Here is a 230,686-nt window from a genome sequence, read left to right on the forward strand (position 1 = left end):
TTTTTGGATAAATGTAAACCCACCTTCGCCACCAATCCCAAGGGCATCTGTCCACGTAAAAGCTAATGCTATAAGCATCGCCAAGATAATTGCCCAGCGTCCTGTTCTCACCATTTGGATTTCTGAAGCATCGGATTTCAAATATTTTTTGTAAATATCTAGCGTAAAAATTGTTGAGATACTGTTGACTTTCCCTGCCAAAGAGGCTACAATTGCTGCGGTTAAAGCTGCTACAGCAAGACCTTTTAGCCCTGTTGGTAAGAATCCTAAAATTGCAGAATAAGCACCGTCTTTTACGCCATTAAAACCTGGTAAATGTCCTTTGGTATATAAAACATAAGCGGCAATCCCCGGAAGCATTACGATAATCGGCATAAACAATTTTAAGAATCCCGCGAATAAAATCCCGGTTCTGGCCGTTTTTAAATCAGCACCTAAAGCTCTTTGCGTAATGTATTGGTTGCAACCCCAATAGTTTAGATTCACTATCCATTGTCCGGCAAAATACATCGCCAAGCCTGGTAGAACAACATATTTTTGAACATCAAGATTTTCTGGCATCGCCAAAGTTGTTGTGGTTACGGTTGGTTTTTCCAACATTAGCTTGAAATGTCCCGGCGCCTCGTTCATCAAAGTCTGAAAACCTGCAAAAGCATTTCCTACAGCCACACCATTGATTCTCTGATCGACAATCTGTAAGGCCATATAAACCGTTGCAAAACCACCAATAATCAAAACAGCAACCTGAATGACATCAGTATAACCAATTACTTTCATCCCGCCTAAACCGATTAACAAAGCCATCAACAATAATCCAATCATAATGATATGCAAATGACCACCGCCTAACAAGGTATCAATCGCCAAAGCACCGAGATACAGAATGGATGTTAAATTAACAATGACATACAAAAACAGCCAAAACACCGCCATAATCAACGAAACCGATTTGTTGTAACGGGTCTCCAGAAACTGTGGCATTGTGTAAATCTTATTTTTGAGATAAATCGGGATAAACCAAACCGCAATAATAATTAATGCCAAAGCCGCAATCCACTCGTAAGCAGCCACCGCCACACCTACGAAAAAGCCTTCGCCACTCATCCCGATAAACTGCTCGGCAGAGATGTTAGAGGCTATCAAACTGGCTCCGATTGCCCACCAGGTAAGCGAACCTTCTGCCAAAAAATAATCTTTACTGCCTGTAGAAGCAGATTTTTTCTTATTATAAATCCAGATTCCGTAACTGGCTACTACCAAAAAGTAAACAAGAAATATAATGATATCAATAGTCGCAAGATTTCCCATAGATTATTTTTTTACAGAGAATTTATAAATCGTTTTGGTCTGATATTTTTGCCCGGGCTTCAGCTCTGTAGAAGGGAAAGAAGCTTGATTTGGAGAATCCGGAAAATGCTGAGTTTCTAAGCAAAAGCCAGTTCTCTGTTCGTTTTTACCACCGGTTTTGGTATCGTATTTTCCGTCTAAGAAATTCCCGGAATAAAATTGCACACCTGGCTGGTCTGTGAGAACTTCCATCACTCTACCCGATTCTGGATGATAAACTTTGGCGATGATTCTCAATCCGCTTCCGCTCAGAATCCAGTTATGGTCGTAGCCTTTGCCTTTTTTCAGCTGGTCGTCATCCGCATTGATGTCTTTCCCAATAGCTTTAGAAGTTGTAAAATCAAACGCACCGCCTTTCACCAATTTTTGTTCGCCTGTTGGAATCAAAGTCTCGTTTACCGGCAAAAATTTATCGGCATTGATTTGTAATTCGTGGTCAAGAATTGGCTTGGAAAAATTACCCGACAGATTGAAATAAGAATGTTGTGTCAGATTAACCACCGTTGGCTTATCCGTTTCTGCTTCGTAAGATATTTCTAAAGCATTATCATCCGTCAAAGTATAGAAAACCGTTGTGGTTAATTTCCCCGGATAACCTTCTTCGCCATCAGCACTGGTATAAGTCAGCTTCAAAGTCGGGAATTTGGCATCTTTAACGGGTTCTATGTTCCAAATTTTGGTATGAAAGCCTTCTTTGCCACCATGCAAACTGTTAGGGCCATCATTTTTGTCGATATCGTAAGATTTACCTTCTAAAGTAAATTTCGCATTCGCAATTCGGTTTCCGTAACGGCCGATTAAAGCTCCAAAATAATAAGGATTTCCGTTGAAATAATCTTCCGGTTTGGTATATCCTAACACCACATCTTCATATTTTCCGTTTTTATCAGGAGCTGTAAGAGAAGTGATAATGCCACCAAAGTTGATGACTTCTAGCTTCATCCCATTTTTATTCGTCAAAGTATATTTTTTGATGGAATCACCTTTTGCAGTTACTCCATAATCGGAAACTTGTATGTTTTCCATCTGTTCTGATTGAGTTTTTTGATTAGTTTCTTTTTTATTGCAGCCGAAAATACATAAAACCGCAAAAAGAATTAGCAGGTTGATATTTATTTTTTTCATAGGTTAATTTTTTTATATCCAGTTATTTTACCGATACAACAAATATATCATCATATTTATAATTCATCTTAAAACAGCGAATCTGTCGCAGCCCGACCTGAGTGGAGCTCTTTTGTAGTTTTTTTGGGTGGAAAAGCCGTGGCAAAAACTACAAAAAGCGGGAACGGAGGGCGGAAAAGCTGCCCAAATTATTATGATATTATTCGGAGATATAATATTAACGATAATAAATTTCATTCCAACGAAGTGTGTTCTTAAAATTGCGGATTTTTGTGTCTTCATCAATCACCAAAGATTCGATGCCCGCGATTTCTGCAAAATCCTCCAACTGTTCTACGCTGATATTTTCGCTATAGCATGTGTGATGTGCACCACCCGCCAAAATCCACGCTTCTGCAGCTGTATAAAGATCCGGAAGTGGTTTCCAAAGCACTCTTGCAACCGGAAGTTTTGGTAATTCTTCGGTAATTTCCAGCGCTTTTGTTTTGTTGATTAATAATCTGAAATGATTTCCGAAATCCATCAAAGCGGCATTCAGAGAATCGATATTCCCTCTGGAATTAAACACCAAACGCACAGGATCTGCTTTGCCGCCAATTCCCAACGGATGAATCTCGCAAGACGGTTTATCCACCGCCAAAACAGGGTCAACTTCTAGCATATGTGAGCCCAGAATCGAAGGATTAGACGGATTAAGATGATACGTATAGTCTTCCATAAAGGCATTGCCGCCTTCCAGACCTTGTCCCATTGTTTTCATGGCACGAACCAGCGCAGCAGTTTTCCAGTCGCCTTCGCCTGCAAAACCGTAGCCTTTTTGCATCAAACGCTGCACGGCAATTCCCGGAAGCTGCTCCAGACCATGAAGGTCCTCAAACGTGTCAGAAAATCCTTTGAAACCTCCATCAACCAAGAATTTCTCCAAACCAAGTTCTATTCTTGCAGCTACTTCTAGAGATTTTCTGTTGGCGCCGCCTGCGAGCAGAGATTCTGCCATTTTATAAGAGGCTTCGTATTCTTCTATTAATGTTTTAATTTCGCCTTCACCAATGGAATTAACCACGCCAACCAAGTCGCCGATTCCCCAAGTATTGACTGAAAATCCAAATTTGGTTTCCGCTTCTACTTTGTCGCCATCTGTAACGGCAACAAATCTCATATTATCTCCAAAACGAGCGAATTTTGCACCTTGCCAATCGTCCCAGCCAGCTGCTACTCTACTCCAGTCTCCAATTTGTTTCTGAACGCGTTCTTCTGCCCAATGTCCAACCACTACTTTGCGGTTTTTGCGAAGACGACTTACCATAAAACCAAATTCGCGATCGCCGTGTGCGGCCTGATTAAGATTCATAAAGTCCATATCCATCGTTGCCCAAGGGATGTCTTGGTTAAACTGAGTATGCAGGTGCAACAAAGGTTTTTGCAAAGCCGAAAGTCCACGAATCCACATTTTTGCCGGTGAAAAAGTGTGCATCCAGGTGACAATGCCGATACATTCTTTAGCAAAATTGGCTGCTGTAAGTGTTTCAAAAATTTCTTCCGTAGTTTTAACTGTCGGTTTTAAAACAACTTTTACAGGAATCTGTGATGATGCATTAAGTGCTTCCACAATCTTTGCAGAATGCTCGGCAACTTGTGCTAAGGTTTCGGGTCCGTATAAATGTTGGCTTCCGGTGATGAACCAGATTTCTTTGGTATTGAGTGGTGTTAACATATTTTTGGTTGATAGTTAATGGTTAATGGTTGATGGATTGTAAAAAGTCCAATGTATGTTGTATAATGTACTTTACTTTGTACGTTTTACATTGTACATTGTACAGAACTTACTGTCCGTAATAGGCATTTTTACCGTGCTTTCTTTCGTAATGTTTTTTGATTAATGAATCTTTGAGTCGGGGTGCTTTTGGGTTGATTTGTCTCGTTAGATAGGCCATTTCTGCAATGGTTTCCAAAACTTTGCTGTTATAAACGGCTTTGTCGGCGTTTTTCCCCCAAGTGAATGGTCCGTGGTTGCCTATCAAAACCATTTCTACTTCTTCATAAGACAATTCTTTGTCCTTGAAGCAATCCAGAATCTGGATTCCGGTGTTGTATTCGTAATTGCCTTCGATTAAGTCGTCCCGCATTGGCGGTGCACACGGGATGTCTGAGGTTAAATGATCGGCATGTGTGGTTCCAAAAATCGGAATATCCAGCTGTGCCTGTGCCCACGCCACCGAATATATAGCGTGCGTATGAGAAATCCCGCCTATGTTTTCCCAGTTTTTATACAGGTAGGCGTGGGTTTTGGTATCGGATGACGGTCTTAGATTTCCTTCTACCACATTGGCATCATAATCCAAAATCACGATGTCTTCCGGCTTTAAAAGTTCATAAGGAACACCGCTTGGCTTGATGGCGAAAATCCCTTTTTCCCGGTCAACAGCACTGACGTTTCCGAAGGTGTAGACGACCAATTTCAGCGTATCCAATTGCATATTGGCTTCGTAACATTCTCTTTTTAGTTCTTTATAGATGCTCATTTTTATTAATTTTTTAAATGCGAATCGCGCAAAGTTTTTTTTTCGATTTTCCTAAACCTTCAAGGTTTTAAAAACCTTGAAGGTTTGGTAAGTTCTAAAAACCTAGGTTTGCTGGATCTCACAATTTTTTCTTGGCTTTGATATTGTTTTCTGTAAAATCCGCAAGCATCTGATACTGCTTCATCAATTCTGCATACTTCTCCACTTTCTCTGCCTGCGGGAAATATTCGGCCTCGAAATCGGAGCCCATTTTCTGGCTGGCTTCCTGAACGGTAGGATAAATACCGGCTGCCACCGCTGCATACACGGCTGCTCCCAACGCCGGCGCCTGGTCGGATTCTGCGACCACAATCGGCCTGTTTAGCACATTTGCCAACGTCTGCATAATGAACGGCGACTTTCTCGCCACACCACCAATACCGATAACTTTGTCGATTTTAACGCCTTCGTCCTCGAAACGGTCAACGATCTTTTTTGAACCGAAGCAAATGGCATTGACCAGGGCTTTGAAAATATGTGGCGCTTTTGTGCCTAAACTAAGGTTGCTCATTGCCATTTTCAGTTCCTGATTGGCGTCGGGTGTTCTACGTCCGTTTATCCAATCCAGAGCCATTGGTACAGCTTCGGAAAACGGAATCTTTTCAGCTTCTGCCGTCAGATCACGAATCAGATTATTTTCTATTTCCTCTTTCAGTAATTGTTTTTGGCGGTCATCGATGGCCATAGACTTCATCAAAATTTGATATGTTGGCCAAGTCAAAATATCTTTGAACCATGCCAGAACATCACCAAAAGCCGATTGTCCGGCTTCTAATCCCATCAATCCCGGAATCACGGAACCATCAACCTGTCCGCAGATTCCTCTGACGGTTTTGTCACCAATAATTTCGTTAGGCGCCACCATAATATCGCAGGTGGACGTTCCCATTATTCTGATAAGGGTATTTTCCTCCACTTTTGCGCCTACCGCACCGGAATGTGCATCGAAAGTTCCCACGGCAATTACTGTGCTGGTTGTTAATCCTAATTTTGCAGCCCATTCGGCATTGAGGTTTCCGGCAATTTCATCAGAAGTATAAGTTTTATCGTATAATCTATCACGAAGTTCTGCTAAAGACCCGTCGAGCTGCGCGAGGAAATCTTTGGAAGGAAGTCCGCCCCACGACTCGTGCCACATTGCTTTGTGCCCGGCAGCACAACGGCTTCTTTTGAAGGTCGCCAAATCCTGATGATCAGAAAGTAAATAGCTGAGGTAATCGCAATGCTCCATCCAGCTGTACGCTACATTTTTTATTACCTCATCTTCTCTGTTGATATGCAGAATTTTTGCCCAAAACCATTCGGAAGAATAGATTCCTCCTTCAAATCTGGTGTAATCTTCGCCACCCCAAGTTCTTGCCAATGTATTGATTTCTTCAGCTTCGGCAATTGATGTATGGTCTTTCCAAAGTACCATCATCGCGTTGGGATTCTCCGCAAAATCAGGCAAGAGAGAGAGCGCAATACCTTCTCGATTTACAGGTAATGGTGACGAGCCAGTTGTATCGATACAAATACTGACAATTTCTTCTGGCGCAACGCCACTTTCTTTAACCACAGCCGAAATGGTTTTTTCTAAACCTTCGATATGGTCTAGCGGATGTTGGCGAAACTGGTTAACTTCGGGTTTGCAGTATTTTCCTTCTTTCCATCTTTGGTAATAGCTGACAGAAGTTGCCAGTTCTCCTCCATTTTCGGTATCGATGAGAACGGCACGAACAGAATCTGTCCCATAATCTAAGCCTATAACATATTTTTTCATTAATGTGGATAATTAATTTTTGATGAATTGTTTAAATAAATCCTTCGATGGGATTTTATCCTGATATTAAATTAAAATCTAACAGCATTGTAAAGTGTAGTCACCGTTTACTATTAGATTTTAAATCAGAGATAAAACAAATATAAGATTCTATTTTAAATAAATGTAATATTTACACTTAATTTTAAAAAACGCTTTACTGATGCTTATCTAGAGAGAATCGAACTTTAAAATAACAAAAGAATTGGCCGGAATATCGACAGAAATATCTCCTTTTTTTAACTTCAGAACAGAAGATTGAGGTTTGATGATTTCTTTATCAAAATTATTTTCTGACTTTAAGTCGGGACTGGTCAAAAGAATTTGCTCCGCAGAATCGCTTAATTTAATTGATTTTGGCTTGAGTTTTACTTGCATATTTTCTTGTGCCGCATTCACGATTTTGATGATAATTTTTTTACTTTTTTTATCCTCAACTGCTGATGCAAACAAATCCGATTGCCCCGAAACAGGTTTTGCGTTCTCCGTAATTTTCAGAAGGTCGGTACCTGCATTGTTACCGTATAATTTTTGGACATAATAATTGGGCGTTCCGTAAGATTCCAGATTATTAAACCAAATTAAATCCGGCGTCCACTGCCAACCATCGGCGTGTGCAAAAAGCGGCGCATAAGAAGTCATCGTCACCACTTCGGCATTGCGCTCCAAACCTGTCATAAAAGCTGCTTCTGATAAGGCTGTTAACCAATTATTTTTATTATCCGGGCTTACCACTTTTACACTTTGTGCTGCATATTCACCGGCAAAAACTTTAGGTCCTTTTCGGTCATAAGAATCATAACGGTTCGCATTTTTGAAAAACCAATCCGGTGAGTTATAATAATGCTCATCTACCAATTCGGCTTTATGTTTTTTGAGTTCTTGCCAACCATACTCAAAATATTCTCCATCAGGAGAAGGTCCGCTGGTTGCGATAATTTTGATGTCCGGATATTTGGCTTTTATTGCTTTCTCGAAGGCCAAATGCCGCTTGATATAATCTGGCCCCCACTGCTCGTTCCCTATGCCGATATATTTTAGATTAAAAGGCTTTGGATGTCCCATCTCTGCACGTTTTTTTCCCCAAGTTGAATTAACGCTTCCGTTGGCAAACTCGATTAAATCCAAAGCATCCTGAATGTAAGGATTAAGCTCGCCCATTGGCACCAATTCGCCGGTATTGAACTGACACGCCATGCCACAACTCAGAATAGGCAATGCCTCTGCCCCAAAATCCTCTGCCAGCTGAAAATATTCGAAAAAACCGAGACCAAAAGATTGGTAATAGTCTGGCGTTAAACGGTGGGCAAATCCATTGTTCCATTTGTTAATCAGATATTCTCTATCGGCAAAATTCCCAATGGTTTTCTTCCATTGGTAACGTTCTGCCAAAGTTCTCCCTTCTACAAGACAGCCTCCGGGAAAACGGACAAAACCAGGTTTTAAATCGGCTAATTTCTGCACCAAATCTTTTTTGAGGCCTTTCTTCCTGCCCTTCCAGGTATCCTGCGGAAATAGAGAAATCATATCCATATTTACAACGCCAACCCCTGAAAAAGTAAGTTTGAGCTTGGCTTTTTGTACCGTACTATTGGGCGTGATGCTCACCTCATAATTGTTCCAGCCTTTGGATTTTAGAGGGACTGAGGTTGTGAGGATTTCTTTCCCATTTTCGTCTAGCCACACGGCATTAACGGCGGAAATGTCACCCGAAACATTTTCTAACTGAAAACTGAAATCGTATTTTTCTCCTTTTTTAAGACCTATTCCGCGGAAGCCTTCGTTCCAAAGTTCATAGTTTTTATCGTTGAGAACCGTGATTCTTGCATAATTTCGATTTGATTTTTGATAATCAGAAATGATATTGATGTAACCTGAATCTTTGTTCTCAGAAAGTGTCTGCGTCTTAGGCTGACTCCAACCCATCAGAGGCTCATTAAACTCGAATGAGCGGTTCTTAATCAGCTCCGCATATACGCCGCCATCAGCAGCCTGATTGATATCTTCGAAGAAAACGCCATACATTGTCGGCTGGATTTTGATATTGGTGGATTTACCATCCAAATCAAGAACGTGTGTTTTTACTTTTCCGCTCTGCGCTGACAAAAATGTAACATTCAGGCAAAATGCTGCGATAGAAAGTTTGTTTATTATGGATGCCATTGGTCTTGTATTTTTTTAGAAATGTATAATAACAAATATACTATTCTATTTTAATAAATGTTTAAATTACACTTAATAAATTGAAAAATAAAAAAACCACCAGAAAATCTGATGGTTTTGAAATGCTTGGTTTTAATAATTACTCTCCGGCGCTCCCAGATAACTTGGTTTTAAACCACCTGTATTAATCAGTATTTTTTCTAAAACAATCCCAGGTTCCAAAACCCGGAAACGCAGACTGTGTTTTCCCGGATTTAAAATCTGATGCTTCGTTACGGATTTAATAATATGCTCGGCCTGCCATTGTCCCAATTCGCCTTTGTAATGCCCATTGAAATTGATGATTTGTGGCGTCTCTCCATCAAAAGAAATCTCATATCGCAAACCTTTGTTATGATTAAAATTGAGGGTTGGAGCCAAGAATAACTGAACTTCAAACTCACCTTTGGACTCAAAATTAACATCATATTCCAGATAGATATTTTCGTCTGATTTCGGATATGCATTCTGAGGAAAAGTGCTTACCCCAGATTTGGTTTTTCCAAAATCAGGAATCACTTCCCAATGGATTCGGTCTGAGTTATTTTGTCTTGCAAAATCTTCTGCCTCGATAGAAATATAGCCATCTTTCTCCTGAAAGACCTTGGTTTTAAGCCTTGCATTGTCTTCTACATAAGTTACGGCTGGCATTACATTTTTATCAGGTTGTTGCCAATAGGTGTAGCCAATATGTGTCTGATCCATCATATGTTTCCACTTTCCATCAGAAATTTTGTTGTTATAAAAATCAGATAAATACACATCGTATTCAAAATCCTTTTTCACGCGGTCTGCAAAAGCATTGGCTTCGGGATTTTTTTCTGAAGCTAATTTTACGTTCTGAGCCTGTGCATAATACATATCGTACAGATTGCTCATCGCATCAATCGGATACAACACAAGTTGGAAATAAGCATCTTTATATTCCGTCGGGATCTGTTGATATAATCTCTGTGCATCCACATTCAAGGCACGATATTCATTCAAAACCCTTTCAAATTCATTGTAATTATCGCTAAATGTCTTGCTGTTCAGCATTTCTGCAGTAACCCTTCTGTTATATTTGGTATACAAATTAATCATTCTTGCAATGTCTTTGGAATAGGTTTTACCAAACTGCTGGGCTGCCCATTTTTCGGTGTACTCCAAAAGGTTTTGAGAATTGAATTGTTTTGGATTCCAAGCCATATCGAGAAAAAAACTGATGGGGAATTCCATTGGTTTCAAATCGCCGACGTTAACGATCCATACTTTATCAACTTTATGTTCATAAGTCAGGCTCATTTGCTCCCAAATTCTCTGGATTGGACTGATGTTAATCCACTTCGAGTTTCTCGGTCCGCCAACATAATCGAAATGATAATACATCCCATAACCGCCTTTGTGCAAAGGTTTTGATAAATCCGGAAGTTTTCTGACATTTCCCCAATTGTCATCGCAGAACAGCAAGGTAACATCATCCGGAACCTTCATCCCTTTGTCATAATAATCCTGAACTTCTTTGTACAAAGCCCAAACCTGCGGTGTTTTCTCTGCTTTTTTGCCTGTAACATTTTCGATAATCCGGCGTTGATTTTTCACAATGCCTTCCAAAAGCGAAATATTGGTTCCTTCTTCCATTGCTTCATCTCCATCGCCACGCATCCCGACTGTTACCAGTTTTTCCCAACTTTTAGAACGCTCTATCCCGCTTTTCCAAAATTCATCCAAGACCTTTTTATTTTTGGCATAATCCCAAACATTCGGCAGGTTATTTTTTTTGATATACCTGCGCCAATCCTGCTGTGCCAAAGCCATTGGCTCGTGATGCGAGGTTCCCATTACGATTCCCATTTCGTTGGCTAAAACACCGTTTTGAAGATCGTCATCATAAAACGCACTTCCCCACATCGCCGGCCAGACATAATTGCCTTTCAATCTTAAAATCAGTTCAAAAACCTTCTCATAAAATTTAGAATTAAATCCGCCAAATGTGGCTCTTGCCCAACCGCCGAGAGAAGGCTCCTCATCATTCAGGAAAATGCCGCGGTATTCTACAGCCGGCTCTCCATCGGTATAAATTCCTTTTTTGAAATATAGATTTTCATTTTTGACCACCGGAACATCTGCCCAATAATACCAGGGCGAAACTCCGATTTGCTTCGACATTTCGTAAACGCCGTAAATCGTTCCCCGCTTATCACTTCCTGCAATCACAACAGCTTCGGAAACACCCGGAAATGGATTGCTGACATTCTGAATAATAAATTTTTCTCTTTTGCCAACGAGAGATTTTCCGTCTATCTTTTTTTGTTTGATTAAGCCATCAATGACAGATTGAGTTCCCACCGTCCCTACAATGATGATTGACGATTGTTGTGGAGAAATTTGATTGACAAGACTTGGCTGAGTGCCCGTCACATTTTGAAAATCGGACTGGAGATTTTTAACCGCTCTTAAAATACCGTTATCGATTCCCGGATTGGTGAAAATTGAAAGATTGGAATTTTTCTCTTTCAGAACTATATTTTCAGAAGATTTTGCAGTATTGATGAATGGCTCTGTCGCATTTATATTTAAACAAAATCCGAATACAGTGACGAGAAAAAACAGTTTAAAATAGTTCATAATCTTTATTTTAATTTGATGGAAACCTCATAGGTTTTACCTGCGGTTATTGATATTAAATCCTACGGATTCTTTAAGTTTAAATTTTTGGAAACCTCATAGGTTTTTGAAACCTATGAGGTTTGGATATAAAATTTTAATTTCCAAAGTTTTCCATAGGTTGCACCTACAGCTATTGATATGAATCCGGCAGATTCTTTAGTTTTTAATTTTTGGAAACCTCATTGGAAACCTCATAGGTTTTTGAAACCTATGAGGTTTGGATATAGAAGCCTTCGTTTTTTTTGGTTGCGTTGAATTGCTCGCAGCCCGACTTGAGCGGAGCTCTTTTTGCCGAAGCAAAGCGTAGGCAAAAAAGCGGGAGCGGAAGGCATAAATGAGAAAAAAGCGAAGGCTTTTATCGAAGTTTACGAACGAAGTTCTAAGCTGCCCAAATTTCAGCCTTAATTTCTTAGCACAAATCCTCCATTTGGTTGGATATCAACGTTGAAATCGCCTTTCGCATTGACTTTCACTTCTTTTTCTGAGGAGTTCCCTTTTGCATCATCATTGATGAGTTTTACGGTTTGTCCTGCCATCATTGGGAGATTTAGTTTGAGTTTTTTAACGGTCTTCTCGGCATTCACCCCGGCAACATACCATTGGTTTTGATGTCTGCGGGCCACCACCGAATATTTGCCAGGATAACCATCAATAAACTGCGTGTCGTCCCAAAGCGTAGGAACGATTTTCATAAAATCGAGCTGAAATTTGGGAGCATCCGTTAGATTATTCGGCATCACGCCAAACATCTGAATCGGGTTTTGGAACAACACCGCTGTCGCCAACTGAAACGCATCCGTCGTCAATCGTTGATTTTTATCTTTGTTGGATTTGGTTAAATATTTATTGAGAAAAGTTCCGCCAAACTCCATACTTCCGACCGTGTTTCTGATGAATGGATGAAGCGTTGCGAAAAAGGCTTCTTGCTTGCGAATGCCTTCGGAAAAATATAACATTTCTGACGCTAAAACCGCTTCGCTACCGGCATAATTCGGGAACATGACTTCCCAGCCTCTCGGCAAAGTTGCCCCGTGGAAAATGATGGCAAGTCCAAAATCATTGGCATCGGAAAGAATATCTTCGTACAACTTCATCGTTTCTTGCTTGTCTCCTCCAAAAAAATCAACTTTAAGACCTTTTACGCCGACTTCTTTCAGCCATTTCATTTCTTTTTTGCGTTCTATGGCAGAGCTCATTTTGTTTCGAGGTCCCATTGGCGCATCATTAGCCGCACCGTTAGAATTGTACCAAAGCAAGACATCAACATTTTTGAATTTGGCATAATCAATCAGCTCTTTCATTCTGGCTTTGCCAATATTTTTGTCCCAAAGTGCATCAATCAAAATAAATTGATAGTTGAGGGAAGAAGCCAAATCGATAAACGTTTTTTGGTCTTTTTCATTCATACTTTCATCCTGCCAAAGAATCCAACTCCAAGTCGATTTCCCGAATTCATATTTCTGTGATGGCTCGTACAATGGCGCTACCACATCAAACGGAATGGTAGTTTCTACAATCGGTTTTAGCGAACTTCCTACCGTGATGGTTCGCCAAGGTGTCTCTGAAGGAAGTGAAATAGCTGCACCTGTACTGCCAAAACCATTATTCTCAGCAGCATTGGGGAAAGCCACTTGGTAGAGATTTTTTTCTGAAGTGGTATCCAGATGAGAAGCGACATAATGTGAATCTACGCCGGTCTCTGAAAGTAAAATCCAGCCATCATTCCCAACACGGAACAATCCCGGAAAAACATAACCATACTCAGCTTTTTTGCCAAGTGCAGCATCGGCTTCGTAACCACTTTCGTAGCTGGGCGCGGTTCTGGCAAAACCTGTCATCGGCTTCATCATCGGAGAGAGAAAAGTAGTTGTCTGAGAAGGAAATCTATAACCCGTAACTTCTTTCTCTACAACGGCACTCAATCTTTCTTTCATCGGGGCAATCTGATAGCGGAATGCCAGGTTATTGTTACTTAGCCGAAACTCTATCCCAATGCTATTTTGATTGGCATTGGTAAAGTTAACAAGCAGTGTATTGGCTTCGTAATCTATTGCTGATTTTTTGATTTTCTCGTTGCTGTATTTTTTAGAAAATTTGTCTTTTTTGCTATCCACAAATTTCAGGTGGTCAGAAAAATCAGACTCATTGGTTACCAATCCCAACGGCGATTTATCAAGCATTGTTTTGCCTTCATAAACCACATTATACAATGCTTTTCCGTTTTCTGAAAAGACATTAAGTCTTAATTTTCCGTCCGGACTTTCTGCCTGTGCAACCTGCGCAAAAACGGAGTTACCAAGGACAGAGCAAACTAAAATCGAAATGTAAAATCCTAATTTTCTCATCTTTATTTATTTTCTAAAAAGGTCCAATAATCAAAATACATTATATCTTTTTCTGCCTTACCGTTGAACACGAAATAAACATCGTGTACACCTGTAATTTTTTCCTTAAGTTCTGCTTTTACGGTTTCCCAACGGTCATCGCCACCAGTCAACGGAACTTTTAACGTTGCTACAATGGGACCTGAAACACTGTCCAAACGCACATCCATCGTCACATCGCTGTTGTGTGTCGTCCCTACTCTGGCCGAAAAACTTGCAGGACCTTTTTTCCCAAAATCAACACTTTTCACACTTGTGTAAGCGCCGCTTTTTTTCGCTTTTACAAAAACACCAGTCTCTTTGTTCTGATAAGATTTGATGTTCTCTGACCAAGCGATCGTCTCTGCCTGATTAAATGAATACGGATTAGTTGTACTTAGCGCTTTTGTAATGCCTTTGGACATTTTGAATGGCGTGATAGAGCCATCTTTGTTGAAATTAAGCTCTTCTACGCTTACCGATCTTGTAAAACCGCTGCCACCCGGCAAAGCTCCGTTATGATAGAAGAAATAGGTTTTTCCTTTATAATCTACAATACCCGGGTGATTGGTGAACGATTTTCCTTCTGTCGGCATAACGATTCCACCATATTTCCAAGGTCCCATCGGACTTTTGCTGGTAGAATATCCGATAAATTCCGGCAGTGGCCCGCCAGGCCAGAATAGGTAATACAAATCTTTTCTTTTGTATAGCCAAGGACCTTCTTCGTATTTTGTTGGTCTTTCCGGATTTTCTTTTCCATCTCTCTTGCCGAAAGATTCTACAGTCATCGGAACCTCAACGATATCGCCCGAATAGGAAATCATATCTTCATTCAGTTTAACCATTTTGAGTTTCGGGTTTCCCCAGTACATATAGGCTTGCCCATCGTCATCCATAAAAACAGTAGGATCTATATCGCCCCATTCGCTTTGTACCAAAGGTTTCCCAAGCGGATCGTGGAAGGGTCCAAAAGGACTGTCGCTCACGGCAACGCCAATAGCGCCTTTGTTATTGGTTTTGGACCACATTGGCACGTACATAAAAAACTTTCCGTTTCTTTCGATGGTCTGTGCTGCCCAGGCGTCGCGTTTTGCCCAATCAAAATCTTTGTAACTCAAGATACTTCCGTGGTCTGTCCAGTTGACCATATCGTCTGTGGAATAGACTTTCCAGTCATTCATCACAAACCAGGTAGAGTCGTCTTCGTCGTGCGTGGTATAAACGTACAATCTGCCATTGTAAACCATCGGTGCCGGATCGGCGGTATAATTGGTCTGGATAATCGGATTTTGAGCCAAAGCTACTCCCGAGCATCCTATCAAACAAAGACCAAGTATCGCTTTTACTGTTTTTTTCATATTTATTTTTTTGATTGTGAACACTGAGTGCACACAAAGGATTGTTGTTTTTTCTATGGTTGAAAACTTTGTAATTATTATGGTTATTTTCTGTCCTTATGAACCACCCCGTCAAAAATTCTCTGAATTTTTGATACCCCTCCAAAGGAGGGGAATTTTCATCCCATTATTTTCATTAATTTACTTTTTCTTAAAACTCCAGTAGTCAAAGTTGAACAGCTTACGTCCTGCAGAAATATTTTTCCCTTTGAAAACAAAATACACATCATGAACACCCGAAACCGATTCTGAGATTTTAGAAGTCAAAGTTTTAAATTCTTCCCAGCCTCCTGTTCTCGGTATTTCTATCTCAGCAATTTTGTTTCCGTCTAATTGATCCAATCTCACCTCCAAAATTCCTCCATCTAAACCTGCTGCCACGGAAGCCGAAAATTCCGAAGCTCCTTTGGTTCCGAAATCTACAGAACGGACTTTGATGTAGCCACCCGTTCTGATTTCAGAAACATAAACGCCATTTTTTTTGTTTTCTGAAGTACTGCACTTCTCTGACCACGCAATGGTCTCTGCCTCATTTTTTTGATACGGATTGAGCGTTGCAATAGGATTGACGCCTTCTTTTGTCATCAAAATATTCGGGATGCTGCCGTCCGCATTGTATTTGAATTCTTCTATAGCGGTTGACCTGCCATAACTTCCTGCACCCGGCAATAATCCGGTGTGATAGAACAGATAGGATTTACCTCGGAAATCGACAATCCCACCGTGATTGGTAAAGCTGTTGGTAGGTTGATCGGTCATTATTTTTCCTTGATATTTCCACGGACCTGTTGGAGAATTGCTGGTGGAATAAGAAAGACTTTCACTTCTTCCTGTCATCCCGGCATACATCATATAATATTGCTTGTTACGCTTGTAAAGCCAAGGTCCTTCCACATAAACATCTTTATATTGCTCTTGCTTTTGTAAAACCTGATCACTTTTAGCAGGAACTCTAAGGCCTCCAAAAGCTTCTACCGATTGCGGAATTTCCGTAATTTTCCCTTCGTAAGAAACCATATCTTTGTTGAGCTTCACATAAAATAATTTGCTGTTTCCCCAGTAAAGATAGGCCTGTACGTCATCATCAATAAAAACCGTGGGGTCGATATTATCCCAAGTCCCTGTTGTTACCAAAGGTTTTCCTAACGCATCTTTAAAAGGCCCGGTTGGGCTGTCTGATACTGCAACACCAACCGCCAAATTATTGTCCACCGTCTGAACACAGATATACCAATAAAATTTACCATTTCTTTCCACACATTGTGCTGCCCAGGCTCTGTCGCGAGCCCAACTAAAAGACTCTAAAGAAATTGGTGAACCGTGATCCGTCCAATTCACCATATCGTTGGACGAAAAAACACGCCATTTGGTCATCGTATAAAAATCAAAACCATTTTGATCATCACCTGTATAGACATACATTTTGTCCTTATAAACCATCGGTGCAGGATCTGGCGTAAAATGGGTCTGAATGACAGGGTTTTGGGCGCAAATACCCATACCTATTAACAGTAATGAGACGGTGATATATTTAGACTTTAGTTGAATCATACTATTTTGTTGAGATAAATTTGTAATAAGCCACGCCGTGCGCCGGAATATCTAATGCCAAAGACTGGTTGGATGTATTGATTTTGGCGATGTCTTTCTGTCTCCAAAGGTCTCTAACCGTTTGCTTGCCGGAGATGCCCAATTGTTTAAAATCCTTGTAAGACATATTAACTTTCTCCCTTCCGAAATTGGCAAAAGCAACCGCTTTGCTACCATCTTCCAAATCCTTTACATAGATTCTGAATTCTCCAATGCTTTGTTTTACAACACCTTGTTTACCTAAAGCATCCTGATTTACGGCAATAACCTCATCATTGGTTAAAAGATTTAGGGTAAAATCATCCAGCTTTTCTAGATCGCAACCAATGAGTAGCGGTGCAGAAAAAATACTCCAAAGACTGATGTGCAGGTATTGCTCATCTGGTTTTAGCTTGCTCTGATGCGGATTCCCCCAACCTACAACGCCAACTACGAGCATATCCGGGTCGTTCCAGTTGCCTGGTTTGGCGTAAGGAGCCGCTTTGTCCTGAGCCAAAGCGATGTTTTTTACGCTTGCCCAAGTATCGGTAATATCATTGGTGGTGCGCCAAGATTCTGCATTGGCATTATCGCCCCATTTCCAAACATCGCCCATCCCGTACTGGCAAAGGTTATAAACGATATCTCTTGGTTGATTTTTAAGTAAATCGCCCATCAATTTGAAAGGTTTCACCCCTTTATCCAAATCGCCCCCACCTGAGAAATTGAGTGAAGACACTTTGTTGGCATCATTATACGGAAGTCCATCCAACACGCCGCCGTAGCTGCACCAATCGTATTTCAGATAATCGAAGCCCCATTTGGCATAGCTTTCCGCGTCCTGCTTTTCGTAGCCGTAACTCCCGGCACAACCGCCACAGGTCCAAGGTCCGGGAGAAGAATAAATCCCCGCTTTAAGTCCTAATGAATGAAAATAATCGGTAAGCCCCTTCATATCCGGGAATTTTGAATTGGTGAGAATGTATCCATTTTCATCACGCATTTTTCCTTGATACGATGGGTCTTTTCCGTCTCTGTTAAATTGCCAGGAATCATCAATATTAATATAATTCCACCCGTGATTTACCAAACCAGATTTCACCAAAGCATCAGCTGCACGCTTCACTTTATCGGCAGAAACCTCGTGTCCGAAGGCATTCCAGCTATTCCAGCCCATTGTAGGTGTCAAGGCAATTTTATCTCCACTTTCGATTTTTAATTTTTTAGAAACCGACCCCTTGGCATTTTTAGCCGACAAAACCACTTCGTATGTTCCTTTTGTATTGATATTTCCGGTGATAATGCCTGTTTGAGCATCAATTGTTAAACCTTGAGGAAGATTTTTTGCCGAAAAAGTCATCGGTCTTTCTCCTGAAGCCGCCACTCTGAAAAGGAAAGGTGAACCGGGACGAACACCATAGACCGTTGCCGAATTTATTTTCGGTTTTGGGCCGGGTTTTGGCGTTAAAATATAAGGTTCCGAAGCAATCGGGTTAAAAGTAACCAGTTTTGCACCGTCAGCCGTCTCAAATTTGGCATTCACCCAATTGGCATGATCGTAATAGGGCCCATTTCCGCCATCGGTAACCACCAATTCTAACTGATTAACACCTTGTAAAGAAATATTAACAGGTTTCGCCTTATCACCCAATTTCATTACGCCGCTAGACCATAGCTTCTTATTATCACCATAGATTTCGAATTCGGCGGCAGGGTTCTGACCTTTGATTTCATCATCAATGCCCACCAAAGCAGAAAAATTCTTTACCTTACCATTGAGTTTGATAAGGATTGAACTTTCAGCATGCGTACCAAATCCTCTTTTGAAAACCTCTCCGGCAATAGTCAATGGTTTCCCATCTACCGATGTATTGATGCCAGGTTTGCCGTGTCCTTGCGTGGCAACACTCAAATCAAGCTGATCCAGCCAGACCGTTGATTGTGCCTTGGCTATATTTCCGGAAAGCAACAAAGCTGCTCCGATTACTAAAATTTTTTGCTTCAACATTTTTTATAACTTTTAATTAAATTTCCACCAATCGAAAAAGAAAAGATCTTTTTCTCCTTTAAAAACAAAATACAAATCGTGAACACCTTTGATACTTTTCATCGGTGTGTTGATGATTTTATAAAGATCGCCCTCAGCTTTCCCGGTTACCTCAACAGTACCCAACAAAGGCCCATCAAGAGCATCCGTCCGCACTTCGATTTTCCCACCATAGAGAGAAGCCACATTCACATCCAGAGATTTTACACCTTTAGAAAAATCAACACCTTGTACTTTGAGATAATCTCCATTATTAATCGAGGTTACAATAACACGATCTTTGATTTTCTTCCCTCTGTTATAAGGCTGATTGCGCTCCCATTCGGTGACCATTTCGGTCTTGAGGCCTTCGCTGTAAGCGATAGTTTCTGCTTCCACCTTTTGATATGGATTGATTGTTCCCACTCTTTTGGCACCTTCTGAAGTCCAAAAAGGCAATTTCTGGATCGTTCCGTCCGGGTTGTAGGTCAATTCTGTAACACTAACAGAGCGACGTTCGTAATGTTTGCTCATGGTCTGTTTCATGATATTATAATTGAAACCAAAAACATAAGATTTTCCCTTAAAATCGATAATTCCGGGATGATTTCCGCTTGATCTTGAGTCGCCCTCCATAATGACGCCGCCATAAGTCCAGGGTCCCGTTGGCGATTTTGCCATAGCGTAGCCAATCCCTTCGGGACAACATTTGGAAGCATAAGCCATATAGTAAATTCCGTTTCGCTTCCACGCCCAAGGCCCTTCCTGATAATGAAAAGGATCTGGTTTGTCTTTTTCTTTTGCAAAAGAAGCATCTTTGGTGATTGGTCCTGCGAGAGAAATCATATCTTCGTTCAGTTTTACATACCAAAGATTCGGATTTCCCCAATAGAGATACGCTTGTCCGTCACCATCAATAAAAACCGTAGGATCTATATCATCCAAAGAATTTTTGATCAATGGTTTGCCTATCGGATCCGTGAAAGGACCGTACGGGCTATCCGCCACCAAAACTCCGATTCCCATATTGTTTGGCATGGGACAATAGAGATAAAATTTACCATTTCGCTCGATGCATTGTGGCGCCCAGGCTCCGTTGTCTGTATTCACCCATTTGAAATCTTTGAGGGAAGCCACCACGCCGTGATCTGTCCAGTTGACCATATCTGTTGATGTATAGAGTAGCCAGTCTTTCATTTTGAAACCGAATGCATCGTCCTCATCATGGCTTGTATAAAGATATACCGTATCCTTATATACCATTGGTGCAGGATCTGCCGTATATTTGGTCTGGATGATCGGATTTTGGGCAAAGGAAATCTGAGAGAATCCAACTAATGATAATAAATAAAGCTTTAATCTATTAAATTTCATAACTATAATATTTAAGATTATTTCTTTTCTAAAAATTGGTTAATTTCTTTCTGATCCACCGGCTTAAACAACAGTTGCGAAAAGATGTACAAATCATTCTTCCATACTTTGAAATCGTGACCACCCGGCTCCAGATAAAAAATGTGCGGAATATTATTTTCTTTTAGATAATTATGAGTTTTGGTCGTGTAGATCAACAAATTATCGGCATCGCCACAAGACAGAAAAATCAATTTCATTTTCTTTGCTTCCTGCGGATTAGGCAAAAGTTGTTTTGGATCTTTGGTATTTGGCGCAGATGAAAAAGCTCCCAGCCAAGCGAATTTATCCATATTCGCGAAAGCAAAATTCTGCGTTTGTCCGCCACCCATAGAAAGCCCTGCCAATGCGCGGTTTTCACGGTCTTTTTTTACAGGATAATGTTTTTCCACAAAAGGAATCAGGTCAGTCAGCAAATCTTTTTCGAAGGTGGTAAACGCTTCTACTTTGTCTTTAGCAAATATATCGCCTGTAGCACGGTCATTTTTCATGGCACGTCCGTTTGGCAGAACTACAATCATAGGTTCTAATTTTCCCTGAGCATACAAATTGTCCAAAATCACATTCGGTTTTCCGTGTGCGAACCACTCTTTTTCGTCTCCACCAATCCCGTGGAACAGATAAAGCACCGGATATTTTTTATTTTTGGTAAAACCCGGCGGCGTATAAATCAGTGCTTTTCTCGCCACACCAACTGTTTTTGAAGCATAAGAAATACTATCAATTTTACCGTGCGTAATCGAAGTATTCTCCACATCAAATCCTTGAGGAGCTTGTTTATCAATACTTTGAGCGGAAACAAACATCCCCGACCACAAAATCCCTAAAACTAATATTGCTGTTTTTTTCATAATTAATAGTTGATTATTTGGATAATTTCTTTATAATCGATTGATTATAAGTATTAATTTTTATTTGTATTTTTTACACTTATTAATATAGACAAAAAAATAATATGCCAAGCAATTATTTTTCTTTTTTTCAGTTTTAATCAAATCATCAGTCCTTCTTCTGACTCACGCGGAAGAAATCAACATCTACAAAACCTCCTAATTCTTTGGTTGCATAATTAAAAATTGCAAATTTAGAACCCATAAAAAATCTGCGATAATCGAATATCATTTTGTAATCTTTCGCCAATTCCGTCCAATTTTTCTGGTCGGTGCTGTAATAGAAATTTGCCAAATCTTTCCCTAAATTAAAATCGGCGTCGATACGAAAATACACTTTATCAGAACTCAACAGAATTTTCTTTTTCTCCTCAACCTTTACATCGGTTACAGCTTTGGTTTTTTCATCCAGACTGACATTATTTGTAGAAAAAATCACGAACTTCTTTGTACCTTCTTTCTTCACAGACAAAATCCCGGAATCTCCGTTGAATGCACTGAAACCTGCCACATCACCATCTTTCATCCCTTTTAAATCCAAAGCGACTACAGCACTGGTCTTAGGACCTTCCATCCTTTGGGTTAAAGTATTGGGAGCGAGGTACAAATTATGGAGTACCCTACTGGTTTTCAGTCTTAAAAAGCCTTTTCTTTCGGATAAAGACCAGGCAGAACTGACAGGATTATGATTCCATTGCCATTGGATTTTGAGTTTTTTATCAGAAAATTCGTCACTTTCTACTAAATGATTTTTCGGTGTAAAAGCCGGAAGCGGAATTTCTCCTGTTAACGGAACTTTTCCGTTGTCGCCCAAAACCGGCCAACCGTTTTCCCATTTTACGGGAAGGAGCAACGGAACCCGACCGACGCCGTTTCGGTCTTGAAAAATCAATGAATACCAATTTCCGTTTTTATCATCAATCAAAGCACCTTGTCCAGCATAAGAAAACCCAAGAAAATTATCCTCAAGAATAATCTTCTTCTCATAAGGTCCGGTTACTTTATCGGCTCTGTAAACCTCTTGTCTGCGTTTCCCGCCACGCGGCCAAGAAATCATCATCATATAATATTTGCCGTCTTTTTTGATGATTTGGTTACCTTCCAGCAATCCTGTTTCGGAAGCATCTTTCTTGAAAACTTCCGTTCCATCCTGATTTCCGATAATGGTTTTAAAATCCGGACTCAGCTCAAAAACTTTGTTAGAAGTAAAGACAAAAATCCGATCATTATCATCAAAAAGCAAAGAAGCATCGTGAAAATGTTTTGTCCTCGTAATGAGCTTCCAATTGCCTTTTTCCGGATTGTCAGATTCATAAATATAAGATTGGAAAGGCTCGTCATTCGGAGAAAACAAAACGTAATATTTCCCTTTATGATAACGGATAGATGATGCCCATTGCCCGCGCCCGTAGACCGAACCGTTCAGCAAATCATACTTAGAATTGTCATTCAGCGTATCAAAAACGTAGCTCGACATTTCCCAATGCACCAAATCTCTAGAATGCATCACCGGAGCGCCTGGCATCAGGTGCATGGTGGTAGAAATCAGGTAAAAATCATCACCATTTCTGGTAATAGACAAATCCGGCGCATCTGCCCAAATAATCGGGTTGGTAAAGGCTGTTTTCTGCTGTTCCGGAGAAGGATTTACCTGAGCTGAAAGTGGATTCAGCCCGATAAATCCTAAAAAAAGAGCTATATAAATTGATTGATTAGTTTTCAAAATCTATGGCTTGATATCGTTAGACAACGTACTATACAATCCAATCAGACTTCCTGTGAAGCCACCTGCAACATCTGTTGAAAGGATGTCTGCAGAAACTTTCCCACCAAGGTTTTTGGTATTTTTACCATCCAAAGCATAATTAAAACTCAGCTCATCTTTATCGCCAACTACTTGCAGCTTGATGTTTTTCGACAGTCCGATTTTTTCGCTTGCTATGAGTTTGGATTCCCCTTTTTCCGTTCTTTCTAAAACGATGTAAAAATCTTTATCCTTTTTTGTAATCCCGAAAACATAATTGAATTTTTCGCTTTGATAACAAGTGATTCCCGCTAATTCTTTGTTAGATTTCGGCTTGAAATCAAGTGTTACGGAAGTTTCAAAATCTTCGTGCTGCAATCTGTGAAATAAAGCAGAAACAGGAGCTACCGCCTTGATATTGGTTTCAAAAGGAGTTACTTTAACCCCGTTTTTTGTGGCGCTGATAAAGTTTTCGCGAGGTCCGCGCATTGCAATCCATCTATAGTCGAGGTTTTTCTCTGTTAATTTATCATTAAAAGTAAAATTTCCGTTCGGGAAAAATCCGTTTTGTCCGGTCAGATTTTTTACACCTTGCGGGAGTTTCAGTTTCGGTTTCATCGGTACCAATCCGTTTTCGAAAACCGGATACGTTCCGCTCCAATCTACAGGAAGGATGAAGGTTTCTCTACCTTTTGTCACTCTGTTATTAACATTGGGACGGATGGCTAAAAACACGCCATACCACTGTCCATTCGGACCTTCTACCAAATCGGCATGACCTGCCCAGTCCACTTTTTCTTTGCGGTCTCTCGGGAAATAACGCTGTGTGAGAATGGGATTATTTTTTGCCGGAACAAAAGGACCTTTCGGAGAATCTGCCATAAAAATCACTTCGCTGTGGTTGCCACCTGTGCCGCCTTCTGCACACATCAGGTAGTATTTTCCTTTGTATTTGTAGATATGTGGCCCTTCTATCCAAATTGGTTTTTGAGAAAGATCAACGCCGCCGTTTACAATAATCTTATCTGAACCTGCAACAACCTGGTCTTTTTCTAAATCGTAATCCCATATTTTTATCACACGATGCCCGTTATATTGTTCGGTTCCCTGAGGCGGTGCATCATTGTGTACGATATAAGCTTTGCCGTCGTCATCAAAGAAAATTGCCGGATCTATCCCATCAAAATTCAGTTTCTGAACTTCGCTCCAGCCTTTTGCAGGGTCTTTTGTTTTTACCATCATATTGCCAACGCCGCCTGCAAATTGAGTGGTAATCATATAAAATGTATCGTTGTGCTTATTGTACTTGATGTCTGGCGCATAAATCCCTTGCGAGACACCACCTTTTTCAACTTTCAGCTGAGAAGGTCTGTCGAGAACGTGGCCTACCTGTTTCCAATTGACCAAATCTTTGGATGTAAAAATAGGAACGCCCGGAAACATTGAAAATGAAGAGTTTACCAAATAATAATCGTCTCCTTTTTTTGTGATCGATGGATCCGGATAAGTACCTTGCAGGATGGGCGAATAGAACTCGTCTGACTTAAGAGGGTTGTCGCTGTATATTTTGTCGTTTCCTTTGTAACTAAAATCTGAGAAAGTCTGTGCTGACAAACCACTGAATGACAACAAAGCCACCGCAGCTATGAGATTGGTTTTGTTCTTAAAAAAAATCGGATTCATTGTTTTCTTTTTCATATATATTTTATTTCTATTTTTAAACTATTATTTGTTGAGTTTTTTAGTTATCTATCGTCATTAGTACGGCGAATTGCACGCAGCCCGACCTGAGTGGAGCTCTTTTTGCCGCAGCGTAGCGGAGGCAAAAAAGCGGGAACGGAGGGCGGATAAAGCTGCCCAAACAAAAAAGAATATTCTCATACCATTTAGTATTTTATTTCATTTTTAAAATATAAGTTTTCCCTGCTTCTGTCGGCAAATCGTAGATGAATCTTTTGTTGGTTGCCGGTTGTTTGTCAGTTGTTGGCTTTGTGTCATTCAGTTTGGCTTCTGGCGAAATCAGAGGTTTTTTGATATTTGGAATTTCAAAAAAAGGATTTGGGTTTTTGCCATCGGCTTTGTTCAGTTGTAGATTCCCTAAAAGTTGAATTTCATTAGGAACTCTTAGTCTGCAATTGCCTCCGAGTGTTGATTTTATCTTGATTTCTTTGGCTTTGTTATTTTCCCAGACGAGGCTCACCTCAAAGCCACCATAGGCTCTAAGTCCGGTAATTTTCCCGTTTTTCCATTCGTCAGGAAGCGCCGGAAGAACATCGATAAAGCCATTCTGAGTTTGCAAAAGCATCTCGGTAATCCCGGAAGTGCAACCGAAATTTCCATCTATCTGGAATGGCGGATGCGCATCAAAAAGGTTGGCATAAGTTCCGCCTTTTTCGCCCCAACCATCTTTTTCTACGAGCGTTAATTGGTCTTTGATTAATTTATTGGCGTGGTTACCATCCAGCAATTTTGCCCAGAGATTTACCTTCCAACCCATACTCCAACCTGTGGAAACATCGCCACGATGGAGCAAAACAGTTTTGGCAGCCTCCAACAATTCTGGCGTTGTAAAAGGATTGATTTGATTGGAAGGGAAAAGTCCGTACAGATGCGAAACGTGCCTGTGGTTGTCATCCGGGTTGTCCCAATCTTCTGCCCATTCCTGCAACTGGCCGTATCTTCCGATTTTCATCGGTTGTAATTTTGAAAGGATTTTGTCCCAAACCGGGATTTTTTCTGAATCAAAATTTAAAATCTCCGCTGCTTTTTTAGTTTTGGAAAACAAGTCGAACATTAACTGATTATCCATCGTGTTTCCGGCTGCCAAAGCGCTTCCCTGGTGCCCCTTCGGAATATTTTCGGGAGACATGGACGGACTAACCACCAGCCAATGATGCGTCGGCTCTTCAATTAAAAAATCTTCGTAAAACTGAGTCGCAGATTTCAGGACCGGATAAATGGATTTGAGATAGTTTTTGTCCCCGCTGTACAGATATCTTTCCCAAAGATGTTGCGATAGCCAAGCCCCTCCCAAAGGCCACAGCCCGGCATTGGCGAAGTCTATAACACCAGTAATGCGCCAAATATCGGTGTTATGATGGGCTACCCAACCACGGCTTTTGTACATTACTTTTGCCGTTTCTTTCCCAGATTCGCTCAGATCTTTTATCATCTCAATCAGTGGCTCGTGCATCTCGGGAAGATTGGTTTTTTCGGATGGCCAGTAATTCATCTCTGCATTGATGTTGATGGTATACTTGCTGTCCCAAACCGGTTTGTTAGAGTTGTTCCAAATCCCTTGCAGATTGGCAGGCTGACCGCCAGGTTGAGATGAAGAAATCAATAAATATCGTCCAAATTGGTAGTACAGCGAAATGAGTTCGGGGTCGTAGGTTTTTGCAAAGTTTTTTACCCGAATATCGGTGGGTTGTTTTGCCGCTTCGGAGGTTCCTAAATCAAAATAGACTCTTTTAAAATATTTCTGATAAACACTCAGATGATTTTCCAGTAAAGTTTTATAGGTCTTGCGCTCTGCTTCTACAATGTATTTTTTGCTTTTGGAAACCTCATCAGTATCCAGAGTTTTGTAATTGGTAAAGTTGGTTGCAATAGAAATTAATATTGTTACTTCGTCAGCATTGCTTACAGAAATTCCTTTTTCTGAAACAGAAGTTTTTCCACCTTTATTGATGATTTTTGCCAATGCATTGAATTTCACCTGCCCCGGAACGCCGTCTAATGTTGAAGACAATCCGTCCATTTGCAGAGTGTTGGCATTAATGGCTTTGCTGTTTTTTTTGAGTTCGCCATCAAAATTAGCTTTGAAACTGAGTGCGTTTCTATGGTCAGAACTTAGTCTGATAACCATTACATGATCCGGAATCGAAGCGAAAATTTCTCTTTTAAAATTAATTCCGTTAGAAGTAAATGTCGTTGTGGCAATGGCTTTTTCGATATCTAATTCCCTGTAATAATTTTTAACATCATTAAGATTACTGAAATCGAGTATAAAATCACCAATATTCTGGAATGCCGAGCCGTGAAGTGATTTTGCCGTTAAGCCTTTGTCCGCAAGGATCTGAGCTCTTTTATAATTCCCGTTAAATAAATAATAACGGATAGAATCCAGAACTTTTGGGCCGTCAAGATTATCATTCCGGGATGGGCCGCCCGACCAGAATGTCCCTTCGTTCAGCTGAAGTTTCTCCCGGGCAGGATTGCCAAAAACCATAGCGGCAATCTTACCGTTCCCAATTGGCAAAGCCTCTACCCATTGAGCCGCTGGCTTATCGTACCACAACTTATTTTTCCCTTTTTGGGCAAAGGAAAACAGGCTGATAAGCAAGCTAATGATGAGTATGGAAGGTTTGGCGTTCATTGGATATCAATATAGATTTAAGTCATTTTTTTCCTATTAATCAACCAAATAATTCCCCACGCAGCGATGTAAGAAATTCCGGCGATGAAAAATATAATATTATAACCACCGTTGATATTACCTGCTTTTTTGAAGGTATCCAAAATAATCCCGATGAAAAGTGGAAACAAAATTCCTGCAGCAGAACCGAGCATTCCTCCAAATCCAATCACAGAACTGACATAATTATTCGGTAATTTGTCTCCAACTGTCGTCATCAGATTGGCGCCCCAACCTTGGTGTGCTGCTGTGGCAAAGGCAATGACAATGGTAATCAGCCACATATTTTCGACATATTTGGAGAACATTACCGGAACAACCATCAGTGCAAATAATAGCATCGTAAAACTTCTGGCTCTGCCAATTGCCCAGCCTTTTTTGATTAAATAGGAAGACAGATATCCGCCGCCAATACTGCCGATGGTAGTGCCACTATAAATTATGATAAGCGGGATGGACGGCTTGGTTAAATCCATTTTGAAAACGTCTGCAAAGTAGGCAGGAAGCCAAAACATAAAGAAATACCAAATGGGATCCGTTAGGATTTTCCCAATCGCGAAAGTCCAGGTGACTTTGTATTTCAGCAGTTCAGATAACGGAACTTTGGACTGTTCTTCAGTTTTGCCTTGTTGGTCGCTTTTTATATATTCTAATTCTTCTTTGCTTATATTCTTTGATTTTTCAGGGATTTTATAAAATCTCCACCAAAGTAAAATCCAAAATAATCCAAGAGCACCAATCCATACAAAAGTTTCTCGCCAGCCGTAATGCCCCAAAATATACGGTACAAGAAGTGGCGCCAAAATCGCACCAACGGTAGCTCCTGAATTGAAAATCCCCGTCGCCAAAGCTCTTTCTTTTTTAGGAAACCACTCGGCAACCGATTTGATGGCAGCTGGGAAATTTCCGGCTTCGCTGATTCCCAATGTGCTTCTTGCTATAATAAATCCAACCGTACTTTTCACAAAACCATGACCAATAGAGGCTAAACTCCAGACAATCAGAGAAACCGCATAACCAATTTTGGTTCCGAATCTGTCGATAAAGCGACCCATTGCCAGATAACCAATCGCATAAGTGGTGGTGAATGCCATCACAATGTAACTGTAATCTTTCTCATCCCAATGGAATTCTTTTTCCAAAACAGGCTTTAGCAATCCCATCACCTGCCTGTCGAGGTAATTGATGGTGGTGGCGAGAAATACCAGAGACAGCATAAACCATCTTAGGTTTTGGTTTTTTGGCGCTTGCATTTAGTTTTGATTTAGTTGATGTAACAATTGTTTTACGGTGGACGTCAGCTCTTCCGCCACTACGTCTTTTTTCACCAACGCACTTCCCAATCCGACGGCACAAACGCCGCCGCTGAGCCACTCATTAATGTCATTAACATCAGTAGAAACGCCGCCTGTTATCATAAATTCCATTTCTGGGAAGAGCGGTTGTATGGATTTAACATACTTTTTTCCGACCACATCACCAGGGAAAATCTTCACCATACGAATCCCGTTTTGAAAGGCAATATTGACTTCTGAAGGCGTAAAGCATCCCGGAATTAAAAGGATATTCTGAGCGAGTGCGTGCTTTACCAATTCGTCAGAAATAACAGGTGTAATGATAAAATCTGCTTTCGCTGCAACAAAATCATCCAATTCTTTCGGGTTCTTTACCGTTCCGATTCCGAGTAAAAGTCCTGGAAATTCGGTGGAAGCAATCGTCTTCAGTTTTGTGAAATTTTCTAAAGCCTGAGCACCGCGATTGGTATATTCGATAGCGCGGATTCCTGCGTCGTACAAGGCTTTAACAATTGTTTTGGAAACTTCAAAAGCGTCATTGTAAAACAAAGGAACAATCTTTTGGTTCTTTATGGTTTGGAGTATAGGGTTCATCGTTTTTCGATATTAATAGTTTCGTCAATGGTATCGCCTTTTACAAACAATTTTTGGAAAGCGACTTTTGTGGCATCTTCTAAAATCTGTTGAGAAAGATTTTCTTTTAAAAAGCCGTGGATTAAGGCTGCCATAAAAGAATCGCCGCTGCCTACACGTTCTTCAATTTTATCAGAATGGTATTGTTGGGAAGTCAATAATTGACCTTCTGAATACAACGTTGCATAATAATCAACGCCATCGCCTTGCGTAAAACGGAACGTATTGGCAACCGTTTCTACATTGGGATATTGGTTTTGAATTTCTATAGCTGATTTTTCGGCCTGCTTTGTTAAATTTTCGTCATCAAAATTTCCATTAAGCTGATAGTCAATCGGGATTTCTAAAAACTGCTGAATTGACCAGATATTCCCCATCAAAACAGTCACAAATGGCATCAGATTTTTAATTTTTTCTGCTGGATTTTTGCCCTGCCAAAGCGTAGCACGATAATTCAAATCCAAGGAAACTCGGATGTTTCTTGATGCTGCTTCTTTCATCAATTCCAGACATTTTTGGTAAGCATTTTCACTTAAAGCCGGTGTAATGGTACTGATGTGAAGCCATTTAACATTTGAGAAAATATCATCCAAATGGTTTTGAGAAAAATCAGACTCAGAAAAGACGGAAGGAAAACGGTCGTAAATGACCTGAGCGTGTTGCATATCACCATCAGAAGACAAATAGAATGAGCCAATTCTCCCTTTGCTTTTCTCCGCAATTATTTCAAATCCTTTGTTTTGAAGCTGATTTTGAAGCTGTTGCCCTAAAAAATTTTCGGGTAAAACAGAATATAGTTTTACTGGATTTTTCCATTGTGCCAAAGCAGAAGCTACATTGTACTCTGCACCCCCGACATAGATTTTCATAGACTGTTCATTCAGCCAATTTCCTTCCGAATCCGGTGCAAAATGGAGCAACAATTCTCCAAAACATAAGATTTTATCTGAAGTTTCGTGCGTCATTTTTTAAAAATTAAAATAATCTTTAGCATTGTTATAACAGATATCCTGAATGATTTTCCCTACCCATTCTTCGTCATTGGGCAACAAACCCCGCTCCATCTCGCTGCCAAACATATTACACAAAAGTCTTCTGAAATAATCGTGACGAGAGAAAGACAACAAACTTCTGGAATCCGTTAGCATTCCGACAAAAGTGCTGATAAGACCAATGTTCGACAATGTATTCATCTGCTTTTTCATACCGTCCAACTGGTCCAAAAACCACCAGGCTGCACCGAACTGAACTTTAGATTTGATGCCAGCTTCATTGAAATTCCCTGCTAAAGAAGCCAAAACCTCGTTATAAGTAGAATTAAGGTTATAAATAATGGTTTTTGTGAGTTGACCGGACGAATTGAGCTCATCCAAAAGAACGCTCATTCTTTGGGCAAAATATTGATCGCCAATCGCATCGTAACCCGCATTAATTCCGATTTTCCTTAACATATCAGAATTATTATTTCTGGTGGCTCCCACGTGAAATTGCTGCACCCAGCCTTTTTCGTGATACATTTTGCAGAGTTCTTTCAAGAGATATCCACAAAGCGCTTCTGGGTTGGAAAAGGTTTTGGTGTTGCCTTTTAGAAAGTCAGCAAATTCGGTTTCAAGATTATGGTTCCAAAGTGTGGTATCCGGGAAATATTCGAATCCGTGGTCGGCAACTTTTGCGCCAGATTCGGCAAAATATTGGATTCTCGACTGTAAAGCATTCAGCAAATCAGAAGCAGATTCGATTGTAACGCCACAGACACTTTCTAGTTTTTTGATGCCCGAAAGATAGTGTTCCGGATTAATGATATAGATGTAAACATCCGGACGAAATGCCGGTAAAACAGCCGTTTCAAAACTACTGCTTTTTAAGGCTTTATGATAGGCTAAATCATCGGCAGGATCGTCGGTCGTACAAAGTGTCGTGACCTTAAAATTCCTAATTATCGATTGCGGTAAAAAATCTGCCGTCTGCAAGCGTTCATTCATCTGATGATAAATAGAATCTGCATTTTTTGGCGAAAGATACTCTTGGATTCCGAAAGGGTTTTTAAGCTCTAGATGTGTCCAATGAAACAAAGGATTCCTAAGCGTATTTGGCAATACTTCTGCCCATTTTTGGAATTTTTCAAAATCTGAGGTTTTCCCGGAAATGAATGATTCATCAATACCAAAATTCCGCATTGCACGCCATTTATAATGGTCGCCATCCAACCAAATTGCCGTTGGAGAACGGAAATTTTGATTGTTAGAAATCACATCCGGCTCCAGATGATTGTGATAATCAATAATTGGCATCTCTTTAGCATAGCCGAAATAGAGATTCTCAGCCTTTTGGGATTCCAATAAAAATGATTCTCCGAAAACTTCTTTAGGATTAATGAAATTGCTCATTTTAAATTATTAATCTGAAACTTAATTAAAATTACACCCCGCTAAATGCGCTGAAACCACCATCAACAGGCAATAAAGCACCGGTGATAAAGCTTGCAGCGTCGGAGCATAGAAATTGAACAGCACCGTTGAGTTCTTCCACTTCACCAAATCGTTGCATCGGCGTTTTGGCAATTACTTTCTTGCTTCGGTCGGTTAAAGAACCATCGGGATTCAGGAGAATTGCGCGGTTTTGGTCGCCAATAAAAAATCCGGGTGCCACGGCATTAACTCTTATTTTATCCCCGAATTTCAGAGCAACATCAGAAGCCAGCCATTGTGTAAAATTGGTAATAGCCGATTTCGCTGCCGAATAGCCAGCGACTCTAGTAATCGCAGAATAAGCCGCCATAGACGAAATATTGACAATACTGCCGCTGCCCTGCTCCGCCATTACTTTCCCAAAAACGTAGCTCGGATACACCGTTCCGTTGATGTTAAGATCCGTGACCTCATCCCATCCGTCCATATTCATATCAAAAAACGATTGGTTGGGCGACAAAGTCGCAGTTGGGATATTTCCGCCGGCAATATTGAGGAGAATATCAATTTTACCGTATTTTTCAAGGATTTTTTTCGAGGCATTTTCCAGACTTTCCAAATTGAGAACATTGGCTTCAACCGCCAAGGCATCGCCACCAGAATCTGTGAGTTCTTTTATACAGGTGTCAAGCGTTTTCTGATTTCGTCCCAAAGCAACCACTTTTGCACCTGCTTTAACAAAACTTTTTGCAAGACTGCCACCCAAAACGCCCGAAGCACCGGTAATTACCGCAACTTTGTTTTCAATACTAAACATTTCTTTCATTTTTACTTTTCAATATTTATTCAAATCTGCAGCTTTTTATTCTTTATCTAATTCTGACCGCACTGCAGCCATCACCCCTTCAATTTGACCCAATGCCAACATTCTTCCTAAGAATGAGTAGCCCGGATTATAGCCTTTGTCGATATCTTCGGTTAGAAGTCGGCCGTGGTCGATACGCATCGGTAAAGAAGGATTTTCTTTTTCAAATACTTTGATGACCTCAATCAATTGCCCTCTTCCGCCCAAATGATGCGCTTCGATAAAATCACCATTATCAAAAACATTGGTGCTTCTCAGGTGCACAAACTTTGTTCTTGAAGCAAATTTTTGAGCCAGTTTTGGAACATCGTTGTTAAGATTTGCACTTAGTGAACCCGCACAGAATGTCAGTCCGTTATGTGGATTATCAACCGCATTGAGAAACCATTCGATGTCTTCTTCATTGGTAACGATTCTCGGTAATCCCAATAATGCAAATGGCGGATCGTCGGGATGTACACACATTTGGATGCCCCAGGTTTCACAAACCGGCATTATTTTTTCGAGGAAATATTTTAGGTTTTCGCGAAGCTGGTTTTTATCAATCCCATCATACAGAGCCAATAAATTGTTGAACTTCTCAACCGGATTCAGTTCGCCTTCTTTGATATTCCCGTTGACAAAACCTTGCGTTTTTACAATCACAGAATCTATTAAATCATTGTTATCGTTTTCTGTCAAAGTATTTTTTAATTCCTCAACTTTATTAAGAATAGCCTGATTATAATCTTTTTCTGCGCCTTCTCTTTTCAGAATATGGATTTCGAAGTAGGCAAATTTGGCTTTGTCAAAATACAAAGACGATGAACCATCTTCCCACTGGTAAAAAAGGTCTGTTCTTGCCCAATCCAAAACCGGCATAAAGTTGTAACAAACTGTTGTTACGCCTGCTTTCCCCAGATTTTCGAGACTTTTGATATAATTCTCAATTAAAAAATCGCGGTCTTCCCCTCCGTATTTGATTGCCTCGCTCACCGGGAGACTTTCTACAACCGACCAACGAAGACCGTGATTTTCTATGTAATTTTTATAATCTATAATCGCCTCCAAACTCCAGATTTCTCCGTTTGAAATATCGTGCAATGCAGAAACAATTCCTTCAACACCAATCTGGCGAAGTGTTTCTAATTTTATCTTATCTTTTTTGCCGAACCAGCGCCAAGTTTTTTCCATTATCTAATCATAATTAAAACAAAGCAGGTGTAGTTAGCACCCACTTTGTAATGTTAATAAGAATGTAAACTAATTTTAATTAATACCCTGGATTTTGGTATTTTGCTTTTTCATCTGCCGACATTTCACTCATAGCATCTAACTGCCCTTGAGGAATTGGTCTTAGATAATGATACGGCTGGATATTTCTAGTAAATGTTTGTGGTGTATGATTGCCATATGCTGTACCACCAATCTGATAGGTTGCACCATATTCTGCCCATTTCTGAGTTCTTACCAAATCGAACCATCTGTAAAATTCTCCGTAATATTCTCTTGATCTCTCTTGTAAGATATAATCTATTGTGATAACCGAAGGAGTTGCAGCTATCATTGCAGCACTATTATCAGCAATATAAGTAGCATTATTTTTATTGCTAAACCTCCATTTCCCTGCTCTTGCACGGATAACATTAATTAGATCTCTTGCACTCATTGCACCTGATGCACCTTTCACCGCTGCTTCTGCTGCAATAAAATAGAACTCAGAGAATTTTGCTACAGGGAATGGTCTGGTAATAGCCGCATTTGGATATCCAAGACCATTAGGATCATTAGTCTGATAAGGTCCTATTTTCCACAAACCTGGATATACGATTCTGCTGATTCCATTTGGAGAAATTACATAATCTGCTCTTCCTGGTAAAGTACCTGCACCAATATTATTTTGACCACTACCTGAAGGATAAATAATATTATTCATTTGTGAATCATCATCTAAAAAGCTTAAGATTGCACCCCCTACAGAAACAGGCAAATTATTAGCATTGTACATAGTTGTAAGAGATTCGTTACCTGTTCCGGTTTTTTGCCAATTACCTCTATAAGTAGTTACGAAAGTACCATCATAACGAGAATCATTAGTCTTGTCAGCAAATGTATTTTTGATCACTCCAATTGGCGGTGCCAAACGAACCCAAGGTCTTCCTAATGGTTGTGCTGCTTCTCTTGTTATAGGACTTGCAGAAACAAAAGAAGTCGCAGATTTACTACTTTTTATATTGGTATAGTTCCAAGTTTGCATCCATCCTGCAAAGTTATCTGGTGCCCATCCAGAACCGTATCCTACAGGATCTCCTTCATTATAGAAAATACTAGAAGCCGTATGATCTGCATAAAGCATTTCTTCTGAATTACGATCCTTAGAGCCTTCGTTTACGTCATAATATGTTGGCTGTAAAGCATAAGAACCAGGGCTGTTAATTCCTTCTAAAGACAAGTCATACGCTTTTTGGAAATACCATTGTGCATTATGCCCCGCCGGATCTACTCTCGGAGTATCCGGATAAGTAGGAATGTTATTTGGGTTTTGCAACCACCACCCGTATGTTAAATATGCTTTTGCCAGATATAATTTAGCAACATTTTTTGTTACACCACCGGTCACCCTAGGCGCTGCCGGAAGATTATCGATTGCTTTAAGCAAATCAGGAAAAATTGCTCTAGTATATACTTCTGGTACTGTATTTCTCTTAGATCTAGTTGTTGGAGAAATATTAAGTGCTAGTTCTCCTGAACCTAAATCTAATGGTGCCCCTCCGTAAGTTTGTACCAATTGGAAATAATAAAATCCTCTGAAAAATCTTGCCTCAGAAACAAGAGATTCTGCAATGCTAAATTTCGGACCTCTCTCAATAATTCCGTTTGCTGTATTGATATACGGGAAAACCGAACCCCAAACCATACTTGTAGGAAATGTGTTTGAATTGATCGCATTAGCTGCACCCGTCATGTCTAGGTCTTTAAAGTTACCATCTGCACTTTGTCCCCAAGTAGCTTCATCGGTACCATTTTGAGTAGCACTCATATAATAACCATTACCATAGAGTAAACGTAAACTTCTGTACAATGCGGTAACTCCTGAGGTAACTCCATCTGCAGAATTGAAATAATCTACCGTATATCCTGATCTCGGCTGTTCGTCTAATACTTCATTACAACTAGATAATGATAATGTACATACCAGAACTCCTAATACTATTTTTTTGTTGATTTTTATCATGATTATGTGATTTAAAAAGATAAATTAATTCCCATTATAAAACTTCTTGTTGCAGGATTGTTCGTCCCAATAATAAGCTGACGGCTTTGATATCCACTTACAGCCTGATTTTGATCTCCAGTTGAGTTTGGCTCTGGATCCATGCCCGATTGTTTGTGGTATGGAGAGAATAATACTAACGGATTAGTAACTGTGAAATAAATTCTTAGATTATTAAGACCTAAGTCATTAAGATATTCTTTCTTTAAATTATATCCTAAAGTTAGAGTTCTTAGTTTTAAATAAGAACCATCGAAAAGTGCCAATGTTGAAAGGTATTTTGCATTATCACCACTTTGCAGACCTCCAGGTTTTGGGTATCTTGCGTTCGGATTATCATCAGTGTAATAATCTACATCCACATTATTTCCTCTACCGGTTAATCTATTGAGATATCCTGCAGAACCATAAATTGAACTAATAAGAACTCCTCCTTTTTGGAATGCACCTACAGTGCTTAATTCAAACCCTTTGTAAGCAAATTTCATATTAAATCCACCTTGCCATTTCGGATTGGTATCAATAATTTGTCTGTCTTGTGGTCCTATTGCTCTTTCTGGTGTACCATCTGCTTTATAACCTCCTGTGTAAAGCACTTTAATCATACCCGGCGCAGCTCCAACTTGAGGCTCTAAAATATTGAGATAAGGATCTCCTTTTTGCCATAAACCAACATATTGATAATCGTATAAAGCATTAATATTATGACCTACAAACCAAAGATTTCCTTCATCTCTATCACGTCCGGAAGCAATAGAAAGAATTTGGTTTCTGTTAGCATACCAGTTAACACCAGCATCCCAAGTAAATCCGTCATCTTTACTATCAATAATAGTTGCATTAAGAGATGCTTCCCATCCTTTATTTTCAACATCACCAACATTTTCTAGTACCCCTCCAGGAATTCCTGCAGATGGCGGAAGACCTTTTCTTTGTAATATTCCAAATGTATGGGTATTATAATATTCTACAGTACCAGTAATTCTATTATTTAAGATGCCAAAATCGACACCTGCATTATGTGTTTTAGAAAATTCCCAGCTTAAAGATGGATTGGGAGATGTATTAATAGAAACTCCACTTGCATAACCTGCTCCAAAGTTGTACGGATTAACGTTAAGTGCTCCTAAAGTTGTATAGGGACTAATTGCTTGGTTGGATGTCTGCCCCCAACCATATCTCAATTTAAATGAATTGATAAACTTTATATTCTGCATAAAGCTTTCATTAGCTACATTCCATCCCACAGATATTGCCGGATAGGTATGCCACTTGTGACCTTCTGCCAATACAGACGAAGCATCTGCACGTACTGTACCTGTAATCATGTACTTATTATCGAAAGTGTACATAGCTCTTGCCATATAAGACATCAAACCACTTCTACCATAGTACTGATCTCCAGGATTAACTGTAATATCCGTTTGAGGAGACTGCCCAAGATTATAATATTGGAAAAAATCTGCAGGTACATTTTTAGCACTCATAGAACCACCCATCCAGGTATTCTGCTCAGAAGAATATAAACCTACAGCATTAATCTTATGTTTACCAAATGTTTTATCATAGGTTAACAAGTTTTCGAGCGTCCAATGGTAGGTTTGGTCATTCCTTTTACCAGCAGAAGAGATTGAACCTGGATTTGTATTGAAAACACCCACACCAACATAATTACCTCCATTGGATGTTCTAAAATCTAAACCTACGTTAAGACGGTATTTTAAACCATCAATAGGTAATTTTACTTCTCCATAAAAATTATTGTAAGACGAGAAAGCTTTAGTTTCATCTACATATTTATCTCCAAGAGCTTCTATACTTTTTCTAGTATATACCCAAGCCTGATCCATATTGGATGACATCGTAAGAGTTCTTCTTAAATTTCCAAGTTCGTCATAAGGGCTTGCTAATGGAGAGTATCCTAATGTTGGAGCAGAAGCAACACCATTACCTTCAGATTTTACAAAGTTAGAATTTGTGGTAAATCCAAATTTAAAACTCTTTCCCACCTGCTGATCTAGACCTATTCTTAGAGCCATACGCTCGTAGTTTTGTAACGGTACTATAGCATCTTGTTTTAGATAAGACAAACCAACATTATAATTACCGCCATCTGTACCTCCAGACACTCCAATATCGTGGCTGGTCATTATCGCAGGTTTGTAATATAATTTCTGCCAGTCGGTATCAGTGCCATCTTTCTCACTATCTCCATTCTTAATCAAATCACCGGCATCATGTCTTAACTGAGTAAGTTGAGCCGCATTCATCATAGGATATCTGGAAAAAAGTGTCTGAAAACCTGTGAAAGAATTATAGGTAAATCTTGGCTTTTGACCTTTTGCTCCTCTATTTGTAGTCACTAAGATAACACCATTGGCACCTCTTGATCCATATATAGCCGTTGCTGATGCATCTTTTAGGATATCAATACTTTTAATATCACTAGAGCTGATGTCTCCCAAAGAACCTATAAAAGGAATTCCGTCTAAAACTACTAAAGGATCGTTTGCACCGTCTGATAGAGATCTGGAACCTCTAATTCTAATTTTCATTGTAGCACCTGGCCTACTCGAAGTTTGATTAATATCTACACCAGCTGTTCTACTTTGTAATGCCTGAGTAATGTTAGTAGTTGGCACTTCTCTAAGTGCTTCACCTTTAACTGTAGCCACAGATCCTGTAACTGCTTCTTTTCTTTGAGTTCCATATCCAATAACCACAACCTCCTCAATCTGCTTTTCTTTCGTAACGGTATCCTTTTTACTCTGAGCATAAGCCATACCAGACGGCAATAAAGCCATCGCAAAAAATAATGCAGCTCTATTGGTTTTACTTAAATGAAATAGATTCATAATTATTATTTTTAAATTAGTTTAGGAGGAACACTAAATTTTTCAATTCAGTGTTCCTATATTTTTAGATATACATATTTACAATAGCCTCAAACAATTCCTGTTTTCCGCTTTTTGGCATTGGTTCACCAGATTGATGAGCAATTTTCTGAAGGTCTTCCAAAGTAAGTTTCCCTTCTTCGAATGCTTTACCGTTACCATTATCGAATGATGAATATCTTTCTGTTCTCAATTTTTTGTAATCCGAATTTTCAAGAATATCAGCAGCTACCAATAATCCTTTTGCAAAAGCATCCATACCTGAAACGTGTGCAATGAAAAGATCTTCTGCATCGGTAGAATTACGACGGATTTTTGCATCGAAATTAACACCGCCTTTTCCTAATCCACCCGCTGGAAGAAGAACCAACCAAGCCTGGATCATTTCCAAATAATCTACCGGGAACTGGTCTGTATCCCAACCGTTTTGGTAATCGCCTCTGTTCGCATCAATACTACCTAACATCCCTGCATCTACAGCTGCCTGAAGCTCGTGCTCGAAGGTATGACCAGCCAATGTAGCGTGGTTAACTTCAAGATTCAGTTTGAAATCTTTATCCAATCCATAATGTCTTAGGAAACCGATTACTGTTTCTGCATCGTAGTCGTACTGGTGTTTTGTAGGTTCCATCGGTTTTGGCTCGATCAAGAAATTACCTGTAAAACCTTGGCTTCTTGCATAATCGCGAGAGATGCTAAGAAAACGTGCAAGATGCTCTTTTTCACGCTTCATATCTGTGTTCAAAAGGCTCATATACCCTTCTCTACCTCCCCAGAATACATAGTTTTCGCCGCCTAATGCAATCGTTGCATCGATAGAATTTTTAACCTGAGTTCCTGCGCAAGCCACAACATCAAAGTTAGGATTGGTAGAAGCTCCGTTCATATAACGCTCGTGTGTAAAAACGTTAGCTGTTCCCCAAAGTAATTTGATACCCGTTTCTTTTTGTTTTTCTTTAGCGTATTCTACAACCTCCTGAAGATTTTTTTCGTAGTCTTTCCAGTTATCAGCCGGATCTACCAAGTCGATATCGTGGAAACAGTAGAAATTGAATCCCATTTTCTGCATAAACTCAAAACCTGCATCCATTTTATATTTTGCTCTGGAAACGGCATCTGTAGATTTGTTCCAAGGATGATGAATGGTAGATGTTCCAAAAGGATCGCTTCCATCCGCACATAGTGTATGCCACCAAGCCATAGCAAATCTTGTCCAGTCTTTCATTGGTTTTCCCATTACTACTCTATCCGCTTCATAATAGCGAAATGCCAATGGATTTCTGCTTTCTTTACCTTCAAATTTGATTTTGTCGATACCTGTAAAATACTCTTTTGTACCTGTTAAAGTGTTCATATATATTTAATTTATTTTTTATTTAATTGCTTAAAATTGATTTGAGAATCCCTTCCCTATTGATTTTTTTCATCAATAAGTATTGTAAAAATTCCTTTGAAAAATGATTGATTATACTATTTCGCTAAGATGTCTTTTCCACCTGTCGTAGGCTTCCAGATACTGATCTCTTTTTTCTAATTGTGGTTCTATGACGGCTATTTTTTCTAATGACGAGAAGGCTTCTTTGGTATTGGCATAAAAACCGATTCCCATACCTGCGGCTCTTGCAGCACCAACCGCACCGTCTGTATCATAAAGCTCAATCACGGCATTACTCACTCCCGCCAGTGACTTTCGGAAAATTGAACTTAAAAACATATTGGCATTTCCTGCACGGATGACCTGGATATCCATCCCCATATTTCTCATAATGTCCATCCCATATTCATAAGAGAAAACAATACCCTCTTGAGCAGCACGTAAAATATCGCCTTTTGAATGGATGTTAAAATTAATCCCGTGGATAGAACAGCTGGTATCTTTATTTTCTAAAACCCTTTCTGCTCCGTTTCCGAAAGGGATAATGCTCAGACCTTTTGCCCCAACCGGTGATAAAGATGCGAGATCATTCATATCGCCGTAAGAAGCCAGAGATGTTGCGAAGTTATGCTTCAGCCACGAGTTTAAAATTCCTGTTCCGTTGATGCAAAGCAAAACGCCCAATCTTGTGAGTTCCTCGGTATGATTAACATGAGCAAATGTATTGACTCTTGAAAGCTTATCGTAATCCAACTGATCCAAAACACCGTATACAACTCCAGAAGTTCCTGCTGTAGAAGCAATTTCGCCTGGATTGAATACATTAAGCGATAAAGCATTATTAGGCTGATCTCCTGCTCTGTAAGAAATTGGTGTACCTTCCTTTAAACCTAATTCTGCTGCTGCTGCTGCTGAAACCGTTGCCTGAATTCCGAAAGTTGGCACGATTTCCGGGAAAAAGCTTTTAGGAATTCCGTAATAATTGATAACATCTTCGGAGATACAGTTATTTTTAAAATCCCAGAAAATCCCTTCTGAAAGACCTTCAACAGTAATTCCTATTTCTCCCGAAAGTTTCATCGCGATATAATCTCCGGGAAGCATTATTTTATCAATTTTATTAAAAATCTCAGGTTCATTTTCCTTTACCCAGGCTAGTTTTGATGCTGTAAAATTTCCCGGTGAGTTAAGAAGATGAGAAAGACATTTTTCTTCACCAATTTCCTTAAAGGCTTTTTCGCCATAAGGTACGGCACGGCTGTCACACCAGATAATGGAAGGTCTCAGTAAATTCTGATCTTTATCAACCAGAATAAGACCATGCATCTGCCAAGTAATCCCGATACCTTTGATGTCTTCTGCATTAATGCCAGAATGATGCATTACAGATTCGTGGGCAAGTTTAAGATTGGTCCACCAGTCTGCAGGATTTTGCTCTGCCCATCCCGGATTGGCTGCCATAATTTTCATCTCCTTTTTGGGAGAAAAATCTGATGCAATAATTTTTCCGCTGGAAGCCTCAATGAGACAAACCTTTACAGATGAACTGCCGATATCGTATCCTAACAAGTACATATTTGAATTGGGTAAATTTTATTTAATAAGTTTTGAATTGTTTTTTTTAAAAATTTTTGCATCAAACTTGTAATATCTTGCAGCGCGGTGCGAAACGTTTTTTTCGATTTCTTCCAGTGGAATAATGTAGTTGAATGATGAAATTTTTTTATGAAAATTTTTAATATCTATGTATTTTTCGCTTAAAGCTGAATAAAGCTGATAAAGTTGTCTTATGGTAAACTTTTTCGGTAATAGTTCGAAAATGATCGAGAAATCCGATTCTATCCATTTTCTAATTTCTACCAGAGATTCTTTGATAATTTTATTATGATCGAACGGTAAAGCCGGAACTTCATCTATTGGATACCAATCTACTGTACTATATTTAGAACTGTTAATTTTATGATCTATCTTACAAAGAGAAAGATATGCAACGGTTATAATTCTGTCTATATCATGTTTATACTCTGTTCCCATCCATTTTATATCACTTTCATTACTGGCTCTCATAGGATCTGCAAAGCATTTAAACTGTTTCAAAACCATTTTCTTGATTCCTGTAAGTTCATGAAGAACTCTTTGGGCAGCATCATCTACATCTTCTTCACTGAATATAAGACTTCCCGGAAGTTTGATCTGTTTTTTTTCTGAATCATCTTCATCATGTTTTTGAACCAATAGTATATTGAGTCTGTTTTCGTAATCAAATCCAAAAACAACACAGTCAACAGATACATAGGTATGAATGAAATTCGGTTTCATAAAATGTTAACATTTAGGTAACATTACAAATATAAAAATTCAAACGAATAAAAAAAATTATTTTATCATTACTGACTGCATATCAGTAAATTAGATATCTATTTTTTATGATAAGTTTTGTTACAAAAATATGATAAGCTTATCATATTTTATACACTTTAACAAATCATAAATATTGAATTTACAATTAATTAAATCGAATATTAAGAAATTGAATACAGCCTTTTTAGTCTAGGTAATTATATGATAACAAATGATAAAAAATAATTATAAAAAAAATAATGATAAGTGTAATAAAAACACTTTTTAATACTAAAAGTGGGTGTTTTTTTGAGAAAAATTTTACCAATTTGCTATGTAAAGAATGATAATTTTAAGAAAATTAGAATTAATTTATAAAATAATAAGAGTGATTGCAATTAACATTCCATTTAAAACAGTTCCAAAATAATAATTAATATAAAATTAATTTTTCAGGAAATTTTCGCATTTCAAAATCTTCATTACAATAAATTGATTAAAACAATAAATTCTGAATTTCATTAACAAAAACCGATAAATACCCCAAGTAAAATAAGTAAAATAAGTAAAATAATTAAAATTTTAATAAATCTAAAATTCATTATTATATTAAAAATCAATAAAAGATCAATAAATTTAATAAACACCTTTTTTTAAATTCTTATTGATATTAAATATTATCAAATCTTTAATTCTGAAACATATCATTGAATTTCAATATTGAAATTCAAGCAAACTCAAAAATTCTTTTGTAATTTGCTTTCAGAATATTTTTTGTAATTATTTCGCAAAACTTTTAATTTAATTATTTTAATTTTAGTTTTATTTTGATGAAACATCAACTGGAAAAACATTATGTAAATCGTGTAGGATGGCTACGTGCTGCTGTTTTAGGTGCTAATGACGGTTTGCTTTCCACAACGAGTATTGTAATAGGTGTTGCCGCTGCAGATCCTAGCCGACAATCTATCATTTTAGCTGCTTTGGCAGGAACTATTGCGGGTTCAATGTCTATGGCTGCAGGAGAATATGTTTCTGTAAGCTCACAATCTGACACCGAAAAGGCAGATATAGAAAGAGAAAAAAAAGAACTTGAGGAAATCCCTGAAATCGAACTTCAGGAACTGGCAAAAATATACGAAAGACGTGGAGTAAGCAAAGAAACGGCTATGCTTGTCGCAAAAGAACTCACCAATCATAATGCTTTAGAAGCCCACGCAAAAGACGAATTAGGCATCAACGAAATTACTGAAGCAAAACCGCTTCAGGCATCCATTGCTTCTTTTTTCTCATTTCTTTCCGGTGCGGCGTTACCAATGATTCTTGCAGTTTTTGCTCCAGAAAGCGACATGGTATATTACCAGTATGGTTTTTCTATTATTTTCCTAATGATTTTGGGGGCTGTAGCAGCAAAAACAGGTGGTTCTAAAGTGGGTATCGCAATGGTAAGAATCTGTTTCTGGGGTACTGTAGCAATGGCTGTTACTGCAGTTGTTGGGCACTTGTTTGGAGTAAATATCAGATAAAAAATTAATTAGAATAAATTATAAAAGTTTTTACTCTAATTAATCTTATAATAGGGTTCATCAAAATATTTACTCGGTTTAATGTAAACGATTTTCCTGTCTTTATCGAAAATCCAGTTGAATCTACGCATAAGATCGGCAGCAAAATAGTTAGAATGCTGAGTTTTAAGATCTCCTGTAAAAAAGCCTGCACTTACCTTCTTCAAAACGATATTTCCAAGTTTTAAAAAAGGTAAAATACCTTGCTTTGTTGTAACGGTTTGTCCGGCAGAATTCTTGAGTGACTTTTCTCCCGTAATTTTCAGTTTTTCGTTCAGATGATGAGCTTCTGCGAATTCGTTACTATAAAGCAAACCGCCCGAATACCCCGACTGAAGAAGAAAATATGCTTCCTGTTGCTGATCTACAATGATGTTATCTGCCACAATGAAAAACTGACCATTTTTAGCATAGAGATTCATAGGTTGATAACCTTTTAAGTCGGGCACTTTATCATAAATAACGAATTGACTATTATCATAATCAATCTTAAAATATTGGTCTTTAAAAATCCCGGTTCCTATTTTACCATCAGCTTCATGACCGGTGAGTTCATTATCAAAAAAACGGATGTTTTTGTAAGTCTTTTTGCCTATTTTAACCGTATTCCCATCACTTATTTCGTCCTTAAAAATAATATGATCTGCCTTTCTAATTCTTTGAGGAGAAATAGAAGCATCTTCCATCGCAATCTGAAACATGAGATCCAGAGAATCTTTTTTATTGACTAAAGATTTAACAATAATATTATTGTACTTTGAGATTCTGAAAGGTATTGTCTCCTGAGCTTTAAAGAGGTTTAAACTCAAAGCAATAATGATAAAAAAAATAAAATTTCTACTCATGATTTACATCTAAAAATATCATCAAATATAAATTAAATTTTTCTCACCATTTAGATATACATTTTAGCTTAAAAATATTATCTTCGGTTAACTTAAACAAAACAAATGACCAAACATCAGCAAAGAGTAGCCGAAGTATATCATTTTTTCGAGAATAAAGATACTGTTCTGGGATTCAGAAAACTGCTGGATTGCGCCATGGATACACAAAACATGGAAATCTACAGACAAGCAATAGAACTTACAGACTGGAAAGAAAAATTCCCAACATACATCGACGAACTCGTTGAAAAATCGAAAAATCTTCTTCAAAATATAGAAAAAATTCCTGTAAAAGAACATTCTTTGGAAAAATCGGTTTTAAGAGCCAGAAATATTTTAAAATCTTACGGAAGCAACCGTTTTTCTCTCGGTCCTATCTCTGTAGAAATTAATAAAGGACAAGTTTATGGTCTGGTTGGGGAAAACGGAAACGGGAAAACTACCCTTTTGAGAATTTTAGCCAAAGAAATCTCTTATAACGAAGGCGAACTGAATTACTCATTTAATGAAGAACCAAAAAATGATTATGATCTTCGTACAAAGCTGGTATATATCCCTCAGCGTACAGAAAAATGGTATGGAAGTCTGAAAGACAATTTAAAATTTGTACTCTCTAACTACGGAATTCCTCCGGAAGAAAATGAAACCCGAACTTTGATGATGATTGCTAGGCTCGGCTTGTGGAATTACAAGCACCTGAAATGGAGCGAACTCTCTTCCGGGTATAAAATGAGATTTGAATTAGCCAGAACACTGCTTAGAAAACCGGAAATTCTTTTGCTTGATGAACCTTTGGCAAATCTTGATGTTTTGGCTCAACAGGTAATTTTGGAAGATTTAAAATCTATTGCCAATTCGGTAAACAATCCTATCGCACTTATTCTGAGTTCTCAGCAATTGTATGAAGTGGAAAAAGTTTCGGATAAAGTTATTTTCCTTAAAAACGGTCAGTATAAAGATAATTCTGAATTGCAGTCTTCAGAAAACACCCATTTAATCATAGAAATAGACACTCCCGAATCGCGAGACAGACTATTGGAGATTTTCGCAGCACTAAATATTGAAAAACTGAATTTTAATGGTGGAATTTTTGTGGCTTATTTTTCTTCTCAGACTCAGTTCTCAGAAGTAATGAAGGCTTTAGGAAACGCCGGTGCAGAAATCGTGTACATCAGAAATATTTCATCTTCCACAAGAAGATTTTTTGTAAACTAATCTTCTTAAAATTATTCTACAATGCAAAAAATACATCAATTCAACCAATATCTGCTAGAAAAATATCCATCTATCTGGAATACCAGAATCGTATGGATGCTTTTGGCTAGTTTCGGAGTACATATTCTGTTTTTTATAATTGGCTATCTTTCTCATATAGATCCTGTTTCGCTACAGAAATACAGTGTAAAAAATGATTATTTTACAGATGGCGTTTTCTTTGTACATCTTATTATTTCTATTTTAATGATTGTTGGATGGCTTCTTATGATGCTGAAAAACAATGCATTCAAAAACTTTTATCCTTCTACAAAAGGAAAATTATTTGCTCAGTTTGTACAGTATTTCATCATTATTTTTGCGGGAACAACTTTTTTCTTTTCTTACAAGACTGGTTTCAGAGTTTACATCAATCAAAAGTATTCTGATCAGGAAATGGTGAAAGACATAGATGTTATTAACAGAAGCTATCCATTTTTAGCTCAAAGTCTGGAAAATTACACCTTAGATAACCGTCTTTTTCCTAAACCTTTCCAAGATTTATATTGTGAAACCGATATTGATAAAATAGAAAGAAACCAAAAATATTTTGTTTATTACGACAGAGTTTATCAGTTTTATTCTGTGTATTCTAAGACTTCATTCAAAAAAAACAAAAATGGAGATTTTATTATGCCGGAGCCTGAAAATTCTTTAAAAACACCCATCGCCTATTCCGAAGAAAAAGATAATTCTGAGATCTATTACTTCAAAAAAAATGTTGTAGATCTTTCTTCATACATTACTACAACCGGGCTTACGTATTATAATTTCTCTAATTTGCTGTATGATTACAGTTATCAAAATGCAGATTATGACGTAAGAGCTGTTGAAGACAATAGTTTATACCCATATAAAAATGCCGAAAACACCTTTCTGAAAACAAAAAAAGCGGCTATTAACCAAAAAACGACAGAACTTTTAAACAGAAAAAAACCTGCAGAACTGGAGAAATTACTAAAAGACTTTCTCGAAATCTCTAAAAAATACAGAATTCGTACAAATCTGGATGCTAAAATATGGGCAAAAATGGTTTACTCATCACAAAATCCCAATTTTGAAGTGCGATATTTTATTCGGGACTACAAACCAGGTAATAATGATGATGATACCTATTCTGCTGTAACTGTAGATTCGGTATCGGCTTCTGTAGACGAAAGCGGAAACATTGTAAGCGACAGTGTTAAAATCAGAGAATTCAATCCTAAAATTAATGAAGAAATCTCTCCAAAAGATTATTTTAAAAACAATCTTACCAATTACTATTATCACACAGAAAACATTAAAGATGTTCTTCAAAACATCGATTTTGTGAAAAATGAAGATTTTGTTTCAGAAAATATTCACATTTATTTATGGATTGCATTTTTTCTTTCTGCATTAATTTTCAGCTTCAGAATTACAGGGTTAAAATCACTTTTATTCAGCATAATCAGTGCGGGACTTTTGGCTTTGGCAGTTACCTTAATTAGTGTTTTTTATAGTGTTGTGGCTAATGGCAAAGCTGAAGTTTTCATACCTTATCTTTTACTCTTTATTGCATTTGCGATACTTCTTCCACCTATTTTTAATCTGAAAAACCTTAATAAGATGGTCTCTTCTATTTTAATCAATATTTCTATTAATGGTTTTGTTTTATTGCTTCTCTTAATTTTCGCAATTATCAGTATCCATCAGACTGCAGATTGTCGAGGAGAAATTTACGATCATGCTACAGGAAATAAGACATGTCTTACCGTATTCGATTCTCTTGGTTTAGGAATTAGCTATATCATTCTTTTTGGTGGATTTATTTTTATATACCTGTATTCATCGATCATCCAAAAATGGAAAGCGATGCCAGAATAATCACTTTAAAACTATCTTATTGTAAAAACCTCTTGAACTCATCATGAGGTTTTTCTTTTTTCGATGCTAAATTTCCGAAGATGATTATTATTGAATTTAACAAATTTTATCAATCTCAAAAACCAATTTGTAATATCCATTTCGTAATTTTAGCAAAATTTAAAAAAAGTGAAAAAGTTATTATTGGCAGTTTGCATATCCGCTTCCGTTTTCAGTTTAGCACAAGATTATTCTGTACCGGCGGCAAGTCCGCGACAAAAAGTTGAACAGCAGTTTTCTATGTCTAAAATTACCGTAGATTACGGAAGACCAGGAGTAAAAGGCAGAAAAATATTCGGCGAACTCGTTCCTTATGGTCAGGTTTGGAGAGCAGGAGCCAATTCTTCAACAAAAATTACTTTCGGGCAGTCTGTAAATTTCGGTGGAAAAACAATTCAGGCAGGAACTTACGGTTTGTTTATTGTACCTACCGAAAAAGAATGGAAAGTTATTTTAAACAAAGATTTCCAACAATGGGGAGCATATACTTACGATCCTAAACAAGATGTTTTGGATGTAACGGTTCCGGTAAATAAATTGGCAGATAAACAGGAATGGTTTGAAATCACCCTGAATCCTACTGATGAAAATTCAGGAAACTTAGTCATTAAATGGGATATGGCACAGGCCGAAATTCCATTGAAACCTGCAAAACCAGATGCAGTAACCAAAATTGCAGAAAAACTTAAAGAAATTAAGAAGATTGAATCTGAATCTGCAAAGGCAAAGAGCTAATTATGGAATTTTCTATTCAGCCTAATTTAGAAAACGAAAAATACCAAATAATCCCCTTAAAACAAGGGGATTTTGAATTTTTGTACGAAGTGGCATCAGATCCGGAAGTTTGGGAACAACATCCTAATAAAGACCGTTATAAGAGGACTGTTTTTCAAAATTTTTTTGATGCTGCGATGGAAAGTAAAGGAGCATTTAAAATTGTAGAAAAAGCTACCGGATTAATTTTAGGAAGCAGCAGATTTTACGATTATAACAAATCTGACAACAGTATTTTTATAGGATATACATTTTATGGAATACATTCTTGGGGAAAAGGTATTAATCCACAAATAAAAAAACTGATGCTCGACTACATTTTCCAATATGTTAACAAAGTAAATTTTTATATTGGAAAAGACAATTTGCGTTCTCAAATTGCAATCGAAAAAATTGGAGCAAAAAAAGTTGAGGAGAAAAAAGTCGATTACGAAGGTGAACCTTCAAGAATCAATTTTTTGTACGAAATAAGAAAAGAAAATTATTAAAATTTTAATTTAAAATCATATTCAATTCAATAAAAAATGAAGAAATACAAAATTCAGAAATCTCCTTTCGTAGTACCTACTACAGACGGGAAATTAATAGAAGAACATTGGGGAAATTCAACACAAAATGCTAATATTTCTATTGCACACATGGTTGCCCCACCCAATTGGAGCGAGCCACATCAAACTCCGGAATTTGATGAATTTACTATCATTATTTCCGGTAAAAAACAGTTTGAAATTGATGGTGAAACTGTAATTTTAGAAAAAGGACAAAGTATTCTCATAGAAAAAGGAGCAAGAATACGTTACAGCAATCCTTTTTCGGAACCTTGCGAATACATTGCTATTTGTCTGCCCGCGTTTTCGATGGATTTGGTGAATAGAGAGGAGTAAAGAACTTTTATGAATAATATTTGTAATTAATTTCAAATTTATTGAGGCTTGTAAAACTGATATTCTCCATTGCTGTAAAAAGCATGAATATGCTGCAAACCATTGGTTAGAATAATTTCTTCTGCCCCGATAATTGAATTGTATCTTGCTGTCTGTTCAAAGGTTTTTTCGGTGAGTTTTATTTGTGGAGCTTTGCATTCAATTAAAATTTTAGGTGACGTTTTTTCTGTTACCAAAAGATCAATTCGTTTGGTTAAGCCATTCAGAACAATCTTTTTTTCGGTAATTAATGCTGAAGCCGCATAAGATTTCACACTAAGATAATAATGAATCCAGTGTTGTCTCACCCACTCTTCGGGTGTAAGCAAAAGGTAAGTTTTACGCACTACATCATAGATAAAAAACTTATCTTTGTCTTTCTTGAATTTAAAATCAAAATTTTCCTGAAAATTCAGTTTGGGAAGTTCCATTAATACGATGAAAGAATTAGATTTAATCCTCAAAAATATTAAAAATAAAGAAGTTTTACCTATTTATTTTTTTCATGGAGATGAGCCTTACTTTATAGATCTTGCCGTAAAAGCTTTAGAAAACGATTTTTTGGAAGAAGACGAAAAAGCATTCAACCAGACTGTTGTTTACGGAAAAGATACTTCTTACCAAGAAATTTTGTCTTTGGCAAGACAGTTTCCTATGATGGGAGATAAACAGGTAATTATTGTAAAGGAAGCACAGGATTTAAAACTTACAGAAGCAGAAAGCAATGCCTTAGAAACGTATGTTCAGAATGCTGTACCTTCTACCGTTTTGGTATTTGCCCACAAACATAAAAAATTAGACAGCCGCAAGAAAGTTACCAAACTTTTGGAAAAATCTGGTGCGTTATTCTTAAGCGAATCGGTAAAAGAACATCTTCTTCCTAAATGGATTGCAGACGAATGTTTAAGACTTCAGATAAAAACGGCTCCCAATATTTCTCATCTTTTGGCAGAATATTTGGGAAATGATCTTTCCAGAATCGCCAATGAGCTTAATAAGCTTAAAATGATTTTAAAAGCGGGAGAAATTTTAGACGGAACCATTGTAGAAAATCATATCGGGATTAGTAAAGAATTCAATGTTTTCGAATTGCAGAAAGCTTTAGGAATGAAAAATGCCAATGCAGCATTTAAAATTGCACATTTTATGGGCAAAAATCCTAAAAACAATCCTTTTGTGATGTTGTTGGGGAATTTATATAACTATTTTTCCAACATCATTATTTACAACACTATGGTTGGACAATCTCCTAACGCTATTGCTTCTCAAATGGGAATTAATCCTTATTTTTTGAAAGATTATGCCGAAGCTTCCCGTTTTTATCCTCTGAAACATGCTACGAGAGTCATTTCAATCCTGAGAGAGTTTGATATGAAAGGAAAAGGTCTTGGAGCGGTAAATATGGATGATGCCGAACTTATTAAAGAAATGGTCTACAAAATCATCAATGTAGATAAAATTAAAATGAAGGTTTGATGCATTGAAAATGAACTTTTTTCATTAAAGATTTACCATGAAGAGTTTTTGTGCAATTATTTTAGGTTTACTTTTTCAATTCACTTATTGTCAGTCAAAAATAAAATCTATTTCTCCGACTGTAGATTTGCATAATTCTTTAAACATCCAAATTATTGAAACTTTAGGTAACTTTTTAGAAACTAAAGATTCTAAATTGTGGCTTGAATCCGATTTCAAAAAATTCCAGTTTCCTTTTTACGAAATTATGGATATTCAAAACGGAAAAATGGGATCAGATTTTTATCAACCTTCACTCATGGAAATTATTCCAACCGATAAGGATGACCAAAAAATCATAAAAATAGCTTTCATAGGATACAATCCAAAAACAAAATCTAATCTGATTAAAGCAATTTATAATATGATTGCTTCTAAAAAAGAGGGAAAAATATTCTTCAGCAAGTATATAAATTATGCTACAAAAGATTGGACAGAGAAGAAAGAAGACAACATTACCTACTCTATTTCGCCATTAAAAAAAGCAAACAATATAGAAATTGAAAAGCAAAAAACAGATATTAAGCAGCTTTCAGAGTTTTTTGAAACTGAGAAATTCCCGATTTATTACTATTCAACAGTTTCTCCTGAAGAAGCATTCAAATTGAAAGGTTTTGATTATCATCCAATGATGTACACCGATCAATCGGGTGGTTTCGCAGAACCTTATAACATTATTATATCTGGAAATAACTCAGAATATTACACTCACGAAGTGGTTCATCTTTACACCGCAAAACTTTTCCCGAAGATAAATTCTTATTTCGATGAAGGAATTGCCACTTATTTTGGAGGAAGCGGAAAGTATGATTATCTGTGGCAAAAAGAAAAACTAAAGAAGTATTTAAAGGAAAATCCTGACTTTGATGTTTTCAAACACTTCAATATATATGAAAAACTTTATTTTGAGAAAGAAACTCCAATACCTTACGTAGTTTCTGCAGTACTTTGCGAAATGATTCTTATTAAATTTGGAAAAGAAAAGCTTTTTACGGTTTTTAAAAATGGAAATTCAGTAGAGAAAGTATTAGAATCCTTTCATTTAAACCAAAAAAACATCAATTCTGAATTAAGGCAGTTTCTGAAAAATTAAAAAAACAATATTATTTAATTTACTTTTCAGATATTAAATATTGATAACTATCATCAAATTAACTTTAATAAAACATTAAAAATTCCGACCTTAGCAAACTATAAACCGACAAATAAATTATGGAACAAAATATTTTAGATTGTGTCATTGTAGGATCTGGTCCTTCTGGTTTTACAGCCGCAATTTATGCAGCAAGAGCAGATCTTAAACCAGAATTGTACACAGGTCTAGAACCGGGCGGACAATTAACTACCACTACAGAAGTAGATAATTTCCCGGGTTATCCTGCCGGAATTACAGGTCCCGAAATGATGATGGATCTCCAAAAACAAGCAGAGAGATTCGACACCAAAGTTCACTACGAGCTCATTACAAAGGCTGAATTTTCTGGTGAAATTGGTGGGATTCATAAACTGTACGCGGGTAATAAAGAAATTTTTGCAAAATCTGTTATTATTTCCACAGGTGCTACTGCAAAATATCTTGGTCTTGAAGACGAAAAAAAATATGCTGGAGGCGGAGTTTCTGCTTGTGCAACTTGCGACGGATTTTTTTATAAAGGAAAAGATGTAGTTGTTGTTGGAGCTGGAGATACCGCAGCAGAAGAAGCCACTTATCTTGCAAAATTATGTAAAAAAGTGACGATGTTGGTAAGAAAAGATGTTTTCCGAGCATCTAAAGCAATGATTCACAGAGTAAACAACACTCCGAATATTGAAGTGAAATTTAACCACGAACTTATTGGTATTGAAGGAGAAAACAATTTAGTGGAAAAAGCGGTAATCATCAACAATCAAACCCAGGAAAAATCTACCGTTGATGTGGACGGAATTTTTATCGCTATTGGACACAAACCCAATACAGATATCTTTGTGGGACAAGTTAACCTTGACGAAAACGGATATATTCTTACGGAAAAAGGCTCCTCAAGAACCAATATTCCGGGAGTTTTTGCCGCTGGTGATGTTCAAGATCACATTTACAGACAGGCCATTACTGCAGCAGGAAGCGGATGTATGGCAGCCATGGATGCAGAGAAATATCTTGCTGAATTAGACTAAATTATATAAATTTAAACGCACCTTAATTAAAAGGTGCGTTTTTTTATGAGAAATATATTTCTAATATTTTTTGGAGGAGGCTTAGGTAGTGTTTTGCGCTATCTGTTGTCATTTAACGCTCAGAAACTTTGGAAAATCAACAATTTTCCTATTGGAACTCTGTTGGTAAACATTATAGGATGTTTTGCGATAGGTTTTTTAACCTCTTATTTGGTAAAGTTTGATAATGGACTCAAATTTCTTTTAATAACCGGAATTTGTGGAGGATTCACCACTTTTTCAGCATTTAGTATCGAAAATTATTCTCTTTGGGAAAATCAGCAATTTTTGATGTTAACTATTTACATTGGATTGAGTATTTTACTTGGAATCATCGCAGTTTTTATAGGAATTAAATTTTCAAATATTCTGTAATTGAAAATAAACAACCTGATTTCTAACCGATTATTAACACTTGTTAAAATTACTTTAAAAATATTTTGCAAAAAGAGAAAAACGCTCTATATTTGCACCACTGAAAACGATAAATCGTAGTAAGTAAGGAGAGTTGGCAGAGTGGTCGATTGCGGCAGTCTTGAAAACTGTTGACTGTAACAGGTCCGGGGGTTCGAATCCCTCACTCTCCGCCAGTTGGGAAACCAAAATAAGCTAAAACGCTGTAAACATCAATGTTTACAGCGTTTTTTGTTTTTCGGTAGTATCAAAGAAAAGCAAAAAAGACCATATTGAAAGTGACCTATTTAGTGACCTATCGTGAAAATATCAAAATAGGTCACTGAAATCTCTGGAAAACCTAACCAATAAGCAGTCTAGCGATTGGATCAAAATCAAAATTGATATTTTGTAGACGATGTTATTATGGATAAGGTAATGCCTTTTATTTAAAGAAACTATAATTATAACTTATTAGAAATAATGTGCATTTTTAAACAAAAATTTCAATATATAACTAATTTTAACATAAAAAGTATATTTTTATCAAAAATAATACCCCATGAAAACATTAATTACCAGTTTAGCGAGTATCGCTATTCTTTCCAGTTCTCTGCAATCTTGTGCAAGCACATCTTCAGTAGCCAATAAAATTACCATTGAGTCCGGCGAAATTCCTCCAGACATGAAATCTGAAGACTTTACGTTAATTGGCGTACTGAAAGAGAGAGGAAGTTATGATAAATATGTGAAAATAGCATTTGCAAATTATACTGGAAAATATGTTTTGGCTACCGAGAGCGAAATCATAAATAAATACAGTGACACAAACAAATACCGGTATATAATGGATTATGAAAGAGAGACTGCAAGTCTTACTGTTGCTGGTACAAGCAAATCTCAAACTGTTCCTGGTAAAAGATATTTTATTTTAGACAGAAAAACTGACAAAGAGTACCAAAGAAAAACATGGTCGAGTTTTTATGCTAAAGAAATGCAAGCCTATCTGAAAGCAATAGAAGCTGTTAAAAATTAATCATTAACTGCAAAAGATATAAGGAAGAAGGATGAGTGTATTCCTTCTTCTTTATACTTAAAAATTGATAAAGTATCTTGTGATTACATAAGTCTAAACTGATTGTTCTATTCTATGTTTTTTAGCTGCTACAATTCAAATAGAATTTAGATATCTTACTTTCGAAATTACGATTAACCATAAATAATGAAGCCAATTTTTGTTATAATAAAAAATCGATGAAAGAACCTAAATTGAGATTTGTAAGTCGAAAAGCTATAGAAGATTTAACAAAAAACTTGAATCTTCACTACACTTTATCTGACTATCAGGATTGGGAATTTATTGTTGGAAAACCAAAAGATATAGAAAAATATATCAATTATTATGCGACTGAATTTGATGAGGATAATAAGTTCGCATTAATGGAAATAATCATTCAGGCAACTGAAGATCAAACAACGGAAAACGACTTTTTTAAACATTTAAAAATTCTTTTAAAACTGCTAAAAGAAAATTTCCGTTTACATGAATATTCTGTCTATTACTGGTCATGTTTCGAAAATGAAAATATAGAAGACTGCTGGAAAGTAACTCCTTTTATGAGGGACTTATGGCAAAAATGCATCATCAGCTAATATCCTTGTTAGTAGATTTCTAAATATATTCAAGCAAAAATATTAAAATTTTTGATTTACATATGTTTAAGATAAACCAAGGTGTATAACTCACAAAACTTTGTATTATTTTATTAAACAAAGTGCCTTTGTATAGATTAAAAACATTTCAAAAAGTAAACTTCTCTTTGTTTTTCTTTGCGATAAAATAATTAAGAATTGAATATCAGAACTATTTAAAATATTTCTTATCCCGAAATCACGTTAAATATATTACTTTTGATGCACCCAAAAATAGAAAAGTGTATAAAAAACTGATTGATGAATCATACATCCGATTAATTTATATTGATTCATTTCATCATTTAAAAAAGTGGAATCTACATTAACCCTGAGCTGACATTGTAAAGCTATTTTTTAATCTTGTAGAATTTTTGTAAGTTTAGTTCATTGATTGACCATAGCATCCTTGAACTTTCAATTCTTCGAAAGCCGGCAATTGCCTATGGTGAAACTTTTATTTCGTGAAAACTTTTACTTTAGTTGTACTTTAACAAAAAAACTTAATAAAAACTAACAACAAACAATGAATTTTAATGAAATAATTTCTTTTCTTTTAGCCGGAGGTCTTTTATTACTTGGTTTTCTGTTATTAATAAACCCAATGGAAACCAATAAAAAAGGTAATTTCTACTTTGGATTATGTTTATTGTTATGGTCAACTTTTTGGCTTGATGAAGTTTTCAATGCAGCACATTTTAAAAACAATTCTTATCTTACTATTGGTAAAGGTATTATTCAGTTTTTTACTCCTATTGCTTTTTATTTGAGCATTAAATTTTATACCAACCCGACTTACAAATTGAATAAAGATGGTGGCAGATATCTTATTTTACCTATTATTTATCTATTTTTTTTGTTATACAGCTTTTCTTCTTCCAAAGAAATTTTTAAAATATTGCCAATAATCTTAATGATGGGAAATGCTTTGTTATATACTGTTTTAGCATATGTTAATATTCAAAAGCACCAAAAAAACATTGAATCTGTCATTTCCAATAAAGAACCTGTTGACCTTCACTGGATAAAAAACATCATCTACGCCATTGCGGGTTCTACTATTATTGCAATGTTGTATAATGCTTTTTCCAATGCTACAGCGTTGAATTTATATATGAATTTATTTTTTTTGGCGGTGGTCTATATGATTGCTTATTTTTCTATCAAACAACAGGAAGTGTATTCCCAGAATTTGAATATTGATGAAATTGTAAATACGGACGATATTGAAAATGAACAGCAAAAAAGTAAGCTGCTTCTTAATAATTCCGAATTAGAAACTCTAAAGGAAAGACTATTACACCTCATTGAAACCGAAAAACCATATCTCGACAGTGAACTGAACTTAGTAAAATTAGCAGACAAACTATCGCTCTCCACGCATCAGCTTTCCTATGTGATCAATAATGGGTTTAATGAAAATTTCTTTCAATTCGTTAACAAATACAAGGTTCAAAAAGCAAAAGAATTATTGAATAATCCTAAATACGACAACTATACTATTGTAGCCATTGGATTTGAATCGGGATTTAATTCCAAGACTGCCTTTAATACTACTTTCAAAAAAATGACTTCGTATACCCCCACTGAATACAGAAAAAGTCGTTCCGATTTATAAAACTGAACCATTAACAAATTGATTAATAAATTTTTATAAAAAAAAGAATAATTGGTTCCATCTTATCAATTGGAGCATTTCAGCCTATCTTATCTGATATTTTTGCTGTTAAATAATAAGATATGGAGTATTCGTATGCAGTGGTAACTGGAGCAAGCCAAGGATTAGGGAAGTCTTTTGCACAGGAATTGGCAAAAAAAGGCTTTAATTTAATTTTGATAAGTTTACCTCATCAGGATTTATCATCATTAAGTTTGAACTTACAACAGCAATTTGGCGTTCAAGTCGTTTATAAAGAAACAGATTTAAGCATTAAAGAGAACATAATTGCTCTTTGTGATTGGATCAATAAGTATTATAATGTAAATTTTCTCGTCAACAATGCGGGTATTGGAGGAACAAAAAAATTTGAAGATGCCACCGCTTTCTACATTGAAAAAATCATTCAGCTTAATGTTTTAGCCACTTCATTACTGACTCATCAATTGTTATCAAACCTAAAAAAACAGAAAAAATCCTATATCCTCAACGTTTCCAGTTTAGCAGCATTTTCTCCAATCGGTTACAAAACGGTATATCCTGCATCAAAAGCTTTTATACATTCATTTTCAAGAGGTTTGTATCAGGAACTAAAAGAAACCAATGTTTTCGTAAGTGTCGTAAATCCGGGAGCAATGGCAACCAATGCGGAAGTATCAGAAAGAATTAGAAATCAAGGCTTTTTCGGGAAATTAACCTTATTAAATCCTGATAAAGTTGCAGAAAAGTGCATAAAACAAATCATAAAAAGAGATACCGTGATTATGGTAAACCCAATGAGTTGGTTAATGCTTCGAATATTGCCGATTTGGATACGACTTCCGCTAATGACAAAAGCCATAAAAAGAGAAATCTGCTAATGAAAAACGTATTTGTAACAGGAATTACAGGTTTGTTGGGAACCAATCTGGTTATTGATTTGTTGGAAAATAATTATCAGGTAAAAGCATTATTGCGAGATGCAAATATTTACACAGAAATTAATCACCCCAATTTGCAACTTATCCAAGGTAGTCTTTTCGACAATATTGAAAAATATTTGGATGACATTGATGTCTTCATACATATTGCCGCAGAAACCAACCAGAACATTACAAAATACCATTATTACAAAAAGGTAAATTGTGAAGCCACAAAACATTTGTATCTAAATTGTGTAAAATGCGGAGTAAAGAAATTTATTTTTATAAGCACCGCCAATACAATAGGTTATGGTTCTTTTGAGAAACCCGGCAACGAAACTCATCAGATAAGAAAACCATTTACAAACTCCATGTATGCCCAAAGCAAATTAGAAGCGGAAGATTTTTTGTTATCTCAAACTAACAAGACAGAAACCATTATTCTCAATCCTACTTTTATGTTAGGTGCTTATGACAGAAAACCAAGTTCTGGGAAAATCATTTTAATGGGTTGGAAGAAGAAAATCATTTTTTATCCACCCGGAGGAAAAAATTTTGTCAATGTAAAAAACGTTTCACAAGGAATTATCAATAGCATTCAATACGGAAAAAATGGTGAAAAGTATCTTTTAGCTAATGAAAACCTAACGTACAAAGAATTTTTTGAACGACTGAATAAAATCACAAACCAAAATCCGCTAATGATTAAAATTCCAAAAACAATATTGATTGCTATTGGATATTTAGGTGATTTGTGCAGGAAAGTGGGTATAAAAACAAACATCAGTTCTACGAATATGAAAACGCTTTGTATCACCAATTATTTCAACAATACAAAATCAACTAAAGAATTGAAAATAAACTACCAAAAAATTGATTCCGGAATACAAGAGGCTATTGAATATTTTGGAAAGTGTGGAAAATAGTAACTTCTGCCAAAATAAACTTCAACTAACTAAAGTTTGTGACTTTCATTTTTATCATAATTTGCAAATGATATATGAAAATTACTTTTTTATTTTTGAAAAAAGCATATTAAAAAAAACAAAAAACGCACCTTAAAAAGATGCGTTTTAACTATATTTTAACCTGAAAACTACATCGTTTCCATCTTAAAGCTCATACTTTCAATAACTTTAAGAATTGCTTCTACCGTATCCATTGATGTTAAACAAGGTACACCATTTTCCACACTCATTCTTCTGATCTGGAAACCGTCTCTCTCAGACTGTTTTCCTTTCGTCATGGTATTGACCACATATTGTACTTTTCCTTTTTGGATTAAGTCGATCAGGTTCACATCTTCCTCTCCTATTTTGTAGCCAATTTTACAAGGAATTCCTTTTTCTTCGAAAAATTTTGCAGTTCCTTCTGTTGCCCAGATTCTAAAGCCAACTTCATGGAATCTTGATGCCAAATCTGCCGCTTCCTGCTTGTGCTTATCTGCTACAGTAAATAAAATTGAACCATGCATTGGAACTTTTCTTCCTGCTGCAACCAAGCCTTTATACAAAGCTTTTTCCAGAGTTGTATCTTTCCCCATTACTTCTCCTGTAGATTTCATTTCAGGGCCTAAAGAGATATCCACTTTCGTTAATTTTGAGAAAGAGAACACCGGAACTTTTACGAAAACACCTTCTTTATTGGGAACCAATCCGTTTTTGTATCCTAAATCTGTCAGTTTTTGACCTAAAATTGCTTTTGTAGCCAAGTTTGCCATTGGAACATCGGTAATTTTAGATAAGAAAGGAACGGTTCTGGATGAACGAGGGTTTACTTCAATCACATAAACATTTCCTTCAAAAAGAACGTACTGAATGTTCATCAAACCAATTACATTTAAACCTTTCGCCAGTCTTTGAGTATAATCTACCAAAGTATCTATTTCTTTCTGAGAAACATTTTGAGGAGGATATACGGCAATAGAATCTCCGGAGTGAACTCCCGCTCTTTCAATATGTTCCATAATCCCTGGAATAATCACCGTTTCACCATCACAGATAGCATCTACTTCCACTTCTTTCCCTGTAATATACCGGTCTACCAACACAGGATGTTCCGGGCTTGCATCTACTGCAAACTCCATGTAATGAGCGAGTTCTGCTTCGGTGTACACAATTTCCATGGCTCTTCCGCCCAAAACATAACTTGGACGAACCAGCACCGGATAGCCAATTTCATTAGCGATAACAATAGCTTCTTCTTTCGAAGTTGAAGTTTTGCCTAAAGGCTGTGGAATACCCAATTCCTGAAGGGCTTTTTCAAATTTGTCTCTGTTTTCGGCTCTGTCTAAATCTTCCAGAGAAGTTCCCAAAATCTGAACACCGTAAGCCGCCAATTTATCTGCCAGATTGATTGCGGTTTGTCCGCCAAACTGTACTACAACACCTTTTGGTTTTTCGAGGTCGATGATATTCATTACATCTTCTTCCGTTAAAGGCTCAAAGTATAATTTATCTGAAATGGAGAAGTCTGTAGAAACTGTTTCAGGGTTATTATTGATAATGATCGCTTCGTAACCCATTTCTTTGATCGCCCAAACGGAGTGAACCGTTGCATAATCAAACTCAACACCCTGCCCGATTCTGATAGGTCCTGAACCCAAAACGATGATTTTTTCTTTATCGGAAACCACACTTTCGTTTTCTTCTTCGTAAGTTCCGTAGAAATATGGGGTTTCAGATTCGAATTCAGCGGCACAGGTATCTACCATTTTATATACAGGAACTATTCCGTTTTCTTTTCTGAAATTGTACACTTCACGCTGAGAAACTTCCCAAAGATGAGCAATATTTACATCTGCAAAGCCTAATTTCTTAGCTTCTGTAAGTATTTCTTTACTGAATTTGTTTTCGGCAATTGTTTTTTCAAAATCAATCAGTTTTTTGATTTTCCAGATGAAAAATTTATCTATTTTGCTCCATTCTACAATCTGTTCCCAGCTGTAACCTCTTCGCAAAGCATCACCAATGATGAATAATCTTTCGTCATCGCAAACTCTGATTCTTCTTTCGATTTCTTCAGTAGTTAAAGCTTCGGCCTGTTTTGTTTTTAAACCAATATGTCTGATGCCGGTTTCTAGTGAACGGATGGCTTTCTGTAAAGATTCTTCAAAGTTTCTTCCGATTGCCATTACCTCGCCCGTTGCTTTCATCTGGGTTGATAATCTTCTGTCTGCAGTTTCAAATTTATCGAAAGGGAATCTAGGGAATTTAGTTACCACGTAATCCAAAGCCGGTTCGAAACAAGCATAAGTCTTTCCAGTAACCGGATTCATAATTTCATCCAGTGTTAATCCCACAGCGATTTTTGCAGCAATTTTAGCAATAGGATACCCTGTTGCTTTGGATGCTAATGCTGATGAACGTGAAACTCTCGGGTTTACTTCAATAATATAATAATCGAAAGAATGTGGGTCTAAAGCCAACTGAACATTACAGCCTCCTTCAATTCCTAATGCTCTGATGATTTTTAGTGAAGCATTTCTCAAAAGCTGATATTCTCTATCTGAAAGCGTTTGTGAAGGTGCCACAACGATAGAATCTCCTGTGTGAACGCCCACCGGGTCTATATTTTCCATGTTACAAACCACAATGGCGTTGTCGTTGGCATCACGCATTACTTCATATTCAATTTCTTTGAAACCTGCGATTGATTTTTCGATAAGACATTGGGTAACAGGGCTATATTTTAAGCCTAATTCTGCAATTTCTTTCAATTCAGCTTCAGTGGCAGCGATACCGCCGCCAGTTCCACCCATCGTAAATGCAGGACGCACAATAACCGGGTAGCCAATTTCATCCGCAAAACGAATTGCTCCTTCCACAGTATTTACAATATCTGATTCGGGTACAGGCTCGTTTAATTCTCTCATCAGTTCACGGAACAAATCTCTGTCTTCCGCTCTGTTGATGGCTGAAAGTTTGGTTCCCAATACTTCCACTTTACATTCTTCAAGAATTCCTGATTTCTCAAGTTCTACCGCCATATTGAGACCAGTTTGTCCACCAAGAGTTGGTAAAAGTGCGTCAGGTCGTTCTTTTCTGATGATGTGACTTACAAATTGCAGCGAAATTGGTTCTATATAAACCTTGTCTGCAATTTCCACATCCGTCATAATCGTTGCAGGATTTGAATTAATCAAAATTACCTTGTAGCCTTCTTCTTTCAAAGACAAACAAGCTTGAGTTCCTGCGTAATCAAATTCTGCCGCCTGACCAATAATGATAGGTCCTGAACCGATTACTAAAATTGTTTTTATATCTGTACGTTTTGCCATTTTAATTTTTGATATGAGATGCTAGATGTCAGATTTCAGACTTTCCAGCGGTGTATTTTACTTTTTTAGATTAGATTTAAATGAATAAATCATTTTTTGAATTTCATTAAGATCTGATATTAGACTATTGACTTTTTCTGCATTTAGTAAATTTAATTCTCTTGTCAGAATTAATTGTGTCTGTAATTCAAAAGAGGAAGCATTTGCAATACCTAAAAAATGATAAAATTCTCTGTCATTATTTCTTCCTGCTCCTTCTGCAATATTTGACGGAATTGAAATTACACACCTTTTAATTTGAGAAATTAAACCAAATTTTTCATCTTTAGGTAACTCAGCACAAATTATATAGACTTTTTTTGCAAGTTCTATTGATTTCTGCCAAAATAATAATTTCTCAAAATTATGCATTGTAAAGTCTGTTATCTGATGTCTAATGTCTGGAATCTAAATTACTTCTTAAAACCTTCCATCAATTCAATAAACTCATCAAATAAATAATTCGCATCTTCTGGACCTGGACTTGCTTCCGGGTGATACTGAACGGAGAAACAAGGATGAATTTTGTGTTTAAGACCTTCGTTTGTTCTGTCATTCAATGCGATATGGGTTTCAATTAAATCTGTTGCTTTAAGGCTTTCCTGATCTACAGCATATCCGTGATTTTGAGAAGTAATAGCCACAGTATTTTTCTCTAAATCTAAAACAGGATGGTTTCCTCCTCTGTGACCGAATTTCAATTTAAAAGTTTTTGCTCCGCAAGCCAAACCGATAAGCTGATGTCCTAAGCAAATACCGAAAATAGGGACTTTTCCTAAAATCCCTCTGATCATTTCAAGAGCTTGTTGGTTATCTTCAGGATCTCCGGGACCGTTTGAAAGCATTACTCCGTCCGGATTCATCAGTAGAATTTCTTCTGCAGTAACATCCTGAGAAACAACGGTAATATCACAATTTCTCTGAGATAATTCTCTGATTATCCCTAATTTAGAACCAAAATCTACAAGTACAACTTTAAGACCTCTCCCCGGATTTGCATAAGGCGTTTTAGTAGAAACCTGCTCTACCTGATTGGTAGGAAAGCTTGTTGATTTTAATTCTGAAACTACTGTGCTTTCGTCTGCATCAGCGTTTACGATTTTTCCTTTCACGACACCGTAATTACGCAGAATTCTTGTGAGTCTTCTGGTATCAATTCCTGAAATACCTGAAAGGTTTTTCTTTTTAAACAGTTCATCTAAAGTAATCTGAGTGCGGAAATTGGAAGGAAGATCACAAAGTTCTTTTATGATAAGACCTTTAATTGCCGGCTCAATACTCTCATAATCATCTCTATTAATGCCATAGTTTCCGATAAGCGGATAGGTCATGCAAACAATCTGACCGCAGTAAGACGGGTCAGAGATCAGTTCCTGATACCCTGTCATTCCGGTATTGAAAACCACTTCTCCTGCGGTTTCCAATTCTGCTCCGAAACCTTCTCCATGAAACACTTCACCGGACTCCAGTATTAATTTTTTCTTCATTTTTAACTTTTATCTCTTAATTATTTTTTTTGTACAATGTAGGTTGTAAAAAGTATAATGTATTCAACTTTACTTTTTTATAATGATTTAAAGGTATGCCCTACTTTTTCCAAAGCTTCCTTTAAAATTGCCATTCTTGCAAAAACGCCGTTCTGCATTTGCCTGAAAACCCTTGAACGGGCACATTCTACCAAATCGGTATCAATTTCTACTCCTCGGTTGATGGGTGCGGGATGCATAATGATGGCTTCTTTTTTCATTGATTTTTCTCTTTCTTTCGTCAAACCATATTTTTTATGATATTCCGATGCAGAGAAACTCATTTTAGAATCATGTCTTTCGTGCTGAATTCTAAGTAGCATCAAAACATCTACTTCTTTAATCAGTTCATCAACATTCAAATAAGTACCATTAATAAGAGCACCTTCGTCAAACCATTGTTCCGGACCGGAAAAATATACTTTTGCACCCAATCTTCTTAAAGCTTCAGCATTAGAATTGGCTACGCGACTGTGCTTCACATCTCCTACGATTCCTACTTTTAATCCTTCAAATTTCCCGAATTCCTGATAAATGGTAAGCAGATCCAGCATACATTGCGAAGGATGATTGCCGGTTCCGTCTCCTCCGTTGATGATCGGGATATTTATATTTTCAAGCTCATCAAAATACCTGTCTTTTTTATCTCTTATAACTACCAGATTCACCCCAATACTTTTTAAGGTTTTTACGGTATCATACAGGCTTTCACCTTTATTTACAGAACTGTGTGATGCATCGAAAGGAACAACCTGCAAGCCTAATTTTCTTTCAGCAATATCAAAACTGGTTTTTGTTCTTGTGCTGTCTTCAAAGAAAAGATTTGAACAGAAAACTTCGCCTTCAATTTTTGAAGTTTTTCCGTTGGCAAAACTGAGTGCCTCGGTTAGTATTTTATTGATCCTTTCTGTACTTAGTTCGGTAATCGTAAACATAATATCTTAATTTTTGAACATAAAAAAAGCGAAGAAACATCTTCGCTTAAAATAAATAAATATCGTAAAGGGCGTCTTCGCCCGGTAATTCTAATGATATAAATACAGTGTTATTCATTAGGTGCAAAGATATAACAATTTTACAGATTTACAAAACAGAAACAAGATTTCATTAAAAAACATTAATCTCTCTTTATTTTGATTTATAAATCTTATTTTTGTTTCCAACTCAGATTTATATGGATTTAAAAGACAAAATGATTCTCAGCATTATTCAGGAAGATTCAACCTATTCTGTAAAAGAAATTTCAGAAAAGATTGGTCTTACCTTTACACCAACGTATGAGCGAATTAAACAGCTGGAAAAAAATGGAATTATTGAGAAATATGTAGGTCTTCTTAACCGTGAAAAACTGGGTTTAAATATTGTTGTTTACTGTAATGTCCGTCTGAAAGAACAATCTAAAAAAGTATTGGAAACCTTCGAGAAAAATATCATGCAGCATGATGAAGTTCAGGAAGTTATTAGTCTTTCGGGGGAATATGATTATATGCTCAAAATTATCGCAAAAGACATTAATTCTTATAATAATTTTACGGTAAATGTCATTTCAAATATTCCTAATATCGGGCAATATCACAGTTCTATTGTGTTGCATGAGGTGAAGAAATCTACGAAGTTTAAGATTGATTTGGATTAAATTTTTTTTTAAACATTATAGATGATTCTACTTCACTAAGCACATAAAGTTTTAGGTTAAAACCCTTATCCCAACAATTTGTTTTTCAGCTTATTAAACTGATATTCTATTTTATCTAGACAAAGATTTCCAATGCTTCCCTGATGAGTGTGGTTCAGATTGCCTGCTTTAAAATTAAACACATTATTTTCAATCTCCTGCCCTACTTTTACATAAGCATCACGGAATGAACTTCCGTTTTTTACTTCTTCATTAATTTTTTCTACACTGAAAAGGTACTGATACTTTTCATCTTCCAAAATCCCCTCTTTCACCTGAATATTTGGTAATGTATAGTTTAAAATCTCTAAACATTCTTTTAAGGAATCAATAGCAGGGAAAAGAATTTCTTTCGTAAGTTGCATATCGCGATGATAGCCTGATGGAAGATTGCCCGTTAAAAGCATAAACTCGTTGGGAAGAGCCTGGATTCTGTTGCATCGTGCACGCACCAGTTCGAAAATATCCGGGTTTTTTTTATGGGGCATAATGCTGCTTCCGGTGGTAAACTCTTTCGGAAAACTGATAAAATCAAAATTCTGACTGAGATAAAGGCAAATATCATAAGAAAACTTCGCCAAAGTTCCTGCTAAAGCGGCCATTGCCATTGCCAGCATTTTTTCAGATTTTCCACGAGTCATTTGGGCGTAAATCGAATTGTAATTCATGGATTGAAAGCCTAAACTTGTAGTTGTGCTTTCACGGTTGATAGGAAAAGAAGATCCATAACCCGCCGCTGAACCCAAAGGATTCTTATTGATGATATTTTTTACTGACAATAGCATTTCCAGATCATCCGATAAAGCTTCTGCGTAAGCACTAAACCATAATCCGAATGATGAAGGCATTGCAATCTGAAAATGCGTATATCCCGGTAGTAAAACATGCTTGTACTGCTCTGCTAATCTGATCAACTGCTGAAAAAAATCGTTCGTTAAAGTGGTGATTTCCCGAATTTCGTCTAATAAGTAGAGTTTAATATCCAATAAAACCTGATCGTTTCTGGATCTTGCAGTATGGATTTTTTTCCCGGTATCGCCCAATTGTTCAATTAAAATAGATTCTATTTGGGAATGAATATCTTCTGCATTTTTATCTATAACAAAACTTCCTGATTCTATTTTGTTTAAAATTTCTTTCAGAACCGCTATGATCTGCTCAGATTCTTCATGAGAAATAATCCCGACTTCTGTGAGCATTTTACCGTGTGTCATAGATCCTTTTACATCATATTTTGCCAATCGTTCATCAAAATCCAGATCTTTGCCTACCGTAAATTTGTTAACTAATATATTGGTGGCATTGTCGTCTTTTTGCCATATTTTTTTCATAACTTTTCTTTAAAACATTATTTTTCTTTTGTCTTGAAACAAAAGAAACAAAAATTCAAGACTGGAAACTCCAGCTAAAAATTCTCAAAAATTCCTAAAAAATCTAAACTTGCGCAGATTGTAAATTGGTTCATTTAAGATTAATTTTTTCCCGCGCTACAAACAATAAATTTTTCTTAACGGAATTTTTGAGAATTTTCTTAACGCCTCCATTCCTCAGTCAATTTTAGAACTTCAAACTCCCAGCTTCCAGCTTTCAGCCTACAAAATTTTCTCCAGAATCCTGATATAAATCTCAATTCCCTCTGCAATTTCTTCAATGTAAATAAATTCATCTGCGGTATGAGAACGTGTACTGTCGCCGGGACCAAGCTTTACAGAAGTGCAAGGAATAATTGCCTGATCGGATGATGTTGGTGAGCCGTAAGTTGTCCTACCAATCTCCAAACCAGCTTGTACAAACGGGTGATTCATTTCAATTTTCGAAGAATTTAACCTGAAAGATCTTGCGGTTAAAACAGATTTCATCTGAGACTGGATGATTTCAAATACTTCCTGATTAGAATATTCATCGGTAACTCTTACATCAAGTGTAAAACTGCAGGATTCCGGAACTACATTATGCTGAACTCCGGCGTGAATTCCTGACAGTGTAACTTTAACTTCACCCAAATAATCTGAAATCTTCGGAAACCTGAAATTCAGAATATGCTGAAGATCTTCCATACATTTTACAATAGAATTATCGCTGTTCGGATGTGCTGCGTGAGAAGGCGTGCCTTTCATTTCACCGTCAATAACGAGCAGACCTTTTTCCGCAATGGCAAGATTCATCTGTGTAGGCTCTCCAACGATGGCAAGTGTAATATTGGGTAATTGCGGAAACAGAGCCTCAATACCATCGAACCCCGAAATTTCTTCCTCTGCCGTTAAAGCTATTATCAGATTATATTTCAGGTCTTCTTTATCATAAAAATTTAGAAAAACCTGAGTCATACAAACCAGAGAAGCTCCGGCATCATTACTTCCGAGACCAAACAATTTTCCTTCTTTTTCAAGCGGTACAAAGGGGTCTAAAGTGTATGCTTTATTAGGTTTTACGGTGTCGTGATGGGTATTGAGCAAAATAGAGGGTTTAAAAACATCAAAATTTTTATTGACTGCCCAAATATTGTTTTTGAAACGTTTGGCAGGGATTTGATGTTTCTTAAAAAAATTCTCTATTTCTACTGAAGTATTATATTCATCTTTGCTGAATGACGGAATTTCTATCAGTTTTTTCAGCAGTTCTACAGCGTTACTCAGTAATTCTTCTTTATTATATACAGATTTCTGTTCCTGCATCATGATTTTCTATATGGTTTTTCAGTTTGGTTTCTTTGATTAAAAAAACGTTATTTACTTTATTTTTTACTGCTTCTAAAGCATTTTCGAGCTTGGGAAGGATGCCTTTATGCAGCTTATTATCTTCTTTCAGCTGAAAAAAATCTTCTTCAGAAATACGTTTAATAAGAGATTCAGACTGGTTTACATCTTCCAAAACGCCTTCTTTATCAAAACAGTACAGCAATTCTACATCATATTTAGCCGATAAAGCCTGAGCAATAACCGAAGCAATGGTATCTGCATTGGTATTAAATAGATGCCCCTTTTTATCATGAGTAATTGCTGAAAATACAGGAACCAATTTAAGCTTTAACAATTTTGAAATAAGTTTTTTATTGATGCTTTTTTCATTGATGTCTCCTACAAATCCAAAATCTATTTCCGAATCTTCCCTTTTCGTGGCTTTAATGAGATTGGCATCAGCTCCGGAGAATCCAATGGCTTTGCACTTTTTCTGCTGAAGTTTAGCAACAATATTTTTGTTGATACTGCCCGCATATACCATCGCTACAACATCTAATGTATCTTTATCAGTAATTCTTCTTCCGTTCACCAGCTTCTGCTCTATTCCTAATTTATCGGCTAAAGTAGTTGCCAGTTTTCCGCCGCCATGTACAAGGATTTTTTTCTCCTGAATTTCAGAAAACTGATCAAGAAATTGTTCCAATAAGCTTTCATCATCAATTAAAGCTCCGCCAATTTTTATGATGTATAATTTTTCTTTCATCATTTATACATTTTCACAGGATTTCATCCTATATTTAAGTTGTCCTTTCGGGACTTTTTGTTAATTAGAATTCATTTCATCTAAAATTTCAGAAAAAACTGACTGTGCAGAAAAAATACGGTTTTTTGCCTGCTGATAAATGATAGAATTTTCGCCATCCATCACTTCATCACTCAGTTCAACATTTCTACGAACCGGAAGACAGTGCATTACTTTTGCCTGATTGGTGTTTTTCAGTTTTTCATTCGTAAGCATCCAGTTTTCTTTTACTTCGGGCATTTCCGCATAATCATCAAAAGACGACCAGTTTTTTACATAAATAAAATCTGCATCTTTCAATGCTTCATCCTGATTATGAATTACCTTTATATCTTTAGTGAAGTTTTTATCCAAATCATACCCTTCCGGATTGGTAATTACAAAATCTACATCCATTTGCTGGATCCATTCAGTAAAAGAATTTCCTACGGCATGAGCGATCGGTTTAATGTGTGGAGCCCATGTTAAAACCACTTTTGGTTTACGCTTTTCTTGCCAGTTTTCTGTAATGGTGATGCAGTCTGCCAAACTCTGTAAAGGATGACGTGTTGCAGATTCCAACGAAATAACCGGAACTTTGGCGTAACGTTCAAACTGACTCAGAATACTTTCATTCACATCATCTTCCTTATTTTTAAGCCCTGCAAAACATCTTACTGCAATGATATCGCAATACTGATTCAGCACCTCAATGGCATCTTTTATATGTTCTACGGTGTCTCCGTTCATCACCGAGCCATCTGCAAATTCTAAATTCCAGGCTTCCTGAGCGGCATTTAAAGTCAAAACATTTAATCCAAGATTCTGAGCCGCAATTTGGCTGCTTAAACGCGTTCTCAGACTTGAATTTAAAAATACAAGTCCAATGGTTTTCCCCTTTCCCTTTTCGGGTTCAGAATGTGGATTTTCTTTAATTTTTAGGGCTTTTTTTATGATTTCCTGCAAGTTTTCAACATCACTTACAGAGGTGAATTTTTTCATTTGAGAATTTTTATTTTTTCAATGGACAAATGGAATATCCATTTCATTTTGAATTGATTTGTTTTATCACAAAAAATTATAATAAATAAAAGTTAATGTAAGTTTTAAAAAGCTTTTGTGCCTTTATTTTTTGTGATTAATTTAAAGATTTTGTAAAACAGTTTTTAAAGCAACGATAAATAAATCAGTTTCTTCTTTTTTTATGTTAAGTGCTGGAAGAACCCTCAAAACCCTATTATCACTGGCATTTCCTGTAAAAATATGATGATTGTACAGCAGGCTGTTTCGTACTTCTGTGCAATTTCTATCTAATTCAATTCCCATCATCAGTCCTTTTCTCCTGATATTTTTAATGTGTGGAAAATCTTTAATTTCATTTTCAATATACTCACCCATTTTCTTAGAGTTTTCGAGAAGATTTTCATCTTTCATTACATCCAAAACTGCAATTGCGGCAACGCACGCCAGATGATTTCCGCCAAAAGTAGTTCCCAGCAAACCATTGCTCGCCTGAAATTTCGGATGAATTAAAACCCCGCCAATAGGAAAACCATTCCCCATCCCTTTTGCTGTTGTAACAATGTCCGCCTCAACTCCAAATTCCTGATATGCAAAGAAATAACCGCTTCTGCCATACCCCGACTGTACTTCATCCAAAATTAAAACTGTATTGTGTTTTTCGCAGAGCTCTTTTATTTTGCTTAAAAATTGGGCTGTGGGAATCATAATTCCGGCAACTCCCTGAATTCCTTCAATAATTACAGATGAAATTTCGTTCCCTTGTTTTTCAAAAATCTTTTCAAGCTGCTCAATATCATTCCATTCCGATTTAATAAATCTTTCGTCATAGTTTACCGGAGCAACAATTTTTGGATTATCGGTCACCGAAACGGCTGCGGATGTTCTCCCATGAAATGAACCAGAAAAATAAAGAACTTTTTTCTTACCATTGTGAAAAGAAGCGAGCTTCAAAGCATTTTCGTTGGCTTCAGCTCCAGAATTGCATAAAAATAAATTGTAATCTTCCAGACCTGAAAGTTTTCCTAATTTTTCTGCTAATTCGGTTTGCAGCTCGTTTTGAACCGAGTTTGAATAGAACGAAATTTTATCCAGCTGCTCTTTTAATCTGCTTTGATAATGCGGATGATTGTGCCCAATGGAAATAACGGCATGACCTCCATAGAAATCAAGATATTTTTCTCCTTTATCATCCCAAAGAAATGATCCCTGAGCTTTTACAGGATTTATGTTGAATAATGGATATACGTTGAATAAATTCATGTTTTGATTATTGTTGGTTGATAACTTCATCTATAATATTTTCTTTTGTCTTGAAACAAAAGAAACAAAAATTCAAGACTAGGAAACTTCCGCTAAAAATTTAAATTAAATCCTAAAATTCCCAAAACTCGCACGAATTGAAGATTTGTTCTTCGGTTGAAAATTTATCTCGTGCTCAAACAGTGGGAATTTCTTAACGGATTAAATTTTAATTTTCTTAACGCTCCATTTTCCTATGTCATTTTAATTCGAGCTTTTACAATTCACCACTAACTTGTAGCTTATTGATATTAAAACGCAATGGGTTTGAGGTTTAATCCTATATTTTCTTCCCAACCCATAGCAATATTCATATTCTGAACGGCCTGTCCGGAAGCTCCTTTCAGCAAATTATCTATTGTGGAGTGTATTACGGCAAAATTTTCGTTTTTTTCAATCTGAATAACACAACGATTGGTGTTAATTACCTGTTTCAAATCAACCGGTTTTTCACTAACGGTTACAAATGGCTGGTCTTTAAAAAAATCCTGAAATATAACTTGTAATTCCGGTAATTCTAAATCTGTTTTGATGGTTGAACTGGTAAAAATTCCTCTTGCAAAATCTCCTCTCCATGGGACAAAATTCAGGCTAATTTCATGGTTGTTAAACGTTAAAAGTTGCTGTAAAATTTCGTCTACATGCTGATGCGTTAAAGTTTTGTATGCTGAAATGTTATCATTTCTCCATGTAAAATGCGTGGTTGGCTGTAAAGACTGTCCGGCTCCTGTAGAGCCCGTAATTCCTGTGGTATAAACTTCATTCAAAAGACCTTTTTGAGCTAATGGAAGTAATGCCAACTGGATTGCCGTGGCAAAACAGCCGGGATTGGCGATGCTTTTAGCACCAATCAGTTGTTTTTTGTTGATTTCCGGGAGACCGTAGATAAATTTTCTGTTGCTGAAATTTCCGTTCAGGCGAAAATCATTTCCTAGATCAATAATCAGGGTTTCTTCCTTTACAAAATTCTGGGTAAGCCAATGAACACTTTCTTTATGCGGAAGACACAGAAAAAGAATGTCTACGTCCTGAAAGGTATCTGTTAAAACCATTTCGCAAACCGATTCTAAATCCGGATATATATCTGAAATTTTTTTACCCGAATGGGATCTGCTATACAAAAAATGTATAGTAACGTGAGGATGATAAGTCAGCAGACGAACCAACTCGCTTCCCGTGTAACCATTGGCACCTATAATTCCTGCTGTTTTTATTTTTTGATGATTAATCATTGTTTAGAAAAATTATTTTTTACAGGATTTTTCTTTCCTGCTTTACACCGTCTTTTTTAAACTTTTTTGCAGCCCGACTTGAGCGGAAATCCTTTTGCGAGGAGGAACGACGTGCTAAAGATTGGGAGCGGAAGGCGGATAAAGCTGCCCAAATCTTATTTATTAATCTGGTGGTATATGTTTAATGAATTGCTTAGTATTTTTGTGTAGCCTTTCACATCATCGCCTGTCCACGCTCTGTTGGCCTCGCCATAGCTTCCGAATTTGTCTGACATTAGATCGTGGTCTGACTCAATTCCGTTTAAAACAAACCTGTATGGATGAAGGGTTACAAATACTTTTCCGCTAACGGTTTTTTGAGAATCTTCCAGGAAAGATTCTATGTTTCTCATTATCGGATCTAAGAAAAGTGCCTCGTGAAGCCAGTTTCCGTACCAATCTGATAATTGGGATTTCATCATCTGCTGATATTTCGAAAGGGTATGTTTTTCCAGCAAATGATGTGCTTTAATGATGACTAAAGCCGCCGCAGCTTCGAAACCGACCCTTCCTTTAATACCCACAATGGTATCTCCTACGTGAATATCTCGACCGATCCCATAAACCGAAGCTAATTTTTCAATTTTCTGGATGGCAGATACCGGATGTTCAAAATGTTCTCCGTTTACGGCAGTAATTTCTCCGTTTTTAAACTCAATTTTAAGTTCTGAAGGCTCACTTTTTTCGATTTGAGAAGGAAAAGCTTCTTCCGGAAGATAATTTCTTGAGGTTAACGTTTCTTTTCCGCCTACAGAAGTTCCCCAAAGCCCTTTATTTACAGAGTATTGTGCTTTCTGGAATTCTGTTTCGTATCCGTAGATTTTAAGAAATTCAATTTCTTCTTCCCGGGATAAATACTGATCCCGAATTGGGGTGATAATTTCTACACTGGGGCACATTACCTGAAAAATCAAGTCAAAACGAACCTGATCATTTCCTGCTCCTGTACTTCCGTGGGCAATAGCATCTGCACCAATTTTGGTAGCAAATTTTGCAATTTCCTGTGCCTGAATTGTACGTTCTGCACTTACCGACAAAGGATATGTGTTATTTTTAAGAATATTGCCGAAAATTAAATATTTTACACAAGAATTGTAATAATCTTGCTGCGCATCTACGCACCTGTATTCTTTCACGCCAAGTTTCAGAGCTCTTTTCTCTAATTCCTTTTCTTCATTTTTACTAAACCCTCCTGTATTTACAGTAACGGCGTAAACCTCATAACCCAATACTTCACTCAGATACTTTGCACAGTAAGAAGTATCTAAACCTCCACTAAATGCTAATACTACTTTCTTTGTCATTATTTAATTTGATTTCAGGCTGCGAAACAGCAGCTTCTTTATTTTGATTTTTTTCAGGAACGAATAACATTGCGGTGCATAAACAGTTTTTCCGTTCTTTTTTCATTAAAATTTCGTAATTAACGCAGTTTTTGCAGCCGTTCCAGAATTCTTCATCCTGAGTGAGCTCAGAATAAATTACAGGTTTATAGCCTAAATCGCTGTTAATTTTCATTACTGCCAATCCTGTGGTTAAGCCAAAAATTTTAGCATTGGGATATTTTTCCCGGGATAACTGAAATACCCTTTCCTTAATAAGTGTTGCCGCTCCCCTTTCTCTGAATTTGGGGGAAACAATAAGCCCGGAATTGGCAACAAACTGACCGTGAGACCATGTTTCTATATAGCAGAATCCTACCCATTCACCGTTTTCGGAAGCAATTACCGCATTACCTTCCAGTATTTTCTTACTCAAATATTCTATGGAACGTTTTGCTATACCCGTCCCTCTGCGCTGAGCAGAATCGTACATTTCCTGTTGTATTTCACTCACATACATTAAATGCATAACTGAGGAAACTTCTATTTCCATTTATTTATCTAATTTTTTTAGCAAATTTAAAATATTATTACTTTAAAAAACAAATTAAAAAGATAATTTTATTGAATTAAATTAATATACAGGTAATTTTATCTTTAAGTTAATTTAATATTTTGCTAAATTATTATACATTTGCTAAAATTATATAGTTATGGAAAATATCTGCCCTAAATGTAATGGAAATAAGATTGTAAAAAGTGGAATTATTAATGAAAAACAGAGATTTAACTGTAAAGATTGTAATTACTTCTTTACCGTAAAAAAACTTGGGAAACAGATTGATGATTATTATGTAACAAAAGCCTTACAACTTTATCTTGAGGGTTTAAGCTTCCGGGAGATTGAAAGAATTATAGGAGTTTCTCATGTTACCATAAGCTCATGGATTAAAAAATACAACATTACAAGACCTCCACATTCCGACTTTCATCCTGTATATAAAATTTTGAAACAAAATGAGTTAATAGAATATATGAGTAAGGAAGAAAATATAAAAAATTCAGGATTAATCATTACTCAGTTCGCAGATAAATATATGCTTATAAAATGGGAAAGATTTAAAAAATAATATAAGGATGTACAATAACTATACATTAAGCATAAATATATATTAAATTTTCACAAACAAATTATTAATTACAATTTGGCTTTCACAAAATAACAGCCAAAAAATTAATAATTTATGAAGAAATTACTAAGTTTTATTGGATTAGCTTTAATCAGCAGTTCTTTATATTCACAGGGATCTCCGGAGTACGGAAATGGTTTAAAAATAAATCTTAATCCTGATGGTAATAAATATGTCAGATTCATTCTTTGGGATCAGTTCTGGATAAGGAACACCCAAATGAATCCCGGAAGTATGGTGGGCGGTGAGCCTACAGACAACACTTGGAATTTAGGAAACAGACGTGCACGTATGTTGGCTTACGCACAGATTTCTAAAAGATATATGATTGTAGCGCATTTCGGAGTGAACAACCAGACCTTCATCAACGGTGGAGCCAATGGGACATCGGGAACAGGCGGTTACGGAAACGGAAAAAAACCACAACTTTTTTTTCATGACGCCTGGAACGAATATGCAGTCTTAATGCCGGGTGAAGCAGGTAAATTCAGCCTAACTCTGGGAGGTGGTCTGCATTATTACATGGGACTTTCCCGAATGACTATGACTTCTACTTTAAATTTCCTAACGTTAGATTCTCCTATTTTCAGTTGGCCTTTAATAGATAATTCAGATCAGTTTGCAAGACAAATGGGAGTTTTTGCAAAGGGTAAATACGGCAAATTTGAATACAGAATGAGTTTAAACAAACCATTTGCCACAGATCTTACACCTGTAAACACCACCAATAGTGCCAATGCGGTAGCGGTTGATAATAACGGAAATCCCCACTGGTCTAAGGCCGGATATTTTGAATATCAGTTTCTGGACAGCGAATCTAATCTTTTACCTTTCAAGGTTGGTTCTTATCTCGGAACAAAAAAAGTTTTCAATATTGGAGCCGGATTTTATCATCAGGCACAGGGAACCAGAACTTCTGTTAATTCTACTATAGAAAAACATGACATTACTTTACTTTCTGTAGATGCTTTTGCCGATATTCCTTTAGGACAGGCAAAAAATAAGATGGCAGTTTCTGCTTATGCGGGATATTTCAACTATAATTTTGGCCCGAATTACCTGAGAAATCTAGGAACGATGAACATTGCAGCTAATGATCCTAATTTCGTAGGTCAGAGAGCTATCGCAGGTCCCGGTAATTTACAGCCGATGATCGGGACAGGAAATGTAATCTATGCTCAAGCCGGTTTGTTATTACCAAGCCAGGCAGAAAAACCAAAAATAAGAATTCAGCCGTTTGCAGCTTATACACACAAAAACTTTGATGCTTTAGATAAGCCATCGTCTCAATTTGATGTGGGAGCCAACTGGTTTTTAGATGGTCATCATGCAAAAATTACTACACAGTATTCTACAAGACCAGTCTACACAAGTGCCACCGAAAGCCCTACATCTAAAGGAGAATTTACACTTCAGCTTCAGGTTTATTTATAAGAAATATTTAAAATTTATAACAAAAAAATCTAATAATATGAGCGAACAACATCATGATGCTTATCAAAACATGACAGATAAGCAGAAAAACCGCACCATCTGGAGTGTAATTACTGCCTCTTCCCTCGGGACACTTATAGAATGGTATGATTTCTATATTTTCGGAAGTCTGGCTGTGGTTTTGGCAACAAAATTCTTTCCGGCAGACAATCCAACTGCCGCTTTCTTATCAACTTTGGCAACGTTTGCCGCAGGATTTGTAGTAAGACCTTTCGGAGCTTTGTTTTTCGGAAGACTGGGAGATCTTATCGGTAGAAAATATACTTTCTTGGTAACACTTTTAATTATGGGGTTCTCTACTTTCTTAATTGGGTGTATCCCGGGATATGAAACCATCGGATTTATGGCTCCTGTTTTGGTTTTAATTTTAAGACTTTTACAGGGTTTGGCTTTAGGGGGAGAATATGGTGGTGCTGCAACTTATGTCGCAGAATACGCTCAGCCTAACCGAAGAGGCTACTGGACTTCATGGATTCAGACTACGGCTACTGCAGGTCTTTTTATTTCGCTTATTGTAATTTTGGTGACCAAAAGCTCACTTTCTACAGAGAGTTTTGATAACTGGGGATGGAGAGTTCCTTTCTGGATTTCAATTTTAATGGTGGGTGTATCTTACATCATCAGAAAAAACATGAAAGAATCTCCGCTTTTTGCTAAGGCTAAAAGTGAGGGAAAAACATCTAAAAATCCTTTAAAAGAAAGTTTCGGGAATAAGTTCAACTTCAAATTTGTTTTGCTTGCTTTGTTCGGAGCTGCTATGGGACAGGGTGTGATTTGGTACACAGGTCAGTTCTACGCAATGAGCTTCCTTCAAAAGGTAATGAATGTAGAATCTATTCAGGTAGATTATTTAATGGCAACTGCTTTGCTTCTGGGGACTCCATTTTTTGTTTTCTTCGGTTGGCTTTCTGATAAAGTGGGAAGAAAAGCCATTATGATGACGGGAATGCTGATCGCTATTCTGGCTTACAGACCTATCTATGATAAAATGTTTAAAAGTGTAGATCTCAAAACAAAAACTGTTGCAGAAAGTGGTTTAGTTGAAAAAAGAACCGCAAAAATTCATGATAAAATTGCTACAGACAGCTTAATTACTTTCCACAAAGAAACACTTTACACAGACGGCACTTTGGCTAAAAAAGACAGTATTGTACACTGGTCACCAAGCGGACCGGTAATGACAGACGGAAAAGCTGAAGAGGCAAAAGTTTCAAAATCGATTACAATAAACGACAGTACAAAATGGTCATTGGTATTTTTAGTATTTATTCAGGTAATTTTTGTAACGATGGTTTACGGTCCTATTGCGGCATTCTTAGTAGAAATGTTCCCGGTAAGAATTCGCTACACTTCAATGTCTCTTCCTTATCATATCGGAAACGGAGTTTTTGGAGGTTTACTTCCTGCTGTTGCAACCTATCTTGTTACCACAGGTAAAGATGCGGGGCATCCAACATGGTATCTGGAAGGTCTTTGGTATCCTATAGGTGTGGCAGCTGTCTGTCTTATCATCGGATTAATTTATCTGAAAAATAAAAACAGCAATATCCACGATTAATACAGCATTTCACAAAAAAAATTACTAATTTTAAATCTAACAAAATGGACGGATTAAAAAAAATATTAGGCATCGTATGGATCGCAGTAGCACTTGCAGTCGCGTATCTGGGAATCACAGTAATGGGAGTTCCGAAGCTCACTTCAGGAAAGCAGGAAGACCTTGTATTCGGGATTATCATCCTATTCGTATTGGTTCCGATTGTTTCCGGCGGAATGGCAATTTTCGGATATTATTCTTTAACCGGTGAATATTCTGACGACAAGTAAATTATATATAAAAGAGGATAATTGATGAATGATTTCGGTCTATTCATCAATTATCTTTTCTAAAATATCTGAAATTATCATTCATAAAAAATGAAGAAACGTCACGAGCAAAAACTCATTATTTTAAGTATAGGATTACTAATATGTTTCGGCATACCCGTTTCATTGCTTTTCAACAGTGAAAAAGAAGTTTTTGGTTTTCCACGAATTCTAATCTATATTTTTTCTGTATGGATGATCTCTATTTTAATATCACTTTTCATAGTAAAAAAATATGATGAGTAGTTTCGCATTATTTATTGTTGTTTTAGTTTATCTGGCACTTTTGTTCTTAGTTGCCCATTTGGCAGAGAAGAAGAAGAGTAAATTCTGGATAAACAATCCGTATATTTATGCGCTATCACTCGCTGTATATTGTACCGCATGGACGTACTATGGAAGCATAGGAGTTGCAGCCACCAGCGGACTCAATTATTTACCGATTTATATTGGACCTGTAATTATTATCCCGGCGTGGATTTACATCAACACGAGAATTGTAAGAATCTCCAGAGTTAACAAAATCAGCAGTTTAGCAGATTTTATTTCTTTACGGTATGGTAATAGCAGAAGTTTCAGTGCCATTATTACTTTGGTCTGTATTTTTGCTGTTATTCCTTATATCGGATTACAAATCAGAGCCATTTCAGAAACATTTCACCTCGTAACAGAAACCGCGATATCTAAAACCATCCTTAACGATAACGCCACTTTTGTTGTAATATTAATTGCTGTATTTTCTTCGTATTACGGAACAAAATACGTAGATGCATCAGAAAAACGATTAGGAATCATCTCCGCTATCGCATTAGAAAGCTTTCTTAAACTATTCTTTATCATCATTTTAGGATTGTTTGTTATTTATTTTGTGTTTGATGGGTTTTCAGACTTATATACTAAGGCAAGTCAGTTTTCAGATTTTAAATCTAAAAATACATTTAACGGAATTGAAGGAGCAATGAACTGGATGGTTCTTTGTATGATTTCCGGGACGGCAATCTGCCTTTTACCAAGACAGTTTCATACTGCAATCGTAGAAAACAGACAGGAAAAACATATTAAAACAGCCATTTGGTTTCTACCGCTTTATTTACTGATTTTCACCATTTTCATCTTCCCGATTGCGTGGGGCGGAAGACTTATTTTTGAAGGACAGAATGTAAATCCTGAATTCTATTCTATCCTGATTCCGCAGTATTTTAATAATACTTTAATTACAGTTTTGGTATTCTTGGGAGGGCTCAGTTCTTCAATTTCTATGATTATTATTTCGGCAATTACGCTATCTATTATGCTTTCTAATAATCTGATTATTCCTTACGGTTTATTAGGAAAATTTAAAGCAGAAAACGAAATACAAAACACCCGAAACATTACCAATATCCGTAAATTTTCCATATTTGGGCTAATTATTCTGGCGTTTGCATTTTATAAATATTTTATTCTTAAAACATCTTTAGATTCTGTCGGTTTTATATCATTTGTTATTATTGCACAGCTTGCACCTTCTTTCTTTGGCGCAATTTTTTGGCGTAGAGGAAGTTATCAGGGAGCAATTATAGGATTAATCGCAGGATTAATAATCTGCTATTTCGGATTGATTATTCCTCAATATTACTTTTCTTACAATTCTGAATTGAAAGGATTGCTGAGAGATATGTACAATGCTTTTGAGTTTTTCGACATTTATTTCCTTACAAGAATTCCAGAAATATTCTTTTGGTCGATTTTAATAAACACTGCCCTATTTACCATAATTTCCGTTAGCATGAAAGGAAATTACCGCGAAAGAAATTTTGCAGAACTGTATGTTGATATAGATAAATATATCCAAAATCACGAGGATGCTTACATTTGGCGAGGAAAAGCTTATGTTTCTGATATTCAAAACATTTTGGAACGTTTTTTAGGAAAGAAGAAAACAGAACAGGCAATGCGGATTTTTAATATCAAATACAATATAGATTCGCAAGCTGAAACAGCAGATTCCAGATTTATTAAGTTCTCTGAAAATCTTTTAACAGGAAGAATTGGGACGGCCTCTGCCAAAATTTTAATTGATGGCGTCACCAAAGAAGACAAAATTTCTCTGAAAGAAGTTCTGAATATTCTGGAAGAATCCAAAGAAAATATATCAATCAATAAAAAACTTACCGAAAAATCTGAACAGCTGAAGCAACTTTCTAATGATCTTACGGCTGCCAATGAGAATTTAATTATTAAGGACCGTCAAAAAGACGATTTTCTGGATTCCGTAGCTCACGAACTCAGAACACCTATTACAGCGATCCGTTCTGCGGGAGAAATTCTTGCAGATGATGATGATATTCCGTTAGAAATTAAAAAAGAATTTTTAAATAATATTATTACAGAATCTGACCGATTAAGCGAAATCATCAACGATATTTTGTACCTGGATAAGCTTCAGCATGGTGAAATTGCTTTAAATATTCAGGAAAATAACATTATTGAAACTTATAAAAAAGCACTTAATCCTATTGTGCATCTAATTCAGCAAAAATCTATTCACATCAGTGAGGTCGATTTATTAAACAACTACCGTTATGAATATGATGAAGCAAGATTGATTCAGCTTTTCCAGAATATTTTAGGTAATGCATTAAAATTTACTGATGAACAGGGCATTATTCAGACAAAATTTTCTGAAAAATACGATAGACTCATTATCAAAATATTCAATACAGGAAAAAATATTCCCGAAGAAGATCTGGAAATGATTTTCGATAAATTTTATCAGTCTAAAAACCAAAATATCAGAAAACCTGTAGGAAGCGGTCTGGGATTGGCTATTTCCAAAAGAATAATTGAAGCTCACGAAGGAAGTATAAAAGCTGAAAACAGCGGTTTGGGAGTTACTTTTACAATCTCTTTACCAAAAAATGATGTTGAACGATAAATAAAAAAGAAATGAAAAAGATATTAATTGCGGATGATGAACACAAAATTTTGATGTCTTTGGAATACAGTTTCAAAAAAATCGGATATGAAGTTTTCATTGCAAGAGACGGAACCGAAGTGTTAGAATTTTTAAAAACGATAAAACCTGATGTCATATTGTTAGACATTATGATGCCCAATCTTGATGGTTACAGCACTTTGGAAGAAATTAAAAAAAACAGCACATTAGAACATACGAAAGTTTTATTTCTGAGTGCCAAAAACAATCCCAAAGACATAGAAAAAGGGCTTGAAATGGGAGCCGACGCCTACGTTACCAAACCCTACTCTATTAAAAAACTAATTCAGCAAATTGAAGAACTGCTTAATACCTAAAACTTAAAGCATGAATACAGAAGATTTATTTCAAAAAAGCATAGACCATAAAGAGAAATTCTGGAAAGAACAGGCTCAGCAAATTTCTTGGTTCAAATTTCCGGAAACAATAATTTCTGAAGACGAAAACAATTATAATCAGTGGTTTACAGACGGAGAACTCAATATGTCTTACCTCTGCATAGACCAACACATAGAAGACGGTTTTGGAGATGATATTGCCATAATTTATGATTCTCCCGTAACCAATCAGAAAATAAAATATACTTATCATCAGTTAAAAGAAGAAGTTTCAAAATTAGCGGGAGGTTTGCAGTCTTTAGGTTTAAAAAAAGGAGATACCACTGTAATTTATATGCCCATGATTCCGCAGACGCTTTTTGCAATGCTGGCTTGTGCAAGAATTGGGGTCATTCATAATGTAGTTTTCGGAGGTTTTGCACCACAGGAACTCGTAGTAAGAATTGATGACTGCAAACCCAAAGCTCTAATCACCGCAACGGCGGGAATAGAAATCGCCAAAAGAATTCCTTATCTGCCGCTGGTGGAAAAGGCCATTGAACTGGCACAGGATAAAGTGGAAAACATTATCGTTTTCAACAGAAAGTTGGTAGATAACCAACACGAAATGTTTGAAGAAATTATCGATTATCAGGAATTGGTAGACAAATCTGAACCTGCAGATTATGTTTCTGTAACATCCGGCCATCCGCTTTATCTTTTGTACACCTCCGGGACCACAGGCAAACCAAAAGGAATTACAAGAGATACAGGAGGTTATGCCACTGCCCTTAAATTCTCTATGAAATACATTTACGGAATTGAGCCTGGCGAAACCTTTTGGGCAGCTTCAGATTTCGGATGGGCAGTTGGTCACAGCTACAGTGTTTACGGGCCTTTAATTAATAGAAATACTACCATTATTTTTGAAGGCAAACCCATTATGACTCCCGATGCAGGAACTTTCTGGAGAATTATTTCAGAATATAAAGTTGCTGCTATGTTTACTGCTCCAACTGCCATTCGTGCTATTAAAAAAGAAGATCCTGAAGGCGAATTGGTAAAAAAATATGATTTATCCAGCTTCAAAAAACAGTTTTTGGCAGGTGAAAGATGTGATGTTGCCACATTAGACTGGTTTGAAAAGCACATCGGAGTTCCCGCCATAGACCATTGGTGGCAGACAGAATCTGGCTCGCCAATGTTGGGTTTAATGACTTATAATGATGATTATCAGATAAAAAGAGCATCTGCAGGAAAGCCTGTACCGGGATATGATATTAAAATATTTGACGAAAATGGTCTTGAGCTGGATGCCCATCATGAAGGCTATTTGGTTATTAAACTTCCGCTGCCTCCTGGTGCAATGCTGGGAATATGGAATGACTACGAACGTTTCAATAAAAGCTATTTATCTCAATATAAAGGTTATTATTTCTCCGGTGATGGTGCCATAAAAGATGAAGACGGTTATATTTTTATCACAGGAAGAGTGGATGATGTTATTAATGTAGCAGGTCACCGACTTTCAACTTCCGAAATGGAGGAAATTGTCTCTTCACATCCCGATGTTGCCGAATGTGCCGTGGTGGGTATTGATGATGATTTAAAAGGACAGATTCCTTTTGCTTCGGTGGTTTTAAAGAATGGTTCTCTTATTTCCGAACAGCAAATTGAAACAGAAATTGTGAAGAAAGTTCGGGAGAAAATTGGTGCTGTAGCATGCCTGAAAAACGTGATGACTGTAAAAAGGCTACCCAAAACCCGTTCGGGAAAGATTTTAAGAAAACTGATCCGAACAATTATAGACGGTAAAGATTTTCAGGTTCCTTCAACCATTGATGATGAAAAGATTATTGAAGAAATAAAAGAAAAAATTAATGCATACAAAGCCCATAAATAGGCAATATGTTTTATTTTTGAAATAACAAACAGAAAGAAAATTCAACTAAAAATAAATTAATAAAAAGAAAAAATATGAGAAATTACGTGATAGAAGATCTGCCACACTATTTTGAAGAATACAAAAAATCAATCAAAAACCCAAAAAAATTCTGGGACAAAGTTGCCGATCAGAATTTTGTATGGTACCAAAGATGGAGCAAAGTGGTAAAGTATGACATGAATGAAGCAAAAATCACATGGTTTAAAGATGCTAAATTAAATATCACCAAAAACTGTTTAGACAGACACCTTTCGGTAAGAGGAGAAAAAACAGCCATCATTTGGGAACCAAACGATCCGAAAGAAGAAGCACAGCATATTTCTTACAGCGAATTGTACGAAAGAGTTAATAAAACTGCCAATGTTCTCAAAGAAATGGGAATTGAAAAAGGCGACAGAGTATGTATTTACCTTCCAATGATTCCGGAATTGGCAATAACAATGTTAGCTTGTGCAAAATTAGGAGCAGTACATTCTGTAATTTTTGCAGGATTTTCTGCTTCGGCAGTAGTTTCCAGAGTTAATGACTGTGGTGCGAAACTTTTAATTACTTCAGACGGAAGCTATAGAGGAAGTAAAGTTTTAGATTTAAAATCAATTATTGATGAAGCTTTAGAAAAATGTCCTACTGTTGAAAAAACACTTGTTGTGAAAAGAACCAACAATGAAGTGAAAATGAAGGAAGGAAGAGATTTCTGGATGAATGATCTTTATGAAAAAGCTTCTGCCGACTTCGTCACCATTATTATGGATGCAGAAGACCCTCTATTTATTCTCTATACTTCTGGTTCTACTGGAAAACCGAAAGGAATGCTTCATACCTGCGCCGGTTACATGGTATATTCTGCATATACGTTTAAAAACGTTTTCAACTATCAGGAAAACGATATTTACTGGTGTACCGCAGATATCGGCTGGATTACAGGGCACTCTTACATACTTTACGGTCCATTATTAAACGGAGCAACCACGGTTATTTTCGAAGGAATACCTACTTATCCTGAACCAGACAGATTTTGGGAAGTTATTGAAAAACATAAAGTTACACAATTCTATACCGCTCCAACAGCAATCCGTTCTTTGGCTAAAGAAAGCTCGGAATGGGTAGATAAACATGATCTAAGTTCGTTAAGAGTTATCGGATCTGTAGGAGAACCTATCAACGATGAAGCTTGGCATTGGTTTAATGACCATGTAGGAAGAAAAAAATGTCCGATCGTAGATACGTGGTGGCAAACTGAAACTGGTGGAATCATGATTTCCCCAATTCCTTTTGTAACACCCACTAAACCAACCTATGCAACACTTCCGTTACCGGGAATTCAGCCGGTGCTAATGGACGACAAACGCAACGAAATTACCGGAAATCAGGTAACAGGAAATCTCTGCATCCGTTTTCCTTGGCCGGGAATTGCAAGAACCATCTGGGGAGACCATCAAAGATATAAAGAAACTTATTTTTCGGCATTTCCAGGGAAATATTTCACAGGTGACGGTGCTTTGAGAGACGAAGTGGGATATTACAGAATTACAGGTCGTGTAGATGATGTAGTAATTGTTTCAGGGCATAACTTAGGAACGGCTCCTATTGAAGACAGCATCAATGAGCATCCTGCGGTGGCAGAATCTGCTATTGTAGGCTTCCCACACGATATTAAAGGAAGTGCTCTGTATGGATTTGTGATCTTAAAAGAATCCGGGGCAGACAGAAAACATGAAAATCTGGTAAAAGAAATTAACCAGTTGATTTCTGACCAGATTGGCCCGATTGCTAAATTGGATAAAATTCAGTTTGTATCGGGGCTTCCGAAAACCCGCTCAGGAAAAATTATGCGTAGAATCTTAAGAAAAATTGCAGAAGGCGATTTCAGCAACTTCGGAGACACTTCTACCCTTTTGAATCCTGAAATTGTAGATGAAATTAAAAACAAAAGAATTCAATAATTTCCTTGTGAAACCAATCCATAAAACTCTGTGTTTCTGCACAGAGTTTTTTTATTTCAAAAAACATTAAATATCTTAAATTATAATAATTTTTTACCGAAATATTAAAATAATTCAAATTAAGATAAAAAAAATACAAATATTATAAAATTATTACTATCTTTATTCAACCAAAATCAATTATTATGCTGAATATAGTAGTCGGTGTATTTAATCATCAGAATAATTACAAAACGCTCGAACAGGAATTGGAAAATTCAGGAGTTGACAACCACGAGTATATTGTTTATTTGAATGAAGAACATCATAACTCTCCCTACTTGGTGAGTGTAGAAATAAAGAACGAGATAAGATATGAAAGCGTTAAGCAAATTTTCGATCAAAACCAAGTTCTAAAAACTTATATTTTTGAAAACATGAGCATCAGTCAGGCTTCTTACAGCGATATCAAAAAACTGATAGACGCGCGTTCGAAAGCCGAAATTCACAACAGTCCCGATGTTAGAATAAAAGTTCAGCATGACGGAATAAACTCTGAAGTGAAAACCTAAAAAAACTAACCAAAATAAAAACTATTAACCGAAGTCCACAGTTTTCTGTGGATTTTTTTGTGTTTTTAATCTTGAAAAAATCCTTATTTTTTCGTACTTTCGTTTTAATAAAGCCTTTACACAGATGAGTTACGACTTGGAGCAAGAAAATAAAGAAATTTTAGCACGATATAAAGATCTGATTTCTAATACATACAGAACTTTGGATGAGGAAAACAACAAACTCATTCGTAAAGCTTTTGATATTGCACTCGATGCACACAAAGATCAAAGGAGGAAGTCTGGCGAACCATACATTTATCATCCTATTGCGGTTGCAAAAATAGTTGCAAAAGAAATTGGTCTGGGTGCTACTTCTATCGCCTGTGCTTTACTACACGATGTTATAGAAGATTCTGATTATACTTACGAAGATCTGAAAAAAATATTTGGTGAAAGAATTGCCGGTATCGTAAACGGACTTACGAAGATCTCGATAATGAATCATCAGAATATTTCTGTACAGTCTGAAAATTACAGAAAACTCTTACTTACCCTTTCTGAAGATTTCAGGGTAATTCTCATTAAAATTGCAGACCGACTTCACAATATGAGAACTTTGGAGAGTATGGCACCGGATAAGCAGAAAAAAATTGCTTCGGAAACCGTTTATATTTACGCTCCAATGGCTCACAGATTAGGTTTATACAATATTAAATCTGAGCTTGAAGATCTTTCTTTAAAATATAACAATCCTGATGTTTACAACGAAATTACTCAGAAACTTGAATTAGCCAAAGAAAACCGCGAGAGGTATATTGAAGAATTCAAAAAAGAAGTTTCTGAAAGATTAAAAGACGAAGGTCTTAATGTAAGCATAAAAGGCCGTGCAAAAGCAATTTCTTCTATTTACAGAAAAATGCTTAAACAAGGCGTTCCTTTTGAGGAAGTTTTCGATAATTATGCAATAAGAATCATTTATAAATCTGATGCCAAGAACGAAAAATTTCTTGCGTGGAAGATTTATTCTATCGTAACCGATGTTTATCACAGTAACCCTTCCAGAATGCGTGACTGGATTACACAGCCACGTTCTACGGGATACGAAAGTTTACATCTTACGGTTTTAGGACCAGACAAAAAATGGATTGAAGTACAGATTCGTTCTGAAAGAATGGATGATATTGCCGAAAAAGGCGTTGCAGCACATTACAAATATAAAGAAGGATACAAACAAAGTCATGATGACCGAAATTTTGAAAAATGGGTTACCGAAATACGTGAGGTTCTGGAACAACAGCAAAACCTTACCACTACAGAACTTTTAGACAATATTAAACTCAATCTTTATTCTAAAGAAGTTTTTGTTTTTACCCCAAAAGGTGAAATTAAAATTTTACCAACCAATGCAACCGCTCTTGACTTCGCATTTTCCGTTCATACCGATTTGGGAATGAAATGTTTAGGTGCAAAAATCAATGGGAAATTAGTTCCTATTTCGTATGTTTTACAAAATGGAGATCAGGTAGATATTCTGTCTTCTCAAAATCAAAAACCTAAATTCGACTGGCTAGATTTTGTAGTTACTTCCAAAGCAAAATCTAAAATAAAAAGTTTTCTCAATTCCCAGAAAAACACTTTTGTGGAGGAAGGAAAAGAGATTTTACAAAGAAAACTTCGTCATGCAAAGATTAATTTCAATGATGAGGAAATCAACAAACTACAGAAGTTTTTTAACCTTAAAAGTTCTCAGGAACTATTCCTTAAATTCCAAACCAACGAACTGGATGCAAGCAGTTTAAGAAAATATATTGAGAGTAAAAATGTATTCAACAACCTGCTTTCAAGATTCAAAAGAACATCCAACAAAAATCCTAATTTCGAAGATCCTAAAGAACAGAATCTTAACATGATTGTCTTCGGAAAGGATGAAGAGAAACTCAATTATACCTATGCAAAATGCTGTACGGTAATTCCTGGTGATAAAATTTTCGGATTTATAACTATTTCCGAAGGAATTAAGGTGCATAATGATAACTGTCCGAACGCTATCAACCTAAGAGCCCAATATGATTACAGAGTAATTCCTGCAAAATGGGTGAATGAAGAAAGCTTCAAAAACCGTATAAAAATTGAGATTGAAGGATTAGACAGAATGGGTATGATTAACGATATCACTACCGTTATCAGTGGAGCCATGGGAATGGATATGAAAAGCATGTCTATTGAATCTAATGACGGAATTTTCACCGGAACCATCAATCTAGAAGTAAAACATAAAGGTCAGCTTGAAGAAACTTTTAAGAAACTGAAAGCAATAGACGGAATTTCAAGAATAAGAAGACTTTAAAATCTTAATATCGTTCAGACTATTTAATTTTTTAAGAATTGAGTTTAATCGTTTGTAAATAGTCTATTTACAAACTTTTGTCGTGCACTCCATTCTCAATATTATTAACTATCGCGGCAGACTCTTCAGATTGATTAATTTCTTTCTCTTTAATCTCGTCTAAAAGAAGCTTTTCAATTCTTATTTTTCTCAATGCTAAATTGAGTTCGTTCCCAAAAAGAAGAAGGTAAACGTTTACATTTATCCAGATCATTAACAGAATCATACTTCCTATTGACCCGTATAAAACGTTGTAACGTGCGATATTTGCTACATAAATGGTAAAAAGATAAGTGGTAAGTATAAATAAAATAGTTGTAAGAATTGCTCCCGGAACAGCCTGTCTGAATCTGGCAATTTTTACGGTTCCTAACCAATAAAACAAGCTGAGAAGCAAAAAGAAAAAGATTGGGAAAGACACAAAACCAATCAGTTTAGATAGATTGTTTACAAACCAGGAGAGATCATACGCCGGATGAAACTGTTTGAGTACCACTTCTGTATAGTAAACTCCAAATAAACATAAAAAAACCACACTTACAAACCCAATAGTAATAAAAAATGAAAGGATAAACTCTTTTACGTCGGGTAATTTTTCTTCAGAATTTTCATTAAAGCCACTAATGAGAGAAAATGTGCCGTTGGTAGCAAATACGAGTGCCAATAAAATCGTTAAATTACTGATATCCTTCATATTCGGGACAATATTATTCTGAATATATCCTCTTACATCACCTTCAATATTAGAAGGGAAAATATTGCTCATGAGAACATCGAAAATATAAAACTGAAGCTTATCGTAATGAGGTAAATTGGGCAAAACCGACAATAAAAACAGCAAAAAAGGAAAAAGACTTAAAGTAAAACTCCATGAAATGGCCGCAGCTTTCCTCCCTATTCTACCTTTAAAAACCCCCGCAAAATAGATCTGAAATAACTGCCATAACGAAATCCCAAGCACAGGAATATGCAAATCATCAAGAAACTCTTGAATTTTGAGTAGAAATTTAGGAATTTTTAATGCCATAAACTATATTTGTGTTTGGCAAATATAAGAAATGCGAATCAGTTTAGTTTGTATCGGTAAAACAGATGATAAAGAAATCACAAGTTTAATAAAGTATTACCTCACCCGTCTTCCTAAGCACTGGAATTTTGAAATCATCGAAATTCCTGACATTAAGAATGCAAAAAATCTTACGCCGGAACTTTTGAAAAAAGAAGAAGCAAAATTGTTTTTAAGTCAAACAGATAAAAATGACCTTATTATTCTTCTGGACGAAAAAGGAAAACAGTTTACCAGCAGAGAATTCTCACACAAGATAGATTCTTGGATGGGTTCTTCAGTAAAAAAAATACATCTTTTTATTGGTGGAGCGTATGGTTTTTCAGACGAAATTTATGACAGAGCCAACGAAAAAATGTCATTATCTAAAATGACATTTACGCACCAGATGATTCGCCTGTTTATTGTAGAACAATTGTATCGTGCAGACCAGATTTTGCAGGGAAAACCTTATCATAACGATTAACTATTCTCTATAACTTCAACCCGATTTGTCTTTTTGCCTCCCCCACAACAAATGCAACCGAATTGGCGATATTAAAACTTCTAATTAAATTCGACATTGGAATTGTTAAATGGTTTTCAAAACGATCTAAAATATCTTTGCTTAAACCTTTGCTCTCTTTCCCGAAAACAAGCCAGTCGCCATCCTGAAAATGAGTTTCAAGATAAGATTTATCAGCATGGGAACTGAATAAAAACACTCTTGAAAAATCGGGTACAGCTCTCATCCATTCATCTACATTTTGATATTCTGTAACGTCGAGATGAACCCAATAATCGAGTCCGGAGCGTTTCAAATTTTTATCGTCAATTAAAAATCCTAACGGATGAATGAGATGAAGTCTGCTATCTGTTCCAACACACAATCTGCCGATATTCCCTGTATTATTAGGGATTTCTGGTTCTACAAGAACAATATTTAACATGAAAAATTCAAAAAAAATTAAAATAAATAGATGATTGATTATTTTTTAGCACATTTTGCTTCATAATCTGCTAAGAGTGTTTTCTCATAGCCTGTTGCAATAGCTTTATCTAAATTGCTGCAAGCTTCTTTATCTTTTCCAGAATCAAATAAAATGGCTGCTTTTGTAACATAAGATTGAGAAAATTTAGGATCAATAGAAATAGCTTTGTTAATGTCTGTAAGGGCTTCCTTAGACTTTTTCATTTTCAGATAAACATCGGCTCTACCATTATAAAGAAGAGATTCCGGCTTTTCTGCAAGAAGCTGATTGTAGTCTTTCAGAGCACCTTCAAGATCTCCACTGTTCTTTTTGAGATTTGCCAATCCAGTTCTTGCAAAAATATTATCTGGTGCAAATGTGAGAATATGTTTGAGGTCCTCCATCGCCAAATCTTTTTTACCAGAACTGTTATAAATTTTGGAGCGGGTAAGATATAAATCAGCATTTTCAGGTTCCAGTCTAATGGCTGTATTAATGAATTCTAATGCTTTTGCACGATTTCCTTTTTGGTTATGAAGCGATGCCAAATTATCATACACAGAAACCGATTTAGCATCAGATCTTAAGGCAGATTCATAAGATTTAAAAGCCTGTGCAGTTTTTCCCAATCTCCGTTGCGAAGTTCCCAGAAAGTTGTAGTATTCGGACTGAAATCTCTGAATGGTTTCTGATACAACCAGTTTAGAATATTGTTCTTCAGCACATTTATAGTCGGCTTTTTTAAAACATTCTTCTGCCAATTTTTTATCCTGAGCAGTAATAAAATGACAAGCGGACAAAGTTAAACTGAAAATTAGTAGATGTTTTTTCATATAGAAACAGTTATAAGTTATTCATTACGAAAATACTACTTTCCGGAATATGAAAATGATTATTGTTTTAAAACTTACTGAAGTGTCTGTTTCCGGATTACTTTTTTAGCTAAAAGTGAAAAGATGATTCCGAATATCACTCCGGCAAAAGCTCCTACCAAAACATCCATAGGAAAATGTACTCCTAAATAAATTCTGCTGTAAGCAACTACAGAAGCCCAAACAAATAAAAAATAAGGAAACCATTTTAAATTATTTTTCAACAGCAAACTAAGATACGTTGCTAAGAAAAAAGTATTGGATGCATGTGCAGAATAAAATCCATAAGGACCTCCACATTTTACAATTCTCATTAGATTTTGAAGTGATGGGTCATTACATGGTCTCAATCTGGCAACTCCGTATTTAAAAATTCCTGATACCTGATCTGAAACTGTTATACCAATTGCTGTAAAAAGCAGAATATAAAGAAGGGATTTTAATTTATAGTTTTTGTAAAGAAAGTAAAGAAAAATAATGTATAAAGGAATCCAAATCCATTTATCCGAAACAATAATCCAAAACTGATCAAATGGTTTATCTCCCAAATTGTTCAGATATAAAAATAAACTCTTGTCTTCCTGAATAATCTCTTCCATGATTATCTGCTTACAGGACCTTCATAAGTTTCATCATCGGCAGGTTTTATCTCCGGTTTTTCTGGTAAAGATTCAGAAGGTCTGGCGGATGGATCTTTCAGAATATTATCTTCAATATTTTTCATTGGGTTGAAATCTTTCGCAGCATCTTTTACCTTTTCTATTTCGCGCTTTATCTCAGATACAGGGTTATCTGTCTCTTTCATAATTTCTGTTTTGATGTCTTCTACTGCACCACGCATTTTTCTCACCCCATTTCCCAAATCTCGGGCAATCTGAGGAAGTTTATCGGGACCAAACAAAACAACTATTGCGATGGCAATGAGTGCCATTTCTCCAATGCTTAATTCCATAGTGCGAAATTACAAAAGATTATATATAAAATAGACTTTACGCTAAATTTTAAAGAAATTTTAAGACTTCTTCTTCTGAAAGGCAAAATAAGTAATAACTACACTTATTGCCATCATGATAAATGCTAAAAAGAATGGTGCTCCAGGAAACTTCATTACTGCACTCTTCTCGCTGTAATGATAAAACAGATAAGTCATTAACGGAGGACCAATACAAGACGTTACACTCATTAATCCGGTAAGTGCACCCTGAAGTTCTCCCTGCTCATTGGGAGCTACATTTTTACTGATAACCGATTGTAAGGAAGGACCGCAAATTCCGCCCAAAGAATAAGGAATCAGTATTGCCAACATCATCCATCCTTCTGTTGCAAAAGCAAAAAGTAACATTCCTAGTGCATAGAGAGAAAGCCCAATATAGATACTTTTGTTTTCCCCAAGTTTCGGAGTTGTCCAACGTATAAGAACACCCTGAACCAAAGCAATGAGAAGCCCAATAACCCCCAAAGAAACACCAACCATAAGTTCATCCCATCCAAAAATTCCCATAGTATAATAACTCCAATTCGTCTGCACCGCATGACTTGCGATATAAATCAGAAAAAGAGAAATAACTAAACCAGACAGTTCGGGATGTTTCAATAAAAATTTAAAAGAACCTATCGGATTAGCTCTTTTCCATTCGAATGGTCTTCTTTTTTCTTTATCTAAACTTTCCGGAAGAATGAAATAACCATACAGAAAATTCAGAAGACAAAGAACAGCTGCTGCATAGAAAGGAACTCTCGGACCTAAATATCCTAAACCACCTCCCATAAGCGGACCAATAATAAATCCCAATCCAAAAGCAGCTCCAATCATTCCAAAGTTTTTTGCTCGGTCTTTATCTGTAGAAATATCTGCTATATAAGCACTCGCAGTTGTAAAACTCGCACCCGTAATTCCGGCAATAATTCTTCCTACAAACAAAAGTGTAATCGTAGGAGCCAAAGCGAGAAAAACATAATCTACTGCAAATCCTAAGAGAGATATCAAAATTATAGGTCTTCTCCCATAACGGTCGCTGAGATTACCCACTACCGGCGCAAAAATAAATTGTGTAAATGCATACACGAAACCCAACCAGCCGCCATATTTAGCAGCTTCATTTACACTTCCATGAATAAGCTCTTCTATCAGCTTCGGAATTACGGGAATAATAATCCCCAAACCTATAACATCTATTAAAAGTGTTATAAAAATAAAACCTATTGCTGCTTTTTTCTTTGAGTTTTCCATCCTATGTGCAAAAATAGTTATTATTATTTTTGAAATTAAAAATTTTAATGAAAAGTGTCCATGAAAAAAGAGCTTCCCAATTAATTGGAAAGCTCTTTTAGTATTTAATGTAGTTTAAATTTATTTTGAAGCAAGAACTTCTTTATTGGTAGTAGTTTTACCGTGTACCTCTTCTTCTTTTCCTGTTTTCAGGAAGTCGTATGCAATTGCAGATGCAATGAATACTGATGAATAAGCTCCAAATCCAATACCAATTAATAATGCAAACATGAACCCTCTAAGGTTATCTCCTCCGAAGATGAAAATAGCCAAGATAACCAATAACACCGTAAAAGTGGTATTGAAGGTTCTTCCTAAAGTACTGGAAATAGAGTCATCGAAAAGTCCTGCCAATGTAATAGATTTCTTTTCTCTAAGATATTCTCTAATTCTGTCGAAGATAATTACCGTATCGTTGATTGAATAACCCAAAACGGTAAGAATTGCCGCAACAAAATCCTGATTAATCTCCATGTTGAATGGCATAACTCGGTGGAACAAAGAATATGCTCCCAAAATAATTACCGCATCGTGGAATAACGCTGCAACTGCACCTAAAGAGAACTGCCATTTTCTAAATCTTAACAAGATATAAATGAAAATACCTCCCAAAGCTGCAACTACCGCCAAAATACCGTGCTTCTGAATATCATCTGCTACAGTTGGACCTACTTTTTCAGAAGAAACAATACCTGTATTTCCTTTATAAGCACTCTTAAAATCTACTAAAGTTGATTTCGCAGGCAAATCAGATTTTAATGCTTCATATAATTTCTGCTCAATAATCTGGTCAGCTTTTAGAGACTCATCATTGATTAAATAATCGGTAGAAATTTTCAGCTGATTATTATTACCGAAAGTTTTAACTTCTACAGAAGAATTTTTACCATCATCAGTTTTAAAATAGTTTGTTAATTTACCTTCGATATCCTCTGCATTTACAGGCTTATCGAATCTTACTACATAATTTCTACCACCGGTAAAATCGATACCATATCTAAAACCGTTCGTAAAAATTGAAATTAAGCTGATTACTGTTAATACAATTGAAATTGCATAAGCGATTTTTCTCTTACCAATAAAGTCGATCCAAGTATTTCTAAAAAGATTTTTTGTTGGAGCAGTCCAAACAGAAAGACCTTTACCTTTTTCAAGTCTAGAGAAAATCATTACTCGGGATAATGCCACTGAAGTAAATAACGTCATTACCACACCAATCATCAATGTTAAGGCAAAACCTTTAATAGGACCAGTTCCGAAGAAAAATAGTACAACCGCCGTTAATAAAGTAGTAAGGTGACCATCAATAATCGCATTTAAAGCGTGTTTGAAACCATCTTTATAGGCATCAAAAATACTTTTCCCTGCAAAAAGTTCTTCTTTCGTTCTTTCATAGATAATTACATTGGTATCCACGGCCATTGCCATCGTTAATACCATACCCGCAATACCCGGAAGGGTAAGAGTAAAGTCTCCGGAATCCATAATTCCGAAAATATAAAATAAGTTGATGATCATTGCAAAAACTGCATAAACACCAGCTCCACCGTAATAGAAAACGATATATACAATAATAATAAGGAATGCAATCGCAAAAGAAATCATCCCTGCATGAATAGATTCTTCTCCTAAAGAAGGACCTACCTGTGTAGCCTGAACAACTTTAGCACCTGCAGGAAGTTTACCCGCACCTAAAACATCTACCAATTCTTTTGCTTCCTCCTGAGAGAAATTACCGGAGATTTGTGTTCTACCGTTCGGGATTGCACCTACAACATTTGGGGCAGTGTATACTCTGTTATCTAAAGTAACAGCCACTGGCTTACCAACATTTTTTTCAGTAAGTGTTTTCCATTCTTTAGCACCTTTAGAATCCATCTGCATATCTACCACTACTCTGCTTAATTCATCATAATTGATTTTTGCAGATTCTACAGCACCATCTACTGGAGCTTTTTGGTTGATATTTCCTCTTATCGCATACAATACCAAGCTGTTTGTATCGGTAGATTCTGGTTTGTATCCCCACATAAACTGGGTATACTTCATGTTTGCAGGTCTTAAAGCCTGTGCAACTTTACTGTTCAAAATTTTGTTTACCGTAGCAGTATCAGAAAGTTTTACACTTGCTACACCACTGGTTCTCAGTTTATCCAACTGCAAAAGATTCATAAAGTTCACATTTTTTGCAACTCCCATAGAATCTCCTTTTGCAGCAATAGTAGAAGTTAAAGTCTGAAAATAAGGTGCAACTTCCTGAATCTGCTGTATTTCCCAAAACTGAAGTTTAGCAGAAGTCTGAAGCATTTTCTTTACCTTATCGATATCCTTCATTCCTGGCATTTCAACAGAAATTCTAGCCGTTCCCGGAACTCTCTGTACGTTTGGCTGAATAGCTCCTAATTTATCGATTCTTGTTCTGATAACTTCAAAGGCAGTACCTACAGAAAGATCTATTCTCTTTTTAACGATACTTTTTACCTGCTCATCAGACGTATTGAATTTAATTTCAGAAAGATTGGCATTTCCAAAAATTTCAGGATCTGCAAGTTTAAGATTAGCTCCTTTAGCTTTATTTACCGCATCAAATTCTGTGAAAAAATTATCAATATAAGATTTTGATGAATTTTTCTGTAATTCGTCGGTTCTGTTAAGAGCTTCAATAAGAACAGGATTGGTAGAATAATTTGTTAAATCATTTACAAGATCTCTCTGATTGATTTCCAATAGAACATTGATTCCCCCTTTAAGGTCGAGACCCAATTTCATTTCTTTATCTTTCGCTTTAGCATAATAAAGATCTGTAAAACCCAGATGGAGAGTATCTTCCTTCAGTCTCCTAATCTCTTTTTCGTTCCCGTTCGCAGCTTCAATCTGCGATTCAATTTTGCTTGCGTACCAGGTGGGCAATAGCTCGTTTAAGCATATTAGCCCTAATACAATCGCAATAATTGTAATAAGTCCTTTTCCTTGCATTTTGTTATGACTACGTTAAATTAAGTCGGCAAATATAATGAATTTATTGATATTTTATGAATTTTACGCAGCAGAAATCGTTTATTTTCAGATATATTGACTATTATTTTCAACAAATAATAAAAGTATTTTTATTGTTTCATGAAAAAAAAGACACTTTCTACATACAAACAATTAAATTTCAAAAGATTACCTTGTAAAAGAAATATATTTATACACAAAAAAATGCTCAAATTAAAAAAATCTGAGCATTGTATTTATTTTAAATTTCAACTTAAATTGTCATGGAAAATATCCTTGTTTCAGGTTTATTTCTCATCATTCTGAGATCGAAAACCATAGCAACATTTCTTGTGAAAGCACGACCTTTTTCAGTAATTTTTATTTGATCTCCATTAATTTCCACCAACTCATCGCGCTCCATTTCAGAAAGCATATTAAAGGCATTTTCCAGCTCAGGTATGGCATTTTTATTTTCGAAAGTACTTTCCAACTGACACATCAGATTAAGAATATGTCTTCTTATGAGCAGATCTTCTTCGCTAAGGATATGTCCACGCATTACAGGAATTTCTCCTTCTTCAACAATTTTCTGATATTCTTCAACCGTTTTCACATTCTGTGCAAAAGCATACCAGGAATCTGATATAGAAGACATTCCCAAGCCAACCATTAGCTGGGTTTTGCTCGATGTGTAACCCATGAAATTTCTGTGAAGCTTTTTATGAATTAGAGATTGGTACAAATCGTCGTGTTCCAAAGAGAAATGATCCATCCCTACTTCTATGTATCCTAATTCCTGTAAAAGTTTTTTCCCGTTTTCATACAGACGGCGTTTTTCTTCACCACTTGGCAAATCGCTTTCATCAAAACCTCTCTGTCCTACTCCTTTTACCCACGGAACGTGCGCATAAGAATAGAAAGCAAGACGATCCGGCTTCAGTTCCAAAGTTTTTCGGATGGTATGTTCCATTGCGTCCCAATGTTGATGAGGAAGCCCAAAAACCAAATCATGACTAATTCCTGTGTAGCCAATTTCTCTTGCAAGCTCGGTAACTTCTTTTACTTTCTCGAAAGGCTGAATTCTGTTAATGGCTTTTTGCACCTTTAAATCGTAATCCTGCACGCCGAAACTCGCTCTTCTAAAACCTAAATTGTATAAAGTCTGAAGATGCTCTCTGGTTGTATTGTTGGGATGTCCTTCAAAAGAAAATTCTGGATGTTCGGCAATTTCTACAGTTTCAAAAATCCCCTGCAATAATGTTTTTAAATTTTCCGGAGAGAAAAAAGTGGGAGTTCCGCCACCCAAATGGAGTTCTTTCAGCTTTGGTTTTTCGCTGAACAGCTGTAAATACAACTGCCATTCTTTCAGTACACTTTCCAGATAAGGTATTTCTACACTGTGTTGTTTAGTTATACGTTTGTGACACGCACAAAATGTGCATAATGCCTCACAAAACGGTAAATGGATATAAATTGAAATTCCCTCCGCCGAATTGCTTTCATTGAAAGACCTAATAACACTGGATTTCCATTTTTCTGCCGAAAAAGTAGCTTCATCCCAATAAGGAACGGTAGGATAAGATGTGTAACGAGGTCCGGGAATATTATATTTGTTGATTAACGAATTCATGTAGAACTATAATAGATTTAAAAAAATTAGAAATATTAAAATTTCTTTCTGCAAAATTAACCAATACTTCCGAATTAAAAAGTATTAAGTGATAGTAGTTTTAAATGTCTACCATTGAAGTTTCATTACTGCAATTTTATCTTTTCCGGCAAGAACCACTGTATTTTTGTTTATCCATTTGCAAACGAAAAAGCCGTTTTCATTAGAGATTGTTGTCCAGGATTTGCCGTAGTCATCAGAAAATTCAATATTTTTAGAACCAGCTGCAATAATATCTTTTCCTTTACTTCGTGGTCTTATTTTCACACAAGATTTATATCCTCCATTTTTACCGGAAGCCTGCACTTTCCAATCTTTACCACCGTTAGTGGTTGTCGCAATATTACTTTGATTATCTTCAGGATACATATAATTTCCTCCAACAGCAATACCAAAATTTTCATCGTAAAAGTCAATAGAAAATATCCCCGTTGAAAAACCAGTTTCCATGCCTGTATAAAATGGTTCAATAGCATTATTTTTCAGGTTTAGTCTTAGTATTTTCCACGAAGTTGCAATCCAGATCCAGTCTTTAAATGCAGAAATATTGGTGTTACTTCCCGCAAAAGCTCCTTCCCCTTTTCTTAACAAAGGATTATCGTATAATTTAGAATTAAAATGATTTTTATTATAATCGAATTCTAGAAATTTAAGTTTAAGATTATGATCCGGATCGCTTAACGTGTAAAACTTTCGGTTATGAAACATCAAAGCATCATAAAAAGCAGTTTTTGCTGTATCTTTAGATATTACTTCATATTGTAAACTTTTTTTATCAATTTTAAAAAACTCTGCAGGTCTTTCTACATTGATGGCAAAAAAATATTTTTTGTCTTGAGCCAAAGTTCTGAATTGAAGTTTTTTATCGGATAACAGTATCTGTTTCTGATTTTTAGGATTTTTCAAGTCTACGTAACCGAATTTAGAATCCGTTCCGCTGTACCAAACCTTACCATCATGCAATTCGATTGCTCTGATACTTATTTTATCATTAAAAATGGTTGTAAAACTTTCAATTTTCTGGGAGAAACACCCTAAGCTCAATATACAAAACGAAAGTAGCAATATTTTTTTCATAAACTTTAATATTATAAAAAATTCCGCATGAAGCGGAATTCTATTTTAAAATTTTTAAATCCTAGAAACACAACAAGTAAACTTCCACAGATTCTGTTTTATTTTTTATTCACAAATTAATGAATCGAAATTTACATTTAATTGCGTAGATCCCGATTTATCATACGGAACCCACTTATAATCCTTAAAAACATAAGCATTCCCTTATCTAATTCAATCCATTCATCAATACCTTTTGCTGCATTTTTCACATCATTTTTAGCAAACAATCCTACTGGCGCAGAATAACTTCTATCTTTATTCAAGTACTTACATTTATTACTTGAAATTAATTCACTTAACTCACTTTGTAAAATCAATTTTGATTTTGTTAAACTACCTAATACTTTAATCATTTTTAAAGGTGTGTAGGAATTTTGGCAATTATAAAATGATATAGTAAATAAATAGCTAAAGCAAAGAAGCTTCATATGCAATATTTTCATATGATTTTAAGGTTATTAATGTAAAAATTAATTTTTGTTATCGATATCAATATCAAATTTTTCGAGAGGTTTCTGCTCTGCTTTAAATGTTTCGCCAAGCTCTCCTTTCTGCAATTTTGAATTTCTGATACTGTACAGAAAATAAATTACAAAACCGATTAACAACCAACCTAAAGAATACATTTGAGCTTCTTTACTAAGATTGAAAATAAGATAAACATTAATTCCGATACCTAAACACGCAATAAGCGGTAATGCAGGAACTTTAAAATTTCTCTGAAGATTCGGTTCTTTTACTCTTAAAACCCAAACTGCAACACAAACCATTGTAAAGGCAAACAGAGTCCCAAAACTGGTCATGTGTGCTAAATCATTAATGGGGGTTAAAGATGCAACTACAGCAATTACAGCTCCCAAAATAAGAAGATTTTTTCTAGGAACTCCCGTTTCTGAATTTACTTTAGAGAATGTAGAAGGAATTAATCCATCTTTAGACATTCCAAGAAAAATTCTGGATTGTCCCATAATCATTACCATTAATACCGAAATTAAACCTACCGTTGCTGCAACTGTAATAATATAACCTGCCCAAGCTTGTCCGGCAATATCAAAAGCATAAGCTACAGGAGCTTTTATAGCATCGGGATATTTTCCTAGCGGATTAAAATCGTTATAATTCATCATTCCTGTAAGAACAAGAGACACCAAAATATAAAGCAAAGTACATATTACCAAAGATGCAATAATCGCAAAAGGAACATCTTTTTTGGGATTAATAGCCTCTCCCGCTTGGGTAGAAACGGCATCAAACCCCACATAGGCAAAAAAGATTGCAGAAGCTCCGGCTACAATTCCCGCCAAACCATACGCAGAGTGCGAAACTCCATTTTCTGTAATAACTTTTGGCTCCGGAATGAAAGGAGTCCAGTTTGCAGTGTCAATAAAAAACAAACCTGCAATAATGACAAAAATAATAGCTGAAACTTTTAAAATTACAATAAAATTATTGGCTTTTGCCGCTCCTTTTGTACCTCTTAATAAAATCCAGATAACAAATAAAACAATTAAAAGTGCTGGAAGATTAAGAAAAATCTTCATATTGAAAAGTTCCGGCGCTGCATTAAAGTTATTGATGGTTTCCTGAAAAGATAAAATTTTATCTGCAGGTAATTTCCCTTCCGCTATTTGTTTTGTGGCTTCCCCGAAAGCTTTATGAGCTGTTCCCGGGTCAGTAGTAATCCAATAAGGTAAATGAAGACCAAACATTTTAAGAAGCTTCCCGAAATAGCCAGACCAAGAAACTGCAACAGTCATAGACCCCATAGCATATTCCAAAATAAGCCCCCAACCGATAATCCATGCAAAAATTTCTCCTACAGTACCATAAGCATACGCATAAGCAGAACCTTCAACAGGAAGAATAGAGGCAAATTCTGCGTAGCACAATGCTGCAAAAACACACGCAATTCCTGCAATAACAAAAGATAATGCCAATGCTGGTCCTGCATTATAGTATGCACCGGTTCCGGTAAGAACAAATATTCCTCCACCAATAATCGCCCCGATACCAATTGCAGTAAGACTCCATTTTCCTAAAACACGCTTTAGCTCACTTTTCTGAATATCAGCCTCATAGGCACTCATTGGTTTTTTAGCCCAAATTTTTGACATATAATTTTATTTAATTAAAGATTTACGAAAATATAAAAATTTTAGAGAAATTAACATTTATTATTCAGTTTTTATGAATTGCTTTCATTTTTAAGATATAAAAAACTGATTTACATCTTATAAAAATATTATATTGAGTATGCCTGATTTTATTTATTTTTGATGCTATGAATGTATATGATTTTTTCATAAAACCTTACGAAACAGCCTCTACTTTACAGATAACATTAGAAATAGCAGGAACAGTTTTCGGTATTCTGAGTGTATTATTTTCAATTAAAAAAAATATTTGGGTTTATCCTACAGGTATTGTTTCCACAATCATTTATGTTTATCTTCTCTTCATCGCAGGATTACTGGGAGACTGCATGATTAATGTCTATTATACCGTAATGAGCATTTATGGCTGGATTTTGTGGGCTAAAAGTTCAGACAATCTAATAAATGTGGATGTAAATTGGGCAAGCAAAAAAGACTGGGTATATTCTTGTATTCTTTTTGTGTTCAGCTTAATTCTTGTTACTTCAATATATTATTACAAACCCTTAATCGACAATCTTTTTTCCGACAACAACACAATTGCTGGGATTCATCATCTTGACTGGGCAAATTGGCTGGATGTTGTAATTACCTCCATATTTTTGGTAGGAATGTGGCTAATGGCGAAAAGACGTATTGAAAACTGGATTTTTTGGATTATTGGAGATTTAGCATCCATACCAATGTATATTTATAAAGGTTACGGAATCACTTCGGTTCAATATTTGGTATTTACTGTAATGGCAGTAATTGGATTTATTGCGTGGAAAAACAGTTTCAACCAAAAGAGAATTGAACAATTATGAAAAATATTATAAAAATAGTTTTAGGACTCGGGATCTCTATAAGTTTAACATCATGTTTAGCTTATAATCAGGGGTATGCAACCTACGGAGAACCTTACTACGATAATGGATATTATTACGCTCCTCAAGGTTATTACGGCAGTGGCGGATATTATGGAAATGACGGATATTATTACCGAAATGATATGAGATACTATTACGATAATGGTGTTCCGTATTATTATGGAAATAACAGAAACAGAGTGTATATACAAAGACAAAATTCTAATGCTCAAATACAGAATAGCGGTTTCAGAAACCAACCAAGCAATAATAGTGTAAGAAACCCACGTTACGACAATGGAAATAACGGGTTTAGGAATTCTTCTCAAAACAGAAGTAATTCTAATAATAGCGGATTCAGAAATCAGTCGCCCAACGTAAATCCGCAGCAGACACCGAGAAGTAATAATGGTAGCGGGTTCAGAAACAGCAATTCCGGGAATACCAGATCCGAAGCACCGCAAAATACCAACCAGAATAATCGCGGTAGCGGATTCAGATAATCTGTAAATCAATAAAAAAGAACGGACAGTTTTTACTGTTCGTTTTTTCATGTAAAATAGAGTATTTTTGTAGGCTTGATTTTAAAGCAATATTATATGGAATTTTATAAATATCAGGGTACCGGAAACGATTTTGTGATGATAGACAATCGTGATCTTCAGTTCCCAAAAGATCAGAAGATAATAAAAAAATTGTGCGACAGAAGATTTGGAGTCGGTGCAGACGGATTAATTCTTCTTGAAAATGATGCTCAATACGACTTCAAAATGGTATATTATAATTCTGATGGTGGAGAAAGCACCATGTGTGGTAACGGCGGAAGATGCCTTGTCGCTTTTGCCTTTTTTCTGGATATTTTCGAAGAAAAATGCACATTTATAGCCATAGACGGAGAACATGAAGCCGAAATTAAAAATGGTATTGTAAAACTTAAAATGATTGATGTTGAAAATATTTCATTGGATGGAAACGATTCAGTTTTGAATACAGGTTCTCCTCACTACGTAAAATATGTTGACAATATTGATCTTTTTAATGTATTTGCTGAAGGAAAACAAATAAGATATTCTCCAACTTATCAAGAGAAAGGGATTAATGTAAACTTTGTTGAAAAAATTTCTGACGAAGAGATTTTCGTAAGAACCTATGAACGAGGTGTTGAGGATGAAACTTTCAGTTGCGGAACGGGAGTTACGGCATCTGCTTTAACTTTTCTTGAAAAAAACAATCTAAACACGGTGAAGGTAGAAACTTTAGGAGGTAAATTGAAGGTGTATGCAGAAAAAAAGGGAGAAAGTTTTCTCAACATCTGGCTTGAAGGTCCTGCAAAACAGGTATTTCGAGGTAAAATAGATCTTTCGATTTAATTTATAATAAAAAAACTATTAATCTTATTTCAGCAATGAAAAAAGCTACTCTTATTATCATTTTGGTGCTTCTTGCGGTTGCAGGTTTCTTTGGGTTTAAATTTTATAAAAAATATTATGGCAGCAATGTACCCAAAGACGGCTATGTTTTAATTCCTCACGGTTCAAAATTCAATCAGATATTAGATTCTATAGCACCATTTGTTCAGAATAAATCATCTTTTGAAGAGGTTGCGAAAGATAAAAATTTGGATCAGCATTTTAAACCTGGAAGATATTACTTTCAAAAAGGAGCAAGCAATACCAGTTTGGTCAACATGATAAAAGCAGGAAACCAGACTGCCAATTCTTTCAGAATCGGAGATTTTGGAGATGTTTACCAAATGATTGGGAAAGTCAGCCGAAAAACAGAACTCGATTCTTTACGTTTTGTAAATGATCTGGATAAAATAGCTATAGAAAAAGGATACAAAAATGCAGAAGATCTTAAAAAATACTTTTTTATAGATACCTATAATTTTTTCTGGACGGTTACACCTCAGGAATTTTTTTCAAAATTTGATGATCAGTATCAAAAATTTTGGAATGAAGAAAGAAAAAACAGGGAAAAGCAATCGGGTTTAACGAGAGATGAAATTTATGCATTAGCTTCCATCGTTTATAAAGAATCTGGTGGAAAACCCGATGAAATGAAGACTATTGCTGGACTTTATATTAACCGATATAAAAAAGGAATGAAACTTCAGTCGGATCCTACAGTAATTTACGCTATTAATAAACAGACTAACTTCAAAGAACCTATTAAAAGAGTTTTTTTTAAGCATCTGTCTACTCCGTCTCCTTATAATACTTACGCCAACAAAGGAATTCCGCCGGGACCTATTTGCGTGGTAGATAAAAATTCGGTAGATGCAGTTTTAAATGCAGAAAACAATAATTATATTTTTATGTGTGCAGATCCTTCGAGATTAGGCTATCACAAATTCACGGATAATGCAGAAGAGCATGCTGTAAACGCAAAAGCTTATCAGGATTGGTTGAATTCTAAAAATATTAAATAATTAACCCGTTTAAATAAGTAAAGACTAAAATTTATTGAATGAAATTTAAACAGGCTCTAATACAAAAAATTGATATTTCAAATTATTGAAAAATATCTCTAAAATTAAATTTAAGTAAACCGTGAAATTGCAGCATTTATAATGCTCAGTTTCATAAAAAGAATATCTATGAATCAGACGGAAATAATCAGTATTTTCACCAGAAAAACATTAGGACTTACTTTTGTACTTTCGGCAGCGGTAATGGCATTTGCTCAGGAAAAAGTAGGAATTTCAGGAACCATTGTAGACAAAAGCAATCAGCCTGTACCTTATGCATCAGTAACATTTACGCATAAGCAGAACAAACTTTTCAGCGACGCTACTCTTACCGACGAAAAAGGGAATTATAAATTAGAAATTAATCCCGGAAATTACGACATTTCTGTTGAGGCAATAGATTACAAGAAAAGTGTTATCAACAAACAAATTAGCAAACCTGGAAGTATCGGCTCTCTTTCTATTGAACCAGAATCTTCTTCTACCAATGTAAAAACGCAGGAAATTCAGGGAGTAACGATAACAGCTACAACCAAGCCTTATAAAGTAGAATTGGATAAAAGAACCTACGATCCTTCTCAGGATATTGTAAGCAAAGGTGGAAATTTGCAGGATGTTCTGTCTAATGTTCCTTCAGTTTCTGTTGAAACAGACGGAACAGTTTCTATGAGAGGAAGTTCTAATGTGAAATTTTTAATTAATGGTAAACCTTCTGCTCTTTTGGGAATTGATGACGGAGCCAATGCACTTCAGAGTATTCCGGCAGATCAGATCGAAAGAATCGAGGTAATTACCAATCCTTCTTCTAAATTTGAAGCCAGCGGAACCGCAGGTATTTTGAATATCATTCTTAAAAAATCTAAAAAAACCGGATTTAACGGAAGTGTTATCGGAACTTTAGGATATTTGCCTCAAACCAATCTTAATACTAATTTAAGCTGGAGAAAAGGTAATTTAACCTGGTTTTTAAACGGTGGCGGAGGTTACAGAGAATCTAAGAATACCAACCGAAACAATGCTACTTTCTTTAATGCTGCAAACGGGCAAAGAACCAAAACCGATCAGGAATCTATCATTACCAGTAAAAACAATAACTACAATGCTTCAACTGGTATTGTTTACGATTTTAATGATAAAACTTCCTTAAATGCTTCTGCAACGGTAAGAACTTTCGACAGTGAGAATATGGGGAACATTACATATAACTATCAGTTTCTGAATGCTCCTTCCCTGTTTAATGAAAGAATTAATAATGGTTCTAACAATAATTTGGCATTTCAGGGAGATTTGGGGTTAGATCATAAATTTGATGATAATGGTCAAAATCTTTCGCTTTCCTTAAGTCTTCAAAGCAACAGATCTTATAACGATACGAATGTTGATCAGCTTTCGAACAATGCTTTTGAATTACAAAATGCTATTAACCAAACCACCAGAAATAAAACACTCATTGGAAAAGCAGATTATGAACTTCCAATTGGTGAAAATTCAAAAATTGAAGCAGGTTACAGAATAGACATCAACGACAATACTTATGATAATGATGTTTTAGAAAGATATTCTCCTGTAACAGATTATTTCTCTCTGAATGATTTTACTTACAATGCCAATTACAGAGAGATGTTTAATGCCGGATATCTTCAGTTTAAAAGTAAAATTGGAAAACTTGGCTATCAGGTTGGGGTAAGAGATGAATATTCTAATGTTGATATTAAATATTCTAATTTAAATCCTAATTCTGCAATAGATAACACTAAAAAATACAATAACTTATTTCCTACTGTATTTTTGAGCTATGAAGTTGCAAAAGACAATCAGTTTTTGCTTAATTATTCCAGAAGAATAGACAGACCGAGATCGTGGTTCTTAATTCCGAACCCAAGTTACTCTGATAATCAGAATATCTTCGAAGGAAATATAGATCTTAATCCTTCCTATGTAGATTCTTATGAATTGGGGTACAGTATTTCTAAGAGCAAACTTACTATAAACCCAACTTTTTACTACAGACATACGAATGATGATGTAAAAATGCTTGTATATTCTGATAATGGAGTTTTTAAAACAAAACCTATCAATTTAGGAAGTGATGACCGTTATGGTTTAGATTTGAATTTCAATTGGGATGCTACAAAATGGTTGAAATTTTTAGGAAACGTAGATTTATTCGGGTATAAAACCACTGGAGTTTATTACGATCCTATAATGATTACTCAACCCATGTCTTTCGAAGGTACAGGATTTTCTACCAGAGCAAGACTCACCTCAACAGTAAAAATAGATAAAACTTTCAGCTTTCAGTTTCAGGGCTTTTACAGAGGTCCACAGAAAACAACCAACCAAAACAGAGAAGATATGTATGCTCTCAACTTCGGAGCTTCCAAAACAATCTGGAATGGGAATGGTACTTTAAGCTTCAATATTCAGGATATTTTCAATACTCGTGCAATGAGAAGTACAACGACTACAGCAGAATTTTCAAGAGAATCTTATATGCAGTGGCAACCAAGACAGTTTGCACTTTCTTTAACCTACAGATTTAAACAGGGTGAAAAAGTGGAACAGCCAAAACGTAAAAAGGATATTAATTCTAATGCTACCGGAGACGACCAGCAAGGTCCAATGTAAGCTAGAATTAATCATAAAAAAATCCCGAATAAAAATTTATTCGGGATTTTTTTATTTTGTTTTTGCTAATTCGGCTTCGTAAATTCTTTTTCTTAAATCGCTTGATGAAAAACGGTGATCTCTTTTATTATAAAAAATTTCAATCCCTTTTTCTTCGCAGTATTTCTTTCCGGTAAAATCTCTGTCGAGATAATCATCACCAATAATTCTTACATCTATCACGAAAGACTTCAGAATATCTTCCAAATCTTGTTCCGTGTAATAAGGAATAATTTCATCTACGGCATTTACTGCTTTTAGCTGAATGTATCTTTCTACAATAGTCTGAGTCGGTTTATTTTTTGTTGGGCGATCATGGGAAGGATCGATCTGAAGTCCAACTATAAGGTAATCGCACACGGTTTTTGCTTCCTCAAGCATTTTAATATGCCCTGCGTGCAGTAAATCAAATGAGGAAAATGTAATACCTATTCTTTGCGTTTTCATGCTTTGTTTTGTATTTTATCTTCGCAAAAGTAAATCAAAATAATAAATTTGCTGCGATTTTTTTTATTATTTATTTCTAGATTCTAAATATTTCTGCCACTCCCACACCGTTTTTAAGGCTTGTTCTAAAGAAGTATCAGATTTCCAGTTTAATTCTTTTTCTGCTTTATCTGCATTTGCATAAGCAATGGTAATATCTCCTTCTCTTCTGTCGCAGATTTTATAAGGAACGGAAACATTATTAGCAATTTCGAAAGCCTGTACTACCTCTAAAACAGACGAGCCTTTTCCGGTTCCGAGATTATAAACATCTACAATCGTTTCGCCAGAATTTTTGCTCATTAGATTTTTTAAGGCCGCAACGTGAGCTTTTGCCAAATCTACTACATAGATATAATCTCTAATTGCAGTTCCGTCTTCTGTAGGATAATCATTTCCCCAAACGCTGAGTCTTTCTCGAATTCCTGCTGCCGTCTGCATAACATAAGGAACCAAATTGTTAGGAATACCAATAGGCAATTCTCCTAACAAAGAAGAAGGATGTGCTCCAATAGGATTAAAATATCTTAAAAGACAAATTTTTCTTTGATAACCCATGGCAAAATCTTTCAGAATTTCCTCTCCCATCTGTTTGGTCTTACCATAAACGCTTTCTGGCATTTTCAATGGAGTATTTTCATCAATAGGCATTTCATCTGCCTGTCCGTAAACAGTACAAGATGAACTGAAAATAAAGTTTGAAATATTTCTTGTTTTAAATTCCTGAAGAATATTAATTAAAGAAAATAAATTATTCTCATAATAATCAATAGGTTTTTCCTGACTCTCTCCTACTGCTTTAAAGGCAGCAAAATTAATACATCCTTCAATCTCGTGAGCATCGAAAACCTGAGTTAGAAGTTCTTTTCTCTTTAAATCGAAAGGATAAAAAACAGGTCTTTTTCCTGTAATTTCTTCAATATTATGTAAAATAAATTTTTCCGAATTGGATAAATCATCTACAATAACCACTTCAAATCCGTTATTAATAAGTTCTACAACCGTGTGAGAACCAATATATCCAAGTCCGCCTGTGACTAAAATTGCCATATTTATTTATTAAATTTATGTTTGATGTTTTGCAATTACCTCTTATTTCATAAACTCTAAAACAGCATCTGTGATATACTTCAGCTGTTCTTCGTCTAATTCGGTATGCATCGGAAGTGAAATTACCTGATCTAACAGTTGGTCTGTATTTATAAAGTCGGCATCATTGCTTTCCTGAAAGTAAGCTTTCTGTTTTCTTAAAGCCACCGGATAATAAATCATTGCCGGAATTTCTTTTTCATTAAGAAACTTCTGCAATTCGTTACGTTTTCCGTTTAAAATTCTTAAAGTATACTGATGAAAAACGTGCGTAGAATTTTCTGCTCTTTTAGGCGTTAAAATATTTTCGTTTCCTGCAAAAGCTTCATCATAATAATCTGCTGCCTTTCTTCTTGCTTCGTTATAAGTATCTAAATTTGGTAATTTTTTTCTTAAAATTGCTGCCTGAATACTGTCTAAACGAGAATTCACTCCCACTTCTTCATGATAATATCTTTCGTACATACCATGATTAACAATTCCTCTCAATCGGTGAGCTAACTCGTCATTATTGGTAAAAATAGCTCCTCCGTCTCCGTAACAGCCTAAATTTTTAGATGGAAAAAATGAAGTAGTTCCTACCGTAGACATTGTTCCGGATTTTTTTGTACTTCCGTCCGAAAAGATAAAATCTGCACCAATAGCCTGAGCATTATCTTCAATTACATAAAGATTATTTTCTTCGGCAATCTTCAGAATTTCTTCCATATTGGCACACTGCCCAAAAAGATGTACAGGAATAATGGCTTTTGTTTTTGGAGTAATCGCCTTTTTAATAGCTTCTGCAGAAATGGTAAAAGTATCGTAATCTACGTCCACCAAAACAGATTTTAGCTTCAGTAAATGAATAACTTCTACAGTGGCAGCAAAAGTAAAATCAGAAGTAATAATTTCATCACCTTCTTTCAAGTCAAGAGCCATTAAAGCAATTTGCAAAGCATCGGTTCCGTTGGCACAAGGAATTACGTGTTTTACATCCAAATAAGTTTCCAGTTCATTCTGAAAAGATTTCACTTCTGGTCCGTTGATGAAAGCTGCAGAATCCATTACATTGAGAACCGCATTATCTACGTCATTTTTTATTTTGTAGTATTGACTTTGCAAGTCTACCATCTGAATTTTCTTCATATCTCATTTAATTTTATTGATAAAACCATTTCTCTCAATAATCCAAATGATGAAATAGGTTTTATGCTCAAATATTGGTGTAAAAATAAGGAATTTAAAATCCATTCAAAAATTTTATTGATTTTGTTTTATCTTTAAAAAAAATTTGTTGATGAGAAAATTTTTACTGATTTGTTTTATAGCTGGTTACACAATTTCTTATGCCCAATCTGAACTTGTGTTTGTTTACTTTAAAGACAAACCCAACAAAGCTTCTTTTTACGCCAATCCGCTCTCAGAGCTTAGTCAGAAATCATTAAACAGAAGAACCACTCTCGGAATTCCGCTTAACGATCAGGATGCTCCCATTGAGCAGTCTTACATTCAGGCGTTACAAAATTTAGGATTTACCATTACCGATTATTCTAAATGGCTGAATGGTGTTGCCCTTACCGTAAATCAGGCACAGGTGAATATTATTAAATCGCAGACTTTCGTACAATCTGTAGAAAGTTTTGCTAAAAATTCTTCTTTATCTTTAAAATCTCAGAATACAAATAAATGGTCAGATTACGAACTGATACAAAAAAATCTCACGGTTTTTAATTACGGTTCAGGTTCAGACCAAATCGATCAGATTAATCTCAGAACACTGCATTTAGCAGGATTCACAGGAACCGGAGTTACTGTTGCTGTAATAGATACAGGATTCCCTACGGTTAATTCGGGTTCGGCATTTTCAAGACTGTGGACACAAAATCAGATAAAAGGAGGTTATGATTTTGTCACCAAAAGCAATGATATTTACAATACTTCTCTCAATATTCATGGAACGGTTGTCTTAGGTGCAATGGGAGGTTATCTCGCCAACACATTTGTAGGTTCTGCTCCCGATGCAGATTTTTATCTTTATAGAAGCGAAAATGCAGATGTTGAAATTCCCGAAGAAGAAATATACTGGATTGAAGCTGCGGAAGAAGCCGACAGAAAAGGAGTAGATATCATTACAACTTCTTTAGGATACAACGTTTTCGATGATTCTAAATATAACTACAGTTATGCCCAAATGAACGGTTCTACTTCCTTTATAGCAAGAGGAAGCGAAATTGCCGTTAACAAAGGTATTTTCGTATTAGTTGCTGCAGGAAATTCAGGGGAAAATCCGTGGCATTATATTACAACACCCGCCGATAACGCAAAAGTTTTTAGCATCGGAGCCGTAGATTCTGCAGGAAATTCTTCGGTATTTTCATCTTTTGGTCCCAATTCTTCCGGAATTATAAAACCTGATGCAAGTGCAAGAGGAACCAATACTAATACAGTAAACAACAATTCATTATTCACGTCTTCCGGAACATCTTTAGCAACACCCGTTGCAGCTGGTGGTGTAGCGTGCCTTATTCAGGCATTTCCAACAATGAACAGAGATTTAATGAGAACAAAATTAAGACAAACTGCTTCACTCTACCCTTCTCATACCAATCAAATGGGATATGGAATTTTAAATTTCGGAAATTTTTATAATTCAACATTAAATGCTTCAGAGCTTGTTAAAGAAAAAGAATTAACCATTTTCCCCAATCCCGTAAAAAACATCCTAAATATCGTTACCGAAGCAGACATTATTTCAACAGAGGTCTACGATAATTTGGGTAGATTTATTGTAAAATCATCCCAAAAATCTATCAAAGTTGAAGATTTTGCAAAAGGAACCTATTATTTGAAAATTCAGACAAAAAATAAAGTTTATTATGAAAAGTTTTTGAAAGATTAATTTACATATCTATCTTAAAATTGAAATTTAATCTGTGTAACTTTTAATTTCAATCATCCTAACGCATAATGACGATTATTAAACATCTAATATTTTGTACTTTTGCAGCACAAAATTTATAATTAGATGAATTACGTTGCTGCTGAGAATCTTACCAAATCCTACGGGATAAGAACTTTATTCAAAAACATTAGTTTTAATATTAACGAAGGAGAAAAAATTGCCATTGTTGCCAAAAACGGGAGCGGAAAATCTACTCTGCTGAAAATTTTAATGGGCAAAGAAATCGCAGACAGCGGAAACGTAATTATTAATAAAGATATACAAGTAGTACTTTTTGATCAGGAAATTGATTTTGATTCTCATCTCACGATAGACGAATATATGATGACACTTCATTCTGAACCTATTCAGGCTCTTAAAAATTATCATAAATCTTTAGAGTCTACCGATTCAGAATTCATAGAAAAAGCTTTGGCAGAAATGGAAGTTCACAAAGCATGGGATCTGGAGAATGAAATGAAACAGATTCTTTCTCAGCTGAAAATTACAGACCTAAATGCCAAAATGGGAAATCTTTCCGGAGGACAGATTAAACGTGTAGCTTTGGCAAAACTCCTTACAGAAACCCGTGCAGAACATCGCCATACATTACTTATTATGGACGAACCAACCAACCACCTGGATGTGGAAATGGTAGAATGGCTCGAAAATTATCTAAACAAAGCAAAAATCACGTTACTTTTAGTAACTCACGACCGTTATTTTTTAGATAGTGTTTGCGATATTATCTGGGAAATGGAAGACCAAAATTTATTCTTTCACAATGGTTCTTATGCCACTTATCTTGAGAATAAAATGATTCGGGAAGATAATATGGAGGCAACCATAGACAAAGCCAATAATCTTTACCGTAAAGAACTGGAATGGATGAGAAGGCAGCCAAAAGCAAGAACCACAAAATCTAAATCTAGAATAGATGCCTTTTATGAAACTGAAAAAGTAGCAAAAACAGATACCAGAAAACAAGGTTTAGAACTCGATTTTGAAATGAAACGTTTGGGAAATAAGATTCTTGAACTTAAAAATATCGATAAAAGTTTTGGAGATAAAGTTTTGCTGAAAGATTTCAGTTATACCTTTCAGAGGGGCGAAAAAGTAGGAATTATTGGTAAAAACGGAGCCGGAAAATCTACTTTACTTAATATTATTCAAGGGTTTGAAAAAGCCAACCAAGGCGAAATTGAAACCGGAGAAACCATTCATTTTGGATATTTTTCTCAAAAAGGGCTTCAATATAAAGAAGACGAGAGAGTAATAGACTTCATTAAAGAAGCAGCAGAATATTATCCGTTAGCTAACGGAAAAAGTCTTTCGGCATCGCAGTTTTTAAGATTATTTTTGTTTGATGACCAAACACAGTACTCTCCTATTTCCAAACTTTCTGGAGGTGAAAAAAGAAGACTGCATTTAATGTACATCCTGTATCAGAATCCTAATTTCCTTATTTTCGATGAGCCTACCAATGATTTGGATCTTCCTACTTTAACGGTTCTCGAAAACTTTCTGCAACAGTTTCAGGGTTCATTAATCATTGTTTCTCACGACCGTTACTTTATGGATAGAATTGTAGATCATATTCTTGCATTTGAAGGTGATGGAAAAATTAAAGATTTTGTCGGAAACTTCTCCGAATACCGAGAAAGTAAAAAAATTGAGGACGGAAACCAAAAACAGGATGATAAAAAAATAAAAACTGCAGAGGAAAAAAATTCAGATAAGCCTACAGAACCTGTCGCATCTAAAAATCAAAACTCCAAAAAGAAACTTTCCTTCAAAGAACAGAGAGAACTGGAAACCATTGAAAAAGAAATGCCTGATTTCGAGAAGACAAGAGCCAAAATTCTGGAACAGCTTAATAATGAAACTGACTACGAAAAAATAGCTTCATTATCGGCAGAACTGGAAAATATATCAGAAAAGCTTGAGTTACATGAAATGAGGTGGCTAGAACTTCAGGAACTACTGGGAGAATAAAAAATAGAAGGGTTTGAATGTTGATAAACTATCATTTTCAGCATTCAAACCCTTAAAAATTTTAGAAATAAATATTTTTTTCAGTTTTAGAACTTTCTATCGCAGCATCAATGATTTTCATATTCTGAATAATTTCTTCAGCAGGTGACGGAAGCGGATATCCAAAAACAATGTGTTCGTAAATCTGCTGATAATAATTCATGTAATTTCCGGGTTCACTCGAAGTTATAATTCTTTCTGTTTGATTTTTTTCGTTGATAAAATTAAGAATTCCATCTGCTTTTTCTAAAGGCTGAGTCCATACTTTTCCATAAATAGGAATAGCACCTGCAACAAGCTCATTTTCCTGATGATCTGTTCTTTCCTGTAAAAAACTACCTTTACTTCCATGAAAACTGTATGCATAGTGTGCTTCTTTAACGAAAGTGCTAGATTTTAGTCTTACTATTAAATTATTTTCGTAGTGAAGAAGGATTTCGAAATAGTCATTGGCAAATTCAGTCCCTTTCATCGAGAAAACATCTGCAAAAATCTTTTTAGGAAAGCCAAAAAGTTGAGTTGCCTGATCGACAAGATGAGCACCCAAATCGTGTAATGTTCCGGAACCTTTCTGTTGAGGATTTTCTTTATGTTCTTTTCCTCCGGCTTCAGTCCGGAATCTGTCGAATCTAATTTCAGCTTCTTTTAGTTCTCCCAAAACATTTGTGGCAAGAACTTCTTTTACCTTCAAAAAATCTCTGTCGAACCTTCTGTTTTGGTAAACGCTCAGAAATAAGTTTTTTTCTTTGGCTAAATTCACTAATTCTTCAGCTTCCGCTGTATTTACCGTAAATGGTTTTTCTACAACAACATTTTTACCAGCTTCTAAAGCTTTTTTTACAAATTCAAAATGGGTTTGAACGGGAGTATTTACCACTACCAAATCTATGTCTGCTTCACTCAACATTTCATCTACAGAACGATATATGGTTGCATCGCTGTATTTTTCTTTAGAATCCTGTTTGTTCCGCTCCACAATTGCAGCAATATAAAAACCCGGATGCTCTTTCAAAAACGGAGCATGAAAAACTTTTCCACTCATCCCGAATGCACACAAACCTACTTTTACCAATTGCATAATTCTATTTTTTTTCAAAGTTATTATAAAATTGGATCTTTTTAGCTTAAAATGGAGAAATTCCACCTTTCTAAATTAGCATTTATTGACAAAAATCAGTTATTAATTTTTATTAATTCTAAATAATAATTTACATTTGCACTTTATTTAAAACCACTCTAAATAACTAAGAAACTATCATGAAAAAACAGTTGTTGGCAATAGGCTTAATATTTACAGCCATTTCTGCAAATGCACAATTAAAGTTTGCTGAAGCAGATACTCTAAGAATCCATACTATTGAAGACGTGAATCTTCATAAAACTGGAAACCCCAACAAAGCAAGACCATTATCTACAAAGTCTAATCTTACGATAATGGAAACTCCACAACCCATATCGATAGTAACCCACGAAATTATTGAGCAACAACAGGCAAAACAGCTAAGTGATGTTCTACAAAATGTAAACGGTATTTATGTAACTTCTTCCAGAGCAAACTCGCAAGACAGTTTTGGTGGTAGAGGTTTCATTCTCGGAAACGATAATATGTTCAAAAACGGATCCCGCATAAACAGCGGAGTTTTCCCTGAAGTATCGGGCTTGGAAAGAGTTGAAGTTCTGAAAGGGGCAAATGCAATGCTTTACGGAAATACTGCTGCAGGAGGTGTCATTAATATGATTACCAAAAAGCCTAAATTCAATTTTGGAGGAAGCGTAGGGTTGAATGCCGGAAGCTGGAATTCTTATAAACCAACCGTGGATGTTTATGGTCCGCTTTCCAAAAATATAGCTTTCAGAGTAAATGGAGCGTATGAATATGCTGAAAATTTCAGAGATGTTGTAAAATCTGAAAAATATTATTTCAACCCATCATTTTTATTTAATCTGAGCGAAAAATCTCAGCTAATTGTAGAGGCAGATTATCTTAAAAATGATTTTACACCAGATTTTGGTCTTGGTTCTATCACCGAACGTGATGGTTTAACCTACAAATTGAATACTCTTTTACCAAGAACTGCATTTTTAGGAACAGATTGGCAGTTTCAGAATGTTGAGCAGGTTTCCACGAACGTAACTTTCAATCATCAGTTCAACCAAAACTGGTCTTTAAATGCGACATCTTCTTATCAAAATTATACGAAAGATTATTTTTCAACAGAAAGAATCCAATGGGGTTATGAAAAATCTACCGACAGACTTTTCTACAAAAGACCTTTAAACAGAACTTACAACGAACAAAATTATACTTCTGCACAAGTTAATTTGAATGGTGAATTCAACACTGGTAAAGTTAATCATAAAGTATTGTTCGGAACAGATGCAGATTATGGTGTTGCAGATTCTTATTCTTACTTTAATCCGACCAACAGATTAGCTTACGGAAACAGTTATTTGTATGGAACAAACGGAAACAGCAACGGCATTTTGTATCTTGATAATCCTTCAACATGGATTGGCGGAAATATGCCAGATTCAGAAAAACTGGAAAAAAACAGAATCAATACCAGAAGAATTGGTGTGTATGCTCAGGATTTCATCAGTCTTACAAAAGAATTTAAAGTAATTGCAGGATTACGTTGGTCTTACATTCAAAATATGCCGACCATTAATACAAAGTTCAAAACTTCTACGGGCGGTTTGGTTAATCTTAATTCTTCTCCTGAGAAAAAATTCACAGATAACTCGTCTTCCTCTGATCAGGCAATATCTCCAAAACTTGGGTTAGTGTACAATCCTAACGATAATCTTTCTGCATTTGCAACATATACCAATTCTTTTGTTGCCAATGTTGGAAAACTGAGAGATGGTGAAGCATTGCGACCTACCAATATCGACCAATATGAAGTGGGTGTTAAAAAGAATATCTGGAACAATGCTTTGGCAATCAATCTAACGGTTTACCAGATTCTTTACAGAAATTATTATCAGGCTGCTTTAGATGATAATGGAAATCCAATAGATCCTACCGGACTTACAAAAGATTTTGCCGGAAAAATGAGAAGCCGCGGTGCAGAACTGGATATTACAGGAAATCCTACAGAAAACCTATCTATTATCGGGGGTGTTTCATATAACAATTCTGTATATCTAGACACTCCGGACATTTTTGGTTATGTTGAAAACCAGAGATTGGTTAGAACGCCTGCTACCACTGCAAATGCTTCTGTATTTTATAAATTTACTAAATTTGTTCCGGGCTTAAAATTAGGAGCAGGAGTTTATTACATTGGAAACAGATTGGCGGGATGGAACGATACGAAATCCGGAAACAACAGTTTACAGAAAAGAAACGGAGTCAGCAGAATATTTGAACTTGAAGATTACACCACTGTTTCTTTATCTGCAGGATACGACTGGAAGAAATTTTCTATCCAGGCTAAAGTTGGAAACCTGTTTGATGTTGCCAACTATAATGTTCACGAGAATTATTCTGTGAATCCTATTGTGCCTAGAAATTATTATTTCACTCTGACTTATAGACTATAAATATTTAAATTAAATAAATAATACTACATAAGTGGGAATTGCTATTTTGCAGTTTCCACTTTTGAAATTAAAATGAACAATATATATGGATAAAATTAAAGACACAAAAAGCTTCATGAGAATTACCCACCGTTATTTGGGATATTTTATGGCAGGAATTATGGTAATTTATTCCCTAAGTGGAGTTTTATTGATCTACAGAGACACCGATTTTCTAAAAAAAGAAATAAAATACGACAAAGTAATTGATAAGAATCTGGATGAAAAATCTTTGGGTAAAGAGTTGAAAATAAAAAATCTGGAGGTTCAAAAAACTGAAGGAAGTATTTTAAAATTTAAACAGGGAACTTACGATTCTTCTACCGGACAGGCAAAATACAGCAAAAAAGAGCTTCCTTATGTGTTAGACAAAATGGCAAAACTTCACAAAGCTAAATCTGAAGACAAATTGTCGCCATTAAATGCATTTTTCGGAATTTGCCTTTTCTTTTTTGTTATTTCCAGCTTCTGGATGTTTAATCCTAAAAGCAAAGCCTTCAAACGTGGAATGAAATTTACAGTTGCTGGACTTGTTGCAGCAGTTATTTTATTATTAATATAAGAGGTAATTGGGTATCTTCAATTATCAAATCATCAAAAAAAATACTTTTTGTAAAAATATCTATTCTGTTGAAACCAGCCCCTACACCCGAAAACATATTCCTGCATTGGTTTGGCACAGTTATTGTGTATCATCATATATTCAAAATAATAAACATTAATTATTAAAATTATAAATTATGAAAAAACTAATTCTTACAGGAATATTAGCTGTTGCAGGATTAACTACTACAGCAAATGCACAAATTCAAAAAGGTAACTGGATGGTTGGTAGTAGCTTAATCTCTAGTAACTTTGGTTTAAATACTGGTGGTGGTTATAATATTCAAATTCAGCCTAAAGGTGCTTACTTTATCGAAGATAATGTTGCAGTTGGTGGATATGTTGACTTAGGTTTTGCTAAAGTAACCAACGGAAGCCCAACAGAATTTAATTACGGAGTTGGAGGTTTAGGTAGATATTACCTTTCACCAGGAGAAAAAGGTGTTGATAACTTGCTAAACCACGGTCGTTGGTTCTTCGAAGCTAACGCTGGACTTGGTGGTAGAAGTGTTGAAAATGGAAATTCTACTACAGGTTTCGACTTTGGTGTAGGACCTGGTTATTCTTACTTCATCACTCCAAACATTGGTCTTGAAGGTTTAGTAAAATATAGAGGACAAACTGGTTTTGGTAACGAAGGATTGAATTCAAATATTACATTTAATGTTGGTTTCAGTATTTTTATCCCGACTGCAAAAGCGAAGCAGATTGCTAACGAAGCTAGATAATAAATAAAATAAACTATTACAAATAAATTAGACAAAAGCGGCTTGGAAAATATTCCACTGCCGCTTTTTCATTCAAACTAAACTATATAATAAATAAAAAAAACCAATTTCTATTTGTTGGGTTGCGGAGTATATCTTAAATAAGGTTTCACTTCTTTCACTCCTTTAGGATACAACTTTTCTGCCTCTACCGTAGGAATTGTTGGAGGAATAATTACATCATCACCATCTATCCAATTTACAGGGGTTGCAATTTTATATTCATCTACCAATTGTAAAGAATCTAAAACTCTCATAATTTCATTAAAATTTCGTCCCGTTGATGCTGGATAAGTAATAATTAATCTTACCTTTTTTTCAGGATCAATAATAATTAAAGAACGAACTGTTGCAGTTAAAGAAGCATTTGGATGAATAAAATCATACAATTCTGAAACTTTTCTGTCTTTGTCTGCAATAATAGGAAAACGTACTTGCGTATTCTGCGTTTCATTGATATCTTCAATCCATTTTTTATGATCTTCTGCATCATCTACGCTTAGCGCAATCACTTTAGTATTTTTCTTTTCGAAATCTGCCTGAAGTTTTGAGGTAAAGCCAAGCTCTGTTGTACACACGGGTGTAAAATCTGCCGGGTGAGAAAATAATATTCCCCAAGAATCTCCGAGAAATTCATAAAAATCAATCTCCCCAACAGATGAATCTGACTGAAAGTTGGGTGCTGTATCTCCTAATTTTATTGACATAATTCTTTGTTTTATTAGTCTACAAATTTAATAGACTTTTTATAACTGGCAAAATTATTGCAAAGAATATTTCCTAAATTTGTAAAAAAAATTTCATGGATAAAAGTCTGAGCTATCTAGACACAGTTTACAGGGTATTAGAGAATTGGTATTTTAAATTTGCACAACTCACTCCAAAGCTCGTAGTGGGAATCATCGTTTTTTCATTTTTTTTAATTTTCAGTAAGTATCTCAGTAAGGCTGCTGTTAATTTAATGCATAAAGTTTTTCCGAATAGTAAAAAGGAAGGATCTGTGGTCACTATTATTGGTATTTTCAGATTTATTATCATGCTCTTCGGAACGTTTATCTCCCTGGAAATTATGGGTTTCAGCGGATTTTTATGGAAATTCATAGGAAGTTTAGGAGTTGCAGGGGTTATTGCAGGGGTTGCACTGAAAGATTTGGTTTCGAGTATCTTTTCCGGAATGTTAATTGGAATTGACAAAGCTTTCAAAGTAGGTGATTATATCACAATAGGAAATCACTCCGGAACTGTACAGGATATTGGCTTTCTCACAACAAAAATTATTACCGACGACGGAAAAAAAGCTTATATACCAAACCAAGTGGTTTTTAACGCTCCGTTTTATAATATTACAGCATCACCGCAAAGAAGAGTTATCTTAGATTTTGAAATTCCTGCCGATGAAGATATCCAAAAAGCTCAGGAAAGTATTTTAGATGTCATTAAAAATCTCGATAATACAGACCGCCTTGAAACTGCGGAAGTAAATTTCACCAATTATAAATCCGGAGCATTTACAGTTCAGGCAAAATTTTGGATTGCTGTTGGAGCCAATATAGCACATGTAAAAAGCGATGCTCTTCTCAAAATTAAAATAAGATTAGAACAGGCACAAATTCCTTTAGTAACTCCTACAAGCATAAGTCTTGTTAATCAGACAGAAGCAACCCCTGAGTAATAAATTTTAAGCACGTCAATTAGAATATAATAATCACAATATTAAATCAATTTAATATGTATTATAAGTCTTAAGAAAATTCGGTTGTCGAAATTACATTAGTGTGAACTATCTTTGCAACTTCAAATTGATTAAAATGAAAAGTATTTATTCAAAATTATTGGCATTAGTATTTATAGCAAGTTCTGTATATTCTTATGCTTGGGGATTAACCGGTCACAGAATTATTGCCGAAATCGCTCAGAACCATCTATCTGGAAAAGCCAAAAGAGAAATCAGAAAAATGTTGGGCAAAGAAAGAATGGCGTATTGGGCAAACTGGCCAGATTTTATAAAGTCTGATACAACGGGTGTCTGGAAAGAAACTTCCGCATGGCACTATGTAAATATTAATCCACAAACCGATTTTGCAGCTTTCGAGAAGAATTTAAAAGCTCAGGCTGGAGCGAATCTTTACTCTCAAATCAATGTCTTGGCGAGCCAGATTAAAGATAAAAAAACTTCGGAAAAAGACAGAAGAATTGCTCTTATTTTTTTAATCCACATGATGGGAGATTTGTCTCAGCCTATGCACACCGGAAGATCTGAAGATTTAGGCGGAAACAAAATTAATGTTACTTATTTTGGCGAAAAAACAAATTTACACTCTGTTTGGGACGGAAAATTGGTTGATTCACAAAAATACAGCTATACAGAATATGCAAAATTGCTGGATATTAAATCTAAAGATGAAGTAAAACAGATTCAGCAGGGAACACTGGAAAACTGGCTTTATGATTCTCATCAGATTGCCAATAAAGTGTATGCTCAAACGCCTGATGGTTCTAAGTTATCTTACGATTATCAGTATAAATTTAATGATATTATGGAAAGACAGCTTCTTTATGGAGGTTTACGATTGGCAAAATTTCTGAATGATTTGTTTTAACGGCTACTTTGCGAATGCAAGTTATTTTTAAACTTAAATAGTATAAAGCGGAACTTCGGTTTCGCTTTTTTTTATGAATGTTCTTCTGCTAAACCTAACAGGTTTTGAAAACCTGTTAGGCTTTTTTTAAGCGTTAAGTGATCATTAGCCCCGATAGAAACGACATCCTTTTTGGTGGCGGGCGGAACGAAGTGGAGACCGCTACCAAAAAGATACAGTGGATAGCGGGAAAAAGCTCCTTAAAAATACAAAAAGCAATAATTTATAACTCAATTCTCAGCACAATTTCTAACTAAATAAAAATAATTGTAACCCGTGTAACCTTTTTGAGGTTTCAAGCGTATAATATAATGTAACTCTATTTTTTGAGGAAATTTAAATGAGACAACTAAAAATAACCAAGCAGGTTACCAACAGGGAAACCGCTTCATTAGACAAGTATTTGCAGGAAATTGGTAAAGTGGAACTGATTACAGCAGACGAAGAAGTAGATTTGGCACAGAGAATCCGTGCGGGAGACAGAGCCGCTCTGGAAAAATTGATTAAAGCCAACCTTCGTTTCGTAGTATCTGTATCTAAACAGTACCAAAACCAGGGTCTTTCTTTACCCGATTTGATTAATGAAGGTAATTTAGGATTAATGAAAGCTGCAAAAAGATATGACGAAACCAGAGGTTTCAAATTTATCTCTTATGCAGTTTGGTGGATTCGTCAGTCGATTTTACAGGCGTTGGCAGAACAGTCTAGAATTGTAAGATTGCCTTTGAACAAAATCGGGTCAATTAATAAAATCAACAAAGCTTACGCACATCTTGAGCAGGAAAACGAAAGACCTCCTTCTCCTGAAGAATTAGCAGAAGTTTTGGATATGAGCGAAGAAGATATTAAAGAATCTATGAAAAACTCCGGAAGACACTTGTCTATGGATGCTCCTTTGGTAGAAGGGGAAGATTCTAATTTATATGACGTTCTTCGTTCAGGAGAATCTCCTAGCCCTGATAAAGATTTGATGCTTGAATCTCTTCAGATTGAAATTGAAAGAGCATTGAATACTTTAACACCGAGAGAAGCTGATTTGGTAAGACTGTATTTCGGATTGAACGGAAAACATCCAATGACTTTGGAAGAAATTGGTGAAACTTTTGACCTTACAAGAGAAAGAGTTCGTCAGATTAAAGAAAAAGCAATTAAAAGACTGAAACACAATACCAGAAGTAAGATTTTAAAGTCTTATTTAGGTAAATAGTTTTAGTGATGATCATTATTAACGGAGCCTGATTTTTTCATGCTCCGTTTTTTTTATATATTCTTTAGTTAATATCTCTAAAAACAAAAACCCGATAGATTTATTTCCATCGGGGTTTTTATTCAAATTGATATTTATTTCAGTTTAAATTCTAGCTTAACATTGAAAAATCTTCCTGTAAGACGAACCGGAACGGGATACATAATACTTGTATTTGCGTCGGTAATCCATTGGTTTGCAACGGTATTATTAATATTGAATGCATTAAAAACCTGAACACCCAAAGAAAGATCTTCAAATTTGCTTAAAAGACCATACGATTTCTTCTTCTCTTTAGAATCTACAAACACATAAGAAAGACCCAAATCTACCCTTTTATAAGAAGGCAAAGTTTTCTGGTATTGGTACGGATCTGTAAATACAGGAGCTCCATTAGGAAGTCCCATAGCATACGTTAAGGTTAAATTAACCCTCATTTGAGGAAATTTAGGCATATAATCTTGGTAAAACATCGCAAATCTGAACCTTTGATCGGTTGGTCTAGGAATATCGCCTCTTCCATCTATGTTTTCGAAAACTCTAGCATAACTTGCCGAAAGCCAAGAATCTACACCCGGAACAAATTCACCAAACAATCTTGTATCAACACCATAAGCGTAACCGGAAGCATTATTTTGCCCTGAATAACGAATTCGAACATTATCCATATAATACGGAATCACATTATCCATTTTTTTATAATACAATTCTGTGGTTAACTTAAATGGTCTGTTATCAAAATCAAATTCAACTTCATTTGCCAAAATTGCCTGAATAGAACGTTGAGATTTAATATTGTTATTAAAATTACCATTCAAATCTTTAATTTCTTTATAAAAAGGTGCCTGATAATAAATTCCTCCTGAAAGTCTGAACCATGTTTCGGTATCCCAGTCTGGTTTTATTGCAAACTGTGCACGTGGCGAAAATATAGTTTCATTATTAAAACTCCAGTGGGCAACTCTTGCTCCTCCATTAATCAAAACACGGTTAGAACCCCAATAAAACTTCTGAGAATACTGTCCGTAAGCAGACAATCGTGTTGGTTGTATCTGGTTTTTCCCCGAAATACTGTAAAAAAGTTCTAAATCTGAAGCATCGGGAAATCTTGGATCATCGGGAGGTCGCGGTACGCTATATCCTGAGGAATCTACCAATTTGTATTCGTTGGTGAGATCTTTAAGATTTTCTTTTTCGTATTTGAATCCAACTTCGATACTTGAATTTACATTAGGAGAAAAAACGGTTCTGAACTGTGTTCCGTAAGTTTTTACAAACAAATCATTTCTTGCATGCTCAATCTGTCCGCCTACATCATAAGAAGTAATAGGATTCCCAGTAATGGGATCGTAAGTTTGCAAAACATAACTTGAAGCAATGGTATAATATTCTCTTTCCCGATTCTGATAAGCAAAATTATCCAATGTAAACCTCAGTTTGTCTGACGCTTTAAAATTGGCAGAAAATGTCCCCATCATATTCTTATACTTATCATTTTCTTTTCCGTTGTAAAAAACAGTTAGATTGAGGGGCTGATTAATCGTTCCGAAATCGACATTTCTCTGCTTGGGAAACATCTCGTAATCGTTATTAGAATAATATCCAATAAAAGAAAAATTCAGTTTTTCGGTTGCGTGATAATTCAGATAAGACTGAAAATCATAATACTTTGGGTTGAAATCTGTATCTTCATTTAAAGTATTGAGAACCAAATTGGTATTTCTATACCTTCCGGAAAACAAAGCCGTAAATTTTTTGTTTCCATTCTGATCTTCTTTTCCGGATGCAAAACCGGTAGTAAGTCTACCTCCTATTAAACTTGCCTCACCCGAAAGTTCAAATTTTTGAGGCTCTCGGTAATAAATATTCAATGCTGAAGACATTTTATCGCCATATCTTGGCTCAAAACCTCCTGCAGAAAAATTAACTGTAGAAACCATATCGGGATTAATGATGCTTAAACCTTCCTGTTGAGAATTTCTAATCAGAAAAGGTCTGTAGATTTCAATATCATTAATGTAAATGAGGTTTTCATCGTAATTTCCACCACGAACCATATACTGAGAAGAAAGCTCTGTATTGGAGTTTACTGAAGGAAGCGTTTTCAGCAAACCTTCTACTCCGCCCGAAATACTGGAAACATTTTTTGCATCTCTGGCAGAAATTCTCACAGCAGTAACATCATTGGTACGTCCTGTAACTTTTTTCTGAAATACAATTTCCTCAATTTCTGTAGTTCTTGCTGTTGTATCTTTTTTTCTGTTTTGGGAAAAAATCAACATAGGAACCATTAAGCTAAGTGGTAAAACTAGTTTTTTCAAGCGGAATTTTTTATAATTTCTAAAATTAAGTATTTTTTAACAATTATAATATAGATTCTCTTACTCTTGTTAGTTTTTGTAATAAATCTTCCAATAAATCTAATCTTAGCATATTGGCTCCGTCTGATAATGCTGTTTCTGGTGTTGGATGCGTTTCTATAAAAATTCCGTCTGCACCTACTGCAATTCCGGCTTTGGCAACAGTTTCGATAAGATCTGGTCTTCCTCCAGTAACTCCTGAACTTTGGTTGGGCTGTTGCAAAGAATGCGTAACATCCAAAATTACGGGAGCATATTCTCTCATAGTAGGAATCCCTCTATAATCAACAATAAGATCTGTGTAACCAAAAGAGTTTCCTCTTTCTATAATTGCTACTTTTTTATTATCAGAATCTGTAATTTTCTGAACTGCAAATTTCATAGATTCCGGGGAGAGAAACTGCCCTTTTTTCAATGTGACACACTTTCCGGTTTTTGCTGCAGCTACTAAAAGATCTGTCTGACGAACTAAAAATGCCGGAATTTGTAAAACATCTACATACTGTGCCGCCAATGAAGCATGTTCGTTCTCATGAATATCCGTTGTTGTAGGAATATTAAATGTTTCGCCTACTTTCTTTAAAATTTCAAGAGATTTTTCTTCTCCAATTGTAGTGAATGAGTCTACTCTACTGCGATTGGCTTTTTTGAAACTTCCTTTAAAAATATACGGAATATTGTATTTATCGGTAAGTTCCACCACTTTTTCTGCGATTCTAAGAGCCATATCTTCGCCTTCTATAATACACGGACCGGCAATTAGAAAAAAGTTTTTTGAATCTTTGTGATGAATGTTTTCTAAATATTGAATCATTGAATTTTACTTTTTTTATCTTTTATTAAATCTTCTAGCTGATTGATGTTTTTTTGGTAACGTCCAACATTTGGCAGAGATTTCAGTTCTTTCAGCCATTTTTCAGCGATAATCAAATCATTATTTTTAGCACCTAAAGCAACCATATTAACCATCGATTCTATTTTACTGTCTTCATCTTTATATGCTGATTTGTTTTTGGTTAAGAAAGCATCTGCTTCTTTAATTTTATTCTGATGAATTAAGCTGTATATATATTCTTTAAATACAAAATCGTTGGTTTTATTATTTTTGATAGCTTCATTACAGATTTGTTCTGCTTCTGCAAATTTCCCTAATGCATTATAGGAAAATGCCAGTTCAAAATACAACGATTCTGTTCTAAAATTATTTTTGTAAAGTTCTAAAAGTTTTGGTAAAGCGAGTTGTGGAAAATTTGCGCCATTCATTGTACTGGCTCTTTTTAAAGCTTTTTCGTTTTCTGGTGCTGAGCTTAAGTAAATTTTCAACCAGTTCGGCTGTAGCGGAAGATTAAATTTTTTCAGAAAATCATTTGGAACAACAGCACTTTTAAATCCCAAATTATTAATTCTTACTTTCATATAGGAAGTTTGAGCTTCTTCTCTGGGTTTGTATTTTAAAAGACCAGCTTCTTCGTGAAAATCACCAAGGTATTCTAAAGTATATCCTGCAGATTCATCGAAATACATAAATCCCATGGAGAATTTTTTATCGCCCTCTTTTATGGGTAAAACAATGTAATGATTCTCTGCATCGGGAACAGTAGTATCAAATTTAAGATCAGAAAACTTTTGTGAAAATACTATTGAACTTAAAAAAATAAGTAAAGCGGGAAATGTTTTTTTCATAATTCATTTACATTTTTTGAAAATCTTCTCAAATGTATTCAAATTTCTACTTGTAAACTTATCTTTAAGGCTTTTTTTACTTATTTTTTATCAAAAAGAATCAAGAATATTTTCCCGATTCTTTTCAATTATTTTATGAATTATATTATTAATTAATCTGCTGCCAGTTTGTACCATCACTTTGCAGTTGATAAACTCCTGTTGTAATGCTGGTTACAGAAGTTCCCAATGAATTAATGAAAGAACTCACACTTACGGTTCCTGAACTTGTATTTTTTTTAAGTATATACATTCTTCCCGGGCAATCTGAAGCATTAGGAAGTGATACAGTGATGTTACTACTATTATTACAGATTACAGTGAATTGAGTTTCATCTAAGGTAGTATTTGCCGAAATAGTTGCTATAGACTGAGACACCGAACCATTTACCTGCAAAGTAGAATTAGCGGTAGTTCCATTCATATTAATTCCTGCCCTAACATTAGAATCTAGACCTGTACCTTGCAAACGCATCATTTCCACATACGCAACTGGAGAATAATTATACTTTCTAAAAATCATCGGTTCGTTACCATCATCACCAATGGTAAAAAGAAGCTGACCGTTATCATTGGTTCCTGTACTTCCCAATTCAAAAAAATCTGTTCCTGCACTAGATCCTCTCATCAAAAAATTTCCGGAAGTATCGGTAAAAACAATAGGTTTATAAAAACTAGCTCCACCTGCTTCAAATTGTAATGCAGAAATACCATTAGATCCTCGAACATAGCTTACAGAAGCATCTTTCTGATTATATGGAGCTAATGTTGATGTACTTTCATATAAGCCCAAGGTTTCTCTTCTGCCAAATTCTAACATCGTTGTATTATTGGATTTAATAGACATTGGAACATCATTAATAGTCCCTAAAAAGTTGGAAGAAGTAGCATTACTGTTTCCCGTAAGCAACCAATTGGATGCTCCTGCTTGATTGGCAGGAATCCAACTTGTTCCGTTCCAAGTCAGAACTTGGTTAGCACTGGCTCCCTGCTGTGCAATTCTTAAAGGATTTGAAGTAGAACCGTCACCCGATAATGTAGAATTAGTAGCCACTTTTACAGATCCCGGATCTGCCGAAGAAGCGATTGAATTTGCCGATATATATTTAACCACACCATCACTATCGAATGCCATGATAGAATCTTTAGCTGCTGCAGCAGAACCGACCTGTGTAATTCCTCTTACTCTAAGACTGCCATTAACATCCAAAGTTTGAGTAGGAGCTGTGGTATTAATTCCGACCTGAGCATAGAAAACCAAAGGTAATAAGTTAAAAATTAACAATTTTATTTTCATAAGTTGATCTTGTAATTTTAGAAATTTATATTAATTTATCTGTTGCCAATTACTTCCATCACTTTGTAATTGTGTTACACCCGCAGAAAGGACATTACTGTTAGAACTATTTCTATTAACAAAAGAAGTGATATTTACTGTTCCACTACTAAGTTTTTTTAATATATAAATCCTTCCTTTACAGGTGGAAGCAGTAGGTAATGTTACAGTAATTGATGATGAATTATTTATAAAAACAGTATGCTGAAACTCTGTAAACGTGGTGTCTGCATTAATTACATCTACTTTTTTGGTAACACTTCCATTAATTTGTAATGTTGAATTAGCTACATTACCCTGCATATTAATCCCAACTCTTACAAGATTATTAAGACCTAATCCCTGCATGCGCATCATCTCAACAAAAGTATCAGTAGATTTGTTATACTTACGGAAGATAATAGGTTCGTCTCCGTTATCCCCGATTGTAAATTGCAAACTACCATTATTGGAAGAGCCGGAAGAAGATACTTCAAACCAGTCATTTCCTGCAGAAGATCCTCTGAACCCAAAATTTCCATCGCTGGTTGTAAAAAATACCGGTTTATAAGACTGGCTGGTTGAAGATTCAAACTGTAAAGAAGAATTACCATTGGTGCCCCGAATATAAGATACAGAATTATCTTGTTGATTATAAGGATATAAACCTGTATTAGAGCTATCGTATAAATTTAAGGTATTACGTTTACCAAACTGTAACATGGTAGTATTATTAGACCTTACACTCATACTTATATCATTAATAGTCCCTAATAAATTAGTCGATGTAGTATTACTATTTCCTACAAAAAGCCAATTTGAAGAACTTAATTGATCTACCGGCAACCATTTGGTTCCGTCCCATCCCAATGCCTGATTCGTATTAGCCGAAAGTGATGCAATCCCAAGAGGATTTGCAACTTTCCCGTTTCCGACAAGATTAGAAGCTGTATTAAGACCAAAAAAACCTAATGGCATTTGTCTGATTATAGCTGAAGATGTAACATATTTTACGACCCCATCATTCTCAAATACCATAATTCTATCTTTAAGAGCAGTAGTTCCTGTAAGATTAATACCACGTACCCTAAGGCTTCCGTTAATATCTAAAGTCTCTGTTGGAGAAGTGGTTTTGACACCTACTTTCTGAGACCACGCAAACAAACTTGATATACTGAAGCAAATTAAACTTAATTTCTTCATCTTATTTTATATACAATTTTTTCAAAACTATTCAAATTCCTACTTGTAAACTTATCTTTAAGGCTTTTTTTGCCCAAAATCTTCCCAAATTGAGAGGCTAAAGTATTTCCTTTCGGTAATTGCCAATAAAAATATCCGTTAACAACTTCGGCACTCTCGTCCTGCATTTTTGGTAATTCCTGAAATTCTTTCATCAAAACAGTTTCAATATTTTCTATTCCAACAAAAACGTAGGTATGAAAATCTTTGTTTTCTTCGAATGGGTTTGAATTCAGAATTTTTTCAATTCCTTCTTTAGATTTAATGAACAGAAATGCCTCATAATTAAAATATTCTGACATCGATTTTTCTAAAATAACTTTTAAATCTTCAACCGTTTTATCAGAATTAAAAATGATATTTCCTGATGCCAAAACCGAAATTACATTATCCATTCCTGCATTTTCAAAAACAGAACAAACTTCTGCCATTTTCATAGAAGTCCCTTTTACATTTACACCACGAAGAAATGCGCAATATTTCATTATCTAATTGAATCTTAACGACTAATTAATTCTCACATACAAATTATAGTCTGTGCCCGAAGGTTTTAATCTGTAAATTTTCTCCAAAAGAGGGTTTTCACTTTTCAGATGGTCTTTTATTCTGAATTCTTTCAGTAATGTGTATTTCGATCTGTAAAACTCTCCATTTTTGCCTTCAAACAAATCTTTATTGGCAAGAAGATATTTTGGATGACGTTTTTCTATGGTATTTATCCAAATACTGGATTTATCTTTTTTTATTTCTTCCTGAATTTTTTTATCCACCAATCCTACTTCGTCTATCGTTTTTAAACCTGAAAAATAAGGAACATAACCTGCAGGCTCCAGTAAAATCCACTGATTTTTATCTTTTTCATACTGATTTAAAAATAATCCTATTGATCTTCTGTAATTCCATTCTCCGTTTCCGGTTGCGATAGAATGTACAGTTTGAAATGCCAACATCGGCACAATATAAAATATAACAAGGGAAGCAAGCCAAAAATTTCGTCTGGTTTTCTGAGTGATTACAAAAACAATAACAGGAACAAAAAGTAAAATCTGTGGAACCCAGTAATACCAATCGAAAAGGCTTTTCTGAGAGAGGAAAACAATCTGTTTTACCCATCCGAACAAAAAGATTATCCATAAAAAGTAATTTCTCTTTTCTTTTTGTTTTACAAGATAAATAAAGCAAACAAGCTCAAATATAATGATGAGAATAGTAATCGGATTAAAATCTGATGGTACTTTCAGCATACCCCAGAAATTCCCATAATTCAGAATAAAATATTCTATGTTTTGCTGTAAAGTGAATGCATTATCGTACGCCAATTTCTTGGCAACAATGGTATTGTTTACCCATTCACCAAAATAAAACCAGTTAAAGGAAACGCAAACGGCAACTCCCAAAATTCCTCCTAAAATATATTCCCATCTTAATTTTCGATTCCAAAAAAGATCCACTAAAAAGACGATCCCCAGAAATATAACGGTATCTACTCTGGTAAACAAAATGAGAATCGGAAAAAGAATAAATGCCCATTTCTGTTGTTTTTTGAAACCATAATACAGCAATGCCATTTCAAGAAAGAAAAGAATCCCATATTCCATTCCAAGAATTGAAATTTTAATCGCCGGCGGCAAAATTCCAAATAAAATGATGAATAACGCTTTATGCCAATTATTTTGAAATAAAAGATGAGAAAGTAGTAAACTTCCAACAGAAAATAATATGGTATTGAATGTTAGAATGGGAATTATAAAATTCGCTTTGCCAAAAATTAAATTAAAAATGTACGAAACAAAGACGTACAAATGAGTGGTAGATGCTGATATTTTGGTATCACCATTAAATCCTATAACGCCATAGTCCATCAAATTCTGAGCAACTCTCCAAGTGATAAAAGCATCTTCCTGTATGTGATGTGTAAGAAAGAATAAACATTTAACTATTACAGAGAAAACAACTGCATAGATAGGGATATATTTGTTCTGAGCTTGGGACATTCAATTTTTTTAGCCGACAAAGATAATTCTAATTTTTGAATTGAATAATACTAATAAATTGAATATGTTTCATTTAACATTTTTTTAAAATTAAAGAGATAATATCAACATAAAAAAAACGGAACCGAAGTTCCGTTTTTTGAATTTTACTGCGTTGCTCTCATGAGCGCGGTAGTAATCTGATTTTCTTTTTCTTTGGCATAAGTAGAATCATAAGGCTCCATCACATCAAATAAATACTGGTAATAAGGAGTTATTTTCTGTACATTTTCAGATTCTTGTACAGCCTTTTCTTTGCCCATATCTTTAAGACTTTTAATAAATACATTAAATTTCTGATCGATAGGTTCAATAGATTTCACCAAATAAGCATAAGCTTTGTCTTTTTGCCCCAACTTCTCATAAGCACCTGTAACAGAAGCAACTACTAATGAGTATTCCATAGGTTTAGACTTCATTGCTCTTCCCATGTATCTCTGTTCGCTCGGGCTTAATGATAGGTAATAATCGTATTCTGAAAAAATACCTTTTTTAAGAATTTCAGCGAGTTTAAGACCTTTTTGTTCCTGACCTGCCACAATATAACCATAAACCATAGAACTTAGAGATCGTGGATCGTTGTATTTTTCTGCCGGAATTTCTTTGGAAGCTAAATCTAATATTTCAATCGCTTTTGCTTTTTGCCCATATAATGCTAATGCTGCAGCAGCTCTGCTCGCGGAACTTCTGTAACTCATAATGTTGGAAGTTGCCGTTTCATCGAAATGAACATTAAGATTTTTGAAATTACCCCATTTGAAATTTTTCACAATACTGTAAAGAGAATTCGCATCTACTCTACCCATTTCTCCATCATCATTTTTAGGAGAAAAAATAGGAACCAATCTGTAACTGAAACCATCAAACTGAAGATAATCATCCAGATAGAATATATTTTCGCTGTCGTAAACTCCACCTGAAGAGAAGTTAATCGGTCTTTTCCAGTCGAAATTTGCTAAAAGATCAAACAGCATTAAATTATTTTTATATAAAGTTCCTGCTTTATAATTTACAACAATCTGGTCTACTGCTTTGCTTTCATCGGCAGCATTTATAATACCAGATTTTACTGCATTAGCTTTATTAACGGGGATTACAAATTTATTTACAGGAAGGAAATTATATTTCTCAAAACGGTCACTTCCGAAAATCATTTTCAGAACTTCATCTTTTTGAGGCGATTTCATCTTGATGAAATCTACAGCTTCTTTCACTGTCATAGAATCTTGCTCCAAATATTTTTGAAATGGCTTAATAGCATCTTCCGATGCACCAGATTGCTGAAGATTTGCAAGAATGCTCTTCCAATCGCTTTTTTTCATCAGATAAATCTGGTCATTTACACCATCTCTATAATCCTCATGAGTTAATTGACTAGGGATTCCTGATGCATTATATGTTTTTCTTTTTACCTGATCTATATTCCAAGGAGTAGAAAGAAGGGTGAAATTTACCACTTTTACATCATCACGAAATTGCTCCGTTTCCTGCATTGCCCAAACCGGATATGTATCGTTATCACCGTACACAAATAAAATATCATTTTTAGGCAGAGATTTTAACACAGAATAAGAATAATCATAAGCGGTATATCTATCGCTTCTGTCATGAGAGTTATAATTCTGGAAGCCCATCATTAAAGGAATTCCCAACAAAACCACTCCAAATCCTATATTGGCTGCATTAGATTTTACTTTAGTCTGTAAAAACCAAAGTATTGCCGCAGCTCCTAATCCTATCCAAATTGCAAAGGCATAAAAAGATCCTACCATTGCGTAATCTCTTTCTCTTGGTTCGAAAGGTTTTACACCTGTATAGAAGATAATTCCGACACTGGTAAGAATAAACAGCGATAAGATGGCATAAAATCTGCCAAAATCTCTGCTCAACTGGAAATAACATCCCAGTATTCCTAAAATTAAAGGTAAAAAGAAGAAAGCTACAGTACTTTCGTTTCTGTATTTTGCAGGCATATCTGCCTGACTTCCAAGTCTTGCATCATCCAGAAAAGAAATACCAGAAATCCAGTTTCCTCTTAAATCGTCTGTAGAACCTTCAAGATCATTCTGTCTTCCTGCAAAATTCCACAATAAATATCTTAAGAAATAATACCCGTTCTGAAAAGAAATGAAATATTCCATATTCTGCATCAGAGAAGGTTTTTGAACTTTAATTAAATTATAAGGTCTTACTTTAAGATAGTCTGAAGAAGTAATAGTTCCGTCATTATACTTTGCTTTCAGATCATTGAAAATCTCCTGAGCTTCAGGGCTGTCTGCAATATCTTCATTATCATAATTGAATGTAAAATCGGGAGCTCCATACATAGAAATGTAATTGTTCATCACATCTTTATCATCGTTAAACATTCTTGGCATAAGACTTACATGAGACTGATCGAAAACATAATTAAAACGCTCACTGGTCTTAATATATCTTCCTGTTTTCTCATCCTTCTCGTAGACATCATCAGTTTTAGTAGTCTTAAAGCTACCGTCTTCATTCTTCTGAATTCCGTTGGCATCTAAAAAAGCTGTGTAATTCTGACCGTAAAATGTTGGCCAATCTCCATATTGTACCCTGTTGTAATAATCTCTCATCCCAATTGCAGTATCAGGATCATTAAGGTTCATTGGTGGATTAGCATTGGCTCTTATTGGAATTACCATCCAGCAAGAAAATCCTATTATCATGTAAACAACAGATAAAGCTATGGTTTGGTATAAATTTCTTTTGGCTTTTCTGGCATATTTAATCATGAAATAGCAAAGAGCAACCATAATAATAAATCCGGCAATCGTTCCTGAGTGAAATGGTAATCCTAAACCATTCACAAAGAAAATCTCAAGCTTTCCGAAGAAAGTCATAATTACCGGGAAAATTATTTTAAAAACGATAATTAAAATACCGAGTGTTATCCCGTTCGCAATGATGAAATTTTTCCATGTAAACTCATAGTTTCGGGCATAGTAAACCAGACAAACTGCAGGTATTGCAAGCATACACATCATGTGAACCCCTACAGAAAGACCCAAAATAAAGAAAATAAGAATAATCCAACGTTCGTTATCTTTTTCAAGGTATTCATTTTCCCACTTCGTTATTAACCAAACTAAAAGAGCAATAAATAAAGATGCCATAGAATACACTTCTCCTTCTACGGCAGAAAACCAGAAAGTATCGGAGAAAGTAAAACACAATGACCCAATTACTCCTGCAAAAAGAATCGAAATTTCCTGATGTTTTGTAATTTCCTGAAAGTCTTTATTAAACATTCTTCTTACAAAATGCGTTATCGTCCAAAATAAAAACAAAATGGTAAGAGCACTGAATAAAGCCGACATTGCATTAATCACAATAGAATAATTCTCACCTTTTCCAAAAGCAAAAATGGCAGCCACAGCTCCCACAATCTGAAATAATGCAGCACCCGGAGCGTGCGTTACTTCCAGCTTTACTGCAGAAGAAATATATTCACCACAATCCCAGAAACTAAAGTTGGGCTCTATGGTTGATAAGTACGTGAAAAATGCAATTACGAAAATCACCCATCCGAGAATAGTGTTCCATTGCCTAAAAGTCCAGTTTTTCATAGTATAAAATCAATTATGCGAAAATAAGGTTTTTAGATTAGTTTATTAATATTTTAACAAAATTTAAAAAAAATGGCTCAATTTTTGAGTGTTTCGCATTGCTGAAAGTAGAAATACGCTCTAAATTTCGATACCAATAAACTTATCAATGAGTAATTGTTTAAAAGTATTTATTTTTTTGTATTTTTGCCGACAGATTTTTATTGAAAAATAACGAATAATGAGTAATGTTTACGATAATATTCTTGGCTTAATCGGAAGTACACCTTTGGTAAAATTAAATACCGTTACCAAAGATATACCTGCAACTGTTTATGCCAAGTTAGAATCATATAATCCTGGACATTCCACTAAAGATCGAATCGCACTTCATATCATTGAAAACGCTGAAAAAAAAGGCTTATTAAAAGAAGATTCTGTAGTGGTAGAAACCACTTCAGGAAATACAGGTTTTTCTATTGCCATGGTTTGTATCATTAAAGGATACAAATGCATTCTTGCGGTAAGTGATAAAACAAAACCAGAGAAAATAGCTTATCTTAAAGCTCTTGGTGCTAAAGTATATGTGTGTCCTGCGAATGTTCCTGCGGATGATCCTAGATCTTATTATGAAGTAGCTAAAAGAATTGCTGCAGAAACCCCAAATTCTATATATATCAATCAGTACTTTAATGAACTGAATATAGATGCACACTATCAAAGTACTGGTCCTGAATTATGGGAACAGACTGAAGGCAAAATTACGCATCTTTTTGCTTGTACAGGAACAGGAGGAACTCTTTCCGGTTCTGCAAAGTTTTTAAAAGAAAAAAATCCTGATATTAAAATCATTGGAGTAGATGCAGATGGTTCTATTCTGAAAAGCTTTCACGAAACAGGAGAAATTCACAAAGAAGATGTTCACCCTTATCAGATTGAAGGTATGGGTAAAAATTTAATTCCTTCTGCTCTTTTATTTGACAAAGTAGATCACTTTGTAAGAGTGAATGATGAGATGTCTGCATACAGAACAAGAGAAATTGCTTTAAAAGAAGCTATTATGGGTGGTTATACTACAGGGGCTGTTACTCAGGGACTTATTCAGTATGCCAATTCTTATCAGTTTTCTCCGGATGATGTGGTTGTGCTTATCTATCCCGATCACGGTTCCAGATACATTACCAAAGTTTATAGTGATAAATGGATGGAAGAACAAGGGTTTATTAATAACTGTTTCCACAATTACGAAGAAGTCTTTAAGACCGAAATTATTAAATAAAAAATTTAACCAAATAAAAAAGAAGCCTTTTTTGTAATTTACAAAAGGCTTTTTTACTTAAAAAACCACAACATAATGTTAGATATTTTTGAGAGAATAAAGCAAAACCCTGGTCCATTAGGGCAGTTTGCAGATTATGGTGAAGGATATTTTATTTTTCCTAAACTAGAAGGCCCTATTGGCCCAAGAATGCAGTTTCAGGGAAGAGAAGTTATTTTCTGGAGTGCGAATGACTATCTGGGAATGTGTAACCATCCGGAAGTATTAGAAGCAGATGCAAAAGCTGCTGCAGAATACGGAATGTTCTACCCTATGGGTGCAAGAGCAATGTCGGGAGAAACACACCAACACTTACAGTTAGAAAAAGAACTGGCAGAATTTGTTCAGAAAGACTCGGCATATTTATTAAATTTCGGTTACCAAGGTATGCTTTCTACTATTGATGCTTTGGTTGGCAGAAACGATGTAATTGTTTATGATGTTGATTCTCATGCATGTATTGTAGACGGAGTTAGACTTCATTCAGGGAAAAGATTTACTTACAGACACAATGATATCGAAAGTCTAGAAAAAAACCTTCAGAGAGCTACAAAAGTAGCAGAAGAAACAGGAGGCGGTATCTTGGTAATTACTGAAGGGGTTTTCGGGATGAGAGGACAACAAGGTAAATTAAAAGAAATTTGTGCTTTAAAATCTAAATATCAGTTCAGACTTTTGGTAGATGATGCACACGGATTTGGTACTTTAGGTAAAACAGGTGCAGGTGCAGGAGAAGAGCAAGGATGTCAGGATCAAATTGATGTTTATTTTTCTACATTTGCCAAATCAATGGCGGGTTTTGGAGCTTTCATTGCAGGAGATAAAGAAATCATCAGATATTTGAAATTCAACCTCAGATCTCAGATTTTTGCTAAATCTTTAACAATGCCAATGGTTATCGGAGGATTGAAAAGACTAGAATTACTAAGAACAAGACCTGAAATTAAAGCCAAACTTTGGGAAAATACCAACAAATTACAGAAAGGACTTTTAGAAAGAGGCTTTAATATTGGAGACACTAATACTTGTGTTACTCCGGTTATGATGCAGGGATCGCCTGTTGAAGCCACCCTTTTGGTAAAAGATTTAAGAGAAAACTTCGGAATTTTTACTTCTGTTGTAGTTTACCCGGTAATTCCTAAAGGAATGATTTTATTAAGATTGATTCCTACTGCTTCTCATACGGATGCAGAAATCAACGAAACGCTGGCCGCTTTTGAAGCTATTCATGATAAATTAACCAGTGGTTATTATAAAGATCAGGAACAAAAGCTTTTAGCAGAGCAAGGTTTAAGCTTTAAAGAAATATAAATACTATAAACGCTCCGAGAATTTCGGAGCGTTTTACTTATCAAAATAATTTACAAATACAAATTTTTAACAATTTTTAACTAAATATCATTTAATCCAGTGGTTTTTGCGTTATATTCTGTTAAAAATTAGGGTTTTAAGAAATGGAAGGATAAATTTGCACTCATTATTTCAAGATATACAATTATGAAACAACCCTTAAAGTACTTAAGAATTGTAGTTTTGAGTTTGGTGCTAATGCTAACATCTTTTACTGCTAAAGCACAAACCCATCCTTATTTAGAAAGTAATAAATCTATTGCTACAGAATTATCCGAAAAATACGGAATTCCTGTTTCTGTTATACTTTCTATTGCATTCGTTGAATCCGGAGCCGGAACGAGCAAAAATTCTACTAAATTTAACAATCATTTCGGGATTGTAGGAAAAAACAATCCACAGTCCAAATACAGAAGCTTTTCTTCAGTTAAAGAATGTTACGAAACTTTTTGTAAGCTAATTGTTAAAAAAAATTACTACACTTCATTGAAAGGCAGTGCAGATCTATCCAAATGGTTAAATGCCATTGCATCGGCAGGTTATTCTACCCAACCTAAAGAATGGATGAGAAGAATCAACATGATTATCTCCAAATACAGCCTCTCTAAATTCTAAAAAAATTGAAACAAATTATTAAAATATAGTTCCGAAATCGGAGCTATATTTTTTTTTTTGTATATGTAGGGATATATTTATTAAATTAGCTGACTTAATTTCCAGCTATTTTATGAGTTCAAACAGAAATTGGCGGGTAGTGATATTGCTTACCGTCTGCTTTGTTATATATCTTGTTTTTTCCGTAATCATGTACGTTTTTGATATTAACTATAAACCTCTGCAAAACATTAATCTCATTTCTGAAGTTATTAATCCTGAAAAAGCAAGAGATTCCCAGAAACCAGATGAAACTTATAAAAACATTGCTAAAGGCAAAGAAGTAACCAGAGATTTTGAACTGTATAAGAAACCAGGTTTTATTACAGATTTTTCCTCAGGAGACAGTGCGGTTGCTTTACAGCATTTTGCAGAAAAGCTTTATGAACTTCAAAAAACTAAAAAAGGCAAAATAAGAATTGCCTATTTTGGCGACAGTATGATTGAAGGAGATCTTCTTACCCGCAAACTCCGAAAATTATTTCAGGCAGAATTTGGAGGAGCGGGTGTAGGATTTTTGCCTTTTCAAAGTAAAGTTGCTCCTTACAGAGAATCTTCAGAAATTAAATCTACCGGATGGAATGTTGTAAATTTCATGGATAAAAATGTCCGAAACATGTATATTTCCGGCTTTAGCTTCAGCGGTTCCGGAAGCACTAACTTTGTTGATAAAACTTTAAAACCCGGAACAACCACCAACAAATTTGTAATATTCGGGAAAGGAGCCGAAACCAATTTAAGTTACAACAATACACTTTTGATGCTGAATGGCGGTAATAGCGTAAATATACAGCCAATGTCTAAAGACACTTTAAGAGCATTTACTGTAAAAACTCAAAACACCAATGTTCCGCAATACGGAATCAGTATAGAATCTGACAACGGAGTTATTATAGATAATTTTTCTTTCCGGGGAATTACCGGAGTGGAATTTAAAAAAATTGATGAAGATTTTTTAAAAGCTGTTCAGGAGAAAAACCATTACGATTTAATTGTAATGCAATATGGTGTAAATCTTCTTTTCCGACCGAATGATACCGACTATTCTTACTATGTAAAACTCATGACGCCTAATCTGGTAAAATTTAAAAAAGCCTTCTCGGATGCCAATATACTTTTAGTAAGTACCGCAGACAGAGCTTTTCGATACAACGGTGAGTTTCAATCGGCGAAAGGAGTTAAAAATCTGGTAGAAACCCAAGCTAAAATGGCTTATGATAACCAGCTTTCTTTTTTTAATCTTTTTCAGTCTATGGGTGGAGAAAATTCTATTGTTTCCTGGGCATCGCAAGATCCGCCTTTGGCTAATAAAGATTATGTACACCCCAATGGTAAAGGTACAGACATTCTTGCAGAGAAAATCTATCAGGCAATGATGAAAGACTATAAAAATTTTGTTTCAACTAAAAAAAATAAAAAGTGAATTCTTTAGAAACCTTATTATCATCTTTCGACTTAGATGCATTTTTGCATCAGTTTGTATATGATAGTAAAAACCCGCTTTTATTCAACAACGGGTTTTTTGTATATTTCTTCACCTTATTTATCCTGCTGTTTTATCTTTTAAGAAATCACTTTACAGCAAGAAGATATGTATTTACTTTTTTCTCTCTGTACTTTTTTTATAAAGCCAGCGGTTGGTTTGTTGGTCTTGTTATAGCATCTGCAATTGTAAACTTTTTTATATCGAATCTTATAGACAGAAATCCGCAAAAAATAAGAAAAACAATCCTTTTAACGATCAGTATAATATTCAACCTAGGATTGTTATTCTATTATAAATACACCAATTTTTTCATCACTTTATATAATGAATTTTCGGGGGCAAAAGTTCACCCGCTCAATATCCTTTTACCTATTGGAATTTCTTTTTTCACTTTCGAAAATTTAAGTTATACTATTGATGTTTACAGAGGAGATTTTAAACCTGCCAAAAAATTTACAGATTATTTACTCTTTCTGTCATTTTTCCCAAAACTGATGATGGGACCTATTGTGCGTGCACACGATTTTGTACCACAGATCAATCAGCCATACTATCTTTCAGAAAAAGATTTTGCAATGGGGTTCTATCTTATTATTTCGGGACTGATTAAAAAACTGATTATTTCAGATTACATCACCTTAAATCTGGTTAATTATATATTCGACAACCCTTCTCTGCATGTTGGACTCGAAAATTTAATAGCAGTTTACGGTTATGCAATGGTTATATACTGCGATTTCAGTGGATACAGTGATATTGCTATTGGTATTGCTTTGTGGTTAGGAGTAAAAATACCTGCAAACTTCAGATCTCCATATCAAAGCCGTAATATTACAGAATTCTGGAGAAGATGGCATATCTCTCTTTCATCATGGTTGAAGGATTATCTTTACATTCCATTGGGAGGAAACCGTAAATTTTCGATAGCTTCTTTTATATTTGTTTCGGCATTTTTGGCAGGAACTTATTTTACTTCAGTAAACTTATTTAAACTCACTCCGCTGTATGCGGGTTTATGTACAGCAATCGTTCTTTCGATATTCCTTATTCCGGCAATAATTACGCGAAATACCAAAGGTATTGCCGCCAATTTCAATCTTCTTACCACCATGTTGCTTGGAGGATTTTGGCATGGAGCAAGCTGGAATTTTATTATTTGGGGAGCCATCCACGGAATTGGTCTTGGACTTCATAAAATATGGATGCTGATTACCGGAAAAGCTTTTTCGGGGTTTAATAACAGTTGGATTTACAAAATCGTAATGGGAATTATTACATTCCATTTCGTATGCTTTGGCTGGATATTTTTCAGAGCAGAAGATTTTGATACTGCAATTTCCATGATTAAACAAATACTTTTCAATTTTGATGTAAATGCTTTCGAGCCGTTTTTCGAAAACTATAAAAAAGTAATGGCAATGATCGTTTTAGCGATGATTATTCATTTAATTCCGGATACGGCGGCAGAACGATTTATTTCAAAATGGAAAAAAATCCCTTTGCTGATATATATTATCATATTCTTTGGATTTTTGGTGACCTATGGTTACTTTAAATCTGCCGAACAGGTATTGCCTATTTATCTTCAGTTTTAAAAAGAAAAATATTGCTGAAAATGATTAAGAATTTTTGAATTCCAAAATCACTTTTAGCAATATTTTCATATTTACAAAAAGTAAAGATGTTTTAACTTTTCAATTTAATATTCCAAAATTATTTTGAAGTATTTTTAATCGACGAAAAAGCATTCCAAATTATTTCTCCCTGATTTTCGTAGCCTGTTTTAGTGTAATGCACGCCATCTTTATTGGCTTCATTTCTCATTAAAGCTTTTTTGAAATACCCTTTTCCGCCAGTAGCACGATAAAGATCGAAAAATGCGAGATTATATTTTTGGGCAGATTCTTTAAGCCAACTCACAATTTCTGGAACACGCGATTGTTTTGGCATATTATCTGTCGGAGCGATGAGCAATATCGGAAGCTGCGGATTTGCAGACCTTATTTTTTCAACCAGTGAAGACACATTTGTCTGAAATTCTTCTTTGGTAATATCACTGAAAACTTCATTGGTGCCCAATGCAATAATAACCAAGTTAGAATCCAGCGTCAAAAGTTGTTGAACTTGTAAAGGATACTTAAGAAAATCGCCATAAGTAGCACCATTTACACCAACAGTATTAAAAACAACACCTTTTTCTGTATTTTTTAAGAATTGAAACCCATAAAAAGTACTTCCTTCAGGAATATCCGAACGCATTAAAAATGTTTGCTGAGGAGAAAGCATACTTACAGTTGTTTTGAAACCTGTAAAAGTATATTTCCCAATCTCAGTAATTTTTTGCTCAAAATCTGAATTGTAAACCGGGTAATTTCTTTCCACTTTAAAAACATCCCCTTCGGAAGGACGAAGAATACGGTCACCATTAAGCTTTCTCAATCTTGTGGTAGTGGTATTATATTTAGATACAATCTCGTGGAACGTTTCGTTTTTAGCCGCAGTATGATTGAGTATTTCAGATTTCTTTTCGATAAAACGGCTCAGAGATTCTGTTTCGGTGTACATTGTAAATTTCTTCCGATCCATATCTTCGTCATGAAAAATAACCACTTTATCGAAACTATCTTCAGTATTTTTAAACTGAATTTCGATGAATGAATTTTCTTTATTCCCGATAACGAAACCGCTGGCTCCTATTTTGGGAAAAATCTTCTGATCGTGTACAAGTCTAAAAGTTTCCCACGCTTTGTTGCTGGAAGAAGAAAAATCATCTGCCCCATTGGTGTTCCCTAAATTGTATGGAAAAACCAATCCGCGACCTGCATTACCGTATTTGGCCTGAAACTTTTTTCTAAGATATCCGGGAAGCCAGTCTGCCTGAATATGAGAATCTCCAATAAAAAGAACCTGTGAAACTTTTTTTTCTTCCAGTCGATTTGTAAAAGAGCTTATTGCTTCTGCATTTTCAATATTTTGAGCACTTAAAACAGCAGTACACAACAACATAATTACACTTAGAGGTCTAATAATAACTTTCATGCTGTGAATTTATAAATTTTTTCCGGTAAACTAAATTGCGGGTTTAGAATAAGGCTTTTAAATCATTTATAAAAAAACAAAATATAACACTCAACAAATCACAATCATTGGTAGACATCTAAAAAGAGGTTTGGTTAGAATTTATGTATTAAATTTGCAAAAAAATTCTTTTGAAAGAAATTCTTCTCATTACACCTCCCTTTACGCAACTTAATACACCCTATCCCGCAACGGCTTATATTAAAGGTTTTCTGAATACTAAACAAATTTCAAGCTATCAAATAGATTTGGGTATTGAGGTTATTTTAAAGTTATTTTCCAAAGAAGGATTTCAAAGGATTTTTGAGAAAAATAAATTTGAAAATTTAACGTCGGAAAATTCTCAGAGAATCTATACTTTAAGGCAAGAATACATTAAAACCATCGATCAGGTCATCTTATTTTTACAAGGGAAAAATCCTACTTTGGCAAGACAGATTTGCTCCATGAATTTTCTTCCTGAAGCTTCTCGTTTCAACCAGCTGGATGATATGGAATTTGCTTTTGGAAACATGGGACTTCAGGATAAGGCTAAGCATTTGGCAACTCTTTATTTAGAAGATATTTCAGATTATATTATAGAAAATGTAGATTCGGATTTTGGCTTCAGCAGATACGCAGAAAGATTAGGAAAATCGGCAAACTCTTTCGATGAACTGTATTCTAAGTTATTGGATACACCAACATTTACAGATTATTATACCTTAAAAATTCTTCAAGAAAAAATAGAACTTGTACAGCCAAAACTGGTCTGTTTTTCTATTCCTTTTCCCGGAAATCTATATGCAGCTTTCAGGTCGGCAAAATTTATTAAAGAAAATTATCCTCATATAAAAACAGCAATGGGAGGAGGTTTTCCCAATACAGAGCTTAGAGATTTGAAAGATAAAAGAGTTTTTGAGTTTTTCGATTTCATAACTTTAGACGATGGCGAATTGCCTTTGGAACTTGTTTACGAAAGCATTTGTAATTCAGAAAAAAATCCTGAAATTCATTTTAAAAGAACATTTCTCATCGAAAAAGAAGAAATTGTCTATAAAAATAATACCAATAGACACGACTATAAACAATCTCAGACAGGAACTCCAGATTATACAGACCTGCATTTAGATGATTATATTTCGGTAATCGAAATTGCCAATCCCATGCACAGCTTATGGAGCGACGGAAGATGGAATAAACTTACAATGGCACATGGCTGTTATTGGGGAAAATGTACTTTTTGCGACATTTCTTTAGATTATATTAAAATTTACGAGCCTGTTTCAGCCAAAATTTTGGTCGACAGGATGGAAGAACTTATTGCACAAACAGGAGAAACAGGTTTTCATTTTGTGGATGAAGCAGCTCCGCCAGCGTTAATGAGAGAAGTTGCATTAGAAATTTTACGCAGAAATCTTGTGGTAACCTGGTGGACAAATATTCGTTTTGAGAAAAGTTTTACTCAGGATTTATGTTTTTTATTAAAAATTTCAGGTTGTGTTGCCGTTTCAGGAGGGTTGGAAGTAGCAAGTGACCGATTGCTAAAACTCATAGACAAGGGAGTATCAGTAGATCAGGTTGCGAAAGTAACAAGAAATTTTACCGAAGCGGGAATTATGGTACACGCGTATTTAATGTACGGATACCCAACGCAAACCGTTCAGGAAACCGTAGATTCTTTGGAAATGGTTCGACAGCTTTTTGAAATGGGCATTCTTCAAAGTGGTTTTTGGCATCAGTTTGCAATGACGGCTCATTCTCCCGTCGGACAAAATCCTGAAGAATTTGGCGTTATACCCATTAAACAGGAAATTAAATTTGCTAATAACGACATAGATTTTAAAGATAAAACAGGAATAGATCATCATAAATTCAGTTTTGGTTTAAAAAAATCGCTTTTTAATTACATGCACGGAATTAATTTCGAAATTCCTTTGCAGCAATGGTTTGACTTTAAAATACCCAAAACAACAATTCATCCGAATTATATACACGACTGCATTTTAGAAGAAAATTTATTTACTTTTAAACCCAATTCTAAAGTGATATTTTCTGTTAAAAATGCGGCAGTTGATAATTACGTTAAAACGAAAAAACAAAAATCTTGGTTTTATTCCAAAATAACATTTCATTTAAAAACTAATATTGTTAGCATAGATTTAGAACAGGAAAAAGCAGAATGGCTGATTCAAATTTTAGAAAAAAATTCTTTTGAAAACACAAAACTGACAACTTTAGGTCAGTTAAAAATTCAGTATGAAGAATATTTTGATGATTTCGAATTATTCTGGTTTTCTAAACCCGTTCAGCAGCTAAAACAAAACGGAATTATTTTATCTTTATAATTTTAGTATTTTAAATATAAGTAAACTTCACCAATGTATCTTCAGATTAATAACGCAAACATCGGCTATCATCATGACCTCATTTCAGATGTAAATGTTGGCTTGAATTTAGGTGAAGTATGTTTACTGATTGGAAATAATGGGGTAGGAAAAACAACTTTAATTAAATCTATTCTCCACCAAATCCCTCTTCTGAAGGGTGAAATTTTTATAGGAAGTAAAAACATTAAAAACCTTTCTGTAAAAGAAATTGCAGAAAATGTAGCGGTTGTTTTCTCAAAATCTGTAGTACCACAAAATTACACTGTAGAAGACTTAATTTCTTTAGGAAAATACATTTACTACCCTTTTTATTTTGAATTGAAAAAAGAAGATCGGGAAGAAGTTCATCATATCATCGAAGAATTAGATTTATTACCCTATAAAAATACTTTACTCAAAAATCTCTCAGACGGAAATCTTCAAAAAGCATTTATTGGCAGAGCGATTACTCAAAACTCCCCTGTCATTATTCTGGATGAGCCAACCACCCATTTAGACGAAAAAAATAAAATTATCATCCTACAAACCCTCAGAAAATTAGCTAAAAAACAAAATAAACTGATTTTATTTTCTTCTCACGACTGGCGTTTAGCAAAAGAGTTTGCAGACAAAATACTATATGTGAAAAATAAATGTCTATATTCCGGAATCGTGGAGGATATTTTGATGAATCATGAAGAATTAACTCATCCTTCACTATTCAAAATCAGCGAAAAATTTGTTGCTCCACACATCATTGCACCCGCGGTTTACAAAGAAATGCTGTTTTCTCTGTTACAGAAAAATTTTGAAAAAGATTTCTCTTCTTTTACTTTTGAATGGAAAAATAATTCCTGGCTCATTTCTATTAATTCCACACAATACGAATATCAATCTTACGAAGAAATATTAAATTTCGTTAAAAATATTCATTAATATAATCTATTTATTACTAATTTTATATACTATGCATGCATAGTATTATGCTCTTCATACAATTTAACCTACTGTTTTTCATTTAGTTAACAAAATTTAACTAAAATAAATACTATGCATGCATAATATTTGCTACTTTTGGATAAACCCATTACACAGAAAAGTATGGATCAAAATAATAAAGAAAAAATAGAAAACATTGATTTAATTCTGAAACAAACCTGGATTTCGGTTCAGAAAATGTATTCAGATCTTGCACAGGAATATGATTCTACTGCTGTACAGGCACTTACACTTCTAAAAATAGATCCTAAAGAAGGCACAAGAAGTACCAATCTAGGTCCAAAAATGGCAATAGAACCTACTTCTCTTACAAGAATTATTAAGCTTCTTGAAGATAACGGATACATTTATAAAGAAAAAACCACTTCCGATAAACGTGAAGTAATTATAAAACTTACAGAAAAAGGACTTAATTCCAGAAATTTATCTAAAGAAGTAGTGGTTAACTTCAACAAAAAAGTGATGGAGAAAATTTCTCTTGAAAAACTAGAGATATTCAAAGAAGTGATGACGGAAATTATGAAGATTTCTAATGATCTAAACAATAAAAAATAAATCAGAAAAATATGAAAAGAAGAATCAAACACGTTACAGTTCTTGGTTCAGGAATTATGGGAAGCGGTATTGCTGCACATTTTGCCAATATTGGGGTACAGGTGTCGCTCTTGGATATCGTTCCTTTTGAACTCAGCGAAGCAGAACAGAAAAAAGGTTTGACTAAAGAAGACAAAGCGGTAAGAAACCGAATTGCTTCCGAAAACTTTGAAAAACTGAAAAAAGCAAGTCCTGCACTACTCTATTCACCAAAATTTGCCGACCGTATAAAAGTTGGAAATTTTGATGATGATCTTCCTAAAATAAAAGATACAGACTGGATTATTGAGGTAGTTGTAGAAAGACTTGACATTAAAAAATCGGTTTACGAGAAAATTGAACAGTTCAGAAAACCCGGAACACTTATCTCATCCAACACTTCCGGAATTCCTATTCACTTTTTAACGGAGGGAAGAAGTGAAGATTTTAAACAGTATTTTGCCGGAACTCACTTCTTTAATCCTGTAAGATATCTTCCACTTTTAGAAATTATTCCAACCACCGATACACTTCCGGAAGTCATTGATTTTTATATGAATTACGGGGCAAAATTCTTAGGAAAAACTACCGTTTTAGCCAAAGATACTCCGGCATTTATCGCCAACAGAATTGGGGTTTTCTCTATTATGGATTTGCTTCACAATGTACAAAAATTAGGTTTAACAGTTTCTGATGTTGATAAATTAACCGGTCCTGTGATTGGCAGACCAAAATCTGCCACATTCAGAACTGCAGATGTTGTAGGTTTGGATACTTTGGTGCATGTAGCCAACGGTGTACACCAAAGCGGAACAGAAGCTAATGATTTTAATGATGTTTTTGAACTTCCTGCCTACATCCAAAAAATGATGGATAATAAATGGTTAGGCTCAAAAACAGAACAGGGCTTTTACAAAAAAGTAAAGGGTGCAGATGGCAAATCTGAAATTCATGGGTTAAATCTTGATACCTTAGAATATGAACTTCAGGGTAAATCATCTTTCCCTACTTTAGAATTAACAAAAAATATTGATAAACCAATTGACAGATTTAAAGTTCTAATCGGTGGAAAAGATAAAGCCGCAGAACTCTACAGAAAATCTCTGGGAGCTTTATTTGCATACGTTTCTAACAAAGTTCCCGAAATTGCCGATGAAATCTACAAAGTAGACGATGCAATGCGTGCCGGATTCGGATGGGAAAATGGTCCTTTTGAAATATGGGATGCTGTCGGCGTTCAGAAAGGTATTGAACTGGCAGAAGCAACAGGTTACAAAGTTTCAGATTGGGTGAAAAATATGGCGTCCAAAAATGAAACATTCTATAAAGTAAATGATGACGGGCAAACTATTTTCTTTAACGAAAAAGCTTCATCTTATGATCAGATTCCGGGTCAGGATGCATTCATTATTTTAGATAACATCAGAAAAAATAAAACACTTTGGAGTAATTCCGGAGCTGCAATTGAAGATCTTGGTGACGGAATTATCAACTTTGAGATTCGTTCTAAAATGAATTCTTTAGGTGGGGAAGTTTTGGATGGATTAAACAGAGCAATAGATTTAGCCGAAAAAGAATACGATGGCTTAGTAATAGGAAACCAAGGTGCCAATTTCTCGGTAGGAGCCAATTTAGCGATGATTTTGATGATGGCTATTGAGCAAGACTGGGATGATCTGAATATGGCGATTGCCTATTTCCAAAAATCTATGATGAGAGTACGCTACTCTTCTATTCCTGTGGTAGTTGCACCTCACGGATTAACGCTTGGCGGTGGTTGCGAGATGACCATGCATGCAGACCGGGTGGTTGCAGCAGCAGAAACGTATATTGGCTTGGTAGAAACCGGTGTGGGCGTAATTCCCGGTGGTGGCGGAACAAAAGAGCTTACTCTGAGAACGTCAAGAGAATTCCATAAAGATGATGTTAAAAATAACAGACTTAGAGATGTTTTTATGAACATCGCAATGGGAAAAGTTGCAACTTCTGCTTATGAAGCCTACGACATGGGAATCTTGGAATACGGAAAAGACATTGTAACAGTTGATAAGAGAAGCCAGATTAAAAAAGCAAAAATGCTGGCTAAAAGCTTGGCAGAAAATGGTTATACACAACCTATAGAACAGAAAGTAAAAGTTTTAGGTAAAGATGCCCTTGGAATGTTCTACGTAGGGACAGATCAAATGCTTACCGGGAACTATATCTCTGAACACGACAAGAAAATTGCAGATAAACTGGCCAACGTAATGGTGGGCGGAAATCTTTCTGAAGAAACAATAGTTACCGAACAGTATCTTCTGAATCTTGAAAGAGAAACTTTCTTATCGCTCTGCGGTGAGAGAAAAACTCTGGAAAGAATTCAGTACATGTTACAGAAAGGAAAACCGTTGAGAAATTAATCTGTACCATGTCGGATGTAAAATGTAAAAAGTATTGACATGCATAATTTTAGAGAATTGGAAGTTTGGAAAAAATCAATATCGCTTTGTAAGCAGTATTATATTATTTCTAAAAGCTTTCCAAAGGACGAACTCTTTGGTTTGACATCCCAATCCAGAAGAAGTCTTTATTCAATTCCTTCAAATATTGCAGAAGGTGCAGGAAGAGATAGCAATCCGCAGTTTTGTCAATTTCTAAACATTGCATTAGGTTCTTCATTTGAATTCGAAACTCAAATTATAATTTCCTATGATTTAGATTTCATTAAAAAAGATGATTTTGATTTACTAATATCCGAAATAAGACATGTTCAAAACATGATAATAAAATTAAAGCAAAACTATTCAAAATAGAATTGTACAAAGTATGATGTAGGCTTAATAAAGTATAGATACAACCTACATTTTACATATTACATTTTACAAAAAATTTACATTAATGAAAACAGCATATATAGTTAAAGGGTTCAGAACTGCCGTTGGAAAAGCACCAAAAGGAAGTTTAAGATTTACAAGACCCGATGTAATGGCAGCTACCGTAATCGAAAAATTAATGGCTGAGCTTCCCCAATTAGACAAAAACAGAATTGATGACCTTATCGTAGGAAATGCAATGCCGGAAGCAGAACAAGGTCTTAATGTTGCCCGTTTAATATCCTTAATGGGCTTAAACACAGACAAAGTTCCCGGAGTTACCGTAAACAGATATTGTGCATCCGGAAGTGAGGCAATTGCAATTGCTTCTGCAAAAATTCAGGCAGGAATGGCAGATTGCATCATTGCAGGGGGAACAGAATCTATGTCTTACATTCCAATGGGGGGTTATAAACCGGTTCCTGAAACAGACATCGCAAAAACCAACCCAGATTATTACTGGGGAATGGGTTACACAGCGGAAGAAGTTGCCAAACAATACAATATCTCAAGAGAAGAACAGGATCAGTTTGCTTTTGAATCTCATATGAAAGCTTTAAAAGCCAACCAGGAAGGCAGATTTGCCAATCAGATTGTTCCTATTCCTGTCGAATATAATTTCTTGGATGAAAACCAGAAGATTCAGACTAAAAAGTTTGATTTCTCAGTAGATGAAGGTCCAAGAGCAGATACCTCTGTAGAAGGATTATCAAAACTAAAACCTGTATTTGCCCAAGGAGGAAGCGTAACCGCCGGAAATTCTTCTCAGATGAGTGATGGTGCAGCTTTCGTAATGGTCATGAGCGAAGAAATGGTGAAAGAATTAGGTCTTGAGCCTGAAGCTAGATTAGTAGCTTACGCTGCGGCAGGACTTGAACCGAGAATTATGGGAATGGGACCTATTTACGCCATTCCGAAAGCGTTGAAACAGGCTGGTTTAGAACTAAAAGATATTGAGTTAATAGAGCTTAACGAAGCATTTGCATCACAATCTGTTGCGATTAAAAAAGATCTAGGCTTAAATCCTGATATTTTAAATGTAAACGGAGGAGCCATTGCTTTGGGTCACCCGCTTGGATGTACCGGAACTAAACTAACCGTTCAGCTTCTTGACGAAATGAGAAAACGCGGAAACAAATACGGAATGGTTTCTATGTGCGTAGGAACAGGACAGGGAGCAGCTTCTATTTTTGAACTGTTATAATTTTATAATGTCGGTTGTACAATGTATAAAGTGTTAAAAAACTCAATAATAATCTCCTAAAAAGTACAGCGTACATTTTACATTATACTTTTTACAAAAAAATAAAAAAAACAATATATGGCAACAGTAAAAGGTGGTGAATTCCTGATTAAGGAAATTCCTGCAAACGAAATTTTCAGTCTTGAAGAACTGAATGAAGAACAAAAAATGCTTCGCGATTCTATCCGTGAATTTATTGATAGAGAAGTAATTCCGCATCACGAACGTTTTGAGCACAAAGATTATGCGCTTACGGAAGAGTGCATGAGAAAGCTGGGCGAAATGGGAGTTTTAGGAGTTGCCGTTCCCGAAGAATATGGTGGTTTAGGAATGGGCTTTGTAACTACTATGCTTGCCTGTGACGCAGCTTCCGGAGCCAATGGTTCATTGGCAACAGCTTATGGCGCACACACCGGAATTGGAACTCTGCCAATTTTACTTTACGGAACTGAAGAACAAAAGAAAAAATACCTACCGGATTTAGCGGCAGGAACAAAATTTGGAGCTTATTGCTTAACCGAGCCGGATGCAGGTTCAGACGCCAACTCCGGAAAAACCAGAGCAAAACTTTCTGAAGATGGTAAACACTACATCATCAACGGGCAGAAAATGTGGATTTCAAATGCCGGATTTGCAGATACATTTACCCTTTTTGCAAAAATTGACGATGATAAAAACATTACAGGTTTTGTAATCAACAGAAGCGAACTGGAAGATCCCAATTCTTTAACATTTGGGGAAGAAGAACACAAATTGGGGATTCGCTCCTCTTCTACCCGTCAGGTTTTCTTTAATGATATGAAAATCCCAGTGGAAAACCTTTTAGGCGAAAGAAATAACGGATTTAAAATCGCATTGAACGCTCTTAATGTGGGCAGAATTAAATTAGCTGCCGCAAACCTGGACGGGCAGAGAAGAATTCTTAACCATTCTCTTCAATATTCTTCAGAAAGAAAGCAGTTTGGGGTTTCTATCAATACTTTTGGAGCCATCAGAAAAAAATTGGCCGAAATGGCAACAGGTGTTTTTGTTTCTGAATCTGGATCATACAGAGCAGCAAAAGATGTTGAAGATAAAATTGCAGAACTGGTAGCCGGAGGAATGAATCATCAGGAAGCTGAGCTGAAAGGTGTAGAAGAATATGCTGTAGAATGCTCTATCTTAAAAGTATATGTTTCTGATCTTACACAGCACACAGCAGACGAAGGTATTCAGGTTTACGGAGGAATGGGCTTCTCTGAAGATGCGCCAATGGAAGCACCTTGGAGAGATTCCAGAATTGCAAGAATCTATGAAGGAACCAACGAAATCAACAGACTTTTAGCCGTTGGAATGTTAATTAAGAGAGCGATGAAAGGAGAACTAGACTTACTGTCTCCTGCAATGGCAATCGGCAAAGAATTAATGGGAATCCCATCGTTTGAAGTTCCTGATTATTCAGCATTCATGAGCGAAGAAAAAGCTATTATTGCGAACCTTAAGAAAGTATTTTTAATGGTTTCGGGAGCTGCTCTTCAGAAATATATGATGGATATCGAGAAACAACAGCATTTATTACTGAATGCTTCTGAAATTTTAAACCAGATTTACATGGCAGAATCTACAGTTTTAAGAGTAGAAAAACATTTTGCTGCTGATTCTGTAGAAACTGCAATAGCACAATTGAATCTATATAAAGCCGTTGAAAAAATCATCGTAGCTGCCAAAGAAGGAATTGTTTCTTTTGCAGAAGGTGATGAACAGAGAATGATGCTTTCAGGTTTGAGAAGGTTTACAAAATATACAAACCATCCAAATGTGGTTGCATTAACAGAAAAAGTGGCTGCCCATTTTATTGAAAAAGGAAATTATTAAAATCCATTTCATTAAAATTATTACAATAGCTTCAGATTTGCTCTGAAGCTATTTTATTTAGTGTAAAATAAAATTACGGCTTCTTTAAATTAATTTATGCCTAAAACAAATTACTATTGACACAATTTGAATAATTTTGCAAAAAATTAAATATTCTAAAAGATGTCTGATAATAATCATCAGGTTTTTCAAACTCAGGATTCAAAAAGATATACACGCACAAGGTGGGCTATTAACAGTATTATTGCTGTGGTCATTTTTATTGTTATTGTAGTTAGCATTGCGGTTTTGAGAGGAAAAAATCCTTCTATGCCACACATGAATTCTGTAGGAAATTCTTACAAATCTAAAATGGATCCCGAAAATCCTTTTACTTTTGAAACCAGGCTGAACAAGAAATTCAAAGGTTTTAAAGACTTTCTGAATAAAAAAATTCAGGAAGAAAACAGAAACTCTAACAATGTAAATGCCCAACTCATTCGTGGTGCGTTTTACACTCCTTGGTCCCCTCTTTCATTAACCGATCTTAGAATTAACGGAGATAAGCTTAATACTATTTATCCGGAATGGTTTTTCATCAATCCTAAAACCTATCAATTAGATTCCCGAATAGATAATGAAGCACTGGATGTAATGCGTCATCACAAACTCAGTGTACAGCCTATTTTAAACAACTTTATCTCTGTTCCGGGAAAAGAAGGCAAGTTCAGTGGAGATTTGCTGCATACGGTTTTACACAATCAAAACATTCAGAACCAATTGATTAATCAAATCATCAAAACCCTTAAAGCCAATAATCTTCAGGGGATAAATATTGACTTTGAGGAAATTAAAGAAAATTCTGATGAATACTTGAATGCATTTATGCAAAATCTTTATGCTCAATTCAAGAAAAACAATCTTGTTGTATCTATAGACGTAATGGCAGATAATTCTGATTACGATTTATCTTTCCTGAAAAATCATGTGGATTATTTTATCCTGATGGCGTATGACCAGTTTAACGATCCATCACAAGCCGGACCAATTTCTGATCAGAAATGGATCGAAAAACAGATGGATTATGTTGCTAAAAATGTCCCTTCTGAGAAAATTATCTTAGGAATTGGTGCTTACGGAAGACAATGGATTAAAGACGAAACAGGAACTCATATTGAAGATATTACTTATAGCCAGGCAATTGACCGGGCAAAAATTTCAAATTCAAAAATTCAGTTTGATGATAATTCCTACAATCTGCATTTCAGTTATCATTTTACCGGAAGTAATAACGAATATGAAAGCGACAACCAAATTTGGTTTACCGATGCCGCAACAACCTTCAATATTCTGAGATTTTCTGATGACTATCGAAATGCGGGAACTGCAATTTGGCGTTTGGGAAGTGAAGATCCTAGAATCTGGACGTATTATAACCGGGATTTGAGTTCCAATGCACTTTCCAAAAGACCTTACAACTATAGTCTTTTAGAAAACATGCCACCCAATTTCAATGCAAAACCAACGGCTATTGGAACGGGAGAAATTATCAACATCATCTCTTCTCCTAATCATGGACGCACAAAACTGGATATTTCTAAACCTGAAAATTTAATCACAGAGGAAAATTATCTTCAGCTTCCGTCAGGATTTTTGTATGAAAAATTTGCTGAAGACGATACCAAGATTGGTCCCGGTCATAAAATAATTCTCACTTTTGATGATGGTCCGAATTCTGAATTTACTCCGAAAATTCTGGATATTCTGGAACGTGAAAAAGTACCCGCTACTTTCTTTTTGATCGGTGAAAATGCAGAAGCCAATATTCCATTGGTGCAGAGAATTGCAAGAGATGGTTTTGAAATTGGCAATCATACTTTCACCCACGGAAATTTGGCTAAAATGTCTCCCGAAAGAGCAGATTTGGAGCTAAAAACGACCAGAACACTAATTGAAGCCATTACTGGAAAATCAACCGTTTTATTCCGTGCACCTTATAATGCCGATTCTGAACCTCAAACCTATGAAGAGTTAGAACCATTGGCTCGAAGTAAAAAAGACAACTATATCGCAATTGGAGAAAGTATAGACCCTAATGATTGGGATCCCCGAATGAATAAGGATTCCATCATTAACCGTACCATTAGATTTGCCAACGAAAACAATGCGAGTATTATCCTTTTACACGATTCTGGAGGCGAAACCCGCCAACCAACAGTAGATGCATTGCCTGAAATTATTAAATATTTCAAATCCAAAGGGTGTAAATTTACTACGGTTGCAGATTTAATGAAAGTACCGGAAAGTCAATTGATGCCTCCCATCAAGCGAAGCTGGAAAACTTATTTGAATTTCTACTTTGCCTCTGCAAGCTACTGGATGGGAAATATTGTGTATGCTCTCTTTCTCGTAGGAATTGTGCTTTCTATCCTCCGAATGGTGATGATGGCAATTCTTGCTTATTTTGAGTCTAAAAGAGAGAAAAAGCTTAAAGCTCTTTTCAAAGGTATTCCTGATGGTTTAACAGTAAGTGTGATAGTTCCCGCCTACAATGAAGAAGTAAATGCGGTGAGAACTGTAAATTCTCTTCTTCAACAGGATTATCCTTATCTGGATGTTGTTTTTGTAGACGACGGCAGTAAAGATAAAACTTATGAAAACGTAAAAAATACCTTTGAAAATAACCCGAAAGTGAAAGTGCTTACCAAGCAAAACGGCGGAAAATCTTCTGCTCTCAATTTTGGTATCGCCAATACGCAATCAGAATTTGTAGTATGTATTGATGCCGATACCATTCTAAAAAATGATGCTGTTTCCCAGCTCATTAAAGCATTTTATTTACAGGGCAAACCTCAGGAAGTAGGTGCCGTTGCAGGAAATGTAAAAGTAGGTAATGAGGTGAATATGATTACCAAATGGCAAAGTATAGAATACATTGTTTCACAGAATTTTGATCGCCGGGCATTCTCTTTACTGAATTGTATTACCGTAGTTCCGGGTGCTATTGGTGCTTTCAGGAGAGCTGCAATTTTGGAAGCCGGTGGTTTCACTACCGATACTTTGGCAGAAGACTGCGATCTTACCATGAGACTTCATAAGAAAGGATATATTATTGAAAACTGTAACGATGCCATCTCGTATACAGAAGCTCCGGAAACCATTTCCCAATTCCTGAAACAGAGATTCAGATGGAGTTTCGGAGTGCTGCAAAGTTTCTGGAAGCATCGTGATGCTATTTTCAGAAAAAAATATAAGAATTTTGGAAGGGTTGCTTTACCAAACATTCTTCTTTACCAGATTTTAATGCCATTTTTAGCTCCTCTGGCAGATTTGCTTTTGGTGGTAAGCTTAATTTTATCCGGTTTGGGCATTGTAGTTTCAGATCCTAAAAGTATCATTATAGCTTACATAGTTTTTTCACTTATTGATATTATTTGTGCTGCTATTGCTTTCCTTTTCGAGAAAGAAAATCTGAAAAAACTAATCTGGATGATTCCTCAACGTTTAGTATATCGACAATTGATGTATTATATCCTTTTTAAATCTGTGAAAAAAGCTATAAAAGGCGAAATTCAAAATTGGGGTGTACTGAACCGTACGGGAAATGTAAAAACTGTGGAGTAAAAGAACTCAAAATCATAATAAATTAAGGCTTAGATTTTATAATCTGAGCCTTTTTAATTAAAGATAAATTTAATTCATAAAGTTCTTGAGCATTACTTTTCCGATTAAAAATATAAACAAAAAATCCCGCCAAAAGCAGGATTTTATATCAATTCAAAATGAAAATTATTCCCATTCTATGGTTGCAGGTGGTTTGCTAGAAATATCATAGGCAACCCTGTTAATTCCTCTTACTTCGTTGATGATTCTGCTGGAAACCGTATCTAAAAACTCATACGGAAGTCTGCTCCAGGTAGCCGTCATAAAATCTATAGTATTGGCAGAACGAACTACGGCTGTGTATTCATAAGTTCTTTCATCTCCCATTACTCCTACAGATTTTACCGGAAGAAGCACTACGAAAGCCTGAGAAACTTTATCATATAAATCGTTCTTATACAATTCTTCGATGAAAATGTCATCGGCTTCCTGCAGAATTTTTACTTTTTCTGCATCTACAGCTCCTAAAATTCTGATTCCCAAACCTGGACCAGGAAAAGGGTGTCTGTGAACCAAATGATGCGGAATTCCCAATTCTTCTCCCACTTTTCTTACTTCGTCTTTAAAGAGTTCTCTTAGGGGCTCAAGCAGCTCAAATTCCATATCTTCGGGAAGACCTCCTACATTGTGATGAGATTTGATTACTGCAGAAGGGCCATTTACAGACTGGCTTTCGATTACATCCGGATAAATGGTTCCCTGAGCAAGAAATTTCGCTCCTTCAATTTTGTGAGATTCTTCATCAAAAACATAAATAAATTCATTTCCAATGATTTTTCTTTTGGCTTCGGGATCATCAATTCCTGCTAATTTTGATAAAAATCTTTCTTTAGCATCCACCAGTTTGATGTTCATATTAAAATGCTCACCGTAATTCTGCATTACTTTTACATCTTCATCTTTTCTCAGCAATCCGGTATCTACAAAGATACAGGTGAGCTGATCGCCAATCGCTTTATGAATTAAAACCGCTGCAACGGATGAATCTACTCCGCCAGAAAGTCCTAAAATTACTTTTTGATTTCCTACTTTCTCACGAATTTCTTCAACTGTTTTGTCTATATAATTGGTAAGCTTCCAGTTTTTTTCTGAATTGCAGATTCCGAAAACGAAGTTTTCCAGCATTTTGCCACCTTCTTCCGTATGTGAAACTTCGGGATGAAACTGTACGCAGTAGATTTTCTTTTCTTCGTTGGAGATGGAAGCAATTACGCCGGACTTTGCATTCAGATCAAAACCTGCGGGCAACTCTCCCACTTCATCAAAATGGCTCATCCAAACTACAGAATTGTTGGCAATACCTTTCAGTAAAGAAGATTCTTTTACAATTTCCAGATGGGCTTTTCCGTATTCGCCCTTTACGCCTTTGTGAACTTTTCCGCCCAAAAGATGTGCGGTAAGCTGCATTCCGTAGCAGATTCCTAAAACCGGAATTCCTTGCTCATATAGTTTTTTATCTACCAAATGAGCATTTTCTGCATTTACAGAACTTGGTCCGCCGGAAAGGATGATTCCTTTTGGCTGCTTTTCTAAAATGGTTTCTAAAGGTGTGTTGAAAGGCAAAATTTCTGAATATACGCCCATTTCACGGATTCTTCGCCCGATAAGCTGGTTGTATTGCGATCCAAAATCTAATATAATAATACCGTTGTGCATTTTATAATTGATGAATGTTGATTATAATTGATAACTGATAAAAATGGTAAACAAACTGTTGATTTACTCAATTTCATTAAAAAGCCGGAAACCCTAGCCCCGATTGAAGCGGCATCCTTTTTTGTGATTGCGGATACAGAATTTTCAATCTATTACTGCAATTCCTTCGCAATCGCAAAAAAGATACAGCGGAAAGCGGGAAACAGCTCCCAATAAAAAAAGCCCCGAAAAATCAGGGCATTATATTAAAATTTACCGATGTCTTCTCTGTAGAATCCATAATCGAAGTGTACATGACTTGCATCTTCATATACTTTCTTACGAGCATCATCATACGTAGAACCTGTTGCTACAATATTGAGAACTCTACCTCCATTAGAAACAATTTTGTCTCCTTTTTTTATGGCTCCTGCGTAAAGAAGTTGGCTGTGTTTCACTTTTTCTTCCCCAACAATTTCAAAACCAAGTTCTATATTTCTAGGGTAACCTCCAGAACACATTACGAGACAAACGGCTTTTTCATCTTTGAATTTAAGCTCTATCTCTTTTCCTTCCATACAGTCTGTAATAACATCAAGCAGATTATTTTCCATTAATGCCATTAATACCTGAGTTTCCGGATCTCCAAATCTCATGTTATATTCTAGAAGATAGGTTCCGCTTTTGGTAATCATAAGTCCGAAGAAGATAATTCCTTTAAAACTGAAACCTTCAGCTTTAAGACCTTTAACGGTTGGTTCCAAAATATTTTTTTCGAAATCTGCATAATGTTCCTGTGTAAATTCCGGGCTTGGAGCAACCGCACCCATTCCACCAGTGTTAGGACCGGTATCGCCATTCCCTACTTTCTTATAATCTTTTGCCGCAACACATGGAAATAATTTGTCTCCGTTAGAAAATGCTATAATAGACGCTTCGAAGCCCACCAAATGTTCTTCGATAACCAAACGAATTCCTGCATCACCATAAATTCTGCGAATCATAAAATCGTGGATCGTTGCTTCTGCTTCTTCCAAAGTTTCGCAGATCACCACACCTTTTCCGCCTGCAAGACCGCTTGCTTTGATTACTAAAGGATAAGCTTGTTTTTGGATATATTCTTTTGCTTCAGGATAAGAATCGAAAACTACCGCTTTTGCAGTTTTAATATCATAGGTTTGCATAAACTTCTTAGAAAAAGCTTTACTTCCTTCAAGACTGGCAACTTTTTGGGTTGGCCCAAAAACTTTAAGACCATGCTTCTTGAATTCATCTTTCAAACCTGCTACAAGCGGAGCTTCGGGACCAACTATCGTTAAATCTATTTTTTCTTTGATAGCAAAGTCTCTTAATTCCTTAATTTCAGATAAATAAACATTTTTACCAATTGCATCGGTACTTGCATTTCCGTTTGCAAAAAACATCTGCGTAACTCTTGAATCTTTCTGAAGTTTTGCAGCTAAAGCAGATTCTCTCCCGCCTTCACCTATGATTAATATTCTCATACTTTATATTATTAACTAGTCTATTTTACAAATATATAATTTGAATGCAATAAATACAATTTTAAATATTTATTTTAACTTCATTTTAATGAAAAAAATGTCTTACTCCTGTAAACATCATCGGGATTTTATGCTCATTAGCAGCATCGATACTATCCTGATCTTTCACGCTTCCACCCGGCTGAATAATTGCGGTAATGCCTTCCTGAGCACAAAAATCTACCACATCTCTGAAAGGGAAAAATGCATCTGAAGCTAAAACCAAATCACCAGAGAATTTTTCTTTTGCTCTTTCAATCGCCTGCTGTGTTGCCCAGATTCTGTTTACCTGTCCGCCACCAATACCAAAAGCCTGAATTCCGTTTGATACAACAATAGCGTTGGATTTTACGTATTTTACCACTCTCTGAGAGAATAATAATGCTTTTTTCTGCTCTTCTGTAGGTTGGGTTTCTGTAACTACTTTAATATCGTCTGAAAAAACACTGTCATTGTCCTGAACCAAAATACCTCCATCTACTTTTACCCAAGTCTGCTTATCTGAAACTGGATTGACAATTTTTATGATTCTTAAATTCTTTTTCTTTCTTAAAATTTCTAAAGCTTCCTCATCAAATTCGGGAGCCATTACAATTTCCAGGAACGTTTTATTTAATTCTTCAGCCGTTGCCGCATCGATTTTGTAGTTCATTGCAACAATTCCGCCAAAAATAGAAACAGGATCGCACTCGAAAGTTTTCTGATAAGTCTCCAACGCCGAAGTTCCGATCGCAACTCCACAAGGTGTAGAATGCTTTACAGCACAGCATGCCATTTCTTCTTTGAATTCATTCACTACTTTCCAGCAAAGATCCATGTCACGAAGATTATTGAATGACAGTTCTTTACCTCCCAACTGCTCAAAATCTTTCATTGCCCCGTTTTCGAAAGTAGAAACGTAGTAAGCCGCAGTCTGATGTGGATTTTCTCCGTATCTTAAATCTGCAACTTTTTTGTAAGAAGCGTTAAGATAAGCCGGATATTCTTCGTCTAAAAGCATTCTGGAAATTGCCGCATCGTAAGCAGAAGTAAGGTTGAAAACTTTTCCTGCCAGTTTTTTACGGGTTTCAATTTTTGTATCATTACTCTGTTCCATTTCAGCTTTTACCACATTATAATCTTCAACATCGGTGATTACGGTTACAGAATCGAAGTTTTTGGCTGCAGAACGAAGCATTGACGGACCGCCAATATCAATAAACTCTACTTTTTCGTGAAGAGAAATATCTTTGTTTACATTTTCAAAAAAAGGATAGAGATTTACAATCACCATATCAATCAGACCAATGTTATGCTCCTGAACCGTCTTCATATGTTCTTCGTTGGAACGTACAGCCAGCAAACCGCCATGAACTTTCGGGTGTAGAGTTTTTACTCTTCCGTCCAGCATTTCGGGAAAGTCTGTTACTTCATCAATTTGAATAGGATTTAAACCAGCGTCTTTCAAATGCTTGAATGTTCCTCCTGTAGAAATCAATTCATAATTTTTAGATTCTAAAAACTGTGCGAATTCTATTAGTCCGCTCTTGTCTGAAACACTGATTAAAACTCTTTTGCTCATAGATTTTTTCATTTTTTAAGCTGCAATCGCTCATGTGCGATTTTTTGCTCATTTTACTTTCGATTTTTACTTTTTACAGCTATTTCAAACTGTAGACCGGTTCTTTCACCTCCGGTCTTATTTTATTTTTACTTAGTTTATTTTTGAAGATATTTATAAACCACCCCGTCAAATACTCTCTGAATTTTTGCCACCCCTCCAAGGGAGGGGAATTTTAATACTTCATATTAGTTTCCCAAAACTTTATTGATTGCTTTCGGAAAAATTTCATATTCAATAAGATGAACTTTTTCCGCAACGGTTTCGGGGGTATCATTTTCGGTGATTTCAAAAGATTTCTGAAGAATAATTTCGCCTTCATCAATTCCTGAAGTTACCAAATGTACTGTTGCACCACTTTCTTTTTCTTTCGCTTCAACAACCGCATTATGAACATGATGTCCCCACATCCCTTTTCCACCGAATTTTGGCAGTAATGCAGGATGAATATTGACAATCTTTCCTTTCCATTTTTCACAAAACTCAGGTTTTAGAATGGATAAAAAACCTGCTAAAACGATTAAATCTGTATTTTCAGGGATAATTTGAGCCAATTCGTTACTGAAATTTTTTCCTCTTGGAATCAGGACGTTGTCTATATTGTGATGCTTTGCTCTTTCCAATCCGTAACATTCTCTGTCGGCAACCACTAAAGATACCTTTGCGTTCTGAATTTCCCCCATCGCAATAGTATCAATAATTCGCTGAAGATTAGTACCAGAGCCGGAAATGAGTACAACGATGTTTTTCATTAATTTAGATGTTAGATTGCAGATACTAGATTGTAGACTAAAAGTCTAGCTTCTGGTATCTTCAATCTGGTGTCTTTAGAATTTTAAATCTATTTTTTCGTTTCCTTCTGTAATTTCTCCGATTTCGTAAGCATCATCCAAAAGGTGCAATACTTTTTCTGCATGTTCGGCATCCACAACGACAATCATTCCGACACCCATATTGAAGGTTCCGAACATTTCTTCACGGGCTACGCCACCTCTTTTTTCAAGTTCCAGCATAATACTTGGGATTTGAATTTTTGAAGCATCAATAGAAGCACAAAGACCGTCAGCTATAATTCTTGGGATATTCTCATACAAACCACCACCCGTGATGTGAGCGATACCGCAAACTTGTACTTCTTCAAGAACTTTATGAATATCTTTATAATACAATCTGGTAGGAACCAAAAGTGTTTCGTATAAAGGTTTTCCTTCAAATTCTTCATTAAAATCCGGGAAAACTTTTCTTACTAAAGAGAATCCGTTAGAATGAAAACCTGAACTTGGAAGAGCAATGATTTTATTACCTGCTTTAATACCCGAACCGTCAATAATCTGGTCTTTTTCTACAATACCCACACAGAAACCTGCAACATCATAATCTCCCGGCTGGTACATTCCCGGCATTTCTGCAGTTTCACCGCCAATAAGAGCACAATTATTGTCTTTACACGCTTCTACCATTCCTAAAACGATTTCGGCAGCAATTTCAGAATCTAATTTTCCACAAGCCAGATAATCCAGAAAAAATAATGGTTTTGCTCCGTGACAAAGAATATCATTGGCACACATTGCAAAACAGTCTACCCCAATAGAGTCGTATTTTTTTGAGTCTAAAGCAACCTTCAGCTTAGTTCCTACTCCATCTGTTCCGGAAACCAAAACTGGATTTTTGTAGCCCCCGATTTCATAAAAAGCTCCAAAACTTCCCAAATGGTTCAGTACATTGGCATTATGGGTTTCGCCGACAGCTTTTTTAATCTTATCAACGGTTTTGTACCCTTCTTCTTTGTCTACTCCAGCTGATTTGTAAGTGTTGCTCATTTTATTTAAATTTTTAAATCTAAGATTTCAGATTATTTTAAATCTAAATACCTGACTTCTGAGATTTTATTAACTTTTAATTCTAAATTACTTAAATAAAAAAGCCGACAATCTTGGTAGATTATCGGCCGTTTCTTTATGGTTGAGTTTCAGAGTGCACAATTTTTCCTTTTTTAGAAAAATATGGATTATTGCACTTCTGGAATTTCATCTCTTTTTAATTTTTGCAAAGGTATTAATTTTCTGTTAATTTTCAAATCTATTTTTCAAGGATTGATTCTAATGCAGAAATTTTTTGAATCTTCTCTTTTAGCTCACTGTCTTTTTCGTCGTTCGCAATTTTATGGGTAGATTTATCAAAATTATCGTTAAAAAAAGGAAGCGTAAAAGTTTCCACTATATTTCCTCCGTGAAGCGGGAAACGTTTTGTTGCTGCCTCCAAAACACCCAATCCTCCTCTTGCTCCGGTAGCTGTAGCCATCAAAAGCATCGGCTTTTCGTTCCACACAGCTCTGTCTTTAATTCTGGAAGTCCAGTCGAAAACATTTTTAAATGCCGTAGAATAGGTACCATTGTGCTCTGCTAAAGATATAAAGATAACATCTGCCGCATCAATTTTTGCTGCAAAGTTTTTTGCTTCCTGAGGAACACCGCTTTCCACTTCACGCTGATGTTTGTAGATAGGCATTTCAAACTCGTTCATATCTACAGTTTCTATTTCTGCGTTTTCTACTAAAGATGCCGCGTAAGAAACTAATTGTTTATTGATAGATGTTTCGGAATTACTTCCTGCAATTGCTAAAATTTTCATTATTTAAAATTTATGTATCCTTAAAATTATCCTTGATTTAATGTTGCAAAACTAAAAGATTCTTTCCAAATTAATCCGGTAATTGCATAGGAATTTCCATTAATAAAATTTCAGCATTTTCTTCAGCTTCCAAAACGAAACTTTCGGTATCCCAAACTCCCAGTGCATCTCTTTCATTTAAAATCTGATCTCCAATTTTTGCTTTTCCTTTGATAACGAAAACGTACACTCCATTTCCTGATTGATGAATTTTATATTCTTTAGAAAAACCTTTATCGAATTTTGCCAGATTAAACCAGGCGTCCTGATGAATCCAAACTCCGGCATCATCTGCCTTAGGAGAAAGAACCTGCTGAAAATCATTCTGAACAGAGTTTTCTTCTATGCTCATTTGGTCGTATCTTGGTGTTACGCCCATTTTGTTAGGAATTACCCAAATCTGCAAAAGCTTCACCGGAACTTCACCTGCATTTTCTTCACTGTGCATAATACCTGTTCCCGCAGACATTACCTGAATATCTCCTTTTTTAATAATTCCGGAATTGCCCATATTGTCGCCGTGTCTCAAATCCCCTTCCAACGGAATAGAAATAATTTCCATATCTCTGTGAGGGTGTTTCCCAAATCCCATTCCGCCTTCAATGAAATCATCATTTAAAACTCTTAAAACACCGAAGTGAATTCTTTCCGGATTGTGATAATTGGCAAAACTGAATGTATGATGGCTTTTTAACCAACCATGGTTGGCATAACCTCTACTGTCTGATGAATGATATACTGTTTTCATATTTTTGTTGTTTAAAATTATAATACAAATTTACAGCTTGATAAATGCAGAAATATTAACTTAGGATAAGAAATGCCGAACTATTGCTGAAAGAAATATTCTTTAATCTTAGTTGCCATATCATCTCGAAACTCCTTTAAATCCTGTTTTGATTTTTCGGGTTCAGATTCAATACGATCAATGATCTTTTTATATTCGTTAAGTTCTTCCGATGGTTTTTCGCTCTTATTATTTTTTAAATAAGTATAAGAATTCCTCTCATAATAAGTGATTACTTGCTTAAGAATATTTTTATAATTATCGCCGTCACTGGCAAGATAAGTTACGACAACTTCATTAATAAAATTATCGGCATCTCCTCCTACACCGTCATAATTATTGAAACCATTGCTCTTATCTAACTCTTTTTTCCTTATTTTTCCCAGAAAATATAAGAATGCACTCTCATTATACTTTTTCTGATTCAAATATTTTAAAGAATTGCTTAAATACTGTAAAGGATACTGGCTGTCTAATTTTCTTGCTAAAGAAATAACCTCTTCCTTATTGAAATTGGATATTTTACCTATTTTCAGTAAAGAATCAGATTGAATAATTACATTTCTGTACCCGTTTACTAACTCCTGATCTGTCTGTGCTTTAAGCTGAAAAGAAATCAATACAAAAAGAAGTAAACCAAAATTTTTACTCTTTGAAACCACCCTACTTTTAATCCTCATTTTTTGTGTTTTTTTTGAATTGTAATTGTTACGCTCTTATTTTGAAATAAATTCTTGGATATTAAATCCTTGCAAGTAAGAAATTTTCCAAACATTATTTTCTTTTACGGCTTTCACTTTGTACTTAAAACCATCGCCCCAAGTCCAATTAAAAGTCGCTTTATTGTCTTTAATAATTAGGTTCTGTATTTTTATCTTTTCCCAGTATTTATCCGGATTATCTTGACAGTCACACCACGGATTAGCATCATTTCCGTACGGAGGAAGTTCGCCTACGTAATATACCAAAGATTTATCCTTCATTTTCTCGTTAATTGTTATTGCAATCTTATCATAGTTTCGAATAAATTCTTCAGAAAAAAAATGAGTATTTTCGAGTTCTTCCAGCCTTTTTTGATGTCTTTTCAAATCAAGGCCTGTATAAACAGAATCGGTATTTTTAACTAATAAAGGTTCAAAATCTTCCTGCGAACTTTTCGTTTCACTCCATTTGTAAAGTTTTTTAATCAGGTTTTCAAGTTCCAGAGCATCATTTCGGGAATCCGCTTTATTTTCTGCTGGTTCAGAAACAATTATTTTCGTTTTTGACTTTTCATTACACGAAAAAAAAGCAATAGGCAGACATAGAATTGCGATTTTAATAAATTTCATCTCAATTTTTCCGTTAATTTATTGAATTAAAGCTAATTATTTTTTAAGATTTTGAATTAGAACATCTTCAATTGGAGCTTTTTCAGTAACCACTTTATTTACAATTTCGTTGGGAACAGTCATAGACAATACGTATTGTTTTATCTTCCAGATTCCATTTATTTTCTCTACCACTCCAGATCCTCGACAAATTTTCATTTGTGTATCCAGTAATTCGTCAAACCAAGCCAGTTTTCTGTTTTTATCGAAATAAATATTTCTTTTCAGCGAAGTAAAATTCCAAGTTTTCTTCTTATCAAAATAAGGTTTCGCCCAAACCATAAACTCTTTTTTGTTCCAAATTTCAGTAGCATCCGTTCCAATGAAAGTAGATTCATCGGCAAAATAATTAAAATATGTATTAAAATCTGAATTTGCTGCCGCAACATTAAATCCGTTGAGCATTTTGTCGATTTCAGTTTTTTCTTTTTCAAATTTCGTTTGTGCAGAAACAAAAACACAGCTTACAGCCAATAAGATAACGATAGAAAATATTTTAGTCTTTTTCATATATAATTTAAACAATTGCTTAATTAATGGCAATTTATAAAAAATACATTAGTTATTTTAGAATTTATTCATAAAACAAAATAATAGAACCACCACTTTCATAAACTGCATTAAATCCTTTCCATATAGATATCTAAATTTCAGCGGTTATCCTTATCTTTGCGGTTTAAAACTTTAGGATAAAATGTCAAACAGAAAAATGATTACGGCGGCTTTGCCTTACGCAAACGGACCGGTTCATATAGGGCATTTGGCAGGTGTTTATATACCTGCGGATGTATATGCGAGATTCAACAGAAGATTGGGAAAAGATGTAGCATTTATCTGCGGAAGCGATGAACACGGCATTCCCATCACTATAAGAGCAAAAAAAGAAGGTGTAACACCTCAGGATATTGTAGATAAATACCACGGAATTATCAAAAAATCTTTTTCAGACTTGGGGATTTCTTTTGATGAATATTCCAGAACGACTTCACCCAAACATTCCGAAACCAGTCAGGATTTCTTCAAAGTTCTGTACGAAAAAGGAAAATTTACAGAAGAAGTTTCCGAACAGTATTTCGATGAACAGGCAGGAGAATTTTTAGCAGACCGTTACATTGTGGGAACCTGCCCCAATTGTGGCAATCCGAACGCTTATGGCGACCAATGTGAAAAATGCGGAACAACGCTATCGCCTTCTGAACTGATTAATCCAAAATCGATGTTGAGCGGAAATATTCCCGTTCTGAAAGAAACCAAAAATTGGTATTTACCTTTAAATGAATACGAAGATTTCCTTAACCAATGGATTATCGAAGGACATAAAGACGACTGGAAACCCAATGTTTACGGACAGGTAAAATCCTGGCTGAATGACGGACTGAAGCCTCGTGCCATGACCAGAGATTTGAACTGGGGCGTTCCTGTTCCTCTACCCAATGCTGAAGGCAAAGTGCTTTATGTTTGGTTTGATGCACCGATTGGCTACATTTCTTTCACCAAAGAATGGGCAGAGAAAAACGGAAAAGACTGGAAAGATTACTGGCAAAGTGAAGAATCTGATTTGGTTCACTTTATCGGTAAAGATAATATTGTGTTCCATTGTATTATTTTTCCAAGTATGATGAAAGCACACGGTGATTTTATTATGCCGAAAAATGTTCCGGCTTTCGAGTTTTTAAATTTGGAAAATGATAAAATTTCCACGTCAAGAAACTGGGCGGTTTGGGCACACGAATACGTAGAGGATTTCCCGGGACAACAGGATGTTTTGAGATATGCATTGCTTTCGTCTGCACCGGAAACGAAGGACAACAACTTTACATGGAAAGATTTCCAGACCAAAAACAATTCTGAATTGGTGGGAATTTTCGGAAACTTCATCAACAGAGTAGCCGTTTTAATTCATAAATATTATAACGGAATTGTTCCTCAAGGTGATGCAAACGCTCCTGAATTGGCGGAAATAAACAAATCAGCTAAGGAAATTGCAGGATTTTTGGAAAATTATGAATTCAGGAATTCTTTAACCGCTTTAATGAATTTGGCACGTTTTGGAAATCAATATTTACAGACCGAAGAACCTTGGAAAACTATTAAAGATAATCCTGAAAAGGCAGCTCATTCTTTATTTGTAGGAGCACAGATTGCTGTGGCTTTGGCTCAGTTATCAGAACCGTTCATGCCTTTTAGTTCAGAAAAATTACTGAATATGTTTAATGTTCAGAAATCTGATTGGGCTGATGTTGAAAATAAGTCTGTTCTCATTGAAACAGGACACCAAATTAATGAAGCGTCTCTCCTTTTCTCAAAAATTGAAGATGATGTAATTGAAGCTCAAATTCAAAAATTAGAAAATACCAAACAAAACAATAAAAAAACAAACCCTAACGCAAACCCTATGAAAGACGAAATCACCTTTGATGATTTTACGAAAATCGACCTTAGAACAGCAACGATTACTGAAGCTGAAAAAGTAGAAAAAGCAGATAAATTGCTTAAACTTACTGTTGATACGGGAGTTGATGTTAGAACTGTTGTTTCTGGTATTGCAGAAAGTTTTACTCCTGAAGAAGTGATCGGAAAACAGGTCATGATTTTATTAAATCTGGCTCCAAGAAAAATTAGAGGAATAGAATCTCAGGGAATGTTGCTTTTAACGACAAAACCAGACGGTAAGTTATCTTTTGTAACGCCTGACGAAAATGTAGAAAACGGTATTGAGATTGGGTAATTATAAAAACCTTATTTGAGATATAAACAAAGAGTCCATTCTGAAATGGACTCTTTGCTTTTTTGGTAATGTGGTCAAAAATAGTTGGTGTTTTTGTCAAAAATAATTCGTAATATTTTGCGGTTGATTGGAAGAGGAAGTGAGCAATGCTGAGGAGCAACTTACCAGCAATACAATCAATGCTGTAAACAATAGTTTAAAGGATGGCAAAAGCCATCCTTTTTTTACAAATTATTGGAACAGCTCTATGGCTGAAAAAACCTTTACGACTTTAGATTTTTATAAAAAAGATACCACTGGATAAACCTTTTTCTCCGACTTTTTGTAAGTCCCCGATGAATATTGAGATTACCTTTCAGATGACCGAAAAAAGACTCTATGGCGTTGGTTGTTTTCGGGATTTTAGGATTTTGCAGGAACGAAAACATATTTGGCAAAGCCTTTCTGATAACCGAAAAACATCTTCTCATCATTTTATGCGTGTACCAGTATCTTCCGGTTTCCTGGCTGTATGATTTTTCATTCAAAAATTCTTTATGCTTTTCAGACCAATCCAAAAATTCTTTAATCCAATACTGCTTTTTAACTTCATTATCAATAAAATGAATTTTACAGACAATTTCACGCAGCTCAAAACCAGCTACAGATTTTGGATAGGCGGAAAGCCATATTTTGCACATCCTCTGAATATGAACCAAACATCTCTGAACAGGAACTTTAGGACAAACTTTCCGGATGGCTTTCAGTAGAGATTTATCACCATCGCAGGTTATCCCACCGATTTTTATTCCCAAATTCAGAATATTTTCCAAATCCTCTTTGAGTTCTTCATAATGCTCTCCGTCAGTAATTCTGTAAAGTTGGGTTTGCTTAAAAACATTGTCTCTGTAAACTATCAGGCATATCTCATTGGAAAAATAAGTACCGTCGATGAGTAAATAAACTTCTTTGTTCTGGCTGTAACTGAGTTTTGGAGCTTTACCAAGCATCACGTTAAAATACCGCTGAAGTGTACTTACGGAATATCCCGATTCTGCTGAAATCTGCTCATAAGTCTGTTTCCCGACTATCCATTTTTTAAACCAAATTTCTTTGTTTTTTAGGCTAACCGATTTATTCCCTAAAGTAAAATAAAGACCACAGTTTTTACATTTAAAACGACGCTTACCATTTTGCTTCCCCCATGAAATTACATCCAGACTTTTACAACTCCAACAACGATTTTTTTTGAATTTTCAGCCATAAAAAAAGTTTATTGAAACAAAGTTCAATAAACTTTCTATAACGTCAGTAATAATCATTGTTACAAACAATTTTACCAACTATTTTTGACTAATAAATCGCTTTTTTAATATCGTTATCTTAATTCAGAAATATTTTACTATTTTACTTTCTTTGCTATATAATCACTTTCATTTCCGAGACGGTCTATAGCTACAATAGCAACTGCCTGTAATTCTTTTTCAGATTTCATTTTTGGAATTTGCCTGGATAGTTGGTCCAAAGTAAGAATCTCAGTCTCCCAAACCCCATTATACTGACTAAAAAGCACCCACTGAAATACATTTCCTATGTTTTTACTGCTCCAATTTGCCTGAATAAAAAAACCATCGTCTTTTATAAATAGTTCTGGTTTCTTCAATGAACTCGTTTTAATCCACGGACTTTTCGGGATTAAAGCTTTATCTTTATAAGGACCATTTTTCAGAGCAGGAAGCATATTGGCGTTTTTCGTTAGACCCGACACACTCCAATGAACTTCTCCTGCATCATTTCCTAAAATTTCTCGGGATAATTCAACCTGATTTTTAATTTCCGTAGCTCGATCGGAAGATTTTACTTCCACTGTATTCAAACCAGGCCAAAGATGTCGGTTCATGGTATTTTCAGATTTCCACCAATTGAGTAAAGATGCAAAACCTTGTCCTTTAGAATCTATAGGCCAGTATAATTGTGGCGAAAAATAATCTACCCAGCCTTTATTCAGCCATAATTTGGCATCAGCAAAAAGTTCGTCATATTGTGAAGAACCTACAATTCCTGCAGGATAACCCGGTTTCCAGATTCCAAAAGGACTGATTCCGAATTTTACATAATTCTTTTCTGCATGAATTTCTTTATAAATTCTTTCCACAAATTTATTTACGTTATCTCTTCGCCAATCTGCTCTGGATAATGTTCCACCAGAACTTTGATAAGCCGCCCAAGTTTTATGATCGGGAAAATCTACACCTCTGTTGTACGTTGCATACGGATAAAAATAGTCATCAAAATGAACCGCATCAATATCATATCTTTTTACAATATCTTTTACAACATTAGAAACATGCCCTTGTGTTCTGGGATCTGCGGGATCGAACCAATACATTCCATTTTTCAGTTTTATGGTAATATCAGAAAGCTTGTTCGCCATAGAAAGACTTGTGAGAGCTCCTCCATTGGAGTGATGTGCTCTGTAAGGATTCAGCCAAACGTGTAGCTCCATACCTCTTTTATGTGCTTCTTCAATCCAAAATTGCAGAGGATCGTAATTGGGATAAGGAGGTTGCCCGGTTTTTCCGGTTAAAAAATAGGACCAAGGCTCCAATTCACTTGTATACAAAGCATCTGCAGAAGGACGAACCTGAAATATGACTGCATTAAAATTATTTTCCTGAAGCATATTCAACATATTAATCGCTTCCGTTTTCTGCTGCTCAACAGATAAATTATTTCTTGAAGGCCAGTTGATATTGGCAACACTTGCAACCCAAACGCCACGAAATTCTCTTTTAATGGCAGGAAGATTTACTTTAAAATCTTCTTTTTCAGTATTTTTTTTAATTTTAGAAATATTACTACTATCAGCAATATTTCTTTCATTTTGTTCATAAGAATACTTTTTTTCTGGATTTTTGTTATCAGAAATTTTTGAAGTTGCACAAGAAATATTTATAGCGGAAAGTATTGTAAATGTATATAGTATTTTCGTTTTTTTAATCTTCATAATTCGTTTAATATATTTAAGATTCATCAAAAAAGCAAAACTAAACATATCTCAAAGAAATAAAAAGGAATAGAGCCTTTAAAAATCATTATAAACCAAAAAAGTGCAGATTTTATTTCTGCACTTTTTTATGATAGTATTGGTTTCTATTTAATGTTCGGAGGTTTCCATATTTTCCTCCGTTGTTAAATCTGTTTTATAAGTTTCAGGTACAAACAATACATTTACAATAATCGCTATAACAACTAATAATATAGGATAAGCCAAACCTATATATGGGGTGAGAGCTGCACTTACTACAAATGAAGTTTTAATTAATTCTGTTACAAAAGTAGTCGCTCCACCAATGAAACCATTGCCCATATTCTGTGCAAATCCCATACTTGTATAACGGATTTTTGTAGGGAAAATTTCCAGCATAAAAGCCCCGAGAGGTCCATAAGTAGCCGCACCTGCAACAGAAAGCAAGAAACTGATCCCCATAATCTGTAGTGTTGCCGTTGTACTGATTGCATGCACTTCTTGTAAACCATCAGGATTTCCTATTTTCATAAACATATAAAATGATACAGGAATTAAAATCAAACTAGCAATTAATCCTGAAATTAAAACTTTCTTACGTCCTATTTTATCACTTAAAGCTCCAAAATATTGATAGAAATACGCACTAAAAAATGTTACTACGCCTGTTATTAATAAAACGGTGGTATCTTCTAATTTTACAGCTCTTTGCATAAAAAACAGTGTTACAAATAAACTCGTTTGCATTACTGAACTTTGTGCTGCATTTCCTCCAAAGATAGCTTTCAACATTGTTTTCACATTACCTTTTGTTGTAAATGCTTCTTTTACCGGAGCTTTACTTGTTTTTCCAGCTTTTTTAAGTTCTTCAAAAACAGGACTTTCGTGTAATTTCTTTCTCGCAAAATAACTCAAAAGCACCAATATTGAGCTAAGTAAGAAAGGAATTCTCCACCCAAAGCTATTAAAATCTGCATCTGACATTGAACTTCTAGTAACATAGATTACACTAAGGCAAACTAGCAAACCAATAGGTACTGTTGCCTGAATAAAACCAGTATAAAACCCTCTTTTGTTTGCCGGTGCATGTTCTGCAACATAGATTACCGCACCTGCATATTCCCCGCTAATTGCTAAACCTTGCATTAGTCTGCAAACTAAAAGTAAAATAGGTGCAGCCCATCCTATACTAGAAAAATTTGGTATACATCCTATTAAAAAAGTGGATGCACCCATTAAAATTAATGAAAGTAAAAAAGAATATTTTCTTCCAATTTTGTCCCCAATATTTCCAAAAATTAATGATCCTATTGGTCTAAACATAAAAGACGAAGCAACTACCGCTAAGGTTTCTAAAAAATGCGATGATCCATCTGCGGGAAAAAGATTTACAGCTAAGGATCCTGCCAGAATAATGGCGAGAAACATATCGTACCATTCGATAAGTGTTCCTGCCGATGAAGCAATAATTACAGTAAGTATATTATTTTTTGGTTTTTGTATTGTATTATCCATATAGTTTTTTATTTAAATATTTTAAGTTTCCTTTTCTAGAACATAAAAAAAGTCGCCAGATGGAAACGATTGTTTGTGGCATTAAAATCATTACCTATACCTCTTCCGTTATTTTGAGCATCTCCCCATCTTGCTACAGTATTTTCAACTTCAAATCTAAGTTTAATAGTTTTACTTAAAGACCAGTCTACTCTTGGTACTAATCTCCAAAGCTGATCCACACTTCTTGCGCCTTTAGTTGCAGAAACTGCTCCCCATGAAGTTGTTACTCCATACGATGTTGAAACTCTATCTTCTACAGGATTATTGGCTCCCATATTTTTTACGATTCCTGCATACAAACCAAAAGCAATTTTTTTATCTGTTGTTTGCTGAAAGTCTATCCAAGCACTTCTTGTATTCATTGTTCTGTACAAATCATATGTTCCCGGTGCAGAATATCCTACAAAACCTCCTAACATAACTAATGATGCAGCATTCTGAGCCATCATCACAGAGGCACTTACCATCAAAGGTTTAGTAATAACTCTTGTGTACGCTAATGCTGTAAAGCTCTTTACAGTTTCTTTATTTACAATTGGAGGATTTCCTGAAGATAGCTGTGGTCTCAAGATTTCATATTGCCCGGCTAAACCAGCAACAAAACTTTTAGATTTATACTGAATCTGCAAATGTGAAGAAGGCAAACCACTATCGCGATAAGGAGTTGTATTTGGTGTAAAATCCCGCTGTGAATTAATCGCTGCAATAATCTTAAAATTTTCGTTTAATTTTTGGGTTAATCTTATTTGTGGATTTCTATTCAACGCAAAAATAGGAGAACCCGTGCTGTAATTAACAACATTTGGCAGACAGTCTAAAATTACCATAGGATGCCAATATTGTCCCACTCCTAATTGAGTTGTTTTCCAGTCTAATGTAACATAAGCATGACGAAGTCTAAATTCATTGATACCTGCTTCAGTAGATCCAAAAAACTCACCTTCTAAAATTCCGTTAGTTTTTGCTCCTAAAACTTCCGGACCTTTCACATTAATCCCTGCTCTGGAAACTACTGAAAGCATGTGGAATTTTGGAGCATCATTAATATCTACTCCATTGATGTCTAATGCTCTATCTCTTGGATATAATGGTACTATATTTTCTCCTGCACCTATATTCTGTCTGGTATCATAAAAAGCATCATGCCTTATAAATCCATAAAAATTTACTTTAACTGATGATTCTTTAGATGCTTCAGCTGTTTTAGTTTGAATTATCGCAAGAGAATCGGAATTCTTTTTAGATTCTTGTTGATTCTGTGCCGAAATATTTACTACTCCTAATAAACAAAGAGTAATTATTAAGCTTTTTTTTGTCCTATTCATGATTGTATTTGAGTTAATTCCACATAAACTTTACTAACTTTTCAAACATACTAATATTTTCAAAACTAACAAATGTTAGTTAGTAAAAAACACATAAATATATTTCATGAATACATAGATACTCAACAATTTTATTAGCAAATTATCATTCAAAAACCTTAAAAAATAATGATTAAACACATAATTGAGCATATTTGTTAATATGTGCTAAAAACAGAAATATGTATATTAAATTAGCAAAATTATTTTTATAACATTTCAATTTTAAATAAAAAAGAATTAAAAACACTACTTATAGACATAAAAAAACCCCGAAAATCGGGGTTTGTATATATTAAGAGAAGATGAAACTACGCTTTTGCAGATCTTTCCAATCTCTTTCTTTCTTCTTCTGAAAGAATTTTCTTTCTCATACGGATGAAGTTAGGGGTAACTTCAATCGCTTCGTCAGCTTGGATATACTCCATACATTCTTCTAGTGAGAACAAGATTTTTGGTGCAACACCAGTATCTTTATCTTTCCCGGCTGCACGCATATTATTCAGCTGTTTAGCTTCTACAATATTTACAACCAAATCTCCCGGCTTATTTTGCTCACCGATAATCATACCAGTATAGATTTCTTCACCCGGATCTACGAAGAACTTACCTCTATCTTGTAGTTTGTTGATAGAATATTCTGTAGCTGGACCTGTTCCTTTACTAACTAATACACCATTATTTCTTCCAGGAATTGCTCCTTTGTAAGGCTTATATTCTGTAAAACGGTGTGCCATGATAGCTTCACCTGCAGTTGCAGTCAACATTTGAGAACGCAATCCGATTAATCCTCTAGAAGGAATCTCGAATTCCATGTGTTGCATTTCACCTTTGGTTTCCATAATGTGAAGATCACCTTTTCTCTGAGTTGCCAAGTCGATAACTCTGGAAGCAAATTCTTCTGGTACGTCAACAACCAAAGATTCATAAGGTTCTAATTTCTCGCCATTTTCTCCTTCTTTCAAGATAACTTGCGGTTGACCAATCGTCATCTCATAACCTTCTCTTCTCATGGTTTCAATCAAAACTGACAAGTGAAGAATACCTCTACCAAAAACTAGGAATGTGTTTGCATCATCAGTCTGTTGAACTCTCAATGCCAAGTTTTTCTCTAATTCTTTGGTTAATCTTTCTTTAAGGTGGTTAGAAGTAACATATTTACCATCTTTACCAAAGAAAGGAGAATTATTAATTGAGAATGTCATATTCAACGTTGGCTCATCAATCGCAGTTCTTGGTAATGGCTCAGGATTTTCAAGATCTACAAAAGAATCTCCAATCTGGAAAGCATCAAAACCAACAACAGCACAGATATCTCCTGCCTGAACTTCAGTTACTTTTTTCTTACCAAGACCTTCGAAAACGTAAAGTTCTTTTACTTTTCCTTTCACAATTTTGTCTCCTTCTTGCGCCAAGCCAATCCACTGACTTTCTTTAATCTCACCTCTTGTAACTTTACCAATCGCAATTCTTCCTAAGAAAGAAGAATAATCTAAAGAAGTAATCTGCATTTGAAGATTTCCTTCTTCTACTTTTGGTTCAGGAACATACTGCAAAATTCCGTCTAATAATGGAAGAATATCTTCTGTAGGCTCTAATGAAGTATTGAACCAACCTTGTTTTGAAGATCCGTAGAATGTAGGGAAATCCAACTGCTCTTCGGTTGCATCTAAGTTAAAGAACAAATCGAAAACCTGATCGTGAACCTCATCCGGACGACAGTTTGGTTTATCTACTTTATTGATAACCACTAATGGTCTTAAACCTAATTCTAAAGCTTTTTGAAGTACAAATCTTGTTTGCGGCATCGGTCCTTCGAATGCATCCACCAAAAGGATAACACCGTCTGCCATTTTCAAAACTCTTTCTACCTCACCACCGAAATCGGCGTGACCGGGAGTGTCGATAACGTTAATTTTAACGTCTTTATAAGTAACAGAAATATTTTTTGATAAAATGGTAATTCCTCTTTCTCTTTCAAGATCGTTATTATCCATTATTAATTCCCCACTTTCCTGATTTTCTCTGAAAATGTTGGTAGCATGAATAATCTTATCAACCAGAGTAGTTTTACCGTGGTCAACGTGTGCGATAATCGCAATATTTCTAATGTTTTGCATGAATGATTTTTACGGGTGCAAAATTAATGATTTTTAATGAATTAAACATCAACAATATAAATTAATTAACAAATTAATAATGAATACTTTATTCATTAATTTTAAAAATATGTGATATTTTAAAGCAAAGAGATAATGTTACTGAGTGTTTCTTCAAAATAAAAATAAAAAAAGGTCTAAATCGTATCCGATTCAAACCTTTTTGTAAGAAAGATGATGCAATTATAAAGTTTGCTCGTGATGCTTTCCTTCTTTTATCTCTTCCACCAGTTTTGCATTAAAAGCTGGTAAATCTTCCGGAGTACGGCTGGTTACAAGACCGTTATCTACAACTACTTCACTGTCTTCCCAATCTGCTCCTGCATTTTTTAAATCCTGACTGATTGCTTTTACGGAAGTAAGATTTCTTCCTTTTACAGCACCTGCATTAATTAAAACCTGAGGTCCGTGGCAAATAGCTGCAACAGGCTTATGCTGATTGAAAAAATCTTTCACGAAAGATAAAGCATCTTCATTTGTTCTTAATTGATCTGGATTGATGACTCCTCCAGGCAAAACCAAAGCATCATAATCTGCAGCCGATGCTTCACTTAACGTTTTATCGACCGGATATTCTTTACCCCAGTCTTTTTCTGCCCAAGCTTTAATACTTCCGGATTCCGGACTCACGATATGTGCCGTCCAACCCTGATTTTCCAGGTGTTCTTTTGGTGATTTTAATTCACTTTCTTCAAAACCGTGTGTTACTAAAATTGCAATTTTTTTAGACATAATATTTTATTTTTGGTGTTACTGATTGTTTAATTGAAAAAATAATGCCGAGTAAAGGCTTAAAATGCTAAAAATTTGTTAAAATAAAGTAAGTTTGGGATAAGAATTTATAAAACGTAAAGCTAAATAAAATAATTAAACATTTAATTTACATTAGTTTAAGATAAACCAAGATGTAGAACTTGTCCAAGTATTACGAATTTTTTTGCTACTTCATTGATTATTGATGTAAAGAAATACAACTACAAACTGAACAATGATGATTACACCTATTTTCACTAGAAAAGAAAATTTAGAAATCTTATGATTGAAAATAAATATTCCCAGAACAGAGCCTATAATACCTCCTGCAAGAGTAATCGTAAGAAGTGTAAATTCAGAAATTCTTTGTTGGTGTTTTACAGCTTTTCTTTTATCTAACCCGAAAACTATAAAACTTAAAAAATTGATGATGATTAGAAAATATATCATGACACAAATATAAAATCTATCATTCACATCAGAATCATTGAAAAGAAGATTGCTACATTTGTTCAAAATTCACCTCATGACTGTACAAGATTTAGCGGGAAATTATGCAATTCAGGGAACCAATCAGGAAGAAAACGGAAATACTTATCATGGATTTCTGACTTTAAATATTGATGAAAACAACCGCATTAATGCCCGTTGGAAAATTGGAGACCACATACAGCATGGAAAAGGATTTTATAAGGATCAGATTCTTGTCATCAATTTCAATTATGAGGGCGATGAAAGAAAAATATATAAAGGAGTTGCCGTTTATCGTTTTATCAACATTAACACACTGGATGGATTTTGGTCTGAGAAACACGGAAACCCGCTCTATCTTGGAAGTGAATATTGTGTAAGAATTGCTGAACCTCAATTTTTAAACTGACGAAGATTATTGTATTTTTAATTCAATTTTAAATTCAAATACAGATTTTTCCGTTTGAAATTTTTAATAAATTCTCGCTTTCCAATCTTTTTACGGTCCGGATTACTGTTTCTACTCTTAAGCCAGTAAGACTTGCCAATTGTTGTCTCGAGAAAGGAACCATATAGTTGAAAGGTTCTTGTTGATTATTGTAATACTTTAAAAGCTCGAACAGCTTAATAATTCTATAAGAAGGCTTATTTTCGGAAATCGCACTAAGCATTTTATGCCTGTAAAACATTCTGTCTGCGGTAAATGTCATTAGATTTTTCATCACATCACTACAGCTTTCAATAAGGTTAAAAAAATTTTTTTTAGACATTCTCCAAACCTCTGTTTCGGTAACAGCCACAGCATTTATGCAATAATAATTATCTCCCCATAGAAATGTTTCTGCAAAACAGCTTCCTTCGCCTGGAAGACTGTGTATAAACTCACTCCCGTCGTCTCTGTACGTATTAAGTTTTACCAGACCTTTGGAAATCTGATAATAAAACTTGGGATATGCATCTTCGAAAAAAATGATTTCGCCGGCTTCATAACAATGAATTTCAGCATTATATTCCCTAAGTATATCTTCATCTATAACCATACAATTTCGAAAATTTGTTTACCATAAAATAAATGACTGTAAAGCCTTTTATTTTTAACGAGAGCAAAAATAAGTTTCCTGATATTTAAAATTTATGATTAGCAACATAAAGCTCTATAAACTGAAGAAAAATAAGATTCAATTATAGATACCACACATTGTATGCTTGGCATAATTATTGAAATTTACCAGTTACACCAAATCACATTTTATTACTAAAAAACTTGTCTTTTCTGACAAGTTTTTTAGCATTGAAAAATTTAAATTTCAAAATTTACAGAAATTTCTCAACCATTCTTTCCAGTTTATTAAGATCGAAAGGTTTTGCGATGAAATCGTTTGCCTGAGCGGATTTGGCAAGAGAACTTATATCACTGTTGGCACTGATATATATTACAGGAATATTTCTGTAATTTTCGCAGCTTTTAAGTAGTTTTAAAGCACCAATTCCTCCAATTTCGGGAATCCAGTTATCCATTAATATTAGGTCGGGAGTAAACTCTCTTACTCTTTCTAGGATATCGTGCGAGGTTTTTGAGATTTCAACATCGTAGCCGTTTTCGCCAAATATGATTTTGAAAACATCTAGAATAGATTGATCGTCATCAAAAATTAAAATTCTTTTTTTCATATTCTACATATTTCGCAACAAAAGTACAGCGTAAATAATTCCGTTTATTATGACTGAAACAATGTTTTAATTGAAAAATAATCCTTATATGCAATAGAAAAAAGGCTGTCATTTTTCAATGACAGCCTCTCATGTAGAAGTGATTATTTTATTTTGCCTCAAAATACACTCTTCTATTTGCTCTATTTTTCCATTCAGGACACTTAGATGCAGGGTCGCATTCAGGATATTTCAAATCTTTTTTACCATTTCCTTTCGAGTTCAGCTTAGAAGCTTCTACTCCGTTTCTCACCAAGTAATCTTTTACATTTTTTGCTCTTTTGTCTGAGAGATTTTTATTGTAAGCTTCTGATCCTCTTGTATCTGTTGCTCCGATTACCGTATATCCTCCATTAGAAGAATTAATATAGTTTACAGCATTATTTAAAATCGGTGTATTGGAAGGTAATATTTTATCAGAATTCAAATCAAATTCAATTCCATCCAACTTAGTTACAGATTCTGAAACCGTACCACCTGTATTATCACTAATTATCTGTGTAGGACACCCTTGGTTTTCTACTGGCCCCGGAACAGTAACACATTTATCGTAAAGGTCGATTACTCCATCCATGTCAACATCCAACGCAACTCCGGCTCCGTCTACCCTTGCTCCGGCAGGAGTATCTAACTGTCTGTCCCAGTCATCGCAAACTCCGTCGTTATCTGCATCGCCGCTTTTACATACTTCGATATCTGTAGTTTTAGATTCCAAAACATCCATTTTATAATAGATTTCCTGCAAAGGATCATGCCACATTAAATGAGAATCGTGTTTACCCAAATTAACAGTAAGACCTAAAGTAGTATTGAAGAAATTATCCGATGTCTGTTCTGATCTCTTATTGATAGCACTATACTGATCTCCACCACCATCAAAAGTATCATCTGTTGTTACCACATACATTACTCTACCTTCCAAATCTACGCGGTTACTGATTTTATATTTAAGACCGGCACCTGCCTGTCCAAAAAATGAAAACGCACTGAAAGGTTTAACTTCCGTCATTAATCTCTGTCCGAATTCATCTTTAAGATAAGCTCTGTACGCTAGAGTTCCGATACCGGCATATCCGTGAAGTGCCCATCTGTAAGGAGATTTATTATCTACTCTTCTCATAAGATTGGAAAAATTGATATCTCCCAAAATTGATATTGCATCATACTGAGTTCTTGCACCTTCCTGTCCGTTTATAGAAGCATTTGCTGGAGCAGCATCTTTGGTATTAAACCAACCTTGTCTTGTTTCTCCACGGTCATACTGCAATTTCAAGCCAAATGCGTGAGTAAGAGCTTTGTCTACACTGAAGTAACCGGAATATCCAAAAAGGTTTTTCCCATTTCCGTTTTTAATAGAAGTAAGATCTGCTGACTGCATTAAAGGTACACCCCCACCAAAAGAGATCGACCAATCGTTGAATCTTTTAGAAGATTGTGTAAAACGCTGTACATTGGCTGAACCCGAGCTAAACGTATTAGGATAGTCGGTATTAGAAGACACCGTTCGTAAAGAATCCTGCGCCAAAGCTGCAGTTGGAACTGCTATGGCAAGCGATAAAAGTGCTAGTTTTGATTTCATATAATTTTATTTATTTTGATTTTTATTAAGTAATGTTTTCAGATATAAAAAAATATCTGTTTTAAAAAACTTTAATATAATTATTAAAATTTTAACATAAATCTTGTGCCGTCTACTATTCAATTACTGTACCAAATCAACAATTCGAATAATTTTAATCTATTTAAACAATTAAATACACATAATTAAATAATATTATTTTAAATAAAATAATAAGTAATTAATTTTATTCAAAACATTTTTTTTAAATTTAATTAAGTAAAAATTTGAAATAAATATGAATTTAATAATTACATTAATTGGAAGATTGAGAAAAAAAATTACGACCTAGATAAAAAAAAATATGCAGTGAATCGGACGGAATAAAAATCTGAATATTGTGAGTATTAATAATCTCAAATTTCCATTTATATGTTTGGCAATGACTGAGCATTTGCTGCAAATCGTTTTCTAAGAGTGCTAAAACAACAGATATTTCTTCGGTAGATGAAGTTAAGGAGTGCATATAATTTCATGATTGGTATTTTTGCTTTGCAATCGGTATGCCATATCCTTTAATGATCTCTGAAAACCTTTATAGAATCGTCAAAATAAATAAGTGAAACTTCAATAGCTGAGTCGAAATCCATAGAATGAAAATTTTCGGAATTGTTTTCATCTTTCTTATCAGAATCGAATAATTTTATATCAAAGGGATTTCCTGTAACTATAGCCGGCTTACCTTCAACAACTTTTTTCTTTTTATAAACAACTCTTACAATTTTTATTTCATTACTATGATTAATAAATTGTTCTTTAAGGTCTGATGTTAATTGCATAATATTTTAATATAAAACATAAGGCTGCGAGAATCTAAAATATATTTTTTACGCAACCTTATGCCATTGGTACTAAAAGTGAAGATTTCACTTGAAAACTGTATGAAAAATTGTTTTAAAATTTAATTTTTCATTTCATTTAAATTACTGAATTTACTGTAAGAAGATTTAAGATGATGGAGTTGGTCGCTCACCACTCTCGAACTTTCCGGACAAAGATCTCCGCTGTCTAAAGCATCCTGATAAGCATCTATTGCAGCTTCTTCTCCAAACACAACATTTTCGAGTGTTGATTCTGCTTTATCTCCTGAAAAAGAATTTTTCAAATCGATCCAGGCTCTGTGAATTGCCCCTGCTGTACTCGTAGTATTGTCGGGATCTCCTCCTCTCTGTGTGATAAGACTCATCAGTTCTGCTTTCATAGTTTGAGACTGATTAACCATTTCATCGTAATCTGATTTTAATGGAGAATAAGTATCCCATACTTTGTCTTCCACTTTAGAAAACCCTTCAATTCTGTCGTTGGTAATGTTCAGTAAATCATTAAGTACTGAAACTGTTTTTTCGTTTTGCATAAAAAAATATTTTGTGATGTGTCTATTTTCTTACAACGACCATACCATTACCAACATAATGAACTGAAAACGTTCGTTCTGTGGTACATTTTACATTTATACAAAAATTTTACGGTTGATAATTTTCAGGAAATTTTCTTTTTCGAGTTCTTTTACGGTTCTAATGACTGTTTCTACACGCAATGCAGTAAGTGATGCCAACTGCTGTCTTGTTAATGGAATTTCATATTCGAATTTTTTAGCATTTTCATTATAACTTTTATAATAATCTAATGCCCCTTTAATTCTTACGGATGGTCTTAGCGAAGAATTATTATCTAACATAATATATTTGTAATACAACCTCTCCGAAAGAAATTTATTCATATCTCTGGAGATTTTAGGATGGTCGTCCAAAAGCTTTTCAAACTGAGCTTTAGGCAACTTTAGTACGGTACATTTTTCGAAAGTTATAGCATTTACAGGATAAGTTTTATCTATAAACAACAAAAGTTCGCAAACACTTAAACCTTTTTCAAGGATGGCAAAAATAAGCTCTTTTCCTTCTTCATTATAATTATTAAGTTTAATTCTCCCCTCTACAATCTGATAATAATTCTTGGGCTTATCCCCTTCACTAAATATAACATAAGATGAATCGAAAACTTCTGTTTCGGCTCCATATTCTTTTAAAAGTTCTTCAGAAATAAGCATAATTGTAATTTTTAGGTGAATAATCATGTAAAACCAAATAAAATTCAACAACAATTATTCCAAGAATTTTTAACGACAAACCAATAAAAACAGAACTTATTTTTATTTTTTTTTACTTTTTTTAATACTTTTTTAACAAAAGGCACAATAAGTGCATAATAAAATTCAACCAAATAAAAAAAATATATTATGAGAAGTATTTTATGGCTTGTAGCCGTTATATGTATTATTGCGTGGCTTTTGGGAATGCTTGGGGTAATTCCTGGGATGAATACCGGAAGTTTAATTCATGCTCTATTAGTAATTGCCGTTATAGTGGTAGTTATCAATTTACTTACAGGAAGAAAACCTTTGAATTGATAACTTCATCAACAGTCTTAAAAAATAAAAACAGCTTTTGAAAGCTGTTTTTTTTTGTTGATATACACAAAAAAAGAGAGCCTTTCGTGCTCTCTCTATATTTTATAACAGCTTATTTTGCTTTTAAACTATTGATAAACTGCCTGATTGGGAAAAACATTCAATCCTTCAACTTTATCATTTGAAGTGTTGAAAATAATCTCTACTGTAAAATGCGATAATCCATAAAGCACATATTTTAAAGAGTCTAAAACTCTTTCATTCATTACTTTACCTTCATTAATAGCAATATTCCACTGGGTTTGGTTGGGTAAGTTTTTAAAATCGTAGAAAGAAATATTCATAGCTGTTAAATTTTGTTAATTTATATTGCTACATATACAATTTCTTTACCAAAATATTATCAAAACTACACCTCAATAAACTTTAACATTTAAATTTTCCAATGATAATTAATAATCCCAATACAATTAATTATTTTGATATTTTTTAGCTTTAAGATATTTATAGGTTTCAATTTGGGATCTGCATTCCTCTTTATGATTATTTAAATATTCATTCCTAAGATTTTTATCTAAAATTCTGGCTTTTACATTATCCCTCAACTGAATATCGAGAATATCTTTCAATTCTTTTTTCAGACTTTTATTGGTAATTTTTGCCGCAGCTTCTACTCTGTAATCTAAATTTCTGTTCATCCAGTCCGCTGAAGAAATATACATATCTTCTGCCCCTTTGTTGTAAAAATACATTACTCTTGCGTGTTCCAGATACTCATCAACAATACTAATGGCTTTTATCTTCTCTTTAAAATCTTTTTGATTAACCGCGCAGTAAATTCCTCTTACAATCATTTTTATCACCACCCCTGCTTTTGCCGCTTCATAAAGTTTGGTAATTAAAACCTTATCACTTACCGAGTTCGCTTTAATAATCATTTCCGCCTTTCTTCCTGCTTTAGCCTCCTCTATTTCTTTATTAATATGGTATTCGATTTTCTCTCTCATAAACTGCGGACAAACCAATAAACTTTTACAGGTTTTAAGAACAGGCAAATAATCTTCTTTAGGTTTTCTCAAAACATTAAAAACCTTATTGATATCTGCCATAATTCCTCGGTCTGAAGTCATAATAAGATGATCTCCGTAGATTCTGGCAGTTTTTTCATTAAAATTCCCCGTACTTACAAATCCGTACTGAAGCGTTTTGTTGTTTGCCCGTTTTTTAATAACGCAAAGTTTGGCGTGTACTTTCTTATTTGGAATTCCAATGAGAACCTTTATCCCTTCCGGCTCAAACATTTCTTTCCACTCGAGATTAGACTCTTCATCGAACCTTGCCTGAAGCTCCAACATCACGGTTACTTCTTTACCATTTCTTGCAGCGTAAATTAGTGCATTGCTTATTTTAGAATTGCTTGCCAAGCGATATGCCGTAATCTGGATAGATTTTACATCCGGATCCATCGCCGCTTCGCGAAGCAAATCTATCACCGGAGTGTACGTGTGATAAGGAAAAGTAAGCAGAACATCTTTCTTCAAAATAACATCCGTAACCCTTTCTCCCTGAAGAAAATCGGGATGTGTGAATGATGTTCTTTCAACAGGTTTCTCATATTTCTCGAAAACATCCGGAAAATCCATAAAATGTTTAAAATTATGTATTTTTCCACCCGGAATAATGCTGTCTTTTTTGCTTAAATTCAGTTTTCTAATGAGTAATTCAAGCAATGCCTTATCCATATCTTTATCGAAAACGAATCTTGTAGGCTTTCCTTTCCTTCTGTTTTTGAGACCTTTTTCTATTTTTTCGGCAAAATTGGTTCGGATATCATTATCCAAATCCATTTCGGCATCTTTGGTTACTTTAAAAGCATTTGCAGCGAAATCATCATATCCAAAATAAGAGAATATATGCGGAAGATTGAAGGTTATAACATCTTCCAAAAGCATCACATTTTTTTCCTCTGGATTTTCTGTTGGGAGTAAAACAAACCTTCCCACAAAACGTGACGGTATTTCTATAATTGCATAATTGCTTTGATAGTTCCAGTCTTTTTTTCTCATAGCAACGCCCAAATAGAGACTTTTATCTCTCATATAAGGCATCGGAGTATTTTCATGAAGCAAAATGGGTATCACGTTAGACTCTACCACTTCATCAAAATATTTTCTTACAAATTCTTTCTGTTTAGGCGTTAAATTCTTTGCAGTCTTAATAAAGACATGATGTTCTGCCATTTCAACCTGAATTTTCTTCCAGGTTTTATCAAAATCTGCCTGTTGTTTAATGACAATTTCATTAATTTTCTGAAGTATTTTAGAAGGTGGCTGATAAAAAGATTCGGCAATTATTTTTTCTTTAAAATCCATTGCTCGTTTTAATCCGGCAACCCGAACTCTAAAAAACTCATCTAAATTATTGGAAAAAATTCCTAAAAACCGAATTCTTAAATGTAAAGGAACATTTTCGTCCATTGCTTCCTGAAGAACTCTTTCATTAAAGGCAAGCCACGTAATATCTCTGGGATTGAAATGTAAAGACATATTGATAAATAATAGTTCTTCAAAAATAAACAATATCTTACAAAAAGCATATTACTTTTTATTAATAAAGCTTTTTCAAATCCCAACTTATACTTTTTCATTAATCTTCCGTTACAATCTGAAGCATAAGAAAAACAAAAGTGACAAAAATGATTCAAAAAACACCATTATTACCCCGTAATATGTCAAAAGTATGTTTTTCAAAGAATGTATCAATATTATTAAAACCGCTTACTAATGCATTCAAAGTAAGGTTGAATATTATTTCCATACAAAAAAACATTTTAAACATGTCAATTTGTCACAAAAAAATGAATGGTATAAATATTGAGAAAATGAGATTGTAAATTAAAATTTAAAAAATTAGAAAAAATATAAATATTATGAGTAAAATAATTGGAATCGACTTAGGAACAACAAACTCTTGCGTTGCAGTAATGGAAGGTAAAGACCCTGTTGTTATCCCTAACGCAGAAGGTAAAAGAACAACGCCTTCTATTGTAGCATTTACAGAAGATGGTGAAAGAAAAGTAGGTGATCCTGCAAAAAGACAAGCAGTAACTAACCCTACAAAAACGGTTTATTCAATCAAAAGATTTATCGGAACGCACTTTAAAGATGATGCTTCTGAAATTACAAGAGTACCTTATAAAGTAGTTTCCGGACCAAATGATACTGTAAAAGTAAAAATTGACGACAGAGAATATACGCCACAGGAGATTTCTGCAATGATTCTTCAGAAAATGAAGAAAACTGCTGAAGATTATCTTGGACAAGAGGTAACAAGAGCAGTAATTACTGTTCCTGCTTACTTTAACGATGCTCAAAGACAGGCTACTAAAGAAGCTGGTGAAATTGCAGGTCTTAAAGTAGAAAGAATTATCAACGAGCCAACTGCAGCTGCATTAGCTTACGGTCTCGATAAAAATCATAAAGATCAAAAAATCGCAGTATATGACCTTGGTGGTGGTACTTTCGATATTTCCATCCTTGATTTGGGAGACGGTGTATTTGAAGTATTGTCTACAAACGGTGATACGCACTTAGGTGGTGATGACTTCGATGATGTGATTATCAACTGGATGGCGGATGAATTCAAAGCGGAAGAAGGTGTTGACTTGAAATCTGATGCAATCGCATTACAAAGATTGAAAGAAGCAGCTGAAAAAGCTAAAATTGAATTATCTTCTTCTCCTCAAACTGAAATCAACCTTCCATATATCACGGCTACAGCTACAGGTCCTAAACACTTGGTTAAGACTTTAACTAAAGCTAAATTCGAGCAGTTATCAGCTGATTTGGTAAGACGTTCTATGGAGCCGGTTGCAAAAGCGTTGAAAGATGCAGGTTTGTCAACTTCCGATATCGACGAAGTAATCTTGGTAGGTGGTTCTACAAGAATACCAATCATCCAGGAAGAAGTAGAAAAATTCTTTGGTAAAAAACCATCTAAAGGTGTAAACCCGGATGAGGTTGTAGCGATTGGTGCAGCTATCCAAGGTGGGGTTTTGACAGGTGATGTAAAAGACGTTCTTTTATTAGATGTTACACCACTTTCTTTAGGTATCGAAACGATGGGTTCTGTTTTCACTAAATTAATTGAAGCAAACACAACCATCCCAACTAAAAAATCTGAGGTTTTCTCTACAGCGTCTGACAATCAGCCTGCAGTAAGCATCAGAGTTGGACAAGGAGAAAGACCAATGTTCAACGATAACAAAGAGATTGGTAAATTTGATTTGACAGATATTCCACCAGCTCCAAGAGGAGTTCCTCAAATCGAAGTAACTTTTGATATTGATGCGAACGGTATCTTGAGCGTTTCTGCTAAAGACAAAGGAACTGGTAAAGAACAAACAATCAAGATCCAAGCTTCTTCTGGTCTTTCTGACGAAGAAATCGAAAGAATGAAAAAAGAAGCTCAAGAAAACTCTGCAGCCGATGCTAAGAGAAAAGAAGAGGTTGAAGTTTTCAACAAAGCTGACGGATTGATCTTCCAAACTGAAAAACAATTGAAAGAGTTTGGTGATAAATTGTCTGCTGATAAAAAAGCCGCAATCGAATCTGCTCATGCAGAATTGAAAACAGCTTTTGAAGCTAAAAATGCTGATGATGTAAAAGCTAAAACCGAAGCTCTGGATGCAGCTTGGATGGCAGCTTCTGAAGAATTGTATGCAGCAGGTCAACAGCCAGGTGCAGATGCAGGAGCACAATCTCAAGGTAATGCCGGCGGAGCAGATGATGTTCAGGATGCAGATTTTGAAGAAGTGAAGTAAGTATTGATTAACATCAAGTAATAATAATTAATAAATCGCTGTAAATGTTATATTTGCAGCGATTTTTATTTGTTTCTATTTTTTATTTACATTCAAATTTTATCGTTTTTTATTATATATTTGTACCATATTTGTAACGCGCGTTAATTAGCGATAATGTGCGCTTTATTATGTCTTAATTAGTCTTATTCGATACTTAAACTGATACTATGGGCTTTAGTAAACTAAAAATACCTAAGATTTGTGAGTTTTGTGAAAAACCGTTTGAAGCAAAAACAATAACTACAAGGTTTTGTAGTAAAGCTTGTGCTGACAAATCTGGAAAGAGACAAAAGCAGTTACAAAAGGCTGCTGAGCAGAAACAATCAATTTTAGAGAATTCTAAAAATAAAATTGTTGAGATTCAAACACGTCCGTATATTTCAATTACAGAAGCAACTATTCTTTTTGGAATTTCAAAAGATACTCTTAGGAGACTTATAAAGAATGAGATTATACCTGCCCATAATTTTGGACAGAGATTGACAAGAATAAGCAAAGAACATTTGGAAAAAATGTTTACAGCTGTAGAAATTCCGAAAGAAAAAGAAGCAAAGCCTGAAAAATTGAATTATACAATTGAAGATTGCTATACACTTTCCGAAGTGAGTGATAAATTTGGAGCTAATCCATCAACGGTAAGCAGCGTAATCAGGAAATTTAGTATTCCTAAAAAGCAGGTTGGTAATTTTGTCTATGTGCCGAAAGAACAAATTGATAAAATATTCGCTGGAAAATGAAACAACTATCTAAAACAAAAGTAACCGTAAGACTTCGCAGAGCAGAAGACCGGAAAGAATGGTACGTTTATATAGAAAGTTATCCCGTACAAATTTCCGGAAAGAAAACACCACAGCGTATTCGTGAATATTTGAACAGAAGTGTTACAACGGTGGAATGGGACAAGAAAAGAACTGCTCGAACAGATTCAACAGGAACAAAAACGTACAAACCGAAACGTAATGACAACGGGGTAATCATTTGCAAAAGTGAGAATGACCGTGAAGTAATGCTATATGCGGATGGAATCCGAAAACTTCGTCAACGAGAATATGATAATGTAGATTTATACAGTGATTCTGAAAATTTGTTAATTGGGCAAAAAGAAAAAAGTCAGAAAAATTTTATTGAATACTTTGGTAAAGTAGCATCTAAAAGACACGGAAAAAATTCAAGCTCTATCCTAATCAATTGGGAACGTACGATAGAATTCTTAAAAAACTTTGCAGGAGATGAATTGATGTTTTCTCAAATAGACAATAAGATGGCTGAAGGTTTTAAAAACTTTCTTCTATCCGCCCCTTGTGGAGGAAATAAAAAAGGGACTATTTCCAACAATACTGCAGCAACTTATTTTTCAATTTTTAAGGCGGCATTAAAGCAAGCATTTATTGATGGATATTTATTGGTTGACTTATCTTCAAAGATAAAAGGCATTCCGGAACAGGATTCAAGAAGAGAATATTTGACTATTGAAGAACTTAATATGTTGGTTGCAACTTCTTGCGAAAGAGACGTCCTTAAAAGAGCAGCACTTTTCTCAGCACTTACTGGATTACGTCATTCCGATATTCAAAAGCTTCGATGGAAAGAAATCAGCATAGAAAATAATGTGGTTAGACTAAACTTCACGCAGAAGAAAACTAAAGGTGTTGAATATACTCCCATTTCTCAGCAAGCTTTTCAACTTTGTGGAGAACCACGACAACCTGAACAATTTGTATTTGAAGATTTGCCAAATCCTTCCTGGATTTCAAGACCTCTTAAAAAATGGATTGAGAAAGCTGAGATAAAAAAGAATATTACTTTTCACTGCTTCCGTCATACTTTCGCCACCTTGCAGTTATCAAATGGTACAGATATTTACACAGTCAGTAAAATGCTTGGTCATACCAATGTGAAGACCACACAAGTCTATGCAAAAATAGTTGATGAAAAGAAAACTAAAGCTTCAGAAGCTATACAGTTGGCATTTTTAAAGAATAAGTCAGAATGAAAATAAAATACTTTGAAAATATTTTAAAATATTTGCCGGTCTTACTGGTTTGTATTTTTATTGGGCTTTTAGGACGGGAGCATTTTATCAAAAAAGGAGCAGATGAGTTTACGGTTAATATGATTTTTTGGATTTATGTTGGGTTAGGTATTTTAATTTTTGCAATTCTCAATTTATTTCTTGACCCCATTGTTAGTTGGCTGTTAAAGCGTTTTTCCAAGAATGTAGAATCTGAGTTAGTTGAAAAGCAAGAATCTGATTCCAAGAATCTTCATATCATTACATCTACGGAGAATTTTAAATTGAATGAAGAACCTTTGCAAACTATTCAAAATTCTATTAAAAAAGAAAATCCAAATTTTGAAGTTGTAAATGAAATATCCCTTACATTGGAGGAAAGTGAAAAAACAATTGAACTTTCTGATATTGAAAAAATAAGAAGTCAAGCCAAATCTAAAAATGAAGAAATCCTTCAGGAAAAGTTAGATTTTATAATGCATTACACAAAAGAAAAATTTGCTCCGCATTCAGAAGATGAAGAAATCAACAAGTTATGCATCTATTTAGTTGAATTTCTTAGAGATAGCAAGTTTGATATTTTAATCCCTTTAAAAGTAAATAATCTCAAAACTATTGATTTAATGCATTTTGGGTGGAATGTATGGAATCATTATAGAGGAAATAATCAGAGAAAGGATGTTGCTAAATTTTTGAAAATAGTTTTTTCTGAAAATTTTAAAGAAATGGAAGAACCAACAATAGAAAAATTGCTTACTTCAAGAAAAGAAGAAGGAGTAATTAAAATTGAAAATAATATGCTTCAATAAAGAAAATAGCAATTAACATTAAGCAGAAAATTGGTTATGATATTAATATGATTTAGTCATTTTTAATCATACAAAAAACATACATAGAACATAAATTATCATTGCACCATAACAATCATAAACGATACTTATGGATGCACAAGAAATCAATTTTGAAAATCTGCCAAAAGCAGTCGCACATTTGGTAAATGAAATTGCCGAAATCAAATCAATTGTAGAAAAAAGACAAGTTCCGGCAATTCCTACCAAGAAAATTCCTATTGACATTTCCGAAGCGTGTAAATTAATAGGAAAAGCCAAACCTACGATTTATACGCTTGTTCGTGAAAGAAAAATCCCGTGTTACAAAAACGGTAAAAAACTCTACTTTTTTGAAGATGAACTTTTGGAATGGATTTCTAAAGGGAAGAAGAAAACCTTATTGGAAATAGAATCAGAAGCTCTGAAATATCATAACCGAAATAGATAAGTTGGTTATGAACGAACAAAAATTCTTGTATCAGTCTGATACTCCTTCAAAAACAATTTACGATCGAGCGATGAAATATTTGGACGAAAAATACAATATTCGTTTTAATACTATTGCTTTGGAGTTGGAAATTCAATTGAAAGAACAGAATGAAACTTGGTCTGTTCTCAATATCAATTCCTTACTTATAGAATTGGCTCAATCGGGTATTGAGATTAATATGAATAAGCTGGAAATTCTGGTAAGAAGCCATTTGATTCAGCAGTATAATCCGATTCGAGAATATTTTGAAAGTTTAGAAACTTGGGATGGTAAAGATTATATAAAGGATCTCTGTCGATATCTCAAAACTAATGATGATGATGCATTCCTTTATCATTTTGAAAAATGGTTAACAAGAGCAGTTTTGTGTTCGCTAATCAAAGGATATGTCAATAAGCAGTCATTGGTTTTAGCGTCACATCAAAATTCTGGGAAATCCTCTTTTTTACGGTTTTTAATTCCGCCCAAATTAGAAAATTATTATACTGAAAATATTTCCATTGACAAAGACGGTATTATTTCTATTTGTAAAAATTTGATTTGCAACCTTGATGAATTGGCGGTTTTATCTAAATCCGATGTTAATACTTTGAAATCTTTCATTTCAAAAAGCAGTGCCAATATTAGACTTCCTTATGCAAGAAAAGCAGAATTTTTGGAGCGGATTTGCTCATTTGTTGGATCTACCAATAGGACTGATTTTCTAACCGATGAAACAGGAAGTATTAGATGGTTGATTTTTGAGGTACATTCTTTTGATTTTGAATATTCCAAAGAAATTGATATTGATAGAGTCTGGGCTCAAGCATATTTCAATGCTTTTGAAAGAAAAAATTATAATTCCGAATTGACAGTAACGGATATCACCGAAAACGAAAAGCGAAACGAAAAATATGCACAAGTTTCAATGGAGCAAGAGCTTATTTCTGCTCATTTTGAAAAATCTGAAAAAATCGAAGAATTTCTTACGGCAACAGACATTATGTTGGCAATGAATAATGCATTAGGATTACGATTGAATAATATAAAAATTGGAAAAGCACTCACCAGTTTAAAATATCAAAGGATGAAACATCCTAAACTTCAGGTGTATGGCTATCTCATTAAAAGAAAGCCTGAATGAAATGACTTACCAAAGTTACCAAGTTACCTTAAAACTTAAAATAGTCTAGTAATCAACGACTTATTGAGGTAATGATATTTTAAAATAGTTACCTAAAACTACCTAAATGAAAAATTATGGTAAGAAGGTAAAGAAAGGTAATTGTAAAAATATACCTTAAAATATTATTAATCAATGAAAGGGTAATTAGGTAAGAATATTTGAAAAATAATTACAAAACATATTACAGTATGAACTGCAAACAATTTAACAGCCTATCGTTGGAAGAAGTCCTCCAAAATCTCGGACACCTTCCCACGAAACAAAATGAAAAAGAAGCTTGGTATCACAACCCTTTTGCCAGCGAATCCCAAGCCTCTTTTAAACTCGATAAAAGACAAAATGTATGGTATCTCCATTCGGAAGGAATTGGTGGTAACAATACCGATTTTATGCAGAAATACTTAAATGCTTCAATACAGGAAGTTCTGAAATGGGCTGAGAAACAAAACTTTTCTTCTTTTCAACCGCAGAGCGCCATTCAAAAGCAAAACAATACTAAGCCGAATTATCAAATCACTGAAATCATAGAACTTCAAAATGAGCATTTGAAAAACTATCTTTTACAAAGAGGACTTTCGGAAATGGTCTTTCCATTTGTAAGGGAAGTACATTTCCAAATGGGAGAAAAAAAACTGTATGCTGTAGGTTTTCAAAATCTTTCCGAAGGTTGGGAACTCAGAAATTCATTTTACAAAGGAGCTGTTCTTAAAAAAGATATTTCAATAATTAATCTCAATGACAATGCTCAATATAAAAATCATAAAAACACGAGTGTTGCGGTCTTTGAAGGCTTTATTGATGCCTTGTCTTTTTTAGAAATGCAGAAATCCTATACAGGAGATTTGCTCATAATGAATTCCATTGCACTTTTGAATAAGACAAAAGAGCATTTGAAACAATATTCCGAAATCCATTTGTTTTTAGATAATGACCTTTCCGGAACAAAATGCAAGAACGACATTTTGAAAAACTTTCCCCAAGCGAAAGACCATTCTGAAATCTATTCGGCCTATAAAGATTTGAACGAATATATGGTTGAACAGATTAAAATGGGAATGGAGGAGAACTACGAAAAAGAGAAAAATAATCTGCAACAAAAAGAACAACAAGAAAATCAACCTACTCAAATATACAGAAGGAAACGCTGATAGGCACACGCTTTTTACCAACTATATGCAAAAGTTAGGAGCTCATTCGCAACTTTGAAGGTCGGTTCCCTCCCAACAAAGTTGCTGCTTCGCCCTGCGGGGCTTCAATGTGGGTAAAACAGATACACGCTATATGATAAATCAGATTGAAATTACTGTAAATATTTTTAAAACGATTGAATATCTCCGATAATTATTTTGTGTGAGTAAAATGATACAAGCTTTTGCTTTATGTGCGTAAAATAGCTACACACAATTTCAAAATGTGGGTAAAATGAATACAGACTTTCGATTTACCTGAGTAAAATAACTACACACAATTTCCCAACGTGTGTAAAATAGATACAGCTTCCTCACAAACCTGAGCCTTCGAAAAAAAACTAGAAGAGTTAATAATTACAGAATTATATAATTCAATAAATACATACGATTTTAAAAACACAATACATTATTCAGATGAAGACTTCCATTAATTTCAAAGCCGCTAAATCTGATTCCGAAGTTCACAATTTCAGGAAGAAATCCTTTGATTATATCCGTAAAGATTTGACCCCGAAAAATGAATACTGGATGGAACAAAAAATTGCAGACCGATTGCAAAAAATAGAAGACTACTGTAAAGAAAAATCCGGTAGGAAATTACAGAAAAATGCAATGCCGATTCGTGAAGCAGTGGTTGTTATAAAAGAAGATACAACAATGCTGGAACTTCATAATTTGTCAAAAAGATTAGAAGAAGAATTGAAGATAAGGATTTTCCAGATTGCTGTTCACAAAGACGAAGGACATTACGATAAAGATACCAATGAATGGAAGCCTAATTTTCACGCTCATCTGGTTGCAGACTGGCAGGATTTGGAAACAGGAAAAACTCTGAAACACCAATCATTTCACTATTCCAGAATGCAGGACATTACCGCAGAATGTTTAGAAATGGAAAGAGGAATTTCCAACACCGGAATACAGAGATTGGAAGCTGTTGAATTTAAAATCAGGAAAAAGGAAGAAGAACTAAAAACTTTGGAAGAAAAATACAATGAAATGAAATCAGAGATTGAATCAAAAAAGGTGGAGGAGCTTGTCGTAAAAGAATCAGACTTTCTTGGATTCCAAAAGATAAAAATAGAAAAGACTGTTGAAAACTATAAGAAAGCACTTAAAGTACAAAATACGGAACTTGTAAAAAACAAAACAGAATTAGAATCGAAGTCAAAGCAGATTTCAGAACTAAACATAACAATTGAAAGTTTAAAAAAGGAAATCGATTTTCTAAAAAGCAAAAGCTCTGTTGTATTGACCAACGAAAAAGCTTTTGCTTTTGAAAAGAAAAAATATCTCGATTCTGTACAAAATACATTGGAAAAAGCTATCCGGTTTGAAAAACTTAATCCTAATTTAAAAATTGATAGCCACGAGCAAATGCTTGTGGAACTTAATAGGATTGTAGAAAAAGTTGCATTTAAAAACAATATTCCTCTTGATACTTTCAAAGAGATTTTTAAAGATTCTCAGAAGCTTGCGGATCTATTTACGATTTTACGGTTTTGGGAAAGGAAAATTGACAAATACCAAGAGAACAAAGATATTATAAAAGGAAGGAGATTGCGATAGATTAAAGAATGTTTTATTCGAAAATATATGTTGCTATTTATATATAAATCCACTATCATTTCGATAAAAAAGCCTATCATTTTGCTATACTATTCTAAAAGTGGTAAATTTTAATTGGGCTGTAAAATGTTGGCATATAAATAATTAAAATAATCAAGTTTTAAAAGGAACATCTTTTGGCATCAATGATTCAAATCAAAAATAAAATGAATCATACAGAAGCGATACAAGAGATTATAAAAGTAGCACCAGAATCTAAGGAGGAGTTTCAAGAAGTTTATAAAACCAAAAACTCTTTTATGGTCATCAACGTTTTTACAAAACATATCAAAAATCTTATTGGAAAAGGCGACATCAAGATTTTGTTGAAATCACTTAATAAGATGAACGAGTTGTATAAAAAAGGCGACCAATCTCTAAGGGATGCCATAGAAAATGTCTTTATTTATTCTCTCGACAGTCTAACATTCTCTTGTACTAATGCGTATAAAAACTTGATTTTCTCTAAAATCCCAAAAGATCTATGCAGAGTGTATTTAAAACAAGTTTACAAATCAGGAATTTAAAATCAAAAACAATGAACAGAAAATTAAAATATCAAGACCGTTTTAATCAATGGAAATCAGATACGAAAAGACATAATATGCAAATACTGACTGTAAACTTAGCAGTTATTATTGCTGTTTTTGTGTGTGCTTATATCTTACAACCTTAATGTAAAAGAAGTGTTATTCTTAATAAAAATTAAAAATGACCAATGCAAAGAATTAATCAAAAAAAGACAGTAGAATATTTAAAGCAACTTTATCCCGAAATCAAAAATGAAATTTCGACACTTTCGGAAGGTAATAATTTTGCAGGGATTATGCAGACTACTGTTGACCAGCTAAAAAAACTTTTAGCACAATCAAAAATCCAATCTGTGATTCTCAATGTTAAAAGAATGGATTGGATTTATAACCGTGGGAATTCCTATGTAAGATACATCATAGAAAATATTTTCATCAGGTCTTTTGAAAGTCTGAGACGAAAAGCAAGTCCACAACAATGGAGATTTCTTTATCAGGAAATTCCTTCGGATTTCAAACATATTTACTTCGAACAAATCAGAAAAGACCACAAGCTTTTATCTTAAAAATCCATTGATATAAACGGCTTTTGTGTAAATTAAAAACGGCAAAAATCTGCCCATCATTTTCAAATCAATTATCTTTGTATTAAAGTTGAAAACCAATGGCAGAAAGTAAAAAATACCCTATCGACAATGTAGTAGCTCCAATTCAAAAATTTATACAGCAGGAAAAATCGGGAGGACTCGTACTTGGAATCAGCGTTATATTTGCGTTGATTTTGGCTAATTCTCCATTATCACATTCGTACCATCATTTTTTTGAATATCAATTAGGATTTGTATTAGATGATTCTGTTTTTATGAAGTTCAGCCTTCACCATTGGATTAATGACGGACTTATGGCAGTTTTCTTTTTTGTAGTTGGGCTAGAACTGAAAAGAGAAATCGTTGCGGGAGAACTGTCCAATCTCAGAAAAGCACTTCTTCCGATTGCTGCGGCTATTGGGGGAATGATTGCTCCGGCTATTATTTATTTCTCGCTTAATTCTTCAGGGGAAGTTCGTCACGGATGGGGAATTCCGATGGCAACAGACATTGCTTTTGCATTAGGTGTTTTATTCTTGTTAGGAAACAAAATTCCATTATCGTTAAAGGTTTTTTTGACTGCTCTGGCTATTGTAGATGACTTGGGCGCTGTTTTGGTGATTGCATTTTTTTACACATCAAATATTTCCATATTAAGTTTATTAATTGGCATTGCAATTCTTTTGATAATGTATCTTGGAAATAGGATTGGTATCAGAAGTATTTTGTTTTACGCCATTTTAGGAATTGCGGGTGTTTGGACGGCATTTTTATTGTCTGGAGTTCACGCGACGATTGCTGCTGTTTTAGCGGCATTTACAATTCCGGCAGATGTGAAAATAGCTGAAGATAATTACATCGGAAAGATTCAGAAATATCTTAATAAATTCAAAGATGCTGATTCTGATAATACCACGCCTACACTTACAAATGAGCAACTACATATTTTGGATGAAGTAAAAAAAGATACCAATAAGGCAATACCGCCTTTACAACAGTTGGAGCATTCTATGCACCCTTTTGTATCATTTTTTATCATTCCTATTTTTGCTTTGGCTAATGCAGGAATTTCGGTTTTAGATATCGAACCAGAAAAAATATTCAGTAACAATGTTGCTTTAGGAGTTGCTTTGGGACTTTTAGCAGGTAAGGTCGTTGGGATTGTTGGGTTTTCGTGGCTTTGCGTTAAAATGAGGATTGCTCCTATACCCAGAGGAATGAATATCAGAAATCTTTTTGGTCTTGCGTTTTTAGGTTCAATAGGTTTTACGATGTCATTATTCATTACTTCATTAGCGTTCCAACACGAAGAATATATGATACAGGCAAAAATTGGAATCTTTATCGCTTCTATTATTGGCGGAATTATTGGTTATATCATCCTCAACAGACAAGCAAAGACTTCCAAAAGATATAAGCAGAATATTTGACTTTACAACAATAGAAATTATCAGAAATTTTAAATTATTATTTATATTTAACTCATAATATTGTCAATTGAACACAATTCTAATTATCGACGACGAAGAAAAAATCAGAACATTACTTTCCAGAATTATTAGTCTTGAAGGTTTTGAAGTTTCCCAAGCTTCTGATTTGAAAAACGCTAAAAAACGACTTGAAATGTCAGAATTTGATGTCGTAATCAGTGATGTCAAACTTCCTGACGGAAGTGGTGTTGAGTTCTCCAGAATCATCAAAGAAAAACATCCTGCAACCGAAGTGATTCTTCTGACGGCTTACGGCAATATTCCGGATGGAGTTCAGGCGATAAAAAATGGCGCTTTTGATTATATCACAAAAGGCGATGATAACAACAAAATTATCCCGTTGGTGTACAAAGCTGTGGAAAAAGTGGTGCTCAACAAACGTGTTATTCAGCTCGAAAAGCAATTGGGAGACAAGCTTTCTTTTGATAATATTATTGGAAAATCAAAAACCATTCAATCTGCAATTGAGTCTGCAAAAAAAGTAGCAGTTACCGATGCAACTGTCCTTTTAACGGGAGAAACAGGAACAGGAAAGGAAGTCTTTGCACAGGCTATTCATAATGCGAGCAACAGAACCAAACACAATTTTATTGCAATAAACTGTTCTGCTTTTTCTAAAGAATTGTTGGAAAATGAATTATTCGGGCACAAAGCGGGCGCATTTACTGGTGCAGTAAAAGATGCAAAAGGAATTTTCGAAGAAGCCAATAACGGAACTGTTTTCTTGGATGAGATTGGCGAAATGGCTTTAGATTTACAGGCAAAACTGCTGCGTGTTTTAGAATCGGGAGAATTTCTGAAAGTAGGAGACAACAAGCCTACGAAAGTCAATGTGAGAATAGTAGCGGCAACCAACCGTGATTTACAGAGTGAAATCGAGAATGGTAATTTCCGAGAAGACCTTTATTACCGTATTAATATTTTCAATATTCAGCTTCCTCCGCTTCGTGAAAGAGTGATTGATATTGAGGATTTGGCTAAATATTTTTTAATTAAATTCAACAAAAAAGCTGGTAAGAAAAAGTCTGCCATTTCTCCAGAATACCTCGAAGCTTTGAAACAACATTCCTGGAAAGGAAACATCCGTGAACTTAGAAATATCATCGAAAGAAGCATTATTCTAAGTGATAATGAAGAATTGAAAGTTGAAAGTTTACCAAGTGAATTTCAAATCTCAAACAACAACCAGCAACAATCAACCAAGCCTTTATCAGCATTTGAATTGGCGAGTGCAGAGAAAATTCACATCCAAAAAGTTCTGAATTACGCCAATGGAAATAAGACGAAAAGCGCAGAATTACTCGGAATTGCATTGACTACTTTGTACCGAAAAATAGAGGAGTATCAAATTAAATAAAAGCCTATGTCAATGATAAAGTCAATATTGATTTTCGTTCTTGCCGGACTTTGTGAAATTGGCGGAGGTTATCTCATTTGGCTTTGGCTAAAAGAAAACAAACCTTGGTGGTACGCTTTGATAGGTGCTTTTATCCTGATTCTTTACGGTGTTGTTGCAACATTACAACCTGCCAATTTTGCAAGAACATACGCAACTTACGGAGGATTTTTTATCGTGATGTCGATTCTTTGGGCAATGAAGTTTGATAATTATGTTCCCGATAAATATGATATTATTGGAGCAATCGTTGCGCTTATCGGTGTTTTTATCATTTGTTATGCACCAAGAAGTTGATTTAAATTAAATTATTTAAAACTAATATCAATTCCGATTTATTTAAAAGTTGACAATAAATAGCTGTAAAATTCACTTGGCACATAGCCGATTTCTGTAATTACCATTTTAGAAACCCTTTCAAAACGATAGTAATGACCCTTTCAAAATGAAAGGGTTTTTTGTTTTCAAAAATCTGTACATGATTTTAAATAATTGATATTTAATTATTTATAAAATTATTTCCCATCTGGAATCCGATTTGACCATATTCTGGCATAATATAGAAAATGTAGGTTATGCAAAAATGGAAAATCAGAATGTACAGGAGACTGAAACCCTGGCATCTATTAGCAATCCTTTATGGATCTATTATATTCTTTGGAATCACATACAGAATCTTTAATCAATAAGCAATGACAATTATTTTAACCCTCACGGGTCTGGTACTTTTTGTACTCTTCTTTTTAACCATTAAATCTTTTGAAAAAATATGACCGCATTATTTATCATCGCCATCGCCGTATTTGCCTATATGTGCTATGTGCTTGTGAAACCCGAAAAATTTTAAAACGACTCAAAAGTAATGAACAAGAAAACCAAAAATATTTTTAAAGAATGGGTGGAGTTAATTCTTTGGACGTCGTTCGTGATTGTTTTCATTTATGTGATTATAACGGTTAAAAATATTTCTGCGGTTTAAAATCATTAACGAAGTTGAAAAGACAAAGTGACTTTAATCAAAAAAAATGAATACAGAAATTTTAGGAATTATATTGATGTTTGCATTGGTGGTATTATTTGCTATTCCATTAGGGCGCTACATTGGTAAAATATTCAGCAACGAAAAAACTTGGCTCGATGTGATTTTTAATCCTATCGACAAACTATTTTATAAAGTTTCCGGCGTCGATCCTGAAAAGGAAATGAACTGGAAACAACATCTTGGCGCATTACTTACCATCAATGTTGTCTGGTTTTTGTTTGGAATGTTTGTTTTAATGAATATGTCTTGGTTGCCATTAAACCCTGACAACAATCCATCAATGGGTGCCGAACTTGCATTTAATACCACGACAAGTTTTATTTGCAATACTAACCTACAACACTACTCTGGAGAGACTGGAATATCTTATTTCGGACAACTTATACTAATGCTTTTCCAGTTTATAAGTGCGGGGTGTGGGATTGCTGCAGCAGCAGTTGTGTTTTTTGCAATGAAAGAGAAGACAACCGAAAAATTGGGTAACTTTTACTTCTTTTTTGTAAGAAGCTGTACAAGAGTTTTGTTACCAATTGCTGTAGTTGTAGCTTCATTATTAGCTTTCAACGGAACTCCAATGACATTTGAAGGAAAAGACCCGATTACAACTTTACAAGGTGATAAAGTAGAAGTCAGCCGTGGTCCTGTTGCAGCATTTGTTGCTATAAAGCATTTGGGGACTAACGGAGGTGGATTTTTCGGTCCCAACTCTGCACACCCATTTGAAAACCCCAACTACTTTACCAATATTGTCGAAATAGTTGCGCAAATGGTAATTCCTTTGGCAATGGTATTTGCAATGGGTTATATTTTAAGAAGAAAAAAATTGGCTTGGACTATTTTTGGTGTGATGACAGTTGGCTTTTTGCTTCTTACTATCCCAACTGTTTTTAACGAAATAGGTGGTAATCCAGCGATCGAAAAAATGGGGATTCCTCAGAATCTTGGGAGTATGGAGGGCAAAGAAGTTCGATTTGGATCTGCCGCTTCTGCTTATTGGAGTATTGCAACGACTGTAATCTCTACCGGTAGTGTCAATTCTATGCACGATAGTTTTACACCGCTCAGTGGTATGAATCAATTGCTTGGTATGATGGTCAATTGTTTCTACGGCGGAGTTGGTGTAGGTTTCTTAAACTTCTACATCTTTATTATTCTTGCCGTATTCATCAGTGGATTAATGGTAGGAAGAACTCCTGAATTTCTCGGTAAAAAAATAGAAGCCAAGGAAATGAAAATCGCAATGATTATTGCTCTTCTTCACCCTTTCTTAATTCTTGTAGGAACTGCAATTTCAAGTTATATGGTTGCTCACAATCCTGACGAATACGGAAGCTGGTTAAACAATCCGGGTTTCCACGGTTTCAGTGAGATGTTGTATGAATTTACTTCATCAAGTGCTAATAACGGAAGTGGTTTTGAAGGTTTAGCAGATAACAACCCATTCTGGAATATTGCCTGCGGAATCGTAATGCTGATGGCAAGATATTTACCAATCATTGGTCCGGTTGCTATTGCAGGAAGTCTTGCCGCTAAAAAGTATATTCCTGAAAGTGCGGGAACACTTAAAACAGATACAGCAACATTTGGTTTAATGGTATTTGCAGTAATTGCAATTGTAGCTGCGTTGTCATTCTTCCCTGCGTTAGCATTAGGTCCAATCGCAGAGTATTTTTCACTTTAATTCTTATCTATATTATAATGAAAGGAAATAACAATTTGTTTCAGCCAGAATTGGTCAATGAGGCATTGAAGCAATCTTTTATAAAATTAAACCCTTCCAAAATGTTCCGAAATCCGGTAATGTTTATGGTTTGGGTAGGAACTCTCGTAATGGCAGGCGTTTGTGTTTGGATTGCAATGGGAGAACAAAGCCAAGGCAGTTTGGTTTACAATGTTATCGTAACCGCTGTTTTATTCATCACATTATTGTTTGCCAATTTTGCAGAAGCGATTGCAGAAGCGAGAGGAAAAGCTCAGGCAGATTCTCTTAGAAAAACAAGAGAAGAAACACCTGCAAAATGGATTAATCCACACGGAGAAATTTTCAATGATGAGTTAACAATTGTTCCCTCATCTCAGTTGAAAAAAGGAGACGTTTTCCTTTGCGAACCAGGCGATATCATTCCGTCGGACGGAGAAATTATCGAAGGTTTGGCTACAATTGATGAAAGTGCCATCACAGGAGAATCTGCTCCTGTAATCCGTGAAGCGGGTGGAGATAAAAGCAGTGTAACAGGAGGTACGAAAGTTCTTTCTGATAAAATCAAAGTAAAAGTTACAACGGAGCCAGGAGAAAGCTTCCTGGACAAAATGATTGCTTTGGTTGAAGGTGCTTCCAGACAGAAAACACCAAACGAAATTGCTTTAACAATTCTATTGGCTGGATTTACATTAGTATTCATCATTGTTACAGTGACTTTAAAGCCATTTGGTGATTATGCTAATACGCCAATTACAATTGCAGCATTTATCTCATTATTTGTATGCCTTATTCCAACTACGATTGGTGGATTATTATCAGCAATCGGTATAGCAGGAATGGATAGAGCTCTGAGAGCCAATGTCATTACTAAAAGTGGTAAAGCGGTAGAAACTGCGGGAGATATTGACGTTTTATTATTAGATAAAACAGGAACGATTACTATCGGGAACAGAAAAGCTACGCATTTTCATCCTGCAAACGGAGTTGATGAAAAAGTCTTGATTAAAGCTGCTGTTCTAAGTTCTATGGCAGACGAAACGCCGGAAGGAAAATCAATTATAGAATTGGCAGGAATTAATCCCCTAAGCTATGAAGTAAAAGAACCTCAGTTTATCAGCTTTACTGCAGAAACAAGAAGTTCAGGGGTTGATTATGAAAACACACGTATCAGAAAAGGTGCAACTGACGCAATTAAAAATATTGTTACAAATGCGGGTAATACATTCCCAACAGAAGTTGCAGAAAGAGTCAGAGAGATTTCGCAAAACGGAGGAACGCCACTCGTGGTTTCAGAAAATGAAAAAGCACTTGGGGTTATAGAATTGCAGGATATCATCAAGCCGGGAATCAAAGAACGTTTTGACCGTTTGAGAAAAATGGGGATCAAAACCGTGATGGTAACGGGGGATAACCCATTGACTGCAAAATTCATTGCCGAAAAAGCTGGTGTAGACGATTTTATTGCAGAAGCAAAACCTGAAGATAAAATGAATTACATCAAAAAAGAACAAACCGAAGGTAGATTGGTTGCGATGATGGGTGATGGTACCAATGATGCACCGGCTCTTGCTCAGGCAGATGTGGGTGTTGCGATGAACAGCGGAACGCAGGCTGCAAAAGAAGCAGGAAATATGGTGGATTTGGATAATGACCCAACCAAATTGATTGAAGTGGTGGAAATCGGAAAGCAGTTATTAATGACTCGTGGAACATTGACAACCTTCAGTATTGCGAATGATGTAGCGAAGTATTTTGCGATTGTTCCTGCATTATTTATTGCATCAATTCCAGCATTGCAAGGTCTTAATATTATGGGACTTCATTCTCCTGAATCTGCGATTCTTTCAGCAGTTATTTTCAATGCGATCGTAATCCCAATGTTGATTCCATTAGCATTAAAAGGTGTGGCTTACAAACCAATTGGTGCAAGTGCATTGTTGAGAAGAAACCTTTTGATTTACGGTTTGGGAGGAGTAATTATTCCATTCATCGGTATCAAAATAATAGACCTAATCGTATCAGTATTTATCTAAATTGTTAAACAAGGGAAAGAGTAAAGAAGTTGGTGTAAAAGTAATCTCAAAAGCTTTGGACCGTATCCAATTTTCCTCATCAGCTTCTTCTTTGCCCTTAAAAAATTAAAAAAATGAAACAAAATATATTACCAGCCATCAGATTAACGCTTTTCTGTGCGGTATTTTTTTCAGGATTCTATACACTTTTCATTTTCGGAATTGCACAAGCTGCTCCCAATAATGGAAAAGGAGAAATCATCGAACACAACGGCAAGAAATTTTACGCCAATGTGGGACAAAAATTTGACAAGGACGAATATTTCTGGTCACGTCCTTCGGCTGTAGATTATAATGCTGCAGGAGCTGGAGGAAGTAACAAAGGACCTTCAAACCCGGATTATCTGAAAGATGTTGAAGGAAGAATCGAAAACTTTATGAAACACAATCCAACAGTTCAAAAATCTGATATTCCTTCTGACATCGTAACTGCGAGTGGAGCAGGTCTAGACCCGAACATCTCTGTTCAGGCAGCTAAAGTTCAGGCTCAAAGAATTGCTGATATCAGAAAGGTCGACATCAGTAAAGTCAATTCACTTATTGGAAAAAGTATCGAATCTCCTTTCCTGGGAATGTTCGGAACTGAAAAAATTAACGTTTTAAAACTCAATATCGCATTAGACGGTTTGAAGTAATTATATATTTAGAAATGAAAAAACTATCATTACTGGCATTTTTAATGCTTGGAGCAGTTTCTACACTGCACGCTCAGGAAGAAACTAAAAACCCTTTAAAAATCTCTGGTTATGCAGAAGTGTATTATCAGTACGATTTTAATAATCCTGAGAACAACACAAAACCGGGATTTGTGTACAGCCACAACAGAAACAATGAGGTCAATCTTAATTTAGGATTTGTAAAAGCAAACTACGAAACTGAAAAACTAAGAGCTAATGTAGCTTTGGGAGTTGGAACATATATGAATTCTAACTATGCGGCTGAACCGGGTGTTTTGAAAAATATTTATGAAGCTAACGTTGGGGTGAAAATTTCAAAAAACAAAAATCTTTGGATTGATGCCGGGATTATGCCTTCTCACATCGGTTTTGAAAGTGCCATCAGTAAAGATTGTTTTACTTTAACGAGAAGTATTCTGGCGGACAACTCTCCATATTTCGAAAGTGGCGCAAAAATTTCTTATTCAAGCGACAACGGAAAATGGTTTGTAAGTGGTTTGGTTCTTAATGGTTGGCAAAGAATCCAACGTGTAAACGGAAATTCGACAGTAGCCTTTGGGCACCAATTAACATACAGACCAACAGAAAAAATTACTTTAAACAGCAGTTCTTTCATTGGAAAGGATAAACCGGACAATATTAAGCAAATGAGGTATTTCCACAACTTGTACGGAAGTTTCCAAATCAGCAAAAAGTTTGCTTTGATTACAGGTTTCGATATCGGTGCAGAGCAAAAAACTAAAGGAAGTGACCAGTACAACATTTGGTATTCTCCGGTTGTAATTGCCAAATATTCTCCAACAGAAAAATTAAGCATTGCTGCGAGAGGCGAATATTACAGCGATGAAAAAGGAGTAATGATTGCAACTGGAACAGCAAACGGATTCAAAACGTTTGGCTATTCTGTAAACGCAGATTATTGGATTCTTCCAAATCTGGTTTGGAGGACAGAACTTAAAAATCTTAGCAGTAAAGATGACATTTTTATTAATAGAGATAACGAACTTAAAACAAACAACTTTATGGTAGTGACATCGCTAGCTGTAAGTTTTTAAAAATCTCCATATTTACTAAAAAAATCCTTGCCGGGAAACCGGTCGGGGTTTTTCTGGTAAAAGATAAAATGTGAAAGGAATTTGCCTAACTTTCATTAAAAATTTTCGATGAAACGATTTGATATTTTTAAAAGATACTTAGGGCAGCAGATTTATACAGCCAAAGAAGAAAATGAGTGGGAAACATACGGGGAGATAAAAGAAGGCGTTATCTTCAAAGGATTCAATCTATGGATTCTTGGGTTTGCGATGATTATTGCCTGTATTGGCTTAACCACCAATTCGGTAAGTGCAGTAATTGGAGCAATGTTGATTTCACCGTTGATGGGTCCGGTTATAGGTTTTGCATTTGGATTGGCAATCAATGACAGAAACCTGAGAATCGAAGGAATTAGAAACTGGATATAAATGACTTTAGTAAGTCTTGCTTCTGCAACTTTATTTTTCTTTGTTAATCCTTTCGACCATTCGACGCAATTATTAGAATCTTTTCAAAAAGCATCAATCTTTGATATTTTCCTTGCGTTTTTTGGTGGAATGGCGGGCTTCATTGGAATTGTAAAAAAAGAAGGCATAAAGATTATTGCCGGTGTAGCGATTGCTACAGCTTGTATGCCGCCACTTTGTACAGCAGCATACGGTATTGCACATCTTGATTTTAAATATTTTATCGGAGGATTTTATTTTTATTCTATTAATTGTCTTTTCATCGGTTGGGCAACTTTTTTATTGTCGAGGTATTTTAAGTTTTCACGGATAACCAAAGAAAAAAGAACAGTGAAAAGTGTCATATTATGGGATTTGTTATTAATCGTAATGTTAGTTCCTGGTATTTGGATTGGTTATCAGAAATGGAAAATAGAAGAAGACAGCCCACGACAAATGACAGATTCTGAAAAAATCAGCGCATTGGAAAAACGGATAGAAAGGTTGGAACGAAATGTCAACAAAAATTAGACTTAAAAAAATTAAAAATTACTATATGCAGCAAGATGAAAATTCTGCACAGGACTTTCTTAATCTTATAAAAAAATCAAGACGAGGAAAATTCAAAATCTACATCGGGATGAGCGCCGGTGTTGGAAAAACCTATCGTATGTTACAAGAAGCCCACTCTCTTTTAGCAAGTGGTATTGATGTGAAAATCGGATATATAGAAACACATCAACGTAAAGAAACTCACTCCCTTTTGGACGGGCTTCCCATTATCCCGAGAAGAAAATTATTCTACAAAGGCAAAGAATTAGAAGAACTCGATGTTCAGGCTGTGATTAATCTTCGTCCGGAAGTTGTGATTGTGGATGAATTAGCTCATACCAATATCGAAGGAAGTAAAAACGAGAAACGTTGGCAGGATGTGATGGATATTCTGGATTCCGGAATTAATGTAATCAGTGCAGTTAATATTCAGCATATCGAAAGTCTTAATGAAGATGTTAAACAGATTACCAATATCGAAGTTCAGGAGCGTATTCCTGACAATGTTTTGGCCCAGGCAGATGAAGTTGTAAATATTGACCTTACCTCTGAAGAATTGATTGACCGTCTAAAAGCAGGAAAAATCTATGAAAATTCAAAAATCAATTCTGCGCTCAATAATTTTTTTAAATCTGAAAATATTCTTCAGCTCCGTGAATTAGCTTTGAGAGAAGTAACGTCGCAGGTGACGAGAAAAGTGGAAACTGAAGTTACGATTCATAAGTCCGTCAAGAAAGAAAAGTTTCTGGCTTGCATCAGTTCCAATGAAAAAACGGCTAAAAATGTGATTAGAAAAGCATCTAGACTTGCCAATTATTACAACAGCCAATGGTATCTGCTTTATGTGCAAATCCCACGTGAAAGCTCAGACAAAATTCCTTTGGATAAACAAAGACATCTCATCAATAATTTCAAAATGGCTACAGAATTGGGTGCTGAAATTATTAAAGTTGAAAACACCAATGTAACAAGAGCTATAATGGAACAATGTGAAGAGCGGAAAATCACAACCGTATGTATTGGCAAACCACACCTCAATCTTTTTAAGATTATCATTGCTACCGATACTTTCAATACTTTGCTTAATAAATTGTCACAGGAAAATATAGATCTAGTAATTTTGTCCTAATGAAAATAAAAACCAAACTCAATATAGGTGTCGGTCTGCTTTTTATGATGATATTATTGTTATCAATCTTAAGTGGTTGGTATATCAATCAGCTTAAAAAAGATACCAATAACATTCTGAAAGCAAACTATAATACGCTTCAATATTCCAGAAATATGCTGTTGGCTTTAGAGGAAATTAATTCTGACCCATTAGCATTCAGTGTTTTTGAAAAACATCTCAAACAACAACAGGAAAATGTGACCGAGCCTGGTGAAAAAGAATCAACAGATAATGTTGCTATTCATTTTAAAGCTTTGAAAAAAGATTCTGCCAATCTTGGACTTCAAACCTCTATAAGGAAAGACCTTGCTGAATTGATGCAAATCAATATGAGCGCCATTGAGCACAAAAGTACAGTTGCAGATTCGACGGCAAAAAATGCGATTATTGTGATTTCGACTGCAGGAATGGTGTGCTTTATTATTGCTTTTATTTTAATGGTTAATCTTCCTTCAAACATTGCAGATCCGATTAAAAGCCTTACTGAAAGTATCAAACAGATTGCGAATCAAAACTATAAAGAACGGGTACATTTCGAAAGCCGAAGTGAGTTTGGAGATTTAGCCAATTCATTCAATACAATGGCGGAAAAACTTCAGGAATATTCTGAAAGTAAGCTGGATAAAATCATCAGAGGAAAAAAACGTATCGAAACCTTGATTGATAATATGCACGACCCAGTTATAGGTATTGATGAGGATAAAAAAGTTCTTTTCGTAAATGATGAAGCTTTGAAGATTACAGGACTTAAGAAAGAAAATTTTGTAGGAAAATTGATTCAGGATGTTGCTGTAAATAATGATTTGGTAAGAGATATCATCAAAGAAATGATTGTATCAGATAAAACAAATTCGGAAAAAGAAACGATGAAAATCTATGCTGACGGAAAGGAAAGTTATTTTGAAAAAGAAATTGTTGACATCAATATTATTCCGACAGGAGAACAACAAAGTCGTTTTATTGGTCAGGTTATTATGCTTAGAAACATTACGCCTTTCAAAGAACTGGATTTGGCTAAAACTAACTTTTTGGGAACGGTTTCCCACGAATTCAAAACCCCGATTTCTTCTATACAAATGGGATTGCAGCTTTTAGAAAACGAACAGATTGGAAGTCTGAATAATGAGCAGAAAAACCTTGTTAACGGGATTAGAGAAGATTCAAGTCGCTTATTAAAAATAACAGGAGAATTGCTGAATATTACACAAGTTGAGAGTGGCTCTATCCAACTTAATATGAAAGAATCAAGCATTAATAAAATTATTGAATACGCCGTCGAAGCCAATAAATCTTCTGCGGAACAAAAACATATTCATTTCAAAATCGATGTAGAAAAAGGTTTGTTAACAGTCTTGGCAGACAATGAAAAAACAGCTTGGGTTCTCAATAATTTGCTGTCAAATGCCATTCGTTATTCTTATGAAAATTCTAATATTAAGATTACTGTCAGAAAAGTTGAAGATAAAATTCAATTCTCTGTTACAGATACCGGACAGGGAATTGCGCCTCAATATTTATCCAAAATCTTTGACCGCTATTTCCGAGTTCCCGGAAGTAAAAAAGAAGGAACAGGTTTGGGATTAAGCATCAGCAAAGAATTTATTGAAGCTCAAGGCGGAGAAATTACGGTAAAAAGTGAGTATGGAGCGGGAAGTACATTTACCTTTGATTTGAAAGGATGATATGGATGGCAAAAAGCCGTTTGATTATGAAAAAGAGTAAAAGTTTCTTTTAAAACCCCTGCAGGTTGTGGTAGGTGATAGTGGCTATTGCACATCAAAATGATCTCTAAATTAGTATTTTTGAATTGTACTGGAAATGGGAATCTACAACTTTTCTACAAATATATCATCTATAATAAAGTTCCCAAAATCTTATCTATAAGTTCTTTATAATTTACTTGATTGATATGAATCACAAAATTGATGTTGGTTTTCTATGGAAAATAAATATATATTTGATTCGATAACTTCTTTGTGGTTTTTTAGTTTTTTCTTGAATCTTTGCAGTTATTACTAATGTTTTTATAATCTCAAGTATTTGATTTAAAACGTTTTGTGCAATATTTTTAAGTATTTTTTTTGTCTCATATTTGTACCATATAAATATAAAATATTGATTATCAGATATTATTATTTTTGAAGAAGTGAAATAATTAGCAATCATAAATAAACAAAAACTGCTGTAAACGTAATGTTTACAGCGGTTTTTTGTTTATGCATTTTTTTATCAGTATCTATTGTATACATGTATCTCATTTTTACAGTATCTATTAACGGAAAATGTGGTTCTTATTATATTTTAAATGCACTAATATATTTTTAAAATTTTTGAATTATAGGCTTCAGTAATCTTAAAATACTAAAACTTTGCTAAATTTTTCAGAAGCAGTTGAAGTAAAAACATTGAAGCAGTTTCGATGAAATAATTTTTTTTTTAACCGGACACGGATTGACTGTTTCTTAACGTTTATTTGTATGAATTAAAATTAATACAATTTGAAAACTTTATCTAAATCCCGTTTTGTTTCTGGAATACAATGCCACAAAAAAGTTTGGTTTGATTTCTATCGTAAAGATTTAAAAGCACCTGTTAACGAAGCACAGCAACGCATTTTCGATCTCGGTCACAAAATTGGAGAATTGGCTTGGCGAAAGTTTCCCGATGGAAAAGACGCAACTCCAGAAGATTACTTGGATTTTACACCTTCGATTGCAAACACAAAACAATGGATTTCTGAGGGAATGCCTACCATTTATGAAGCCACATTTTCTGCTAGAAATGTGTTTTGCATGTTAGATATTTTACACAAACATCAAGATGAATATTGGGCTATTGAAGTTAAAAATTCTACAAGTGTAAAAGATTATCATCTTACAGATGCTGCATTTCAGTATTTTGTAATGGCGGAAAGTGGTTTCATACCTGATCGATTTTTTCTCATGCACATTAATAATCAGTATGTAAAGGATGGCGAAATCACGTCTGATATTTTTCATTTGGAAGACATTACTGAAAAAGTGCTTGAAAGGCAACCTTGGGTCATTGAAAACTTAGATGCTATTTTGCAGGCTCTTGAATTGGAAGACGAGCCAGAAATAACTATTGGTGGACAATGCGGTAGTCCTTTTACATGTGATTATCAGCATCATTGTTGGTCTCATATTCCTGAAAACTCAGTATTTGAACTGAGTAGGGCAGGTAAAAAATCTTGGGACTTGTACGAACAAAATATTTTGTCAATTAATGATATTCCCGAAGATTATCCCTTATCGAATTTTCAACAATTACAATTTCGCGGAAGCAAATTTGGTGAAAAACATATTGATGTAGTCAGCATTCAAAACTTTGTTGATAAATGGCATTTTCCTCTTTATTTCTTTGATTTTGAAACGATATTTCCCGCCATTCCTGTTTTAGATGGCACACGACCTTACGAGCAAGTTCCGTTTCAATATTCGCTACATCGGTTGGATGATCAAGGGAATTTAGATCATTTTGAATTTTTGGCTAATCCTGCTTCTTTCCAAGATCCAAATGAAAGTCCATTGAAAAATTTGATTTATGAGATGAAAAACCATTTTGGAAGTAATGGCAGCATCATCGCTTATAATATGGCTTTTGAAAAAAGAATCTTGGTAAGTTTAAAGGAAAAATTTCCTGAGGAAAAAACATTTTTAGAAGATCTAATAGAAAGAATGGTCGATCTAATGGTAGTTTTCCAAAAGAATTGGTATTATGATTCTGCTATGGGAAAATCTTATTCTATTAAAGCAGTTTTACCTGCATTAATTCCGGAGCTTTCCTATCAAGATTTGGAAGTTTCTAATGGAGATATGGCAAGCAACCTATTTCACGCATCTGTAGAAAACGGTTCTTTTATTACCAAAAATCTAAAAAAAAACCTTTTGGAGTATTGTAAATTAGACACTTACGCAATGGTGGCTTTGTATCATTTTTTGCAAAATTTATATGTAAGATAATTGTAAATTACGGTTTTCCTTATATGAATTATATTGCGTTTTTGGTATATTTAAATCTTAAAAAATAATCTTATGATCATAAGAAATGGCGGTGTAGCTATTGATATTTCACAATTAAGAGCTATAAAAACAGAATTTCTTTCTCAAGGAGGAAATTTGATTTTTGAGTTTAATAATTTGGTAATTCCTATAGAAGATCCAGATACTGGAGAGCAAAGGCAGCACTCATTTCCTAATGAAGCAGTAAATGTTTATATAGAAACATCGGATTCGCTTCGTGCTTACTTTGATGAATGGGTAGATCTTTGGAAAGAATATAAAACAAGTAAGAGAAATATATAAAATCTGAATTACACAGCTCTCTATCGACTTCTGGCGACGAAATAGAAGTTTGTCTGTGCTCCAATATACTTTTGTGTTATGAATAAAATTTTTCATTCAATACGCGACAAATTTTTCGAAGAGGTGACGGAAGAACCAATTCATTATCGACACGAAAAAATTTCAAAGATTTTGATAATCAGTATGTTAATATTTATGTTGATATTGATTGACCTGATAATTGTTGGAACGCTACTCGGTTATCTCGCTGAATTTGTAAAACTGAAACGGGCTCACTAGATAATGAAGAAACAGATAGTTTACATTGATTTAGATGACTTTATCGTTGATTTGATCGGAAAAATGCATTTGGAATTATCAACGAATCCTGCGTTATATGAAACCGAAACGGATATTATTAATGAATGTACAACAATATTTGTAGAGGCTCTCTAGAAACGTCTTGGGGTAGAAAAATATTTACCATCTATGTACAAAAAACTGATTCTGACTCATCATAAAAACCTTTTGACAGGAGATTTTTTAATTGATGATAGAATTAAAATAAGGTAACTGAATTTAAAGGTTCATATCCATTTTTTTAGCGAAGACCATCCTACATGGGAATCTGTATTGGAAGAACTGACTCAGAAAATTGACAATTAAATACCCATTATAAAAATGAAAAACCTATACCTGGATGATCTACGCAAAACCCCAGATAATTTTGAAAGAGTGTACTCCTATGGAGATTTTGTAAAGTATATTAGCGAGAATGGACTGCCAGATTTTATTTCATTTGACCATGATCTGGGTGAAGAGAAAACTGGTTACGATTGTGCCAAATTTTTGGTTGAGTTTTGTTTGGATCATCAATTATGTCTTCCCGAGTATGTTGTGCACAGCCAAAATCCTGTAGGAAAAGAGAATATTGAGAAATTGTTTGAGAATTTCGAAAGATTTCATTACAGGTTTGTAAAAGGTCACGGTTTGGCTTTATCACATTTTACTTTTGGGGTATAATTTAAAATCAAATCGATATGCCAACAATGATTAACAAAAGGAAAGAACTTATTAGAATTAGCCCAAAGGATGCAAAAAAGTTAGAATATTCCACCAACGATGGTAGAACTTGGAGTACAAGATTCAGTGGTTCTTCAACACAAGGTGAGTTCCAAGATCTTACAGACACTGGGAAAGAAATTCTCGGAATTACTACCAAAGGTCTTTATTACTCAAAAAATGAAGGAAGAACTTGGAGCAAAAGAAGCTGATTCTTTATTTTCTAAAAAAATTAAACTTTTAGAAAAAAAATTAACAAATGGACATATTTTGTCCATTTGTTGTTTTATGTTTGCAGTATAAAATTTAAAGAAATGGCAAAAAAAGATCAAATGTTACGATTAATGAACGTTGTAACGTATCTAAGAGGGAAACCACAAGGTGCTTCTTTTGAAGATATTTCAAAACATCTAGAAGAAAAAAACTATCAAGATTCCGAAGTTGAATTGGCTTTCAGCGAAAAAACTTTCCAAAGGGATCGTAAAATTATGGAAGAATTGTTGGGGGTTGAAATCAAGTTCAAACGATCTACAATGACTTACCAAATTGTTAGTGATATTGATGATTACTCAGAACAAACTATTTTTGACAATCTTCTTTTGGTAAATGCTTACAAACAGACTGGAAATTATGAGAAGCTTATGTATTTTGAAAAGCGCCAGGCATCCGGATTAGAAAACCTCGAAGGAATCATTTATGCGATAAAAAGTTCCAAAATTATAAGCTTCAATTATACCAAACATTGGGAAGGTATTCCAAGAAAAAAAACTGTACAGCCTTATGCTTTAAAAGAATTTCGCAATCGCTGGTATCTTTTAGCAAACGATCATGACGGGCAGGAATTATTTCTAAAAACACTTGGCTTGGATAGGATTTCCGAACTAGATATTTCTCTTTCAACTTTTAAAAAACAAGAAGTCGACATTGATGCTTTGTTTGTCAACTCGTTTGGGATTATTTCAACAGTTGGAGAAGAGCCGACAACAATCACCATTTCTTTTGAACCTTGGCAAGGTATGTTTGTGAAGTCGCTACCAATCCATCATACTCAAAAAATTCTAAGTGATACTGATAAAGAATTAAAAATTGAATTAACTCTGGTACCAACCTATGATTTCTACCAAGAACTGTTGACTCATGCAGAGCGTATTTTGTCGATAGAACCAAAATCTGTTAGGGAGGGATATGTGAATTTTTTACAAAAAGGGATTGATAATTTAAAGAAAATGAAATGAAACCAAACTTACTCTACATTCACGGTTTAGGTTCCGACAGACATTCAAGAAAATTTATCAATCTAAAAGATTATTTTAAGGATCAGTTTGAATATGATTTCCTGGAATGGAATAATGATTCTGATATAAAAGTTCTAATTGAAGACAAGCATAATCAATATAAAAACAACAATCAGCTAATTATTGTTGGTGATTCTACTGGAGCCAATTTTGCTTATCAACTTCGAGAAATGCGAAATGAGGAGAATGACATTTTGATTTTAACAAGTCCTTTGCTGGATATTGATAAACGTATTGCTAATTTTGATTTTCCTGGTTTTATATTACCACAATTGATGAAAATTCAGCATCCCAAAAATGCTTTAATTATTGCTTCAAAAACAGACGAAATTTTGAATCAAAAATATTTATTTACTAGTGATAAAAATTTTATTTCCGTACATGAAACTACTGAAATTCTTGAAATAAAAGATAACCATAGATTGCTTCATTTTGATAATGTTATACCAGCAATTAGCAACTATATTAAGAGTAAATTAAAAGAGCAGTAATTTCTGTTCTTTTTTTAGTAATTAATAATGTTAAGTATTATATTGTAATGTAGCAGCGTGACCATATTTTTCAAAATATGGTTTGTAAACGATCATTTAAATGTCTAATTCTTGAGCATATTTTTCAGCAATGGTATCAATACCTTTTGCACCATAGTTAATCATTAACATATCGACAACTTACAATACCAATATTCATTTTGTTTAATTTCCAACTAATTAGCAATCTTGTCGAACTATGGCGGTTTAATTCACATGAAAAAAATTAAAAGCTAGAATAGATAATATCAAATTTGCTTTATGAAAAGCATAAACTACATATTTTCAAATATTTTAATTTTCAAAAAAGTAAAGTAATGAACAATAATTAACAAGCAAAAACCGCTGTAAACGTAATGTTTACAGCGGTTTTTTGATATATCTACTATTTTTTTTATAAAAAGTGCTACTCTAATGAAGAGATAATAGTGAGTGAATAGTAATTTTAAAAGAGTAGCACAATTATTAATCTTCTTCTTTATCCAGAGGTAAATTAGAAACTTCTACATAGTAATTTTTCGACTTACTGAATACCAATATCAGTAATATAAGAAAAAACAACATAAATAGTATAAGAGCGACTGTTTGATATAAACCCGTATTTTCAGCATTTGCTAAAAAGTCTTTAAAATTTGAAGGAATCATATTATAACTTCTTATTATTAGTTGTTGCTTACAGTTTTAATTTCTGTGGTTTTAATATCTGTTCCCAATCTTTGAAGGTAGGAAATTAATGCTATAATTTCTTTTTTCTCAAGTTCTCCCTTCGGTCTTTTAGAGTAAACATCTTTTAAATCGCTCGCTTCAGAAAATATTTCTTTTACAATGGTAGCAGCCTGATGATTTGCCCAGCTTTCAGCAGTGTCAACCTGCGATTTTGTATAAGGAACATCATATACATTTTTCATAAAAACGATTTTATCCACCATTTTACTTTTATCCAAATCTGTACTGATGAGCCATGGATATCTCGGCATAATAGAACCTGCAGATGTAGATCTCGGATTATACATGTGTTTATAATGCCACGAACTAGGATTCTTCCCTCCTTCCCTATGCAAATCTGGTCCTGTTCTTTTAGAACCCCATAAAAACGGTCTGTCATAAACAAACTCTCCGGCTTTGGAATATTCACCATTTTTACCATTAAATCTAACAATTTCATCCCTAAATGGTCTAATCATCTGAGAATGACACGCATTACATCCTTCTCGAATATAAATATCTCTACCTTCCAACTCTAAGGGAGAATATGGTTTTACCGCTGAAATAGTAGGTGCAGATTCCTTTAGAGATAATGTAGGGATAATTTCGACTGCACTTCCTATAGAGAGTACAAAAAATGATAAAATGCTCAACATGTATGGCGTTCTCTCAATCCAAAGGTGAGTACCTTCTCCTTCTTTTCTTTTCGGTGAAATTACAGCTAATGCAGGTGCTTCTGCTGGAACAGTTTTTTGGAATGAACCTTTTCTTATCGTAGCAATAACATTTACAACCATAAGAATTGATCCTGAAATATAAAATGCACCACCTATAAACCTCATCTTAAAATAAGGAATAATAGCTGTTACAGTATCCAGCCAGTTCTTCCACATCAAGGTTCCGTCTGGATTAAACTGTTTCCACATCAACCCCTGAGTAAATCCGGAAATGTACATTGGTACCGCATAAAAAATAACTCCCATTGTCCCTAACCAAAAATGCCAGTTTGCCATTTTCACAGACCAAATTTTTGTTCTCCACATAATGGGAACCAAATAATAAATCATCCCAAAAGCAATAAAGCCATTCCATCCTAAAGCTCCTAAATGTACGTGCCCAATTACCCAATCGGTATAATGTCCAATTTTATTTATATTTTTTGTTGCCAAAAGCGGGCCTTCAAAAGTTACCATTCCATAGCAGGTAACCGCAACCACAAAAAATTTCAAAATAGGGTTTTCTCTTACTTTATCCCAAGCTCCTCTTAATGTAAGCAGACCATTTAGCATTCCACCCCAAGATGGTGCAATAAGCATAATCGAGAAACCTGTACCAACCGCCTGTGCCCAAGCCGGTAATGCTGTATATTGTAAATGATGCGGACCCGCCCATATATAGACAAAAATTAATGACCAGAAGTGAATAATCGATAGTTTATAGGAAAAAACAGGTCTTTCTGCCGCTTTTGGTAAAAAATAGTACATTAAACCTAAGATTGGGGTTGTTAAAACAAAAGCTACCGCATTATGTCCGTACCACCATTGTACTAATGCATCTTTTACGCCTGCATACATAGAATAAGACTTCCAAGAATCAAAAGAAAGAGGTATTTCTAAATTATTGAGAATATGAAGCATTGCAAGTCCGATCCAGGTTCCTATATAAAACCAAATAGCAACATAGAGATGCCTTACTCTTCTTCTTGCAATCGTCATAAACATATTGATTCCGAAAATAACCCATGAAAAGGTAATTAATATATCAATAGGCCATTCATGTTCTGCATATTCTTTGGAAGTATTAATTCCCATAAAGAATGTGATGAACGTTGCAACAATCATAATCTGCCATGTCCAGAAATGAATCCAAGAAAGTGTAGGACTCGCCATTGGTGTTTTTAAAAGCCTCGGCAAAGAGTAATAAACACCGGTGTAAACACTGTTACATACAAATGCAAAAATTACAGTATTGGTGTGCAGCATTCTTATTCTTCCAAAACCAAAAGCACCATGCGTATCTATTAAAGTCTGAATTCCTCCCGCTCTTAAACTATGAATGGTTGCATCATCGGTTCCAAATAAAAACTCGGGCAATTCCGGATAAAAAAGCATTAATGCTGCCGTAATCCCAAATGTAAACCCAATGAGACCAAATACTATTGTCGCATAAAGAAATGCTTTAACAATATTATTGTCATAACTAAATTTTTCTAACTCCATATCACTTTTATTTTTTCTTTTTTTGCTTACTAAAAATCATAATCCAATTATATCTAATACAGATAATCGATGAGGATTATAAATTCAAGAAAGAGAGCTTATAAATAATTTTCAAATTTATAAAGAGCATATCCTTTAAACATGGTACTAATTATGGAAAATATTGCTAAATAAGCAGATTGTAATTGTTGAAAATGAAAGATTTTAATGCATCAATATGGTTAGAAATTGCCATCAATATCAATGAATCGGTGGATGATAAAGTCTTCAGGAGTAGTATTGTTTCCTGAAAGTATCCGGCGTGTAACCCGTATATTTTTTGAAGAATTTTATAAAATAGGAAGTATCAAAAAAACTCAGTTCCATAGCTATATTGGCAACAGACAAATCGTAATTTACAAGCATTCTTTTAGCTTCCAACAAAATACGATTTCTAATAATTTCGCCCGCAGACCTATTCAGATTATCTTTGCATACAAAATTGAGATGGTTGGAAGTTACATACAGCAACGACGCATAATCTTTGGGAAGTCTTAGTTCTTTAAAATTATCTTCAATAAGATTAAAAAACTGTTTAAGAAATACCGAACTTCGGTTTCCGTTGCTTAAAATTGTGGCTTTTACTGGCAATTCTCTGCTAACCAGTATAAATAAACGAAGCATTTCTGCAGCAATCATCATCATGGTATACTCATCGCTTTTAGCCATTTCTTTCAAAATAATTTCAAAAATTTCTACAATTCTTGGTCGAATATTCTCGCTCAGCTTCAGCATTTGGAGATCCGAAAAAACATTGAAAAAAGTAAACTGATCAATAACAGATGAACTTAAAAATATCTGGTCAAAAAAAATATCCAAAAAATTGATAACATAGCCTTCCACCTCATCTTCTTCGAACTTCCAATGGTGAACCTGTCCCGGAATCATAAAATAAATACAACCTTCTTCAATTGCATAATTTGTAAAATCTATCTTGTGAACCCCTTTTCCTTTTGTGAAGTAAACGAGATGATAAAAAGAATGCTTATGAATATTTTTAATAGGAGGATTGTTAATTAAATATCCTTCAAACTTATCTGCATTAAAAAGGTCTTTAGACAGTTTATTACTTACCAGATTACAAATACTGAATGTTGGGTATTTTTTTTCCATGAATTAAAAGATTAATTCCATGGTATTTAAGAAATCTTCAAAAGGAACTAATATCTACGCAAAATTAGAATTTTACTAACCTAAATTATGGTAAAAATCAAAGTAAGAATAGTATAATTTAAGTTTTTTCACCACTTAAGTATTAACATTCCTTACTTTTTTATTCAATTGAAAAAATCTCACAAAAAACTTAATAAGAACAAAAAAGGTGTGCTTAAATGGCACACCTTAATATTTAGACAACAATTGCTTAAGCAAATTTATCTTTTAATTATTTTTTTAGAAATAACAGATTTATCAGTTTGAATTTCAACTACATAAACACCAGAAGGAAGATTCTGTATATTTATTTTATTGTTAGTGGCAGTTAAAACTTGCTGCCCTGTTACAGAATATAAAGCAACCTTTTCAATCTTATCCGTTGTATCAATCATAATAAAATCGCTTGCCGGATTTGGAAAAATCCTGAAACTTTCTTTAGCAATATCTTTTATACTTAAATTAACGTTTGCTTCAGTAGGTATAAAAGGTCTTCTAGATCCGAAACCCAAACCAAACCAATCATTGTTATTAAGCACTACAGACGAAAGATTAGCACTCGTTTTCCAGTTAGACAGATTTGTACCTTTATAAAGTTTCCAAGAAGAATTTCCGGAAGAAGTACCCGAAAAAGAATTTAAAGATGCCGAAGAAATCTGATTGGATGCTGCGGTAAAACTAAAAGTATTGGTATATGAAGCAATCATTTGCAAAGCCTGTTCTCCCGTAATAGTACCGTTATACTGAATGCCAAAAACAAAGGAATTTGCATTTCCGTTGGAATTATTGGTTCCGAAATCAACAACAACCAAGCTTCTGTGAGATCCAGCACCAATCCAATTTGTGATTTGGGATGCATTATACCACTGAGAACCATAAGCTGCGATAGGCAACACCGGCGCTTCAGCAGTCGGATTACTAAAGCCGTAACTTGCACCGTACCATGTACCGTCCTCAATAATTCCGCTGTTCATCCATCCATTCATTCCAAATGCAGAAGGATCTGTTGCAGTCCATAAGCTCCACCAATCGGGTGAAGATTGTTGCGAATGACTGTTAAAACTTACTTTATCCAGAAAACCGTTATTAAATGTAAGATTATAATCAAAAGCTGGTTCTGCAGCTTTTATCATTTGCAGCATTTGTGGAGGAGTAATATTTTGTCCGGGATTAAACCTTACTCCCCAAACATACGATCTGTCGTCGGTTCCATCCTTAAAATCTGCAACAAAATAAGCCGTTTGTGAGCCTGTTCCAGCAAAAAACTTCACATCATTTGCCGTGAACTGAGCTACACAAAAAGCATATAAAAACGTAGAGAATAATACGCTGAAAAACTTTCGCATTCTTTAATTACTTAACGATTAATTTTTCTGAGAAATGAGAATCTTTATCTGTAATTTTTACCACATACACTCCTTGCAATAAAGAACTGATATCTATTCCGTTTTCATTGTACATTCTTTCAAGAACCATTCTTCCATTAGCATCGTATACTTGAACTTTTGCTTGCTGAAGTCCTTTCACAAAGAATTTCTGGCTTGCCGGGTTTGGATAAATGCTTACCCTGGATGTTTTCTTATTTTCCTCTGTAGAGAGTGAAGCACTGCTGTATGCAATAATCTGGTTTGGCAAATAGGTTGTTGTAAAAGTATTGAGCAAATTACCTTGTAAATCGTAAGAATATACTTTTCCCGCAGCAATATATCCTTTAGGATCGGCAGCATAGATTTTATTATTTACAACATTAAATCCATATGCGGTTCCGTATGAATTAACTGCTATTGGAGTAACCGCAATAGCATTTGTATTGAATGATGGGTTTGCAATAGGCGTTTTATAAATGGAAGCCTCATTCATATAATAAATGTTAGTACCATCTGTATCCATATAAGTTGGTTTGGTACCCACAGGAAATGTAAATGTTGAAACCGTTGCCTGAGCAGCAGTATCATATACTGTAAATGTCCCAAAAGAGTTTGCTGTATAAGGGTTTCCTGAACTCATGATGTACAACAAATCATTTTTTTCGAAAATACTATGCGGAGAATCGCCTACATTTACCTGAGACTCAACTGCATTTGTATTAAGATTAACAACATCCATAAAATGATTAAGACTAAATCCGCCTTTCAGCAAAACATACAGTTTATTATTTTTACTGAAGATTTTTTCTGCTCCGGCACCTACGGAAATACTGCTTTCGTAAGCATAATTATTCAGATTATACACTGCAACATAATCATCCGTTAAACTGCTTGTTCCCCAATTGGTTACATACAATTTGTTTCCACTGAATGCAATATATCTGGGATTATTTAAATTAGTTGTGATGGTTGTAACTAAAGAAAAATCAGATTTATTAATAACCTTAATGGTATTGGAAATATTTAAAACCACAAAAATTTTATCTCCAAAAATTTTAATGTCCTGAGCAGTATCTCCCAGCGTTGCATTGTTATTTTTTAGCTTAAAATAATTGTTGGTGATGACCGACTGGTTGTCGATAAACGAAATTTCAGCATTAGAACTTCCCGCTCCGCCTTCATTAAGGACAAGAACTCCTTCGGTTTGTGCATTGGTCCACGAAAAGACGAATGCCAGAATAAGAAAATAGAATTTCTTCATGATATAATTGTATTAAAGTTTTACTCCCGAAACTTCGCTTTAGGGCACAAAACGCTCATGAAAAATTCTTTGCAGAAATTCTTTTCATACGCTTTTATTCCCGAAAGCTGAAATTAATCTAAGGCAGGTCTCCTGGCTTGCATATTATTATAACCTTCCCAAACTAGAGGTTCAGTGGTGTATTTATAATAATTTATATAGCTTACAGTTGCGGGTACAGCTCAAGATTTTTATACTTGATTCCCTATTAATGAACGCATCGGTTCAACCTTAAACTTTTACAAAGATATTATTTTTAATTTTTGATGTTTTTTAATACATCAGCATGGTTTTGAAGCTTATAGAATTAATTTCCAAAATATTTTATTGTTTAAAAAGCAAAATAAACATCATAAAATAGAATTTAACACAAATTTCATTATTTATAATCAGTCTTTTTCAATATTGAATATTTAAAACTTTCTTCACAATAAACTTTCATCATTTGTAGTATATTTGTATAAAATTTAAGTTCCCAACAAAATTCTTTTTCAGATATGATCATTGCAGCGATAGACATAGGAAGTAATGCAGCCAGACTATTAATAAATGAAGTAAAAATTCAGAATGGTAAGCCAGAATTTATTAAACTGAATCTTCTCAGAATTCCTTTAAGATTGGGGATGGATGTTTTCACTATCGGAAAAATTGGTGAAGAAAGAGAAAAAATGGTTATCGATTCTATGAAAATCTTCAGCGATCTGATGAAAGTCTACAAAGTTGAACATTACAGAGCTTGTGCTACAAGTGCAATGCGCGATGCAGATAACGGAAAAGAAATCATTGAACAGGTGAAACAGACTTCAGAAATCAGTATTGAAATTATTTCAGGAGACGAAGAAGCGACTTTAATTTACGAAAATCATGTTGCAGAAGGTTTAGACAAAGATTTCGCCTATCTTTATGTAGATGTTGGCGGTGGTTCTACCGAGCTTACCTTCTATGAAAACAATAAAATGATCTACGAAAAATCTTTCAATATAGGAACCATAAGATTGCTGAACAATTTAGTTACAGAAAACAATTGGAAAGAAATGAAAGAGGAGATTAAGAAAAATATTGTAAGTAAAAAACCGATTGTAGCGATTGGATCCGGCGGAAACATCAACAAAGTTTTCTCTATGAGTAAAACAAAAGACGGAAAACCCATTTCTTCGGCGCATCTTAAAAAGGTTTACAAAGAATTTAATGATCTTACCGTTGAAGAAAGAATGACGAAATACGGCTTTAGACAAGACAGAGCCGATGTTTTGGTTCCTGCACTGAAAATCTATAACAACATTATGAACTGGTCTGAAATTACCAAAATTTTTGTTCCTAAAATCTCTGTTGCAGATGGATTAATTCATCATATTTACAACCAGGTAAAAGCAACTAAATAATTCTTTTAATCGAGAAGTATTCTATCATTAATTAACAAAAAATTAAAATACTACAAAGTATAACTTAATAATTCAAAATTATAAAAAATCCGTTTTTCATTACTGAAAAACGGATTTTTACTGACTAAAATTTCAAGCTATTTCATTGATGAATCAACTTTTTGGGCTTCTTTTAAATGTTTTTCCAAAGTAGGAACTGTATTGGATGCGAAAGTCTTTAAAGAAGTATCTTTTCCTTCTGAAGACTGTTTTTTAAATGCATCAATATCCTTTTTATGATCGGAAACCATCATTTTGGCATAAGCTTTATCAAATTCTGCTCCCTTTTTCATTTTTAATTCATCGAACATTGCCTGCTGTTCGGTAGTCATTGCTGCAGGAAGGCTATAATTGTTTGCCGAAGCCCATTTCTTCAGCTCTTCTCCAGCCATTGTATGATCTTTTACAATCATAGCAGCCAAAGATTTCACAGCGGCACTCGAAGCATTGGTTTCCGCAAGTTTTCCGGTCATTACTTCCATCATACTTCCTGTTGATGCTGCATCTGCAAACATTTTGTCCTGAGAACTGAGCATTGTATTGTCTGTTCCCATATTGTCCGCAGTGGTTGCAGAATCGTTAAGAGTTGTAGGAGAATCTGATGTAGACATCGTTAAAGAATCTGAATTACTGCCGGCAATAGTAGTTTCTTTTTTGTTGCACGACACGATTGTAGCTACAGCTAACACTGTAAGAATTGAATTTTTCATAATGTTTGATTTGGTTTGTATATTTTGAATATGTCTTTTCAGTAACAATTACACTGCCAATTTATATTTTTTGAATAAATAAATAATTATAATTTTAAAATTCTTATCAATAAATCAATTTAATTAAATAAAGCAAATAATAATACAACTAAAATCTAAGTTTCGACAATTTTGTAGAATTACTTTTTTATCCATCACTCTTTTGGTCTTATTATTGAAACACTATTTATCATATTTCTAAAGTTTGGATAATTAAATATTCTTTTCACCACCAACAGTGGTTATTCAGATAGAGACAAAAATTTAAATAAAATTCACTAAAATAAAAGATATGTTAAAAAAATTAATCGCAGGATTAGGTGGAGCTATTGCCCTCAATTTACTGCACGAAACGATCAGAAAAAACTTTAATGATGTTCCGCACATTAATGAACTTGGAGAAGAAGCCCTCCAAAAAGTTGCCGAAGCAAATGATATTCAACTTTCGGATCCCGACACCATCTATGCCGCCACTTTGACAGGAGATATTGTAAGCAATGCAATGTATTATGCCGGTACTGCGACCAACCACGAATTTATAAGCGGTGTTGCAGCGGGTGTTGGAGCTATTTTACTTCCTGAAAAGTTAGGATTAGACAGCACTCCGGTAGCAGAAAATACCAAGAAAAAAATTATGACTATTGGATATTACACTTTCGGAGCGATTGTTACAAAACTGATTTACAATAAAATAAAATAATAAAAACTAAAATTTCACCAGTCCGTCTGTAAGACACTTCCATTGAATTTTAGAAAAACCAATCATCCCACCAATAGCGATGATGAGGTTTCTAACAGAATCTATAATACCCGATTTAAAATTCGGGTATTCATTCCTACCATGAATAGACGCTTTCAAAATATTTTTCTTTTTAGAAACAATAAAAGTGGATGTTGCACAATGAGAATAAAAATGGGCAATTTTCCCTCTTTTTTTACCGCCAGGATCGGGTGATGGCCTGCATTGCATCATTATAGCATTTTCTTCTTTATCAATCATGGTAATCTTTACCCAATCGAAACTTCTTCCCTCTTTTCCTCCCGGACCGGTAACATCTATTCTGATATAATCACCAATCTCCGGAAAACGCTCTATTTTATTTCCAAAAGAATCGAAAAGTTGAAAATCTGTAGTGCTTTCAGGGCAATATTTTCGCCAATTATTAATACTTAAAAGCCGTTGCTTTAAAATATTAAACTGAAAATCTGTATCTTCCAAATGATGAATTTCTTTAAGACTCTCCGTATCGTGAAAACTTCCTTTAAAATGTTTAGGAACTCCCGCAATATTTTTAGGCTTCATAATGATCAGTTTTTTTTATTAGCAAATACAATCTGAAATGATTCAATATTTAATAGAAAACCTAATTTCATTCATATTTTGTTAGAATTATTTATCGAGACAAAAACAGCCATACCGCAATAAGTATGGCTAAAGAAATTGGTAATTTTAATCTTCTTGTTCAGCTTCAAAATTAATGTGTGTTTCTGCAATTTCGGTAAGATTATAATCTGTATCTTCTTCTTCCTGAAGAGTTTTATCTAAAAGATCTGCAGCTTTATCGTGCCCCATCGTAATAGCCAACTGAACCAAACCACCATAAGTGGCAATTTCGTAATGCTCTACTTTCTGCGCTGCAATAATAAGAGCAACATCTCTTGTCATACTGCCGGTTTCAGTAGATTTTATAACCTCCTCCCCTTCTTTAATGATCCCTTCAATTGCATCACATTTTTTCTTTTCCGGCTTTTCATCAATTAACCTGAATACTTTTTCTAACCTGCTTAGGTGTTTTTTTGTTTGTAATTGATGATCTTCAAATGCATCCTTAAGTTCTTCAGTAGTTGCTGCTTCCTGCATTTTGTCCAAAGCGGAAACAATAGCATCTTCTGCATAATAAATATCTTTAAGAGCATCCACGAAGAATTTATGAAGTGGAGCATTTTTCATCTCTTCTTTCTTAACTGTTGCATTATCTACTTTCATTGTAGAATTTTCTGAAGTTTTCTGGGTAGAATCTGATGCTGAAGAATTTTGATCTGATGTATTACTTGTTTTTGTAGCCATTGTATATAATATTTAAGATGATTGTTTAAAAAGCTGTCTCTTTCTCCACAAAAGAGACAGCCTGAATATAGAATTATGAATTTCTTCTTCCCCCAAAACCTGATCTTCCAGATCTTGAATTGGAGCCGGAATTACTTCCTCCTCCATGAGAAGCCTGTCCTCCCATACGTGCAATTCGTGTACGTTCAGATTTACTCATTGATGCAAATCCCTGTTTTCCCGAACCAGAGTTGGAACTTCTTCCTGAACTGTTAGAATTTCCAGATCTTCCCGAATTAGATGAGTTTCCACTGCTAGAACCACCTCTTCCTGAACTTGAGTTGCTTCCACGAGAATTACTTCCATAGTTATTGCTGCGTGATCTGCCCGAACCTGAGTTTGAGCTCCTTCCAGAACTATTAGATCTACCTGAATTCCCGCTGTTTGACCTACCGCTTCCGGATCTCGAACTTCCGCTACGGGAACCGCTTCCAGAGGTAAATCTTCCCTGACTATCTCTGTTAGAATTTCTATTCCCTACAGAATTAGACCTTCCGCCTTGTCTATCATCATCGTCATAATCATCATCATCATAGTCATAATCATCATCGTCGTAATCCTCATCATCATAGTCATCATCATAACTGTTTTCATAATCATCCTCGTAATCTGAGAAATCATCATCATAATCTTCGTCTTGCGATGCATCGGTAAAACCATGATCGTAACCTAATTGATACACTTCTTCAAGCGTGGATCTGTCATTCTGCGAAGATCTGTTTCCTGAATTTCTTCTGTTTGAATTTCTGTTGTTCATAACTGATTTTTTAAATTAATATTAAGTGATTACAAAAAATCCTAGACTAGTATTCGGATTTCTTGTATGTGCGTAATGAGTAGCCTTGAATTTTATGCAATTCATGGATTATAAATAAAGAGAGAGAGTTACTTCGATGTAATTATCAAAGTATTTGATGAGTATAAATAAAAATTATCCCGTGGGATTTTCTAAAGGAATTTGAGATTGTTCTAAAACATCTGCAATTTTCTGCAACAAAAATGCAGAAAGTAAATATGCTGTTGCATTACTGGTATTCATAATATATCTGGTTTGGTATACCAAAGCTACATGAATATATTCGGATGCATCTATGACTGAAATCATAATGGCATTTTTTTATCAAAAAATCAATAATAATTATTTAATAAATTATTAACACACAAAATTCAATGTATTTTAAATTTGAAAAATCATCAAACACTTTTTATTCTGAAAACTGTCCATTAATTGCCATTTTATAATAACAAAAAATCTGTTCTATACATAAACAGAACAGATTTTTAAATTGTTGCTAAATTTTCTACTGAAAAATATAACAAAGCCTGTAAAGCTCTGTAAAATACGGATCATTATCATGAAAATGGGTTTTGCTTGGCAACAATTCATCTGCAACAGGAAATTTATACATTTGAGTATGTTCCGAAGGATTCTTTATACTACAGTTGCAATATTTTTTGTCATTTTCCTGATGTTCTTTCAAACTAATGATTTTTACAACTGAATTATTCGAAAACGCAGCCATTTCAAACTGATTTTCATCCAAAGTAAACCAAGGTTCTCCATGATAAAAAAGATGATCTATAATCTGTGGATGCTTATTTTGGGATTGATCTGCTGGAACCGAAGAATGGTAACCTCCGCATTGCAGACAAAGCGCCACCTTAATGTTGATCTGTTTCATAAAATATATTTTGTTATGGCTTGAATCTAACAGATTTTGTGCCATTCAAAAAGTTTTTTTTAAACAAATCGAAAAAGAAAAAAAATGTTTTAAGTAAGAATAATTAAAGTGATTTAATTGTCGTACAAGTGAATAAATTTAGTGTAAATAATTTTTTAATGAATGATATCATCATTCCTATTCCGATGTCTGCAATTTACCTTTAAAACCAAAAATTTCTTTTGAATTAAAAACAATAACGGCTAAAAATATGATGGAATATGCCAATATAGGCAATAATTCCAGCTTTTCATGATACACTGCTCCCGCAAGAATAAAAGCGATGATAGGATTGATATTTAAAATCATCCCAACTTTAGACGACGCAATTCCCGATAATGCATACAGATTCAACAATAACGGAACAATAGTGTACATTACAGCAATGATCTCTATATAGAGATAGAACTTTAATTCAGTAGGAACATTACCTGAGTAAGCCGGGAAAAATGGCAATAAAATGAGAGATGCCAAAATCATGTGAATATTCAGAACGAGAAATTTATCAAATTTTTTATTTACAATCTGAATAATTAAATAACAAGCATAGGTAAGACCAATTAAACTACTGTAAAGCATATCAATAAGATTAGAGTAAGAAAGCAGAATACACCCCAATCCACTCAACCCAATAGCTAGCCATTGTAGTTTATTAAGCCTTTCCCTAAGAATAAAAAACGCCAAAATAGTAGTAATAATAGGACATACCAAATACGCTACAGAAGTAGCTCTTACACTGATATGATTCATTACATAAATAAATGAAAACCAGTTTCCTGTGAGCAAAATACTACTCAAAACATTTAAACCAATCATTTTCTTCTTCTCGTTTACGGAAAGACTCTTGAAAAAGCTGATATTTTCTTTCAACTTTTTCTGTCGGAACAAAACCGAAATAACTGACATAATTATCGTGCAGCTAAACACTCTATAAAAAAGAATATCCAATGAAGAATAATCATGCAAAGGTTTTAAAACGAGACTAAAAGTTCCCCACGTAGCAAATGCAAAAATTGCGGCAATGTAATATCTTAATTGTTTCAAATGAAAATCCTGAATTTACGATTAGATTTATATAGAAAAATAATGCAAAGATAATGATAATGATGTACGAGTCTAAATGTTTACCAATTAATTAAGATAATTAAGATAATTAAAATACAATATTGATGAAATAAAAAACATTAAAATATACAAAATACGCATTTCGTATTTTGTATAATAATTCATAATTATATTTTAAAGCATTGATTAATAGTATTTTATTAAAAATATTATTATTTGTGTTTTTTAGTAAAACTTTCGTATATTTGAGAGTTAGCCGACATCCTATAAAAATAGTATGTTAGATATAATATTATGATAGTAAATTAATAAATTTGGGGGCAAAGGTTGGAATGCTACGTTTAACTAAAATATACCACGCTAAGATATACGTTAGCTGGGAAGGATAATACCAGTTTCCAAATCTTTCGCAAGAATTATTGAGGAAACAGTTGCCAACAGCCTAATAACTGTTGTATACCTGGAGTTGAGTCTACGGAACAATTTGATTAACATATTTATGATGTTTAAGCATTTAAGTACAAAGATAACAATTTCTATACCTGAAAAGAGTAGCGTCGCAATAGTCATTTTATGAC

At 35.0% G+C, this 230,686-nt stretch carries 186 protein-coding genes, 1 tRNA gene, 1 pseudogene and 1 riboswitch (1 of these 189 only partly in view); of the genes and pseudogenes, 86 read left to right on the forward strand and 102 right to left on the reverse strand.

Annotated features, from left to right (window positions below; translation table 11 throughout):
- The 27 genes from MTP08_RS06975 to MTP08_RS07105 all read right to left on the reverse strand — a co-directional run.
- Positions 1–1,308 carry the 5' portion of a sodium:solute symporter family transporter gene (locus MTP08_RS06975; protein WP_243577663.1) on the reverse strand. It extends 420 nt beyond the left edge of the window, so 1,308 of the gene's 1,728 nt are visible here — the first part of the coding sequence; it begins with the start codon at positions 1,306–1,308; its stop codon lies beyond the left edge, outside the window.
- Positions 1,309–1,311: 3 nt separating this feature from the next.
- Positions 1,312–2,472: an aldose epimerase family protein gene (locus MTP08_RS06980; RefSeq protein ID WP_243577664.1), complete on the reverse strand. Its 1,161-nt coding sequence runs from the start codon at positions 2,470–2,472 to the stop codon at positions 1,312–1,314.
- A gap of 217 nt (positions 2,473–2,689) precedes the next feature.
- On the reverse strand, positions 2,690–4,186 hold the full coding sequence (gene araA / locus MTP08_RS06985) for an L-arabinose isomerase (protein WP_243577665.1): 1,497 nt from the start codon (positions 4,184–4,186) through the stop codon (positions 2,690–2,692).
- 109 nt (positions 4,187–4,295) lie between these two features.
- Entirely contained in the window at positions 4,296–4,994 is a 699-nt protein-coding gene (locus MTP08_RS06990; protein ID WP_243577666.1) for an L-ribulose-5-phosphate 4-epimerase, read from the reverse strand.
- 118 nt (positions 4,995–5,112) lie between these two features.
- On the reverse strand, positions 5,113–6,795 hold the full coding sequence (locus MTP08_RS06995) for a ribulokinase (RefSeq protein WP_243577667.1): 1,683 nt from the start codon (positions 6,793–6,795) through the stop codon (positions 5,113–5,115).
- A gap of 210 nt (positions 6,796–7,005) precedes the next feature.
- Positions 7,006–8,997, reverse strand: coding sequence for an alpha-L-arabinofuranosidase C-terminal domain-containing protein (locus MTP08_RS07000; RefSeq protein ID WP_243577668.1), 1,992 nt, complete (start codon positions 8,995–8,997; stop codon positions 7,006–7,008).
- Positions 8,998–9,129: 132 nt separating this feature from the next.
- Complete coding sequence (locus tag MTP08_RS07005; protein ID WP_243577669.1) at positions 9,130–11,643, reverse strand: glycosyl hydrolase 115 family protein; 2,514 nt, start codon at positions 11,641–11,643, stop codon at positions 9,130–9,132.
- 443 nt (positions 11,644–12,086) lie between these two features.
- The gene (locus tag MTP08_RS07010; protein WP_243577670.1) at positions 12,087–14,030 is read right to left on the reverse strand and encodes a glycoside hydrolase family 97 protein; all 1,944 of its coding nucleotides are present in this window, start codon (positions 14,028–14,030) and stop codon (positions 12,087–12,089) included.
- Positions 14,031–14,032: 2 nt separating this feature from the next.
- Complete coding sequence (locus tag MTP08_RS07015; protein WP_243577671.1) at positions 14,033–15,409, reverse strand: glycoside hydrolase family 43 protein; 1,377 nt, start codon at positions 15,407–15,409, stop codon at positions 14,033–14,035.
- Positions 15,410–15,589: 180 nt separating this feature from the next.
- Entirely contained in the window at positions 15,590–16,999 is a 1,410-nt protein-coding gene (locus tag MTP08_RS07020; protein ID WP_243577672.1) for a glycoside hydrolase family 43 protein, read from the reverse strand.
- Between the two features lies 1 nt (position 17,000).
- A complete protein-coding gene (locus MTP08_RS07025; RefSeq protein ID WP_243577673.1) occupies positions 17,001–19,025 on the reverse strand; it encodes an NPCBM/NEW2 domain-containing protein in 2,025 nt (674 codons plus the stop codon).
- A gap of 12 nt (positions 19,026–19,037) precedes the next feature.
- Entirely contained in the window at positions 19,038–20,417 is a 1,380-nt protein-coding gene (locus MTP08_RS07030; RefSeq protein WP_243577674.1) for a glycoside hydrolase family 43 protein, read from the reverse strand.
- Between the two features lie 17 nt (positions 20,418–20,434).
- Positions 20,435–21,307: an alpha/beta hydrolase gene (locus MTP08_RS07035; protein WP_243577675.1), complete on the reverse strand. Its 873-nt coding sequence runs from the start codon at positions 21,305–21,307 to the stop codon at positions 20,435–20,437.
- 148 nt (positions 21,308–21,455) lie between these two features.
- Positions 21,456–23,069 (reverse strand): glycoside hydrolase family 43 protein, encoded by a 1,614-nt coding sequence (locus tag MTP08_RS07040; protein ID WP_243577676.1) that lies wholly within the window; start codon positions 23,067–23,069, stop codon positions 21,456–21,458.
- Positions 23,070–23,072: 3 nt separating this feature from the next.
- Entirely contained in the window at positions 23,073–24,788 is a 1,716-nt protein-coding gene (locus tag MTP08_RS07045) for a glycoside hydrolase family 43 protein (RefSeq protein WP_243577677.1), read from the reverse strand.
- A gap of 196 nt (positions 24,789–24,984) precedes the next feature.
- Complete coding sequence (locus MTP08_RS07050; protein ID WP_243577678.1) at positions 24,985–27,468, reverse strand: glycoside hydrolase family 95 protein; 2,484 nt, start codon at positions 27,466–27,468, stop codon at positions 24,985–24,987.
- Between the two features lie 17 nt (positions 27,469–27,485).
- Positions 27,486–28,760 (reverse strand): MFS transporter, encoded by a 1,275-nt coding sequence (locus tag MTP08_RS07055; protein ID WP_243577679.1) that lies wholly within the window; start codon positions 28,758–28,760, stop codon positions 27,486–27,488.
- Positions 28,761–29,396 carry a bifunctional 4-hydroxy-2-oxoglutarate aldolase/2-dehydro-3-deoxy-phosphogluconate aldolase gene (locus MTP08_RS07060; RefSeq protein ID WP_243577680.1) on the reverse strand — a complete coding sequence of 212 codons (636 nt, stop codon included), beginning with the start codon at positions 29,394–29,396 and terminating at the stop codon, positions 28,761–28,763.
- Positions 29,393–30,400: a PfkB family carbohydrate kinase gene (locus MTP08_RS07065; RefSeq protein ID WP_243577681.1), complete on the reverse strand. Its 1,008-nt coding sequence runs from the start codon at positions 30,398–30,400 to the stop codon at positions 29,393–29,395. The genes MTP08_RS07060 and MTP08_RS07065 overlap by 4 nt, the downstream gene beginning before the upstream one ends.
- A gap of 3 nt (positions 30,401–30,403) precedes the next feature.
- Positions 30,404–31,822 carry a glucuronate isomerase gene (gene uxaC, locus MTP08_RS07070; protein WP_243577682.1) on the reverse strand — a complete coding sequence of 473 codons (1,419 nt, stop codon included), beginning with the start codon at positions 31,820–31,822 and terminating at the stop codon, positions 30,404–30,406.
- A gap of 31 nt (positions 31,823–31,853) precedes the next feature.
- Positions 31,854–32,669 carry an SDR family oxidoreductase gene (locus MTP08_RS07075; RefSeq protein ID WP_243577683.1) on the reverse strand — a complete coding sequence of 272 codons (816 nt, stop codon included), beginning with the start codon at positions 32,667–32,669 and terminating at the stop codon, positions 31,854–31,856.
- Positions 32,670–32,705: 36 nt separating this feature from the next.
- The gene (gene uxuA, locus MTP08_RS07080; protein WP_243577684.1) at positions 32,706–33,881 is read right to left on the reverse strand and encodes a mannonate dehydratase; all 1,176 of its coding nucleotides are present in this window, start codon (positions 33,879–33,881) and stop codon (positions 32,706–32,708) included.
- Positions 33,882–33,960: 79 nt separating this feature from the next.
- A complete protein-coding gene (locus MTP08_RS07085) occupies positions 33,961–35,922 on the reverse strand; it encodes a RagB/SusD family nutrient uptake outer membrane protein (protein ID WP_243577685.1) in 1,962 nt (653 codons plus the stop codon).
- 11 nt (positions 35,923–35,933) lie between these two features.
- Positions 35,934–38,816 (reverse strand): SusC/RagA family TonB-linked outer membrane protein, encoded by a 2,883-nt coding sequence (locus tag MTP08_RS07090; protein ID WP_243577686.1) that lies wholly within the window; start codon positions 38,814–38,816, stop codon positions 35,934–35,936.
- Positions 38,817–38,880: 64 nt separating this feature from the next.
- Positions 38,881–40,209, reverse strand: a complete 1,329-nt coding sequence (xylA, locus tag MTP08_RS07095; protein ID WP_243577687.1) for a xylose isomerase — start codon at positions 40,207–40,209, stop codon at positions 38,881–38,883.
- 111 nt (positions 40,210–40,320) lie between these two features.
- Positions 40,321–41,805, reverse strand: coding sequence for a xylulokinase (locus MTP08_RS07100; protein WP_243577688.1), 1,485 nt, complete (start codon positions 41,803–41,805; stop codon positions 40,321–40,323).
- Positions 41,806–41,823: 18 nt separating this feature from the next.
- Complete coding sequence (locus MTP08_RS07105; protein WP_243577689.1) at positions 41,824–42,549, reverse strand: NUDIX hydrolase; 726 nt, start codon at positions 42,547–42,549, stop codon at positions 41,824–41,826.
- Positions 42,550–43,400: 851 nt separating this feature from the next.
- Here MTP08_RS07105 and MTP08_RS07110 point away from each other — a divergent pair.
- A complete protein-coding gene (locus MTP08_RS07110; RefSeq protein ID WP_243577690.1) occupies positions 43,401–44,096 on the forward strand; it encodes a VIT1/CCC1 transporter family protein in 696 nt (231 codons plus the stop codon).
- 35 nt (positions 44,097–44,131) lie between these two features.
- Here MTP08_RS07110 and MTP08_RS07115 read toward each other — a convergent pair whose 3' ends face one another.
- On the reverse strand, positions 44,132–44,980 hold the full coding sequence (locus tag MTP08_RS07115; RefSeq protein WP_243577691.1) for a hypothetical protein: 849 nt from the start codon (positions 44,978–44,980) through the stop codon (positions 44,132–44,134).
- A 105-nt stretch (positions 44,981–45,085) separates the two neighbouring features.
- On the opposite strand from MTP08_RS07115, the gene MTP08_RS07120 reads away from it, so the two are divergent.
- The 5 genes from MTP08_RS07120 to MTP08_RS07140 all read left to right on the forward strand — a co-directional run bounded on the left by MTP08_RS07120 (position 45,086) and on the right by MTP08_RS07140 (position 49,821).
- Positions 45,086–46,237 (forward strand): ABC transporter ATP-binding protein, encoded by a 1,152-nt coding sequence (locus MTP08_RS07120; protein WP_209391097.1) that lies wholly within the window; start codon positions 45,086–45,088, stop codon positions 46,235–46,237.
- A gap of 21 nt (positions 46,238–46,258) precedes the next feature.
- Positions 46,259–48,124, forward strand: coding sequence for a hypothetical protein (locus tag MTP08_RS07125; protein WP_243577692.1), 1,866 nt, complete (start codon positions 46,259–46,261; stop codon positions 48,122–48,124).
- A gap of 168 nt (positions 48,125–48,292) precedes the next feature.
- Positions 48,293–48,898 carry a DUF2911 domain-containing protein gene (locus MTP08_RS07130; protein ID WP_209391095.1) on the forward strand — a complete coding sequence of 202 codons (606 nt, stop codon included), beginning with the start codon at positions 48,293–48,295 and terminating at the stop codon, positions 48,896–48,898.
- Positions 48,899–48,900: 2 nt separating this feature from the next.
- Positions 48,901–49,425 carry a GNAT family N-acetyltransferase gene (locus MTP08_RS07135; RefSeq protein WP_243577693.1) on the forward strand — a complete coding sequence of 175 codons (525 nt, stop codon included), beginning with the start codon at positions 48,901–48,903 and terminating at the stop codon, positions 49,423–49,425.
- Positions 49,426–49,461: 36 nt separating this feature from the next.
- Positions 49,462–49,821: a cupin domain-containing protein gene (locus MTP08_RS07140; protein ID WP_243577694.1), complete on the forward strand. Its 360-nt coding sequence runs from the start codon at positions 49,462–49,464 to the stop codon at positions 49,819–49,821.
- A gap of 38 nt (positions 49,822–49,859) precedes the next feature.
- On the opposite strand, the gene MTP08_RS07145 is transcribed toward MTP08_RS07140, so the two are convergent.
- Positions 49,860–50,291, reverse strand: coding sequence for a type I restriction enzyme HsdR N-terminal domain-containing protein (locus MTP08_RS07145; protein ID WP_243577695.1), 432 nt, complete (start codon positions 50,289–50,291; stop codon positions 49,860–49,862).
- Between the two features lie 7 nt (positions 50,292–50,298).
- Between MTP08_RS07145 and holA the strand changes: the two genes are divergently transcribed.
- From holA to MTP08_RS07195, 10 genes are all read left to right on the forward strand, one after another.
- Complete coding sequence (holA, locus tag MTP08_RS07150) at positions 50,299–51,336, forward strand: DNA polymerase III subunit delta (protein ID WP_243577696.1); 1,038 nt, start codon at positions 50,299–50,301, stop codon at positions 51,334–51,336.
- A gap of 37 nt (positions 51,337–51,373) precedes the next feature.
- Positions 51,374–52,468, forward strand: a complete 1,095-nt coding sequence (locus tag MTP08_RS07155; protein WP_243577697.1) for a hypothetical protein — start codon at positions 51,374–51,376, stop codon at positions 52,466–52,468.
- 119 nt (positions 52,469–52,587) lie between these two features.
- Positions 52,588–53,529: a thioredoxin-disulfide reductase gene (gene trxB, locus MTP08_RS07160; protein WP_209391089.1), complete on the forward strand. Its 942-nt coding sequence runs from the start codon at positions 52,588–52,590 to the stop codon at positions 53,527–53,529.
- 45 nt (positions 53,530–53,574) lie between these two features.
- Positions 53,575–53,943, forward strand: a complete 369-nt coding sequence (gene crcB, locus MTP08_RS07165; protein ID WP_243577698.1) for a fluoride efflux transporter CrcB — start codon at positions 53,575–53,577, stop codon at positions 53,941–53,943.
- Positions 53,944–54,070: 127 nt separating this feature from the next.
- Positions 54,071–54,158: transfer RNA gene (locus MTP08_RS07170), tRNA-Ser, on the forward strand.
- Between the two features lie 365 nt (positions 54,159–54,523).
- Positions 54,524–54,997 (forward strand): hypothetical protein, encoded by a 474-nt coding sequence (locus MTP08_RS07175; protein ID WP_243577699.1) that lies wholly within the window; start codon positions 54,524–54,526, stop codon positions 54,995–54,997.
- 218 nt (positions 54,998–55,215) lie between these two features.
- On the forward strand, positions 55,216–55,614 hold the full coding sequence (locus MTP08_RS07180; protein WP_243577700.1) for a hypothetical protein: 399 nt from the start codon (positions 55,216–55,218) through the stop codon (positions 55,612–55,614).
- A 565-nt stretch (positions 55,615–56,179) separates the two neighbouring features.
- Positions 56,180–57,271: a helix-turn-helix domain-containing protein gene (locus tag MTP08_RS07185; RefSeq protein WP_243577701.1), complete on the forward strand. Its 1,092-nt coding sequence runs from the start codon at positions 56,180–56,182 to the stop codon at positions 57,269–57,271.
- Positions 57,272–57,393: 122 nt separating this feature from the next.
- Positions 57,394–58,170, forward strand: coding sequence for an SDR family NAD(P)-dependent oxidoreductase (locus tag MTP08_RS07190; RefSeq protein WP_243577702.1), 777 nt, complete (start codon positions 57,394–57,396; stop codon positions 58,168–58,170).
- The gene (locus tag MTP08_RS07195) at positions 58,170–59,138 is read left to right on the forward strand and encodes an NAD-dependent epimerase/dehydratase family protein (protein ID WP_243577703.1); all 969 of its coding nucleotides are present in this window, start codon (positions 58,170–58,172) and stop codon (positions 59,136–59,138) included. Before MTP08_RS07190 ends, MTP08_RS07195 begins: the two co-directional genes overlap by 1 nt.
- 170 nt (positions 59,139–59,308) lie before the next feature.
- On the opposite strand, the gene carB is transcribed toward MTP08_RS07195, so the two are convergent.
- The 4 genes from carB to MTP08_RS07215 form a co-directional block, all read right to left on the reverse strand.
- The gene (gene carB / locus MTP08_RS07200; RefSeq protein ID WP_243577704.1) at positions 59,309–62,491 is read right to left on the reverse strand and encodes a carbamoyl-phosphate synthase large subunit; all 3,183 of its coding nucleotides are present in this window, start codon (positions 62,489–62,491) and stop codon (positions 59,309–59,311) included.
- A 57-nt stretch (positions 62,492–62,548) separates the two neighbouring features.
- Complete coding sequence (locus tag MTP08_RS07205) at positions 62,549–62,902, reverse strand: four helix bundle protein (RefSeq protein ID WP_243577705.1); 354 nt, start codon at positions 62,900–62,902, stop codon at positions 62,549–62,551.
- 41 nt (positions 62,903–62,943) lie between these two features.
- Positions 62,944–64,017, reverse strand: a complete 1,074-nt coding sequence (locus MTP08_RS07210; protein ID WP_243577706.1) for a carbamoyl phosphate synthase small subunit — start codon at positions 64,015–64,017, stop codon at positions 62,944–62,946.
- A 77-nt stretch (positions 64,018–64,094) separates the two neighbouring features.
- A complete protein-coding gene (locus tag MTP08_RS07215; protein ID WP_243577707.1) occupies positions 64,095–64,991 on the reverse strand; it encodes an aspartate carbamoyltransferase catalytic subunit in 897 nt (298 codons plus the stop codon).
- A gap of 239 nt (positions 64,992–65,230) precedes the next feature.
- Between MTP08_RS07215 and MTP08_RS07220 the strand changes: the two genes are divergently transcribed.
- On the forward strand, positions 65,231–65,692 hold the full coding sequence (locus tag MTP08_RS07220; protein ID WP_209390189.1) for an Lrp/AsnC family transcriptional regulator: 462 nt from the start codon (positions 65,231–65,233) through the stop codon (positions 65,690–65,692).
- 65 nt (positions 65,693–65,757) lie between these two features.
- On the opposite strand, the gene argH is transcribed toward MTP08_RS07220, so the two are convergent.
- From argH to MTP08_RS07260, 8 genes are all read right to left on the reverse strand, one after another.
- Positions 65,758–67,062 carry an argininosuccinate lyase gene (gene argH, locus MTP08_RS07225; protein ID WP_243577708.1) on the reverse strand — a complete coding sequence of 435 codons (1,305 nt, stop codon included), beginning with the start codon at positions 67,060–67,062 and terminating at the stop codon, positions 65,758–65,760.
- A 261-nt stretch (positions 67,063–67,323) separates the two neighbouring features.
- Entirely contained in the window at positions 67,324–68,406 is a 1,083-nt protein-coding gene (locus tag MTP08_RS07230) for a M20 family metallo-hydrolase (RefSeq protein ID WP_243577733.1), read from the reverse strand.
- Entirely contained in the window at positions 68,381–69,175 is a 795-nt protein-coding gene (argB, locus tag MTP08_RS07235; protein WP_209390191.1) for an acetylglutamate kinase, read from the reverse strand. Before argB ends, MTP08_RS07230 begins: the two co-directional genes overlap by 26 nt.
- A gap of 60 nt (positions 69,176–69,235) precedes the next feature.
- Positions 69,236–70,195, reverse strand: a complete 960-nt coding sequence (locus MTP08_RS07240) for an N-acetylornithine carbamoyltransferase (protein WP_243575392.1) — start codon at positions 70,193–70,195, stop codon at positions 69,236–69,238.
- A gap of 141 nt (positions 70,196–70,336) precedes the next feature.
- Positions 70,337–71,476 carry an aspartate aminotransferase family protein gene (locus MTP08_RS07245; protein WP_243577734.1) on the reverse strand — a complete coding sequence of 380 codons (1,140 nt, stop codon included), beginning with the start codon at positions 71,474–71,476 and terminating at the stop codon, positions 70,337–70,339.
- A 290-nt stretch (positions 71,477–71,766) separates the two neighbouring features.
- The gene (gene argC / locus MTP08_RS07250; protein WP_243575393.1) at positions 71,767–72,747 is read right to left on the reverse strand and encodes an N-acetyl-gamma-glutamyl-phosphate reductase; all 981 of its coding nucleotides are present in this window, start codon (positions 72,745–72,747) and stop codon (positions 71,767–71,769) included.
- A 155-nt stretch (positions 72,748–72,902) separates the two neighbouring features.
- The gene (locus tag MTP08_RS07255; RefSeq protein ID WP_243575394.1) at positions 72,903–74,090 is read right to left on the reverse strand and encodes an argininosuccinate synthase; all 1,188 of its coding nucleotides are present in this window, start codon (positions 74,088–74,090) and stop codon (positions 72,903–72,905) included.
- Complete coding sequence (locus MTP08_RS07260; protein ID WP_243575395.1) at positions 74,062–74,661, reverse strand: GNAT family N-acetyltransferase; 600 nt, start codon at positions 74,659–74,661, stop codon at positions 74,062–74,064. Before MTP08_RS07260 ends, MTP08_RS07255 begins: the two co-directional genes overlap by 29 nt.
- A gap of 160 nt (positions 74,662–74,821) precedes the next feature.
- On the opposite strand from MTP08_RS07260, the gene MTP08_RS07265 reads away from it, so the two are divergent.
- The 10 genes from MTP08_RS07265 to MTP08_RS07315 all read left to right on the forward strand — a co-directional run bounded on the left by MTP08_RS07265 (position 74,822) and on the right by MTP08_RS07315 (position 88,720).
- Positions 74,822–75,238, forward strand: coding sequence for a transposase-like zinc-binding domain-containing protein (locus MTP08_RS07265; RefSeq protein ID WP_243575396.1), 417 nt, complete (start codon positions 74,822–74,824; stop codon positions 75,236–75,238).
- 114 nt (positions 75,239–75,352) lie between these two features.
- Positions 75,353–76,732 (forward strand): porin, encoded by a 1,380-nt coding sequence (locus MTP08_RS07270; RefSeq protein ID WP_243575397.1) that lies wholly within the window; start codon positions 75,353–75,355, stop codon positions 76,730–76,732.
- Between the two features lie 37 nt (positions 76,733–76,769).
- Positions 76,770–78,350 (forward strand): MFS transporter, encoded by a 1,581-nt coding sequence (locus MTP08_RS07275; RefSeq protein ID WP_209390199.1) that lies wholly within the window; start codon positions 76,770–76,772, stop codon positions 78,348–78,350.
- Positions 78,351–78,394: 44 nt separating this feature from the next.
- Entirely contained in the window at positions 78,395–78,619 is a 225-nt protein-coding gene (locus tag MTP08_RS07280) for a DUF6814 family protein (RefSeq protein WP_209390200.1), read from the forward strand.
- Between the two features lie 277 nt (positions 78,620–78,896).
- On the forward strand, positions 78,897–81,575 hold the full coding sequence (locus MTP08_RS07290; RefSeq protein WP_243577735.1) for an ATP-binding protein: 2,679 nt from the start codon (positions 78,897–78,899) through the stop codon (positions 81,573–81,575).
- Between the two features lie 11 nt (positions 81,576–81,586).
- A complete protein-coding gene (locus tag MTP08_RS07295) occupies positions 81,587–81,952 on the forward strand; it encodes a response regulator transcription factor (RefSeq protein WP_209390201.1) in 366 nt (121 codons plus the stop codon).
- 10 nt (positions 81,953–81,962) lie between these two features.
- Positions 81,963–83,855, forward strand: a complete 1,893-nt coding sequence (locus tag MTP08_RS07300) for an acetate--CoA ligase (RefSeq protein ID WP_243575399.1) — start codon at positions 81,963–81,965, stop codon at positions 83,853–83,855.
- 74 nt (positions 83,856–83,929) lie between these two features.
- Complete coding sequence (acs, locus tag MTP08_RS07305) at positions 83,930–85,840, forward strand: acetate--CoA ligase (protein WP_243575400.1); 1,911 nt, start codon at positions 83,930–83,932, stop codon at positions 85,838–85,840.
- Positions 85,841–86,025: 185 nt separating this feature from the next.
- On the forward strand, positions 86,026–86,391 hold the full coding sequence (locus MTP08_RS07310) for a hypothetical protein (RefSeq protein WP_243575401.1): 366 nt from the start codon (positions 86,026–86,028) through the stop codon (positions 86,389–86,391).
- 124 nt (positions 86,392–86,515) lie between these two features.
- Positions 86,516–88,720, forward strand: a complete 2,205-nt coding sequence (locus MTP08_RS07315; protein WP_209390205.1) for a RelA/SpoT family protein — start codon at positions 86,516–86,518, stop codon at positions 88,718–88,720.
- Between the two features lie 67 nt (positions 88,721–88,787).
- Here the strand turns inward: MTP08_RS07315 and MTP08_RS07320 are convergent, their stop codons facing one another.
- Positions 88,788–89,786, reverse strand: coding sequence for a YihY/virulence factor BrkB family protein (locus MTP08_RS07320; RefSeq protein ID WP_209390206.1), 999 nt, complete (start codon positions 89,784–89,786; stop codon positions 88,788–88,790).
- A gap of 31 nt (positions 89,787–89,817) precedes the next feature.
- Here MTP08_RS07320 and MTP08_RS07325 point away from each other — a divergent pair, with 31 nt between their 5' ends.
- A complete protein-coding gene (locus MTP08_RS07325; RefSeq protein ID WP_243575402.1) occupies positions 89,818–90,291 on the forward strand; it encodes a 23S rRNA (pseudouridine(1915)-N(3))-methyltransferase RlmH in 474 nt (157 codons plus the stop codon).
- 7 nt (positions 90,292–90,298) lie between these two features.
- On the opposite strand, the gene MTP08_RS07330 is transcribed toward MTP08_RS07325, so the two are convergent.
- From MTP08_RS07330 to MTP08_RS07375, 10 genes are all read right to left on the reverse strand, one after another.
- A complete protein-coding gene (locus MTP08_RS07330; protein ID WP_243575403.1) occupies positions 90,299–90,754 on the reverse strand; it encodes a tRNA (cytidine(34)-2'-O)-methyltransferase in 456 nt (151 codons plus the stop codon).
- Between the two features lie 38 nt (positions 90,755–90,792).
- Complete coding sequence (locus MTP08_RS07335) at positions 90,793–91,608, reverse strand: tetratricopeptide repeat protein (protein WP_243575404.1); 816 nt, start codon at positions 91,606–91,608, stop codon at positions 90,793–90,795.
- A 74-nt stretch (positions 91,609–91,682) separates the two neighbouring features.
- Entirely contained in the window at positions 91,683–92,246 is a 564-nt protein-coding gene (locus MTP08_RS07340) for a phosphatase PAP2 family protein (RefSeq protein WP_243575405.1), read from the reverse strand.
- 2 nt (positions 92,247–92,248) lie between these two features.
- Positions 92,249–92,599: a Sec-independent protein translocase subunit TatA/TatB gene (locus tag MTP08_RS07345; protein ID WP_209390465.1), complete on the reverse strand. Its 351-nt coding sequence runs from the start codon at positions 92,597–92,599 to the stop codon at positions 92,249–92,251.
- Between the two features lie 60 nt (positions 92,600–92,659).
- Positions 92,660–93,877, reverse strand: coding sequence for a TCR/Tet family MFS transporter (locus MTP08_RS07350; protein ID WP_243575406.1), 1,218 nt, complete (start codon positions 93,875–93,877; stop codon positions 92,660–92,662).
- A gap of 120 nt (positions 93,878–93,997) precedes the next feature.
- Positions 93,998–96,892 (reverse strand): protein translocase subunit SecD, encoded by a 2,895-nt coding sequence (secD, locus tag MTP08_RS07355; RefSeq protein ID WP_243575407.1) that lies wholly within the window; start codon positions 96,890–96,892, stop codon positions 93,998–94,000.
- Between the two features lie 274 nt (positions 96,893–97,166).
- On the reverse strand, positions 97,167–98,525 hold the full coding sequence (gene hemN / locus MTP08_RS07360) for an oxygen-independent coproporphyrinogen III oxidase (protein ID WP_243575408.1): 1,359 nt from the start codon (positions 98,523–98,525) through the stop codon (positions 97,167–97,169).
- A 108-nt stretch (positions 98,526–98,633) separates the two neighbouring features.
- Positions 98,634–99,641: a WD40/YVTN/BNR-like repeat-containing protein gene (locus tag MTP08_RS07365; RefSeq protein WP_243575409.1), complete on the reverse strand. Its 1,008-nt coding sequence runs from the start codon at positions 99,639–99,641 to the stop codon at positions 98,634–98,636.
- A 137-nt stretch (positions 99,642–99,778) separates the two neighbouring features.
- Entirely contained in the window at positions 99,779–100,036 is a 258-nt protein-coding gene (locus MTP08_RS07370; RefSeq protein WP_243575410.1) for a hypothetical protein, read from the reverse strand.
- 117 nt (positions 100,037–100,153) lie between these two features.
- Entirely contained in the window at positions 100,154–101,797 is a 1,644-nt protein-coding gene (locus MTP08_RS07375) for an APC family permease (protein ID WP_317232998.1), read from the reverse strand.
- Positions 101,798–101,964: 167 nt separating this feature from the next.
- Between MTP08_RS07375 and pnuC the strand changes: the two genes are divergently transcribed.
- From pnuC to MTP08_RS07400, 5 genes are all read left to right on the forward strand, one after another.
- The gene (gene pnuC, locus MTP08_RS07380; RefSeq protein ID WP_243575411.1) at positions 101,965–102,642 is read left to right on the forward strand and encodes a nicotinamide riboside transporter PnuC; all 678 of its coding nucleotides are present in this window, start codon (positions 101,965–101,967) and stop codon (positions 102,640–102,642) included.
- On the forward strand, positions 102,639–103,187 hold the full coding sequence (locus tag MTP08_RS07385; RefSeq protein ID WP_243575412.1) for a hypothetical protein: 549 nt from the start codon (positions 102,639–102,641) through the stop codon (positions 103,185–103,187). The genes pnuC and MTP08_RS07385 overlap by 4 nt, the downstream gene beginning before the upstream one ends.
- 96 nt (positions 103,188–103,283) lie before the next feature.
- Positions 103,284–104,054, forward strand: coding sequence for a diaminopimelate epimerase (gene dapF / locus MTP08_RS07390; protein ID WP_243575413.1), 771 nt, complete (start codon positions 103,284–103,286; stop codon positions 104,052–104,054).
- A gap of 35 nt (positions 104,055–104,089) precedes the next feature.
- Positions 104,090–105,115, forward strand: coding sequence for an endolytic transglycosylase MltG (gene mltG, locus MTP08_RS07395; protein WP_243575414.1), 1,026 nt, complete (start codon positions 104,090–104,092; stop codon positions 105,113–105,115).
- Positions 105,116–105,283: 168 nt separating this feature from the next.
- Complete coding sequence (locus MTP08_RS07400) at positions 105,284–107,782, forward strand: TonB-dependent receptor domain-containing protein (RefSeq protein WP_243575415.1); 2,499 nt, start codon at positions 105,284–105,286, stop codon at positions 107,780–107,782.
- A gap of 51 nt (positions 107,783–107,833) precedes the next feature.
- Here the strand turns inward: MTP08_RS07400 and MTP08_RS07405 are convergent, their stop codons facing one another.
- The 3 genes from MTP08_RS07405 to MTP08_RS07415 all read right to left on the reverse strand — a co-directional run bounded on the left by MTP08_RS07405 (position 107,834) and on the right by MTP08_RS07415 (position 110,524).
- Positions 107,834–108,268 carry an adenylyltransferase/cytidyltransferase family protein gene (locus MTP08_RS07405; protein WP_243575416.1) on the reverse strand — a complete coding sequence of 145 codons (435 nt, stop codon included), beginning with the start codon at positions 108,266–108,268 and terminating at the stop codon, positions 107,834–107,836.
- A gap of 66 nt (positions 108,269–108,334) precedes the next feature.
- Complete coding sequence (gene galE / locus MTP08_RS07410) at positions 108,335–109,357, reverse strand: UDP-glucose 4-epimerase GalE (RefSeq protein WP_243575417.1); 1,023 nt, start codon at positions 109,355–109,357, stop codon at positions 108,335–108,337.
- 42 nt (positions 109,358–109,399) lie between these two features.
- Entirely contained in the window at positions 109,400–110,524 is a 1,125-nt protein-coding gene (locus MTP08_RS07415) for a DegT/DnrJ/EryC1/StrS family aminotransferase (protein ID WP_243575418.1), read from the reverse strand.
- A 151-nt stretch (positions 110,525–110,675) separates the two neighbouring features.
- On the opposite strand from MTP08_RS07415, the gene MTP08_RS07420 reads away from it, so the two are divergent.
- Together MTP08_RS07420 and MTP08_RS07425 are read left to right on the forward strand one after the other, a co-directional pair.
- The gene (locus MTP08_RS07420; protein WP_243575419.1) at positions 110,676–112,277 is read left to right on the forward strand and encodes a S8 family serine peptidase; all 1,602 of its coding nucleotides are present in this window, start codon (positions 110,676–110,678) and stop codon (positions 112,275–112,277) included.
- A gap of 126 nt (positions 112,278–112,403) precedes the next feature.
- Positions 112,404–114,314 carry an ABC-F family ATP-binding cassette domain-containing protein gene (locus tag MTP08_RS07425; RefSeq protein ID WP_243575420.1) on the forward strand — a complete coding sequence of 637 codons (1,911 nt, stop codon included), beginning with the start codon at positions 112,404–112,406 and terminating at the stop codon, positions 114,312–114,314.
- 61 nt (positions 114,315–114,375) lie between these two features.
- Here MTP08_RS07425 and MTP08_RS07430 read toward each other — a convergent pair whose 3' ends face one another.
- Positions 114,376–115,431, reverse strand: coding sequence for a Gfo/Idh/MocA family oxidoreductase (locus MTP08_RS07430; protein WP_243575421.1), 1,056 nt, complete (start codon positions 115,429–115,431; stop codon positions 114,376–114,378).
- Positions 115,432–115,610: 179 nt separating this feature from the next.
- Between MTP08_RS07430 and MTP08_RS07435 the strand changes: the two genes are divergently transcribed.
- The 3 genes from MTP08_RS07435 (at position 115,611) to MTP08_RS07445 (ending at position 119,269) form a co-directional block, all read left to right on the forward strand.
- The gene (locus MTP08_RS07435) at positions 115,611–117,899 is read left to right on the forward strand and encodes a TonB-dependent siderophore receptor (RefSeq protein ID WP_243575422.1); all 2,289 of its coding nucleotides are present in this window, start codon (positions 115,611–115,613) and stop codon (positions 117,897–117,899) included.
- An 85-nt stretch (positions 117,900–117,984) separates the two neighbouring features.
- Positions 117,985–118,500: a hypothetical protein gene (locus MTP08_RS07440; RefSeq protein ID WP_243575423.1), complete on the forward strand. Its 516-nt coding sequence runs from the start codon at positions 117,985–117,987 to the stop codon at positions 118,498–118,500.
- 178 nt (positions 118,501–118,678) lie between these two features.
- Positions 118,679–119,269: a hypothetical protein gene (locus tag MTP08_RS07445; protein WP_243575424.1), complete on the forward strand. Its 591-nt coding sequence runs from the start codon at positions 118,679–118,681 to the stop codon at positions 119,267–119,269.
- Between the two features lie 110 nt (positions 119,270–119,379).
- On the opposite strand, the gene MTP08_RS07450 is transcribed toward MTP08_RS07445, so the two are convergent.
- Positions 119,380–120,015, reverse strand: a complete 636-nt coding sequence (locus tag MTP08_RS07450; RefSeq protein ID WP_209390485.1) for a peroxiredoxin — start codon at positions 120,013–120,015, stop codon at positions 119,380–119,382.
- A 95-nt stretch (positions 120,016–120,110) separates the two neighbouring features.
- Here MTP08_RS07450 and MTP08_RS07455 point away from each other — a divergent pair, with 95 nt between their 5' ends.
- The 3 genes from MTP08_RS07455 to MTP08_RS07465 all read left to right on the forward strand — a co-directional run bounded on the left by MTP08_RS07455 (position 120,111) and on the right by MTP08_RS07465 (position 123,154).
- Entirely contained in the window at positions 120,111–120,980 is an 870-nt protein-coding gene (locus MTP08_RS07455; RefSeq protein ID WP_243575425.1) for a mechanosensitive ion channel family protein, read from the forward strand.
- A gap of 136 nt (positions 120,981–121,116) precedes the next feature.
- On the forward strand, positions 121,117–121,908 hold the full coding sequence (locus MTP08_RS07460) for a S1/P1 nuclease (RefSeq protein ID WP_243575426.1): 792 nt from the start codon (positions 121,117–121,119) through the stop codon (positions 121,906–121,908).
- A gap of 379 nt (positions 121,909–122,287) precedes the next feature.
- Positions 122,288–123,154, forward strand: coding sequence for a sigma-70 family RNA polymerase sigma factor (locus tag MTP08_RS07465; RefSeq protein WP_027385416.1), 867 nt, complete (start codon positions 122,288–122,290; stop codon positions 123,152–123,154).
- 134 nt (positions 123,155–123,288) lie between these two features.
- Here MTP08_RS07465 and MTP08_RS07470 read toward each other — a convergent pair whose 3' ends face one another.
- The 8 genes from MTP08_RS07470 to MTP08_RS07505 all read right to left on the reverse strand — a co-directional run bounded on the left by MTP08_RS07470 (position 123,289) and on the right by MTP08_RS07505 (position 135,458).
- Complete coding sequence (locus tag MTP08_RS07470) at positions 123,289–125,514, reverse strand: TonB-dependent receptor plug domain-containing protein (RefSeq protein ID WP_243575427.1); 2,226 nt, start codon at positions 125,512–125,514, stop codon at positions 123,289–123,291.
- Between the two features lie 43 nt (positions 125,515–125,557).
- Positions 125,558–126,367, reverse strand: a complete 810-nt coding sequence (kdsA, locus tag MTP08_RS07475) for a 3-deoxy-8-phosphooctulonate synthase (protein WP_243575428.1) — start codon at positions 126,365–126,367, stop codon at positions 125,558–125,560.
- Positions 126,364–127,236, reverse strand: a complete 873-nt coding sequence (locus MTP08_RS07480; RefSeq protein WP_243575429.1) for a tetratricopeptide repeat protein — start codon at positions 127,234–127,236, stop codon at positions 126,364–126,366. The genes kdsA and MTP08_RS07480 overlap by 4 nt, the downstream gene beginning before the upstream one ends.
- A gap of 148 nt (positions 127,237–127,384) precedes the next feature.
- The gene (locus tag MTP08_RS07485) at positions 127,385–128,572 is read right to left on the reverse strand and encodes a hypothetical protein (RefSeq protein ID WP_243575430.1); all 1,188 of its coding nucleotides are present in this window, start codon (positions 128,570–128,572) and stop codon (positions 127,385–127,387) included.
- A gap of 30 nt (positions 128,573–128,602) precedes the next feature.
- Complete coding sequence (locus MTP08_RS07490; RefSeq protein WP_243575431.1) at positions 128,603–129,793, reverse strand: hypothetical protein; 1,191 nt, start codon at positions 129,791–129,793, stop codon at positions 128,603–128,605.
- Positions 129,790–130,317, reverse strand: a complete 528-nt coding sequence (locus MTP08_RS07495) for a DUF1697 domain-containing protein (RefSeq protein ID WP_243575432.1) — start codon at positions 130,315–130,317, stop codon at positions 129,790–129,792. The genes MTP08_RS07490 and MTP08_RS07495 overlap by 4 nt, the downstream gene beginning before the upstream one ends.
- A gap of 21 nt (positions 130,318–130,338) precedes the next feature.
- Positions 130,339–131,826 carry an LTA synthase family protein gene (locus tag MTP08_RS07500; RefSeq protein ID WP_243575433.1) on the reverse strand — a complete coding sequence of 496 codons (1,488 nt, stop codon included), beginning with the start codon at positions 131,824–131,826 and terminating at the stop codon, positions 130,339–130,341.
- A gap of 146 nt (positions 131,827–131,972) precedes the next feature.
- Positions 131,973–135,458, reverse strand: a complete 3,486-nt coding sequence (locus tag MTP08_RS07505) for a protein O-mannosyl-transferase family (protein ID WP_243575434.1) — start codon at positions 135,456–135,458, stop codon at positions 131,973–131,975.
- A 220-nt stretch (positions 135,459–135,678) separates the two neighbouring features.
- Between MTP08_RS07505 and MTP08_RS07510 the strand changes: the two genes are divergently transcribed.
- The 5 genes from MTP08_RS07510 to MTP08_RS07530 all read left to right on the forward strand — a co-directional run bounded on the left by MTP08_RS07510 (position 135,679) and on the right by MTP08_RS07530 (position 141,840).
- The gene (locus MTP08_RS07510; RefSeq protein ID WP_243575435.1) at positions 135,679–136,716 is read left to right on the forward strand and encodes a PLP-dependent cysteine synthase family protein; all 1,038 of its coding nucleotides are present in this window, start codon (positions 135,679–135,681) and stop codon (positions 136,714–136,716) included.
- A gap of 75 nt (positions 136,717–136,791) precedes the next feature.
- Entirely contained in the window at positions 136,792–138,066 is a 1,275-nt protein-coding gene (locus MTP08_RS07515) for an aminotransferase class I/II-fold pyridoxal phosphate-dependent enzyme (protein ID WP_243575436.1), read from the forward strand.
- Positions 138,067–138,252: 186 nt separating this feature from the next.
- Complete coding sequence (locus tag MTP08_RS07520; RefSeq protein ID WP_209389945.1) at positions 138,253–138,720, forward strand: glucosaminidase domain-containing protein; 468 nt, start codon at positions 138,253–138,255, stop codon at positions 138,718–138,720.
- A 112-nt stretch (positions 138,721–138,832) separates the two neighbouring features.
- Positions 138,833–140,182 (forward strand): SGNH/GDSL hydrolase family protein, encoded by a 1,350-nt coding sequence (locus tag MTP08_RS07525; protein ID WP_243575437.1) that lies wholly within the window; start codon positions 138,833–138,835, stop codon positions 140,180–140,182.
- Positions 140,179–141,840, forward strand: coding sequence for an MBOAT family O-acyltransferase (locus MTP08_RS07530; RefSeq protein ID WP_243575438.1), 1,662 nt, complete (start codon positions 140,179–140,181; stop codon positions 141,838–141,840). The genes MTP08_RS07525 and MTP08_RS07530 overlap by 4 nt, the downstream gene beginning before the upstream one ends.
- A 118-nt stretch (positions 141,841–141,958) precedes the next feature.
- On the opposite strand, the gene MTP08_RS07535 is transcribed toward MTP08_RS07530, so the two are convergent.
- A complete protein-coding gene (locus MTP08_RS07535; protein WP_243575439.1) occupies positions 141,959–143,284 on the reverse strand; it encodes a GDSL-type esterase/lipase family protein in 1,326 nt (441 codons plus the stop codon).
- Between the two features lie 170 nt (positions 143,285–143,454).
- On the opposite strand from MTP08_RS07535, the gene MTP08_RS07540 reads away from it, so the two are divergent.
- The 8 genes from MTP08_RS07540 (at position 143,455) to MTP08_RS07575 (ending at position 156,795) form a co-directional block, all read left to right on the forward strand.
- On the forward strand, positions 143,455–145,650 hold the full coding sequence (locus MTP08_RS07540) for a B12-binding domain-containing radical SAM protein (protein WP_243575440.1): 2,196 nt from the start codon (positions 143,455–143,457) through the stop codon (positions 145,648–145,650).
- 33 nt (positions 145,651–145,683) lie between these two features.
- A complete protein-coding gene (locus MTP08_RS07545; RefSeq protein WP_243575441.1) occupies positions 145,684–146,607 on the forward strand; it encodes an ABC transporter ATP-binding protein in 924 nt (307 codons plus the stop codon).
- A 165-nt stretch (positions 146,608–146,772) separates the two neighbouring features.
- Positions 146,773–147,225, forward strand: coding sequence for a MarR family winged helix-turn-helix transcriptional regulator (locus MTP08_RS07550; RefSeq protein WP_243575442.1), 453 nt, complete (start codon positions 146,773–146,775; stop codon positions 147,223–147,225).
- 11 nt (positions 147,226–147,236) lie between these two features.
- A complete protein-coding gene (locus tag MTP08_RS07555) occupies positions 147,237–149,642 on the forward strand; it encodes a 3-hydroxyacyl-CoA dehydrogenase/enoyl-CoA hydratase family protein (protein ID WP_243575443.1) in 2,406 nt (801 codons plus the stop codon).
- Between the two features lie 39 nt (positions 149,643–149,681).
- Entirely contained in the window at positions 149,682–150,035 is a 354-nt protein-coding gene (locus MTP08_RS07560; protein ID WP_243575444.1) for a four helix bundle protein, read from the forward strand.
- 85 nt (positions 150,036–150,120) lie between these two features.
- The gene (locus tag MTP08_RS07565) at positions 150,121–151,299 is read left to right on the forward strand and encodes a thiolase family protein (RefSeq protein ID WP_243575445.1); all 1,179 of its coding nucleotides are present in this window, start codon (positions 150,121–150,123) and stop codon (positions 151,297–151,299) included.
- 117 nt (positions 151,300–151,416) lie between these two features.
- Positions 151,417–153,192 (forward strand): acyl-CoA dehydrogenase family protein, encoded by a 1,776-nt coding sequence (locus MTP08_RS07570; protein WP_243575446.1) that lies wholly within the window; start codon positions 151,417–151,419, stop codon positions 153,190–153,192.
- A gap of 162 nt (positions 153,193–153,354) precedes the next feature.
- Positions 153,355–156,795, forward strand: coding sequence for a polysaccharide deacetylase family protein (locus MTP08_RS07575; protein ID WP_243575447.1), 3,441 nt, complete (start codon positions 153,355–153,357; stop codon positions 156,793–156,795).
- Positions 156,796–156,960: 165 nt separating this feature from the next.
- Here the strand turns inward: MTP08_RS07575 and guaA are convergent, their stop codons facing one another.
- The 10 genes from guaA to MTP08_RS07625 all read right to left on the reverse strand — a co-directional run bounded on the left by guaA (position 156,961) and on the right by MTP08_RS07625 (position 166,950).
- Entirely contained in the window at positions 156,961–158,490 is a 1,530-nt protein-coding gene (guaA, locus tag MTP08_RS07580; protein ID WP_243575448.1) for a glutamine-hydrolyzing GMP synthase, read from the reverse strand.
- A 245-nt stretch (positions 158,491–158,735) separates the two neighbouring features.
- Positions 158,736–159,974 (reverse strand): phosphoribosylamine--glycine ligase, encoded by a 1,239-nt coding sequence (gene purD, locus MTP08_RS07585; protein WP_243575449.1) that lies wholly within the window; start codon positions 159,972–159,974, stop codon positions 158,736–158,738.
- Between the two features lie 85 nt (positions 159,975–160,059).
- Positions 160,060–161,574, reverse strand: coding sequence for a bifunctional phosphoribosylaminoimidazolecarboxamide formyltransferase/IMP cyclohydrolase (gene purH / locus MTP08_RS07590; protein WP_243577737.1), 1,515 nt, complete (start codon positions 161,572–161,574; stop codon positions 160,060–160,062).
- Positions 161,575–161,801: 227 nt separating this feature from the next.
- Positions 161,802–162,365: a phosphoribosylglycinamide formyltransferase gene (gene purN, locus MTP08_RS07595; protein ID WP_243575450.1), complete on the reverse strand. Its 564-nt coding sequence runs from the start codon at positions 162,363–162,365 to the stop codon at positions 161,802–161,804.
- 75 nt (positions 162,366–162,440) lie between these two features.
- Positions 162,441–163,433, reverse strand: a complete 993-nt coding sequence (purM, locus tag MTP08_RS07600) for a phosphoribosylformylglycinamidine cyclo-ligase (protein WP_243575451.1) — start codon at positions 163,431–163,433, stop codon at positions 162,441–162,443.
- 259 nt (positions 163,434–163,692) lie between these two features.
- Positions 163,693–164,244: an NADPH-dependent FMN reductase gene (locus MTP08_RS07605; protein ID WP_243575452.1), complete on the reverse strand. Its 552-nt coding sequence runs from the start codon at positions 164,242–164,244 to the stop codon at positions 163,693–163,695.
- A 70-nt stretch (positions 164,245–164,314) separates the two neighbouring features.
- Complete coding sequence (locus MTP08_RS07610; RefSeq protein WP_243575453.1) at positions 164,315–165,031, reverse strand: pirin family protein; 717 nt, start codon at positions 165,029–165,031, stop codon at positions 164,315–164,317.
- 80 nt (positions 165,032–165,111) lie between these two features.
- A complete protein-coding gene (locus MTP08_RS07615; RefSeq protein ID WP_243575454.1) occupies positions 165,112–165,750 on the reverse strand; it encodes a V-type ATP synthase subunit I domain-containing protein in 639 nt (212 codons plus the stop codon).
- Between the two features lie 36 nt (positions 165,751–165,786).
- Positions 165,787–166,401, reverse strand: coding sequence for a hypothetical protein (locus MTP08_RS07620; protein ID WP_243575455.1), 615 nt, complete (start codon positions 166,399–166,401; stop codon positions 165,787–165,789).
- A 36-nt stretch (positions 166,402–166,437) separates the two neighbouring features.
- A complete protein-coding gene (locus MTP08_RS07625) occupies positions 166,438–166,950 on the reverse strand; it encodes a nuclear transport factor 2 family protein (RefSeq protein ID WP_243575456.1) in 513 nt (170 codons plus the stop codon).
- Positions 166,951–167,134: 184 nt separating this feature from the next.
- On the opposite strand from MTP08_RS07625, the gene metG reads away from it, so the two are divergent.
- Positions 167,135–169,168, forward strand: coding sequence for a methionine--tRNA ligase (gene metG, locus MTP08_RS07630; RefSeq protein WP_243575457.1), 2,034 nt, complete (start codon positions 167,135–167,137; stop codon positions 169,166–169,168).
- Between the two features lie 263 nt (positions 169,169–169,431).
- Here the strand turns inward: metG and MTP08_RS07635 are convergent, their stop codons facing one another.
- From MTP08_RS07635 to MTP08_RS07665, 7 genes are all read right to left on the reverse strand, one after another.
- A complete protein-coding gene (locus tag MTP08_RS07635) occupies positions 169,432–170,367 on the reverse strand; it encodes an IS256 family transposase, variant Zn-binding type (RefSeq protein WP_449508587.1) in 936 nt (311 codons plus the stop codon).
- A gap of 182 nt (positions 170,368–170,549) precedes the next feature.
- Complete coding sequence (locus MTP08_RS07640; protein ID WP_243575459.1) at positions 170,550–172,154, reverse strand: glycoside hydrolase family 10 protein; 1,605 nt, start codon at positions 172,152–172,154, stop codon at positions 170,550–170,552.
- A 150-nt stretch (positions 172,155–172,304) separates the two neighbouring features.
- Positions 172,305–173,690: an MFS transporter gene (locus tag MTP08_RS07645; RefSeq protein ID WP_243575460.1), complete on the reverse strand. Its 1,386-nt coding sequence runs from the start codon at positions 173,688–173,690 to the stop codon at positions 172,305–172,307.
- Positions 173,691–173,725: 35 nt separating this feature from the next.
- A complete protein-coding gene (locus MTP08_RS07650; protein WP_243575461.1) occupies positions 173,726–175,057 on the reverse strand; it encodes a DcaP family trimeric outer membrane transporter in 1,332 nt (443 codons plus the stop codon).
- Between the two features lie 350 nt (positions 175,058–175,407).
- Positions 175,408–177,216 carry a translational GTPase TypA gene (gene typA, locus MTP08_RS07655; protein WP_209390764.1) on the reverse strand — a complete coding sequence of 603 codons (1,809 nt, stop codon included), beginning with the start codon at positions 177,214–177,216 and terminating at the stop codon, positions 175,408–175,410.
- Between the two features lie 222 nt (positions 177,217–177,438).
- A complete protein-coding gene (locus MTP08_RS07660; RefSeq protein WP_243575462.1) occupies positions 177,439–177,987 on the reverse strand; it encodes a type 1 glutamine amidotransferase domain-containing protein in 549 nt (182 codons plus the stop codon).
- 213 nt (positions 177,988–178,200) lie between these two features.
- Positions 178,201–178,458, reverse strand: coding sequence for a DUF1294 domain-containing protein (locus tag MTP08_RS07665; RefSeq protein WP_243575463.1), 258 nt, complete (start codon positions 178,456–178,458; stop codon positions 178,201–178,203).
- A 76-nt stretch (positions 178,459–178,534) separates the two neighbouring features.
- On the opposite strand from MTP08_RS07665, the gene MTP08_RS07670 reads away from it, so the two are divergent.
- Complete coding sequence (locus MTP08_RS07670; RefSeq protein ID WP_243575464.1) at positions 178,535–178,888, forward strand: hypothetical protein; 354 nt, start codon at positions 178,535–178,537, stop codon at positions 178,886–178,888.
- 34 nt (positions 178,889–178,922) lie between these two features.
- On the opposite strand, the gene MTP08_RS07675 is transcribed toward MTP08_RS07670, so the two are convergent.
- From MTP08_RS07675 to MTP08_RS07700, 6 genes are all read right to left on the reverse strand, one after another.
- Positions 178,923–179,519, reverse strand: coding sequence for a Crp/Fnr family transcriptional regulator (locus tag MTP08_RS07675; protein ID WP_243575465.1), 597 nt, complete (start codon positions 179,517–179,519; stop codon positions 178,923–178,925).
- 274 nt (positions 179,520–179,793) lie between these two features.
- Complete coding sequence (locus MTP08_RS07680; RefSeq protein ID WP_209390768.1) at positions 179,794–180,150, reverse strand: response regulator; 357 nt, start codon at positions 180,148–180,150, stop codon at positions 179,794–179,796.
- Positions 180,151–180,298: 148 nt separating this feature from the next.
- Positions 180,299–181,768: an OmpA family protein gene (locus MTP08_RS07685; protein ID WP_243575466.1), complete on the reverse strand. Its 1,470-nt coding sequence runs from the start codon at positions 181,766–181,768 to the stop codon at positions 180,299–180,301.
- Positions 181,769–182,322: 554 nt separating this feature from the next.
- Positions 182,323–182,586: a hypothetical protein gene (locus MTP08_RS07690; RefSeq protein ID WP_243575467.1), complete on the reverse strand. Its 264-nt coding sequence runs from the start codon at positions 182,584–182,586 to the stop codon at positions 182,323–182,325.
- 122 nt (positions 182,587–182,708) lie between these two features.
- Complete coding sequence (locus MTP08_RS07695; RefSeq protein WP_243575468.1) at positions 182,709–183,161, reverse strand: ferritin-like domain-containing protein; 453 nt, start codon at positions 183,159–183,161, stop codon at positions 182,709–182,711.
- A 96-nt stretch (positions 183,162–183,257) separates the two neighbouring features.
- Positions 183,258–183,854 (reverse strand): Crp/Fnr family transcriptional regulator, encoded by a 597-nt coding sequence (locus MTP08_RS07700; RefSeq protein ID WP_243575469.1) that lies wholly within the window; start codon positions 183,852–183,854, stop codon positions 183,258–183,260.
- Positions 183,855–184,043: 189 nt separating this feature from the next.
- On the opposite strand from MTP08_RS07700, the gene MTP08_RS07705 reads away from it, so the two are divergent.
- Positions 184,044–184,214, forward strand: coding sequence for a lmo0937 family membrane protein (locus tag MTP08_RS07705; RefSeq protein WP_209390773.1), 171 nt, complete (start codon positions 184,044–184,046; stop codon positions 184,212–184,214).
- Between the two features lie 128 nt (positions 184,215–184,342).
- Here the strand turns inward: MTP08_RS07705 and MTP08_RS07710 are convergent, their stop codons facing one another.
- Together MTP08_RS07710 and ppk1 are read right to left on the reverse strand one after the other, a co-directional pair.
- A complete protein-coding gene (locus MTP08_RS07710; protein WP_243575470.1) occupies positions 184,343–184,558 on the reverse strand; it encodes a hypothetical protein in 216 nt (71 codons plus the stop codon).
- 126 nt (positions 184,559–184,684) lie between these two features.
- Entirely contained in the window at positions 184,685–186,760 is a 2,076-nt protein-coding gene (gene ppk1 / locus MTP08_RS07715) for a polyphosphate kinase 1 (protein WP_209390775.1), read from the reverse strand.
- A 383-nt stretch (positions 186,761–187,143) separates the two neighbouring features.
- Between ppk1 and dnaK the strand changes: the two genes are divergently transcribed.
- The 27 genes and pseudogenes from dnaK (at position 187,144) to MTP08_RS07850 (ending at position 216,224) form a co-directional block, all read left to right on the forward strand.
- Positions 187,144–189,036: a molecular chaperone DnaK gene (gene dnaK, locus MTP08_RS07720; RefSeq protein ID WP_243575471.1), complete on the forward strand. Its 1,893-nt coding sequence runs from the start codon at positions 187,144–187,146 to the stop codon at positions 189,034–189,036.
- A gap of 209 nt (positions 189,037–189,245) precedes the next feature.
- On the forward strand, positions 189,246–189,815 hold the full coding sequence (locus MTP08_RS07725) for a helix-turn-helix domain-containing protein (protein WP_243575472.1): 570 nt from the start codon (positions 189,246–189,248) through the stop codon (positions 189,813–189,815).
- Positions 189,812–191,071, forward strand: coding sequence for a site-specific integrase (locus MTP08_RS07730; protein ID WP_243575473.1), 1,260 nt, complete (start codon positions 189,812–189,814; stop codon positions 191,069–191,071). Before MTP08_RS07725 ends, MTP08_RS07730 begins: the two co-directional genes overlap by 4 nt.
- Positions 191,068–191,898, forward strand: a complete 831-nt coding sequence (locus MTP08_RS07735; RefSeq protein WP_243575474.1) for a hypothetical protein — start codon at positions 191,068–191,070, stop codon at positions 191,896–191,898. Before MTP08_RS07730 ends, MTP08_RS07735 begins: the two co-directional genes overlap by 4 nt.
- A 130-nt stretch (positions 191,899–192,028) precedes the next feature.
- A complete protein-coding gene (locus tag MTP08_RS07740) occupies positions 192,029–192,367 on the forward strand; it encodes a helix-turn-helix domain-containing protein (protein WP_243575475.1) in 339 nt (112 codons plus the stop codon).
- A 7-nt stretch (positions 192,368–192,374) separates the two neighbouring features.
- Entirely contained in the window at positions 192,375–193,532 is a 1,158-nt protein-coding gene (locus tag MTP08_RS07745; RefSeq protein ID WP_243575476.1) for a virulence-associated E family protein, read from the forward strand.
- 230 nt (positions 193,533–193,762) lie between these two features.
- Complete coding sequence (locus tag MTP08_RS07750; RefSeq protein WP_243575477.1) at positions 193,763–194,722, forward strand: toprim domain-containing protein; 960 nt, start codon at positions 193,763–193,765, stop codon at positions 194,720–194,722.
- 456 nt (positions 194,723–195,178) lie between these two features.
- Complete coding sequence (locus tag MTP08_RS07755; RefSeq protein ID WP_243575478.1) at positions 195,179–196,333, forward strand: hypothetical protein; 1,155 nt, start codon at positions 195,179–195,181, stop codon at positions 196,331–196,333.
- A 206-nt stretch (positions 196,334–196,539) separates the two neighbouring features.
- Positions 196,540–196,899: a DUF7674 family protein gene (locus tag MTP08_RS07760; RefSeq protein ID WP_243575479.1), complete on the forward strand. Its 360-nt coding sequence runs from the start codon at positions 196,540–196,542 to the stop codon at positions 196,897–196,899.
- Between the two features lie 191 nt (positions 196,900–197,090).
- Positions 197,091–197,468: a DUF7674 family protein gene (locus MTP08_RS07765; RefSeq protein WP_243575480.1), complete on the forward strand. Its 378-nt coding sequence runs from the start codon at positions 197,091–197,093 to the stop codon at positions 197,466–197,468.
- A gap of 98 nt (positions 197,469–197,566) precedes the next feature.
- Positions 197,567–198,919, forward strand: coding sequence for a Na+/H+ antiporter NhaA (gene nhaA / locus MTP08_RS07770; protein WP_243575481.1), 1,353 nt, complete (start codon positions 197,567–197,569; stop codon positions 198,917–198,919).
- A 67-nt stretch (positions 198,920–198,986) separates the two neighbouring features.
- Positions 198,987–200,336 carry a sigma-54-dependent transcriptional regulator gene (locus MTP08_RS07775; protein ID WP_243575482.1) on the forward strand — a complete coding sequence of 450 codons (1,350 nt, stop codon included), beginning with the start codon at positions 198,987–198,989 and terminating at the stop codon, positions 200,334–200,336.
- A gap of 12 nt (positions 200,337–200,348) precedes the next feature.
- The gene (locus MTP08_RS07780; protein ID WP_243575483.1) at positions 200,349–200,672 is read left to right on the forward strand and encodes a YnfA family protein; all 324 of its coding nucleotides are present in this window, start codon (positions 200,349–200,351) and stop codon (positions 200,670–200,672) included.
- Positions 200,673–201,144: 472 nt separating this feature from the next.
- The gene (locus tag MTP08_RS07785; protein WP_120213798.1) at positions 201,145–201,222 is read left to right on the forward strand and encodes a potassium-transporting ATPase subunit F; all 78 of its coding nucleotides are present in this window, start codon (positions 201,145–201,147) and stop codon (positions 201,220–201,222) included.
- A 178-nt stretch (positions 201,223–201,400) separates the two neighbouring features.
- Positions 201,401–203,098 carry a potassium-transporting ATPase subunit KdpA gene (gene kdpA, locus MTP08_RS07790; protein ID WP_243575484.1) on the forward strand — a complete coding sequence of 566 codons (1,698 nt, stop codon included), beginning with the start codon at positions 201,401–201,403 and terminating at the stop codon, positions 203,096–203,098.
- A gap of 17 nt (positions 203,099–203,115) precedes the next feature.
- Positions 203,116–205,152 carry a potassium-transporting ATPase subunit KdpB gene (gene kdpB, locus MTP08_RS07795; protein WP_243575485.1) on the forward strand — a complete coding sequence of 679 codons (2,037 nt, stop codon included), beginning with the start codon at positions 203,116–203,118 and terminating at the stop codon, positions 205,150–205,152.
- A gap of 113 nt (positions 205,153–205,265) precedes the next feature.
- Positions 205,266–205,826 (forward strand): K(+)-transporting ATPase subunit C, encoded by a 561-nt coding sequence (locus tag MTP08_RS07800; RefSeq protein WP_243575486.1) that lies wholly within the window; start codon positions 205,266–205,268, stop codon positions 205,824–205,826.
- Between the two features lie 14 nt (positions 205,827–205,840).
- Entirely contained in the window at positions 205,841–206,923 is a 1,083-nt protein-coding gene (locus MTP08_RS07805; protein ID WP_243575487.1) for a porin, read from the forward strand.
- A gap of 249 nt (positions 206,924–207,172) precedes the next feature.
- Positions 207,173–207,880 (forward strand): annotated as a pseudogene (locus MTP08_RS07810) (DUF389 domain-containing protein).
- Positions 207,881–207,905: 25 nt separating this feature from the next.
- Positions 207,906–209,030, forward strand: coding sequence for a sensor protein KdpD (locus tag MTP08_RS07815; RefSeq protein WP_312196133.1), 1,125 nt, complete (start codon positions 207,906–207,908; stop codon positions 209,028–209,030).
- Positions 209,030–210,754 carry an ATP-binding protein gene (locus MTP08_RS07820; RefSeq protein ID WP_243575489.1) on the forward strand — a complete coding sequence of 575 codons (1,725 nt, stop codon included), beginning with the start codon at positions 209,030–209,032 and terminating at the stop codon, positions 210,752–210,754. Before MTP08_RS07815 ends, MTP08_RS07820 begins: the two co-directional genes overlap by 1 nt.
- Positions 210,755–211,570: 816 nt before the next feature.
- Positions 211,571–213,055 carry a DUF2779 domain-containing protein gene (locus MTP08_RS07825; protein ID WP_243575490.1) on the forward strand — a complete coding sequence of 495 codons (1,485 nt, stop codon included), beginning with the start codon at positions 211,571–211,573 and terminating at the stop codon, positions 213,053–213,055.
- Positions 213,056–213,127: 72 nt separating this feature from the next.
- Entirely contained in the window at positions 213,128–213,397 is a 270-nt protein-coding gene (locus MTP08_RS07830; RefSeq protein WP_243575491.1) for a hypothetical protein, read from the forward strand.
- A 660-nt stretch (positions 213,398–214,057) separates the two neighbouring features.
- Complete coding sequence (locus tag MTP08_RS07835; protein WP_243575492.1) at positions 214,058–214,399, forward strand: cyclic-phosphate processing receiver domain-containing protein; 342 nt, start codon at positions 214,058–214,060, stop codon at positions 214,397–214,399.
- 17 nt (positions 214,400–214,416) lie between these two features.
- Positions 214,417–214,650 carry a beta propeller repeat protein gene (locus MTP08_RS07840; protein WP_243575493.1) on the forward strand — a complete coding sequence of 78 codons (234 nt, stop codon included), beginning with the start codon at positions 214,417–214,419 and terminating at the stop codon, positions 214,648–214,650.
- Between the two features lie 102 nt (positions 214,651–214,752).
- On the forward strand, positions 214,753–215,673 hold the full coding sequence (locus tag MTP08_RS07845; RefSeq protein WP_243575494.1) for a helix-turn-helix transcriptional regulator: 921 nt from the start codon (positions 214,753–214,755) through the stop codon (positions 215,671–215,673).
- Positions 215,670–216,224, forward strand: a complete 555-nt coding sequence (locus MTP08_RS07850) for a hypothetical protein (RefSeq protein ID WP_243575495.1) — start codon at positions 215,670–215,672, stop codon at positions 216,222–216,224. Before MTP08_RS07845 ends, MTP08_RS07850 begins: the two co-directional genes overlap by 4 nt.
- Positions 216,225–216,925: 701 nt before the next feature.
- On the opposite strand, the gene ccoN is transcribed toward MTP08_RS07850, so the two are convergent.
- From ccoN to MTP08_RS07875, 4 genes are all read right to left on the reverse strand, one after another.
- Positions 216,926–219,187: a cytochrome-c oxidase, cbb3-type subunit I gene (gene ccoN / locus MTP08_RS07860; protein WP_243575497.1), complete on the reverse strand. Its 2,262-nt coding sequence runs from the start codon at positions 219,185–219,187 to the stop codon at positions 216,926–216,928.
- A gap of 267 nt (positions 219,188–219,454) precedes the next feature.
- Positions 219,455–220,339, reverse strand: a complete 885-nt coding sequence (locus MTP08_RS07865) for an AraC family transcriptional regulator (protein WP_243575498.1) — start codon at positions 220,337–220,339, stop codon at positions 219,455–219,457.
- 260 nt (positions 220,340–220,599) lie between these two features.
- Positions 220,600–221,724 (reverse strand): T9SS type A sorting domain-containing protein, encoded by a 1,125-nt coding sequence (locus MTP08_RS07870; protein ID WP_243575499.1) that lies wholly within the window; start codon positions 221,722–221,724, stop codon positions 220,600–220,602.
- Between the two features lie 7 nt (positions 221,725–221,731).
- On the reverse strand, positions 221,732–223,006 hold the full coding sequence (locus tag MTP08_RS07875; protein ID WP_243575500.1) for a YncE family protein: 1,275 nt from the start codon (positions 223,004–223,006) through the stop codon (positions 221,732–221,734).
- Positions 223,007–223,111: 105 nt separating this feature from the next.
- Positions 223,112–223,294, reverse strand: a riboswitch (cobalamin riboswitch).
- A gap of 248 nt (positions 223,295–223,542) precedes the next feature.
- On the opposite strand from MTP08_RS07875, the gene MTP08_RS07880 reads away from it, so the two are divergent.
- The gene (locus MTP08_RS07880; protein ID WP_209391216.1) at positions 223,543–224,427 is read left to right on the forward strand and encodes a Ppx/GppA phosphatase family protein; all 885 of its coding nucleotides are present in this window, start codon (positions 223,543–223,545) and stop codon (positions 224,425–224,427) included.
- A 137-nt stretch (positions 224,428–224,564) separates the two neighbouring features.
- Here MTP08_RS07880 and MTP08_RS07885 read toward each other — a convergent pair whose 3' ends face one another.
- Positions 224,565–225,176 (reverse strand): DUF4142 domain-containing protein, encoded by a 612-nt coding sequence (locus tag MTP08_RS07885; protein WP_243575501.1) that lies wholly within the window; start codon positions 225,174–225,176, stop codon positions 224,565–224,567.
- Between the two features lie 331 nt (positions 225,177–225,507).
- Here MTP08_RS07885 and MTP08_RS07890 point away from each other — a divergent pair, with 331 nt between their 5' ends.
- Positions 225,508–225,915, forward strand: coding sequence for a hypothetical protein (locus MTP08_RS07890; protein ID WP_243575502.1), 408 nt, complete (start codon positions 225,508–225,510; stop codon positions 225,913–225,915).
- Between the two features lie 6 nt (positions 225,916–225,921).
- On the opposite strand, the gene MTP08_RS07895 is transcribed toward MTP08_RS07890, so the two are convergent.
- The 6 genes from MTP08_RS07895 to MTP08_RS07920 form a co-directional block, all read right to left on the reverse strand.
- On the reverse strand, positions 225,922–226,518 hold the full coding sequence (locus MTP08_RS07895) for a hypothetical protein (protein WP_243575503.1): 597 nt from the start codon (positions 226,516–226,518) through the stop codon (positions 225,922–225,924).
- Positions 226,519–226,665: 147 nt separating this feature from the next.
- On the reverse strand, positions 226,666–227,283 hold the full coding sequence (locus MTP08_RS07900) for a YciE/YciF ferroxidase family protein (protein ID WP_243575504.1): 618 nt from the start codon (positions 227,281–227,283) through the stop codon (positions 226,666–226,668).
- A gap of 73 nt (positions 227,284–227,356) precedes the next feature.
- A complete protein-coding gene (locus MTP08_RS07905; protein WP_243575505.1) occupies positions 227,357–228,079 on the reverse strand; it encodes a KGG domain-containing protein in 723 nt (240 codons plus the stop codon).
- Between the two features lie 174 nt (positions 228,080–228,253).
- On the reverse strand, positions 228,254–228,427 hold the full coding sequence (locus MTP08_RS07910; protein ID WP_243575506.1) for a ubiquitin family protein: 174 nt from the start codon (positions 228,425–228,427) through the stop codon (positions 228,254–228,256).
- Between the two features lie 196 nt (positions 228,428–228,623).
- Positions 228,624–229,004 carry a hypothetical protein gene (locus tag MTP08_RS07915; RefSeq protein ID WP_243575507.1) on the reverse strand — a complete coding sequence of 127 codons (381 nt, stop codon included), beginning with the start codon at positions 229,002–229,004 and terminating at the stop codon, positions 228,624–228,626.
- A gap of 177 nt (positions 229,005–229,181) precedes the next feature.
- Positions 229,182–230,087, reverse strand: coding sequence for an EamA family transporter (locus tag MTP08_RS07920; protein WP_243575508.1), 906 nt, complete (start codon positions 230,085–230,087; stop codon positions 229,182–229,184).
- Between the last annotated feature and the right edge of the window lie 599 nt (positions 230,088–230,686).

Origin of the sequence: Chryseobacterium oryzae, assembly GCF_022811665.1 — a bacterium.
GTDB classification, from domain to species: domain Bacteria; phylum Bacteroidota; class Bacteroidia; order Flavobacteriales; family Weeksellaceae; genus Chryseobacterium; species Chryseobacterium oryzae.

Coding starts and splice junctions, on each gene's coding strand:
- MTP08_RS07245 (WP_243577734.1), bottom strand. CDS start 71,476: ATGAATTTATTCAACGTATATCCATTATTCAACATAAATCCTGTAAAA.
- MTP08_RS07065 (WP_243577681.1), bottom strand. CDS start 30,400: ATGACGCACGAAACTTCAGATAAAATCTTATGTTTTGGAGAATTGTTG.
- MTP08_RS07175 (WP_243577699.1), top strand. CDS start 54,524: ATGAAAACATTAATTACCAGTTTAGCGAGTATCGCTATTCTTTCCAGT.
- MTP08_RS07865 (WP_243575498.1), bottom strand. CDS start 220,339: ATGGAAAAAAAATACCCAACATTCAGTATTTGTAATCTGGTAAGTAAT.
- MTP08_RS07565 (WP_243575445.1), top strand. CDS start 150,121: ATGAAAACAGCATATATAGTTAAAGGGTTCAGAACTGCCGTTGGAAAA.
- MTP08_RS07265 (WP_243575396.1), top strand. CDS start 74,822: ATGGAAAATATCTGCCCTAAATGTAATGGAAATAAGATTGTAAAAAGT.
- nhaA (WP_243575481.1), top strand. CDS start 197,567: ATGGCAGAAAGTAAAAAATACCCTATCGACAATGTAGTAGCTCCAATT.
- metG (WP_243575457.1), top strand. CDS start 167,135: ATGTCAAACAGAAAAATGATTACGGCGGCTTTGCCTTACGCAAACGGA.
- MTP08_RS07485 (WP_243575430.1), bottom strand. CDS start 128,572: ATGAAAATAAAATTGTTAATTTTTAACTTATTACCTTTGGTTTTCTAT.
- kdpB (WP_243575485.1), top strand. CDS start 203,116: ATGAAAGGAAATAACAATTTGTTTCAGCCAGAATTGGTCAATGAGGCA.
- MTP08_RS07260 (WP_243575395.1), bottom strand. CDS start 74,661: ATGGAAATAGAAGTTTCCTCAGTTATGCATTTAATGTATGTGAGTGAA.
- MTP08_RS07650 (WP_243575461.1), bottom strand. CDS start 175,057: ATGAATAGGACAAAAAAAAGCTTAATAATTACTCTTTGTTTATTAGGA.
- MTP08_RS06980 (WP_243577664.1), bottom strand. CDS start 2,472: ATGAAAAAAATAAATATCAACCTGCTAATTCTTTTTGCGGTTTTATGT.
- MTP08_RS07640 (WP_243575459.1), bottom strand. CDS start 172,154: ATGAAGATTAAAAAAACGAAAATACTATATACATTTACAATACTTTCC.
- MTP08_RS07705 (WP_209390773.1), top strand. CDS start 184,044: ATGAGAAGTATTTTATGGCTTGTAGCCGTTATATGTATTATTGCGTGG.
- typA (WP_209390764.1), bottom strand. CDS start 177,216: ATGCAAAACATTAGAAATATTGCGATTATCGCACACGTTGACCACGGT.
- argH (WP_243577708.1), bottom strand. CDS start 67,062: ATGAAAAAAATATGGCAAAAAGACGACAATGCCACCAATATATTAGTT.
- carB (WP_243577704.1), bottom strand. CDS start 62,491: ATGGCAAAACGTACAGATATAAAAACAATTTTAGTAATCGGTTCAGGA.
- MTP08_RS07115 (WP_243577691.1), bottom strand. CDS start 44,980: ATGAGTAGAAATTTTATTTTTTTTATCATTATTGCTTTGAGTTTAAAC.
- MTP08_RS07405 (WP_243575416.1), bottom strand. CDS start 108,268: ATGAAAACGCAAAGAATAGGTATTACATTTTCCTCATTTGATTTACTG.
- MTP08_RS07345 (WP_209390465.1), bottom strand. CDS start 92,599: ATGGAATTAAGCATTGGAGAAATGGCACTCATTGCCATCGCAATAGTT.
- MTP08_RS07270 (WP_243575397.1), top strand. CDS start 75,353: ATGAAGAAATTACTAAGTTTTATTGGATTAGCTTTAATCAGCAGTTCT.
- MTP08_RS07740 (WP_243575475.1), top strand. CDS start 192,029: ATGGATGCACAAGAAATCAATTTTGAAAATCTGCCAAAAGCAGTCGCA.
- MTP08_RS07845 (WP_243575494.1), top strand. CDS start 214,753: ATGGCAAAAAAAGATCAAATGTTACGATTAATGAACGTTGTAACGTAT.
- MTP08_RS07735 (WP_243575474.1), top strand. CDS start 191,068: ATGAAAATAAAATACTTTGAAAATATTTTAAAATATTTGCCGGTCTTA.
- MTP08_RS07155 (WP_243577697.1), top strand. CDS start 51,374: ATGAAGAGTTTTTGTGCAATTATTTTAGGTTTACTTTTTCAATTCACT.
- MTP08_RS07310 (WP_243575401.1), top strand. CDS start 86,026: ATGCTGAATATAGTAGTCGGTGTATTTAATCATCAGAATAATTACAAA.
- MTP08_RS07515 (WP_243575436.1), top strand. CDS start 136,792: ATGTTAGATATTTTTGAGAGAATAAAGCAAAACCCTGGTCCATTAGGG.
- MTP08_RS07460 (WP_243575426.1), top strand. CDS start 121,117: ATGAAAAGTATTTATTCAAAATTATTGGCATTAGTATTTATAGCAAGT.
- MTP08_RS07455 (WP_243575425.1), top strand. CDS start 120,111: ATGGATAAAAGTCTGAGCTATCTAGACACAGTTTACAGGGTATTAGAG.
- MTP08_RS07800 (WP_243575486.1), top strand. CDS start 205,266: ATGAAACAAAATATATTACCAGCCATCAGATTAACGCTTTTCTGTGCG.
- MTP08_RS07335 (WP_243575404.1), bottom strand. CDS start 91,608: ATGAAAAAACATCTACTAATTTTCAGTTTAACTTTGTCCGCTTGTCAT.
- MTP08_RS07680 (WP_209390768.1), bottom strand. CDS start 180,150: ATGAAAAAAAGAATTTTAATTTTTGATGACGATCAATCTATTCTAGAT.
- MTP08_RS07430 (WP_243575421.1), bottom strand. CDS start 115,431: ATGCAATTGGTAAAAGTAGGTTTGTGTGCATTCGGGATGAGTGGAAAA.
- MTP08_RS07100 (WP_243577688.1), bottom strand. CDS start 41,805: ATGTACTTGTTAGGATACGATATCGGCAGTTCATCTGTAAAGGTTTGT.
- MTP08_RS07280 (WP_209390200.1), top strand. CDS start 78,395: ATGGACGGATTAAAAAAAATATTAGGCATCGTATGGATCGCAGTAGCA.
- MTP08_RS07820 (WP_243575489.1), top strand. CDS start 209,030: ATGAAAATAAAAACCAAACTCAATATAGGTGTCGGTCTGCTTTTTATG.
- MTP08_RS07060 (WP_243577680.1), bottom strand. CDS start 29,396: ATGAACCCTATACTCCAAACCATAAAGAACCAAAAGATTGTTCCTTTG.
- ppk1 (WP_209390775.1), bottom strand. CDS start 186,760: ATGTCTTTACATTTCAATCCCAGAGATATTACGTGGCTTGCCTTTAAT.
- kdsA (WP_243575428.1), bottom strand. CDS start 126,367: ATGATTCAATATTTAGAAAACATTCATCACAAAGATTCAAAAAACTTT.
- MTP08_RS07050 (WP_243577678.1), bottom strand. CDS start 27,468: ATGAACGCCAAACCTTCCATACTCATCATTAGCTTGCTTATCAGCCTG.
- MTP08_RS07830 (WP_243575491.1), top strand. CDS start 213,128: ATGATCATAAGAAATGGCGGTGTAGCTATTGATATTTCACAATTAAGA.
- MTP08_RS07320 (WP_209390206.1), bottom strand. CDS start 89,786: ATGGCATTAAAAATTCCTAAATTTCTACTCAAAATTCAAGAGTTTCTT.
- MTP08_RS07560 (WP_243575444.1), top strand. CDS start 149,682: ATGCATAATTTTAGAGAATTGGAAGTTTGGAAAAAATCAATATCGCTT.
- MTP08_RS07550 (WP_243575442.1), top strand. CDS start 146,773: ATGGATCAAAATAATAAAGAAAAAATAGAAAACATTGATTTAATTCTG.
- MTP08_RS07695 (WP_243575468.1), bottom strand. CDS start 183,161: ATGCAAAACGAAAAAACAGTTTCAGTACTTAATGATTTACTGAACATT.
- MTP08_RS07450 (WP_209390485.1), bottom strand. CDS start 120,015: ATGTCAATAAAATTAGGAGATACAGCACCCAACTTTCAGTCAGATTCA.
- crcB (WP_243577698.1), top strand. CDS start 53,575: ATGAGAAATATATTTCTAATATTTTTTGGAGGAGGCTTAGGTAGTGTT.
- MTP08_RS07700 (WP_243575469.1), bottom strand. CDS start 183,854: ATGCTTATTTCTGAAGAACTTTTAAAAGAATATGGAGCCGAAACAGAA.
- MTP08_RS07745 (WP_243575476.1), top strand. CDS start 192,375: ATGAACGAACAAAAATTCTTGTATCAGTCTGATACTCCTTCAAAAACA.
- MTP08_RS07730 (WP_243575473.1), top strand. CDS start 189,812: ATGAAACAACTATCTAAAACAAAAGTAACCGTAAGACTTCGCAGAGCA.
- MTP08_RS07330 (WP_243575403.1), bottom strand. CDS start 90,754: ATGTTAAATATTGTTCTTGTAGAACCAGAAATCCCTAATAATACAGGG.
- trxB (WP_209391089.1), top strand. CDS start 52,588: ATGGAACAAAATATTTTAGATTGTGTCATTGTAGGATCTGGTCCTTCT.
- MTP08_RS07090 (WP_243577686.1), bottom strand. CDS start 38,816: ATGAATCTATTTCATTTAAGTAAAACCAATAGAGCTGCATTATTTTTT.
- MTP08_RS07780 (WP_243575483.1), top strand. CDS start 200,349: ATGATAAAGTCAATATTGATTTTCGTTCTTGCCGGACTTTGTGAAATT.
- MTP08_RS07525 (WP_243575437.1), top strand. CDS start 138,833: ATGAGTTCAAACAGAAATTGGCGGGTAGTGATATTGCTTACCGTCTGC.
- MTP08_RS07000 (WP_243577668.1), bottom strand. CDS start 8,997: ATGGCATCCATAATAAACAAACTTTCTATCGCAGCATTTTGCCTGAAT.
- MTP08_RS07140 (WP_243577694.1), top strand. CDS start 49,462: ATGAAGAAATACAAAATTCAGAAATCTCCTTTCGTAGTACCTACTACA.
- ccoN (WP_243575497.1), bottom strand. CDS start 219,187: ATGGAGTTAGAAAAATTTAGTTATGACAATAATATTGTTAAAGCATTT.
- MTP08_RS06995 (WP_243577667.1), bottom strand. CDS start 6,795: ATGAAAAAATATGTTATAGGCTTAGATTATGGGACAGATTCTGTTCGT.
- MTP08_RS07690 (WP_243575467.1), bottom strand. CDS start 182,586: ATGCAATTAACATCAGACCTTAAAGAACAATTTATTAATCATAGTAAT.
- MTP08_RS07495 (WP_243575432.1), bottom strand. CDS start 130,317: ATGAAATATTGCGCATTTCTTCGTGGTGTAAATGTAAAAGGGACTTCT.
- MTP08_RS07440 (WP_243575423.1), top strand. CDS start 117,985: ATGGATAAAATTAAAGACACAAAAAGCTTCATGAGAATTACCCACCGT.
- MTP08_RS07500 (WP_243575433.1), bottom strand. CDS start 131,826: ATGTCCCAAGCTCAGAACAAATATATCCCTATCTATGCAGTTGTTTTC.
- MTP08_RS07910 (WP_243575506.1), bottom strand. CDS start 228,427: ATGATTTCAGTCATAGATGCATCCGAATATATTCATGTAGCTTTGGTA.
- guaA (WP_243575448.1), bottom strand. CDS start 158,490: ATGCACAACGGTATTATTATATTAGATTTTGGATCGCAATACAACCAG.
- MTP08_RS07180 (WP_243577700.1), top strand. CDS start 55,216: ATGAAAGAACCTAAATTGAGATTTGTAAGTCGAAAAGCTATAGAAGAT.
- MTP08_RS07505 (WP_243575434.1), bottom strand. CDS start 135,458: ATGAAAAACTGGACTTTTAGGCAATGGAACACTATTCTCGGATGGGTG.
- MTP08_RS07875 (WP_243575500.1), bottom strand. CDS start 223,006: ATGAAGAAATTCTATTTTCTTATTCTGGCATTCGTCTTTTCGTGGACC.
- kdpA (WP_243575484.1), top strand. CDS start 201,401: ATGAATACAGAAATTTTAGGAATTATATTGATGTTTGCATTGGTGGTA.
- MTP08_RS07665 (WP_243575463.1), bottom strand. CDS start 178,458: ATGATATATTTTCTAATCATCATCAATTTTTTAAGTTTTATAGTTTTC.
- MTP08_RS07750 (WP_243575477.1), top strand. CDS start 193,763: ATGAACTGCAAACAATTTAACAGCCTATCGTTGGAAGAAGTCCTCCAA.
- dapF (WP_243575413.1), top strand. CDS start 103,284: ATGGAATTTTATAAATATCAGGGTACCGGAAACGATTTTGTGATGATA.
- MTP08_RS07605 (WP_243575452.1), bottom strand. CDS start 164,244: ATGAAAATTTTAGCAATTGCAGGAAGTAATTCCGAAACATCTATCAAT.
- MTP08_RS07420 (WP_243575419.1), top strand. CDS start 110,676: ATGAGAAAATTTTTACTGATTTGTTTTATAGCTGGTTACACAATTTCT.
- MTP08_RS07520 (WP_209389945.1), top strand. CDS start 138,253: ATGAAACAACCCTTAAAGTACTTAAGAATTGTAGTTTTGAGTTTGGTG.
- MTP08_RS07365 (WP_243575409.1), bottom strand. CDS start 99,641: ATGAAAAAAATATTGCTACTTTCGTTTTGTATATTGAGCTTAGGGTGT.
- MTP08_RS07625 (WP_243575456.1), bottom strand. CDS start 166,950: ATGAAAAAGACTAAAATATTTTCTATCGTTATCTTATTGGCTGTAAGC.
- MTP08_RS07015 (WP_243577671.1), bottom strand. CDS start 15,409: ATGAAAAAAACAGTAAAAGCGATACTTGGTCTTTGTTTGATAGGATGC.
- MTP08_RS07545 (WP_243575441.1), top strand. CDS start 145,684: ATGTATCTTCAGATTAATAACGCAAACATCGGCTATCATCATGACCTC.
- MTP08_RS07880 (WP_209391216.1), top strand. CDS start 223,543: ATGATCATTGCAGCGATAGACATAGGAAGTAATGCAGCCAGACTATTA.
- MTP08_RS07445 (WP_243575424.1), top strand. CDS start 118,679: ATGAAAAAACTAATTCTTACAGGAATATTAGCTGTTGCAGGATTAACT.
- uxaC (WP_243577682.1), bottom strand. CDS start 31,822: ATGAGCAATTTCATTAATCCTAAAGAAGTTTTCGGAGAATCATTTTTA.
- MTP08_RS07555 (WP_243575443.1), top strand. CDS start 147,237: ATGAAAAGAAGAATCAAACACGTTACAGTTCTTGGTTCAGGAATTATG.
- MTP08_RS07610 (WP_243575453.1), bottom strand. CDS start 165,031: ATGAAAACAGTATATCATTCATCAGACAGTAGAGGTTATGCCAACCAT.
- MTP08_RS07885 (WP_243575501.1), bottom strand. CDS start 225,176: ATGAAAAATTCAATTCTTACAGTGTTAGCTGTAGCTACAATCGTGTCG.
- MTP08_RS07435 (WP_243575422.1), top strand. CDS start 115,611: ATGAAAAAACAGTTGTTGGCAATAGGCTTAATATTTACAGCCATTTCT.
- MTP08_RS07005 (WP_243577669.1), bottom strand. CDS start 11,643: ATGAACTATTTTAAACTGTTTTTTCTCGTCACTGTATTCGGATTTTGT.
- MTP08_RS07760 (WP_243575479.1), top strand. CDS start 196,540: ATGAATCATACAGAAGCGATACAAGAGATTATAAAAGTAGCACCAGAA.
- MTP08_RS07220 (WP_209390189.1), top strand. CDS start 65,231: ATGGATTTAAAAGACAAAATGATTCTCAGCATTATTCAGGAAGATTCA.
- MTP08_RS07030 (WP_243577674.1), bottom strand. CDS start 20,417: ATGAAATTTAATAGATTAAAGCTTTATTTATTATCATTAGTTGGATTC.
- MTP08_RS07805 (WP_243575487.1), top strand. CDS start 205,841: ATGAAAAAACTATCATTACTGGCATTTTTAATGCTTGGAGCAGTTTCT.
- MTP08_RS07645 (WP_243575460.1), bottom strand. CDS start 173,690: ATGGATAATACAATACAAAAACCAAAAAATAATATACTTACTGTAATT.
- MTP08_RS07195 (WP_243577703.1), top strand. CDS start 58,170: ATGAAAAACGTATTTGTAACAGGAATTACAGGTTTGTTGGGAACCAAT.
- araA (WP_243577665.1), bottom strand. CDS start 4,186: ATGTTAACACCACTCAATACCAAAGAAATCTGGTTCATCACCGGAAGC.
- MTP08_RS07375 (WP_317232998.1), bottom strand. CDS start 101,797: ATGTCAAAAATTTGGGCTAAAAAACCAATGAGTGCCTATGAGGCTGAT.
- MTP08_RS07010 (WP_243577670.1), bottom strand. CDS start 14,030: ATGAGAAAATTAGGATTTTACATTTCGATTTTAGTTTGCTCTGTCCTT.
- MTP08_RS07315 (WP_209390205.1), top strand. CDS start 86,516: ATGAGTTACGACTTGGAGCAAGAAAATAAAGAAATTTTAGCACGATAT.
- MTP08_RS07785 (WP_120213798.1), top strand. CDS start 201,145: ATGACCGCATTATTTATCATCGCCATCGCCGTATTTGCCTATATGTGC.
- hemN (WP_243575408.1), bottom strand. CDS start 98,525: ATGAATTCGTTAATCAACAAATATAATATTCCCGGACCTCGTTACACA.
- MTP08_RS07755 (WP_243575478.1), top strand. CDS start 195,179: ATGAAGACTTCCATTAATTTCAAAGCCGCTAAATCTGATTCCGAAGTT.
- MTP08_RS07510 (WP_243575435.1), top strand. CDS start 135,679: ATGAGTAATGTTTACGATAATATTCTTGGCTTAATCGGAAGTACACCT.
- MTP08_RS07075 (WP_243577683.1), bottom strand. CDS start 32,669: ATGAAAGAAATGTTTAGTATTGAAAACAAAGTTGCGGTAATTACCGGT.
- MTP08_RS07400 (WP_243575415.1), top strand. CDS start 105,284: ATGAATCAGACGGAAATAATCAGTATTTTCACCAGAAAAACATTAGGA.
- MTP08_RS07290 (WP_243577735.1), top strand. CDS start 78,897: ATGAGTAGTTTCGCATTATTTATTGTTGTTTTAGTTTATCTGGCACTT.
- MTP08_RS07295 (WP_209390201.1), top strand. CDS start 81,587: ATGAAAAAGATATTAATTGCGGATGATGAACACAAAATTTTGATGTCT.
- MTP08_RS07110 (WP_243577690.1), top strand. CDS start 43,401: ATGAAACATCAACTGGAAAAACATTATGTAAATCGTGTAGGATGGCTA.
- MTP08_RS07035 (WP_243577675.1), bottom strand. CDS start 21,307: ATGAAAAAAACAGCAATATTAGTTTTAGGGATTTTGTGGTCGGGGATG.
- MTP08_RS07325 (WP_243575402.1), top strand. CDS start 89,818: ATGCGAATCAGTTTAGTTTGTATCGGTAAAACAGATGATAAAGAAATC.
- MTP08_RS07210 (WP_243577706.1), bottom strand. CDS start 64,017: ATGAAGAAAAAATTAATACTGGAGTCCGGTGAAGTGTTTCATGGAGAA.
- MTP08_RS07125 (WP_243577692.1), top strand. CDS start 46,259: ATGCAAAAAATACATCAATTCAACCAATATCTGCTAGAAAAATATCCA.
- uxuA (WP_243577684.1), bottom strand. CDS start 33,881: ATGGAAAAAACTTGGCGCTGGTTCGGCAAAAAAGATAAGATAAAATTA.
- MTP08_RS07900 (WP_243575504.1), bottom strand. CDS start 227,283: ATGGCTACAAAAACAAGTAATACATCAGATCAAAATTCTTCAGCATCA.
- MTP08_RS07575 (WP_243575447.1), top strand. CDS start 153,355: ATGTCTGATAATAATCATCAGGTTTTTCAAACTCAGGATTCAAAAAGA.
- MTP08_RS07620 (WP_243575455.1), bottom strand. CDS start 166,401: ATGAAATTTATTAAAATCGCAATTCTATGTCTGCCTATTGCTTTTTTT.
- MTP08_RS07570 (WP_243575446.1), top strand. CDS start 151,417: ATGGCAACAGTAAAAGGTGGTGAATTCCTGATTAAGGAAATTCCTGCA.
- MTP08_RS07415 (WP_243575418.1), bottom strand. CDS start 110,524: ATGAAGAAAATTCAGATGGTAGACTTGCAAAGTCAATACTACAAAATA.
- MTP08_RS07490 (WP_243575431.1), bottom strand. CDS start 129,793: ATGAAGAAATTAAGTTTAATTTGCTTCAGTATATCAAGTTTGTTTGCG.
- MTP08_RS07535 (WP_243575439.1), bottom strand. CDS start 143,284: ATGAAAGTTATTATTAGACCTCTAAGTGTAATTATGTTGTTGTGTACT.
- MTP08_RS07340 (WP_243575405.1), bottom strand. CDS start 92,246: ATGGAAGAGATTATTCAGGAAGACAAGAGTTTATTTTTATATCTGAAC.
- MTP08_RS07120 (WP_209391097.1), top strand. CDS start 45,086: ATGACCAAACATCAGCAAAGAGTAGCCGAAGTATATCATTTTTTCGAG.
- MTP08_RS07385 (WP_243575412.1), top strand. CDS start 102,639: ATGAAAAATATTATAAAAATAGTTTTAGGACTCGGGATCTCTATAAGT.
- MTP08_RS07710 (WP_243575470.1), bottom strand. CDS start 184,558: ATGAATATTTCTTTCTACGATTTTAAAAACTTACCCAACCAAACCCAG.
- MTP08_RS07025 (WP_243577673.1), bottom strand. CDS start 19,025: ATGTTGAAGCAAAAAATTTTAGTAATCGGAGCAGCTTTGTTGCTTTCC.
- MTP08_RS07350 (WP_243575406.1), bottom strand. CDS start 93,877: ATGGAAAACTCAAAGAAAAAAGCAGCAATAGGTTTTATTTTTATAACA.
- MTP08_RS07660 (WP_243575462.1), bottom strand. CDS start 177,987: ATGTCTAAAAAAATTGCAATTTTAGTAACACACGGTTTTGAAGAAAGT.
- MTP08_RS07465 (WP_027385416.1), top strand. CDS start 122,288: ATGAGACAACTAAAAATAACCAAGCAGGTTACCAACAGGGAAACCGCT.
- MTP08_RS07055 (WP_243577679.1), bottom strand. CDS start 28,760: ATGCAAGCGCCAAAAAACCAAAACCTAAGATGGTTTATGCTGTCTCTG.
- xylA (WP_243577687.1), bottom strand. CDS start 40,209: ATGAACACTTTAACAGGTACAAAAGAGTATTTTACAGGTATCGACAAA.
- MTP08_RS07915 (WP_243575507.1), bottom strand. CDS start 229,004: ATGAAACAGATCAACATTAAGGTGGCGCTTTGTCTGCAATGCGGAGGT.
- MTP08_RS07020 (WP_243577672.1), bottom strand. CDS start 16,999: ATGATTCAACTAAAGTCTAAATATATCACCGTCTCATTACTGTTAATA.
- MTP08_RS07675 (WP_243575465.1), bottom strand. CDS start 179,519: ATGGTTATAGATGAAGATATACTTAGGGAATATAATGCTGAAATTCAT.
- MTP08_RS07085 (WP_243577685.1), bottom strand. CDS start 35,922: ATGATAAAAATCAACAAAAAAATAGTATTAGGAGTTCTGGTATGTACA.
- purN (WP_243575450.1), bottom strand. CDS start 162,365: ATGAAAAACATCGTTGTACTCATTTCCGGCTCTGGTACTAATCTTCAG.
- purM (WP_243575451.1), bottom strand. CDS start 163,433: ATGAGCAACACTTACAAATCAGCTGGAGTAGACAAAGAAGAAGGGTAC.
- dnaK (WP_243575471.1), top strand. CDS start 187,144: ATGAGTAAAATAATTGGAATCGACTTAGGAACAACAAACTCTTGCGTT.
- purD (WP_243575449.1), bottom strand. CDS start 159,974: ATGAGAATATTAATCATAGGTGAAGGCGGGAGAGAATCTGCTTTAGCT.
- MTP08_RS07275 (WP_209390199.1), top strand. CDS start 76,770: ATGAGCGAACAACATCATGATGCTTATCAAAACATGACAGATAAGCAG.
- MTP08_RS07670 (WP_243575464.1), top strand. CDS start 178,535: ATGACTGTACAAGATTTAGCGGGAAATTATGCAATTCAGGGAACCAAT.
- MTP08_RS07145 (WP_243577695.1), bottom strand. CDS start 50,291: ATGGAACTTCCCAAACTGAATTTTCAGGAAAATTTTGATTTTAAATTC.
- MTP08_RS07105 (WP_243577689.1), bottom strand. CDS start 42,549: ATGAAACCGAATTTCATTCATACCTATGTATCTGTTGACTGTGTTGTT.
- MTP08_RS07190 (WP_243577702.1), top strand. CDS start 57,394: ATGGAGTATTCGTATGCAGTGGTAACTGGAGCAAGCCAAGGATTAGGG.
- MTP08_RS07205 (WP_243577705.1), bottom strand. CDS start 62,902: ATGCATAATTTTGAGAAATTATTATTTTGGCAGAAATCAATAGAACTT.
- MTP08_RS07895 (WP_243575503.1), bottom strand. CDS start 226,518: ATGAAGCCTAAAAATATTGCGGGAGTTCCTAAACATTTTAAAGGAAGT.
- mltG (WP_243575414.1), top strand. CDS start 104,090: ATGAAAAAAGCTACTCTTATTATCATTTTGGTGCTTCTTGCGGTTGCA.
- MTP08_RS07045 (WP_243577677.1), bottom strand. CDS start 24,788: ATGAAAAAGAAAACAATGAATCCGATTTTTTTTAAGAACAAAACCAAT.
- pnuC (WP_243575411.1), top strand. CDS start 101,965: ATGAATGTATATGATTTTTTCATAAAACCTTACGAAACAGCCTCTACT.
- MTP08_RS07215 (WP_243577707.1), bottom strand. CDS start 64,991: ATGTTTACGATTACCGAACTAAGTACAGAAAGGATCAATAAAATACTA.
- MTP08_RS07840 (WP_243575493.1), top strand. CDS start 214,417: ATGCCAACAATGATTAACAAAAGGAAAGAACTTATTAGAATTAGCCCA.
- MTP08_RS07835 (WP_243575492.1), top strand. CDS start 214,058: ATGAAAAACCTATACCTGGATGATCTACGCAAAACCCCAGATAATTTT.
- MTP08_RS07905 (WP_243575505.1), bottom strand. CDS start 228,079: ATGAACAACAGAAATTCAAACAGAAGAAATTCAGGAAACAGATCTTCG.
- argC (WP_243575393.1), bottom strand. CDS start 72,747: ATGATTAATCATCAAAAAATAAAAACAGCAGGAATTATAGGTGCCAAT.
- acs (WP_243575400.1), top strand. CDS start 83,930: ATGAGAAATTACGTGATAGAAGATCTGCCACACTATTTTGAAGAATAC.
- MTP08_RS07615 (WP_243575454.1), bottom strand. CDS start 165,750: ATGAGGATTAAAAGTAGGGTGGTTTCAAAGAGTAAAAATTTTGGTTTA.
- MTP08_RS07725 (WP_243575472.1), top strand. CDS start 189,246: ATGGGCTTTAGTAAACTAAAAATACCTAAGATTTGTGAGTTTTGTGAA.
- MTP08_RS07240 (WP_243575392.1), bottom strand. CDS start 70,195: ATGAAAAAATTCACCTCTGTAAGTGATGTTGAAAACTTGCAGGAAATC.
- MTP08_RS07230 (WP_243577733.1), bottom strand. CDS start 68,406: ATGCAGGAACAGAAATCTGTATATAATAAAGAAGAATTACTGAGTAAC.
- argB (WP_209390191.1), bottom strand. CDS start 69,175: ATGAAAGAAAAATTATACATCATAAAAATTGGCGGAGCTTTAATTGAT.
- holA (WP_243577696.1), top strand. CDS start 50,299: ATGAAAGAATTAGATTTAATCCTCAAAAATATTAAAAATAAAGAAGTT.
- MTP08_RS07480 (WP_243575429.1), bottom strand. CDS start 127,236: ATGAAAAAAACATTTCCCGCTTTACTTATTTTTTTAAGTTCAATAGTA.
- purH (WP_243577737.1), bottom strand. CDS start 161,574: ATGAGCAAAAGAGTTTTAATCAGTGTTTCAGACAAGAGCGGACTAATA.
- MTP08_RS07425 (WP_243575420.1), top strand. CDS start 112,404: ATGAATTACGTTGCTGCTGAGAATCTTACCAAATCCTACGGGATAAGA.
- galE (WP_243575417.1), bottom strand. CDS start 109,357: ATGGCAATTTTAGTCACAGGCGGACTTGGATATATTGGTTCTCACACG.
- MTP08_RS07815 (WP_312196133.1), top strand. CDS start 207,906: ATGCAGCAAGATGAAAATTCTGCACAGGACTTTCTTAATCTTATAAAA.
- MTP08_RS07685 (WP_243575466.1), bottom strand. CDS start 181,768: ATGAAATCAAAACTAGCACTTTTATCGCTTGCCATAGCAGTTCCAACT.
- MTP08_RS07870 (WP_243575499.1), bottom strand. CDS start 221,724: ATGCGAAAGTTTTTCAGCGTATTATTCTCTACGTTTTTATATGCTTTT.
- MTP08_RS07135 (WP_243577693.1), top strand. CDS start 48,901: ATGGAATTTTCTATTCAGCCTAATTTAGAAAACGAAAAATACCAAATA.
- MTP08_RS07255 (WP_243575394.1), bottom strand. CDS start 74,090: ATGACAAAGAAAGTAGTATTAGCATTTAGTGGAGGTTTAGATACTTCT.
- MTP08_RS07765 (WP_243575480.1), top strand. CDS start 197,091: ATGCAAAGAATTAATCAAAAAAAGACAGTAGAATATTTAAAGCAACTT.
- MTP08_RS07370 (WP_243575410.1), bottom strand. CDS start 100,036: ATGATTAAAGTATTAGGTAGTTTAACAAAATCAAAATTGATTTTACAA.
- MTP08_RS07185 (WP_243577701.1), top strand. CDS start 56,180: ATGAATTTTAATGAAATAATTTCTTTTCTTTTAGCCGGAGGTCTTTTA.
- MTP08_RS07890 (WP_243575502.1), top strand. CDS start 225,508: ATGTTAAAAAAATTAATCGCAGGATTAGGTGGAGCTATTGCCCTCAAT.
- MTP08_RS06990 (WP_243577666.1), bottom strand. CDS start 4,994: ATGAGCATCTATAAAGAACTAAAAAGAGAATGTTACGAAGCCAATATG.
- secD (WP_243575407.1), bottom strand. CDS start 96,892: ATGCAAGGAAAAGGACTTATTACAATTATTGCGATTGTATTAGGGCTA.
- MTP08_RS07850 (WP_243575495.1), top strand. CDS start 215,670: ATGAAACCAAACTTACTCTACATTCACGGTTTAGGTTCCGACAGACAT.
- MTP08_RS07300 (WP_243575399.1), top strand. CDS start 81,963: ATGAATACAGAAGATTTATTTCAAAAAAGCATAGACCATAAAGAGAAA.